Below are 227,398 nucleotides of genomic sequence, written 5' to 3'. Positions count from 1 at the left end.
GCAGTATCTGGACGACCCGGAGACACTCGACTCGATCCTGGCCAAGGGTGCGGAGAAGGCGCGTGCCGTCGCCGCGGAGACGCTCTCCCAGGCGTACGAGAAGGTGGGCTTCCTGCCCGCCAAGCACTGACCGAGGCACTGACACCCGGGATCGGGCCCGACGGCCGTACAGTCGTAAGCCGTACGGAAACAGGGAACACACAGGACCGGTGGCCATCCGTGCCCGCCAGAAGCATCCTGAAGACCCGGAAGTCCAGGGCAAGCACCACCACAACGGCAAGCACAACAGCAAGCACAACGACAGGAGACGACGTGGGGACCGTAACGATCGGTGTGTCGATCGCGGTCCCGGAGCCACACGGCAGCCTGCTCCAGGAGCGGCGCGCGGGCTTCGGCGACGCCGCCGCTACCGGCATCCCCACCCATGTCACGCTGCTGCCGCCGACGGAGGTCGACGACTCGGCGCTGCCCGCGATCGAGGCGCATCTCGTCGAGGTCGCGGCCGCCGGGCGCCCCTTCCCGATGCGACTGAGCGGCACAGGAACCTTCCGCCCGCTGTCGCCCGTTGTATACGTCCAGGTCGTCGAGGGGGCCGAGGCCTGTACGTGGCTGCAGAAGCAGGTCCGGGACGCTTCCGGCCCCGTGGCACGCGAACTGCAGTTCCCGTACCACCCGCATGTGACGGTCGCGCACGGCATCGACGACGAGGCGATGGACCGGGCGTACGAGGAGTTGTCCGAGTACGAGGCCCAGTGGCCGTGCACCGGCTTCTCGCTCTACGAGCAGGGCGCCGACGGGGTGTGGCGCAGGCTCCGTGACTTCGTGTTCGGGGGAGCGGTCGTACCTCCGCAGGCGAGCGCGCCCACGCAGAACGACACCACGTTGCCCACACGCTGAGGCCGACCGCACGCGGCGACTACACCGGCAGCCGCCTGGCCACCGCCCTCGGCGCATGCCGCAGCGCCGACATCACCAGGCGCAGCGACCCCGGCACCCATACCGTCTCGGAGCGTCGACGCAGGCCCACCTCGATCGCCGTCGCCACCGCCTCCGGAGTCGTCGCGAGAGGGGCCTCCGGGAGGCCGGCCGTCATGCGGGAGCGCACGAATCCGGGGCGTACGACCATGACGTGGACGCCCGTGCCGTACAGCGCGTCGCCCAGGCCCTGGGCGAAGGCGTCGAGGCCCGCCTTGCTGGAGCCGTAGATGAAGTTGGCGCGGCGGGCGCGTTCTCCGGCGACCGAGGAGAGCACCACCAAGGAGCCGTGCCCCTGGGCCTGGAGGGCTTTGGCGCAGATGAGGCCGGACGAGACCGCGCCGGTGTAGTTGGTCTGGGCGACGCGTACGGCCGCACCGGGCTCGTTCTCGTCGCGTGCCTGGTCGCCCAGGACGCCGAACGCGAGCAGCACCAGGTCGATGTCGCCCTCGCTGAAGACCGGGCCGAGCGCGGACTCGTGGGAGGCGGAGTCGAGCGCGTCAAAGGCGACGGTACGTACGTCGGCGCCGAGCTGGCGCAGCCCGGACGCGGCCGACTCCAGGGCGGGCGAGGGGCGGCCCGCGAGCCAGACCGTGCGGGTGCGGCGGGCGATCAGACGGCGCGCGGTGGCGAGCGCGATCTCGGATGTGCCACCGAGGACGAGCAGGGACTGGGGGGCTCCGAAGGCGTCCTTCATGAAAATCGAGCTCCTGTAGAAGTGGGTTGGAAAACCGGACTCCGTGTACGGCTCACAGTCCGAGGCGCCGCGACAGATCCGACGTGAACACTCCGGCCGGGTCCAACTCCGCGCGCAGCTCCCGGAATTCATCGAGCCGTGGATACATCGCGGCGAGCAGCTCGGGCCGCAGCCGTGCGTCCTTCGCGAGGTAGACGCGTCCGCCGGCCGCCGCGACCTCCTCGTCCAGCTCGTCCAGGAAGGCGCCGAGTCCCGGCAGACTCGCGGGGAGGTCCAAGGCGAGCGTCCAGCCGGGCACCGGGAAGGACAGCCAGCCCGGATCGCCCTCCCCGAAGCGCTTCAGCACGGCGAGGAACGACGGGCAGCGGCGCCGCGAGATCCGGCTCACGATCCGCCGCAGGGCGCCCTCCTGGCCGTATCCGACGACGAACTGGTACTGCACGAAACCGCCCCTCCCGTAGAGGCGATTCCAGTGCGGCACACCGTCCAGGGGGTGGAAGAAGGCGGAGATCCTCTGCAGTTCACCGGCACGCGCGCGTGGCGCCTTTCGGTACCAGAGCTCGTTGAAGAGGCCGACCGTCGTGCGGCCGAGCAAGCCCTCGGGGACGAGCGACGGGGCGGCAGGGAAGCGAGCAGGGCGGAACGCGAGTGGGTCTCTACGCGCGCGTGCGGGCAGTGCCTCGACAGGAGCGTGGTCCCCTCGTGTCAGTACCGAGCGACCCAGCGACGTACCGCGGGCTAGCAGGTCGATCCAGGCGACCGAGTAGCGGTAGCGGTGGTCGGTGGCCGTGATGCGGGCCATCAAGTCGTCCAGGTCCTTGGCGCGTTCAGTGTCGACCGACATGAGCGAGGTCTCCACGGGCTGGAGTCGCACGGTCGCCGCGAGGACGATGCCCGTCAGGCCCATGCCGCCCGCGGTGGCGTCGAAGAGAGGCGTGCCACGGGCCACCGTACGGATCTCGCCGTCGGCGGTGAGCAGTTCCAGGGCGCGCACATGGCGGGTGAACGACCCGGACACATGGTGGTTCTTGCCGTGGATGTCGGCGCCGATTGCCCCGCCGACCGTCACATAGCGGGTCCCGGGCGTCACCGGCACGAACCAGCCCAGCGGCAGCAGGACCTGCATGAGCCGGTGCAGACTGACCCCGGCGTCGCACAGGACCGTCCCGCCGTCCGCGTCGATCGCGTGGATCCGGTCAAGGCCCGTCATGTCGAACGCGGCCCCGCCCGCGTTCTGCGCCGCGTCCCCGTACGCCCGTCCCAGCCCCCGTGCGATGCCCCCACGGGCCCCGCATGCCCGGACGGCCGCCGCGGCCTCCTCGTACGTACGAGGGCGGACCAGGCGGGTGGCCGTGGCGGCGGTGCGGCCCCACCCTGTGACGGGCACGGGGGCGACATCGGAGACGGAGGCGTATGCAGATCGGACGGCGGACGAGGCAGAGGCGACAGTGGACGTGGAATCGGCGGGCATACCGGCGACCGTATCGCCCATATATGGGCCTTTGATCAGGAGACATCCGAAGGGTCAATACTCTCGCCGAAACGGGTGATTAATGGGATGTCGTCAAATATCGCCGGAGTTCTGGGATGGTCGCCGTGAACAGTGGATCGGCATGGACGACCTTGACCGACGGCTTCTCTCCGCCCTCCACGGCTGGGGTACGGACCCGCGCGTCGCGGCCGCTGCCCGCGCCCTGTCCCGGGCGGGAGAGCATGGCGCGCTATGGCTCGCGGCCGGGCTCCTGGGCGCCGCCGTGGACCGTGAGCGGCGTGGTGCCTGGCTGCGCGGCACGGCCCTGACCGCCGGTGCGCACCTGGTCGGCATGTGCGCGAAACGCCTTGTGCGCCGACCGCGCCCCGGGCATGTCGAGCCCCTGGTCCGTACCGTCGGCCGGCACTCCTTCCCCAGCGTGCACGCCACCTCGGCAGCGGCGGCGGCCGTCGCCTATGGAGCACTGGGCGCGCGTCCGGTGCTGCCGCTGGCCGCCGCGATGTGCGTCTCGCGACTGGTCGCCGGCGTCCACTACCCCTCGGATGTGGCGGCGGGCGCGGCCCTCGGCGCACTCACCGCCCGGCTCGGCTCCGGCTGGATGCTGGCGCCCCGCCTCGCGTACAACAGGAGGCCGCGACCATGACGGAAACGGCTCTCCTGGAGGGCGTGTCTCAGCCGCAGCCGGGCCCGCAGAAAATCGGCCTCCTAAGAGGCCTATTTTGGGCAGCCCGTCCCAGACAGTGGGTCAAAAACGTCCTTGTGGTCGCCGCTCCGGCCGCCGCCGGCGAACTCTTCTCGCGTCACGCGCTCACGCAAGTCGCGCTCTGCTTCGTGCTGTTCACCGCCTGCGCCGCCGCCGTGTACCTGATCAACGACGCAGAGGACGTCGACGCCGATCGCGCCCATCCGGTCAAGCGCCATCGTCCGGTCGCCGCCGGGCACGTGCCCGTACCGGTCGCGTACGCCGTCGGGGCCGCCCTCGCCGTCGTCGCCCCGGCCGCCGCCGCGTTCCTGTGCTCGCCGGTCATCTCGGCGCTGCTGATCGCGTACCTGGGCATGCAACTGGCGTACTGCGTCAGCCTCAAGCACGTCCTCGTCGTCGATCTTGTCGTGGTGGCCACCGGGTTCCTGATGCGCGCGATGATCGGCGGGGTCGCGCTCGGCATCCCGCTGTCGCGCTGGTTCCTGATCACCACGGGCTTCGGCGCGCTGTTCGTGGTCGCCGCCAAGCGGTACTCCGAAGCCGTGCAGATGGCCGGAAAAGCGGGCGCCACGCGCGCGTTGCTCACCGAGTACACCACCGGCTACCTCCGGTTCGTCTGGCAGCTCGCGGCCGGCGTCGCCGTTCTCGGCTATTGCCTTTGGGCCCTGGAGGAGGGTGGCCTGCCGCACACCGGTGTGCTGCCCTGGAGACAGCTCTCGGTGGTCGCCTTCGTTCTCGCCGTCCTCCGGTACGCCGTCTTCGCCGACCGCGGCACCGCGGGCGAGCCCGAGGAGGTCGTACTGCGCGACAGCCCGCTCGCCCTGATCGGCGGGGCGTGGCTCGGGATGTACGCCCTGGAGGTGGCCGACTGGTGAGCGCAATTGGGGTACCCGGACATTGGGCATCGGCATAGGGGGCAGGTTCGGATCATGGACTGGCTGAAAAGGCTCCCCGGCGTCGGGCCGATCGTCACGCGACTGATGGCCACGCACGCGTGGCTCTCGTACGAACGCCTGGACCGCGTGAAGTGGACACGGCTCGCCGCCGCGATGACGTTCATCAGCTTCGTCTCGCTCTTCCCGCTGATCACCGTCGCCGCCGCGGTGGCCGCCGCGACTCTGGACGAGAAGGGGCAGCGGGAGCTCGAGGACAAGATCGCCGAGCAGATCCCGGGTATCTCCGACCAGTTGGACATCGGCGGCCTGGTGAACAACGCCGGCACCGTCGGCGTCATCGCGGGCGCCCTGCTGCTGTTCACCGGCATCGGCTGGGTCGGCTCCATGCGCGAGTGCCTGCGGGCCGTGTGGGAGCTCCCTGAGCCCGATGAGAACCCCGTACTGCGCAAGGCCAAGGACGCCGGGGTCCTCGTCGGTCTCGGCGGCGCCGTGCTCGTCACGATCGCCACGTCCGCTGTAGCGGCGACGATGGTCGGCTGGACCGCCCGGCAGCTCGGCATCGATGAGGCCGGCTGGGGCAGCGCGCTGCTGCAGGTCGCCGCGTTCGCCATCGCCGTCCTCGCCGACTTCCTGCTCCTGCTGTACGTCCTGACGCTGCTGCCCGGCGTCGAGCCGACCCGCCGCCGGCTGTTCACCGCGGCGTTGATCGGCGCCGTCGGGTTCGAGCTGCTGAAGCTGCTGCTCAGCGGCTATATCAGCGGTGTCGCCTCGAAGAGCATGTACGGCGCCTTCGGGGTGCCCGTCGCGTTGCTGCTGTGGATCAACTTCACCGCGAAACTGGTGCTCTTCTGCGCCGCCTGGACGGCGACGCAGAAGAACGACTCCCCGGACGCCCCCGCAGAAGGCTCCTCCGACGACGCCTCGGGCGACTCCTCCGAGGGCACCGAAGGGGCGAACGTCAGGGGCGTGGTCGGCGGCGCACCAGGTCGGGCAGCGGCCAGCGGCGGTTGACGAGGAACGCCCCGCCCGCGAGGAGTACGAGCACGCCCCCGGTGATCCCCAGCGCGACACCGATGCCGCCCGACCCCGCCTCCTGAGCCGAGGCGGCGACGGGGCTGCCGTCACCGGAGCCGCCCGCCTCCCCGGAAGCCTCCGCGTCCGGCTGCGCTCCCGTACCCGTGTCCGCGCTCCTCGGCGGCACCAGCTCACCCACCGGCTGCACCTTGTCGGCCGCCTGGAAACCCCAGTCCAGAAGGCGAGCGGTCTCCTTGTAGACCTCGTTGTTCTCCTCCTTCTGGGGGTTCATGACCGTGACGAGCAGCACCTTGCCGTCACGTTCGGCGACACCGGTGAACGTGGAGCCCGCGTTCGAGGTGTTGCCGTTCTTCACGCCCGCGATGCCCTTGTAGACGCCGAGGCCGCCCGCGCCCGTCAGCAGCCGGTTGGTGTTCTGGATCTCGAAGGACGTGCGGGTCTTCTTGCCCTTCTTGTTCTTCTTCGTCTCGCCGGGGAACTTGGCGCGCACAGTAGAGGCGTAGTCCCGGAAGTCCTTCTTCTGCAGGCCGGAGCGCGCGATCAGGGTCAGGTCGTACGCCGATGACACCTGCCCCACCTCGTCGTAGCCGTCCGGGCTGACCACGTGCGTGTCGCGGGCCTGGAGCTCCTCGGCGTGCGCGTTCATCTCCTGGACCGTCTTGTCGAGGCCCCCGTTCATCGCGGAGAGGACGCGTACCGCGTCGTTGCCGGAGGAGAGGAAGACGCCGCGCCAGAGGTCCTGGACCGTGTACGTCTCGTCCTCCTTGATGCCGACCACGCTGGAGCCCGGACCGATGCCCGCCAGATCGGAGGGCACCACCTTGTGCTTCTCGTCACGCTGGCTGAACTTCGGCAGCAGCGTGTCCGCGAACAGCATCTTCAGGGTGCTTGCCGGGGCCAGCCGCCAGTGCGCGTTGTGCGCGGCCAGCACATCGCCGGACTCGGCGTCCGCGACGACCCAGGAGCGTGCGCTCAGGTCCTTCGGCAGCACTGGGGCGCCGGTGCCGAGGTTCACCTGGGTGCCCGCCTTGCCGAGTTGGGCGCCGCCCACGGTCGACATGTCCGCCGGGGGTGTGGCGCTCGGCGAGGCGCTGGCCTTCGGAGTCCCCTTCTGACTCGGTGTCGGCGTTCCGTCCGCGACAGCGGGCCCGGTGGCGATCGCGGTCGCGGTGAGCGACAAGGTCAACAAGGTGGCGGAAGTGACCAGCAAGGAGGACTTGGCGGTCTTTTTCATGGCGGACACGGACGAGAACGTACCTGGCCCCGGACGGGAAGTCGCACCGCCCTCTCGACTGCCGCCCTCACCACGGCGGTCCTCTCCACTACGGCCCACTCCGCTGTGGGTCTCCTCACCCCGGACGCGGTCACCGCTCGACGGCAGCGATACTGAACGTATGAAGCTCAGCCGTCCCGTCTCCTGGTTCCTGCTCGCCTTCGGGGTGTGGAGCTGGGTCATCTGGATCACTTTCGTCAAGAACCTGGTGGCGGACGGGAGTGGGCTCGCCTTCGAAGACGGCGAGCCGACCGGGTACTTCTGGGTGCATCTGACGCTCGCCGTTATCTCCTTTGTCCTTGGGACGGTCGTCGGGTTCATCGGGTTGCGCGGAGTTCGCGCCATTCACCGCACGTCATAACGGGAGCTCCGCGTGGTCATCGTCTTTGTGCTCATCATTCTGATGGTGCTGGCACTCTTCGGCGTCGTGCACTGGTACATGTGGCGCCGTCTGGTGCGCGACACGACTGCCGGGCCGGGGCTCGCCCGGCGCGCGGGCGCGGCCGTGTTCATCTCGGGTCCGCTGCTCTTCGTCGTGGCGATGACCGCCGAGCGGGGCGGGGCTCCGTTCTGGCTCCAACAGGTGCTGGGCTGGCCGGGGTTCCTGTGGCTGGCGATCGTGCTCTATCTCCTGATCGCGTTGCTCGTGGGCGAATTCGTACGGCCCCTCGTACGGCGGCTCGTCGAGCGGCGTTCAGCACCCGAGACACCTGAGGCAACGGACGTGGCGGGCGAGCGAGTGCCGGTGGCGGTCGCCGGGCCCGACGCCGTCGTGGGAGCGGGGACGGGGCCGCCCGGCTCCGGCGCGACGGCGCCCGTTTCCGAAGGACAGGGTGACGGCGAGGCTGAGGGCGCTTCTGACGGCGGTTCGGGGGCCGCGGGCACACCCGATGCCGCCACGTCCGGAGCGGCGGCCAGCGGGCCCTCCCGGCGTCTCTTCGTCTCCCGTGTGGTCGGTGGCGCCGCTGCCGCCGCCGCGTTGGGGACGGTCGGGTACGGGACGTACGGCGTGCTGCGCGGGCCGAAGGTGAAGCGGGTGACCGTGCCGCTGGCCAAACTGCCGCGCAGCGCGCACGGGTTCCGGATCGCCGTGGTCAGCGACGTGCACCTGGGGCCGGTGCTCGGGCCAGGGTTCTGCCAGAGGGTCGTCGACACCGTCAACTCCACTCAGCCCGACCTCATCGCGGTCGTGGGCGACCTCGTCGACGGCTCCGTGAAGGACCTCGGGCCCGCCGCCGCGCCGCTGGCTCAGCTGAAGGCGCGGCACGGCTCGTACTTCGTCACCGGCAATCACGAGTACTTCTCCGGTGTCGAGCAGTGGGTCGAGCATGTACGCGAACTGGGCATGACGCCGATGCAGAACGTGCGCACGGAGCTGCCCGGCTTCGATCTCGCCGGTGTCAACGACGTGACGGGCGAGGACGAGGGGCAGGGGCCCGACTACGAGAAGGCGCTCGGCGACCGCGACCGGGCACGCGCATGCGTGCTGCTCGCCCATCAGCCGGTGCAGATCCACGACGCCGTGGACCACGGCGTGGACCTCCAGCTCTCCGGCCACTCGCACGGCGGCCAGCTCTGGCCCGGCAACTTCGTCGCGGCCCTCGCCAACCCGACCGTCGCGGGCCTGGAGCGGTACGGCGACACGCAGTTGTACGTCTCCAGGGGCGCCGGCGCATGGGGGCCGCCGACGCGGGTGGGCGCGCCGTCGGACATCACGGTCGTGGAACTGGCGTCCAGGCAGGCGTAAGCGCTCCGCTGGAAGCACGGTGGTGAACCTGCGGGCCCGGTGGGGGCTGGTCGCTCCCCCACTCTCGACTCCGCTCGAGCGGGGGGGGGACCCCCATCGCGGCGGAGCCGCATATCGACACGGCCCCGCGCCCCTTACGGGGCGCGGTACTGCAGCGCATTTCCCCGAAACCCGTCAGCCACCCAATGAGCCATCGCCGCGTGTCCGGCCCGGCAATGTCACCGTCACGGCCAGCCCCTTGCCCGGAGCCGTCCGGACCGCGACCTCGCCCCCGTGTGCGGTCACCACGCCCTGCACGATCGCCATGCCCAGGCCGCTGCCCGCGCCGCCGCCCGCCCGGAAGAACCGGTCGAAGATCCGCGCCGCGTCCTCCTCCGCCAGCCCCGGCCCCTCGTCCGCGACACACAGTCGTACGGTCCCGTCCTGGCGTTCCAGAGCGAGGGTGGCCGGTACATCGGCGGGCGTGTGTGTGCGTATGTTGCCGACGAGGTTGCCGAGGACCTGCCGCAACCCCGACTCGTCGGCCTGGACGAGCAGGGCGCCGTCGGCGTCCACCGTCACCGGCCGGTCGGGCTGCTGGGCCCGCAGGTCCTCGGCGGCGTCGCGCACGAGACGGCTCAAGTCGACGTTCTTGAAGCGCAGTTCGGGCTGCTGGTCCAGGCGCGCCAGGGTGAGCAGCTCGTCGACGAGGCGGCCCATGCGGTCGGCCTCGCCGTTCATCCGGTCCCAGGCCCGCTTGCGCTGGTCCGGTTCGCGCAGCATCCCCTTGTCGTACAGCTGGAGATAGCCGCGGATCGCCGACAGCGGCGTACGCAGCTCGTGCGAGGCGTCCGCGACGAAACGGCGCAGCTGGGCCGCACTGCGCTCGCGCGTGCGGTACGCGGACTCGACCTGGTGCAGCATCGAGTTGAGGGCGAGCCGCAACTGCTCGACCTCCTCGGTGGGATGCCGGCTGGAGGGCACCCGGCGGGTCAGATCCCCCTCGGCTATCGCCGACGAGGTCTCCACCATGTCCTCCAGGGGTCGCATCCGGCGCCGCACGCTGAGCATCGTCAGTACGCAGAGCAGCGCGAGCAGCAGAGCGCCCACGAAGAAGTCGAGTGCGACCGCCTTGCGGATCACCTCGTGCACGGAGCCGGTCGACCTGGCCATCAGCACCGTGGTGCCGTCGGCGAGGGGCGCGGCGGTGACCCGGTAGGGGGTGTCGTCGAGTTTTAGGTCGTGCGCTTCCTCGTCGCCGACGAGGACGGCCGGATCGTCCACCGCTGCGGCGAGCGCGCGCTGGATCTCGGTGGGCTGGAAGGGGCCGATGGGCGTGGGACGCCCTTGATCGTCCACCGCTACGAAGATGCCGTCCTGCACCCACGAGTCGGCGTCCGCCTCCTTGTCGGAGGGTGTGGGCGAGACCCGGGCGCGTACGGCGGCAAGGGCGCTCAGCGAGTCGACCTGTTTGAGGGTGAGTTTGGATTCACCGATCGATTCGCGGGTCGCCATCAGCTGCGTATCGACGCTGTCCAGCAGGTAGGTCCGCATGGCCATCAGGCTCACCACGGTCGCCACGACCATGCCCAGTGCCAGCAACGCCACGTTCGCCAGCGTCAGCTGGCCGCGCAGCGAGTGGATGCCTCGGCCACAACGGCGCCGGATCGTCATGCGAGCCCGTATCCCACGCCCCGGCGGGTCGTGATCACGGGAGCGCCGAGGACGTCGAGCTTGCGCCGCAGATAGCTGATGTACGTCTCCACGACGGTCGACTCGGCCGAGTGCTCGTACTGCCAGACATGGCGCAGGAGTTGGTCCTTGGGCACGATCCGCCCCTCGTTGCGCACCAGGAAGCGCAGCAGTGCGTACTCGGTCGGGGTGAGCTCCACCGAGCGGCCCGCGCGGTGCACGGAGTACGTCGTCTCGTCCAGCTCCAGGTCGCCGTAGCACAGCGGCGGGCGCTGGGGGAGGACGTCGGCGGGACGGGTGCGGCGCAGGACCGCGGTGATCCGGGCGACGACCTCGTCGATGTTGAACGGCTTGGTGATGTAGTCGTCGCCGAAGCCGAGCGCGCCGACGATCTCCGCGGGCGCGTCGCGTGCCGTCAGGAACACCAGCGCCAGGTCGGGCTGGCGCTCGCGCAGTTCGCGGCCCAGCGCCCGGCCGTCGCCGTCCGGCAGCATCACGTCCAGGAGCGCGGCATCGGGACGTGTGCGCTCCGCGAGGCTGAGGGCCTGGCGGACGGTGCCCGCCGTCATCACCTCGAAGCGGTGGTAGCGCAGGGCGATGGCCAGGACGTCGGCGATGCTGGGCTCGTCCTCGACGACCAGGACGGTGGCCCCGTCGTACGCGCTCATGTCCCCGGTCTCCCCCTCGTGCCCCATGTGAGCGGTCATGTCCCCCAGTATCGGCCGGGGCACTGACATCGGGGCCGCCGCGCACTTTGGAGTTCCTTGAGAGTCATGGCGCTGCCGTGTCCACGCCCGCGTCCCGCCGTCGATGCTGAGCCGCAGGACCTGGGGGACCAACCGACCGACGACTAAGGAGCGTTGAGGCGTGGCGACATTGGCTCGGTGGTGCTATCGGCACCGGCTGGTGGTCCTGTTGCTGTGGGTGGGGGCCTTGTTCGGCGTGGGCTTCGCGGGTTCCGCCGCGGGCACGGACTACGCGAACAGCTTCTCCCTCCCGAACACGGACTCCACACGCGCGTACGACCTGATGGAGAAGGCCTTCCCGCAGAGTTCGGGCGACACCGACACGGTGGTGTGGAAGGTCGATGACGGGACGGTACGGGACGAGTCCGTACGCTCCCGGATCGAGCCCGCGCTCGAGGAGATCGGGCGCATGGAGGGCGTCGGCGAGGTCAGCAGCCCGTACGCCGCCCAAGGTGCCGCACAGATCAGTGAGAACGGGCGGATCGCCTACGCCCAGGTGACCTTCACCGAGCAGGCGAACAGCGTGCCCAAGGAACTCGTCGAGGACGTCGTCGACACGGCGCAGAACGCCGAACGCGCCGGTATCCAGGTGGAGTTGGGCGGCCAGGCGATCACCCGCGTCCAGGAGCCGCCCACGGGCATCGCCGAGCTGGTCGGCGTAGTGGCCGCGGCCGTGGTCCTCTTCGTCGCCTTCGGCTCGTTCTTCTCGATGCTGCTGCCGCTCGTCGTCGCGATCGCGGCGCTCGGTACGGGCCTGATGGCGACCTCGCTGCTCAGCCATGTCACCGACGTACCCGAAGTCGCCCCGCTGCTCGGCTCGTTGATCGGCCTCGGCGTCGGTATCGACTACGCGCTGTTCATCGTGACGCGGCACCGGAAGGGCATCCTGCGCGGGATGAAACCCGAGGAGGCGGCCGTCACGGCCCTCAACACCTCGGGCCGGGCGGTGCTGTTCGCGGGCGGCACGGTGTGCATCGCGCTCGCCGGAATGCTGGTGATGAACATGCGCTTCCTGGACGGCGTGGTCATCGCGACCTCGCTGACGGTCGTCCTGAGCGTCCTGGCCGCGACGACCCTGCTGCCCGCGCTCCTGGGACTGCTCGGCATGCGTGTCCTCAGCCGCAGGCAGCGGCGCCGGCTCGCCGCCGCGGGACCGGAGTCCGAGGAGGCCAGCGGCCTCGCCGCACGCTGGTCCGTGTTCGTCGAGAGGCGCCCGCGCTCGGTCGCCGTCACGGCACTGGTCGCGATGGTGATCCTGGCGCTGCCCGTCCTGTCGCTCCGGCTCGGCGCCACCGACCAGGGCAACCATCAGGAGTCGACGACCACACGACAGGCGTACGACCTGCTCGCCGAGGGCTTCGGGCCGGGCTTCAACGGCCCGCTCCAGGTGGTCGCGGAACGCGGTGACACGGACGCGCTCGTCTCGGCGATCCGCGAGACGGAGGGTGTCGCTCAGGTCGTCGCCGCGCCGCCCGCCCAGGGCATCACGGTGATCCAGGTCGTGCCGACCACATCACCGCAGTCCGAGCAGACCGACCAGCTCATCGACCGGCTGCGCGACGACGTGATCCCAGGGTCCGGGACCGAGGCCCATGTGGGCGGAGTGACCGCCATCTTCAAGGACTTCGCATCCGTGACCGGCGAACGGCTGCCGTACTTCATCGCGGCGATCATCACGCTCGGTTTCCTGCTCCTCCTTGTGGCCTTCCGCTCCCTGGTGGTGCCGCTTACGGCCGCCCTGATGAACCTGATCGCCGCGGCAGCGTCCTTCGGTGTGCTGGTGGCGATCTTCCAGTGGGGCTGGGGTACGGAACTCCTCGGCGTCGGCAAGGAGGGGCCGATCACCGCCTTCCTGCCGGTCATCATGCTGTCGCTGCTCTTCGGGTTGTCGATGGACTATCAGGTGTTCCTGGTGAGCCGAATGCACGAGGAGTGGGTGCACACCAAGGACAACGCGCGGGCGGTTCGGGTCGGTCTCGCCGAGACCAGCCGGGTCATCAACTGCGCCGCCCTGATCATGATCTGCGTCTTCTCTGCCTTCGTGCTCAGCGGTGACATGGAGGGCGCGATGGCGGGCATCGGGCTGGCCGCGGCGGTCGCACTCGACGCGTTCATCCTGCGTACGGCACTGGTGCCGGCCGCGATGCACCTCCTGGGGAACTCCAACTGGTGGCTGCCGGACTGGCTGGAGAAGCGGCTGCCGCATCTCGCGGTGGAGCCGCGGGAGGAGGCCCTTGAGGTCGGCGGGGCCACCGTGGCCGCCGAAAACGTGCCCCACGCGCGCGTGCCCGACGACAAGGCGCACTCCACCGTGGTCCACGGCTTCGTGCGCGGCGCTGACGGGGAGCCGGTCGAGGGCGCCGTACTGACCCTGCACTCCCAGGGCGGCGGCCTCCGGCTGGACCGGGTGACCTCGCTGGCCGACGGCTCGTACATCGTCTCGGTGCCCGGGCCGGGTTCGTACCTCCTGTCGGCCATGGCTGCCGGGCATGCCGCACTGGCCCGCCATATGACGGTGGGAGACGGTGCGCTGGTGTACGACGTGGAGCTGGCGGAGGACGAGGTGGACGCGGTGAACTGACCGCTACTGGCCGCTGGTCGCCCGCTCATGTGCTCGGCGAGGAGGCCCAAGTCCCTTACGGATTGGGCCTCTTCGTCGTGTCCTGGGCGGGCTTCTTCTTCGGATTCTTCGGATCGGGCAGTGCGTTCGTCATGCCCGGCAGGAAGTCCGTGAACAGTTCGTGCACCTCGCGGACCAGGGGCCGCAGCGTGCGGAAGCGGGCCAGGGAGATGCCCAGGGCGGTGAGGCGGGCGCCGCGTTCGGCGAGGCGGTAGCTGCGTTCGCGGCCTTCGGTGCGGTCGAAGACCCAGTACAGGACGAGCCCCATCTGGGAGAGCCACAGCAACTCGGGGAGGATGTCTCTCAGTTCGGCCGGAACCTTGGCCTTGGAGCCGCTCAGTACCTCTCGGCAGACGCCGATCGCCTGCACGCGCGCGTGCTCCGACTCCGGCGAGAAGGGGCTGAGCGGGCTGTCGGGGTCGGCGGCGTTCTTGAAGAACTGCACCGCGAACTCGTGGTAGGGCTCGGCGACGTCCAGCCACGCCTTGAGAATCCCGGCGAACCGGGCCTCCAGCCCCGTCTCGCTCTCCAGGATGGCCCGGACCGCCACCTGGTGTTCGGCGCCGATCCGGTCGTAGAAGCCCTGGATCAGGTGCTCCTTGCCGGCGAAGTAGTAGTACGCGTTCCCGACGGAGACCCCGGCCTCCTTGGCGATGGCCCGCATCGTCGTCTTGTCGTAACCCCGCTCCTGGAACAGCCGCATCGCCGTCTCCAGGATGAGGGCACGCGTCTGCTCGCTCTTGGCGGGCGTACGGGATGGGCGCGGTTCCTGTGAGCCCGCGGACCCATCCGCACTCGTACTGTCTTTCGCTGCTGGCACGAGGACAGAGCCTAGGCGCTCCGCTGGGAGAGCGGTTCGAAGAGGGTTCGTTAGCGGCTGCGGGGTCGTCTTGGCTGGTCGCTCCCCCACTCTCGGCTTCGCTCGAGCGGGGGGACCCCCATCGCGGCGGAGCCGCATATGTCACAGCCCCGCGCCCCTGGGGGGGCATGCGCATCTCCGCAAGTCTGTGCGCGCGCCTCGGCCACCATGCGCCGGGCGCCCACGGTGATGTCTTCGAGGTCATCGGTGTCGAAGACCTCGTGCTTGACCTCGTCCCAGGAGTGGAAGCTGGTCACTTCGGTTCCTCCTTCTTCCGGCGCCGGGCCAGGTGGTCCAGCCACTCTGGCTCTGGGCCTAGTAGACCCTGAGCCGACGCCCAGCTCAGGCCTCGCAGCCGCCCGCGCGGTGCGTGCTCACGGTGATGTCGTCCAGGCGGATGTCGTACGACGGCGGTGTGGGGTCGGACTGGTAGAGCTGCCAGCCGAGCTTCAGTTTGTTGAAGGTGGGGAAGACGAAGTCGTCGTCTGTGCCGCCGTGGTTGTTGGTGGAGACCGTCAGGTCGGGCTGTTCGACGCCGTCGAGGTAGACCGTGACTCGGTTGTCCGTGGCGTCCAGGTGGAACTCGGCGCACTGCCACTTTCCGGCCGTTGCGGGGGAGGAGGTCTTCCAGGCGGTCCAGTCGCCGGTGGGGCCCAGATCCGAACCTACGCCCCAGAAGTTGCCCTTGTCGGTGGGGGCGTACTGGCCGCCGAGTGGGCGGACCAGGGTGGGGGAGTCGGAGCCGGAGGCCTCCGCGATGGTCCAGTGGGCCCAGTCGGGGGCCGTGGGGAAGTCGGCCACTCGTAGGCGCAGGCGGGCCCACGCGCTGTTGCCGGGGAGGGTGAGGTCGTCGAGGACGAGGAAGGCGCGGCCGTTGCCCTCCGTACGGATACGGAGTTCGCGGCCGTGGCCGGTGGTGCTCGGCGCGACGGTCAGCGTGCCTCCCTCCGCGTCGGTGGTCCAGCCGCGGCCCTCGGTGACGGGGCCGAGGGGGAGGCGGTCGAAGTTCTCCCGTACGAGCGTGCCGTACGTGCTGTGCGTGTCGTGCGGGGCGGGGCCTGCCGAGGCCGTTGGGGGTATCGCGAGCAGCAGCGCGGTGGCGGCTGCCAGCGCGGCGGCGGTGTTCCTCAGGGGTGCCAGGGGTGCCATGGGCCCAGTCTGTAACAGGCGTCCCCTCAGCCACAGCAACTCGACCTGCGTGCGCGGAAGTTGTGAGATCGGTGCAACCACCCGTACGGGCAGCACGTGGTCATTTGTACGGGCAAGTCGCAACCCAGGCTGGCCGTCGCCAGGTTCAGCCTGACAACATGACGAGCGGTCGTGTCTATTTTTCGCGTCCCGGGTCAACCGGAGCACCGGAACACAGGAGTCGTCGCCTTGACTGAGCAGCCCCCGCAGCCCCCCAACCAGCCGCCGGGGTACGGGTATCCGAACGCCAACCCCAATCCGGGGCCGGGGCAGAACCCGTATGCCGGCGAGCCGCCGAAGGGCCCGTACCAGCAGGCGGGGCCGTATCAGCAGCAGCCCGGCTACGGATACCCGCAGGGCGGCGGCTACCCGCAGGGCAGCGGCTACCCGCCGCCGGGTGCCATGCCGCCGCAGCCCGGCATGTACACCGGTGACCCGAACGCCCTGTACGGCTACGACCCCTACGGGCGGCCGTACTCCGACAAGTCGAAGGTCGTCGCCGGAGTGCTCCAGCTGACGCTGGGGTCGCTGGGCATCGGCCGGTTCTACATCGGCCACGTGGGGATCGGTATCGCCCAGCTCTTCACCTGCGGTGGGCTTGGCATCTGGGCTCTGATCGACGGCATCATCCTGCTGACCGGCAGCAACAACACGGACGCCCAGGGGCGGATCCTGCGTGGCTGAGTACGGATCCGCGCCCGGATCCGTACTGCGGCACCCGGCGACGGCGCCACTTGCCGTGTTCGTCGCCGGGGTCGCCGGTGCCTGGTATCTCTACGGCACCGATCCGCACGAGCCGGGGCATCTGCTGCCGCAATGCCCCTTCCGGGTCGTCACCGGGCTGCTGTGCCCGGCCTGCGGCGGGACTCGCATGGTGTATGACCTGATGCACGGTCACCTCAGCGCCGCGTGGCACGACAACCGGCTTCTGCTGCTGGCTTCGCCGTTTGCGCTGGCCCTGCTTGGCCGGTGGGCCGTCGAGGGCCTGCGCGGCCGACGGTGGCGGCCTGAACTCGGCCGTGTCGCCCAGGCGTTGGTGCTTGTTGTGGCGGTTGCATGGACCGTGGTCCGCAACCTGCACTGAGCGCTCCGCTGGACATGGAGTTCGACTGCGGGCACGTCGTGGCTGGTCGCGCCCACGCGGCGGAGCCGCAAATTGAAACAGCCCCGCGCCCCTGAAGGGGCGCGTTTCCCTGGCGCCCGCCTGAAGAGGTGCGCCCACGCGGTCGAGCCGTAAACGACGTTGCTCCGCCGTCCTGAAGGGACTCACACCGGACTTCGGTAAGTGTCAAGTGACCTTTCAGTCAAGGGTTACGGAACGAATACGATCACCTCACCCGTCTCGCTCCACCCCCTCCGCCCCCCTAGGCTTCATGATCCGCAGGGGGAACGAGCACATGCGCATGCGTGCGGTTTGTTGCGGGATTTTCTCCTGCGTACCGCTCGGAACATTCCGTTCCGCAATCCTCTGTATGCCAGGAGCAAACTCGCATGTCTGTCCCCACCCCTGACGCCCCGTTCGGTTTCGACCCGCAGGGTCGGCCGTACTCCGACAAGTCCAAGGTCGTCGCGGGCGTTCTCCAGCTCTTCCTGGGCGGCTTTGGCATCGGCCGTTTCTACGTCGGTTCCGTCGGCGTGGGCGTCGCTCAGCTGCTCACCTGTGGTGGGCTCGGCATCTGGGCTCTGATCGACGCGATCCTGTTCTTCACGAGCAACGACCGCACCGACAAGGATGGCCGGGTCCTGCGCGGCTGACACGCAGCTCAGGCTGACACCCGCTCACAGCCCGCAGTACGCCGAGGGCCCCGTCTCCACCGGGAGACGGGGCCCTCGTACGCGCGGAACTCAGTACAGGAACTCGGTACAGGAACTCAGTAACGGCGAGTGATCAGCGCCCGCTTCACTTCCTGGATCGCCTTCGTGACCTCGATCCCGCGCGGACAGGCGTCCGTACAGTTGAACGTCGTACGGCAACGCCACACGCCGTCCTTGTCGTTGAGGATCTCCAGCCGCTGCTCACCGGCCTCGTCACGCGAGTCGAAGATGAAGCGGTGGGCGTTCACGATCGCGGCCGGGCCGAAGTACTGGCCGTCGTTCCAGAACACCGGGCACGAGGACGTGCAGGCGGCGCACAGGATGCACTTCGTCGTGTCGTCGAAGCGCTCACGGTCCTCGGCGGACTGCAGACGCTCGCGCGTCGGCTCGTTGGTGTCCTTCGTGATCAGGAAGGGCATCACATCGCGGAACGCCTGGAAGAACGGCTCCATGTCGACCACGAGGTCCTTCAGGACCGTAAGCCCCTTGATGGGCTCGACCGTGATCGGCTTCTCGGGGCTGATGTCCTTGATCAGGGTCTTGCACGCGAGCCGGTTCTTGCCGTTGATCCGCATGGCGTCCGAGCCGCAGATGCCGTGGGCGCAGGAGCGGCGGAACGTCAGCGTCCCGTCCATGTCCCACTTGATCTTGTGCAGCGCGTCGAGGACGCGCTCCTTCGGGTCGATCTCGACCTGGAAGTCCTCCCAGGTCGCCTCCGCGGAGATCTCCGAGTTGAAGCGGCGGATCCGGAAGGTGACCGTGATGTACGGGGAGTCGGCGAAGCCCGGCTCAGGCTTGGCGTCTTCCTTCTCGAGGGTCGGGGTTGCCATCAGTACTTACGCTCCATCGGCTGGTAGCGGGTCTGGACGACCGGCTTGTAGTCGAGCCGGATCGACTCGGTGCCGTCGTCGCCCACCGCGCGGTACGCCATGGTGTGGCGCATGAAGTTGACGTCGTCGCGGTTCGGGTAGTCCTCGCGGTAGTGACCACCGCGCGACTCCTTGCGGGCCAGCGCGGAGACGGCCATGACCTCGGCGAGGTCGAGCAGGTTGCCCAGCTCGATGGCCTCCAGGAGGTCGGTGTTGAACCGCTTGCCCTTGTCCTGGACCGAGACGTTCTTGAAGCGGGCACGCAGTTCGGCGAGCTTCTCGACCGCCGTCTTGATGGTCTGCTCCGTACGGAACACCATCACGTTGGCGTCCATCGTCTCCTGGAGCTCGCGGCGCAGCTCGGACACCCGCTCGGTGCCGGTCGAGTCGCGCAGCATCTCGACCTGACCGATCACGAACTCCGCCGGGTTCTCCGGCAGTTCGACGAACTCGGCCTTCTGGGAGTAGTCCGCCGCGGCGATCCCGGCCCGCTTGCCGAATACGTTGATGTCGAGCAGCGAGTTGGTGCCCAGCCGGTTCGCGCCGTGCACCGAAACGCAGGCGACCTCGCCGGCCGCGTACAGGCCCGGTACGACCGTGGTGTTGTCGAGCAGCACCTCACCCTCGACGTTCGTCGGGATGCCGCCCATCGCGTAGTGCGCGGTGGGCTGGATCGGGATCGGGTCGGTGTACGGCTCGATGCCCAGGTACGTACGGGCGAACTCGGTGATGTCCGGGAGCTTGGCGTCGAGCTGCTCCGGCGGGAGGTGCGTGAGGTCGAGGTAGACGTGGTCGCCCTCGGGGCCGCAGCCACGGCCCTCGCGGATCTCCGTGTAGATGGACCGCGAGACGACGTCACGCGAGGCGAGGTCCTTCATGACCGGCGCGTACTTCTCCATGAAGCGCTCGCCGTCCTTGTTGCGGAGGATGCCGCCCTCACCGCGGGCGCCCTCCGTCAGCAGGATGCCCATGCGCCAGATGCCGGTCGGGTGGAACTGGAAGAACTCCATGTCCTCCAGCGGAATGCCCCGCCGGTACACGGCCGCCTGGCCGTCACCGGTCAGCGTGTGCGCGTTCGACGTCACCTTGAAGAACTTGCCGCAGCCGCCGGACGCGTAGACCACGGCCTTCGCCTGGAAGATGTGGATCTCGCCGGTCGCCAGCTCGTACGCGACCACGCCCGCCGACTTCTTGACGCCGTCGACCTCGGTGATCAGCTGGTCCAGGACGTAGAACTCGTTGAAGAACTCCACGCCGTGCTTGACGCAGTTCTGGTACAGCGTCTGGAGGATCATGTGGCCGGTGCGGTCGGCCGCGTAGCAGGACCGGCGGACCGGGGCCTCGCCGTGGTTGCGGCTGTGACCGCCGAAGCGGCGCTGGTCGATGGTGCCGTTCGGCGTGCGGTTGAACGGCAGGCCCATCTTCTCCAGGTCGAGGACCGAGTCGATGGCCTCCTTCGCCAGGATCTCGGCGGCGTCCTGGTCGACCAGGTAGTCACCGCCCTTGACCGTGTCGAAGGTGTGCCACTCCCAGTTGTCCTCCTCCACGTTCGCCAGCGCGGCGGCCATACCGCCCTGCGCGGCGCCCGTGTGGGAGCGGGTCGGGTAGAGCTTGGTCAGCACCGCGGTCCGGCTGCGCTTCGTCGACTCGATGGCGGCGCGCATGCCGGCGCCACCCGCGCCGACGATGACTGTGTCGTACTTGTGGATCTTCATTGGTCTCGTAGCCCCGGATCTAGCGGATGTTCGGGTCGAAGGTGAAGATCACCAGCGTGCCCAGCAGGATGGTGAACACCGTGGCGGTGTAGAGCAGGCCCTTGAGCCACAGCCGGGTGTTCGGCCGCTCCGCGTAGTCGTTGATGACCGTACGCAGACCGTTGGCGCCGTGCAGCATCGCCAGCCACAGCATCAGCAGGTCCCAGGTCTGCCACCAGGGCGAGGCCCAGCGGCCGGCCACGAAGGCGAAGCCGATCTTGGAGACGCCGCCGTCGAGGACGAGCTGGATCAGCAGGTGGCCGATGACCAGGACGACCAGGACGATGCCGGACAGCCGCATGAACAGCCATGCGGCCATCTCGAAGTTGCCACGGGTCGACTTGGGGGTCTTCTTGGTGCGCTGCCGCGGGGCCTCGATGTACGGCGCCGGGTTGTCGACGCTGTACGCCAGCTCGCCCGCGCCTTCGACGGGGCCGATGCCGGAGGCGGCACTCTTCTCAGTAGTGGACATCAGGCTCAGCTCCCGAGGACTTCGCGGACGGCGTGGCCGAGAACCGGGTACAGCGCCCCGATCATCAGCACGACCCAGATGCCCATGACCGTCCAGAACATCTGCTTCTGGTAGCGCGGGCCCTTGGACCAGAAGTCGACGGCGATGACCCGCAGACCGTTGAGCGCGTGGAAGAGGATCGCGGCGACGAGGCCGTACTCCAGCAGCGCGACGATCGGCGTCTTGTAGGTGGCTACGACGTTGTCGTAGTCCTCGGGGGAGACACGGACGAGAGCGGTGTCCAGCACGTGGACGAACAGGAAGAAGAAGATGAGGACGCCGGTGACTCGATGAGCCACCCAGGACCACATTCCTTCCCGGCCGCGGTACAGCGTTCCAGCCGGCACGGAATTTCCTCCGGGAGCGGGGATCGGGGCCGCGCCGGCTTGTGCTGTCGGTCGGGCCCGGCCGGGTACGGTCCACCGGCCCTGGCCATCGTAGCGACGTGCTGTCGGGATGCTTACAGCGGGCCTACCCGATGTGATCCAAAAGGCACCGGTCGGCTACCGAGGGAGGGGCGCCCCCGCACGGGCCATACGCGACAGGCGCCCTCTGGCAAGGCCCCGCAGCTCCTCCGCCGTGAGGCAACGTTCCTCCTCGGGATCGTTCGCCAAACGTGACCGGATGGCGGCGAGCACCTGGTCGAGAGCTTCCTCGGGGGACATGTCGTCGAGGCAGATGATGAACACATGGCCGAAGCGGGCCTCGTACGCCGCGTGGGCCGCGCTCAGGGCCGTATGGGCCACGGACTGGGCGTCGGCGGGGATCTGCGGGAGGGGCTCGCGGGCCAGGGCCTCGGAGACGTCGGCGGGAGACAGGTCGTACGCCGCCTCGTCGGCCGCGGCGAGCAGGGCGGCCAGGTCCGGATAAGGGCGGTGGGCGGCGAGGCGGCGGGCCCAGCGGTGGCTGCCGCAGCAGGCGAGCAGGGCCCGTTCGGCCGCTTCAGCGGGTGCGGCGTTGAACCGCTCCAGGCCTGTGGGGCTCGGTCTGGAGCGGGTCTGCCCGGGCAGGGCGACGACCTGCCCGAAGTGGCGAGAAGGACGGTGCGAAGGCAGCGTGGGTTCCTCGGCGGTTCGGTGAAGCTCCTGTGGGTGCCTCACGTATGAAACGGGAGTGGATCAAGTGTGAGATGTGACGTTCACGCTATCGAGGCTGACGGAAGGTGTCCGTCGGATGCCCGAATTTCACCCGGACGGCAGAGTTTCGGATCGTGTGGTGGACGGTGGCGTGGTGAGCTGAGGGCCTGGGTCAAGACCAGGATTACGGGGGCACGAGCAAGGCAAATGATTGGGTGATCTGTGGTGAACGGGCGTAGGCGCCGGGCGATGACGGGCTGGAAGGCCCAGCTGTCCGGGAGCCAGAGGCCTCTGTTGGTCGGGACCGGAGTGACCGTGGCGGCCGCCGCGGCCCTGACGGTCTCTCTGTGGCCGAACGGGGGAAACTCCGCGATGACACAGCAGCCCACCGACCCGCCCGCGGCCTCGCCGTCCCCCAGCCGTACGTATCCGATGTCGACGACGCCGCGGACGATCCCGGCCGTACGCGAGCACACCCCCGCCCGCGGACCCGGCTGGCGTCCGGCCGGGGCCAGCCGCGTGGTCGTGAACGACGCCGACCTCGCGGACGAAGGGCGGCTGCTCGCCGGGGAGCTGAAGCTCCGGTACGCGGGGACAGGCGAGGCCCGCGCCGGGGACGTACAACTGGCGCTCACCGACGAGAAGGCCGGAGCCGAGTCGTACACGATGGCTGTCAGGGACGGGCGGGTGCGGATCAGCGGGCCCGCCGACGCAGGCGTGTTCTACGGGACGCGCACCCTCAAGCAGGCGGTGCGGGCGGACGGTGCGGCGCCCGAGGGGGTCGTACGGGACAGTCCGGCGAAGCCGCAGCGCGGGTTCATGCTGGACATCGCGCGCAAGCACTTCACGGCCGGGTGGATCGAGGACCGGATCCGCGAGCTGGGGGACCTGAAGTACAACCAGCTCGGCCTGCACTTCTCCGACGACCAGGGCTTCCGGATCGAGTCCGACAAGCACCCCGAGGTCGTCTCGGAGCAGCATCTGACCAAGGCCGAGGTGCGCCGCATCCTCGACCTCGCCGCGAGCCGGCACATCACCGTCGTCCCCGAGATCGACTCGCCGGGCCACCTGGGTGCGGTGCTCGACGCCCACCCCGAGCTGCAGTTGCGCAGCGCGAGCGGTTCTGCCCCGCAGGGGACCGTCGACATCTCCAAGCCCGCCGCGGCGGTCCTCGTGGACGAGCTGCTGAACGAGTACGCGGAGCTGTTTCCCGGGCGGTACTGGCACCTCGGCGCCGACGAGTACCGGGCGCTGATGGTCTCCAACCCCGAGGCGACCTATCCGCAGCTGGCCGCGGCCGCGCAGAAGAAGTACGGGGCGAACGCGGGCGTCGCGGACCTGGCGACCGGCTGGCTCAACGACCGCGCCAAGCTGATGCGGGGGCACGACCGGACGACGCGGGCCTGGAACGACGGCTTCTTCGCCGGGGGTGCCGTCCAGCCCGCCGACGACATCCAGGTCGCGTACTGGACGGGCAAGGAGATCGGCGCCCGTGAGCCGGCCGAGTATCTGCGGGCGGGCCGCGAGGTGATCAACTACAACGACGAGTTCCTCTACTACGTCCTCGGCCAGCCCAACCAGTTCGTCTACCCCACCGGCCAGCGCATCTACGAGCAGTGGACCCCCCTCGTCCTGCGTGGCACGACCCCGGTCTCCAAGGAGTATGACGACCAAATCCTCGGCGGCTCCTTCGCGGTCTGGTGCGATCTCGCGAACTCTCAGACCCAGGACCAGGTGGCCTCGGGGATCCGGATGCCGGTGCGGGCGCTGGGGCAGAAGCTGTGGGATCCGCGGACGCCGGGAGCGTCATGGGGTGAGTTCACCGAACTGGCTCAGAAGCTGGGCTGATGCCGAGTCGGTGCGGTTGGGATGAGTTGACCGTTTAGGTAGCGAACGGTCGTGCGACTGTGATGGATTTGAGCCCGAGAAGATCCGCGATGCCGGGGGAGCCGGAATGGGTTACTGGGGGTACTACGTCGTCGGCAAGAGCGAGTCACCACTCGCCGAGCTGGACGCGTTGGCGGAGGCCAAGGGGCTGACGCTGCACGAGAGGGCCGACGACGGCTGGCAGGTCTGGGAGTACCCGATCGAGGACGGCACCGGTGATGTCGGGAGCATGAGCCACCTCGCTCAGGAGACGGGCGCGCCCGCGCTCTTCGGGTACGTCATGGACAGTGCCTGCGTGATCGTCGAGGCCGCCGCGCCGGAGAGCGTGGCGTGGACGACCTGCCTGGCGCGGGACGCGATGGCCGGTTATGTGGGGGATGCCGAGAACGGGCTGACGGTCGAGGACTACTTCCTTGAGCCGCGCGACGCCGCCGAGCGGGCGGTGGCCTGGGCCGCAGCGGCGGGCCGTACGGCGGAGGAGGAGCAGCTTCTCGAGGTGTTCACGGCGGACGCGGACCCGTCGGCCGAGATGCTCTTCTTCCAGTTCCTGGACCGGCTCGGGGTGATGCGCGGCTGAGTGGCGGCCAGATCCGGCCACTCCGTACTGTGACGCTCTGGCCACGGAGGACGCAGTAAGGGGAAGTGCGGGCTCCGCAACAAGAGGCGCCCCACCGTAGGGAGGCGTGGATGAGCCTGGTGGAACTGATCGCTCAGGCCGACGAACGCGGTCTCGCCGCCAGCGGTCTGGCATGCCTGGACCGCTGCATACCCTTGCTGGGCGGTGACGACGAGGTACTGCGCCCGCTGTGGGCGAGCCTCGCCGAGGGCGCGGAGGCCGGGAACTGGGGCGAGCGCGTGGAGCGGGCCCGGGCGGAGCTGGACGCCTCTCAGGCTCCGGATGCCCTGGAAGCCTCCGAGGGCGAGGCCGCCGCGCTCGCCCATCGCATGCTCGACGCCGCGCCCGTGGAGCGCTCCGCCGAGAACCTGCGCGAATGGGCCGACGCCTGCTCCGTAGCCGCCCTCCAGGTGCACCGGCTGCTGGACGCCGCGGACGACGGCGCGGCCTCGGTGTCGGCCCGCCGCGAGGGCCGTACGCAGGACATGTCGCCCCTCGTCGCCGCCGAACTGCGCCGCCAGATCGCCATACTCGAACTGCTGTCCGGCGGCGGCGCCGCGAGTCTGCGGCAGGCGCTTGACCTGTCGACGGAGGGGCGGCGCGTATTGCGCGCGGTCGTGTCCCGGCGGGCCCGCGGGCGGGTCTGAGAGGCGACCTCAGAAGGCTGCCCCATATGTGTGCGCTGTGACATTTCTGGACGTCCCGGCGCTGATCGTCTCGGGGGGCAGGCCCAGGGCACGCCTTCGAGGTGATCCATGACGCGTGGCGCGGATCTCGGTACGAACTCGGTGCGAACGAGGACAGTGTTGGGCCAGGCAGGCGAACCCCGCCGCGGACAGGCGGCCGACGGGGAACTGGGCATGGCCGTCGCGCGGGCGCAGGAGGGCGACGAGGACGCCTTCTCGGTCGCGTACCGGCTGGTGCAGCCCGGACTGCTCGGCTATCTGCGCGGCCTGGTCGGCGATGACGCGGAGGACGTGGCCTCGGACGCCTGGCTGGAAATCGCCCGGGATCTGGGGCGGTTCCGCGGGGACGGCGCCGGATTCCGCGGCTGGACCGCGACCATCGCCCGGCACCGGGCGCTCGACCATCTGCGGCGGCAGAAGACCCGGCCGCGGCCGTCGGCGCTGGAACAGGACGTCCTCGGACTCCCCGGCGGACACGACACACACGAGCAGGCGCTGGAGACCATCTCCACGGAGCACGCCCTGGAGCTGGTCTCGCGACTGCCGCGCGACCAGGCCGAGGCCGTGCTGCTGCGGGTCGTGGTCGGCCTCGACGGTCCCGCCGCGGCGCGTGTGCTGGGCAAGCGCCCTGGAGCGGTACGTACTGCCGCATACCGGGGCTTGAAGACGCTTGCTCGCCAGTTGGGCGCCGAAGGTGTGACGGATGACGGCCCGAGGACGCTGGGGGAGTCGGGATGAACGGCAACCGAGCTTTGGGCAAGGGTGGACGCGGACATGGGTGAACGACACGACGCACCCACCCTTGAAGAGCTCCTCGCCGCCGCCGTACGCGCCGACTCCCTCGACCCCCGCGCCGAGGACCGTGCCCTCGCCGCCTTCCGCACCGCCCGCCAGTCGGGAGCCCATCGCGCGCGCACCCGGCGGCGGGACGACTGGCGGCCGCGGGCCCACCGCAGACTCGGGCGCTCGCTGCGGGCGACGCTGGCCGCGCTGTTGGCGAGCGCGACCCTCGGCGGGGTGGCCATCGCGTCGATCGGCTCGGTCGGCTCGATCGGTACCCCGGACGACGGCGGCGACGTACCGCGGCCCTCGAAGAGCGCGCCGGACCGGATCGCGGAGGATCCCGCGGTCGGCCCGGGGGCACCCGGGCAGAGCGACGGTTCCTCGGCCACGCCCTCCGACCGTGCGTCCTCCGCACGGGACCACGAGGCCGGGCCGTCAGGTGAGCCGGTCAAGAAGCCGGGCTCATCGGACCCCCATACGGGCGACAGGCCGACCACTCCGAATCAGCCGACCACACCAGACCTGCCGGCCACCCCGAAGCAACCGACCGCTCCGGACCAGTCGGCCACTCCGAGCCAGCCGGCCGCCCCGAATCACCCGACCGTGCCGAGCGAGCCCGGTAAGACAGTCACACCTTCGAAGGAACCCGGCGACGACCCCACCAAGGGCCCGAAGGACTGATCCGGCACCGATCGGCCACTCACCCGATGCGGCGATGCGGCCGGAGAACTACGGCGGTGTGCCGGGGGAGAAATGGTGGTGTGCCCGGAGAAAGTGTGTGGCCCGGGGTCTGCGACGGCAACGTGACCACGGCCGATGGCAACGGCCGGGGCCGCCACCCCCCACAGGAGAGGCCCCGACCGTCGCGCGGCACGGGCCGCGCGGCGACCCGTACTCTCTACAGCGCCGGAGGTGCGTTTTCTGTCACACCCCGGCTCGGAGCGAGTTGCTTGTACGTTGTACGCACATGGACGCCAGGTGCTTTCTGGCCGTACCGTGCATTTCGCGCCGGATGCGGGGCAGGACCGCATCCAACAACTGAGGAACGACGACAGCGAGAACCCGGTCCGCGAGAGCGGCGCCGGCTTAGGCGCAAAAGGGGCGCGCGTGCTGGGGGACGACGCGGAGCTGACCGCCGCGGTGCTTGCGGCACAGGACGGGGACGAGACCGCTTTCCGGACTGTGTACCGAGCCGTGCACCCACGGCTGCTCGGCTACGTACGGACGCTGGTCGGCGAACCGGACGCCGAGGACGTCACATCCGAGGCCTGGCTGCAGATCGCCCGCGATCTCGAACGGTTCAGCGGAGACGCCGACCGCTTCCGCGGCTGGGCGGCCCGGATCGCCCGCAACCGCGCCCTGGACCACATACGGATGCGCGGCCGGCGCCCGGCGATCGGCGGCGACGAGACCGAGCTCACCGGGCGGGCGGCCGAGTCCGACACCGCAGGTGAGGCCATCGAGGCGCTCGCCACCGGCCACACGCTGTCCCTCATAGCCCAGCTCCCGCAGGACCAGGCGGAGGCCGTCGTACTGCGCGTCGTCGTCGGCCTGGACGCGAAGACCGCCGCCGAGACGCTGGGCAAGCGCCCGGGAGCCGTCCGAACGGCGGCGCACCGCGGTTTGAAGCGGCTCGCGGAGCTGCTCGGCGCGGATCCGGAATCCACCGGCGCCCTGAGCGCCGTACCACCCCAAAGAGAGCCGCGCAGCGACGCGGTGTCGTCCGCAGGTGTGACGCATATGCGTTCGCGGACGCAGAAGGACATGTGATGGCCGACGAGCAGTACAAGTGGTTGGACCGCAGTGCCGCGGAACGACTGCTGCGCGGAGAGCCACTCGAAAGCGTCGGCGCCGACGACCGCGATCAGGCCGACCGGCTCGTCCGCGCACTGGGCGCGCTGACCGCCGAACTCCCGCCGACCAGCGCGGAACTCCCGGGCGAGGCCAATGCGTTGGCCGCCTTCCGCAAGGCGCGCACCGTCCGCGACGAGGAGCACGCGACCTTCGGGCACCGCCACACGGCCAGCTCCGCCGACGCGGGACTCGTCCGCCTCGACCGTGCCTCGGCGGATCGTCGCGGTCGGTCCCGCCTGGCCCGCCCGCTGCGTTACGGGCTCGCGGCCACGCTGGCCGCCGGGATGCTCGGCGGGGCGGCGGTCGCCACGCCCGGAGTGCTGCCGTTCACCGACGACGATCCGGAACCCGGGGCGACGGTGACCGCGCCCGAAAAGCCGAGGCGTCCGCTGATCACCCCGTCCCCCGGCAAGACAGGGGGCGGCGCCCCCGCGGTTCCGGAACCGGACGGCGACGCGGGCGCCCCGACCGGCGACGGCTCCCCCTCGGCTCCGGGCACCGACGACAGGCCCGAGAAGACGCCGCGGAACACGACCCCGCAGCCCGGAGGGGGCGACGCCGGCAACGAGGCGCGCTCCCAGGACTGGTGGAAGAAGGTCACCGCCGACTGCCGGGACGTCCGCGACGGCAAGAAACTCGCGCCCGACCGCAGACGCAGCCTGGAGGACGCGGCGAGCGGGCCCGAGCGCGTACAGCAGTACTGCACGAATGTCCTCAAGCAGTCCGAAGCCCACGACGACGCGCCCCAAGGGAACGGGCAGGGCTCGGATGACGACGGGGACGACTCCGACGACGGTGACCACCCTGGTGGCGACAAGAAGAAGGGGAAGGGAGGGAAGGGCGGCAAGGACGGGAAGGGCAACGACGACGAGCCCGGTGACATAACCCCGACCTACTTCACGCCGACCGGCGACGCCCCGACCCGCGACGTCCGGCGCCGTGCCATCCCGGCCCGCACCTCCACCTCCGTCCAGGTGACCACTCCCGGCGGAGAGACGTGGACCTTGGCCTCAGCCGGCGGCACGGCTCCGCGATCCTTTACTCCATCATGGCCCTGACCTGCGTTTTCGCACGCCCGCAAAGGTCTGCTGCGCAGGGTGTGACACTTTTGGCGGCGGTAGCGCAGTATTAAGTGAGCCGACTGGTCATCGGCTGGCGCACGAGCCGGGGTTCCCCCCGTACCCATGGCTCAGTGCACATTGGCGCGGGCGGGACACGTTCCCCCGGTCCCGCCCGCGCCCCACTCTCCTCGCCGCCTCCCGACCCCGGCGCTCACCAGTAGACGACGACCTTGTCGCCGCTCCTCACCTGTGCGAACAACGCCGCGATCTTCGCCTCGTCCCGAACGTTCACACAGCCGTGCGAGGTGCCGTTGTAGCCGGTCGCCGCGAAGTCCGAGGAGTAGTGGACCGCCTGGCCGCCGCTGAAGAACATGGCGTACGGCATGGGGGTGTCGTACAGCGTCGACACATGGTGGCGCGACTTGAAGGTGACGTTGAACCGACCTTCCCGCGTGGGCGTGTACTGCGAGCCGAAGCGCACATCCATCGTCGAGAGGGTCCTGCCGTCGATCATCCAGCGCAGCGTGCGGCTCGTCTTGCTGATGCACATCACGCGGCCCGTCATACAGCGCGGGTCGGGCTTCGCAGCCGGCTGGTCGCCCGCCGCGTACAGCTCCCACTTGCCCGGCTCGGACGTCATGTTCAGCAGCCGCCGCCAGGTCACGGAGTCCGTCTGCCCGGTCTGCGGCAGCCCCCGCTTGCCCTGGAAGCCCTTGACGGCGGCGACCGTCGCCGGGCCGTACGTCCCCGTCGGGGCCTGGAAGAACCAGGCGATCTGACGCAGCCGGGCCTGCACCTCGCGTACGTCTCTGCCCTGGTCGCCGCGCGCCCAGAGCACCTTGGGAGGCGGCGCCGGGGGCTTCGTGGCCTCGTCGTCCTTGGCGGGCTGGGCAGGCTTCTCGGGACTCGGGAGCTTGGGGTCGTCGGGGGTCTCGACCGGCGCCGTCGAGATGTGTATCGGGTCCGGCTCGGCGGACGTACCGGACGGGCCGGACGTACCGGCGGTCTGGACCGTGCAGCCGCTCACCGCAGCAAGCACCACGACAGCCGTGACTGATCTCCACATGCCTGGAGTACGCATTTGGTCCCCCCGTTGCTCACCGCGCACTTTGAGAGGTTTCCCGGGGGTGCTTGGGCGCGAACTACGGGGCATGGTGGTGACCGGGCGCGTGGTTGCACGCGGTTGTGACCGGGGTCTCGTCCGGGCTGTGAGCAAGCTCCTAGCCTGGGACTCTCCACCGGTCGCACGGCCACCACTACAGTCCGTGGCGAGGGTCGTCTGTACTGGCGAGTATGTGAAGCAAGCGGAGGCACACACCATGGCGCGCGAGTCTGAGTCCCGACTGCCCATCGAGCCGGTGTACGGGCCGGACGACCTGGAGGGCTGGGACCCGGCCGAGAAGCTGGGAGAGCCGGGCCGCTACCCGTTCACGCGAGGCGTCTACCCGTCGATGTACACGGGCCGCCCCTGGACGATGCGCCAGTACGCCGGTTTCGGCACGGCCACCGAGTCCAACGCCCGCTACAAGCAGCTCATCGCCAACGGCACGATGGGTCTGTCCGTCGCCTTCGACCTGCCCACCCAGATGGGCCACGACTCGGACGCCCCGATCGCGAGCGGCGAGGTCGGCAAGGTGGGCGTGGCGATCGACTCGATCGACGACATGCGGGTGCTGTTCGGCGGGATCCCGCTGGACAAGGTGTCCACGTCGATGACGATCAACGCGCCTGCCTCCCTGCTCCTGCTCCTGTACCAACTCGTCGCGGAGGAGCAGGGAGTCAGCGCCGACCAGCTGACGGGCACGATCCAGAACGACGTGCTCAAGGAGTACATCGCGCGCGGCACGTACATCTTCCCGCCCAAGCCCTCCCTGCGCCTGATCGCGGACATCTTCAAGTACTGCAAGACCGAGATCCCGAAGTGGAACACCATCTCGATCTCCGGCTACCACATGGCCGAGGCGGGCGCCTCACCCGTGCAGGAGATCGCCTTCACGCTGGCGGACGGCATCGAGTACGTACGCACGGCGGTCGCGGCCGGGATGGACGTGGACGACTTCGCCCCCCGCCTCTCCTTCTTCTTCGTGTCGCGTACGACGATCCTGGAGGAGGTCGCCAAGTTCCGTGCGGCGCGGCGCATCTGGGCCCGGGTGATGCGGGACGAGTTCGGCGCGAAGAACCCGAAGTCGCTGATGCTGCGCTTCCACACGCAGACGGCGGGCGTGCAGCTGACGGCCCAGCAGCCGGAGGTGAACCTGGTCCGCGTCGCCGTCCAGGGCCTGGCCGCCGTGCTGGGCGGCACCCAGTCCCTGCACACCAACTCCTTCGACGAGGCCATCGCCCTGCCCACCGACAAGAGCGCCCGCCTCGCGCTCCGTACGCAGCAGGTGCTGGCGTACGAGACGGATGTGACGGCGACGGTCGACCCGTTCGCGGGCTCGTACGTGATCGAGAAGATGACGGACGAGGTGGAGGCCGCGGCCGTCGAACTGATGGCGAAGGTCGAGGAGTTGGGCGGCGCCGTCAACGCCATCGAGCACGGCTTCCAGAAGGGCGAGATCGAGCGCTCGGCGTACCGCATCGCCCAGGAGACGGACGCCGCCGAACGGGTCGTCGTCGGCGTCAACCGCTTCCAGCTCGACGAGGAAGAGCCGTACGAGCCCCTCCGGGTGGACCCGGCGATCGAGGCCCAGCAGGCGGAGCGGCTCGCGAAGCTGCGGGCCGAGCGGGACCAGGGGGCGGTGGACGCGGCGCTTACGGAGCTGAAGAAGGCTGCCGAGGGCACGGACAACGTCCTCTACCCGATGAAGGACGCGCTGAGGGCTCGCGCGACGGTGGGCGAGGTGTGCAACGCGTTGCGGGAGGTTTGGGGGAATTACGTGCCGAGCGACGCGTTCTGAGCCCGGTGACTCGCTGACCGGCGGCGGGCGCCGAACCGGGCCCAATACTCGGCCAGCCCCTCCGCCGTCTCGCCTGCCCAGCCGACGTACCCGTCCGGGCGGATCAGGAACACGCCGGTGCCGTACGGCTCGTACGGTGGGATGTGGATCGTGTGCACCAAGTCGCTGTCCAGGTGCGGAAGTTCGGGGCTCCTGCCCACCGTGAGCAACGTCCAGTGCGGCCCCCGGAACGCGTCGAAGAGCCGTACGCCGCCCCGCCTGCCGTCCGGAGCGCGGTCGCCCGCCTGCAAGGCGTCCTCCGGGAGATCGGTGCGGGTCTCCACCGCCAGAGAGCAGCCCCGGTAACCCAGGCCGAGCTGCTGCGTGGCCTCGCCGCGTCGGGTCTCGCCCCGGTGGACGCTGGTCGTCAGGGCCAGCATCCCGGCCGCCACCGGCAGCCGCTCCTCCTCGTACGAGTCGAGGAGGGAGTCCGGTGCATCGCCCCGCAGGACGGCACCGAGCTTCCAGCCCAGGTTGTACGCGTCCTGGACGCTGGTGTTGAGGCCCTGGCCGCCGGCCGGTGAGTGGACGTGGGCCGCGTCCCCCGCGAGGAACACCCTGCCCTCCTGGAACTGGTCCGCCATCGCGGCACGTGGCCGGAAGTCCGAGGCCCAGCGGACCTCGGTCACGGCGTCGGGCTCGAGATGAGTGCGGGCGGCGACGAGCTTGCGGATGCCTTCCAGAGACAGGTCGGGGGTGGCGGCCGGGTCCTCGAAGTTGGCCACGAGCTGGAAGTCCTCGATGCCCGGGAGCGGCCAGACGGCCAGGAAACCCTCGCCGTCGGCGGGCGGGAAGATGTGCAGGTTGTCGCGGTCGAGTCCGGTGATGCGGACGTCCGCCACCAGCGTCGGGCTCGGGTCCACCGTCTCGCCGGTCATGCCGATGCCGAGCAGTCGGCGCACGGTGGAGCGTCCGCCGTCGGCGGCCACCGCGTACCGGGCCCGCACGGGGCCGCCGGTCGTGAAGGTCGCCGTCACGCCGTCCGCGTCCTGCGTGAGCCCGGTCAGTTCCCGCCCGAACGCCACGCCTCCGCCCAGCTCACCCAGCCGCGCGAAGAGGATCTCCTGCGTACGCCACTGCGGGACCATCCACGACCCGGCGTACGGAACCGCCTCGGTGGGGGCCACCTCGTCGAACATCCGGTGCTCGCCCTGCCGCTTCCCGTCCTGCCAGATCACCCCGGCGGGGTACGGGCCGCCATGCGCGCGGATCGCGTCCAGTACGCCGAGGTCGTCGAAGACCTCCATCGTGCGCGGCTGCATGCCCTTGCCGCGCGAGCCGGGGAAGAGTCCGTCTGCCCGCTCGACGACGAGGGCGTGTACCCCGCGCCGGGCCAGGTCGCAGGCGAGGGTGAGGCCGGTGGGGCCTGCGCCGATTACCAGCACATCGGTGGCGCTTTCCTTAACGCTGTTAAGTTCCATGGAGTGAGGGTCTCCTTAACGCTGTTAAGTTGTCAAGGGGTGCCGCTGGACGAGGTCCGGATAGGGTGCGGACGTGGCTGTGGCGAAGAAGATCGACCGGGCGCTGGTGGCCGACACCGCGCTACGGCTGCTGAACGAGGTCGGCCTCGAAGGTCTCACCCTGCGCGCCATCGCCAAGGAACTGGACGTCAAGGCGCCCGCCCTGTATTGGCACTTCAAGGACAAGCAGGCGCTGCTGGACGAGATGGCGACCGAGATGCTCCGGCGGATGAACGCCGACCTCGGCGAGTTTCCGGCACGGTGGCAGGACGCTGTCAGCGCCGCGATGCGCGGACTGCGCGCGCATCTGCTGCGCTACCGCGACGGCGCCAAGGTGTACAGCGGTACGCACTTCACGGACATCTCGTACGCGGAGCCGATGGAGCGCCACCTCCGGGTGCTCACGAACGAGGGCTTCACTCCGGCCCGCGCCGCCCGTGCCTGGTTCACCGCGGCCAGCTACACCATCGGCTACGTCATCGAGGAGCAGGCGATGGGGCCCGACCCGGCCAAGGGCGGCGAGGGTTACGACCTCGCGGCCCGTGCCGAACGGCTCGCCGCGTACCCGCTCGCCGTGGCCGCGGGTGAGGAGATGTTCCGCGACCACGACCGCGGCTTCGAGGAAGGCCTCGCAGCGATCATCGCCGGGATCGACGCGACGCTGCGAGGCTCTTGACGAGCAATCAGCGAGACCCGTCCGGCGAAGGTCCGTTCAGCGGCGAGGCCTCGACAGTGCCGAGCGCAGTCGGGGCCCGATGCGGTCCTCGACCAGGCGGTTCAGCAGCCACGCCAGAAGCAGCATCGTGGCGATCGTCAGGAGCAAGGTCGCGGACGAGGGGATGTTCAGGGTCTGGTGGTAGGCCTTGATGGCTACCCAGCCGAGGTGCTCGTGGACCAGGTAGAAGGGGTACGTCAGCGCGCCCGCGACCGTCAGCCAGCGCCAGTGGGCCCAGTTCAGCCAGCCCAGGGCGATCGCGGCCACCGCGATGAAGCCGAAGGTGACGACCAGGATGATGCCGGACGAGGTGCGGTAGGAGAAGAAGTCCGGGTTGGGGGCGTGCCACAGGCTGGACACCGCGTAGTGCTGGCCGATCAGCCAGCTGACGCCCACGATGCCCCAGGCGTACGCGTCGTGGCGGTCGCGGTGGATGAGGTAGAGGCCGATGCCGCCGATGAAGAACGGCGCGTACTCGGGCATCAGGACCAGGTCGAGCAGCGGTTCGTTCGCCGCCTGGGCGATCGCCGCGGCCATGGTCCAGCCCGCGCAGAACAGGATGATGCCCTGGCGGTTCGCGCCCGGCATGACGACGCACAGCGCGAACAGCGCGTAGAAGCGGACCTCCGCCCACAGCGTCCAGCAGACGCCCAACACCCGGTCCACGCCCAGGGGTTGCTGCATCATCGTCAGGTTCAGCAGCGCGTCGCTCGGTGAGACGGCCTTGTACGCCACCACCGGCAGCGCGAAGACCATCGTCACCAGGATCACCGCCGCCCAGTACGACGGCAGCAGCCGTGACGCACGCGAGGCGAAGAACGAACGCAGCGGCCGTCCCCAGCCGCTCATGCAGATGACGAAGCCGCTGATGACGAAGAAGATGTGTACGCCGAGGCAGCCGTACGCGAACCACTCATGCAGAGTGGGGAACTGTAACTTCGCGGAGGAGCCCCAGGCCTTGGCGACCTCGCCGTCGCGGCCGCCGTAGTGGTAGGCGGCGACCATCAGCGCGGCGATCAGCCGCAGTCCGTCGAGCGCGCGAAGGCGCGAGGCGCGGGGCCGGGCGATGATCCGGGGCGATGGCGTGCCGCCCGTTCCTGTACTGACGGTGGCGGTGCTGTGGGGAGCAGTGCCGTGGGGGGAGGTGCTGTGGGGGGAGGTGCCAGCCTCCGACGAGGCCGTCGGGGCGGGCTTTGTGTTGACCGAAGTCATCCGAGAGTTGCCCTCTTGAGCGATCGGGCGCGACGGGCCACGCGGCGTACGGTGGCGTTGCGCGGGATGAAGGCCAGTTGGGTCGGCACCGCGCCGGGTAGGGCCAGCGAGGTGAGCCGTCGGCGCTTGAAGTAGCGCCACGTATGGCCGTTGAGGTGGCGCGACAGATACCGCTCGGCGGCCGGTCGCAGATCCGGGTAGATCTTGGACTGCATGGCGTAGCCCACCGCCCGCAGCAGTTCGGTCAGTTGGTCCGTGCCGAGCCCCTTTCGCTGCTCGGTGACCGCCTTCTGGTCCGTCAGCTCCGGCAGCATGGCGTCCACGATCGTCACGGGGACGCGATTGCTGTTCTCGTACGGCGTGAGACGTTCCAGCAGCGTCTCCGTGCCGATCCGGGCGACGGGAAGGCCGTACAGCGCCGAGGCGGTGAGCAGTGCCGTGGAGAAGCAGCCGGCGACCAGCGCGGGCCGCATCCGCTGATAGAGGACCTCGGCGAGGACCGGGGTGTCCAGCACCGTGAGGTCGGCGCCGAGCTTCTCGGCCTCCTTCTCCAGGGCGCGCGACCAGCGGGCGGGTGCGCTGGGGTGCGGCTTGAACACCACGCGCTGGTGGCCGAGCTGGACGGCGCCCTTCAGCATCCGTACGTGTAGGTCCTCTTCCTGCTCGGCGGTCAGGATGCCGAGCGCGGAGAGGTACTGGCCGAGCAGCAGGGCCGGCTCTTCGATGACGGGCAACTCGTCACCCGTGTCGATGAGCTCGGCGAGCACCTTGGTGAACGCGTCCGTCGGCACGATCTCCGGCTCGACGCCGAACTCGGTGAGCAGCAGCGGCTTCAGGTCCGGAACCAGGTCGAGGTGGAGGAGCCGGTCGATGCGCGTGCCGACCAGCGGGTCGATCTTGCTACGGGTGGGGCCGTAACTCATCAGACCGTCGGCGTAGACCGTGATGGGCGCGCCCGTGAAGATCTGCGCGACGCCGAGCGCCGGGTTCACCTGGATCGACTCGACGGCCAGCTCGATGTCGTCGTCACCGAGGTTCCAGGCGAGCCGCAGATGGCGCTCCCACAGCGGTACGTCGTTGATGCGCGGCGACCAGCCGCCCGGGTGGAAAGGGGAGATGGTCTCGTTCCAGGAGACCACCTCGTCGAACCGGCCGCGCAGACGCTCGAAGCCGGGCATCTCGTCGATGCCCGGCGAAGTCTCGGGCGTCGCCGAGTTGTTGGAGACCAGCAGGATGCGCCGGTCGGCAGGGCGGAAGCAGTCGGCGTCGACCGCCGCCGCCAGCGTCGCCGTGCCGTACAGCGTCGACGCCATGAAGATCTGGGTGGTCACGCGGCCACCCCCGCGGACACCGGACGGCGGCGCAGCCGGCGCAGCCGCGTCGCGCGCTGTACGTCCATGGAGTCGAGGGCCTCGTCGAGGACGTCCTGCGGCATACGCCGCAATGCGACGGCACTCATCGACTTCAGTTTCCGTGCCACGGGAGGCTCGAACCTTTCGATGGAACCCAGGTGATGGGAAATAATTGCACAGTAGGTCCGAACGGCCTTCGGCAGGAGTTTATCCGCCTCCCGGTCCTCGGCCGTTTCCCGTACGACCTGGTCGAATGCGCGGATGAAATCCAGCTGCCGTACGTCCCCGATCTGCGTCAACGAGGACGAAACCCCGCGCCGGTAGAAGACGCCGAGCAGTCCCACCACACCGAACGACTCGGCCTCGCGGTGCAGCTTCCAGATCCACGGCCGGTCCTCGGCGGTGCGCAGTCCGTCGGTGAAGTGCAGCACACCCCGGTCGACCAGGCGGCGGTGGTAGATGCCCGCCCAGGCGTACGCGTAGTCCACGGCCGTGGAGCGGTCGGCGGGCAGGATCGCCTCGCGCGGGTTCAGCACGACACCGCGCCTGCCGTGCGGGAAGCGGTGGATCGAGCGGGCCCGCGCGGTCGTCTGGACATGGTCGGTACGGACGAAGTCGACGCCCAAGTCCTCGATGGCGGCGAGGAGTTGCTCGTAGTACCCGGGCGCGAGCCAGTCATCGCCGTCGAGGAACGTCAGATACTCGCCGCGTGCCGCGTCGATCCCCGTGTTGCGCGCGGTCGCCAGACCCCCGTTCTGCTCGTGTCTGACGTACACGGCACCCTGGAGCTCGCGCTCCGCGCGCGCGAGAATGTCCGGTGTCTCGTCGCGCGAGCAGTCGTCGACGAGAATGAATTCGAAGTCCTGACGCGCGTTGGCACGCAGACTCCTCAGGGTGTCGGGTGCGTATTGCTGCACGTTGTAGAACGGCACGATGACGGAGAGCTTGACCACCCACGTGACGTTAGGCGGCGGCCCGGCATTCGTCTTGACCGATGGTGAGATGTCAGGTGAACGACGCGTGGCGGAATGGTGAACCCAGCCTTTTCCTGCGCGGATCCGGGCCTGATTCGCCATTCGGCGATGTGCTGTTAACCCTTTGTTGCATTTAGGTTGGGCTGCGCCTCGGAATCGCTTCCTAGCGTCTTCGGTGTGCCAGCAAGTACCTCGAACTCTCTGCGAGTAGCCGTTCTCGCGGATTCCGATACCCGGTGGAAATGGGGCGCGCTCACCGCGAACCGCATCGCACCGGCCGAATCGGACATCCGCCTCGACGGTTATCTCCTGCGCGGCCGTGCGACCCCCACCGCCCGCCAGCTCCAAGAGGTCGGCGTCCGCGCGGACTCGCTCCGCGAGGTCACCGGTGTCGAATTCCTGCGAACCCTGCGGGAAGCGGAGTACGACATCGTCGTGCTCGCCCTCGTCGGCGGCGCCGTCCAGGCGATGCTGCACGGACTCGGGCACGCCTGGCGGGAGCGCACGAAGCGGCCCGTGGTCGTCACCGGTTACGTCGGCGTCGTCTACGAGAAGCTCGCCGACGGGCTGCTGCTGCGGCACGGCGCGGACCTCGTCCTCGCCAACTCCCGCCAGGACGCGGAGCGATTCACCGCCGTGTACGAGGGAGTGGGCGCCGACGCCTCCTCCGTGACCGAGGTCGCGCTGCCCTTCCTCGGCGGAGCCGCGTACGAGAAGCACGACCCGTACACCGTGGTCTTCGCCGCGCAGCCCTCCGTGCCGGAGAGCCGCAAGGACCGTATGTACCTGCTGGAGCGGCTCGTCAAGCACGCACGGCTGCACCCGGACCGCGAGGTCCTGCTGAAGCTGCGCTCCAAGCCCGGCGAGCACACCACGCACATCGAGGAGCAGCCCTACCAGAAGCTGGCGCAGCGCCTGGACCTGCCCGCCAACTTCCGCCTCGTGTACGGGCACATGGGCGAGGTCCTCGACCGCACCGACCTGCTGGTCACCGTCAGCTCGACGGCCGCGCTGGAATCCCTGCACCGGCGCATCCCCACGGTCCTGCTCACGGACCTGGGCGTGCGCGAGTCGCTGGGCAACCACCACTTCGTCGGCTCCGGGTGCCTCGCCTCCTGGGACCAGCTCGACACCGGGCACAAGCCCTCGCCCGACCAGGAGTGGGTGGCCCGGCAGGGCGTCGCCGCCGAGGGAGGCTCGTACGAGAGGGCCTTCGACACGGCCCGTACGCGCATCGCCGAGCTGCTCGACAAGGGCGAACTCCCTTCCCTCGCCCCCTACTACACGCCCGTCACCGCCCCCGGCTATCTGCCCGGCATCCTCGCCCGCCACCACCTCGCCCCGGACGGCAGCCCGCTGCCCGGCGCACCCGCCGCCGACACCGAGCCGGGACCCGTACGGCAGATCGTGCGCCGGGCGGCGCGGGGTGCCTACCGGCACGGGGTGCAGCGCGTGGCGCCCGTCATCCGCCGGATGGGCGAGCTGTGAGCGCCCCCGAGCCGACGGGCGCGGGCGCCCCGAACCCCTCGCAAGGAGTACATGCCATGTCCAACTCGGAAGCGGGCCCAGCCACTTCGGTACCCCGCGTGCTCGCGGTGATCCCCGCCAGGGGCGGCTCCAAGGGCGTCCCCGCCAAGAACCTCCTCCCGGTCGGCGGTGTGCCGCTGGTGGCCCGTGCGGTGCGCGAGTGCCGTGCGGCCCGGCTGGTGACGGACGTCGTGGTGTCCACCGACGACCAGGCGATCGCCGCCGCCGCCCGCGAGGCCGGCGCGGAGGTCGTACTGCGCCCCGCCGCCATCGCCGGCGACACGGCCACCTCCGAGGCGGCCGTCCTGCACGCCATGGACGCGCACGAGGCGCTGCACGGCGCGGCGGTCGACGTGGTGCTCCTCGTGCAGTGCACCAGCCCGTTCATCGTCCGCGAGGACCTCGACGGGGTCGTGGGCGCGGTCGTGGAGAACGGCGCGGACACCGCGCTGACCGTGGCGCCCTTCCACGGCTTCATCTGGCGGGACGCGGACGACGACCCGGCCGTGGTCGACACCCAGGCCACCCAGGCTGTCGGCGGTGGCACGACCGTCGCCAACACCACGGCCACGGACGGCGGGTACGGCGTCAACCACGACAAGTCGTTCCGCCCGCGCCGCCAGGACCGGCCGCAGGACCTGCTGGAGACCGGCGCCGCGTACGCCATGAACGCCGCAGGGCTCCGCGAGCACAAGCACCGCTTCTTCGGCCGTACGGAACTCGTACGCACCGACCCGGCCCGCGTGCTGGAGATCGACGACCCGCACGACCTCGCCCGCGCCCGGGCGCTCGCGCCCCTCTTCGACGCGAACCGCCCCGGGACCCTCCCGACCGCCGCCGACATCGACGCGGTCGTCCTCGACTTCGACGGCACCCAGACGGACGACAGGGTGCTGATCGACTCCGACGGACGGGAGTTCGTCTCCGTGCACCGCGGGGACGGACTCGGTATCGCGGCCCTCCGCAAGAGCGGCCTGACGATGCTGATCCTGTCCACGGAGCAGAACCCGGTCGTCGCCGCCAGAGCCCGGAAGCTCAAGATTCCGGTGCTCCACGGCATCGACCGGAAAGACCTCGCATTGAAGCAGTGGTGCGAGGAGCAGGGCATCGCGCCTGAGCGCGTGCTCTACGTCGGCAACGACGTCAACGACCTCCCGTGCTTCGCCCTCGTGGGCTGGCCCGTGGCGGTCGCGAGCGCCCACGACGTCGTGCGCGGCGCCGCACGCGCGGTCACCACCGTTCCTGGCGGCGACGGCGCGATCCGAGAGATCGCCAGCTGGATCCTCGGTCCTTCTCTCGACTCCCTCGACAAGTAAGGAACTTCTCCACCATGAGCAACAACTCCCGTCTGCGCACCTTCGGTTCGAAGACCGCCGGCCCGGGCCACCCCGTCTACGTCGTCGGCGAGATCGGCATCAACCACAACGGTGAGCTCGAGAACGCGTTCAAGCTCATCGACGCGGCCGCCGAGGCCGGCTGCGACGCCGTGAAGTTCCAGAAGCGCACCCCGGAGATCTGCACCCCGCGCGACCAGTGGGACATCGAGCGCGACACCCCCTGGGGCCGCATGACCTACATCGACTACCGCCACCGCGTGGAGTTCGGTGAGGACGAGTACCGCCAGATCGACGAGTACTCCAAGTCGAAGAACATCGCCTGGTTCGCCTCCCCGTGGGACACCGAGGCCGTCGCCTTCCTGGAGAAGTTCGACGTCCCGGCCCACAAGGTCGCGTCCGCCTCCCTGACCGACGACGAGCTGCTGCGCTCGCTGCGCGCCACCGGCCGCACGGTCGTCCTCTCCACCGGCATGTCGACGCCGAAGCAGATCCGCCACGCGGTGGAGGTCCTGGGCTCGGACAACATCCTGCTCTGCCACGCCACTTCGACGTACCCGGCGAAGGCCGAAGAGCTCAACCTGCGCGTCATCAACACGCTGCAGGCCGAGTACCCGAACGTCCCGATCGGCTACTCCGGCCACGAGACGGGCCTGCAGACCACGCTCGCCGCGGTCGCCCTCGGCGCCACGTTCGTCGAGCGTCACATCACGCTGGACCGCGCGATGTGGGGTTCGGACCAGGCCGCGTCGGTGGAGCCGCAGGGCCTGCAGCGCCTCGTCCGCGACATCCGCACCATCGAGGCCTCCCTCGGCGACGGCATCAAGAAGGTGTACGACTCCGAGCTCGGCCCGATGAAGAAGCTGCGCCGCGTCTCCGGTGTCGTCGCCGAGGCGGAGATCGCCGCCGCCGCGGGCGAGCCGGTCTCGGTCTGATCCCGGCCACCACCAGTCCGTATCCACGGATCCCCCAGTCCGTACTCACGGAAGCGACGGTCATACGTCGATGAGCCCCCGCGCCGGATCAGCCGGCCCCCGCCCGGCCTCCCCACACACCCTCGCGTTCGTGGAGAGCCCGGTCCAACTCCTCAACGTCCTGGAGTGGGCACATGCCGACGCCCTCCGGGCGTCGGGGGAGTCGGGCGGGGCTGCGCCTGGCGCGGGGGGCGGGGGAGCGGCGCCCGCGTCCGGGGGTGCGGGGGCGACGCCCGCAGCGCAGTCGGCGTCGACGGCCCGGCCGGGGGACACCGGCCCGGTCGGCGGACCAGACCCCGGCTTTACGCCGGGGGAGGCGTTCGGCGAGCAGCCGGGGGCCACCCGTCCGGCCGATAGTGCGTTGCCCGGATCTGCGCCGGAGGCCGCCCGCCCAGCGGACGGGCCCGCGCCCGGCACTGCCGCCGACGTGGTCCACACCGGGCTCACCCTCGTCGTGCTCTCGCCCAACGACCCCATGACCCGTGGCCAGCTGCGCCGCATGGCGGAGCTTGCCCGGGGCGAGGGGCATGAGGTGCGGTGGGAGGAGGCTCGGGGTGGGGCTACCGCGCCGTTTCACACCGTGGGCGGGCTGGCGCCCATGTTGCGGCGGGCCAAGCGGATCGTCATGGGGGATCCGTTCTCCCGTTACGTGCAGCTTCTGCTCACTATTACCCGCGCTCGTGATCTCGTCGTCGTGGACGACGGGACCGCGACGATGGAGTTCGTTTCACAGCTCGCCCGTGGTGAGCGGCTGGTGCGCTGGCACCGACGCGGCGGGCGGCCTGGGCCGCGTGACCTGGTGTTCGGGCCGGTTTCGGCCTCGGCTCGACGTCGGCTCACGCCCGGTTCGGGGCGTCGCGTGGAGGTGTTCTCCTCCATGCCGATCACCGAGACGCCCCACGGCGTCCACGTCACCGCCAACGACTTCTCCTGGACCCGCGCCCGCTTCGGCCCGCCGCGCCTCACCAAGGGCGCCGACCTCGTGGGCACCTCCCTGGTGGAGACGGGCGTTGTGGACCCCGACCGCTACGTCGAAGCGGTGAAGGGCCTCACCAAGACCTACGGCGCGACCCGCTACTTCGCGCACCGCCGCGAAAGCACCGAGAAACTCCACCGGCTGGCCGTCGAAACCGGCCTGGAGATCGTCCGCCCGGACCTCCCTCTCGAACTGATCGCCCGCCGCGGCCCCATAGGCCGTACGATCCTCAGCTTCCCCTCGACGGTCGTCCACACCCTCCCGCTGGCGCTCGTCGGCACCGAAGTCCGCGTCGCCGTCTTCGACATCGACCCGGCCTGGCTCACGGCCACCGCCTCCCCGCGGGCGCAGGGCTTCCTGTCGGGGGTCACGGGGACGGCTCGGGACGTCCACCGGCTGTCGGCGGTGACGACCGCGATCTGAGGTAGGCCCAGATGGCGATCTGAGGCGGGCCGGCGCGGGCTCAGTGCGAGCCCAATGCCGGCGCTCAGTGGGGCTTGCGCGCCAGCAGGAAAGCGCGCGGCAACTTCTCGTTCTCGTGCGGCTCGCGGATGACCTCGGCGTGCATGACGAGTCCGGCCTTGTCGATGAGCTCGGTCACGTTCTCGGGGCGCCGCCAGTGATAGCCCAGCGAGATGGTGTGGCCGAAGCGCTCCGTCAGCTCGAAGTGCTCGTCGCCCGCCTGGAAGGCGAGCAGCAGATGGCCGCCGGGGGCGAGGACGCGGTGGAACTCCGCGAAGACGTCCGGGAGTTGGTCGTCCGGGATGTGGATCGTGGAGTACAGGGCCGCGATTCCGCCGAGCACGTCGTCCGGGAGGTCGATGGCCGTCATCGAGCCGACGTGGAAACGGAGTTCCGGGTACGCCTGCCGCGCCATCGCCACCATCTTCGGCGACAGGTCGATCCCGAACACGGGCGTGTCCAGGCTGCTGAGGTACGCCGTCACATGCCCCGTACCGCATCCGACATCGGCCACGGGTCCGACCCCGGCGCTCCGCACGAGCTCGGCGAACCCGTTGATCAGCGCCTTGTCCAGCGGCTTATGCGCCAGGTCGTCGGGAAAGCGGTCCGCGTACTCGGCGGCTATCGAGTCGTAGGACGCGCGCGTGTCACGTATGAAGTCCGGTTCGCTCACGCTCGGGGACGATACTGCGCGGCATGGGGTCGGTGGCCGCGGTTCACTCGTTCTTCGGCCGAACGTCGGCTTCGGGGCGGGAGGGGCGGCGCGCCCACGGGCGGGCGTCCCGGAAAGTGAGCAGAACTGCCCGCGATGCGGATGCGTGGTATGCGTAGAAGACCAGGCACCGAGGTCCGGCCTCCATCGGCGGCACCGGAGGTCCCGGGCCGGGCCGAAAGGCGGGCGAGTTTACCCATCGCCACCGATATGTATGCGGCGTGTGGCCGGGTTTTCGTGCCTGACTGGCTGAATTTTTGTTGATCGTGGGGCAGTCGGCCCCCTAGTCGCCCTACCCTTCAAAGGGTGAACCAAGTGATGTCCCTAGAGTCCGAGGCCGAAACGACCGGTGGAGCCGTGCTCCCCGGCACGCTCCCGGAGGGCCTGCGCGCGGAACTCGTGGCGTTCCGCCGAGACCTCCATATGCACCCTGAGCTCGGCAACCAGGAGTTCCGTACCACCGCCGCGATCAAGGCACGGCTGGAGCGCGCCGGCCTCCGGCCCCGCGTGCTCGCCATCGGAACCGGGCTCATCTGTGACATCGGCGAACCGGACCCCGCGCACCCCATGCTCGCCCTGCGCGCCGACATCGACGCGCTGCCGATCCCGGACATGAAGGTCGACTGCGCATATCGCTCGACCGTCCCCGACCGCGCGCACGCCTGCGGACACGACGTCCATACGACGGTGGTGCTGGGCGCCGGACTCGTCCTCGCCGAGCTGCACAAGAAGGGGCTGCTGCGGCGTGCCGTACGGCTGATCTTCCAGCCCGCCGAGGAAGTCCTGCCCGGCGGTGCGCCCGACGCCATCGAGTCCGGGGCCCTGGACGGTGTCGGACGCATCGTCGCCGTGCACTGCGACCCGCGGGTCGACGCGGGACGCATCGGGCTGCGGCACGGACCCATCACCTCGGCCTGCGACCGGCTCGAGGTCGCGCTGGACGGCGCCGGCGGACACACCGCGCGCCCGCACCTCACCACCGACCTCGTGACCGCCGCCGCCCGCGTCGTCACCGACGTGCCCGCCCTGGTCGCCCGCCGTGTCGACGCCCGCAGCGGACTCGCCGTCACCTGGGGCCGTATCGAGTCCGGGCACGCCTGCAACGTCATCCCGCAGCATGCCGAGCTGTCCGGAACCGTGCGCTGCCTGGACCTCGACTCCTGGCGGGCCGCCCCCGACCTCGTCCATGCCGCGATCGACGAGATCGCCAACCTCTACAAGGCCAAGTCGGAGATCAACTACATCCGCGGCGTCCCGCCCGTCGTCAACGACCCGATGACGACCGAACTGCTCCGCGAGGCGATGGCCACCCGCTTCGGCGCCCAGTCCATCGAGGACACCGAGCAGAGCCTGGGCGGCGAGGACTTCTCCTGGTACCTGGAGCGGGTGCCCGGCGCGATGGCCCGACTGGGCGTGCGGACGCCCGGCGAGCGGGGCGTACGCGATCTGCACCAGGGCGATTTCGACGCGGACGAGCACGCCATCACGGTCGGTGTCGAGCTCTTCACGGCGACCGCTCTCCTCGACGCGACGCCGTAAACCAGGCCTGTGGAGGTCGTCTGATAAGGCTGCCAGCGGGCTGATCTTGCATGGCGGTGCAGGAGAAGCATGGCCATGGCGAAGCAGATGACGCGCAGGTAGTAGTCCTTGGACAGGCGACGGCAGGTGCGCCGCGGCAGCACGAACACGGTCCGCTATCGGCGGGCGATGATCGTGCTGGCTTCGGTCGGCGGGACCGTCCCAGTCATCGCCAGGCTCGTGCAGGCCGACGAGGATACCGTCCGCGATGTGGTCCACAAGTTCAACGAGACGGGGCTGGCCTGTCTGGACCCTAAGTGGGCGGGAGGCCGTCCCCGCCTGCTCGACCGTCGCGACTAGGACTTCGTCATCCAGAAGGCCACCATCCGCCCCAGCCTGCTCGGCCTACCGTTCACGCGCCGGTCGGTGCGGAAACTCGCCGCCTACATACACAGAGCCCCGGGACGGTGCCTACGCATCGGCCGGGAGACCCTGCGGTGCCTGCTCAACCGACGCCAGACCACCTTTCAACGGACCAAGACGTGGAAAGGAATCCACCGACCCGGACAAGGACGCCAAGCTGGACCGGATCGAGTACGCCCTCCACGAGCGCCCCGACCGCACCTTCGCCTTCGACGAGTTCGACGCACTCGGCATACGCCCGACCGCCGGGACCTGCTGTGCCAGGCAGGGCAAGCCCGGCCGGCTCCCAGCCACCTTCCACCGCATCCACGGAGTGCGCTACTTCCACGGCTGCTACTCCGTCGGCGACGACACGCTCTGGGGTGTCAATCGGCTTCGCAAGGGCGCAGGTCACAGCCTCGCCGTCCTCAAGAGCATCCGGGCCGTCCGCCCGGACGGCGCCCCGATCTACGTCATCCTCGATAAGCCCTCCAACCACAAGGGCAGCAAGATCCGCCGATGGGCGGCCAGGAACAAGGTCGAGCTCTGCTTCACGCCGACCAACGCGTCTGGGGCCAACCCCATCGAGGGGCACTTCGGGCCGCTACGGCAGTTCACCCTCGCTAACTCCAACCACCCCAACCACACCGCCCAAACCCGCGCGCCGCACCACTACCTGCACTGGCGCAACCGGAAACGCCCGCCATCCCGACGTCCTGGCCGCCCAGCGCCGGGAACGCGCCCGAATCCGCAGCGAGAAAGGCATCCGCTGGGGCGGCCGCCCTCTCAACCCCGCGGCCTGAGCGCCGCGCCGTGACCGTCGGCGATCTGCCACGAGCGGCCTCACTGCAGGAAACAGCCCCGTCAGGGCGTTTCGGGCTACCTCTGGGGACGATCCGGGCCGCGCGAGCCCACGTCGGGGAACACGTGTGGAAGCTGGCCGGACAAGCGGGACCGGACGCCGGCGGACAGGTGATCGTCGACAGGCCGCGAAGCGAAGCGTCGCCGTGTCTGCTTGCTGCCCGGCGAGGCCAAGGGGTGCGAACACCTGCCCTATAGGTCACCGGTTGTGGTGATCGTCGCGCGAATGGCGACCGTGTGTGCGGTGGTCGCACTACGGTCCGATGTCATGAAGCTGGTGGTGCAGGTGAAACTGCTGCCGACGCCCGAGCAGGCGTCGGCCCTTCAGGCGACTCTGCATGCCTGCAACCGGGCGGCCGCCTACGCCTCGCAGGTGGCCTTCACCAAGAACCTCAAGGACCGCAACGGCCTGCAGAAGGAGGTGTACACGGACCTGAAGGCGACGTTCGGGCTGTCCGCGCAGCCGGTGGTGCGGGTCGTGAAGAAGGTCGTGGATGCCTACACGACCCTGAAGGCCAACCTGCGGGCCGGAACCCTCGGCCCGCCCACCTCGAGGCGGCGCCGCAAGGCGGTCAGCATGCCGATCGTGTTCCGCCCGGAGGCGGCCCAGCCGTTCGACGACCGCTGCCTGTCCTGGCGGTACGACGCATGCACCGTCTCCATCTGGACCGTGGACGGGCGGATGAAGGGGATCCGGTTCGCCTGCTCGCCCGACCAGCTCAAGACCCTCGTAGCCCACCGCAAGGGCGAGAGCGACCTCGTCCAGCGCGGCGGGAAGTGGTTCCTGATCGCCACCTGCGACATCCCGGAACCCGACGTGTACGAGCCGGTGGACTTCATCGGCGTGGACCGGGGCATCGTGAACCTGGCCACCACCTCCGATGGCACCAATCACCAGGGGCGTCGTCTGGGCCGCTACCGGCGCTGGCAGGCCCGCAAACGCGCCGAACTCCAGGCCAAGCAGACCCGCTCGGCCACCCGCCGCCTCGCCCGCCGCGCTCAGAAGGAAAAACGCCATGCCACGCAGGTGAACCACAAGATCAGCAAGGAGATCGTGTCCGTTGCGCAACGCACCGGTCGAGGCATCGCCGTCGAGGAACTCGGCGGGATCCGCGAGCGGGTACGGCTACGGCGCGACCAGCGGGGCACGCTCTCCTCCTGGCCCTTCCGCCAGCTCGGACAGCACCTCGCCTACAAAGCCAAACGGGCCGGGGTGCCCTTCGTGGAGGTGGACGCGGCCTACACCTCGCAGCGCTGCCCGCGCTGCGGGCACACCGAGCGGGCCAACCGGCCCACTCGCGATCATTTCTGCTGTCGTCGGTGCGGGCTCGCTGGCCCGGCCGATGTCGTCGCCGGGGTCAACGTGCGTGATCGCGCACGCTCGGCGTGGGCATTCGTCGCCATGCCCGTCCCGCCACCGGCATAGCCGAAGGGTGGGAGATGCGACCCGTGACCGTCCCGTCGTAGGGGGCAGTCGGGAGCGCGACGAGGTGCGAACGGATCGAGCGCACCACTCAGCCGTTCACGACCGAGAAGGTGACAAGGACTTAACCGGCCATTGGCACGAATGGATAACAGCCCAGTGGTACCCCATTCCCCGCAGGGTCTACGCGCGTTACTGTGCGCGGAACTCAGCACCCACTGCGGGGCTATTGAGAATGGGGAACTTCGGGATGCGTCGGATATCCAAACTGACCCGGGTCGCGGTGGGGGTCGCGTCGCTCGCGCTCGCTGCCACGGCGTGTGGCGGCACCAGTAGTGAAGCAGGAAGCGAGGGCGACAGCGAGAAGGGTCTCGCCATCGCCTACGACATCGGCGGCAAGGGCGACCAGTCCTTCAACGACGCCGCCTTCTCCGGCCTGGACAAGGCCAAGAAGGAGTTCAAGTACGAGACGGCCGACATCGAGCCCACCGAGGGTGAGACGGATGCCGACAAGGTGCAGCGCCTGACCTCGCTGGCCAAGCAGGGCTACAACCCCATCGTGGGTGTCGGCTTCGCGTACGGCCCCGCGATGAAGGAGGTCGCTGCGAAGTTCCCGAAGGTCAGCTTCGGCATCGTCGACTCGGTCGTCGAGGGCAAGAACGTGGCGTCCCTGGTGTTCGCCGAGAACGAGGCCTCGTACCTCGCCGGTGTCGCCGCCGCCAAGGCGACCAAGACCAACACGGTCGGCTTCGTGGGCGGTGTGGACATCCCGCTGATCCACAAGTTCGAGGCGGGCTACAAGCAGGGCGTCGCCGACACGAACCCCAAGGTCAAGGTCCTCTCGCAGTACCTGACGCAGACCGCCGAGGAGGGTGGCTTCTCCAGCCCCGACAAGGGCAAGGCCGCCGCCGAGTCCCAGCTGGAGCGGAACGCGGACGTCGTCTACCAGGCCGCCGGTCTCTCCGGCCAGGGTGTGATCGAGGCCGCCGCCACGCAGAAGAAGTGGGCGATCGGCGTCGACTCCGACCAGTACGAGCAGAAGGCGCTCGCCAAGTACAAGAACTACATCCTGACCTCGGCGCTCAAGGACGTCGGCGGCGCCGTGTACGCGCTCGCCAAGTCCGTCGAGGACAAGAAGCCGCTGACCGGCGTGCAGACCTTCGACCTGAAGGTGGACGGCGTCGGCCTCTCCGAGACCAACCCGGAGTACGCCAAGGTCGCGGGCCTCAAGGACGCGGTGGACAAGGCCAAGGCGGCCATCATCGACGGCTCCATCAAGGTCAAGACCGAGTAACGATTGCGCGGCACGACTGGGGGAGGCAGGCGGGCGCCCATGGCGCCCGCCTGCTCGTCTTTCGCCCGGGCCCGCGATGTTGTTCACGGCCGGATAACAAGGTGAACGGCAGGGGTTTTCTCGTAGGTCTACGCGCGTTACTCTGCGGCGAAGCCAGCGCCAGAGTCTTACGTGAGGCGCTTGTACGACAGGAGCACCAACTCATGCGCCGGGTTTCCCGCCTAGCTCTCGCAGGCGCCGCGACCACTTCTCTCGCCCTCGCTCTGACCGCTTGTGGCGGCACCTCGACCTCGGCCTCCTCGGAGGCTGACGGCAACCAGGGCCTCGCCATCGCGTACGACATCGGCGGCAAGGGCGACCAGTCCTTCAACGACGCGGCGTACGCGGGCCTCGAGCAGGCGAAGAAGGAGTTCGGCTACGAGACCACGGACGTCGAGCCCACCGAGGGTGAGACGGACGCGGACAAGACGCAGCGCCTGGTGTCGTTGGCCAAGCAGGGCTACAACCCGGTGGTCGGCGTCGGCTACGCCTACGCGACGGCTGTGAAGGAGGCGGCGGAGAAGTTCCCGGACACCACCTTCGGCATCGTCGACGACGCCACCATCGAGGCGAAGAACGTCGCGGACCTGGTCTTCTCCGAGGAGGAGGCCTCGTATCTCGCCGGTGTCGCCGCCGCCAAGTCCACGAAGACGAACACGGTCGGCTTCGTGGGCGGGGTGGACATCCCGCTGATCCACAAGTTCGAGGCGGGCTTCAAGCAGGGCGTCGCGGACACGAACCCCAAGGTCAAGGTGCTCTCGCAGTATCTGACGCAGACCGCGGAGGAGGGTGGCTTCTCCAGCCCCGACAAGGGCAAGACGGCCGCCGAGTCCCAGATCGAGAAGAAGGCCGACGTCGTCTACCAGGCGGCGGGTCTCTCGGGCCAGGGTGTGATCGAGGCCGCCGCCACCAACAAGGTGTGGGCGATCGGCGTCGACTCCGACCAGTACGAGCAGAAGGCGCTCGCCAAGTACAAGAACCACATCCTCACCTCGGCGACGAAGGACGTCGCCAAGGCGGTGTACAACCTCGCCAAGTCGGTCGAGGACGGCAAACCCGCGACCGGTATCGTCAGGGGCGATCTCAAGGCAGGTCAGGTCGGCCTCGCGGACTCGAACCCGAAGTTCAAGAACAACACCGAGCTCCAGACAGCCATCACGACGGCCAAGGAGAAGATCATCAGCGGCGAGATCAAGGTCAAGACCAGCTGATCCGGCAGGACCACGAGCAGTGCGGCGGCCCCGAGTGGCCGCTGGTAACCGCGGGGTTACCTCCGCCGAACGGGGTACCGGGAGTCTGGCTCCCCGTACCCCGTTGTCGGCGGAGATTCGCCCCCTCATCCGATGCCGTAGGGGCGCGCGTAGACGACCCCCTTCCCCAGGAGAGTGCGCCATCAACGCGTCCAGCAGCCCTCCGGCCGAGGCGGCGGGCGGTCAGGTGACCGCAGTCGAACTCGCCGGGATCACCAAGCGATTCCCCGGGGTCGTGGCCAACCACGACATCCACCTCAGCGTCCACAAGGGCACCGTCCACGCGCTCGTCGGCGAGAACGGCGCCGGCAAGTCGACCCTGATGAAGATCCTCTACGGCATGCAGAAGCCGGACGAGGGCACCATCGCGATCGAAGGCGAGCAGGTCACCCTGCACAGCCCCGCCGACGCCATCTCCCGCGGCATCGGCATGGTGCACCAGCACTTCATGCTCGCCGACAACCTGACCGTCCTCGAGAACGTCGTGCTCGGCAGCGAGAAGCTGTACGGCATCGGCGGCAAGGCCCGCCGCAAGATCCAGGAGATCTCCGAGCGGTACGGCCTCGGGGTGCGCCCCGACCTCCTGGTCGAGGAACTCGGTGTGGCCGCCCGCCAGCGCGTGGAGATCCTCAAGGTCCTCTATCGCGGCGCCCGCACGCTGATCCTGGACGAGCCCACCGCCGTCCTGGTGCCGCAGGAGGTGGACGCCCTCTTCGCCAACCTGCGCGAGCTGCGGGCCGAGGGCCTGTCGGTCATCTTCATCTCCCACAAGCTGGGCGAGGTGCTCTCGGTCGCCGACGAGATCACGGTCATTCGGCGCGGTACGACGGTCGGCACGGTCGTGCCCGCCGAGACAACCCCGCGCCGGCTCGCCGAGCTGATGGTGGGCAGCGAGCTGCCGACCCCGGAGACCGCGGAGTCCACGGTCACCGACCGCCCCGTACTGACCGTCGAGGACCTGCGCCTGGAAGCCCCCGGCGGCAAGGCCCTGCTCGACGACATCAGCTTCACCATCCACGCCGGCGAGGTCCTGGGACTGGCCGGAGTCGAGGGCAACGGCCAGACCGAGCTGGTCGACGCGCTCATCGGCCTCAAGCACGCCGACTCCGGCGTCATCAAGCTGGCCGAGGAGGAGATCACCGACTGGCCCACCCGCAAGCGCCGCGAGCAGGGCGTCGGCTACATCCCCGAGGACCGCCACCGCCACGGACTGCTCCTGGAAGCCCCGCTCTGGGAGAACCGCATCCTCGGCCATGTCACCGAGCGGCCCAACGCGAAGGGCGTCTGGCTCGACCCGAAGTCCGCGCAGGAGGACACCCGGCGCATCGTCGAGGCGTACGACGTCCGTACGCCCGGTATCGACGTCACGGCGGCCTCGCTGTCCGGCGGCAACCAGCAGAAGCTGATCGTCGGCCGGGAGATGAGCCACAAGCCGCGCTTCCTGCTCGCCGCCCACCCCACCCGCGGTGTGGATGTCGGCGCGCAGGCCGCGATCTGGGACCAGATACGCGAGGCACGCCGCGAGGGCCTGGCCGTGCTGCTGATCTCCGCCGACCTGGACGAGCTGATCGGTCTCTCCGACACCCTCCGGGTGATCTACAACGGCAGGCTGGTCGCGGACGCCGACCCGGCCACCATCACCCCGGAGGAACTCGGCTCGGCCATGACCGGCGCCGCCTCCGGACACCTCGAGAACGAAGAGCTCGCAGAGCAGCTCGAAGAGCAGGCAGAAGCCCCGGAAGACGAGGCCCGCTGATGAAGAAGTTCGACAAGGAGCGGCTGCTCCTCGCGGTGGCCGGTCCGGTCATCGCGCTCGTCGTGGCCGTGGCCCTGACCTCGATCGTGCTGGTCGCCTCCGGCAAGAACCCGGTCGAGCCGTACTCGCTGATGTTCGAGCAAGCCACGTTCTCCGACGTCCAGGTGCTGATCATCAACCAGGCCTCGATGTACTACATCGCGGCGCTCGCGGTGGCCATCGGCTTCCGGATGAACCTGTTCAACATCGGCGTGGACGGCCAGTACCAGCTCGCCGCCATGATGACCGCCATCGTCGGCGCGCATGTCGCGCTGCCGGCGGCCCTGCAGATCCCGCTGCTGCTCCTGACCGCCGTGTTCACCGGCATGTTCTGGTCGGGTATCGCCGGTGTCCTGAAGGTCACCCGCGGCGTCAGCGAGGTCGTCGCGACGATCATGCTCAACGCGATCGCCACCTCCGTCATCGCCTACCTGTGGCTGCCGAACGTCTTCGGCGTCAAGGTCGGCAACAACAACACGACCGGCGAGATGAAGGAGTCCGGCTGGGTGCCCGGGATCGACCTGGGCGCCGCCGGCGAGATCTACGGCCTGGTGGTCCTCGCCGTCCTGCTCGGCATCGCCTACTGGATCGTCCTCAACCGCACCCGCTTCGGCTTCGACCTGCGCGCCTCGGGTGCCTCGCAGTCCGCCGCCGCGGCCAGCGGAGTGGACCCCAAGCGCATGGTGCTCGCCGCCATGCTGCTCTCCGGCGGCATGGCCGGCCTCGCCGGGCTGCCGATCCTCCTCGGCGACACCCACACCTACAGCCTGGCCTTCCCGACCGGCATCGGCTTCCTCGGCATCGGCATCGCCCTGCTCGGCCGCAACAGCCCGACCGGCATCGCCTTCGCGGCCCTGCTGTGGGCCTGGCTCGACAAGGCCTCGCCGGAACTCGACTTCCACGACTACGACAAGGAAATCGCGGTCATCATGCAGGGCCTGATCGTGCTCTCGGTCGTCGTCTCGTACGAGGCCGTACGCGAATGGGGTCTGCGCCGCCAGCAGCGCCGCGTCGGCGCGGAACTCGCCGCGGGCCACGTCCTCGGCGCCACTCCTGACAACACCACCGAGAAGGAGGTGGCGGGCCGATGACCACCGCAACCGACGTCAACCAGCCCAAGCTGCAGCCCGCGGCACCCGGCGGCCGCCGGCTCACGCTCCCCGTCCTTCTGCTGGTCATCGCGGGCGCCCTGGCGCTGACCTCGATCGTCCGCATCATCACCGGGGCCGACGGCATCACCAACGTCAGCCAGATGTCCACCGCCCTCGAACTGGCCGTCCCGATCGGTCTCGCCGGTCTCGGCGGTCTGTGGGCGGAGCGCGCGGGTGTCGTCAACATCGGCCTCGAGGGCATGATGATCCTCGGCACCTGGTTCGGCGCCTGGGCCGGCTACCAGTGGGGTCCGTGGACCGGCATCCTCGTCGGCATCATCGGCGGCTGCGTCGGCGGACTGCTGCACGCGATCGTCACGGTCACCTTCAACGTCAACCACATCGTCTCCGGTGTGGCCCTGAACATCCTGGCCCTCGGCGCCACCCGCTACCTGGCCCCGATCGCCTTCGGCGGCTCCGGCAAGCAGTCCCCGCAGGTCGAGTCCCTCGGCGACTTCACGGTGCCAGGCCTCTCCGACGTGCTCATCGACCTCAACCGCCAGGGCTGGTTCCTGATCTCCGACATCGCGGGCCTGCTCGGCGGACTGGTCACCAACGTCTCCTGGCTGACCCTGATCGCCGTCGCGCTGGTCCCCGCCACCTGGTGGATCCTGTGGCGTACGCCCTTCGGTCTGCGCCTGCGCTCCTGCGGCGAGAATCCGGTCGCCGCCGAATCGCTCGGCGTGAACGTCTACAAGTACAAGTACCTGGCCGTGATCATCTCCGGCGGACTGGCCGGCCTCGGCGGCGTCTTCCTCTCCATCGTGGCCAACCCCTTCTATCTGGAGGGCCAGGTCAGCGGCCGCGGCTATATCGGCCTCGCCGCGATGATCTTCGGCAACTGGATGCCCGGCGGCCTGGCCATCGGCGCCGGCCTGTTCGGCTACACCGACAGCCTCAACCTGCGCGGCGGCGCCGAGAACGTCCACGCCCTGCTGCTGCTCGCCGCGATCCTGCTGGTCATCGGCGCGATCTGGCTGGTGATCAAGAAGAAGTACGTGGCCGCCGTGCTGACCCTGGCCGTCGGCGCGCTGGTCTTCACCTGGTACGCCGTCACCGACGAGGTCCCGAACCAGGTCGTCTCCGCCACGCCGTACGTCATCACGCTGCTCGTCCTCGCCCTGTCCGCGCAGCGTCTGCGCATGCCGAGGGCGAACGGCATGCCGTATCGCAAGGGCCAGGGCAAGTGACACCCCCCGTCGACTGGGAAGCCCTCAGGGAAGCGGCACGCGCGGCCATGTCCCGTGCGTACGCACCGTATTCGGGCTTCCCGGTCGGCGCGGCGGCCCTGGTCGAGGACGGCCGCACGGTGTCGGGCTGCAATGTCGAGAACGCCTCGTACGGGCTCGGGCTGTGCGCCGAATGCGGCCTGATCTCGCAGCTCCAGCTCACCGGCGGCGGCCGGCTGACGCACTTCACCTGCGTGGACGGCCGGGGCGAGATCCTGGTCCCGTGCGGGCGCTGCCGCCAGCTGCTGTACGAGTTCGGGGGCCCCGATCTGCTCCTGGAGACCCCGGCGGGGATCGTGCCGCTGTCCGAGATGCTGCCCCAGGCTTTCGGGCCGGACCATCTCCCCAAGTGACCGCCATCTCCCCAAGTGCCTGTGAACCCTGGAAGGAAAGCCATGACGCTCTTGTCGGCGGATGCCATCTCCGTCATCCGCACCAAGCGGGACGGTGGTGCGCTCAGCGACGAGCAGATCGACTGGGTCATCGACGCGTACACCCGCGGTGAGGTCGCCGACGAGCAGATGTCCGCCCTGGCGATGGCCATCCTGCTCAACGGCATGAACCGTGCCGAAATCGCCCGCTGGACCGCGGCGATGATCGCCTCCGGCGAGCGCATGGACTTCTCCTCGCTGTCCCGCCCGACGGCCGACAAGCACTCCACGGGCGGCGTCGGCGACAAGATCACGCTTCCGCTGGCACCGCTGGTCGCGGCCTGCGGCGCGGCGGTCCCGCAGCTGTCCGGGCGCGGCCTCGGCCACACCGGCGGCACCCTCGACAAGCTGGAGTCGATCCCGGGCTGGCGGGCACTGCTCTCCAACGAGGAGATGCTGAACGTCCTGGACGGCGTCGGCGCCGTGATCTGCGCGGCGGGCGACGGCTTGGCCCCCGCCGACAAGAAGCTGTACGCGCTGCGGGACGTGACGGGCACGGTCGAGTCGATCCCCCTGATCGCCTCCTCGATCATGTCGAAGAAGATCGCGGAGGGCACGGGTTCGCTGGTCCTGGACGTCAAGGTAGGCACGGGCGCCTTCATGAAGACGCTCGAGGACGCGCGCGAACTCGCCTCCACCATGGTCGGTTTGGGCACGGACCACGGCGTACGCACGGTCGCCCTGCTGACGGACATGTCGACCCCTCTCGGCCTGACCGCGGGCAACGCCCTGGAGGTCCGCGAATCCGTGGAGGTCCTCGCGGGCGGCGGCCCTTCCGATGTCGTCGAGCTGACCCTCGCCCTGGCCCGCGAGATGCTCGACGCTGCAGGCGTACGGGACGCGGACCCGGCCAAGGCCCTGGCCGACGGTTCGGCGATGGACGTATGGCGCCGCATGATCACGGCCCAGGGAGGCGACCCGGACGCACCCCTGCCGACATCGAGAGAACAGCACATCGTGACGGCCCCCTCCTCGGGAGTACTGACCCGCCTCGACGCCTACGGCATCGGCCTCGCCGCCTGGCGCCTGGGCGCGGGCCGCGCCCGCAAGGAGGACCCGGTCCAGGCGGCCGCGGGCGTGGAGATGCACGCCAAGCCGGGCGACACGGTGGTGGAGGGCCAACCGCTTCTGACCCTGCACACGGACACTCCGGAACGCTTCGCGTACGCCCTGGAGGCGGTCGAGGGTTCGTACGAAGTCGGGGCGCAGGGAGCGGAGTTCGCGGCGGCGCCGGTGGTGCTGGAACGCATCGCCTGAGCCGGGCTGTCCGTTTCGGCTGAACAAGCTCACCAAGCCCTCCGGGGTACGCCCGTCCAAGGTCAATGTGACCTTGGACGAAGCGATCTCACGCCGGCCCGGCGATGAGTTCCGTGCCGCCGCCCGGTCTACCGTTCGTGAACTCCATGACACCCGCCGTACTCGTGCTGCCCGGCTCCGTCACCCGTGATGACGTGCCCCGGCTGTGCGAGGACGTGCGCGCGAGACTGGAGGCCACCGGTGCCGGAGTCGTGGTCTGCGATGTCGCGGGCCTCGTTCCGCCCGGACTGACCACCGTCGACGTACTGGCCAGACTCCAGCTCGCCGCACGCCGGGCGGGGGGCCGGATACGGCTGCGCGATCCGGACCCCGCGCTAAGCGGGCTGCTCGGCCTGGTCGGGATCAGCCTCGAGGTGGAGGGGCAGCCCGAAGAGCGGGAACCACCGCTTCGTGTCGAGGAAGCAGTGGAACCCCACGATCCGGCCCCCTGATATCTCCAGCACCTGCACGGCCCAGGGCGTATAGCCGCCGTTCTCCGGATCGGGCTTGTACTGGGCGAAGCCAGGCAGGCCATTGACCTCGACCGGCACCAGGTGCGAGTTCGCACAAGGGGCGCCGAGCGTCGTCATGAAGCCCGTGATGTCCTCGGGTCCGCTCAGCCACAGGTCGAACGGCGGCATCGTCATCACCGCGTCCTCATGCAGCAGCGCCGTCAGCGCCGTCATGTCGTACCCCTCGAACGCCGCCACATAGCGCTCCAGAAGCTTCTGCTGCTCCTCGTCCAGCGGGTCGGAGACGGCGCCCTCCGCCGCCGCGCCATCGCGCTCCGCGAGGGTCGCCCGGGCCCGCTGGAGCGCGCTGTTGACCGAGGGGACCGTGGTGTCGAGCAGCTCGGCGACCTCGCTCGCCTTCCACTGCAGAACCTCGCGCAGGATCAGTACGGCCCGCTGCTTGGGCGGCAGTTGCTGCAGGGCGGCCATGAAGGCGAGCCGCACCGACTCCTTGGCCACCGCCGCCTCGGCCGGGTCGCTGGGTGTGGGCAGTACACGGTTGTCCGGCATGGGTTCCAGCCAGGTGTTGTCCGGGCGCGGGGTCAGTGCCGCCTGCGCCAGTGGCGTCGAGTCCGTCAGGTCCATGGGGCGGGCCCGCTTGTTGCCCGCCGTCAGCATGTCCAGGCATACGTTCGTCGCGATCCGGTACAGCCACGAGCGCATCGAGGAGCGGCCCTCGAACTTGTCGTAGCTGCGCCAGGCGCGCACCAGTGTGTCCTGCACCGCGTCCTCTGCCTCGAAGGACGAGCCGAGCATCCGGTAGCAGTACCCCGTCAGCTCGACCCGGTGCTTCTCCAGCCGGACGTCGAGATCCGCCGTCGTCACCGTGCCGTCGCTCATGCCAACCCACCCCTGTGGCTGTTTCCATCGCACGCACCTTTGCGCGCCGCACTTCGGAAGCTATCGCAGCCCACTGACAATGGCCCCCGGAGTACGCGAACGCCCAGGCCAGAGGTGTTTCGCCCCCGCCGCCCCTACCCGTCCCATACCAAGGGGCGCTGCCCCTGGACCCCGCTGGGGCTGCCGCCCCAGACCCCGCTATCGGCCTGGCGGCCTCGTCCTCAAACGCCGGACGGGCTGAAAAAATCAGCCCCTCCGGCGTTTGAGGAGCGGGGGTCCGGGGGCTGGCCCCCGAACGGGGTCCGGGGCGGAGCCCCGAGCGGGTACAGGGGCGCAGCCCCCGGCCGGGGTCCGGGGCGTAGCCCCGAGGGGTCTGGGGGGGCGCAGCCCTCAGCGGGGTCCAGGGGCGGAGCCCCTTGGTATGGGACGGGTAGGGGCGGCGGGGGCGAAACCAACCCCGACGCCGCCCCGGCCCGCACCGCCGACCTCAGTGCGCCGGCACCGCCAACCGCCGCGCCCGCCCCCGAGCCGCCCGCGACCCCACCACCGTGATCCCCACAACCCCGACCACCGCCAGCAGCCCAAGCGCAACCGTCCCGCCCCAGCCCCCCGCGTGGAACGCAACGGCCCCCAGCGTGCTGCCCGCACTGGCCCCCACGTAATACGCGGACTGGTACAGCGCAGAAGCCTGCGCGCGCCCCTCCTTCGCCGCGTGGCTCACGGACGACGAGGCGACCGCGTGCCCCGCGAAGAAGCCCGCCGTGATCAGGACCAGCCCGAGCAGCACCAGCACCAGCGAGTCCGCCAGCGACACCAGCAGACCCAGCGTCGTCGTGCCACCCGCCAGGTAGAGGGCGCCCCGGCGCCCAAGCCGACCCACCAGCCTGCCCGCGGCCGACGCCGAGACCGTACCCACCAGGTACACCAGGAAGATCGACCCGACGATCCCCTGGGGCAGCGAGAACGGGGCATCGGTCAGCCGGTAACCGATCACCGTGTACACGGCCCCGAACACCGTCATGAACAGCGCCCCGATCGCGTACAGCCGCCGCAGCAACGGATTCGAGAGATGGCCGCGAACCGTCCGCACCAGCACCCGAGGCCGCAACGACCCCGCCCTGAAGTGCTTCGGCGCCGGCAGCAACAGCCGAAACGCGACCGCACACGCCACCGCGACAAGCCCGATCGCGCCGACGGCGACCCGCCAGCCCCACTCCTGCGCGACCCACCCGGTGATGACCCGCCCGCTCATCCCGCCGACACTGTTGCCCGCGACGAACAGACCGATCGCGGTGATCAGCGCCTTCGGCCGCACTTCCTCCGCCAGATACGCCGTCGCCGAAGCCGGCAGCCCGGCCAGCGCCGCACCCTGCACCGCCCGCAACGCGATCAGCGAGCCCACCGACGGCGCGAAGGGAACCAGCAGCCCCACGGTCACCGCGATCCCCAGCGACGCCGTCATGATCGTACGCCGCCCGAACCGCTCCGACAGCGCGCTCATCGGCAGAACGAACAGCGCCAGCGCCCCGGTCGCAGCCGACACCGTCCAGCTCGCCGCGCTCACCGTCACCCCGAAGTCGCCGGAGATCAAGGGAAGAAGAGCCTGCGTGGAGTAGAGCAGCGCGAAGGTCGCGACACCCGCGAGGAACAGGGCGAAGCTCATCCGGCGGTAGCCGGGCCCGCCCGGAGCCATACGGGAGTCGGTGGCGGAGGCGGCGGAAGGTACGGAAACAGTCGAGGCGGCGCCCATGGTGGTGGACGCCTGGGTACTGACGTAAGGCATGCCTCGAACCTAAGGAACGCCTTCTCATCCGTCCAATGCATGGAATCGTCATAATCGTTCCCATGAAGCATCAGCAGAGGTCAGAGCCTCACCTGTCACCATCCAGTGACACAGAAGACATCGTCGCGCTGCTCGCCCCACGCCTGGCGTACTTCGCGGGAGTCGCCCGCACCGAGCACGTCACCCGCGCCGCGCAGGAGATGCAGGTCCCGCAGTCCACCCTGTCCCGTGCCATGGTCCGCCTCGAACAGGACCTGGGCGTCGACCTGTTCGCCCGCCGGGGCCGTACGGTCTCGCTCACCTCCGCCGGGCGTACGTTCCTCACCTCCGTGGAGCGGGCGCTCGCCGAGATCGAGCGGGCGGCCGACGCGGTACGGGCCGATGCCGACGCCACCTCCGGCAAGGTCGCCTTCGGCTTTCTGCACACCATGGGCTCCGAAACCGTGCCCGGGCTCATCCGCGCCTTCCGGGCCGACCATCCACGCGTCCGCTTCAGCCTCGTACAGAACTACGGCGAGGCCATGATCGAGCGGCTGCGCTCGGGCGAACTGGACCTTTGCCTCACGTCCCCGGTGCCGGACGCCCCCGACCTCGCGGCCCGCCGCCTCGACGAGCAGAAGCTGCGCCTCGTGATCCCCGCCGACCACCGCCTCGCCGCCCGCAAACGCGTCCGCCTGGCCGAGGCCGCCGACGAAACCTTCGTCACCCTGGAACCCGGCTACGGCCTCCGCCGCATCACCGACGACCTCTGCAAGGAGGCCGGCTTCCGCCCCCGTATCGCCTTCGAGGGCGAGGAAGCCGAAACGCTACGTGGCCTGGTGGCGGCGGGGCTGGGAGTAGCTCTCCTGCCCCCACCGGCCGTACCCCGCCCAGGAGTTGTCGAACTCACGGTCACCGCCCCACGAGCGGCCCGCGAGATCGGAGTCGCCTGGCTGGAGGGCCACCCGGACACCCCACCGGTGGCAGCCTTCAAGAAGTTCCTACTGTCGAGAAGGGGCAACCTGCTCCCGGACTGATACGGCGACTGGTCTCACCGGCGCAAAGACTTCCCGAACCCAGCAGCCAACGGCATCCGCAACCCCAACGGAGGCGGAGCCGCAAACGCATCCTCAACAGGCCGCGAGAACCCCCGCCCGAACAACGCCCCCATCACGAAGTCCTCAGCCAGCGCGAGGACTTCCTCCCGATGCTGGGACAGCCCGTGCCCATCGGAGTGCACCTCGAACCGGCAGATGTCCCGGTTCGCCTTCTTCGCCCGCGCAGCGAGCCGAAACGACAACTCCGGATCACTGCGCGCGTCCATCGTCCCGTGCACGATCAGCACTCGCCGCCCCCCGAGCTGCTTCACGGGTTCCTCGGGCGCCGCCACATCGTCCTCAGGCAGCCAAGGTGACAGCGACAGTACGGAGTTGACGGCGCTGTGCCCGGCCGCGTGCAGGGCGGCCCGCCCGCCCATGTCGAGCCCGGTGAGACACACGGGTACGTCCCCGTAGCGGCGTACGACCTCGTCGGCGGCCCACGCGGCATCGTGCGCGAGATGCGCCTCGCTGCCGTTCCAGCCGCGGAATCTGTAATGCACGACGTGCGCCACTAGGCCGTCCGTGCGCCCCGCGCGCGTGAGGCGGCGCCCCAGCGAGCGTACGGAGGCGGTCGACAGCATCGGTGACGGCCTGCGGGCGGAGGTCTCCTCGCCGCCCGGCAGCAGCAGCACCACGCCGCTCACCGCCGTCGGTTCCGGGCCGAGTGCCCGCCCCAGCCGGGCCCTGCGAACCGGCGTCGCTTGCTGTGCCATGACAGAACATTGTCAGAAGCAAGGGTGTACGTCATTCGTCCGCGGGGTCACCGTTACGTATCGACGGATCTCCCGAAGAGGGGATCTACGCGCGTAGGCGTTAGAATTCGGAAATGACGACCCAGCACCAGCACACTCCCGGTGCGGACCAGATCCGCCGGGCCCCCAAGGTCCTGCTGCACGACCACCTCGACGGGGGCCTGCGCCCCGGGACCGTCGCCGATCTCGCCCGCGAGAGCGGCTACCAGAACCTCCCCGAGACCGACCCCGAAAAGCTCGGCGTCTGGTTCCGCGAGGCCGCCGACTCCGGTTCCCTGGAGCGGTATCTGGAGACCTTCGCGCACACCTGCGCCGTCATGCAGACGCGCGACGCCCTCGTCAGGGTCGCCGCCGAGTGCGCCGAGGATCTCGCCGAGGACGGCGTCGTCTACGCCGAGGTGCGGTACGCGCCCGAGCAGCACCTGGAGAAGGGGCTCAGCCTCGAAGAGGTCGTCGAAGCCGTCAACGAGGGCTTCCGGGAAGGCGAGCGGCGGGCCCGCGAGAGCGGCCACCGGATCCGCGTCGGTGCCCTGCTGACCGCCATGCGGCACGCGGCCCGCGCCCTGGAGATCGCCGAACTCGCCAACCGCTACCGCGACGTGGGCGTCGTCGGCTTCGACATCGCGGGCGCCGAGGCCGGCTACCCGCCCACCCGTCACCTGGACGCCTTCGAGTATCTGAAGCGGGAGAACAACCACTTCACGATCCACGCCGGCGAAGCCTTCGGGCTGCCCTCCATCTGGCAGGCCCTCCAGTGGTGCGGCGCCGACCGGCTGGGCCACGGCGTACGCATCATCGACGACATCCATGTCGCCGACGACGGCTCCGTGAAGCTCGGCCGCCTCGCCTCGTACGTACGCGACAAGCGCATCCCGCTGGAGCTGTGCCCCAGCTCCAACCTGCAGACGGGCGCCGCCGACTCGTACGCCGAACACCCCATCGGGCTGCTGCGACGGCTGCACTTCCGGGCGACCGTGAATACGGACAACAGGCTGATGTCGGGCACCAGCATGAGCCGGGAATTCGAGCACCTTGTCGACGCATTCGGTTATTCGCTCGACGACATGCAGTGGTTCACAGTCAATGCGATGAAATCAGCATTCATTCCTTTCGATGAACGGCTGGCGATGATCAATGACGTGATCAAGCCCGGTTATGCGGAGCTGAAGTCCCAGTGGCTGTTCCGGCAGACCGCTTCGACCAGCGGTTCTGTGGTCGAGGAGAGCTGATCGGGTCGTAGGGGAAGCGGTCGGGCGCATGCCGTCCCGGCCGCTTTTCGATGTTTGCGGGGCCCTCTGCCACGTGATTACGGTTTCGAACCGCTCGAGATCCGTCACAGCGCAAGGACGAAGACGAAAATGAAGCAGTCTGCTGTCAAGACCCTCGGTGTCGCCGCTCTCGGCGCCGCCTTCGCCGCCGTCGGCGCGGGTGCCGCCAATGCGGCCCCGGCCGTGCCCGACCCCGCCAAGGCCGTGGACACCGTCACCTCGGTGGTGCCGGGCGAAGCCGCCCACACGCTGCCCGCCGGCAGCGGAGAGTCGCTTGCCGCGGGCCAGGAGACGGTCGCGGGCGGTCTGGGCACCGCCCAGCCGGCCGCCGAGGGTGCCCTGACCGCGGTGGACCCGGCCACGCTGGCCGCCGACCCCACCGCGCCCGTCAAGGACCTGGTCGGCGGCGCTCCCGCCACGGGCCCGCTGCTCGGCGGCGTGCCGACCCAGGGCCTGCCCACGGAGGCGCTGCCCGCGCACGGCCTGCCCACGGAGGCCCTGCCCACGCAGGGTCTGCCCACGCAGGGTCTGCCGGTCAGCGGCCTCCCCGTGTGAGCGGACTTCCCGTGGCCTGAGCCCGCACGTGCACACACCGATGGGGCGCCTCCTCGAATCCGGGGGGCGCCCCATCGGCGTACGTGCGTATGGGGTGCGTGGATCACCAGGCCGTACGAGCCGTCTTGCCCTCCGAGGGGAACAGGATCCACAGCGCTATGTACAGCAGGAACTGCGGACCCGGCAGCAGACAGGACACCAGGAAGATCACGCGCATCGTGGTCGCGGAGGTGCCGAAGCGCTTTGCCAGCGCAGCGCACACTCCGCCGATCATCCGGCCGTTCGTGGGGCGGGCAAGGCGGTTCATTTCCGGCTCCTTCGTGAGCGTCCGAGGCCTCCCCTGTGGCTGCCTCATCTGCCTTCCACACTACGAACACGAAGCGGGCAAAGCGTCGCTCTACGGAGCTATCCCGACCCTGGGAATCGTCGGGGTCCGACCCTGAGCCGCTTCCTCCCTGTGGAGGGCGGTCTTGTGCCGTGTCTCGGTCCGGCGGCGTAGCACGGCGCGCGCTGCGGGGACGACCGCCACATGGGCCAGGGCCACTCCCACGGTGTTGAGCAGCAGCGAGTCGACGTCCACGACCTGGCCGGGAACCCCGGTCTGCAGCAGTTCGATGGCCATGGAGAGCAGGGCGCCCGCGGCGACCGTACGGAGCAGGGACAGCAGCGGGGAGACGGCCAGGCTGCCGCGGGTCATGGGCAGCAGTACGCCGAGCGGGGCGAGCAGCAGCAGGCCCTTGCCGATATTGCGGGCCGCCGCCTCAGGACCCAGGGCCAGATCGGCTCTGATGCTCGCGAACGGACGGAGGTTCGCGGCACTCACCCACGGCACGTCCAGCGGACGCAGCGTGAGCCAGGCGACAAGCGCGAGATGTGCGACGAGAAGAACACCTCCCGCCGCACGGATGCGAAACCCGACGCTGCCGCCGTTTGAGCCTTGACGCTGCACGCCCCCCAAGACGCGGCCTCCGGCAGGATCGGTTCCGTGTGTCGCAAGGGCTTACCCAATACGGCTGAGGCGTTGGCCACAGGCCCAGGCCTCAGGGCCGGCCGACCTCCGTCGACGGCGGGGACTCGGTGCCCGGCCTGGAGAGGACCTCCGGTGTGCACTCGTAGCGGCGTACGGGGTCCGTGCCGGGGCCGCCGAGGAGGACCGCGCCGCCGTCGGAGGCCGCGGCCGAGGCGCTGAACGTGCAGATGAGCTGGGCCAGCGCATACGACGTGAGCGCAGCGGGCTCGGTGCTCAGCCGGAGCGCGCCCTTCGGGTCCCCGGGACGCGGCTCCGCGACCGTCATGCCCTCCCGGACGTCCGTCATATAGCCCGCCTGCCGCTCGGTGTCCGTCGGCTCCGCGGCGAGCTGGTCGAGGAGGGCCTGCGCGGACTGCACCCGGTCCATCTCCGTGGTGCCGTCGGTGACACGCACGATCCGGTCGACCCGCACCAACTGCGAGGAGCACAGCAGGAAGACCTGGACGAGGATCCCGCCCGGGGACTGCGTACCGAGATCCGGTCCACTCGCCGTACAGGACAACCGGGACGGCGCAGGCCCGAACTCCGTCGGCACCTCCGTCGGCCGGATCCCGCACCCGCCCAGCGCCACGGCGAGCAACGGCACCGCGAGCAGAACGGCACGCAACCGGCGTACGCCCCCTGAGCCACGTACGCCCTTTGAGCCGCGTACGCTCATCGCGCCTCCCCCTTGGAACCGTTGGAGCCCTTTCCGTTGGACCCCTGGCAGCCGTCGCCCTCACCGGACTTGCCGTTCTTCTTCCGGTTCCCCCGGCTTCCCCGCTCCCGCCGGTCTTCTTCCTCTTCCATCAGGACCGTGGCGTCCTGCGGCAGTCTCAGAGTGAACACGGCGCCCGAATCGGGGGAGTTGGCGGCGGTGAGCTCGCCGCCGTGGATGTGCGCATTCTCCAGGGCGATGGACAAGCCCAGGCCGCTGCCCTCGGAGCGCGGGCGGGAGGCGCTCGCCTTGTAGAAGCGGTCGAAGACGTGCGGGAGGACCTCCTCGGGGATGCCAGGCCCGTGGTCCTGCACTTCGATGAGCACGTCGTCCCCCTCCTCGCGCACGGACACGCGCACCGGGGAGCCGCCGTGCTTGAGGGCGTTGCCGATCAGGTTCGCCAGGATCACGTCCAGGCGGCGCGGGTCGAGACGTGCGGTGATGCCGCGTTCGGCGTCCAGCTCCACCGCGTCCAGCCAGGCCCGCGCGTCGATGCACGCGGTGATCTGGTCGGCTATGTCGACATCGTCGAGGACGAGCCGGGCCGTGCCCGCGTCGAAGCGGGTGACCTCCATGAGGTTCTCCACGAGGTCGTTCAGCCGCCGCGTCTCGCTGACGACGAGGCGTACGGCGGGCTCGATCATCGGGTCGACGCTGCCGGTCTCCGCGTCGAGCTCCTCCTCCAGGACCTCGGTCACGGCCGTGATCGCGGTCAGCGGCGTACGCAACTCGTGCGACATGTCCGCCACGAAGCGGCGGGATGCCTCCTCGCGCGAGCTCATGTCCGCGACCCGTTTCTCCAGCGCCTCCGCGGCACGGTTGAACGTCCGTGACAGATCCGCGAGTTCGTCCGTGCCCGACACCCGCAGCCGGGTGTCCAGCTTGCCCTCGCCGAGCCGTCGGGCCGCCGTGCCGAGCCGGTGCACCGGCTTGAGCACGGTCGTCGCGGCGGCCTGAGCGAGCAGCGCCGAACCGATCAGCGCGAGCCCGGTGGCGATCCCCAGCGACCAGGCAAGGGAGTTGAGATCCTCGGCCTCCGGCTCCAGGGACTTGAGCATGTAGCCGGTCGGCCCGCCGCCGATCACCTTCGCGCCCCCCACCAGATACGGATGGCCGCCGTCGCGGATCTGCTGCCAGTACAGGTGGTGCGGGTGCTCGTTGCCCGAGGTGAGCTCCTGCTCCCTGTTCACCGCCTTCTGGAGGGACTTCGGCACGTCGTCCAGGGAGAAGTCGTCCAGATCGGAGTTGCCGACGACGGTCGACCCCGCCTCGTCCTCGGCGATCAGCAGCACACTGAACCCCTGCGGGCTGTTCGCCATCTGACGTGCCGCACCCTCCAGCTCCTCCTGCGTCGGATGCAGTGCCAGCGCGCTCGCGCGGTTCTGCATCTCCTGCTGGAAGTCGCGCAGCACCGCTTCCCGCGTACGGGTCAGCACGGCCTCGCGGTTGAGCCAGTACGCGATGCCCGACGCCGACACCGCCGCGGTGAGCGCGACGAGCGCGAACACGACGACCAGGCGCAGTCGCAGGCTCGTGAACCGCAGGCCCGCCAGTATCGTCCTGCGCGCCGCGGCCCAGCCGCGGAGGTTGTCCTGCGCTTGTGTCACTGAGGACTGTCCAGCCGGTATCCCACGCCGCGCACGGTACGGATCAGCGTCGGCGAGGAGGGCACGTCCTCCACCTTGGCGCGCAGCCGCTGCACACAGGCGTCGACGAGCCGCGAGTCACCGAGGTAGTCGTGCTCCCACACCAGTCGCAGCAACTGCTGGCGGGACAGCGCCTGTCCGGGCCGGCGGCTGAGCTCCAGGAGCAACCGCAGCTCGGTGGGCGTCAGTTGGAGATCCTCGCCGTTCTTGGTGACCGTCATCGCCGCGCGGTCGATCACCAGGCTGCCGAACGTCGCCGAGTCGTTGGCCTCCCGCTCGCCACGCCGCAGCACGGCCCGGATACGGGCGTCCAGCACCCGCCCCTGCACCGGCTTGACGACATAGTCGTCGGCCCCCGACTCCAGCCCGACCACCACATCGATGTCATCACTGCGGGCGGTGAGCAGGATGATCGGCAACTGGTCCGTGCGCCGGATGCGCCGGCACACCTCGAACCCGTCGATGCCGGGCAGCATCACATCCAGCACGATCAGGTCGGGCCGCTGCTCGCGCAGCAGCTTCAGACCGTCCTCGCCGGTGGCAGCGGTGGCCACACGGTGCCCCTGGCGCGTCAGCGACAGCTCCAGGGCCGTACGGATGGCGTCGTCGTCCTCGATCAGCAACAGGGAAGGCACGGACGTCATTCTGTCCCATGACACGGCGCTGTATCGACTCCTGGAGCGCTCCCACACATCTCGCCCATAGGAGTGAGCGTCCGAGATACCGGATGAGTAGCCGTACGACGCTTCTCTGTGATCAGCCTGTGCTGCGCCTGGCCCTCACCCCTGTTGCACGCCTGTGACAGTCGGCTGACACCGTCATGAAGTCGCGTAGGCAAGCTTCTCGTCACAGGCAAGGAAGCACCGCAGAACAGCACAACAGACCAGCACCACAGAGCAGTGCCGAGAAACCGGAACTCCACGACGGGGGGCGCGAGATGAACACGCTGCACAGCACCAGCACTAGCGCGGTCGCAGTTGTCACGCGTCTCCACGACGTCACACGCAACACCGAGAAGTCCGGTGCCGTGAGCGGGCGGGGGTGCGCTCGCGGCACCGGGCGTCAGCACACCGGGTCGTACATGACGGTGGTTGACGCACATCCGGTGGGGGGCAACGGGGGATCCACGTACGGGGAGGGCTCGGGGGAGCGTCGTTCGGTGTCGGAGGCGGAGTTCACCGCCTACGTCCAGGAGCGCCGCGCCTCCCTGTACGCAACCGCCTACCACCTGACCGGTGACCGCTTCGAGGCCGAGGACCTGCTCCAGAGCGCCCTCTTCTCGACGTACAAGGCGTGGGACCGGATCAGCGACAAGGCCGCGGTCGGGGGCTACCTCCGCCGCACCATGACGAACTTGCACATCAGCGCGTGGCGCCGCCGCAAGCTGAACGAGTACCCGACCGAGGAGCTGCCGGAGACGGCCGGCGACACGGACGCGATGCGCGGCACGGAGCTGCGCGCCGTCCTGTGGCAGGCGCTCGCCCGGCTGCCCGAACTCCAGCGCACCATGCTGGTCCTTCGTTACTACGAGGGCCGCACGGACCCGGAGATCGCGGAGATCCTCGACATCAGTGTCGGCACGGTGAAGTCCAGCATCTGGCGGTCGCTCCGCCGGCTGCGCGAGGACGAGGTCCTCAGCTTCGGCCGTGACGAGGAGGAGTCCTTCGGGGAGCTTGTCGCCTGACAGGCCCGCCCGAGGGCAACGGGGGAAAGAAAGTACGGGGGAAGCACGGGGGCTGTTCGTCACTCTGGGGGGAGTGGCGGACAGGGTCATAACGGGGGAGCACTACCGGGGGGATCAACGGGGTCAATGGGGGACCTCGGGGGATCACGGGGAAAACGGGGGACAACGGGGAAAAGGGAGCGGGACTGGAGGGCCGGGGGGTCCATCCAGTCCCGCTTTTCCCTTTTTGCGCCTAAACCGGCGCCGCTCTCGCGGAGGTGGTTGCGCTCCCCTTTGCGCCTAAACCGGCGCCGCTCTCGCGGACCTGGTTGCTCGCCGTCGGGGTTCCTCAATTGATGGTTGCGATGTTCTTCGCTTTTATGCACCTTCCCGCAGCGGCTGCCGCGAGCCGACCCAAGGCCTCGTCCTTGTCGCAGGCGTGGGCGCCCAGGGACGTCTGGCGGGACACGATGGAGCGTTCGGCGCGCATCAGGCGCCAGCCGCGGCGGAGCAGGAACGGTACGGACTTGCGGCCCTCCTTGAGGTCCCGCAGAAAGCGGCGGCGGAATGTCCGCACCGGACCGCGGCTCAGGCACAGCGCGTCAGCCAGCACACCGAGTTCCTGGCAGCGCCCGACGATCTCGGCGGCGAAGATGCCCTCCGCGATGAACAGCGGGGTCCGCCCTATGTCGACGGTCTCCTCGCCGGTACGGGCGCTGAGGGAGATGTCGTACACGGGAACCTTCGTACGCCCCCTGCGGCACAGCTCGGCGATCGCCGCGACGGCCGTGTCCGCGTCCCAGGACAGCGGATGGTCCCAGTCGATGTCCGAACTCCCCGCCACCTGCGGCAACGTCGGATCATCGCCCTCCTTGTAGAAGTCGTCGAGCCGCAGCACCGGAAGCCCGGAGCGGGCCGCGAGAAGGGATTTGCCGGAACCGGAGGGGCCGCACAGCAGCACGACCCGGGTGGGTATCGGGGGATGAGAACTCACGAGGCACCAGTGTGCGCCATCGAGAGCTCCCTGCCGACCCCCGCGGGGTCCGGTCGGCAGGGAACTGCGTCACACCTCGACCGACGTCAGTAGGACGAACCGGACGCGCCCAGCGAACCCGTCGGGTGCCAGACCGTCTTTGTCTCGAGGAAGGCCGTCATGCGCTCGGTGCCGGGCGTTTCCGTGTAATCCACAGGCTGTGGACGCAGGACTCGCTTGAGGTTGTCCGCTGCCGCGATCTCCAGTTCCTTCGCGAGTACGTCGTCGGCGCCGGCCAGGTCGATCGCGTTGACGTCCTGGTGGGCCGCTAGGGGCGTCGCGATTTCCGCCGTACGGCCGGAGAGGACGTTGACGACGCCGCCGGGGAGGTCGGAGGTGGCCAGGACCTCGCCGAGGGAGAGGGCCGGGAGCGGAGACTTCTCGGACGCCACCACGATCGCCGTGTTGCCCGTCGCGATCACCGGGGCGACCACCGAGACCAGGCCCAGGAAGGACGACTCCTGGGGGGCGAGGACGGCGACGACGCCCGTCGGCTCGGGCGAGGAGAGGTTGAAGAACGGGCCCGCCACCGGGTTGCCGCCGCCCACCACCTGGGCGATCTTGTCGGTCCAGCCCGCGTACCAGACCCAGCGGTCGATCGCGGCGTCCACCTGGGCGGCCGCTTTCGCCTTGGACAGGCCCTCGGATTCCGCGACCTCCCGTACGAACTGCTCCTTGCGGCCCTCCAGCATCTCGGCGATGCGGTAGAGGATCTGGCCGCGGTTGTACGCCGTGGCGCCGGACCAGGGGCCGAACGCCTTGCGGGCCGCCACAACGGCGTCACGGGCGTCCTTACGGGACGCAAGGGGGGCGTTGGCCAGCCACTTGCCCTTGGAGTCGGTCACCTCGTACACCCGGCCGCTCTCGGAACGCGGGAACTTCCCGCCCACGTACAGCTTGTAGGTCTTGAAGACACTGAGCCTTGCATCAACTGTGCTCATTTATCGCTCGCCCTCCGGGCTCGACGGGGCGAGGTACGCCTCCAGGCCGTGACGACCGCCCTCGCGGCCGAAGCCCGACTCCTTGTAGCCGCCGAACGGCGAGGTCGGGTCGAACTTGTTGAACGTGTTGGACCAGACGACGCCCGCGCGGAGCTTGTTCGCAACGGCCAGGATCCGGGAGCCCTTCTCCGTCCAGATGCCCGCCGACAGGCCGTACTGGCTGTTGTTGGCCTTGGCGACCGCCTCGTCCGGCGTGCGGAAGGTCAGGACGGACAGGACCGGGCCGAAGATCTCGTCGCGGGCGATGGTGTGCGCCTGGGTGACGTTCGTGAAGAGCGTCGGGGCGAACCAGTAGCCGGAGGACGGCAGTTCGCAGGCCGGGGACCAGCGCTCGGCGCCCTCCGCCTCGCCCTGCTCGGTGAGCGCGGTGATACGGGCCAGCTGCTCGGCGGAGTTGATCGCGCCGATGTCGGTGTTCTTGTCGAGCGGGTCGCCGAGACGCAGGGTCGACAGGCGGCGCTTCAGGGAGTCAAGGAGCTCGTCGTGGATCGACTCCTGGACGAGGAGGCGGGAGCCCGCGCAGCAGACCTGGCCCTGGTTGAAGAAGATGCCGGTCACGATGCCCTCGACGGCCTGGTCGATGGGGGCGTCGTCGAAGACGATGTTGGCGCCCTTGCCGCCGAGTTCGAGAGTGAGCTTCTTACGGGTGCCCGCGACGGTCCGCGCGATCTCCTTGCCGACCGCCGTCGAACCCGTGAACGCGACCTTGTTCACGTCCTCGTGCGCGACCAGGGCCGCGCCTGTGTCGCCGTATCCCGGAAGGATGTTGACGACGCCCTTGGGGAGGCCCGCCTGGCGGCAGATGTCCGCGAAGAACAATGCCGACAGGGGAGTCGTCTCGGCGGGCTTCAGGACGACCGTGTTGCCGGTCGCGAGGGCCGGGGCGATCTTCCAGGCCAGCATCAGGAGGGGGAAGTTCCAGGGGATGACCTGGCCCGCGACGCCCAGGGGCCGCGGATTCGCACCGAAGCCGGCGTGCTCCAGCTTGTCCGCCCAGCCCGCGTAATAGAAGAAATGCGCTGCTACAAGAGGCAGATCGGCGTCGCGCGTCTCCTTGATGGGCTTTCCGTTGTCCAGCGTCTCCAGGACGGCCAGTTCGCGGCTGCGCTCCTGGATGATGCGGGCGATACGGAAGAGGTACTTGGCACGCTCGGAGCCCGGCAGCGCCGACCACTTCTCGAAGGCCTTACGGGCGGCCTTCACTGCGCGTTCGACGTCCTCGGTGCCCGCCTGGGCGACCTCGGAGAGGACCTCTTCGGTGGAGGGCGAGATCGACTTGAAGACCCTGCCGTCCGCCGCGTCGACGAACTCGCCGTCGATGAACAGGCCGTACGAGGGCGCGATGTCGACGACGGACCGGGACTCGGGGGCCGGCGCGTACTCGAATACGGAAGCCATGATGATCAATCCACCGTCACGTAGTCGGGGCCGGAGTAACGGCCCGTGGCCAGCTTCTGGCGCTGCATCAGCAGGTCGTTCAGGAGCGAGGAGGCGCCGAAGCGGAACCAGTGGTTGTCCAGCCAGTCCTCGCCCGCCGTCTCGTTCACCAGGACCAGGAACTTGATCGCGTCCTTGCTGGTGCGGATGCCGCCCGCGGGCTTCACCCCGACCTGTACCCCGGTCTGCGCACGGAAGTCGCGCACCGCCTCCAGCATGAGCAGGGTGTTCGCGGGCGTCGCGTTCACCGCCACCTTGCCCGTGGAGGTCTTGATGAAGTCGGCCCCGGCCAGCATGCCGAGCCAGCTGGCGCGCCGGATGTTGTCGTACGTCGACAGCTCGCCGGTCTCGAAGATGACCTTGAGGCGGGCGCTCGTCCCGCAGGCCTCCTTCACGGCGACGATCTCGTCGTACACCTTCATGTAGTTCCCCGCGAGGAACGCACCCCGGTCGATGACCATGTCGACCTCGTCCGCCCCGGCCGAGACGGCGTCGCGTACGTCGGCCAGCTTCACGTCGAGCGCGGCACGCCCGGCCGGGAAGGCGGTGGCGACGGAGGCGACCTTCACGCCGGAACCGGCGACGGCCTCCTTGGCCGTGGCCACCATGTCGGGATAGACGCAGACGGCCGCCGTCGCGGGGGTCGTACGGTCCGTGGGGTCGGGGTGGACGGCTTTGGCGCCGAGCGCCCGGACCTTGCCCGGGGTGTCCGCGCCTTCCAGGGTCGTCAGGTCGACCATCGAGATGGCGAGGTCGATGGCGTACGCCTTCGCCGTCGTCTTGATGGAACGGGTACCGAGCGAGGCGGCGCGCGCCTCCAAGCCGACCGCGTCGACTCCGGGCAGCCCGTGGAGGAAGCGGCGCAGCGTGCTGTCGGACGCGGTTACGTCGCCGAGTGCGTGTGCGGCTGGTGCTGTGGTGGGCATGGTCACGAGGGGAGCATATCTACGCGCGTAGCGGCTGTACAGTCCCCGGGCTTTCCGGGGTTCATCGAGAGATGGGCGCGGCGGGTCTTCCAGAGCTTGGCGCAGCGCTCTTCGAGAGCTCGGTGACCGCGGATGAGCGTTGTCAGAGGCGTCGGGCAGAATCGGGACCATGACGACCCCGGACCATCAGCCACCACCACCGGAATCCTCGGGATCTTCCACATCCCCGGAGGCCCCGGGATCTTCGGATGCTCCGGGCACTTCGGGACGTACGGACTCTTCGGGACGTACGGACTCTTCGGGACGTACGGACTCTTCGGGACGTACGGACTCTTCGGGACGTACGGACTCTCCTCAGGCTCCGGATGCCTCGGATGCTCCGGATTCCTCGGGACCGACGGAGCCCCTTCAGGCTCCGGAAGCCTCGGATGCGTCGGGCTCTTCAGGTTCCCCTGCTTCTCCTGCTTCTCCTGGCTCTCCGGACTCACAAGGCGCGCCCGAGCCGCCGGAATCCCCGGCCGCTCCTGAGTCGGCGGACTCATCGGAACCCACACCATCCTCGCCGTCCACGTCGTCGACGCCGCCCCCGCGGCCCTCGCTCCCGGAGTCCAGGGACCGGATCTATCGCTCTCCCTCGGCCATCGCGGGCGGTGTGCTGCTGCTCGCCATCGCGGGCTGGCTCGGTATCGACGCGCTGATCGTCGGCGAGGGCCGGACGCCGTGGCTGGCGCTCGCCGGGCTGATCCTCTTCGTCCCACTTGTCGTCGCCTTCACTCTGCGCCCGGCCGTCTTCGCGAACGACGACCGGCTGCGCATCCGCAACCCCTTCCGCGTGATCGTGCTGCCCTGGGGCACCGTCGAGGCCCTGCGCTCCGGCTACTCGAACGAGGTGCTCGACAAAACCGGCACCAAGTACCAGCTGTGGGCGATACCCGTCTCGCTGCGCGCCCGCAAGAAGGCGGCGCGGCGGCAGGCCCGCGCGGACAAGCAGGGCGCCGACGTCCGTCCGTCACGGATACCGGAGCCAACCGGACCCGTGCGCGCCCAGACCGACCAGATCATGGACGAGCTGCGTGAACTGGTGGTGGCGCGAGGGCCGGACAAGCGGGCGCAGGGGGAGCCGTCGGTGCGATGGGCCTACGAGGTCCTGGCGCCGGCCCTGGCCGGTGCGGTACTGCTGGCCATCCTCCTGGCGATGGGCTGACGGCTCGGGCTGCCTCAGGGGCCCCTGAGGCCGTACGCAACACCCCGGATCTTGAGGAGATGGGCGCTTTGGCCCGTACGAGAGGGTGGTGGCTGCCTTCGCCGTCCGGGTGTCCCGTCACGGATGTTCCGTTGCGGGTGTCCGGACCCGACCGGTCCAGGCGTCACCGGCGTAGCCACGCACCGAGGGAGTAGATGTGTCGTACGACGAGCCTCTGCGGCTGCCCGCCACGGCGATACCTGACGGCTGCCGGGACTGGACGGCCGGGCAGGCCGGGGTCTGGTCGGCGGCGCTGCCGCCGCGCTGGACGTTCCTGCGCGTACGCAGGTCGGTCGCGGCCGGAGCGACCACGTTCGCGTTGTGCGCGGGTGGCTGGGCCGTGCTGCTCGGCGGGCTGTGGCCGTTCCTCGCGGCGGCGTTCGCGGTGTACGTCCTGTGGGTGCTCGCCCGCCCCGAGCTCGTCTGGGCGGGGGCGCCCGCGCTGCTCCTCGCGCTCGCGTTCCAGGCACCGTCGCAGCCGTGGGTGGTGACCGCGCTCTTCGTGTTCGTCGTGGTGGCCTGCTGGGCGGTCGTCGCCGTACGTCTGCGCGCGCGGAGCACACAGTACGAGCGGGCGCTGGAGGCGGCCGAGGGTGTCACGGCGTGGCTGCCCGACGCGGAGGAACCGGTGCGGCGCGGCAGCTTCCTGCGCAACCTCGGCCTCGTGGTCCTCGCCCTCGGCGTGCTGACCGGTGCCACCACGGGCCTCTGGAGCTCGGCCGACGACCGCCGGGGCGCCTGGGCCGCCGCCTTCTTCGTGGCCGGCCTCGGCGCGACCGCCCTGTCCTCGGCCTGGTTCGCCCGGCACCGGGCCGTTCAACTGCGCCGTGAACCCGCACCGGTACTGCGCGTCCTGGTGCGCGACGACGTGGAAGGCAGCACGGAGGTGTACGCGGCGGACGACGTGCGGGCCATCCGCCCCCTGTTCACCGTCGACCTGACCTCGTTCGACGATGACGACGAGGACGACGGCGCCGACGAGGACGATGCGGAAGCCAAAGGGACGGAGACCGACGACGAGGAGCTCGAGCGGCTCCTGGAGTTCGTGGAGGCCGACACCCCGGGCCCGGTCCGCGAAGCCGTCCTCTTCGGCGTGCCCTACGACGGCGCCGAGGTCCTCGTCCTCAGCGCCGACGTGGACCCGGCCCAGCCCCCGCTGATCGAGTGGTCGACGGGCCCCGTACGCCCGTTGTCGCTGAGCGCGGGACGCCGACGCATCGAACGCGAGAAGGCCCGGGAAGCACAGAGCCGCCAACTGGAGGAGCAGGCCAGGGAGTTGGCCGGAACCCAGCCGCCCGTCGCGGTCCGCCGCTGGCATGCCGGGTGGCTCGACTGGCTGGCGGCCGCGGTGCTGGTGGCCTGGGGCGTCTGGCTCTGCTGGCCTTGGTCCACCGAACCGGGCACCGCCGTGTGGAAGCTGGCCCTGGTCGTCGTACTAGGGGTCTACGGCGCGGTCCGCGTCCCCGTGAAACTGGCCTGGCGCATCACCGCCGACCGCACCGGTCTGTGGGTCACCGGCCTGCGCGGCCCCCAGCACGTCCCCTGGGAGGACCTCCGCTCCGTACGCCGCCAACGCTTCGAACTCAAGCTGCGCTGGCGCGGCGACAACTGGGCCGTCGCCGCCCCCCACTGGGGCTGGCTCGAACGCACCCGCGGCCTCGTCCACCCCTACGACGCCCTGGCCGCCGAACTCAGCGCGATGCGCACGGACCCCGCCCTGCGCCCCACGGGCGAGAGCACGGCCCCCGAACGCGGGCGCCCGCTGTGGCCGCTGACGGTCGTGCTGGCGCTGGGCTGGGTGGTGGCGGTGATGGCGCTGAGGTGAGACCGCACCAGGACCCCGTCGGCGTCAGATGCCCGCTGCCGCCGACAGGTCGCGCTTGATGGCCGTCAGGAGAGCGGTCGCCTTCTCGTGCGCCTCGGGCAGGTCGGAGTGCGAGGCGACCGGGATGACGACCTCCAGGTAGCACTTCAGCTTCGGCTCTGTGCCGCTGGGGCGGACGATGACGCGGGCACCGTCGAGTGTGTAGCGCAGGCCGTCCGTGGGCGGGAGTTTGTCCGTGCCCTTCGTCAGGTCTTCCGACCTCGTGATCGCCAGGCCGGCCAGGTGGGTGGGCGGCTGCTCGCGGAGGCGGTGCATCGCGCTTGCGATCAGGGAGAGGTCGTCCACGCGGACCGAGAGCTGGTCGGTGGCGTGCAGACCGTACTCGACGGCAAGGTCGTCGAGGAGGTCGAGGAGGGTCCTGCCCTGCTCCTTGAGCTGCGAGGCCAGTTCCGTGATCAGCAGGGCCGCGGTGATGCCGTCCTTGTCCCGCACGCCCTCGGGATCCACGCAGTAGCCGAGGGCCTCCTCGTATCCGTACCGCAGGCCCTCCACCCGGGCGATCCACTTGAAGCCCGTCAGGGTCTCCTCGTACGGGAGACCCGCCTTCTCCGCGATACGGCCGAGGAGCGAGGACGACACGATCGACTCCGCGAACGTGCCGCGGGCGCCGCGCCGCACGAGGTGGGCGGCGAGGAGGGCGCCGACCTCGTCGCCGCGCAGCATGCGCCAGTCGCCGCTGTCCTTGACGGCCACGGCGCAGCGGTCGGCGTCCGGGTCGTTCGCGATGATCAGGTCCGGGTTCGTCTCGCGGGCCTTCGCGAAGGCCAGGTCCATCGCGCCCGGTTCCTCCGGGTTCGGGAAGGCGACGGTCGGGAACTCCGGGTCCGGGTCCGCTTGTTCGGCGACGAGGACGGGTTCCGGGAAGCCCGCGCGGGCGAAGGCGGCGATGAGGGTGTCCTTGCCGACGCCGTGCATCGCCGTGTAGACGGTGCGGGCGGTTCGGGGGGAGTCGGCGGCGAGTACGGCGTCCGTACGGGCGAGGTAGGCGTTCAGAACGCTGTCGTCGCCTTCGTCGGCGAGGATCTCCCAGCCGTCGGTCGGGCGCGGTACGTCATTCAGGCTCGCGATCGCCTCGATCTGTGCGGCGATCTCGGCGTCCGCCGGGGGCACGATCTGGGAGCCCTCGCCGAGGTAGACCTTGTAGCCGTTGTCGCGGGGCGGGTTGTGGCTGGCGGTCACCTCCACGCCGGCGACCGCGCCGAGGTGCCTTATGGCGAAGGCGAGGACGGGGGTGGGGAGGGGGCGGGGGAGTACGGCTGCCCTCAGGCCCGCGCCGGTCATCACCGCGGCGGTGTCGCGGGCGAAGTCCTCCGACTTGTGGCGGGCGTCGTAGCCGATGACTACCAGGCCGTTGTTGTGGCCCTTGGCCTTGAGGTAGGCGGCGAGGCCTGCGGCGGCTCGGATGACCACCGTGCGGTTCATTCGCATGGGGCCGGCGCCGAGTTCGCCTCTGAGGCCCGCGGTGCCGAACTGGAGGGTGCCGCTGAACCGTGCGGTGAGCTCCGCTGTGTCCCCGGCGTCGATCAGCTGGGCGAGTTCGGCCCTGGTCTCCGGGTCGGGGTCTTCGGCCAGCCACGCCTTGGCCCTCGCGACGAGTTCGTCCTGCACGTGGGTCAACCTCTTTCGTTTGGTCCACAACTGGGTGGGTGGGGAGGCGTTTTTCTGTCCCCAGCCCCGCCCCTTCCCGAAACTGGGGGCTCCGCCCCCAGGCCCCGCTGCCTCCGGCGGGTGGGTGGGTTCGTGGGGTGGGTGGAGTGCCTCCGGCGGGTGGGGCGCCTTCCGCGGGTGGGTGGGGTGCCTACCGGGGTGGTGGGTGACAATTGTGTCGCGGCTGCGGTCCGTTGTGGCTGGTCGCGCAGTTCCCCGCGCCCCTGAAAAGCCTGCGGCTGCCCGCGCCCGGAGTAGGCGCCGGCGCCCAGAGCAAGCCCGCACCCCGGAAGGCAGCCGCGGCCCGGACAAGCCGACCCCCGGACGCCGGCCCCCGAACAAGCTCGCCCCTGGTGGGAGCCCGCACCCCGACGAAACCGGCACTCTCCCGCCGGTGGGAGGGGACGTGGGCCGGTGCGTCCTATGCCCGTCGCTTAGCTTCGGTCTGGGCACACCTGCGCCCTGTACCAGCAAGGGGTCGTATGCCCTGTTGGCGACGGGCTGACGCACCGGACCGCGGCCCCGCACCCACCACGCACCTAAGGGGCGCGGGGAACTGCGCGACCAGCCACAACGGCGCCGCACCCGCCCAACCGCCGGAGGCACCCCGCACGGCTGCGCAACCAGCCACACTGACCGTCCGCCGGCAACGGTCAAATCCGATCCAGCACCCGCGTCAACAACGCCCCCATCCGCGCAGCAGAATCCCGCCCCGCCTGCAGAACCTCCTCATGGTTCAGCGGCTCCCCCGTCATCCCGGCCGCAAGATTCGTGACCAACGAAATCCCCAGCACCTCCGCCCCAGCCTCACGCGCCGCAATGGCTTCAAGCACCGTCGACATCCCCACAAGATCCGCCCCGATGACCCGAGCCATCCGAATCTCCGCCGGCGTCTCGTAGTGCGGCCCGGGGAACTGCGCGTACACCCCCTCCTCCAGCGAGGCGTCGATCTCCTTGCACAGGGCGCGCAGCCGGGGCGAGTAGAGATCCGTCAGGTCGACGAAGTTGGCGCCGACTATCGGCGACGTAGCCGTGAGGTTGATGTGGTCGCTGATGAGTACCGGCTGGCCGGGCCGCATCCCCTCGCGGAGCCCCCCGCAGCCGTTCGTCAGTACGACCGTCTTGCAACCGGCGGCGACAGCGGTACGTACCCCGTGCGCGACGGCGGCGACACCGCGCCCCTCGTAGAAGTGGGTGCGGCCCAGGAAGACGAGCGCCCGCTTGTCGCCCAGCCGGTACGAGTGGATCTTGCCGCCGTGGCCCTCGACCGCCGGCGCGGGGAATCCGGGCAGCTCGGTGACCTGGAACTCGGCCTCGGGGGAACCGAGGGCGTGCACGGCCGGTGCCCAGCCGGAGCCCATCACGAGCGCGACGTCGTGGGTCTCGGCGCCCGTGAGCTCGCGCAGGCGCGAGGCGGCGGCGTCGGCGGCGGCGTAGGGGTCGCCGTGGATGTCGTCCGGAAGAAGAGAAGCGTTCACGCGATGAGGGTAGCTGGTAGATGCCTACGCGCGTAGATGCTGGGGGTCACAGGTTGGCGATCGTTGTCTTTTCTGAGGTCCTTTCTGAGCGGGGCAGCCCGGGAACGCTGCCTCGCACCCAAGGATCAACGCACCCATGGGTCAACGCACCCAACGATCAACGCACCCTGGATCAACAAGGCCGCTTCCGCAGCTCCATCACATAGTCGTGCGGCGCCCCCGCCGACTCCGCCGCGTCCGCGATCTCCCCCAGGTAGCGCGCCGAAGGCAGCCCGCCCTCGTAGCCGTTCAGCACGTACACCCACGCCGGCTCCTCGCCCTCCAGCGTGTGCACACGGACCCGCATCCGCCGGTATATGTCGAGGCCGACGCCCTCCCAGCGGTCCAGGGAGTCCTCGTCGAGCGGAGCGACTTCGTACAGCGCAACGAACACCTGCGAGCGCGGTGCCTCGACGACGGTCACGAGCGCGCCCTCCCAGCCCATGTGCTCGCCGCCGAAGGTCAGCCGCCAGCCGTTGAGCCAGCCGGTGGCGCGCAGCGGCGAATGCGGGGCCCGGCGCGTCATGAGCCGCGGGTCGAGATTGCCGGCGTATGCGGCGTAGAGCGACATGGGGTTGAGGGTACGGCAGCGACGCGCGCGCCTCTCCTGCAACAGATGCACCGAGAGCAGGCCCCCGGGGCGGATGCACGGTGGGGCGTACGGGACAATGGAGTACGTGACTCGGATCGTGATCATCGGTGGCGGACCCGGCGGATACGAGGCGGCCCTGGTGGCCGCCCAACTCGGCGCGGAGGTAACCGTCGTCGACTGCGACGGCCTGGGCGGCGCGTCGGTGCTCACCGACTGCGTGCCGTCGAAGACCCTGATCGCGACCGCCGAGGTGATGACCACCTTCGACTCCTCGTACGAGGAACTCGGCATCATCGTCGCCGATGACACTCCTCACATCGATACGCCCGCCCGGGTGGTCGGAGTCGATCTCGGCAAGGTCAACCGCCGGGTGAAGCGCCTCGCGCTCGCCCAGTCGCACGACATCACGGCTTCTGTGACGCGCGCCGGTGCGCGGGTCATGCGCGGACGCGGGCGGCTCGACGGGCAGCAGGCTCTGGACGGATCCCGGAAGGTCGTCGTGCGGGCCGCGGACGGCAGCGAGGAGACGCTCGTCGCCGACGCCGTACTCATCGCCACCGGCGGACATCCCCGTGAGCTGCCCGACGCACAGCCGGACGGCGAGCGGATCCTGAACTGGACCCAGGTGTACGACCTCGACGAGCTGCCCGAGGAGCTCATCGTGGTCGGCTCCGGCGTTACGGGTGCCGAGTTCGCCGGTGCCTATCAGGCGCTCGGGTCGCGGGTCACCCTCGTATCCAGCCGTGATCGTGTGCTGCCGGGTGAGGACTCCGATGCCGCGGGCGTCCTGGAGGACGTGTTCCGGCGGCGGGGCATGAACGTCCTGGCGCGCTCCCGAGCCCAGTCCGCCAAGCGCGTGGGCGACCGGGTCGAGGTGACGTTGTCCGACGGGCGCGTCATCACCGGCTCGCACTGCCTGATGGCCGTCGGCGCCATCCCCAACAGCCATGGCATGGGTCTCGAAGGGGCCGGCGTCAAGGTGAAGGAGTCCGGGCACATCTGGACGGACAAGGTGTCCCGGACGACGGCTCCGGGGGTGTACGCAGCCGGTGACGTCACCGGAGTCTTCGCGCTCGCCTCCGTGGCGGCGATGCAGGGCCGTATCGCCATGTACCACTTCCTCGGCGACGCGGTCGCCCCGCTCAACCTGAAGACCGTGTCCTCGAACGTCTTCACCGACCCCGAGATCGCGACCGTCGGCTACTCGCAGGCGGACGTCGACGGCGGCGTCATCGACGCACGGGTCGTGAAGCTGCCCCTGCTGCGCAACCCGCGCGCCAAGATGCAGGGCATCCGGGACGGCTTCGTGAAGATCTTCTGCCGGCCGGGCACCGGGATCGTCGTCGGCGGAGTCGTCGTCTCGCCGCGCGCATCGGAACTGATCCATCCGATCTCGATCGCGGTCGACAACAACCTGACCGTCGAACAGATCGCGAACGCCTTCACCGTGTACCCATCCCTTTCGGGCTCGATCGCCGAGGTGGCCCGGCAGCTGCACACCCGCAAGACCGAGCTCGACGCCTGACGGCCGAAAGCAACTCCTCGCTGGTCACGGGGAGTTGTCGCTTCTTCAGGCGCCGTGGACAGCGGGAGTGGACGCGTATACCACTTTCCGTGCTGCCGTGCGAACAACTTCTGTTATTCGGCGCAAACTGCTGAAAGCAGACGGTCGTTGGGGTTACTGTCAGTTTCGTGTTCGCTGCAGAACGTCGCCAATTGATCCTCGAAATGGTGCGAGCGAACGGGGCCGTGTCGCTCCGTGAGCTCGCCCGCGTCGTCCAGACCTCTGAAGTGACCGTACGGCGGGACGTGCGCGCACTGGAGGCAGAAGGACTCCTCGACCGCCGGCATGGCGGTGCGGTATTGCCGGGCGGGTTCACGCGAGAGTCCGGCTTTCCGCAGAAGTCACATCTCGCGACCGCCGAGAAGACGGCCATCGCCGATCTCGCCGCGAGCCTCGTCGAAGAGGGCGAGGCCATCGTGGTAGGGGCGGGCACCACCACGCAGGAGCTGGCCCGCCGGCTCGCGCGGGTGCCCGGGCTGACCGTCGTCACCAACTCCCTGCTGGTGGCTCAGGCGTTGGCCCACGCCAACCGCGTCGAGGTCGTGATGACCGGCGGCACCCTGCGCGGTTCCAACTACGCGTTGGTGGGCAGCGGCGCCGAGCAGTCCTTGCAGGGGCTGCGGGTGTCGCGGGCCTTCCTGTCCGGGAGCGGACTGACCGCCGAGCGCGGCCTGTCCACGTCCAACATGCTGTCGGCGTCCGTCGACCGCGCGCTGGTCCAGGCCGCCGCGGAGGTCGTCGTCCTCGCCGATCACACCAAGCTCGGCACCGACACGATGTTCCAGACGGTGCCTACGGATGTGATCACGAGGTTGGTCACGGACGAGCCGCCCGGTCATGACGACCGTGCGGTCACTGAGTTGCAGGCGCTGGCGGATCAGGGCGTGCAGATCGCTGTGGCCGGCTCGGGTGGGGCGGGCGGTGACACGGGGCCGGCGGGCTCTGCGGGGCGTCAGCCGCCGCCGCGCCGGGATGTGCCGCTGCCCGGGCCGCGGCGGGGTCAAGTCCCCGGCGGGGGGCCGCAGTTGCGGAGCACCGCGGGGGTGCTTGGGGATCAGCCCCAGAGTGAGCGGGCGCGGGTTGCGGATATGCGGCGCCGCTGATGCCTCCGGCGGTTGGGCGGTTGGGTTCGTTGTCGACTGCGGCGCCGTTGTGGCTGGTCGCGCCAGCCCCGCGGGGTGCCTCCGGCGGTTGGGCGGCTGACGGTCCGTTGTGGCTGGTCGCGCAGTTCCCCGCGCCCCTTGGGTGGGTGGTGGGTGCGGGGCCGCGGTCCGGTGCGTCAGCCCGTCGCCAACGGGGCATACGGCCCCTTGCTGATACAGGGCGTGGCTGTGCCCAGACCGAAGCTAAGCGACGGACATACGACGCATCGGCCCACGTCCCCTCCCACCGGCGGAAGGGTGCCGGTTTCGTCGGGGTGCGGGCTTGTCGGTTCGCTTGCTCGTCGGGGGTGCGGGAAGTCGCAGGCTGTTTAGGGGCGCGGGGAACTGCGCGACCAGCCACAACGCACCCGCAGCCGCGACACAACTGTCACCCCCCACCCCGGTAGGCACCCCACACCCGCCGGAGCCACTCCATCCGCCCTACGAACCCACCCACCCGCCGTAGGCAGCGGGGCCTGGGGGCGCAGCTCCCCCACGCGGCGGAGCCGCAAATTGATACAGCCGGGAAGGGGCGGGGCTGGGGAAAGAAAACTCCCCGCCCCAACCGCCGGAGGTGTCAGTCCTTGATCTCGCAGATCACCGCGCCCGACGTGATCGAGGCGCCGATCTCCGCAGCCAGGCCCTTGATGGTGCCCGAGCGGTGCGCGTTCAGCGGCTGTTCCATCTTCATAGCCTCCAGGACGACGACCAGGTCGCCCTCCTTGACCTCCTGGCCCTCCTCGACGGCCACCTTGACGATGGTGCCCTGCATCGGAGAGGCAAGGGTGTCGCCGGACGCGGCGGGCCCCGACTTCTTCGCCGCGCGCCGCTTCGGCTTGGCGCCCGCCGCAAGACCCGTACGGGCCAGGGACATGCCCAGCGAGGACGGCAGCGAGACCTCCAGCCGCTTGCCGCCGACCTCGACGACAACCGTCTCGCGCCCCGGCTCCTCGTCCGCTTCCGTGTCCACCGGAGCCGCGAAGGGCTTGATCTCGTTGACGAACTCGGTCTCGATCCAGCGGGTGTGCACCCGGAAGGGGTTGCTGGTGAACGCGGGGTCCGCGACCACCGCGCGGTGGAAGGGGATGGCCGTGGCCATGCCCTCGACCTGGAACTCGGCCAGCGCACGGGCCGCCCGCTGCAGCGCCTGCTCACGGCTCGCCCCGGTGACGATCAGCTTGGCGAGCAGCGAGTCCCAGGCCGGGCCGATCACCGCGCCGGACTCCACACCCGCGTCCAGCCGCACGCCCGGACCCGACGGCGGCGCGAAGGTCGTGACCGTGCCGGGGGCGGGCAGGAAGTTGCGGCCCGGGTCCTCGCCGTTGATGCGGAACTCGAAGGAATGGCCGCGGATCGCCGGGTCGTCGTAGCCCAGTTCCTCGCCGTCGGCGATGCGGAACATCTCGCGGACCAGGTCGATGCCGGTGACCTCCTCGGTGACCGGGTGCTCCACCTGCAGACGGGTGTTGACCTCCAGGAAGGAGATCGTGCCGTCCACGCCCACCAGGAACTCCACGGTGCCGGCCCCGACGTACCCGGCCTCCTTGAGAATCGCCTTCGAGGCCGCGTACAGCTGCTTGTTCTGCTCCTTGGTGAGGAACGGCGCCGGGGCCTCCTCGACCAGCTTCTGGTGCCGGCGCTGCAGGGAGCAGTCACGGGTCGAGACGACGACCACGTTTCCGTGCTGGTCGGCCAGGCACTGGGTCTCCACGTGCCGCGGCTTGTCCAGGTAGCGCTCCACGAAGCACTCGCCGCGGCCGAAGGCCGCCACCGCCTCGCGCACCGCGGAGTCGTACAGCTCGGGGACCTCTTCAAGGGTGCGGGCCACCTTCAGACCGCGGCCGCCGCCGCCGAACGCCGCCTTGATCGCGATCGGCAGGCCGTGCTCCTCGGCGAAGGCCACGACCTCCTCGGCGCCGTTCACCGGGTCCGGGGTGCCCGCGACCAGCGGGGCGCCCGCGCGCTGCGCGATGTGCCGGGCGGCGACCTTGTCGCCCAGGTCGCGGATCGCCTGCGGGGGCGGGCCGATCCAGATCAGGTCCGCGTCGAGGACCGCCTGGGCGAAGTCCGCGTTCTCCGAGAGGAAGCCGTATCCGGGGTGGATCGCGTCCGCCCCCGAGTCCTTGGCCGCCTGGAGCACCTTGGTCATGTCCAGGTAACTGGTGGTTGGAGTGTCACCGCCCAGGGCGAACGCCTCGTCCGCGGCCCGCACATGCAGTGCGTCCCGGTCCGGCTCGGCGTACACCGCCACGCTCGCGATACCGGCGTCTCGGCACGCCCGGGCGACACGGACAGCGATTTCGCCACGATTGGCGATCAACACCTTGCGCACGTTGGCTCCCTCTCCTTGAAACAAGCCGAGTTTAGGGACTGCCGACACGTCGTTTCGACCCATCCCCGATGGTGAGCTTGCCCACACGGAGCGTGATACGAGGCCTGCTCGCCCGCGAAATCCCTTGTCGCACCGCGGTACGCAGGGGGCTTCCCAAGAACCCTAGCCCTCTGATGTGGCCAAGGTCTCTGTGAGAGCGTGCTGCGGGCCACTCCGTTTCTTTGTGGAGTTCCTACGAATGGGCGAACGAATCTTTGCCTGCGGTAGATCCCTTGTCCCGACGTTTACCCGTTAGTAGCGTTCGCGATGTATCAAACGCTACTAGGGGTAACGCAAGCCTCGCTCGAACGGCAGTGGAAAGTGGGTGAGCCGGTGGTACGCAGGCCGGTGGCTTGGGTGGCCGCGATCGTGCTCTTCGCGGAGGCGGTGGGCATCGCACTGGTCAACTGGTTCATGGGAGTCGTCGTCGACCGGCAGGAGATGTCCCTCGCGGGGCTCGACGCGGGGATGATGTCCGTGTCCTCGAAGGTCGCGGGTCTGATCTTCGGCCTCTACTTCGCCTTCTGCGGCTTCGTCGCACTGCGCGTCGCCCTGCGCGACCGCGCCCCCGCCGGCCTCGGCCGCATCGTGCTCATCAGCGCGGCGGTCGTGCACGGCCTGCTCGGCGCGTTCGCGGTCGGACTGGTGGGCTGGGGCGCGTTCGCCTTCATGATGGTCGTGTGCGGGCTGATCGTGCTGATCTTCATGGCGTACGACCGTGAAGGCGGGACCGACGTCTCCGATGCCGTGCCTGAGCAGGGTGACGGGCCGGGCTCCACGGTCACGCCTACGGCGCCCGCGGCCTCCTGATCGGCGTCAGCTTTCCCGAGGCGTCCACAACTCCGTGATGCCGACGCCCAGTTGGGCCAGCAGGCGGCGCAGCATCGGCAGGGAGATTCCGATGACGTTGCCGTGGTCCCCGTCGATGCCCTCGATGAACGGCGCCGAGCGGCCGTCGAGCGTGAATGCCCCGGCCACGTAGAGGGGTTCGCCCGAGGCGACGTACGCGGCGATCTCGGCGTCCGTCGGCTCGCCGAACCGGACCACCGTGGACGCGGTCGCCGACGCGTACCGCCCCGTCACCGTGTCGTACACGCAGTGCCCCGTCTGCAGGGTGCCCGCGCGCCCGCGCATCGACTTCCAGCGCGCGGTGGCCTCCTCGGCGTCCGCGGGCTTGCCGAGCGCCTCGCCGTCCAGGTCGAGCACCGAGTCGCAGCCGATCACCAGGGCGCCCTTGACCTCGGGCTTCGCCGCCACGACCGAAGCCTTCGCCTCGGCGAGCGCGCGTGCCAGCTCGGCGGGGGTGGGGGCGGTCACGGCCTCCTCGTCGACCCCGCTGACGATGACCTCGGGGTCGAAGCCGGTCTGCCTCAGCAGTGCGAGCCGGGCGGGGGACTGGGAGGCGAGGACGAGTCGACGGCGCGGCTGATCAGTCATGCGGCCAGGGTAGCGAGGGGCGTCCGGGGTGGTCACCGACCGCCCGGTGACCGGCGGCGGCTCACATGACGCCGAGCACGATCATCGCGATCACCATCGCCAACGCCAAGAAAATCCCCAGCCGCCGCAACATGTCCTGCATGTCGCGCAGTTCCTTGGGCGGCTCGTTCTCGGGGTCGGACCACAGCATTCCACGATCGTGACTCCGCCTCCGGCCCGGCCGCCTGAGTACCCGTACTCATCTTGCGTAGGACACGTGCCCCCTATCCGGGCCAGTACGTACGCCCCCACGCCCTCGGCCCCGGCGCGGGCAGGCGGCCCATCGCCACCCGGGCGGGGTCCGCCCAGGCGCCCGGCTCGCGGGGCGCGCCGGACGGGGCGGCGGCCACCGCCGCGGCGCGCGCCTGGACCACCGCCAGTGCGGCGGCCAGCTCCTCCGGGGTCGGATTGCCCCGTACGACCTTGATCATGACCGCTCCCAACTGGTGCCCTACAGGGGGATGTTGCCGTGCTTCTTCGGAGGCAGGGATTCCCGCTTCGTACGCAGCTGACGCAGGCCGCGTACGACATGGGAGCGGGTCTCGGACGGCATGATCACGCCGTCGATGTAGCCGCGCTCGGCCGCCGCGTACGGGTTGAGGAGCCGGTCCTCGTACTCCTGGATCAGTCGCTGGCGGACCTCCTCGCGCTCCTCCTCGGGCGCGGCGGCGATCGTGCGGCGGTGCAGGATGTTGACCGCGCCCTGCGCGCCCATCACGGCGATCTGGGCCGTCGGCCAGGCGAGGTTGAGATCGGCGCCCAGGTGCTTGGAGCCCATGACGTCGTACGCGCCGCCGAAGGCCTTGCGGGTGATGACCGTGATCAGCGGGACGGTCGCCTCGGCGTACGCGTAGATCAGCTTGGCGCCGCGGCGGATGATGCCGTCGTGCTCCTGGTCCACGCCCGGCAGGAAGCCCGGTACGTCGACGAAGGTGATCACCGGGACGTTGAAGGCGTCGCAGGTGCGCACGAAGCGGGCTGCCTTCTCGCTCGCCTTGATGTCCAGGCAGCCCGCGAACTGCATCGGCTGGTTGGCCACGATGCCCACCGGGTGGCCCTCGACGCGGCCGAAGCCGGTGAGGATGTTCGGCGCGTACAGCGGCTGCGTCTCGAAGAACTCGGCGTCGTCCAGGACGTGTTCGATCACCGTGTGCATGTCGTACGGCTGGTTCGCGCTGTCCGGGACGAGCGTGTCCAGCTCGCGGTCCTCGTCCGTGAGTGCCAGGTCCGCCTCCTCGGGGAAGGCGGGCGGCTCGCTGAGGTTGTTCGACGGGAGGTAGGACAGCAGCGACTTGATGTACTCGATCGCGTCCTTCTCGTCGCCGGCCATGTGGTGGGCCACGCCCGAGGTGGCGTTGTGGGTGCGGGCGCCGCCGAGCTCCTCGAAGCCGACGTCTTCACCCGTCACCGTCTTGATCACGTCCGGGCCCGTGATGAACATGTGCGAGGTCTGGTCGACCATCACCGTGAAGTCGGTGATCGCGGGGGAGTAGACCGCGCCGCCCGCGCACGGGCCGACGATCAGGCTGATCTGCGGGATCACCCCGGAGGCGTGGGTGTTGCGGCGGAAGATCTCGCCGTACATGCCCAGCGCCGAGACGCCCTCCTGGATGCGGGCGCCGCCGGAGTCGTTGATGCCGATGAACGGGCAGCCCGTCTTCAGCGCGAAGTCCATCACCTTCATGATCTTCTGCCCGAAGACCTCGCCCAGGGCGCCGCCGAACACGGTGAAGTCCTGCGAGAACACCGCCACCGGGCGGCCGTCGACCGTGCCGTAACCGGTCACGACCCCATCGCCGTACGGCCGGTTCTTCTCCATGCCGAAGTCCGTCGAGCGGTGCTGCGTGAACTCGTCCAGCTCGACGAACGAGCCCTCGTCCATCAGCAGCTCGATCCGCTCACGGGCCGTCAACTTGCCCTTGGCGTGCTGCTTTTCGACGGCACGCGCCGAGCCGGCGTGCGTCGCCTCCTCGATACGGCGCCGCAGATCCGCGAGCTTGCCCGCGGTGGTGTGGATGTCGATCTCTTGCAGCTGTTCCGGCTCGGACATCGGGATGGGGCTCCCTGCCTGCTCAGTGGGGACGTGGCGAGTGAGGTGCTCATAAGGGGGATTGGCTACTCATCCGTAGAGTAGTGCGGTGCCTACCGTTCGGCAGTGCGGCGTTTACCACACCTAGTGTGGGTTGCATGACGCCGCGAGATGACTCAGATGCGAACGATGGCCGCGATGACCGGCGGGACGACGGCCCCTGGTCCGACCTGGACCGCCCGCCCCTCAATGCCACCGCGCTCCGCCGCGCCCTCGTCCGGGACGGAGGGCTCTGGACCGGCGTCGAGTTGGTGTCCCGTACCGGGTCCACCAACTCCGACCTCGTCGCCCTCGCCGCCGACGGCAAGGCCGAGGAGGGCGCGGTCCTCGTGGCCGAGGAGCAGGACGCCGGGCGCGGGCGCCTGGAACGCCAGTGGACGGCCCCGGCGCGCTCGGGCCTCTTCTTCTCCGTCCTGCTGAAGCCCGCCGAGGTCCCCGTCGAGCGCTGGGGATGGCTGCCGCTGCTCGCTGGGGTCGCCACGGCCACCGCGCTGTCCCGCACGGCCGGCGTCGACACGGCCCTGAAGTGGCCGAACGACCTGCTGCTCACCGTTGGCGGCGAGGAACGCAAGGTCGGCGGCATCCTCGCCGAACGCGCCGGAAACGACGGCGTCGTGCTCGGCATCGGCATCAACGTCACCCTCCGCGAGGACGAACTCCCCGTCCCCACGGCAACATCACTCGCCCTCGCCGGCTCCCCGATCACCGACCGCGACCCGCTGCTACGGGCCGTGTTGCGCTCACTGGAGCGCTGGTACACCGACTGGCGCGCGTCCGGCGGCGACCCCGCCACCTCCCGCCTCCAGGAGACGTACGCCGCGGGCTGCGCGACCCTCGGCCGGACGGTACGGGCGGAACTGCCCGGGGACCGCTCGCTGGTGGGTGAGGCGGTGGCGGTCGACGGGGACGGACGGCTGGTGCTGGCCACGGGCGAAGGCGTGCAGCAGCCGATCGGGGCGGGGGACATCGTGCATCTGCGGGCGGAGGGGGAGAAGTGAGTTCGGAACTGTGGTTCGGAAGGGCCACGAGGTGAGCGATGCGACTGGTGGGGTACCCGAGCCCGTCTGTTGAAACGGGGGCTTGACCGTGTCGTACGACTCTGGTGTGGGCCATGGCGTACTGGGGCTCGCCCGCGCAGGAGTGAGCCACAGCACACCTGCCGTAGAGTTGAGGCCGGTCGAAAGTGACCGTGGCAGATCGGAAGGGCAGCAGGCGTGACCGTCGACGACTCGGGTTCCGGCACGGGTGCACACCCCGCCTCCGACGGTGAGCCGGGGCGCGGCGCCGGTGCCGTCGCCGGTGCCTCGGCCGCGCGGATCGACCGGGTCGAGGCACACGACCGGGTGGATGCGCACCCGGACGACTCCGGCGACGACCACGACCCCCTCGCCCTCCGCCTGGAACAGCTCATCCTCGGCGCCGAACGGCGCTACACCCCGTTCCAGGCGGCCCGCAGCGCGGGTGTCTCCATGGACCTGGCGTCACGTTTCTGGCGGGCGATGGGCTTCGCTGACATCGGCCAGGCCAGGGCGCTCACGGAGGCGGACGTACTCGCGTTGCGGCGGCTCGCCGGTCTGGTGGAGGCGGGGCTGCTGAGCGAGGCGATGGCGATCCAGGTGGCCCGTTCCACCGGCCAGACCACCGCCCGCCTCGCCGAGTGGCAGATCGACTCCTTCCTGGAGGGCCTGACCGAGCCGCCCGAGCCGGGCATGACCCGCACAGAAGTGACGTACCCCCTGGTCGAGCTGCTGCTGCCCGAGCTGGAGGAGTTCCTCGTCTACGTCTGGCGGCGCCAGCTCGCCGCCGCGACCGGGCGGGTCGTCCAGGCCGCGGACGACGAGGAGATGGTCGACCGCCGCCTCGCCGTCGGCTTCGCGGACCTTGTCGGCTTTACGCGCCTGACGCGCCGCATGGAGGAAGAGGAACTCGGCGAACTCGTCGAGGCCTTCGAGACCACCTCCGCGGACCTGGTGGCCGCGCACGGGGGCCGCCTGATCAAGACCCTGGGCGACGAGGTGCTGTACGCCGCCGACGATCCGGGCGTCGCCGCGGAGATCGCCCTTCGCCTCATCGAGACCATGGCCAACGACGAGACGATGCCCGAACTGCGTGTCGGCATCGCCTTCGGCACGGTGACGACTCGTATGGGCGACGTTTTCGGCGCGACGGTGAACCTTGCCTCGCGGCTCACCTCGATAGCCCCTAAGGACGCTGTCCTGGTGGACAGCGCGCTCGCGGAGGAGCTGACGCGCACGGGTGACGCGCCCGCATCCGAGGCGGAGGCCGCCGAAGCGGCTGCCGCGGCGGAGAAGGAGGGCGAGGAGCCACCGACTTACCGCTTCGCGCTGCAGCCGATGTGGCAGCGGCCGGTGCGCGGGCTCGGTGTGGTCGAGCCGTGGCTGCTGACCCGCAGGGACGGCTGAGCCTCGGCCGGGGTGCCAGGTCTCAGCCAGGGGCGTCCAGGCAGAGGCCCACGATCGGTACGCACAGGGTTCGGTCGCCGGGGGGTGGGGTCGGTGGCTGGGGCTGGGGTTTGGGGGGCGATGGGTTGCCGGCGGGCGGCTTCGCGGGTGTGGGGCCTTCGGTTGGGTCGTGCGGGTTGGCTGTGCCTGACGGGGTGGGTAGCGGCGCTTCGGGTGTGACGGTTCGATCCGAGGGGCCCTCGGGCTGGTCGCCGCGGTTCGGAGGCGGCTTGGCAGCGGGCGAGGCGGACGTACGGGGCGTCGGGGTGCCCTCGGCTGCGGACCCCCCTGTGTCCGAGACCGGGGCAGGAGCCCGCGTGGTCCCGACCGCTGTCGGCTCGATGTCGGAGGGTTCGATGTCCGCGGCTTCGATCTCTGCGGGGTCGATGTCTGTGGCCGTGACGCCTCCGCCGGTTCCGCCCGGCGGCTCCGGTGCGAGACGCATCAGGCTCAGCGCCCCGGCTGCCAACGCCAGCCCTCCCACGGCGACCAGCGTCCGCCGGGGCCGTGGCTTGCGATGGCGCCCGCGCGGGCGCTCCGTTCTGCACGGATCTGCCTCGTGCACCGTTGTCCGGCCGTCCGCCACCGCGTCCCGCATGTGCTCTCCCCCAAGTGAACGCGCCCCCGGCGCGCTGTCGCGGTGCGCAGGCTATGCGCGTCGCCGCGCGGGCCTCCGGCGTTCGGCCGCACATCACCCGAAAGGGTTCGCGTGTAGGGGTTTTTTGCCCCAGCCCCGCCCCTTCCCGAAACTGGCGGCTCCGCCCCCAGGCCCCCTGCCTCCGGCGGGGTGGGTGGGCGCCTACGGCGGGTGGGTGGGGTGCCTACTGGGGTGGTGGGTGACAGTTGTGTCGCGGCTGCGGGTGCGTCGTGGCTGGTCGCGCAGTTCCTCGCGCCCCTAACGGGGCGCACCTCGAACCGTCCGCCACAAAGCTCACCAGCCACGACGAAACCCGCGGCTTCCCGCCGGGGGGAGGGGACGTGGGCCGGTGCGTCCTATGCCCGTCGCTTAGCTTCGGTCTGGGCACACCAGCACCCTGTGCAAGCAAGGGGCCGTATGCCCCGTTGGCGACGGGCTGACGCACCGGACCGCGGCCCCGCACCCACCAACAACCCAGGGGCGCGGGGAACTGCGCGACCAGCCACGACGGCGCCGCACCCGCCCAACCGCCGGAGGCACCCCGCGTGGGCGCGACCAGCCACACTCAACCCGCACCCGCCCTACCGCCGAAGGCACCCCCCTGGGATGATCAGAGCCACCCAAGTTAACCCTCGTTAACCAAGGAGGACGCCATGGCCGAGCAGCGCCCGGAGCAGCGCTACGGCGAGTTCGTGGCCGTTCGACGCCACGCCCACGACCACGCGCACCCCCACGTCGCCGAGCTCGCGCTCGACCGCCCCAAGGCCATGAACGCCGTCTCGACCGAGATGGCCCGCTCCCTCTCCGCCGCCTGCGAGGCACTGGCCGGCGACCGCGACGTACGCGTGGTCGTGCTGACCTCCACCCACGAGCGAGCCTTCTGTGTCGGCGCCGACCTGAAGGAGCGGAACTCGCTCACGGACGCCGAGCTGGTGCGGCAGCGGCCGGTGGCGCGGGCCGCGTACACCGGCGTACTGGACCTTCCGATGCCCACCATCGCGGCCGTGCACGGCTACGCGCTGGGCGGTGGCTTCGAGCTCGCGCTGGCCTGCGACCTGATCGTGGCGGACCGTACGGCCGTGGTGGGGTTGCCCGAGGTGTCCGTCGGCGTGATCCCGGGCGGCGGCGGTACGCAGCTGCTGCCACGCCGGGTCGGCGCGGCACGCGCGGCCGAGCTGGTCTTCACCGCGCGACGCGTCGAGGCCGCCGAGGCGCGGGAGCTGGGGCTCGTGGACGACCTCGTCGAGGCGGGCCGCGACCGTGAGGAGGCGCTCGCGCTGGGCGCACGGATCGCCGCGAACTCTCCCGTAGGCCTGCGCGCTGCCAAGCGTGCCCTCCGCCTCGGACAGGGCCTGGACCTGCGTACGGGCCTGGAGGTCGAGGACGCGGCATGGCGTTCGGTCGCCTTCTCGGGGGACCGGGCGGAGGGAGTCGCGGCGTTCAACGAGAAGCGCGCGCCGGACTGGCCGGGGGAGTAGGGGGCGCCCCCGAAGCGCCCCCGAGCCCCCGTGCCGCCCCCGGAGAGCCAGAAACCCCTGTTCGGCGCCCCGGTATCCCAAATCACCGCAAACATCCTTAACCTGGAGTAATGGGCGGTGACGATATGCGGCTGAGGTCCGTGGTGGCGCTGGCGCAGGGCATGGCCGCCGCGCGCACCCCGCAGGAGTCGTGGCATGCCGCCGCGGTGGGCGCCTGTCACGCGCTGGGCGGGAGTTTCGCCGCGGTGTCCGTGTGGGAGCGGGAACTCGGTCGGCTACGGGTGCTGGTGAACGTGGGGGAGCGGGCGGCGGACGAGGAGGAGTACCCCGACGCCGAGGCCTACCCGGTGCATCAGTTCCCCGAGATCACGGAGTTCCTGCACGAGCGGTGGGCGGCCGGCGGCGGGGCCAACGCCTGGGTGGAGACGGCCGAGGGGCCGACCGGGGACCGCGCCGGGTACTGCCACCAGAGGGTCGCCGCGCTGCGCAGGCGCGGGCGCGGCTGCTGCGTCGTCGCGCCGATAGTGCTGCACGGCAGGGCCTGGGGCGAGCTGTATGTGGCCCGCCGGGCGGGAGCCCCCGTCTTCGCGCGTGCCGACGCCGACTTCGCGACCGTCCTCGCCTCGGTCGCCGCCGCCGGGATCGCCCAGACCGAACGCCTGGAGGAGGTCCGCCGGCTCGCCTTCACGGACGCGCTGACCGGCCTAGCGAATCGCCGTGCCGTGGACGTACGCCTGGATGAGGCCCTTGAGCGGCATCGCGCCGACGGCGCGGTCGTCAGCCTCGTGGTCTGCGATGTCAACGGCCTGAAACGCGTCAACGACACCCGGGGCCATGCCGCGGGCGACCGGCTCCTGGAGCGGTTCGGCTCGGTCCTCTCGCTGTGCGGCGCGATGCTCCCCGGCACGCTCGCCGCCCGCCTCGGCGGTGACGAGTTCTGTCTGCTTTCGCTGGGCCCGGCCGCCGACGAGGTCGTCCGCGTCGCCGATGAACTGTGCCGCCGGGCGGCCGAGTTGGAGCTCGGCGAGGGCGTCGCGTGCGGAATCGCCTCCACCGGGGACCCCATCGGCGCCGTCCGCTCGGCCCGCCGCCTGTTCCGTCTCGCGGACGCCGCCCAGTACCGGGCCAAGGCCGCCCGCTCCCCCAAGCCCGTGGTCGCGGGCCGCGAGGGCGGCGCCGAAGACCCGGTCGTCCGGCTCGCCGACCGGCCCCCTCCCGAGCTGCCGGGGGACCGGCGCCGGTTCAGGGGTCGCACACCCTGACCCTGCCCGGCTCCCGCCCGAGTTGCCCGGCGACCGGCGCCGGTTCCGGGGCCGCACACCCTGACCCCGCCAGGCTCCCGCCCTCGGTCGCCTATGGCGACGGCGACGGATAGAGCCACAGCCGCAGCAGGCGGCTGAGGCGCGGCATCAGTACGTACGTCAGCGTGGGCAGCAGTACCGCCGGGAAGACCACCGCGCGCAACGGCAGCGGCCAGCTCGTCGTGTAGGGCACGAGCAGCCACTGGACCAGCAGGACGAGCGGATAGGCCGCGAGGAACGTGGTCAGCACCATCTTCCAGCGGGGCGGGGACTGCACCGTCGTACCGGGCAGGCTGAACCAGGTCTCCATTCCGGTGGTCGACTGCCGCTCGCCGCTGATCTCGGTGGCGATGCCCTCGATCCGCGCGTGCCAGTCCGCCCGCTCCCGGGACGTCAGCCACTGCGACAGCCGCTCCGGGTCGGCGAAGTGCACCACCGCGTGGAAGCGGTGCCCGTCCTCGGGGCGCAGCCAGGCGACCCCCTGGTTCCCGGGGAACCGCGACGCGCTGCGGGTGATGCCATGGGTCCACCGCTCGAACTCGGCCTCCCTGCCGGGGCGTACCTTCCAGGTGAAGACGGCCGTGACCGGTTCGGTGCACTGAGTGCTGTGATCCGTACGGAGGGCGCTGTGGTTCATACGGACCCGCGTGCCACGGACGGCGCCACTCATGCCCCGTGCAGGGCACCGCCAGGCCCACGCGTGGCCCTGTAAGGACCTCGGCCCGGCAGCGGTCGTGACAATTGGCGATTCACTCTCTAGGCTCCTGAATATGGATATGCATACTGTGGTGGTGGGGACGGCCGGTGTCACCGCGGCCGACGTGCTCGCCGTGGCGCGCGGCGGAGCACGAGTCGAGCTCTCCGAGGACGCCGTGGCGGCGCTCGCCGCCGCTCGCGAGATCGTGGACGCGCTGGCGGCCAAGCCGGAACCCGTGTACGGGGTGTCCACCGGGTTCGGCGCCCTGGCGACCCGGCACATCAGCCCCGAGATGCGCGCCCAGCTCCAGCGCAACATCGTGCGCTCGCACGCCGCCGGGATGGGCCCGCGCGTGGAGCGGGAAGTCGTACGCGCCCTGATGTTCCTGCGGCTCAAGACCCTCTGCTCGGGGCGGACCGGCGTACGCCCGGCCGTCGCGCAGACCATGGCCGACATCCTGAACGCGGGCATCACCCCGGTCGTGCACGAGTACGGCTCCCTCGGCTGCTCCGGCGACCTCGCACCGCTCTCCCACTGCGCCCTGACGCTGATGGGCGAGGGAGACGCGGAGGGCCCCGGCGGCGTCGTACGCCCGGCCGGTGTGCTCCTCGCCGAACACGGAATCGAGCCCGTCGAGCTGCGCGAGAAGGAAGGCCTCGCCCTCCTCAACGGCACCGACGGCATGCTCGGCATGCTGATCATGGCCCTGGCCGACCTCGACACCCTCTACAAGTCCGCCGACATCACCGCGGCCCTCTCCCTCGAGGCCCTGCTCGGCACCGACAAGGTCCTCGCCCCCGAGCTGCACGACATCCGCCCGCACCCCGGCCAGGGCGCCAGCGCCGCCAACATGCTCGCCGTGCTGAAGGGTTCGGGCCTCACCGGCCACCACCAGGGCGACGCCCCGCGCGTCCAAGACGCGTACTCCGTCCGCTGCGCCCCCCAGGTCGCGGGCGCCGGCCGCGACACCATGGCCCACGCCCGCCTGGTCGCCGACCGCGAGCTCGCCTCCGCCGTCGACAACCCCGTCGTCCTGCCCGACGGCCGCGTGGAGTCGAACGGCAACTTCCACGGCGCCCCCGTCGCGTACGTACTGGACTTCCTGGCGATCGCCGCCGCCGACCTCGGCTCGATCGCCGAGCGCCGCACCGACCGCCTCCTCGACAAGAACCGCTCGCACGGGCTGCCGCCCTTCCTCGCGGACGACGCGGGTGTGGACAGCGGGCTGATGATCGCCCAGTACACGCAGGCCGCCCTGGTCAGCGAGATGAAGCGGCTCGCCGTCCCGGCTTCGGCCGACTCGATCCCGTCCTCCGCGATGCAGGAGGACCATGTGTCGATGGGCTGGTCGGCCGCCCGCAAGCTCCGTACGGCCGTCGACAGCCTCACTCGGATCGTCGCCATCGAGCTGTACGCCGCCACCCGCGCCATCGAACTCCGCGAGGGCCTCACTCCGGCCCCCGCCTCGCGCGCGGTCATCGACGCGGTGCGTGCGGCGGGCGTCCAGGGGCCGGGCCCGGACCGCTTCCTCGCGCCGGATCTGGAGGCCGCCGACGCCTTCGTGCGTGGCGGCCATCTGGTCGCGGCGGTCGAGTCCGTGACGGGCCCGCTGGCGTAGGGGTTCCGAGGTTCCTTCGGGTGGTGTGAGCGGGGGCACGTCGGCAGCTCGTGCCCTCGCCAGGATCTGTGCTAGGGTTCATAACGAAACGTTTTTGGTACCCATTAACTTTGTGCGCCTGAAAGGAATCCTCTCTCAGGCGCGTTTTGTTTTCCCGGTCATTTCCGGATGGGGCCCACCTATCAGGAGAAATGACACATGGCATCAGGCACCGTGAAGTGGTTCAACTCGGAAAAGGGCTTCGGCTTCATCGAGCAGGAGGGTGGCGGCCCGGACGTGTTCGCCCACTACTCCAACATCGCCACCTCGGGCTTCCGTGAGCTGCAAGAGGGCCAGAAGGTCACCTTCGACGTCACGCAGGGCCAGAAGGGCCCGCAGGCGGAGAACATCGTCCCCGCCTAATTCTTAGGGACACGCTCAAAGCGAGCCGGGGTCCGCACCTTCGGGTGCGGGCCCCGGCTCGTGCCGTCCGCGCGTCCAGCCGGTCTTTGCCCGCAGCTCTCAGGACTGCCAGAGGAAGGAATTCCCCATCAGCATGACTCGATTCGAACGCCCTGAACGACCTGCCGGTAAACGGCCGGCGAATTCTCGAGGTGCTCGCGGTTCCCGTGGCGCTCGCGGCGGAGCTCCCGCTGCCGCGAACGGCGGCGCCCGGAACGTACGCAAAAAGCCGTCGTCGCCCGCCACCCCGCCGCAGGAGTTCGCGCTGCCGGTGACCGTCACGCCCGCGCTGCCCGCCGTCGAGTCCTTCGACGCGCTGGACATGCCGCCCGCGCTGACGAAGACACTGGCGGCTCAGGGCGTCATCGAGCCGTTCCCGATCCAGGGCGCGACGCTGCCCAACTCCCTCGCCGGGCGCGACATTCTGGGCCGCGGCCGGACCGGTTCCGGCAAGACCCTCGCCTTCGGCCTCGCGCTGCTCGCCCGCACCGCGGGGCGCCGCGCCGAGCCCAAGGCGCCGCTCGCGCTGGTGCTGGTGCCCACGCGCGAGCTCGCGCAGCAGGTCACCGACGCACTCACGCCGTACGCCACTGCCGTCAACCTGCGGCTCACCACCGTCGTCGGCGGAATGTCCATCGGCCGGCAGGCGGGCTCGCTGCGGCGCGGCGCCGAGGTGCTCGTGGCCACGCCCGGGCGGCTCAAGGACCTCATAGACCGCGGCGACTGCAGCCTCTCGCGGGTCGGGATCACCGTCCTCGACGAGGCCGACCAGATGGCCGACATGGGCTTCATGCCGCAGGTCACGGCGCTGCTGAAGCAGGTCGAGCCGGGTGGGCAGCGGATGCTGTTCTCGGCGACGCTGGACAAGAACATCGACAAGCTCGTACGGATGTTCCTCACGGACCCGGTCGTGCACTCCGTCGACCCCTCGGCCGGCGCGGTGACGACGATGGAGCACCATGTGCTGCACGTCATCGACGAGACCGACAAGAAGGCCGTCGCTCTGCGTATCGCGGCCCGTGACGGTCGCGTGATCCTCTTCGTGGACACCAAGCGCGGCGCCGACCGCTTCACCAAGCGGCTGCTGGCCAACGGCGTACGGGCCTCCGCGCTGCACGGCGGTCGCTCGCAGCCCCAACGCAACCGCACCCTCGACCAGTTCAAGAACGGTCAGGTGACCGCGCTGGTCGCCACGAACGTCGCGGCCCGCGGTATCCATGTCGACGACCTCGACCTCGTCGTGAACGTCGATCCGCCGACCGACCACAAGGACTACCTGCACCGCGGCGGCCGTACCGCCCGCGCGGGCGAGTCCGGCAGCGTGGTCACGCTGGTCCTGCCGGAGCAGAAGCGCGAGATGACCCGGCTGATGTCGGACGCGGGGATCAGCCCGCGGACGGTACGGGTCAAGTCCGGCGACGCGGAGCTGTCGCGGATCACCGGTGCCAGGGAGCCGTCCGGCGTGCCGGTGGTCATCGAGGTGCCGGCGCCCGCTGCCGCCCAGCCGAAGCCGAAGTCCCGGCCGCGCCGGGGTGGTGGAGGAGCCAGGAGGGGCGGGCCGCGTCCGCGCAGCCGTAGTTAGGCGTCTAGTACGCCCCTGTAGCCCAGCCCCGCTCCCGTCGTACCGAATACACGACGAAGCCCGCCCCCAGGCCCAGGAACAGCGTGCCGCCGACCAAGTACGGGGTCGTGTCGAAGGCGCCGGTGTCGGCCAGTTCGGTTTGGGGGGACTGGTCGGTGGAAGTCGAGTCGGTGGAGGCGGGCTTGGCCTGCGTGATCGTCGTGGTCCGCTCTGCTCTGGCCTCCGCCGCGGGGCCGTCCCACGTCGCATTGGCGGACGGGACGAACCACAGGGCACCCAGGAGGGTGCCCGCGGCGGTGGCGGTCAGCAGCGATCGACGAGCGGCGGACACGGAGTATCGATCCCCTTGCGGTGCAGGCGAATTGGCCGTGAGGACCGATGCTAATGAAAGATGCGGGTCTCAGGAAAGTCACGGTACCTGGGAGCCGCACGATCGATGGCCGTGATGGCGTGAAGTCGGTGCAGTGACGGAGCACATCGGGCCCCCGATTCGCCGGATCGGTGCCCGGGCGACGATGATGTCGCGGTGGACGACCGCAACCGGAGGCCGGGTTCTGTCGTCTCAGGGGGAGCGCTGACCGACACCCGCACCAGTCGTACGACGTCGTACCGACGTGGTGTGCCCCACACCGGCGACATATGTGGAACGGGATGCATCGGTTTTGGCGTTTCTAGAAGTTACGGGGAGTCTCAGGTGTCTTGGGGATTCGGCAACGATGGAGAAGCGTGTGATGACGAACAGTAAGCGGCGCAAAGGCCTGACGGTCGCGTCCGCACTGCTCGGAGGGGTGCTGGTGCTCTCTGCGTGCAGCGGGAGCGGCGACGACGGCAAGTCCGGCGCCGACGGGGACGGCACCTCGCAGTCCAAGGCCGACGAGGCGGCGGCCGAGAAGAGCTCCGAAGCCGAAATCAAGATCACCCCGAAGGATGGCAGCGACAACGCCTCCATCAACAACGCCGCCAAGGTCACCGTGAGCAAGGGCACGCTCACCGACGTCTCCATGAAGACCTCGTCCGGCGACGCCGTCGAGGGTGAGATATCGGCCGACAAGAAGAGCTGGAAGCCCAGCGTTCAGCTGGAGCGGTCCACCACGTACAAGCTCACGGCCGCCGCCGAGGACTCCGAGGGCCGCGCCGCCCACGAGAACGCCTCGTTCACGACCGTCTCCCCGTCCAACAGCTTCATCGGCACCTTCACACCCGACGACGGCTCAACGGTCGGCGTCGGCATGCCGGTCTCGATCAACTTCGACAAGGAGATCACCAACAAGGAGGCCGTGCAGAAGGGGATCACGGTCACCACCAGCAGCGGCCAGGAAGTCGCCTGCCACTGGTTCAACACCCAGCGCATGGACTGCCGCCCCGAGGAGTACTGGAAGGCCGGCTCCAAGGTCACCCTCAAGCTGGCCCTGGACGGCGTCGAGGGCGCGGAGGGCGTCACCGGCGTCCAGCAGAAGACGGTTTCCTTCACGATCGGCCGCAGCCAGGTCTCGGTCGTCGACGCCAAGACCAAGCAGATGAAGGTCATGCGCGACGGCAAGACCATCAAGACCATTCCGATCTCCTCCGGTTCGCCCGAGAACAAGACGTACGAGGGCGAGATGGTGATCTCCGAGAAGTTCAAGAAGACCCGGATGAACGGCGCGACGGTCGGCTTCACGGACGACGACGGCAAGGGCGAGTACGACATCCCGGACGTCCCCCACGCGATGCGGCTCACCCAATCCGGGACCTTCCTGCACGGCAACTACTGGAGCCCCGACGACGTCTTCGGCAACTCCAACGTCAGCCACGGCTGTGTCGGACTGAACGACACCAAGGGTGCGAACGACCCGAACACCGAGGCCGCCTGGTTCTACAACAACTCGATGATCGGTGACGTCGTGGTGGTGCAGAACACCGGCGACAAGACCGTCGCTCCGGACAACGGCCTCAACGGCTGGAACCTGGACTGGGCCCAGTGGAAGGCGGGTTCGGCCCTCTGACCGCCGGCTTCCGCGGACTGCGCGGCGCGGATGTGACGCGTCCGGTTTCTACGCGGTGGGCGTAGGTAGACGATGGCCCGCCGGGACCTCATGGTCCCGGCGGGCCGTTCGTGTTTCTGTGGGGGTATGACCGCCCACACCGTCGAGTACATCCGGTATCGCATCCCCGAGCAGCAGTCGGCCGAGTTCCTGGCCGCCTACACCCGTGCCGCAGCCCATCTCGCCGCGGCCCCGCAGTGCGTCGACTACGAACTGGCGCGCTGCGAGGAGGACTTCGAGCACTTCATCCTGCGGATCACCTGGACCTCGAGCGAGGACCACCTCGAGGGCTTCCGCAAGTCGGAGCTGTTCTCCGACTTCCTCGCCGAGATCCGGCCGTACGTGGGCGACATCGAGGAGATGCGCCACTACAAGCCGACCACCGTACGCGGCACGGGTGCGGCCGTGCCGACGCTGTACGCCTGGGCGGGCGGCGCCGAAGCCTTCTCCCGGCTCACCGAGGTCTTCTACGACAAGGTTCTACGGGACGACGTCCTGGCCCCCGTCTTCGCCGGCCTCGATCCCGAACACGCCTCGCATGTCGCGCTCTGGCTCGGTGAGGTCTTCGGCGGCCCGGCGGCCTACTCCGAGACGCAGGGCGGCCACGGTCACATGGTCGCCAAGCACCTCGGCAAAGGCATCACCGAGGTACAGCGCCGCCGCTGGGTCAATCTCCTCCAGGACGCGGCGGACGAGGCGGGCCTGCCGACCGACGCCGAGTTCCGCTCGGCGTTCGTCGCGTACGCGGAGTGGGGGACGCGGCTCGCGGTGTACTTCTCGGGCCCGGACGCGAAGCCTCCGGCGGAGCAGCCGGTGCCGAAGTGGACGTGGGGAGCGGCTCCGCCGTACCGGCCGTAGGACTTCTGCGGATTCTTCGTGCGGGTGCTAGGCCCTGTCTCCCCGATCTTCGCGGATCAGCGCGCGGCGTCTGGTGCTGGGGGCACCTCCCACGCCCTTCAGGCAGTGGGGGAGCATCGGCGTGCGGCCGCATCGCCCTCGTACTGGACGTACTTGGGTGATGCGGCCGTGCGGCGAGGTGCCGTGCCAGGCGTCGTGCGCCCGCGAAGATCGGGGAGACAGGGCCTAAGCCTGGGGAGCGGTCCGGCCCACGTGCGTGGCGTCCCTGCCCCAGCTCGCCAGCAGGCGCAGGGCCTCCGCCGACGGCGATCCCGGCTCCGCGTGGTAGGTGATCAGCGACTGCTCGGCGTCGTCGATCAGGCGGAACCCCTCGAAGGACAGCGTCAGATCACCGACCAGTGGGTGGCGCAGGCGCTTGACGCCGTGGCTCTTCTCCTTGACGTCGTGCATGGCCCACAGCCGCCTGAACTCCTCGCTCTTGAGGGAGAGTTCGCCGACCAGGGCGGACAGCCGCGGGTCATCGGGGTGACAGCCGGCGTCCATGCGCAGAAAGCTGACCATGTCGGACTGCTTCTGGTCCCACTCCACGAACAGCTCGCGGTACGCGGGGTTCAGGAACACCAGCCGCGCCCAGTTCCGCTCCTGCGCGGGCAGCTCGGCCCAGTCGCCGAAGAGCGCGGCGGCCATCCGGTTCCAGGCCAGGATGTCCGAGCGGCGCCCCACGATGTACGCCGGAACACCGTCGATCGAGTCCAGCAGCTGACGCAGCGCGACCCGTATGTGCTGGGTCGGCGCGGCCGGCTTCTTCTTGTGCTGCTTCGGCTTCGCCAGGTGGGTCAGATGCGCGTGCTCGGCATCGGTCAGGCGCAGGGCGCGGGCGATGGAGTCCAGCACCTCCGCCGAGACGTTGCGGCCGTTGCCCTGCTCCAGGCGCGTGTAGTACGCCACGGACACCCCGGCGAGCTGCGCCAGCTCCTCGCGGCGCAGCCCCGGCACCCGGCGGTGCCGCCCATAGTCGGGCAGCCCGACGTCCTCCGGCTTCAGCCGGGCACGCCGGGTGCGCAGGAACTCGCTGAGCTCGGCGCGGCGGTCCAGGCCCGTGCCGGGCTCGTGGTCGGGATGGGGCTGTGCGTCCATGCGTCCAGTATTCACGGTCGGCGTCCGGTCGTACGCTCACGAGCCTGTCCCCGCCAGTAGTAGGACCAGCGAACGTACGCAAAGCCGTGACCTGGGTAAATGTTGGGCGCTCCGGCAGGCTGGACTCCGTGCCCGGACGGAAAGAAGGCAGCCGGGCACGAAACCCCCGCTAGGAGAACCCCCGGCATGACCACTGTTGCTGCGTACGCCGCACCCGCCGCCAAGGCTCCGCTGGAGCGCACCACCATCGAGCGCCGCGCGGTCCGCGAGTTCGATGTGCTGATCGACATCAAGTTCGCCGGCATCTGTCACTCCGACATCCACCAGGTGCAGGAGGGCTGGGGCGAGGCGGTCTTCCCGATGGTCCCGGGCCACGAGATCGCGGGCATCGTCTCCGAGGTCGGCCCCGGCGTGACCAAGTACCAGGTCGGTGACCGCGTGGGCGTCGGCTGCATGGTCGACTCCTGCCGCGAGTGCGACAACTGCAAGGCCGGCCAGGAGCAGTACTGCACCGGCGGCGGCATGATCGGCACGTACAACGCCCTCGACAAGGACGGCGAGCCCACCTACGGCGGCTACGCCGAGAAGATCGTCGTCGACGAGAACTACGTCGTCCGCATCCCCGACGGCCTGTCCCTCGACGTGGCCGCGCCGCTGCTCTGCGCCGGCATCACCACGTACTCGCCCCTCAAGCACTGGAACGCCGGCCCCGGCAAGAAGGTCGCCGTCGTCGGCATGGGCGGACTCGGCCACATGGCCGTCAAGATCGCGCACGCCCTCGGCGCCGAGGTCACGGTCCTCTCGCAGTCCCTGCGCAAGCAGGAGGACGGCCTGAAGCTGGGCGCCGACCACTACTACGCCACCAGCGACCCGAAGACCTTCCAGGAGCTGGCCGGTACCTTCGACCTCATCGTCTCGACGGTCTCGGCCCCGCTCGACTTCGGCGCGTTCCTGTCCCTGCTGCGCACGGACGGCGTCCTGGCGAACGTCGGCGCCCCCGAGGAGCCGGTCTCCGTCAACCTCTTCTCGCTGCTCATGGGCCGCAAGACCCTTGCCGGCTCCGCCATCGGCGGCATCCAGGAGACCCAGGAAATGCTGGACTTCTGCGCGGAGCACGGCATAGGCGCGGAGATCGAGCTGATCGGCGCGTCCGAGATCAACGACGCGTACGAGCGGGTGCAGAGCAGCGATGTGCGCTACCGCTTCGTGATCGACACCGCGACGATCTGAGCCGGTCGTAGGACGGCCCCGGCCTCGTTGCTGCTGGTCGGGCCCGCGCAGCGGAGCCGTACATGTCACAGCACCGCGCCCCTTAAAGGGCGCGGTGCTGCCGTTTAGTGTGGAAATGTCGCTGAATGGCGAGCCGAGGAGGTCCGCACGATGACTGTCGAGCTGAACCACACCATCGTCGCCGCCCACGACAAGAAGGCCTCGGCCCAGTTCCTCGCCGACATCCTGGGTCTGGAGGTGAGCCCGCCGTTCGGCCCGTTCATCCCGGTCCATATCCCCAACGGCGTCACCCTCGACTACGCGGACGCCGACGACCCCATCACGCCGCAGCACTACGCGTTCCTGGTCTCGGAGGACGACTTCGACGCGATCTTCGCCCGCATCCGGGCCGCTGGTCTGACGTACTGGGCGGACCCGTTCCACCGCTGGGCCAACGAGATCAACAGGAACGACGGCGGCCGCGGCACCTACTTCGACGACCCGAACGGCCACAACTTGGAGATTCTGACGCGGCCTTACGGGAGCGGAGACCTGTCGTAACTCAACGCTCCGACGGGGGCGACCCTCAATTCATCGGATGAAGTCCCATCCTGCTCCCTCTGCTGACGCACTGTTGACGCATCATTGGTCACTTCCTACGCTCCCGCATAGCCGATTCATCGGATCAATCAATTGATCGGAGATCGATGATGGGAGTCAGCAGACGGGGATTTCTCGGCCGTATGGCCGCCGGCGCCGCGACGGGAGCGGCGACAGCAGTGGCGACGGGAGCGGGTGTCGCCGGAGCGGCCGCCGGCCGGCCCGGAGCGGCGGCCGCTCCCGCGGTCCTCACGGGCATGCGCACCGACCGTGAGTGGCAGGAGTTCCTCTCCGGACAGGACCCGGTGTGGAAGCGGGTGCCGCGCGCCTGGTACGAGGGGCCGTTCCTCGGCAACGGCCTGCTCGGCTCGATCGTCTACCAGGAGCCCGGGGCGAAAGCCCTGCGCTTCACCGTGCACCACAGCGAAGTCCAGGACCACCGGCCGCAGTTCGGCCACAACTGGGGTGTGGCCCGCCTTCCCGTCGGCAATCTCCGCCTGCGTCCCGTCGGGACCATCACCGGCGCCGACCTGCGCCTGGACCTGTGGAACGCCGAGGTCAGCGGCACGGTCACCACGGACAAGGGCAGCATCGAACTGCGCGCCCTGGTCCACAACGACCGTACGCTGCTGCTGATCACCGCGCGTGCGAGTGCGGGCGAGCGCGATTTCCGCTGGGAGTTCGTCCCCTCGCCGGCCGTCAGCCCGCGCATCGTGCGGGAAAACCCTCCGGCCGGAATGGAGCCCAACCCCGATCCGGTGACCACGCGGGAGCAGGACGGCACGGGAGTCGTCGTCCAGTCGCTGGTCGCGGGCGGCCAGACCGCCACCGCCTACCGGGAACGCACACTCGGTGACGTACGCGCGTACGTCCTGGCGGTCGCTCACTCCCACCCCGGCACCGATGCCGAAGGCCGGGCGAGATCGGCCGTCCGCAAGGCGTCCGCGCTGCCCGTCTCCAGCCTGGTGCGTACCCACCGCGAGTGGTGGCACCGCTTCTACCGCAAGAGCTTCATCTCCGTCCCCGACGGGATGCTGCAGAGCTTCTACTGGATCCAGCTCTACAAGCTCGCCTCCGCCGCTCGCGAGCACGCGCCTGTCATGGCGACCACCGGTCCCTGGCTGGAGCCCACCCCCTGGCCCGCCGTGTGGTGGAACCTCAACGTCCAGTTGGAGTACTGGGCGGTGCACGGCTCCAACCACCTGGAACTGGACGCCGTCCCACGCACCCTCGCCGAGCACACCGACACCTTGATCGGCGCCCTGCGTCCTGAGTACCAGGCCGACTCGGCGGGCGTGCGCCGCGCCACCGACGCCAACTGCGACACCAGCGGCACTGTCACCATCCCCGGCGTCAGCACCACTCCGGAGGTCGGCAACCTGCCCTGGGCGCTGCACAACGTCTGGCTGACCTACCGTCACACGATGGACCGGGGCGTCCTCGAGGACGTCCTGTACCCGCTGCTGCGCCGAGCCGTCAACTACTACCTGCACTTCCTGTACGAGGGTGAGGACGGGCGCCTGCACCTGCCGACGACCCACTCGCCCGAGTACGGCAACGCCCCCGACTGCAACTACGACCTGGCCCTGCTGCGCTGGAGCTGTGCGACCCTGCTGCAGACCATCGACCTGCTGGGCGTACGGGACGATCTGGCGACCAAGTGGCGCGACGTGCTGGAGCGGCTCACCGACTATCCGGTGGACGAGAACGGCTTCATGATCGGAGCCGGTGTGCCGTTCGCGAAGTCGCACCGGCACTACTCCCACATGCTCTCCGTCTACCCCCTCTACCTCGTCAACTGGGAGCAGCCCGAGCAGCGTGACCTGATCGAACGGTCGCTGAAGCACTGGATCGGCTTCGAGGGCGCTCTGCGTGGCTACAGCTTCACGGGGGCCGCCTCGATCTCCGCCCAGATGGGCCGCGGCGACGACGCGCGGACGTATCTGCGGGACCTGATCGCCCGGTTCGTACAGCCCAACACCATGTACTACGAGGCGGGGCCGGTCGTCGAGACACCGCTGTCCGCCGCGCAGAGCCTGCACGACATGCTCTGCCAGAGCTGGGGCGACACGATACGGATCTTTCCCGCCGTCCCGCGGACATGGCAGGACGTCACGCTGCACGACTTCCGCACCCAGGGGGCGTTCCTCGTCAGCGCCGTCCGCCGGGGCGGCACGACGCGCTGGGTGCGGGTCCGCAGCCTCGCCGGGCAGCCGTGCCGGGTGCGCCACTCGATGACCGGACGGCTCACGGTCGCCGGGGTCGGCGGCCCCGCCCCCGCCTGGCGCGACCTGGGCGACGGCGTGATCGAGCTGGACCTGGACCGCGGCGCGGAAGCGGTGATGTACCCGGCGGGCTCGCGCCCCGACCTGCGCGTCGCCCCCGTGACGGTGACCGAGCCGGCCGAACGGTGGGGACTGCCGGAGCTGCCGCAGAACGGCAGCATCACCCAGGTCGATCTGACGGCGTACTACGACAATGACGGCATCACCACCGAGATGTACTACGGCGACGGGGACTTCGACGGCACCGGGCGTACGTACCCCATGGCCCAGCTGCCTCAGACCGGGCAGACGACGGACAACGGGATCGCCTTCTCCTTCACCAACGGCAGCGAGGGAACGAAGAACAACGTGGTGGCCGCCGGGCAGGAGATCGCCGTACCGCAGGGCGCGTACACGAAGCTGCACGTGCTCGGCGCGGGCGACACGGCGAGCGTGACCGTACCGGCGGTGCTCCGCTACGCCGACGGAACCACCGAGACCGCGTCGTTCGGGCTCACCCACTGGCTGGCGTCCGGGCCCGAGTCCGGAGAGACGGCGGCGGTGACCACCAGACAGATCCATACGCGCACCGGGCCGCTGGACCTCAAGGCGGCGGTCTTCCACCAGGCCATCGCACTCGACGCGAACAGGCAACTGGTCGCCGTCACGCTGACCGCTCCTCCCGTGTCAGCCAGGGCGCACGTCTTCGCGCTCTCCCTTAAGCGGTAGGGGGGAAGGGCGAGGGGAGCGCCAAAGGGAGGCGAGAGGAGGCGAACGAGGCGAGGGGAGGCGAACGAGGTGCCTGTGATGTGACGGCCTTCACCCTGATATGGCGGAAAGTGATGAATTCCTTACGCGTTCCTCTCGTAAGGGATTGCACACAGACAACGCCAGATCGTGGAGGCTTCGCGTGCGACCGTTCACTCTCAACTACGCCGTTCCCATTGGGCTTCCTCCCGTGGTGACGCCGTATCACTTCGACGCGTCGCGCCAACTGAACGTGCTACCGGACGGACGCCCGGCCGTCAGCGACCCGGAGCTTCTCCTGGCGCTCGGCACGACGACGTCCACCGCCGGTTCCGCGACGCACTTCGACGACTGACGCCCCATAACCGAATGACCGTGCTCATCCTCACGTCCGAGGGGGACGTGACCGCCGACATGGTGGTGGCCAAGCTGCATGAGATGGGGACCCCCATGATGCGGTTGGACCCCGCCGACCTGCCGGACAAAGCCGTGTTGTCGGCCGACTTCGCCCATGGCGACTTCGACGGCCACCTGTCGAAGAACGGGCAGGTGCTCAGTATGGGAGGCCTGCGCTCCGTATGGGTGCGCAGGCCCGGCGAACCGGCCGCGCACGCGGCACACCCCTCGGCGTGGTTGACCGCCGAGACCCGTCAGGCGCTGTTCGGAATGCTCCATTCCGCCTCTGCGCGCTGGATGAACCATCCGTGCAACGCCGATCAAGCCCGCCTGAAGCCATGGCAGTTGAGGGTGGCCCACCTCAGCGGCTTTGCCGTACCACCGACTGTGTTCACCACCTCCCCGCGCCTGGCGCAGCAGTTCGCCGAGGAGCACCGGGAGGTGGTCGTGAAGTCCGCTTCGGGGCCGCCGCCCGATGACCCCGGGCTCGCCCTGCCCACCACCCTGATCGGACCCGACGCGGACTTCACCGCCGTCGCGTCCGGTCCCGCGCTGCTGCAGCGGTACGTACCCAAGTGTGCCGACATTCGTCTGACCTGTGTCGGCACCCGGCTGTTCGCCGCACGGAAGACGGCCGAGCCGGACCAGGTCGACGGGCGCTACGGCGACACCGAGCACACCTGGGCGGCGGTTCCGGTGCCCGAACGCGTCGGCAAGCCGGTGCACGAGTACGTCGCCCTTGCCGGACTGGCGTACGCCGCCTTCGACTTCGCCGAGGACGAGGACGGCATCTGGTGGTTCCTCGAGTGCAATCAAAGCGGCCAGTTCGGCTTTGTCGAACTGGAGACCGGGCAGCCGATCTCAGAGGCGGTCGCCCTGTGGCTGTCGCAGCGCAAGGCGGATCGCGGTGTTCCCCAGAGCTTCTGGTGAGGTCCCCGCCCCAACGGATCAACCCGGCGGGTAGCGTCCTTGTCTGTCTAACGGAAGCTCATAGGCAGCCGACTCGTGACCTTCGTGGCGGAGAGTGGGCGGAGCGCAGACCGAGGGGAGACGCCAGATGACGACGCCGGCGACGGGCGACTTCGATGCCGGCCACGTGGGGGTCGGCGACAGAGTCGGGCCGTACCGGCTGCTCAGAAACCTCGGCGCCGGCGGCATGGGCCGGGTCTGCCTGGCCCGCTCGGAGGGCGGGCGCACGGTCGCCGTCAAGCTCATCAAGCCGGAGCTGGCCGCAGAACCCCAGTTCCGCGAGCGCTTCCGGCTGGAAGTGGCGGCGGCGCGCAGGGTGAGCGACCGCTGGACGGCGCCGGTCCTCGACGCGGACACCGAGGCCGAAACGCCGTGGGTGGCCACCGGCTACATCGCGGGATCCTCGCTCGAGCACATCGTCTCGCCGCGCGGGCACGGCCCGCTGCCCGCCCACTCCGTACGCACCCTCGCCTACGGACTCGCCTGCGCCCTGCTGGACATCCACGGGGCCGGACTGGTCCACCGGGACCTCAAGCCCTCCAACATCCTGATCACCATCGACGGCCCCCGCGTCATCGACTTCGGCATCGCGCGGGCGCTGGACGCGGTGCCCGGCTCGACCCTGACCAGCTCGGGCATGCTCGTCGGCTCGCCCGCCTTCATGTCGCCCGAGCAGATCAGGGACGAGCCGGTAGGCCCGGCCGCCGACGTCTTCTGCATGGCCGCGGTACTGGCGTACGCGGCGACCGGCCAGACCCCCTTCGGCGGTGGCGGCTCAGGCGGTGTGCACGCCGTGATGTTCCGCATCGCGCAGGAGGAGCCGGACCTGACGGGCATCGAAGAGCCGCTCCGGGGCCTGATCGCCGACTGCCTCCACAAGGAGCCGACGGCCAGGCCGACTCCCGAGGAGGTGGCCGCACGGGTGCAGCCGGTGGCGACCGGCACCTCGTCGCCGCCGTGGCTGCCCGCCCAGATCATCGCCGAACTGGGGCGCAGCGCTGTGGAGTTGCTCGACACGGATACGCCGGCGTCGGGGGCGCCGGCACCGGCATCGGCACCCGGATCGGGATCGGGATCGGGGTCGGGCGAGTCTGCGTCGTCACCCGCCGGTTTCCCCGCGACCTGGGAGGAGACTCCCGTGGCGGAACGGTCGGAGTGGGGGACGCAGGTCGTGCCGAAGCCGGACCTCCGGTCCGCTGAGGCGGCTTCGGCTCCCGATCCGTCGCCGCGGCCTCGTCGCGCGGGCAGGGGCCGACGGGTCGCGATCGCGCTGGGGGCCGCCGCCGTGGTGGTGGCGGGCGCCGTGTTCGGCGCGTCGGCCGCGGGTGTGCCGTTGCCCTTCGGGGACTCCTCGGATGGGGGCTCGGGTGACGGCGGCGGCCCGGAATCCGACGTGCCCAAGGAATTCGTCGGCATCTGGGCGGGCTCGGTCGAGCGGGACGGGAAGCCCACCGGTCAGTACCGCCGGTTCGCCGTCTCGCCGGGGCAGGTGGGCGAGATCGTCGCCACCAGCATCAGCCTCGGCAAGAACTACGAGTGCAAGAGCGACGGCACCCTCACCGCCAAGCCGTCCGGCGGCGGAAACGGCAACGGCAGCGGTACGTCGCTGCGGCTGGACACCAAGGTCGTCAGCAGCGTCCCCGCGGACAGCTGCTCGGCCCTCGGCGAGCACGTCCTCTCCCGAGGTGCGGGTGACTCCCTCCGCTGGGAAGCCGCGGGCCGTACCGCCGAACTGCGCAGGATCGCGGGACCGGAGAAGCTCCCCGAAGGGGTTCTCGGCACCTGGCAGCGGCCCCTGGACGGCGGCGGCACGCAACGGATGACCATCGAGCAGAAGCCGGTGGGCAGCCCGGCCGCCGCACTGGTCTCGGACGGCGCCGGCAACCACTGCGAGGCCGACATGAACCTGGTCTCCACAGGCGAGGCGAACCGCCCTATCCGCTTCGCCCCACCGGAGGCCGACCGCGCCAACTCCTCCGGCCCCTGCGACTTCGGCGGTTCCTCCACACTGCGCCGCGAGGGCGAGACACTCGTACGCGTACTGGCGGGCGGCGAGCGGCTCACGTATACGCGGCGGTGAGAGGCCGCCCTCGGGGGGTCAGCCGTCGCGGCCCTCAACCGACGAGGCAACGTCGTCGAGATCCTTCGCGATGGCTCTGCGCACTGCCCTTGCACCCAGGCCGCCAAGAATCTTGGTGAGCAGGCCCATGACGCCGCCTGGTGCCTCGGCACTGAACGTCATGCTGACGGTCGTCGCCGACGGGCCGTCCGCCCGCAGCAGAAACTCCGAGACGTAACGGGTGCCACGCGATTCGGCCTCCACCACATAGCGCTCGGGTGGTTCGCTGGCGGTCACCCACATCTCTTCGGTGGCGTCCTTGCCGAACATGCGCCGGGTCTCCCGCCACCGCGTGCCGACGTCAAAGGCCCCGTCCGTGAGGATTTCGACCTTCGAGACGCCGCTGAGTACGCGATCCATGCCCTCCAGGTCGGTCAGGGCTTGCCACACACGTCTCTGGCCTGCGGCGATGCGCCGCTCCACGACCACGCTTCTGCCGGTCATGCCATCCATCAAAGCACCGGGCTCCGGCGACTGCATCGGCTTCCTGCCGACTCCTCGACGAGCTCAAACCTGCGGACCGCCGAGCCCAGACCTTGACGGCTGACATCGGGGCGATGCCCGTAGAGCACGACGCCCGCATTGAAGCAGCCCGTCATTCCCGTAGGTGGGCAAGGAGTTCGTCGCCAAGAAGGTACGGGCGTTCCTGGGGCAGCAGTCGGGTCGCGGAGTCCAGGTCACCGCCGCCGACGAGGGCATGGATCTTTCGGGCGAGCGGGGTTACGTCGCGGATGGAGACCGTCCACTCGTCCGCGTAGCGTCGTACGGCCTCACCGGAGAGGCCGAGTTGCAGGGAGCGGTACGGCAGGGGCCGTAGGTGCAGGTCCCGCTCCGGGTCCCATTGCACGCGAGCGGGCGCACGCTTCAACTGACGCTGCCAGGCGGCCTGGTCGGCGTGTACCCCGCGGACGTAGCTTGAAAGACACGCGTGGCGCAGCGCCCACTCGAAGCCGTCCCGGCTGATCTCGACAGCGAGCACGGTCTCCTGCCCCGCTTTCGTGCCCCAGCCGCAGCGGTACATCATCCACAGGAACGACGGCTTGATCCACGTCATCCGGTCCCGCTTCCACGCGGCGGTGAAGCGGCCCTCCCGGACCGCGGGCCGACCGATTTCGGGGGAGTACGCCTGGTAGACGGTGATCGTGGATTCCGCGTAGGCCGCACGGACCTCGCGTTGCGGTTCTTCCATGGCGTACAGCCTGGGGTCGGCCGGTTCAGGCGGCCACTGATTTTCGACTGCCGTTCACTGCGCACCAGCTGACGCGTCGGGTGGCGGTCCGGCGGCATCGAGACCGCCCTGCGTGCGGCGATCCCGCAGCGTCGGCCGGGTGGCCAAACGCAGGCGCCTGCTATGTCTGGACGGCAGGGCCTGTGTCCGGCTCGTCGGTCCGCGGTCCCTGTGACGGGTCGCTGAGTTGCTCGCGCCCGTAGTTCCAGACCACTGCGATCAGTGCGGCGATCGGTACGGCGAGCAGACTGCCCACGATGCCGGCCAGGCTGCCGCCCAACGTCACCGCCAGCAGGATCACGGCCGCATGGAGGCCAAGCCCACGACTCTGGATCATGGGCTGGAACACGTTGCCTTCGAGTTGCTGCACCACGACGATGATGGCCAGCACGATCAGCGCGTCCGTCAGGCCGTTGGAAACCAGAGCGATGAGAACCGCGACGAAACCGGCGAACAGGGCGCCGATGATCGGTACGAACGCGGAGACGAAGGTCAGCACCGCCAGCGGGAGCACCAGCGGTACCCCCAGAATCCACAGGCCCACGCCGATCAGGACGGCGTCGATCAGGCCGACGGCCGCCTGGGAGCGTACGAACGAGCTCAGGGTGTCCCAGCCGCGCGCGGCCACGGCCGGGACGTCGGTGGCGAGCCGACCGGGCAGCTGACGTGCGAGCCACGGCAGGAAACGCGGGCCGTCCTTGAGGAAGAAGAACATCAGGAAGAGTGCCAGGACGGCGGTGACCACGCCGTTGACCACGGTGCTCACACCCGTGACGACAGTACCGACCATGCTGCCGAGGCCGTCCTGAGCCCGGGCGACCGCGGTGTCGAAGGCCTTGTTGATCTCGGCGTCCCCGATGTTCAACGGCGGACCGGCGGCCCACTCGCGCAGCTTCTGGATGCCTTCGACCACGCCGTCGGTCAGCTCGCCGGACTGGGACGCCACAGGTACTGCGATCAACGCCACGACGCCCGCCGCGACCAGGAGGAACAGCACGGTCACGGCCGATGCGGCGAGGGCGGGTTTCCACCCGTGACGACGCAGGAAACGAGTCAGAGGCCAGGTCAGTGTGGTCAGGAGCAGGCCGACCACGAGCGGCCAGACGACCGACCACATCTGGCCCAGAACCCACAGCGTCACCGCGAGCATCACCAATATCAGCAGCAACTCTGCGGACACACGCGCCGATGTGCGGAGCGCGGCGCGGGTCTTCGTGGAACTCAGGGTGGCAGTCACGGGCTCACCCTATTGGCACTCAAGTCACACTGGCACCGCTGGTCCGCGCTGCTGTGCGTCGCCGAACCGGGGCCCGTTCGGGGCTACGCAGCCCGTCGGGCTCGGTGGCACGGGCGCGCAGGCACCTAGCCCCGGCCACACCGCATGACGAAAGGGGCCGCCCGGACTCCGGCCGGACAGCCCCACAACAACATTTTCAGCGGCCTTCTGGGTCGGCGGCGCTCGCAGCGCCCTCGTCCACAGCCCCCTGTCCGGCCGGGGAAAGCCGGGCCCTCAGCGCGGCGTTCTCCGCTTCCAGGGCGGCAATTCGCTTCCTTGCGAAGTAGAGCTCCATTACCGCGTCGTGGAACTCCGACACGAGTTCTTCCGGGGTCAGTTGCACCATGGTCTCCGGTCTGGCTTCCGTCTCGGGTCTGGATCGCTCAGGCGGACGCGATACGCGTGACCGTGCCGTTCGAGCCCCGCCACATCAGCGCCCCGCCCGCGGCGTACAGGGCGCCGCCACCTGCCGAGTCGACGTACGTCGGCACCGTCGAGGCGTCCGCGATCTTCACCACGCCCTCGACCAGAAGTCCCGCCGGGGCGCCGGCCGGCTGGACGATGTGGACCTGGGCGCGAGGCGTGGCCGCACGGTCGATCCCGATTCCGATCCGCCCTGTTCCCTTCACCACGAAGTCGTCCAGACCTGCGTTGTTGCGCAGGCAGATCAGGTTGCCGGTGGTCGCGCCGTTGGTCCCGGTCAGGAAGATGCCCTGTGCGGCAGTCCCGGCCGTCTGCAGGTCTATCGACAGAGCGGCAGCGTTCTTGTCCGACCCGTCAGCGCGTCCTCTGTGGGTGATCTTCAGCGTCCCGCGCCCGGTTTCCGTGCCGGACAGGTACATGGCCGAGGTGTCCGGGTTGTCGGAGATGACATTCAGCGCGACCCCGGTGCCGGAAGTGCCGGCCTGATAGAGGGTCGCGACGTGCTCCGTCTCCGAGGTCGTCTTGAAGAACGCGGACAGCCCGGCGGAGTTCGTCGTGAATTTCTCCGCCGACACGGGTCCGTCGAACGTCGTGGGCACGCCGGCCGCCTCCGCGGCGGCATCGGCCGCGCCATCCGTGGCTGCCGATGCCGCGCCGCCCACCGCCACGGTCACCGCACCCGCCGTGAAGCTCCCCAGAAACAGCCTGCGCGCCAGCGGCATTCGCCTACCCACTCTCCGTGTCGTTCCAGCCAGGCCGGGCGCCGCATCTGCGCGGCGAGGCCATGACGGATCCCGGGGTAAGACTCCGGCGCTTTCCTGTTGGTTGTACGCGTGGGCTGTACGCGTTGGCTGTCGTGTTTTCAGGTCAGCCGTCGGCCTGGGCGACACCGATCGGGCAGGACACACCCGTCCCGCCTATCCCGCAATACCCCGCCGGATTCTTGTCGAGGTACTGCTGGTGATACCCCTCCGCCGGATACAGCGGGCGCCCCTCCGCGGGAAGTATCTCCGTCGTGATCGTGCCGTAGCCCGAACCCGTCAGGACCTTCTGGTACGCGGCGCGGGACGACTCTGCGGCGGTCTCCTGCTCCGGAGTGTGGGTGTAGATGGCCGAGCGGTACTGCGTGCCCACGTCGTTGCCCTGGCGGAAGCCCTGGGTGGGGTCGTGGGACTCCCAGAAGACCTTCAGGAGGCGCTCGTACGAGATGAGCGACGGGTCGTAGACGACTCGGACCGCCTCCGTGTGGCCGGTCAGGCCCGAGCAGACCTCCTCGTATGTGGGGTTCTCGGTGACGCCGCCCTGGTAGCCGACCAGCGTCGTCCAGACGCCGGCGGGGAGCTGCCAGAACTTGCGCTCCGCGCCCCAGAAGCAGCCCAGGCCGAAGTCGGCGATCTCCAGGCCCTCGGGGTAGGGGCCGAGGAGCGGGTTGCCGAGGACGGTGTGGCGCTCGGGCACCGAGTAGGCCGGCTCGGGGCGGCCGGGCAGGGCCTGCTCGGGGGTGGGCAGCTGCGGTGAACGGCTGTTCAGGAACATGCGGTCTCCTCGGCGGTGGGTCCGGTCAGTGAACGTACGGGGCCCGTCCGGAATTCCAACCGGGCCGTCAGCGCGGCAGCGTCGCCGGGTTCCCTCCGTTCGCCTCGTATCCCGCGACCGCCAGCGCCCGGTACACCGCGTAGTCCGCCGCCGGGTCCGGCGTCAGCGTCCATGGCAGGGCCCCTACGTGGCCGTCGACATGCACGAGCTGGCTCATCGCCTCGGCCCAGCGCTCGCCGCGTACCAGGAAGAACACCAGGAGATGGCGTACGTGGGCGAGCATCGGGTCGTCCGGGCGGGCCGCGTGCACCGCGTAGAGCGCGCCGTGGACCGCCTTGGTGACGACCTCGCTCTGGTAGAAGCCCTGGACGAGGTTGACCTCCGGCAGATGCTCGAAGACGGCGAAGAGGGGCATCGCCGCGAGCAGCGAACCCTGCGGGGCGCGTGCCGCGGCGGCTTCCGCGAAGGCGTACGCCGTCTCGCGCGAGCCGTGCCACTTCTCGCACCAGTAATGCAGGGCCGCAAGATGCGCGCCCATGTGCGCGGGGGCGCGGTCGAGGATCTTCAGCCAGAGCTTCTCGAACTCGGCTTGTGGATACGCCAGTCCGCGTGCCACGGAGAGCTCGATGATGTACGGGATCGGGTCACCGGGGGAGAGCAGCGCCGCCTCGTCGCAGGCCGACTTCGCCTCCTCCATGATGATCCGGAACTCGTCCGTGCCCGGTGTCGACGTACGCCACGCCTGCTGCACCAGGAACTCCGCGTGCACGGCCGCGCCGCCCGCGTCCTTGGGCTTCTCGGTCCGCCAGACCCGCAGCCACTGTCCGCCGGGGCTCTCGCTGACCCCGCCGGGGCGCTGCTGCAGCTCCAGCGACGCGGCGCCCGCGAAGGCCTGCACGCGCTGCCAGCGCAGCTCGCCGTCTATCTCCGTGCCGGCGAGGAGCTGCGACGCTCCCCGGTAGTCCTGGCTGTGCTGCACCAGGTCCAGGACCTCCAGCAGGTCCGGATCGGGGCCCGGCATACGGATGTCCAGCTCCTCCTGGCGCAGGAAGCCGTAGTTCGCCGGGTCGGCCGCGTCCGGGTCGCCGGGAGCGACCTGCTGGATACCACCGGCACGCCTGCGCATCAAGATCGGCCCGAGGACGAAGCCCATCATGACCAGCGCCATCAGGACCCAGAGAATCTCCATGTCTCAAGCGAACCAGACGGGTCCGACAATTGGCCAACCTGGTCGGCAGTTCCTGTGGAAAACCGTCGCTCGCACCGTCGTGCCGGCACCGCCACCGTCTCCAGCCGTCACGATCCGCGCAAGCGCATTACCCTCGGTGCCCATGAGCGACAGGCACATCAGCCAGCACTTCGAAACCGTGGCGATCCACGCGGGGAACACCGCGGATCCCCTCACCGGCGCGGTCGTCCCGCCGATCTACCAGGTCTCGACCTACAAGCAGGACGGCGTCGGCGGACTGCGCGGCGGCTACGAGTACAGCCGCAGCGCCAATCCGACCAGGACGGCCCTGGAGGAGAACCTCGCCGCCCTGGAGGGCGGTCGCCGCGGCCTCGCGTTCGCGTCCGGACTGGCGGCCGAGGACTGCCTGTTGCGTACGCTGCTCAGCCCCGGCGACCACGTGGTCATCCCCAACGACGCGTACGGCGGCACGTTCCGCCTCTTCGCGAAGGTCGTCTCCCGGTGGGGCGTGGAATGGTCGGTCGCCGACACCAGCGATCCCGCCGCCGTACGGGCCGCCGTCACCCCCAAGACCAAGATCGTCTGGGTGGAGACGCCGTCCAATCCGCTCCTCGGCATCACGGACATCGCCGCGGTCGCCCAGATCGCGCGCGAGGCGGGCGCCAGGCTGGTCGTCGACAACACTTTCGCCAGCCCCTACCTCCAGCAGCCGCTCGCACTCGGCGCCGACCTGGTGGTGCACTCGCTGACCAAGTACATGGGCGGCCACTCCGACGTCGTAGGCGGCGCGCTCGTCGTGAACGACGAGGAACTCGGCGAGGAACTGGCGTATCACCAGAACGCGATGGGCGCGGTCGCGGGCCCCTTCGACTCCTGGCTGGTGCTGCGCGGCATCAAGACGCTCGCCGTACGGATGGACCGGCACAGCGAGAACGCCGCCAAGGTCGCCGAGATGCTCAGCAGGCACGCGCGCGTGACGCGCGTTCTGTACCCGGGCCTCGCGGAGCACCCCGGTCATGAGGTCGCCGCCAAGCAGATGAAGGCGTTCGGCGGCATGGTGTCCTTCCAGGTCGCGGGCGGCGAGGAGGCGGCCGTGGAGGTCTGCAACCGCGCCAAGGTGTTCACCCTGGGCGAGTCCCTGGGCGGCGTCGAGTCCCTGATCGAGCACCCGGGGCGTATGACGCACGCGTCCGCGGCCGGCTCGGCACTCGAGGTGCCCGCCGATCTCGTACGCCTCTCCGTAGGCATCGAAAACGTCGATGACCTCCTTCAGGACCTCGCACAGGCCCTGGGCTGAGCGCAGCTCCTGTCGGCTCGGGCAGGCGGACGTCGCACCGCCTGGCCAGCTCGTCGGGCGCTGTGGCGGCTACCAGCCGGTGAGCGGTGGAGTCACCTCCGACGGCGGCTCCACCCACGGCCGGGCCATCGACGCCCACACCACGAAGGCCACGGCGGCCGCGAACAGCAGCAGCCACAGCAGCCGCCGGGCCGCTTTCTGACGGCGCAGCATGCGGTTGCCGCGCCGTACGACGTCCGCGTGCAGGTTGGGTGGTACAGAGGGCGCCGCGTCCTCCAGGATGCGGCGGACGGCGCCCTCCCTGCGGTCCATCGGGCTCATGACGGCACCACCTTCGCCACGGCCGGGCCCGCCTCACGCTGCGGATGCAGCAGGTTCGCCGTCGCCCGGGCACCGATCGCCCGTACGCGCTCCAGGGGCAGCCCCAGCAGCGCCGCCGTCTGCTCCTCGGCCACGCCCTCGAAGTAGCGCAGCACCAGGACCAGCCGCTCCTGGGGAGTGAGACGGTGCAGTACGCCGCCGGTGTCCGGCCCGCCCCGAAGGTGCAGCCAGCTCAGCGCGCCGTACTGATGCCAGGCCCCGCGCGCGAAGCGCACCGCCAGCTGCTGCCGGGTGCGGTCGTACGGGTCCTCGCCGCGCAGCCGGTCCCAGGAAGCGTACGTATGGGCCAGGGACGCCTTGAGCAGGCGCCGCGCGCGTGGGTTGTCGTGCGGCGACTCCGCCGTCAGGAGTGTGGCCGCATGCAGCAGCCGCCCTGCCGCGCCCGCGACGAATGCCTCGAACTCCCGGGCCCGGCGGGCGCCTTGGGACGCCTGCCGTTCTCGCACCGCGCCTCCCGACTCTGGGAAACCGGACCCCTGGGGCGTACGGCGAGGGAAATCGCGTACAGGGACCCGATCTCATATGAGGCCAGGCACGGCCCCTTGGTCAAGAGGCCGACGCATGCGGGTGCTCAGGAGGGGGCCGTCAGGAGGGCGAGGGCGCCTCTACGGAGGCCCCGTCCACCGCGGCCGCGGCCATCCGGGTGGACAGCGCGACGTTGAAACGCGTGAGGAGGGTGCAGAACGCCTCCCGCTCCTCCGCCGTCCAGTCCTCGGTGAGTTCGGCCATCAACTGCCGCCTGGAGGAACGGACTTCCTCCAGCCGCGAGAGCCCGCGCGGCGACAGCTGGAGCACCACGGCACGCCCGTCCTCCGGGTGCGAGGTGCGCTTGACGAGCCCGGTGTCCACGAGCGGCGCGACCTGACGAGTGACCGTCGACGAGTCGATGCCCATGCTCGCGGCGAGCGCCTTGACGCCCATCGGGCCCTCCTTGTCGAGGCGGTTGAGCAGCAGATATGCGGCGCGGTCCATGGAGTTGCGGACCTGCCCGACCCCGCCGAGCCGGGTCTGTTCTGCACGGCGGGCGAACACCGCCACCTCGTGCTGGAGCGATTCGAGAAGACCGGTTTCACCGACGGTCGTCATGTCCATCGACATTTCTGGTGTTGTGGGCATGGCCGGGGGCTCTATTCATGCGTGGGGCTGGGTTGGTGGACAGAGTACGCGGACGGCGGGCGGGCCGTACCAGCGCTGCGCAAACAGGCGCCGGAGCTTGGTCACAGCCCGTGGGGCGGGGCATGAGCTGCGAGACTGGTGGTCATGAGCTACAGCACGGCTGACTCCTTGCCGACGGTGACCCTCGACGATGTGCGCGGCGCCCAGAAGATGCTCGCGGGCGTGGCACGGGTGACCGCCATGGAGGGCAGCAGGCATCTGTCCGGGCTTGTGGGCGCTCCCGTGCACTTCAAGTGCGAGAACCTGCAGCGGACGGGCTCGTTCAAGCTGCGCGGCGCGTACGTGCGGATAGCTGGACTGCTGCCCGAGGAGCGCGCCGCGGGAGTCGTCGCGGCGAGCGCCGGCAACCACGCCCAAGGCGTGGCCCTCGCCTCCTCGCTCCTCGGAGTGCACTCCACGGTGTTCATGCCGACCGGGGCCCCGCTGCCGAAGGTCGCCGCGACCCGTCACTACGGAGCCGAGGTGCGACTGCACGGCACGGTGGTCGACGAGACGCTGGCCGCCGCACAGGAGTACGCGGCCGAGACGGGCGCGGTGTTCATCCACCCCTTCGACCACCCCGACATCATCGCGGGCCAGGGCACGGTCGGCCTGGAGATCCTCGAGCAGTGCCCCGAGGTGCGCACGATCGTCGTCGGAATCGGCGGCGGCGGTCTCGCCGCGGGCATCGCGATCGCCGTGAAGTCGCTGCGGCCCGACGTACGGATCGTGGGCGTGCAGGCGGCGGGCGCGGCGGCGTACCCGCCCTCGCTGGCGGCGGGGCGCCCGGTTTCCATCGACAACCCGGCGACGATGGCCGACGGCATCAAGGTGGGGCGCCCCGGCGACGTGCCGTTCCGCATCGTCGGCGACCTGGTGGACGAGGTCCGTACGGTCTCCGAGGACGCCCTGTCCAGCGGCCTGCTGCTGTGCCTGGAGCGGGCCAAGCTGGTCGTCGAGCCGGCCGGCGCGAGCCCCGTCGCGGCACTGCTCAGCACGCCCGAGGAGTTCGAAGGGCCGGTCGTGGCGGTACTGTCCGGCGGCAATGTGGACCCGCTGCTGATGCAGCGGATCCTGCGGCACGGCATGGCCGCGGGCGGCCGCTACCTCCAGGTCCGGCTGCGGCTGACGGACCGCCCCGGCGCCCTGGCCACGCTCCTCGGGGTGTTGTCAGTGGTGGACGCTAACGTCCTCGATGTGAGCCACGTACGAACCGACCCGCGGCTCGGGCTCACAGAGGCGGAGGTGGAGCTGCACCTGGAGACCAAGGGGCCGGAGCACTGCGCCGAGGTGGGGCAGGCGCTGCGCAAGGCCGGGTACACGGTCATCGACTGACGTCCGGCGGTCCGCCAGACCGCAGCCCGTCAGTTCGCAGCCGTCGGTCCGAAGCCCGTCAGACCGAAGCCCGTCAGACCGCAGCCCGTCAGACCGGCGGCTGAGGTCATGGCCCTAGTTATCCACAGCCTGGAAAAACCCGTTGAGAGACGCGATACATCGCGTTATGGTGTGTCAGTCGTCACTCATGGCAGAACCAAGTGCGCCATCCCCATCTTTCCGAAGAAACCCCAACGACGTGGAGAAATCACATGCCAGGCGCCATCTACGCCGAAGGCCTCGTGAAGACCTTCGGTGACGTAAGGGCTCTGGACGGCGTCGACTTCGATGTCCCGGAGGGCACCGTGCTGGGCCTGCTCGGGCCGAACGGCGCGGGCAAGACCACCGCGGTCCGCTGCCTGACCACACTGCTGCGCCCCGACCGGGGCAAGGCGATCGTCGCAGGCATCGACGTACTCAAGAACCCCAACGAAGTGCGGCGCTCGATCGGCCTGTCCGGCCAGTTCGCCGCGGTCGACGAGTATCTGACCGGCCGCGAGAACCTCCAGATGGTCGGCCAGCTCTACCAGATGAAGGCGAAGGACGCGAAGGTGCGGGCGGGCGAGCTGCTCGAGCAGTTCAACCTCGCCGACGCCGCCGACCGCCCCGCCAAGACGTACTCCGGCGGCATGCGCCGCCGACTCGACCTCGCGGCGGCGCTCGTCGTCTCGCCACCCGTCATGTTCATGGACGAGCCGACGACCGGCCTCGACCCGCGCAACCGCCAGCAGCTGTGGGAGGTCATCAAACGACTGGTCTCCGGCGGTACGACCCTGCTGCTGACCACCCAGTACCTCGAAGAGGCCGACCACCTCGCCCACGACATCTGCGTCGTGGACCACGGCCGCGTCATCGCCCGCGGCACCTCCGACCAGCTCAAGGCACGGACCGGCGGCGAGCGCGTAGAGGTCGTCGTCCACGAGCGCGAGCACATAGCCACCGCGTCCGAGGTGCTTCGGGGCTTCGGCAAGGGCGAGACGACCGTCGAGGAGCACACGCGCAAGCTGACCGTGCCCGTGACCGGCGGCGCCAAGCTCCTCGCGGAGGTCATCCGCGAGCTCGACACCCGTGGCATCGAGATCGACGACATCGGCCTGCGCCGCCCCACCCTCGACGATGTCTTCCTCTCCCTGACGGGACACCTCGCCGAGGCCAGGGACGAGGAGAACGGCGGGGTGCAGGACGCCAAGGGCCGCAAGACCAAGGCGAAGCAGGAGCCGGTGCAGGACAAGGACGAGGCCAAGAAGGAGGCCACCTCATGAGTGTCGGCAGCGACACCGTGCGCGTCGCACAACCGGGGAGCGCCATCGGCCAGTCCGTGCGGGACTCCCTGGTCGTCGCCCGGCGGAACTTGATTCGCATGGGCCGAATTCCCGAGATGATCATTTTTGGGCTGGTCCAGCCCATCATGTTCGTGGTGCTGTTCACGTATGTCTTCGGCGGCTCGATCAGTGTCGGCGGCTCGCTTTCGTCGCAGGATTACCGCGAGTTCCTGATGGCCGGCATCTTCGCGCAGACCGTCACCTTCGCCACCGCCGGCGCCGGAGCGGGCATCGCCGACGACATGCACAAGGGCCTCATCGATCGCTTCCGATCTCTGCCGATGGCGCGCGGTGCCGTCCTCACCGGGCGCACGCTCGCCGACCTGGTACAGACCGCGCTCACGCTTGTCGTGCTCGCCGTCGTGGCCCTGCTCATCGGCTGGCGTGCCCACGAGGGCATAGGCAAGGTCCTCGCAGGCTTCGGCTTGCTGCTCCTGCTGGGCTATGCGTTCTCGTGGATCGGCGCGCTCATAGGGCTCTCGGTGCGAACCCCGGAGGCTGCCACGTCCGGCGGACTGATCTGGCTGTTCCCGCTGACGTTCATCTCGAACGCCTTCGTCGACTCCAACAATCTTCCGACGTTCTTCCGGCACCTAGCCGAGTGGAACCCGTTCAGCACCACTGTCCAGGCGTGCCGCGAGCTGTTCGGTAACCTGCCGCCCGGGTTCAAGACGCCCGACGCCTGGCCCATGCAGCACCCGGTACTCGCGTCCATTCTGTGGTCGCTGCTGATCCTGTTGCTCTTCCGCACCCTGGCCGTGCGCAAGTACCGCTCGGCGACGGCCTGACGCACGAGGAAGCCCCCGGCCATGAGGAAACCCCCGGCGCGAGGGAGGTCTCGGCCGGGGGCTCAGCTCAGGCTCAGGCTGTGTACGGCTTGGCCTCGAGGATCTTCACCGAGGCGAGCTTGCCGTTCGGCAGTTCGTACTGGGCGTCCTCGCCGACCTTCTTGCCGTTCACGCCGGAGCCCAGCGGGGACTGCGGCGAGTACGTCTCGATGTCCGAGCTCGCGTACTCGCGCGAGGCGAGCAGGAACGTCAGCGTGTCGTCCTCGTCACCGTCGAAGGCGATGGTGACGACCATGCCGGGCGCGACCACACCATCGGCCGCCGGCGCCTCGCCGACCTTCGCGTTCTCAAGGAGCTGGGTCAGCTGGCGCACCCGGAGCTCCTGCTTGCCCTGCTCCTCCTTGGCCGCGTGGTACCCGCCGTTCTCGCGCAGGTCGCCCTCCTCGCGCGCGGCCGCGATCTTGGCGGCGATCTCCGTGCGCGCAGGACCAGACAGGTACTCCAGCTCGGCCTTCAGCTGGTTGTACGCCTCCTGGGTCAGCCAGGTGACGTTCTCGCTGGTCTGGGTCACAGGTGCTCCTCGTCGGTACTGGGAATACAAAGCATCGCCCTACCCAGAAGAATGTTCCTCCAGGGGAGGGCGAAACCACGAGCCTAACAATTCAGCGGGCGAAGGGGGAGGACATAAGCCATCAGAATCACATCAGCGCAGGTCAGCGCGGACGTATTCCAGTGGGCGCGTACGGATCGAGCCACGGCGCAAGCGGTGTGCCGCGAGCCTCGAGTCAGTCGGCGTGGCAGCCGAGCAGTTCCGCCGTGGTGCCCTGGGCCGTCGTACGCAGCGTGACGACCTTGTCGATACGCGTGGCGTTCTGGTCGAAGCGGAAGTCCTTGCGGCCGACCTCGGCGCCGTCCTCGGACTGCGAGCGGATGGTGCAGTAGCCGTCGGCGTCCGCGTCCTTGCGCACCTCCAGATGCACCTTGACCGAGCCGGCGGAGGTGTCGAAGGAGATCACTTCGGCGCTGATCTTGTTGCCGCCCACGTAGTGGTAGGCGAACCAGCCGACGAGGAGGAGGAGAGCGACGCCCAGGACACTTCCGATGATCTTGAGCTTGCGGTCGGCACGCTCGTCCGCGGAGCGGCCGTAGCGGCCCTCGGGAAGCTGCGCACTCGCCGTACTCATGATCGTCCTCTCTGCGGGGCGCAAAAGAGCCGGACCCCGGAATTTTTCGCCCCCGATCTCGGTCACTATAGAAGCCGCCGATCGCGCCCAAACATACGGGGGCGCCGACTGACGAGGATTGCGATCTTGACTGACCAGCTGCGACTGATGGCCGTACACGCCCACCCCGACGACGAGTCGTCGAAAGGCGCGGCCACCATGGCGAAGTACGTGTCCGAGGGGGTGGACGTGCTGGTCGTGACCTGCACGGGCGGGGAGCGCGGCTCCATCCTCAATCCGAAGCTTCAGGGCGACAAGTACGTCGAGGAGCACATCCACGAGGTACGCAAGAAGGAGATGGACGAGGCCCGCGAGATCCTCGGCGTCAAGCAGGAGTGGCTCGGCTTCGTCGACTCGGGGCTGCCCGAGGGCGACCCGCTGCCCCCGCTGCCCGAGGGCTGTTTCGCGTTGGAGGACGTCGACAAGGCGGCGGGCGAACTGGTCCGCAAGATCCGTTCCTTCCGCCCGCAGGTGATCACCACCTACGACGAGAACGGCGGTTATCCGCACCCCGACCACATCATGACCCACAAGATCTCGATGGTGGCGTTCGAGGGGGCGGCGGACACCGAGAAGTACCCGGAGTCGGAGTTCGGCCCGGCCTACCAGCCGCAGAAGCTCTACTACAACCAGGGCTTCAACCGCCCGCGCACCGAGGCGCTGCACAACGCGCTGCTGGAGCGCGGCATGGAGTCCCCCTACGGGGAGTGGCTCAAGCGCTGGGACGAGTTCCAGCGCGACGAGCGGACGCTGACCACGCACGTTCCGTGCGCCGACTTCTACGAGATCCGCGACAAGGCCCTGATCGCACACGCGACGCAGATCGACCCCGACGGGGGCTGGTTCCGCGTCCCGATGGAGATCCAGAAGGAGGTCTGGCCGACGGAGGAGTACGAGCTCGCGAAGTCCCTCGTCGATACGTCCCTCCCCGAGGACGACCTCTTCGCGGGCGTCCGGCAGTACTGAGAGACAATGCCTGACATGAGCGCAAGCGCAAGCCTGGCAATGACGCACCTGGTCCCCCTCGCGGCAGAGGTGGACGAGGACAAGGTGACCCCTGGCGTCCTCGGCTTCATCGTGTTCGCGGTGATGGCCGTGGCGGTGTGGGGGCTTATGAAGTCGATGAACCGGCACATGGGCAAGGTCGACTTCGAGGAGGAGAAGGACCCGAAGGGGGACGCCTCCGAAGCCTCCGACGCCTCCGACAAGAAGGCCGGTTCCGGGGGGAAGGCCTCGCCTGCGAAGGGCTGAGCGCTCAGCGGCTTGAGCTGGAGTGACGGCATGACTTCATGACACCCACTGGGTGTCATGAAGTCGCTGAGCCGCCCCCGCCGAAGCCCCGGCCGTCCCCTACGAAGATCGAGCCGCCACCGCCACCCCCATGACCTCCCGCGCATGCCGGTTCGGCACCATCCCCAAGCGCCAGACCTGCCAGCCCGCGTCCAGGTCGACGCCGCGTTCCAGCAGCAGCTGGTACGCCTCGATGTAGTCGTCGAGCTTTCCGTCGCGGGTCGGGTGGTTGCTGCGGGAAAGCTGGGTCAGCTCCTCCTGGGCCACGGCAGTGCCGATCTCGGCGCCGCCCGGGGAGGCGTAGGGCAGCAGGGTGCAGCGCAGGAAGCGGGCCCAGTCCTCGCCCCGCCGGTCGCCGTACGAGGCGAACAGGCTCGCCGCCTCGTCGCACAGCGAAAGGGCGGACTGTGTACGGGCGTTGCCCGCGTCCACCACGGCCAGCTCCAGGCACGTCCACGCCTCGCCATGAGCCACGCCGATGCGCTGGAAGTCCGCCCGGGCGTCCACCAGGAGCTGGCGGGCGAAGCCGGAGTTGCGCAACGAGCCCGTCTGGACCGCCCGTTGATCGCGCGTGGCGCGGGCCGAGTGGTGGCGGGCGCACGCCAGTCCGTACACGTCCCGGATGCGGGAGAACATCGTCCGCGAACGCTCCAGTTCGCGCACGGCCTGGTCCAGATTGCCGGACTCCTCCAGGGCCTGGCCCAGGTAGTACACCGTCCACGCCTCGCCCCGCGCGTCCTCGTTGTCACGATGACGGGAGATCGCCTGGCGCAGACCGTCCACGGCGGAGGACGCGTCGCCGTCCACCAGGCGGGCCCGGGCCAGCTGGGTCAGGGCCCAGGCCTCACCCCGCGGGTCACGGGTGCGGCCGTACAGATCAAGGGCCTCGCGGAGTTCCGCCTCCGCACGCGGTACGTCGCCCATGCGCAGGCCCAGCTGCCCGAGCTGGAAGTGCGCCCAGGCCTCACCGTGCACGGACTCGCTCTGGCGGTGCATGACCAGCGCCTGCGTGAGGAGATCCAGGGCCGTGGCGAGACGCGCCCGGTCCCGCTCCACCGCCGCCAACGCGTGCATCGTCCAGGCGCGGTCCGCCGCCAGGGCGGGGGAGGCCTGCAAGTCCATGGCCTCCTGGAGCTTTGCCGCCGCCTCGCTGAGATTGCCCTGGTGGTGGAGCGTGATGCCGAGCGAGCACAACGCCCTCGCCGCGCCCGCGTCATGATGCGCCTCGAAGTACAGGTCCACCACCGAAGCGAGCTGCGTACGCGCCTTGTCCAGCTCGCCGAGCTGGCGGGCCGCTATACCCGTACGCCACTGGACCGAGCGCATGAGCAGTCCCTGGTCGACCGCCTGCGTCAACTCGCTGATCTCGCCCAGCCGGTAGAGGTCGCCGCGCAGCAGGCAGTAGTCGCACAGGGCGCCGAGCAGGTTCAGTACGGCCGTCTGGTTCACGCCCTCCGCATGGCGCAGCGCCGCCGTGATGAAGCTCGACTCGTCGTCCAGCCAGCGCAGCGCCGCGTCCAGCGAGGTGAAACCGTGCGGGCCAACGGTGTCCGCTCGCGTCGACGTCTTGCCGTCGACCAGGCGGATCACCGAGTCCGCCAACTCGCCGTAGTTCACGATGAGTCGTTCCTGCGCGGCCGTACGCTCCGCCGGGTCCTCCTCGTCCAGCAGGCGGGCCTGCGCGAAGGCACGGACCAGATCGTGCAGACGGTAACGGCTGCCCCGTACATGATCGATAAGCCCGGCCCGCGACAACGCCTCCAGATGCCGGGTCGCCTCCGCGTCGTCCGTCGACAGCAGGGCGGCCGCCGCCGCGGCACCCAGGGAGGCGCGGCCGGCCAGCGCCAGGCGGCGCAGCAGCCGCCGGGCCGTGTCCGACTGGTCGCTGTAACGCAGCCACAGCACCCGTTCGACCGGCTCGACCGGACCGTACGCATCCAGATCCGTGGCCAGCTGACGATGCGTACGCGGGCCGAGTGCCGAGCCCGCGATCCGCAGCGCCAGCGGCAGGCCGCCGCACAACTCCCGTACGCGGTCGCAGGATTCGGCGTCGTACGGACCTGAGGCGTCCTGCGCCGCGGCCTTCAGCAACTCCTCGGCGCCCGCCGAGTCCAGCGGCTCCACGTGGAGTTGGTGCACCCAGGCGGGGAGGTCGTCGGGCAGATCCAGCGGTTTGCGAGCGGTGACCACGACGAGGCTGTCGGAACGCTCGGGCACCAGGGTCCGTACCTGCTCGGCGTCGCTCGCGTCGTCCAGCACGATCGTCACCGGCATGCCCGTCAGATGCTGGTGGTAGAGCTCGCTCAGCCGTCGCACCTGCTGCTCCGGCGAGGAACGCTCCCGGAACAGCAACTGCTCACGCGAGGCGCCGAGCCGGTTGAGCAGATGCAGCAGCGCGTCACGGGTGGACAGCGGTGGCTCCTCCGGGCTGTCGCCGCGCAGGTCCACCACGCACGCGCCCCGGAACTGGTCCTTGAGCGAGTGCGCGGCACGGATCGCCAGGGTGCTGCGACCCGAGCCCGGCGCGCCGTGCAGCACGACCACCGTCGGCTTGGTCTCCGTACTCGCGCGGGCCGCGTGCACCCACTGCGTGACCCGCCCCAGTTCCTGTCTACGGCCCGCGAACGGGCCCTCCGGCTCCGGGAGTTGATCGAAGGACCGCTCCAGCACGCTGCGTCTGCGCGCCGCCGCGCTCTTGTCCGTACCCCGCAGCTGCGGCGCCTTCCGCTTCGGACCGGTCGACGCGCTGAGCACCCGCTGCTGGTCCAGGAACGGACGGATACCACGCACCTCCAGCGCCGTCAGCCACTGCAGCCGCAACTGCTCAGGACCGCCAGGCTGCCCCAGCGCCCCGGCCTGGCGACTCGCGGCCGGCAGATGCGAAGCGGTCACCTTCGCCACCGTCGCCGCGGCGCCCACCACACCGACCACGGCTCCGGCGCCGATCGCCGTCCCCGTACTCGTGCCGAACGCCAGGTCCGCCACACAGGCCGCGACAGCGGCAACGACCGCGACCAGCAGGGGAGTTCCGGCACCCTCACGCGCCCACCGCTGCCCGAACGTCAGCCGCCCGGCCTCCGCCTCGTCCAGCGCCTTCGTATACGCCTCGTACTCCTCGGCCGCCGTCCCCGCGATGGCGTCCAGCGCCCCACGCGCCCGCGACAGCAGCACACTCCCGTCGATCCGCCCGCCCGACCGCCGAACCTCCTCCTCCACGGCCCGGGCCAACAGCCGCTCGGCCTCAGCCCGATGGCTGTCCCGCATGTCAGGTCCCCCTCCGCCGGCAACGGCTTATTCCGGGTCAAGTGTCCTGCGGACGGAGTGCGAAGGCGAGAGAGCCATTGCCAAGTTCACGCCCTCAAAAGCCGACCACACTGACCCGTACGGACTTGATCCGCACATGCCCGACCCATCACCTACCCCCGGTGCGGGCCGGTGATCCGCATCGCGCCCCGGTGATCCGCACCGCGCTCCGCTTGCTGTGGCGGAACCAGGTTCGCGTGGGAGGCTGGGAGTATGAATCGCCTGGCCCATGAGACGTCCCCGTACCTCCTCCAGCACGCCGACAACCCTGTCGATTGGTGGCCCTGGTCGGCTGAGGCTTTCGACGAGGCGCGTGAGCGTGGCGTGCCGGTGCTGCTGAGTGTCGGGTATTCCAGTTGCCACTGGTGTCATGTCATGGCTCACGAGTCGTTCGAGGACCAGGAGACCGCCGGCTACCTCAACGCGCACTTCGTCAGCGTCAAGGTCGACCGCGAGGAGCGGCCCGACGTCGACGCCGTCTACATGGAGGCCGTGCAGGCGGCGACCGGGCAGGGCGGCTGGCCCATGACCGTCTTCCTCACGCCGGATGCCGAGCCGTTCTACTTCGGGACCTATTTCCCGCCCGCGCCGCGGCAGGGCATGCCGTCGTTCCGGCAGGTGCTGGAGGGTGTGCACAGCGCCTGGGCCGACCGGCGTGAGGAGGTCGCAGACGTTGCCGGGAAGATCGCGCGGGATCTTGCCGGGCGGGAGATCTCGTACGGGGACGCGAGCGTGCCCGGTGAGGAGGAGCTGGCGCAGGCGTTGCTCGGGCTCACTCGGGATTACGACGCCCAGCGTGGTGGGTTCGGTGGAGCGCCGAAGTTTCCGCCGTCCATGGTGATCGAGTTCCTGTTGCGGCATCACGCGCGGACCGGGGCCGAGGGTGCGTTGCAGATGGCCGCCGATACGTGTGAGCGGATGGCGCGTGGCGGTATCTACGACCAGCTGGGCGGGGGGTTCGCGCGGTACTCCGTGGACCGTGAGTGGGTGGTGCCGCACTTCGAGAAGATGCTCTACGACAATGCGTTGCTGTGTCGCGTGTACGCCCACCTGTGGCGGGCCACCGGCTCCGACCTCGCCCGTCGCGTTGCCCTGGAGACCGCCGACATCATGGTCCGCGAACTTCGTACGAACGAAGGCGGGTTCGCCTCCGCGCTCGACGCTGACAGCGATGACGGTACGGGGAAGCATGTCGAGGGTGCGTACTACGTGTGGACGCCCCGTCAGCTCGTCGACGTCCTCGGGGATGAGGACGCCGAGATCGCCGCTCAGTACTTCGGTGTGACGGAGGAAGGCACTTTCGAGGAGGGAGCCAGCGTCCTTCAACTGCCGCAGCAGGACGGCGTGTTCGACGCCGAGCGGATCGAGTCCATCAAGCAGCGGCTCAGCCACGCCCGTGCCCAGCGGCCCGCTCCCGGCCGTGACGACAAGGTGGTCGCCGCCTGGAACGGGCTCGCGATCGCCGCCCTCGCGGAGACCGGCGCGTACTTCGACCGCCCCGACCTCACCGAGGCCGCGCTCGGTGCCGCCGATCTTCTCGTACGTCTGCATCTGGACGAGCGGGCCCGGCTCGCCCGTACGTCGAAGGACGGCCAAGTCGGCGCGAACGCGGGCGTGTTGGAGGACTACGCGGATGTCGCCGAGGGGTTCCTGGCGCTTGCTTCGGTGACCGGTGAGGGGGTCTGGCTGGAGTTCGCCGGGTTCCTGCTCGATCATGTGCTGACGCGGTTCGTGGACGAGGAGTCGGGGGCCTTGTACGACACGGCCTCCGACGCCGAGCGGCTGATCCGTCGCCCGCAGGATCCGACCGACAGCGCCACGCCCTCCGGGTGGAGTGCGGCGGCCGGTGCGTTGTTGAGCTACGCGGCCCAGACTGGCGCCGAGCCTCATCGCACCGCCGCGGAGCGGGCGTTGGGCGTCGTGAAGGCCCTCGGCCCGCGGGCGCCGCGCTTCATCGGCTGGGGGCTCGCGACCGCGGAGGCCCTGCTCGACGGGCCGCGTGAGGTGGCCGTGGTCGGACCGGCGGACGCCCCGGCGACGAAGGACCTTCACCGCACCGCCCTCCTTGCCACCGCCCCGGGAGCGGTCGTCGCGGTGGGCACCCCCGGCAGCGACGAACTCCCGCTCCTCGCCGACCGCCCACTGGTCGAGGGCGAACCGGCGGCGTACGTCTGCCGCCACTTCACGTGCGACGCACCGGTGACGGATGCGGGGTCCCTGCGGGAGAAGCTGGTTTCTTGACTGCGTGCCGGCGTGGCTGGTCGCTCCCCACTCTCGGCTTCGCCCAGAGCCCACCAGGGGCTGCGCCCCTGGACCCGCTCGGGGCTGCGCCCCGGACCCCAGCGTGGGCCTGTGCCCTCGGGTCCAGTCCTGGGCTCCGCCCCAGACCCCATTCGGGGGCCAGCCCCCGGACCCCCGCTCCTCAATCGCCGGAGGGGCTGGATTTTCGCGGCCGAACTTGTCGGTCGAGGTCAGCAACAACCAGCCCGTCCGGCGTTTGAGGACGAGGCCGCCAGGCCGATGGCGGGGGTCTGGGGGCGTAGCCCCCAGCGGGGTCCAGGGGCAGCGCCCTTTGGTATGGGACGGGTAGGGGCGGCGGGGGCGAACCCAACCCGGTTCAGCCCAAGCGGTTCACCAGTGCCTGGTACTCGTCCCACAGCTCCTTCGGCGTGTGCGAGCCGAACGTGTTGAGGTGGTCGGGGACCAGTGCCGCCTCCTCGCGCCAGACGTCCTTGTCCACGGTCAGGAGGAAGTCCAGCTCGGACTCGGAGAGGTCGAGACCCTCCGTGTCCAGGGCGGACTTGGTCGGCAGGATGCCGATGGGCGTCTCGACGCCCTCCGCCTTGCCGTCCAGACGGTCCACGATCCACTTCAGAACGCGGCTGTTCTCACCGAAGCCGGGCCATACGAACTTGCCCTCGTCGTTCTTGCGGAACCAGTTCACGTAGTAGATCTTCGGCAGCTTCGACGCGTCCTTGTCCTTGGCGACGTCGATCCAGTGCCCCATGTAGTCGCCCATGTTGTAGCCGCAGAACGGCAGCATGGCGAACGGGTCGCGGCGCAGCTCGCCGACCTTGCCCTCGGCGGCGGCCGTCTTCTCGGAGGCGACGTTCGCGCCGAGGAAGACGCCGTGGTTCCAGTCGAAGGACTCCGTGACCAGCGGCACCGCCGTGGCACGACGCCCGCCGAACAGGATCGCCGAGATCGGCACGCCCTTCGGGTCCTCCCACTCGGGCGCGATGATCGGGCACTGCGAGGCGGGAACGGTGAAGCGGGCGTTGGGGTGGGCGGCCGGGGTCTCGGACTCCGGCGTCCAGTCGTTGCCCTTCCAGTCCGTGAGGTGGGCGGGCGTCTCCTCGGTCATCCCCTCCCACCAGATGTCACCGTCGTCCGTCAGCGCGACGTTGGTGAAGACGGAGTTGCCCCACAGCGTCTTCATCGCGTTGGCGTTGGTGTGCTCACCCGTACCGGGCGCGACGCCGAAGAAACCGGCCTCGGGGTTGATGGCGTACAGCCGGCCGTCCTCACCGAACCGCATCCAGGCGATGTCGTCGCCGATGGTCTCGACGGTCCAGCCACGGACCGTGGGCTCCAGCATGGCGAGGTTCGTCTTGCCGCAGGCCGAGGGGAAGGCGGCAGCGACGTACTTCGACTCCCCCTGCGGCGGCGTGAGCTTCAGGATCAGCATGTGCTCGGCCAGCCAGCCCTCGTCGCGCGCCATGACGGAGGCGATGCGCAGGGCGTAGCACTTCTTGCCGAGCAGCGCGTTGCCGCCGTATCCGGAGCCGTACGACCAGATCTCACGGGACTCGGGGAAGTGCGAGATGTACTTGGTGGAGTTGCACGGCCACGGAACGTCCTCCTGACCCTCCTCCAGCGGCGCGCCGAGCGAGTGGACGGCCTTCACGAAGAAGCCGTCGGAGCCGAGCTCCTCCAGAACCGCCTGGCCCATACGCGTCATCGTGCGCATGGAGACGGCGACGTACGCGGAGTCGGTGATCTCGACGCCTATCGCGGACAGCGACGAGCCCAGCGGGCCCATGCAGAACGGCACGACGTACATGGTCCGGCCACGCATCGAGCCGCGGAACACACCCTGCTCGCCCGCGAAGATCTCCCGCATCTCGGCGGGGTCCTTCCAGTGGTTCGTCGGACCCGCGTCCTCCTCCTTCTCGGAGCAGATGAAGGTGCGGTCCTCGACCCGGGCGACATCGGTGGGGTCGGAGGCCGCGTAGTAGGAGTTGGGGCGTTTGATCGGGTCGAGTTTCTTGAAGGTGCCCTTACGGACGAGCTCCTCGCTCAGTCGCTCGTATTCCGCCTCTGAGCCGTCACACCAGACCACGTTGTCCGGCTGCGTGAGTTCCGCGATCTCGTTGACCCACGAGATCAGTTCTTGGTGGTTGGTGGGAACGGCAGGGGGAGCCGCGATGTCGCGCGCCACGGTTGCTCCTAGATGAGGGATTTTGTTGTCGAATGCCCCTTGGGGGCCGCGGCCCGGATGCTTCGTCTGGATCATGGCGCTCATCCGGTGCCGACCGCACTCATATGATCATCCGACGGGTTCGCGCATATGTCCAGAGCGCCTCACACCTGAGCAGACGTGACCATCGCCACGCCATTCCCCCCGGGGGTTTCATGTTTATTGTCCACTTCGTTACCAATTCGCCATAGCGGACCGAAGTTCCCGGCCCTCAAACCCCGGTGAGAGGAAAGCCACTTGGCCCCTATCGCATGGGCGAACTGATTCAGGACTTACGGTTCCGTAGGTACGATTCGGCCTATGACTGCGTCCGCCTCCGACGCGCCCTTGGACACGCCGGCCGCCGGCCGCGTCTCCGCCGCGCTCTCCCATCTGCCGCATCCGGCCAAGCCCAAGCTCCGGGGCTGGCTGCATGCCGGGATGTTTCCGGCCGTGCTCGTCTCCGGCCTGGTCCTGACCGCCCTCACGGAAACGACGCGCGGACGCATAGCCTGCGGGATCTTCGTCCTGACCGCCTGCCTGCTCTTCGGCGTGAGCGCCATCTACCACCGGGGCGACTGGTCACCGCGGGCCGACGGCGTACTGCGCCGGCTCGACCACGCGAACATCTTCCTGATCATCGCGGGCACGTACACACCGCTGACCATGTTCCTTCTGCCTGGCGCCAAGGGGCAGTGGCTGCTCTGGGGCATCTGGGGCGCCGCTATCGCCGGCATCCTCTTCCGGGTGTTCTGGGTCGGCGCCCCGCGCTGGCTCTACACCCCCTGCTACATCGCGATGGGCTGGGCAGCCGTCTTCTTCCTCCCCGACTTCATGCGCACGGGCGGGATCGCCGTCCTCGTCCTGGTGATCGTCGGCGGGCTGCTCTACAGCGCGGGCGGCGTGATCTACGGCCTCAAGCGCCCCGACCCGTCACCGCGCTGGTTCGGCTTCCATGAGGTGTTCCACTCGTTCACGCTGGTCGCGTTCATCACGCACTACATCGGGATCTCGATCGTGGCGTACCAGCACGGGTAGCTCCATCGACCTTGCCTTCAGTGGCCGCGGCTCTTGAGCCGCGGCCACTTTTGCGTGCGTACCCGCGCCCACGCATTGACAGCTGGCATCTTTTGAGAGCTACTCTCATTTCATGGTTGCTGTCACTCCACGGGCCGAGACCCGGCCCGACCCACGTCGCTGGTGGGCCCTCGGCGCCCTCGTTGCGAGCATGCTCGTCCTCGGCTTCGACCTGACGATCCTCAACGTCGCACTGCCGACGATGGCCGAGCAGCTGCAGGCCAGCACGGGCGAGCTCCAGTGGATCGTGGACTCGTACGTCGTCGTCTTCGCGGCCCTCATGCTCCCCGCCGGACTGCTCGGCGACCGCTTCGGACGGCGCAGGATGCTGATCGCGGGACTCCTCGTGTTCCTCGCCGGAGCCCTGTTCGGCACCCTCGTCTCGACGCCCGAGCTGGTCATCGCGGCCCGTACGGTCATGGGTGTGGGCGCAGCGCTGGTGATCCCGCTCGGGCTGTCGGTGCTGCCGTCGATGTTCGGGCCGGAGGAGCGCAGCAAGGCGGTCGCGGCGGTCACCGCCTCGATGGCCGCGGGCATGCCGCTCGGGCCGCTCGTCGGCGGGCTGCTGCTGGACCACTACTGGTGGGGCTCGATCTTCCTGATCAACATTCCGATGGTCGCCATCGGCATCGCCGCCTGCCTCTTCCTGCTGCCCGAATCCCGCGACCCGGCATCGCCACGCGTCGACGTCCTGTCCACCGCGTACAGCGCGGTCGGTCTCGGCGCCCTGGTCTTCGGCATCATCGAGGCGCCCGAGCGCGGCTGGGGCAGTCCGCTGGTCCTCGGCTCGTTCGCGCTGGCCTCGGGGCTGCTGGCCTCCCTTGTCGTACGGGAGCGCCGGGCCGTGCGGCCCATGCTGGATCTGAAGCTGCTCGGGCACCGCGGTTTCCTGTTCAACAGTCTGGCGGCGACGCTCGGCACCTTTGTCTTCTCGGGGCTGCTGTTCATGCTGCCGACGTATCTCCAGGAGGTCGGGGGCAGTGACGCGTTCGGCACCGGGCTGCGGCTGCTGCCGATGATGGGCGGACTGATGGTCGCCGCCCGGATGAGCACACCGCTGGTACGGCGCATGGGGCCACGGCCTGTGGTCACGGCGGGCCTGGCGGTGCTGTGCTTCGCCGCGCTGCTCGGGTCCCGTACCGAGGCGGACAGCGGGTACGGGTTCACCGCGCTGTGGCTGACCATCGCGGGACTGGGCTTCGGGCTCGCGATGGTGCCCGCGATGGACGCGGCGCTCGGCGGGATCCCTCGCGACGAGGCCGGAAGCGGGTCCGGGCTGCTGATGACGTTGCGGCAGGTGGGCGGTGCGATCGGCATCGCGCTGCTGGGCAGCCTGGTCGCCGGTGCCTACGGCGACCGGATCGACACCTCGGGCCTCCCCGCCGGAGCCGCGGACGCGGCGCGCGAGTCGCTGACCGGCGCGCACGCGGTCGCCGAGCGGCTCGGGCTGCCTGGCCTCGCGCGCTCCGCCGACGCCGCGTACGTGGACGGCATGGGCACGGTCCTGGTGGTGTGCGGCATGGCGGCGCTGGTGACCGCCCTGCTGACGGCGGCGCTGCTGCCGAACGTACGGCCCGCCAAGGCGGACGGGGAAGCGGAAGACGAGGTTCCGGCCATGGCTCGTACCAAACCCGATGGCGGACAATGACGGGATGACCACGGCACGAACCTCCCTCCCGGAAGCCGCCCGGCACCTGAGCCTGCGGGAGCGCAAGAAGCTCAAGACGCGCATCGCGATCAGGAACGCCACGTATGAGCTGATCGAGGAGCAGGGGTACGACGCCACGACGGTCGAGCAGATCGCCGACCGTGCGGAGGTCTCGCCGAGCACCGTCTTCCGCTACTTCCCGACCAAGGAGGACATCGTCCTCACCGACGAGTACGACCCTCTTGCCGTGGACCTGCTGCGGTCGCGTCCGGCGGACGAGAGCCTGGTCGACTCCTTGCGGTCCATCATCCGCCAGTCGATGACCATGGCGATGACCGACGACCCGAGCTTCGTGGAACGCGAGATGAAGCTGCGCCTCCGCCTGATGACGGAGGTCCCGGCCGTGCGCTCCCGGATCATGGAGAGCATGTCCGTCACGGGCCGCCTGCTGTGCCGAGCAGTCGCGGAACGCACCGGCCGGGACGAGAACGATCTGGAGGTACGGGTCTACACGATGGGGCTGATGGGCGCCCTCCTCGAAGCGACCATCTACTGGGTCGAGCACGACTACCAAGGTGACGTACTGGATCTGCTCGACCGCACCCTCGACACCTTCAAGGACCTCCCCAAGCGATGACCCGGATGACCCGGCGATGACCTCAGGGCGCCGGAAAAGGCCCCGGCCACCGTACGGCGGTCATGGCATCCTGACCCCGTGAACGGACCGGAGATCCACGTCGAGTTCGCCCCCGAGCTGGGCATGTTCGTGCCGCAGGGGCGGCGGGTGGGGGCCACGGAGGTTGTTACGGACGGCGTCTCCACGCTGGGGCATGTCGTGGAGTCGCTGGGTGTGCCGTTGACGGAGGTCGGGGCGCTCGTCGTGGACGGGCGTGAGGTGTCCGTGTCGTACGTGCCCGGGGCGGGCGAGTCGGTCGAGGTGCGGGCCGTTGAGCGGCCGCAGCGGGTGCCGGGGGCGCCGCTGCGTTTCCTGCTCGACGTACACCTGGGGACGCTTGCCCGGCGGCTGCGGCTGCTGGGCGTGGACGCCGCGTACGAGTCCACCGACATCGGCGACCCGGCCCTCGCCGCACGCTCGGCGGCCGAGCGGCGCGTGATGCTCAGCCGCGACCGCGGGCTGCTGCGCCGGCGCGAGCTGTGGGCCGGGGCGTTCGTCTACAGCACGCGTCCTGATGACCAACTCCGGGATGTACTGGGTCGGTTCGAGCCCGAGCTGAAGCCGTGGACTCGGTGCACGGCCTGCAACGGCCTGCTCAAGGAGGCCGTCAAGGACGAGATCGCCGACCGGCTCGAGGGCGGGACGCAGCGGTCGTACGACGTGTTCGCGCAGTGCGAGGAGTGTGGGCGCGTGTACTGGCGGGGCGCGCATCACGATCGCTTGGAGGCGATCGTGACGCGCGCCGTTGCGGAGTTCGGGTAGGCCGGTTCGCGACGGCGGGTGCGTGTGGCGCCGGATCTGGTGGCGGATCCGGTGCCGGGCTCCCTCGGCTGAGGGGGGACGAGGCGTCTAGCGGGGCCAGCGCCCCTCCAGGGCTGCGGGTCCGCGCCCCGAAGGGGCGCGGGGCTGTATCAACTTGCGGCTCCGCCGCGATGGGAGTCCCCCCCGCTCGAGCGGAGCCCCGAAGGGGTCTGGGGCGAGTGAGCCCCGGGGCTGGGCCGAGGGCGCAGCCCCACGCTGGACTCCGGGGCGCAGCCCCGAGCGGGCCCGCGGGCGCAGGCCCACGCTGGGGTCCGGGGCGGAGACCCAGGACTGGGCCCGAGGGCGCTCCTGGTGGGGGTCTGGGGCGAAGCCCCAGCGGGGTCCTAGGGGCGGAGCCCCTGGTGGGCTATGGGCGGAGCCCAGGGGACGGGAATGGGTAGGGGCGGCGGGGGCGAAGAACCCCCCCAGGCACCCACCGGCAGGTACCCGCCTACGACCGCTCCTCCAAGTACCGCGTATGCGACTCCTGGCGACGAGCCTCCACCTCTCGGAGGCTCGTCGTCAGCGTTTCCATCTCGTCCTGCAGCAGCGCGAGCTGGCGCTCAAGGTGCCGCTCCGGCGGATCCGCGCCGGGCGTCAGGCGCGTCCACCAGCGGGCCCGCACGTACGCGTCCACCGCCTCCGGCACGTCCTGCCGCACCGTACGCGACAACGCATGCACCCCCTCCGCATCCTGCGCGAGCACCTCCGTGACCCAGCCGGGAGCCAGCAGCGCCGTGAGGAGTTCCGTCAGTTCGGTGAGGCGGCCGGAGGCGGCAGGTGGGAGTTCGACGTCCGCCAGGTAGTCGCGCAGCTTGGCGAAGTCGTCGCGCAACTCGTCCAGTTGGGCCGACGGGTCGGGGAAGTCCGGCAGGGGCGGGCGTTCCGGCGGGGCCAGGAGCGCGCCCGCGCCGTACAGACCGGCGACCACGACCGGCCAGTACGCCCCGGCCACCCCCGTGAACGTCAGCCCAAGCCCCACAATCCCCAGCGCACTCCCCGTGAGGTTCTTACGGGACTCCAGGTACGCGAAGGACTTCGCCACGAAACTCACGTCATTACTGGTAGCCACGGATCTCCTCGAAGGCACCGTCGAGCGAGCCCTTTCGGGCGTCGAAGAGACGGCCGCCGGTCAGCTCGGCGATGTGCTCCAGCTCCGCCCGGTCGGAGTCACCGAAGACGATCGGGAAGACCGGGATCTCCCGCTGCTCACCGGGCAGCCCGGCGTAGAAGCCGTCGAACTCCTCCGGCCCCGCCCCCGTCGTGTTCTCGCCGTCCGTCATCAGCACGATCGACGTGAACGTGTCGTCATCGGCGCCCAGATGCTCGTACGCCTTCTCCAGCGACGTATAGATGGCCGTGTCCCCGGAGGCCGTGAGCGCCTCGGCGTCGCGGCGGATCCCTTCGAGCCCAGTCTGCGGGTCCTCGGGCCGCACCACATGCGTCCGTACGCTCTTGACGGCGGAGCCGAACGGCATCAGCGTCACCTCCTCCCGGTCACGGAAGTCGCTGGTCAGCGCGGTGAGCGCCTTCTTCAGCCGACCGAGGCGGCCCTCCTCGCGCATCGAGCCCGAGGTGTCGAGGACGTACACCGTGCGCGAGGGCCGGCGCAGCTTGTTCTCGTACGCGTCGAGGAGCCCATCGGCGACGGATCGGCTTGCGGGGAACGGGAGTTCACGGCGGCGGCTCGAGTCGAGCCACGGCGCGGGCTTCACGGAGGCGACGACCGGACGGCGGCCCGTACGTTCCGTGATCTGCTGCTGGGCGTCCGGGGCGCGCAGGGCGTCGGTGAGGCGACGCACGGTGTCGCGGGTGCTCTCGTCGGTGGCGGCGAGCGAGGCGAGCGGGTAGTCCGCCGTGACCACGCCGTCCTTGGGGCGGATCACGGTGAGGTTCTCCTTCACGCCACGCATGGTCATCAGCACCGACTCGTAGTTGAGCAGCGCGTCGACGGTGCCGCGACGGGCGTACGCGGATGCCAGCCAGCCGGAGGAACCCGACGTCAGCTCCTGCCCCTTGAAGAACTCCGCCAGCTTGGGCGTCGCCCGCTCCACATCCGCGTCCGTCAGCGCGGACTGGGCGCCGGAAAGGCCCGAGGCCACCGAGATCAGCGCGGAGAAACCGGAGTTGGAGCGGGACGGGTCCGTCATGCCGTACGTCAGATCACCGGCCGCCACCGCCTTGTGCACCTGCGACCAGGTGACATCCTCGGGCTTCCAGCCCAGCCGGCGTACGGTCTCCGGCTTCATACCGATCGCCACCGGGCTGGACATGATCGGCGTCTGGGACACGACCTTCTGCGCGGCTGCCGCGTCCAGGCGCAGGTAGTCGCTGGAGGCCAGCCACGCGGCTTCGTACGCGCCGTCCGCCTTCCCAGAGGCGAGCCGGTCCACCGCGTCGCGCGTGCCCATATAGGTGGGGACGACCTTGATGCCGGTGTCCTTGCGGATCTCCTCCAGTACGGGGCCCATGTCGGACAGCTCGCTGGAGGCGAGGATGCGGAGGGTGCCGGGTTCGGCCTTGGCGGGCTGACCGGGCTTCTCGGAGCTCTCGCTCCCCGTGCACGCGGTGACCGCCAGCAGCAGGACGGCGGCCAGAGCGGTGTGGCGACCTCTCATCCGAGCCCTCCTTCCAGCGCGCCCTGCGAGCGGGACCGCTCCAAGTACGCGGAGGCGTGCTGGAGTTCGGAGGTCAGGGACTCGACCGTGGCGGCCATCGTCTCCGTGGCCTGGGCCTTGTACTGGTCGATCGTGTCGAGGGTCCGGTAGATCTGCTGGAAGGCGCTGCGGAGCGTCTCCGCGCCGACCGCCGGGTCCGCCGCGATGCGCTGGATCTCGCCGGACTGCGTGGCGAGCATCTCCGCGTTGCCGCGGATGAGGTCCTCCGTCGTGCCGCGCAGCGCGTTGACCTGCTCGACGACCTGGCGCTGGTTGTCGAGGGCGGAGGCCAGCATCACCGAGATGCGCAGCGCGGACACGGTGGTGGTGGCCGCACGGTCGACGCCCTTGATGAGTTCCTCGTTGTTGCGGCGTACGACGTCCATGGCCAGGTAGCCCTGTGCGCACACCGCGAGCTGGGTGAGCAGGTCCTGATGCTTCTGGCGTACCGGGAACAGGACATCGGCGCGCAGATTGTCGGCCTGTGCCGGATCCGTGGCCTCGACGCCGGCGATGTGCCGTTCGACCGCCTCGTCCAGGGCCTGGGTCAGGACGACGTACTCCTGGAGCTTGCCCATCGTGTCCCAGAGGCGGACGCGCTCGGTCTGCAGGGCGGCGTTGTCGCGGCGCAGCTCGTCCTGGCCGCCGCGCAGGGAGCCGACGATCTTGTTCAACGTGCCTTGTGCGGAGGCGTACTTGGCGACATGGTCGCGCAGCTTGTTGCCGCCGGGGAGCCTGGAGAGCAGCTTGCGGCCCTTGCTCGCGGGCAGGTCGCGCGGGTCCAGGTCCTCGACCGTACGGCGCAGCTCGACGAGCGAGGAGGAGACGCGGGACTGGGCGTCCTCACCGTTCGCGGGCAGGCTGCGGATCGTACGGTCCAGCATGCGGTTGGACTGCGCGGACGCGGAACGCATCTCGCCCGAGCCGAGGGCGACGATCTCCCCGATCTTCCCCGCGAACTCGGGGGAACGGGCGTCGAGGGCGGCGAGCCCGCCGACGTACTCCTCGGCCTTGCGCGCCATGTCCGTACGGACCGACTCGTCGACGGGTACGAGCCCGCCGGCCTTGTCCTTCGGCACGGCCGCGACGGGCGCGGGCGGAGTGAGGACGAAGTCTTCGTTGTCACTGGTCACTTGCGGTTTCCCCCTAGCCCCGCGCCTGGCGTGCCATCTCGTGCAGCACCTTGGAGGCGGGCACGGGCGCCTGCCGGACGCCGGTCAGCTTCTGGTTCAGATACGTGGTGTGGGCGGCGGTCGCCGCCGTGAACTCCGCGCTCGCGCCCTGCGGCCGGAACCCGTGCCGCACCGCCAGCTTGCGCAACTCCTTGTCGGTGCTGAGGAGTTCACCGAGCGCCCGGCCCTCTTCGGTGAGGGGTACGACGGTGTGGTCGCTGTTGGCGGTGGTGTCCGGGTAGAGGACGGTCAGGTCGTCGACGGACTGGTCCCGCACGAGCAGCGAGGCGACCTGGGACTCGTAGACGAGGACGAGCGGATTGCCGACCCCGCTGATGAAGTCCCGGAACGTCGCGTCCGTACTGGTCTGCTGGGCGCCCTGGACGCTGACCAGCTTGCGCATCAGGGGCGCGGTCTCGCCTACGGCGGACGTGTCGGCGGCGACCCGGCCGCCGGCGGCGACGTACGAGGCGGCGGCGAGGTAGAGCGCGCCGGAGTTCGAACTGGTCGGGTCGGTGGTCGACACGAACAGCGTCCCCGTCAACTCCCCGTACTTGTCCGCGCCCTTGAGCTGCTGCCACGTCTTGTTGGCCTGCGCCGCCTTCAGATAGGCGGTCATGTTCAGGGTGCCGTTGCCCTTGTTGACGGTCGCGAGTCCGTTCGCGGCCAGCACCTCGGCGGCGTTGCGGTGCGCCACGACCACGAGGGGCGAGTAGAAGGGGCGCGGCAGGGGCTGCCGTACGCCGTACTTCTTCGCCAGCTCGTCGGCGGGCGCCTGGCTGCCCGGAAACGCGAAGTCGTGTCCCTTCAGGTCCAGGCCTTCCATGGCCCAGGAACCGGACGTCTCCGTCTCTACGGTGTAGCCCTTTGCAGCGAGGGCCTTCACCACGTCGGGGTCGGCGAAGAACTCTGCCTTCTCCGATCCGATCACTCCTCGCACGGTCTTCGTTGCCGTGCTCTTGTCCTGGTCTTCGCGGCCCGCTACGACGGCTGCTGCTACTCCGCCGATGAGGAATACCGCCAGGACGACTGCGACGATTCTTCTCACACCGGGAGAGTGCTCGCGGAACCCAAAGTTCCCCGGCGCCTGGGGTGAACGGGGGGTGACACACCGGTCCCGGTATGGCCCCGAGGGGGTTTTTGCCCCAGCCCCGCCCCTTCCCGAAACGGGGGCTGCGCCCCCGGCCCCCCGCCAGGGGGTGGTGGGTGACACTGCGTGTCGCGGCTGCGGGTGCGTTGGGGCTGGTCGCGCAGTTCCCCGCGCCCCTAAACAGCCTGCGACTGCCCGCAGCCCGACGAGAAAGCGACCCGGAAAAGCCCGCACCCCCATGGCCCCGCTGCCGCCTACGGCGGCAAGGGGACGGGGCGGGGGTGTGCGCCCGCAGCGGCCGGCGCGCCAACACCGGCACCCTCTACCAGCCGACAGCAACGCGCGCCGGTCCGAGGACGGACACCCCCGACGCGGCCCCGCACCCACCACGAACCCAAGGGGCGCGATCAGCCACGACGGCGTCGCAGCTTCGAACTACCTGTGGCTCCCGGTCCGCGCGTCGCTGCGGGTGCGCGCGGACCGGGGCCGATCTAGGGGAGCCCGGTGGGCTCAGTGCGGGGCGAGTTCCCGCGCGGCGCCAGCGAGCGCGGCGGCATGCGCATCCATGCGCTCCGCCGCGAGGATCGCCGCCGCCGTATCCGCTCGCGACGCGGCCACGACGAGCGCGCGACCGGCGAGGGCATGCGCCCGCTCGTGCAGCGCGACCAGCCGCGGCTCGTGCGCGCCCGCCGACGTGCGTACCGGCGGCCGACCGCCCCGAAGGCGTGAAACCTCCCGAGCCAGCCGCTCGGCGGCCGCGTCCAGGTCCGCCGACGGCGAAAGCCCGCGCAACTCATCCGTCACCGCAAGCAACGCCCCAAGATGCCCCGCGAGCTGGATGTCCAGCTCCTCCTCCCGCGACCGGTGCGGAAAGTCGGCGCTGCCGACCGGCGTGTGGACCGACTTGGTGCGGATCGGTTCGTACATGGGGACGGCCTCCTGTGCTCTGACAGGAAGCCATCCTAGCTTAGATTCAGTCTAAAGTTGAGCCGGTTCGCGAAAGAGAGTCAAAGGCTCACGCAGCGTCACGGCTGGCTGTAGCCATCAAGAAAGTTCCCGATCCGAGTCACCGCGTCCGTCAGATCCCGCGCCGTAGGCAACGTCACGACCCGGAAATGGTCGGGCTCCGGCCAGTTGAACCCCGAACCCTGCACCACCATGATCTTCTCAGCCCGCAACAGATCCAGCACCAGCTGCCGGTCGTCCTTGACCTTGAACACCTTCGGATCGAGCCGCGGGAAGAGATACAGCGCCCCCTTCGGCTTCACGCACGTCACGCCCGGAATCTGCGTGAGCAGTTCATGTGCGACATCCCGCTGCTCCCGCAGTCGCCCGCCCGGCAGCACCAGATCCTGGATCGTCTGCCGCCCGCTCAACGCGGCGACCACCCCGTGCTGACCGGGCATGTTCGCGCACAGCCGCATGTTCGCCAGGATCGTCAGGCCCTCGATGTACGAGTCGGCGTGCGCCCGCGGGCCGGAGATCGACATCCAGCCCACCCGGTAACCCGCCACGCGGTACGCCTTCGACATGCCGTTGAAGGTGAGCGTCAGCAGATCCGGGGCGATCTTGGCGGTCGCCGTGTGTGTGGCGTCGTCGTACAGGATCTTGTCGTAGATCTCGTCGGAGCAGACGAGCAGGTTGTGTCGGCGCGCGATGTCCGTCAGGCCGCGCAGCATCGCTTCGTCGTATACCGCGCCCGTCGGGTTGTTCGGGTTGATGATCACGAGCGCCTTGGTGCGGTCGGTGACCTTGCGCTCGATGTCGGCGAGGTCCGGCATCCAGTCGGACTGCTCGTCGCAGCGGTAGTGCACGGCCGTACCGCCGGACAGCGACACCGCGGCCGTCCACAGCGGATAGTCGGGCGCCGGTACGAGGACCTCGTCGCCGTCGTCGAGCAGGCCCTGCATCGCCATCACGATCAGCTCGGAGACGCCGTTGCCGATGAAGACGTGCTCGACGTCCGTCTCGATGCCGAGGGTCTGGTTGTGCATGACCACGGCCCTGCGCGCCGCGAGCAGGCCCTTCGCGTCGCCGTAGCCGTGTGCCGACGACACGTTACGGAGGATGTCCTCCAGGATCTCGGGCGGGCATTCGAAGCCGAATGCCGCCGGATTCCCGGTGTTCAGCTTGAGGATGCGGTGACCGGCCGCCTCGAGCCGCATCGCCTCCTCGAGAACCGGGCCCCGGATCTCGTAACAGACGTTGGCGAGCTTGGTCGACTGGATCACCTGCATGTCCGCGAGCTTACGGCCGCGTAACGCTCCGTGGGACGTGTTTTCCACCACGCGAGACGTGGTGGTTTGCGGGGATATCGTCCCCAGTTACACCACAGGCCCCTCTTTTCTCTACAATCCCCCACCATGTTCCTGACACAGAGCGCGGCAGAAGTACGCACGACGCCTATGCCGCGAATAAGTCAGCCGGTGAGTACGACGTGAACGACGCATACCGGGAGAACGTCGAAGGCCAGGGCGCGCCGCCTGTGTACCACCCGCACGGCGACACGGCTCCGCCGTACGACGAGTACGCGGACCCGGCGGTCGCGCACGGGTGGCAGAACACGTACGACGACACGGTCCGCATCGAGCCCGCGGAGGGCGCGGCGAACGCGGGGGACGCGGATCTCCCCGATGGCGCACCCGATGACGTACCCGATGACATAGGGCGTCACGAGCGGCTGATGCGCCGCCGCCGGGTCCGGACGAAGAGGCGCGGAGCCGTGGCGGCCGGTGTGGCCGTCGCCGGGATCTTCGCCGTCGCGATCTCCGGGCTTTTCGGTTCCGAGTCCTCCGAGAAGGAGGACCAGGAGGCGCCGAAGGCCCAGCAGTCCTCATCGGCCACGGACGAACCCGGCTCGACCGCCCCGTTGGTCGACGACCCGTCAGGAGCGCCGCCCACGGCCTCGGACGGCTCGTCGTCCGGCAGTGCCTCGGACTCGGACCAGGCCGCGGTGAGCCCCTCACCGAGCGACTCCCGGTCCGACGAGTCCGATGGCTCCGGCGAACCCACCACCGGGACACCCTCGACCACGCCCACCGCCCCAACGACCGAGCCGGACAAGGGGAATGGCAACCCCGGTCGCGGGCAGGGAGCCACCAAGCGCCCCAAGTAGCGGCAACCGCCAGGCCGTACGGCGTGAACCAACACCAACCGGCGGCGTAATACAACTCCTTGCCCCTACACCCCTCTAACGATCACAATGCGCATGACAATGCAGCGGGCGGCCGGAAATTCTCCGGTCGCCCAAGTCGTAAGAGGGGACCCCCACATGAGAAAACCTCTCGTCGCCGCGCTCAGCGCCCTGGCTCTTGCCGGGCTCGGCGCGGTACCCGCCGGTGCGGCAACCGCCGTGGCGGCCGAGCCCGCGGCCTCGACCGCGGGCAAGGGCATGGACACGGACACCGTCACTTCGGTGGCCCATGACGCGGTCACGTCCACCACGGCGAACCTGTCCCGCGTCACCGCGCCGAAGGCCCAGGCCGTGGACTTCGCCGGCACGGTCTCGCTCAGCAACTGCTCCGGCTCTGTCGTGCGCATGCCCGACTCGGAGGCGAACGATCCCGCCCTCGTGATGTCCAACGGCCACTGCCTGGAAGCCGGCTTCCCGGAGCCCGGCGAGGTCATCGTCGACCAGCCCTCCACGCGCAGCTTCGGGCTGCTCAACTCGGCCGGTACGCGCGTAGCGACACTCCGCGCCGACAAGATCGCGTACGCGACGATGACGGACACCGACGTCTCGCTGTACCAGCTGACCAGCACATACCAGCAGATCCAGGACTCGTACGACATCAAGGCCCTGGAACTCAGCGCCGCGCGCCCCACCGCCGGAACTGACATCAGCGTCGTCTCCGGCTACTGGAAGCGCATATACAGCTGCAGCGTCGACGGCTTCGCGCACCGCCTGCGCGAGGGTGCCTGGACCTGGAAGGACTCGGTCCGCTACACCTCCGCCTGCGACACCATCGGCGGTACGTCAGGTTCGCCCGTCGTCGACGACGCCACCGGCAAGGTCGTCGCCGTCAACAACACCGGCAACGAGGACGGCGCCCGCTGCACCGACAACAACCCCTGTGAGGTCGACGAGAGCGGCAACATCACCGTCCGCGAGGGCATCAACTACGGGCAGCAGACGTACAACATCGTCCCCTGCGTCGGACTCGACAACAAGATCGACCTGAGCCGCCCCGGGTGCACCCTGCCCAAGCCGTAGCTTGTGCGATGACGTCTTCGGCGGGCGGTCACGTGGCAGTACGGCGGACCGCCCGCCCCGCCAACACGTCCGTACGCCGGCCGTCCTCGATGACGAAACGGCCGTCGACCAGGACGTACGGGATGCCGGTCGGGAGCGTGCGCGGCTCCTCGAACGTCGAGCCCGCCGCGACCGTGGCCGGATCGAAGAGGACCAGGTCGGCCCGGTAGCCCTCGCGCACAAGCCCGCGGTCCGGCAGCCTCAGCCGGGCCGCCGGGCGCGAGGTGAGATGCGCGACGCACTCCTCCAGACCCAGGACGCCCAACTCCCTTACGTACCGGCCGAGATACTGCGGAAACGTCCCGTACGCGCGCGGATGCGGTTTGTCGCCCTGGAGGATGCCGTCCGAGCCGCCGGTGTGGACGGGGTGGCGCATGATCTGCTGGACGTTCTCCTCGTGGCCGACGTGCTGCAGGATCGTCGAGCCGAGTCCGTCGTCGAGGAGGAGGCGGCGGGCGGTCGTCCAGGGACTCTCGCCGCGTTCGTCCGCCGACTGCTGGACCGTACGGCCCACGTAGGGCGCAAGCGCCGGATTGGATACACCCGAGATCTCGATCGTGTCCCACTCGATGGGGACGCCGTGGCAGCCGTCCGCGCCGACGACCTCCATGTGGTGGCGGATCCGTTCGGCGGTGGCCTCGTCCTTCAGCCGGGCGAGGGTCGCCTCCGGGCCGCCCTCGCTCGCCCAACTGGGCAGCATTGCCGCGAGAGTTGTGCTGCCGGGGGTGTACGGGTACGTGTCCAAGCTGATGTCGGCGCCCGAGGCGAGTGCCTCGTCGAGGAGCGCCAACAGGTCCGGGGCCTTCCCCTTGTTCACGCCGAAGTTCATGGTGGCGTGGGCGAGGTGGAGGGAGCAGTTCGCGGTGCGCGTCAGCTCCACCATCTCCTTGTACGCGTCCAGGGCGCCCGCTCCGTACGAGCGGTGATGCGGGCAGTAGTAGCCGCCGTACTCCGCCACCACCCGGCACAGCTCGGTGAGTTCGGCGTCCTTGGCGTACATGCCGGGGGTGTACGTCAGCCCGGACGACAGTCCGACCGCGCCCTCGCGCATCCCCTCGGCCACCAACTGCCGCATCCTGTCCAGCTCTTGGGGTGTCGCCTCGCGGTCGTCCCAGCCGACGGCCAGCATGCGGACGGTGCCCTGGGGGATGAGGTACGCCGCGTTGAGCGCGATGCCCTCGCCGTCGAAGCCGTGGTCGAGGCGGTCCAGGTACTCGCCCACCGAACGCCAGGTGAAGTCGATGTCGTCGCCGTGGCCGTTCCAGCCGGTGATCGCGCGGCGCACCTCGGCGAGGGTGCGGTCGTCGACCGGGGCGTACGACAGCCCGTCCTGGCCGATGACTTCGAGGGTCACCCCCTGTGCGACCTTCGCGCTGTGGTCCGGGTCCCTCAGCAGGGCGAGGTCGCTGTGGGCGTGCATGTCGATGAAGCCGGGGGAGAGGACGAGGCCCTCGGCGTCGAGAACGCGGGTGGCGGTGGGGCGCAGGCACCCTGCCGCCGCGGCTTCCTTGACGATCGCGGTGATACGGCCGTCCGCGACGGCCACATCCGCGCGATAGGAGTCCCCACCGCTGCCGTCGACCACTTCCGCGTCGCGGATGACGAGATCCATGGCGCCGCCTTTCCGGGCTCCGTCCGAGCTGTCGGTTGTCCGCGCCCCCGGCGCTGTCACCTGGGGTGTCGGGAGCTTGCCCCCGACGAAAATAGGGCGGGTGGGTGGGCTAGAAGAACGTGCGGACGTAGTCCACCACCGTGCCGTCCGCCTCCACCAGCGGGATCAGCTGCCACTTGTCGAAGGACGTGCAGGGGTGGGAGAGGCCCAGGCCGACCCAGTCGCCCACGCGCAGCTCCGCCTCCGGAGTCGTACGGAGCCAGCCGTGCTGGTCGGAGAGGCCGGTGACCGTGATGCCGGTCGCCGGGCGCTCTTCGCCGCCGGAGCGGACCACCTGGGCGAAGGGGAGGTCCAGGTCGTACGCCGCGTCCCGCTTGCCCGCGTTGACGAAGGCCTGCTCGGGGGAGGGGCGGGAGACGACCTGCGCCCACAGGCGGAAGGCGGGGTGGAGGGCGCCCTCCTCGGGGACGCGGTTGAAGGGGGTGATCCGGCGGTAGTGGCCGTCGTCGTGTGAGACGTACGCGCCGGAGCGCAGCAACTTCCGTACGGGCAGGGAGAGGTCGGGGATCCCGGCGAAGACGTCGGCCACCGCGTCGAACCAGGCGCTGCCGCCCGCGCTGACCACGATCTCGTCCAGGCCTGCTCCTTCGAAGCGGCCCGCCTTGTCGAAGTCGGCGGCGAGCGCGGTGAGGCGGCGGAGCCATGCGTGTACGCGTTCCGGGTTCGCGTCGGGCACCTCGCCCTCGTAACCCGCCACGCCCACCAGGCGCAGCGTGTCCGTCGCGGCCACCGCGTCCGCGACGGCCGCGCACTCCGCCTCCGTACGGACGCCGGTGCGGGCGCCGTCGCCCGCGGCCAGCTCGACGACGACGTCCACGGGGCGGGTGGATCCGCTGCGGGACGCGCGCAGCGTCGCGTCCATCAGCTCGACGCCGCGTACGGAGTCGACGTAGCAGATGAGCTGGAAGGACGGGTCGGCGGCGAGCTGGGAGGAGACCCACTTCAGCGCGGGCGGGTCCACCAACTCGTTGGCCAGGAAGACGCGTTGGATGCCGAAGGCACGCGCCACGCGGACCTGGTGCGGTACGGCGAGGGTGATGCCCCACGCCCCGTACTCGATCTGGCGGTGGAAGAGCTGGGGTGCCATCGAGGTCTTGCCGTGCGGGGCGAAGGCGAGGCCGTGGCGGTTCGCGTACGTCTCCATGAGCTGGAGGTTGTGCTCCAGGCGCTCGGCGGAGAGGGCGAGGACGGGGGTGGTGAAGCCGTCGGTGAAGAGGTTGCGGCGCTGGGCGGTCAGCTCGCCGATCGTCAGGCCGTCGGCGTCGGGAGGGAGGCCCTTGAAGCGGTGGTCGACGGGCTCCTCGGCGAGCGCGGAGAGCCGTTGGGCGCCTTCTGAGGCGGGGTCGGCGGGGGTACCGGCAGCCATGGGGCCTCCCTGTTTCTACGGCATTGCAACATATGCAATGCTCATTGCGCATAGCGCTCACTGCTGTCTAACATCTCGGCCAACGCCGGGTCAACGGAGCCGCTGCGACCCGCGAACCCACGAGGAGCCTCCGCCATCGTTACCCGTACCGGACCCGCTCACCCCGAAGCCGCCGAAGCCGCCGAAGCCGCCGAAGCCGCCGGGGACGCTGTGGACGTCGTGGATGTCGTCACGCTCGGGGAGTCCATGGTCACGTTCCTGCCCTCCCGGCCGGGGCGTCTCGCCGACGTGCCGTCCTTCGACCGGGGCATCGGCGGAGCGGAGTCCAACGTGGCGTGCGGGTTGGCTGCCGCCGGGCACTCCGTGAAATGGGTCAGCCGGGTGGGCGCGGACGGCTTCGGCCGGCACCTGGTGGAACGCATCGCCGCCCACGGCGTCGACACGAGCGCGGTCCTGACCGACCCGTCCCGGCCCACGGGCATCTACTTCCGTACGGCGGGGGAGCGGGCGCTCACCGCGGACGCGGGCCCTGCGCGGGGCGTGGGCGGGGCGAAGGGGTCGCGGGGCGCGGACGGCGTGCGTGGCTCGGGGAATCTCCGTGAACCGGACGCCGCCGGGGCCTCCAACAGGGCCGGGGTCTCCGACACGGCCGGGATCTCCGACAGCGGCGCTGAGGGCGACTTGCCCGCCGAGGTCGTCTACTACCGCACGGGCTCCGCCGCCTCCGCGATGTCCCCCGCCAACATGCCGGGTGAGGAGATCCGTTCCGGCCGTGTGCTCCACCTCTCCGGCATCACCGCCGCGCTCTCCGACGACTGCCTCGCCCTTCTCCGCGAACTCACGGCTCCCCGCCCCGGCCGCCCCCTCGTCTCCTTCGACGTCAACTACCGCGTCGACCTCTGGCATGACCGGGCCGAGGCGGCCGGGCTCCTGCTCGACCTCGCCCGCGGCAGCGACCTCGTCTTCGTGGGCGCCGACGAGGCCGAGGCCGCCTGGGGCGTCACCGGCGGCCCTGAGGCGATCCGCGCGACGCTGCCCGAGCCGCGCCTGCTGGTCGTCAAGGAGGGCGGCCGGGGCGTCACCGTCTTCGAACGCGAGCCGCACGACGACGTGTCTGAGGAAGGCGGCCGGGGCGCCACCGTCTTCCAGCGCGAGTCGCGCGAAGACGCATCCGGCGAAGCCGGGGCCGTCCGCCGTCCGGAAGGCGGCCCGGCCGGCTGGTTCCACGGCAACGAGTCGTACGGCGACGCGTCCGGCGAAGCCGGTGCTGTCCGTCGCCCGGGAGCCGGCCCGGCCGTCGACAAGGCGCGGGCGGCGGGCGGGTCCCCGGCGGCCGGCCGACTCCACGGCCCCGACTCCGTCACCCACGGCCCCGACTCCGTCACCCACGTCCCCGCCCTCCGCGTCGACGTCGTCGCCCACGTGGGCGCCGGGGACGCCTTCGCCGCCGGTTTTCTGTCCGCGACCCTTCGCGGGCTCCCCGTGCGGGACCGCATCCGGCACGGGCATCTCATGGCCGCCGCCGTGCTCACCGTGCCGGGGGATCTCGGGGAACCTCCCGCCCGCGAGTACGCCGACCGACTGGTCGCCCTGGATGACGACGAGTGGGGGAGACTTCGACTCGGCCCCGGCTGGACGCAAGCCGATCGGGCCGAGGAGGAGGTACGTACCCCATGAGCCAGACCGTCGACAGAGCGCTGAGCATCCTGCCGCTGCTCGCCGAAGGCCCCGCCGACCTCGGCCAGGTCGCCGACCGCCTCGGCGTCCACAAGTCCACGGCCCTCCGCCTCCTGCGCACCCTCCACGAGCACGGCCTCGTCTACCGCCAGTCCGACCAGCGCTACCGCCTCGGCGCCCGCCTCTTCGCCCTCGCCCAGGAAGCCGTCGAGAACCTCGACATCCGCGAGATCGCCCACCCCCACCTCGTACGACTCAACGAACAGTGCGGCCACACCGTCCACCTCGCCGTGTACGAGGACGGCGAGGTCCTCTACATCGACAAGGTCGAGAGCCGCTACCCGGTGCGCATGTACTCCCGTATCGGCAAACCCGTCGCCATCACCGTCGCCGCCGTCGCCAAACTCCTCCTCGCCGACCTGCCCGAGCCCGAGCGTCGCGCCCTCGCGGAGAAGCTCGACTACCCGATGTACACGGCCCGTTCGATCCCCAACTCCCGCGCTTTCCTGGAGGAGTTGGCGATCGTACGCGAACAGGGCTGGGCCACCGACCTCGGCGGCCACGAGGAGTCCATCAACTGCGTCGGCGCCCCTATCCGCGGCACCGACGGCCGCGTCGTCGCCGCCATGTCGGTCTCCGCCCCGAACGTCGTCGTCACCGCCGACGAACTCCTCACGTTGCTCCCACTGGTGCGCCGTACGGCCGAGGCCATCAGCCACGAGTACTCCGGCACCGCCCCTCTCAAGGACCTCAAGGACCTCAAGGAAGCGAGCTCATGACGGAAAAGATCGCCATCACCCCGAAGACCCACACCACCCCGCCCGCGAAGTTCTCGCACGGAGTCAAGAAGGGGAACATCCTCCAGGTAGCCGGCCAGGTCGGCTTCCTGCCCGCCGTGGAGGGCCAACCGCCGACCCCCGCGGGCCCGACCCTCCGCGACCAGACCCTCCAGACCCTCGCCAACGTCAAGTCGGTCCTCGAGGAGGGCGGCGCGACCTGGGACGACGTGATGATGATCCGCGTCTACCTGACGGACGTGGACTACTTCGCCGAGATGAACGCGATTTACAACCAGTACTTCGAGGAGCAGGGCCTCAGCGGGCCGCCGTCGGCCCGCACGACGGTTTACGTAGGCCTGCCGGCAGGCCTCTTGATCGAGATCGACGCACTGGCAGTACTGGACAGCTGAGCTTCGCCCCCGCGCCCCTCTTTTGGGGGCGCGGGGCACTGCGCGACAAGCCCGGACGAGCCCCGACGAGCCCGCGTCCGGGCAGCCACAAGCACCACCCCCCACACAAACCCCGCACCCCGTACGGCGATCCCCCCTGCCCAAAAACGCCATGCCCCCACCCAGAGGACCCCCACATGCCCGAAACCCCACCCCACACCGGCGGCCTGCTCCTCCTCATAGACGGCACCGCCGGTCTGCTGACCATCGCCGCCCTCGGCATCGCCCTCCTCCTGTTCCTGATCATCAAGGTCAGACTCCAGCCATTCGTCGCCCTGCTCGCCGTATCGATAGCCGTCGGGCTGTCAGCCGGACTCTCCGTCACCGAACTCTTCGGCACCGTCCAGCGATCCGAAGCCGTCTCGCTCATCGAGGACGGGATGGGCGGCACCCTCGGACACGTAGCGATCATCATCGGCCTCGGCACCATGCTCGGCGCCGTACTCGAGGTCTCCGGCGGAGCAGAGGTGCTCGCCTCCAGGCTGCTGGGCCTCTTCGGCGAGCAGCGGGCCCCGCTCGCCATGGGCCTCACGGGGCTGATCTTCGGCATCCCCGTCTTCTTCGACGTCGGCATCTTCGTGCTGGCGCCGATCGTGTACGCGGCGGCCAAGCGCGGCGGCAAGTCGATCGTGCTCTACGCGATGCCGCTGCTCGCCGGTCTGTCCATGACGCACGCCTTTCTGCCGCCGCACCCCGGCCCCGTTGCCGCCGCCGGACTGTTGAAGGTCGACCTCGGCTGGGTCATCCTGATGGGCATCGTCTGCGGCATGCCCGCCGTGCTCGCCGCCTGGGCCTGGTCCGCGTGGATCGGCAGGCGGCTCTTCGTGCCCGTACCGCAGGACATGGTCGAGGCCGCCGACGAGGCGAAGGCCGCGCTCGCCGAGGAACAGCGCAAGGACGGCGTCACGCCGCCGGAGAAGCCGGTCCCGCTGAGCATCGTCCTCGCGATCATCGGCACCCCGCTGCTCCTGATCCTGATGGCAACGTTCTCCTCCATCGCCTTCGACCCGTCCACGGGCCGCAGCGTGATCGAGTTCTTCGGCCACCCCTTCGTCGCGCTCACCATCGCGCTGCTGCTCGCGTACTACCTCCTGGGCATCCGCCGCGGCTGGTCCCGCAAGTCCCTGGAGACCGTGTCGAGCGCCTCCCTCAAGCCGGTCGGCAACATCCTGCTGGTCGTCGGCGCGGGTGGGATCTTCGGCGCCGTGCTCCAGGGCAGCGGGGTCGCGCAGGCCCTCTCGGACACCTTCAACGACGTAGGCCTGCCGGTGCTCGTGCTCTCGTACCTGATCTCGCTGGTGCTGCGCGTGGCCCAGGGCTCGGCGACGGTCGCGATCGTGACGACGGCGGGCATCGTGGCCCCGCTGCTCTCGGCGGGCGACCACTCCCAGGCCTTCATCGCCCTGGTCATCATGGCGATCTCGGCCGGCTCGATCTTCGCCTCGCACGTCAACGACGGCGGCTTCTGGATCGTGGCCAAGTACTTCGGCCTCTCCGAACGGGACACCCTCAAGACCTGGACGGTCCTGGAGTCGGTGCTGTCCGTCGCCGGGTTCGTGGTGGCGGCGGCGCTGAGTGTGTTCGTGTAGCGGCTGACCGTACGGACTCGGCCACGCCTCGATCACGAGTGATGCCCCCGGCCCCCCACGCCACAGCTTCATCGGCCATACTGCCCACCGTGGAGCAGCGCAGAGGACCCAGCATCCAGCCCTTGCAAGGCGCGGCAGCCGACCCGGCGTTCGTCCCCGGCATCACGGGCCCGCGCCCTGCCGAGCCGAAGGGCCTCAAGGACCCGGACCCGGCCGAGGAGACCGCGGCAGCGGAAGTGACGGTCGCCGAGGAGACGGAGACGGCCGCCGACCTGGCCGACGACGTCTCCGACGAGGGCGCCTCGGCGGAGTCCGGCGACGCGGATCAGCCGGACGAGGCCGAGGAGGCAGCTGAGACGGAGGAGGCAGCCGCCTCGAAGTCGGACGACTCCGAGGCGGCCCCCACCGACGGCCCCGTCTTCGAAGCCGCCGACTACCGCGCGAAGATCACCGCCGACCACAGCGGCGTACGACTGCGCCTGGACGACTACGAGGCCGAGTTCCGCTGGGACGAGATCGGCGCCGTCGAGTCGGAGACCTCGCGCTTCGGCCGCTGGTACACGATCACGGTGCACACCCCCGAACGCCGCTGGTACCCGGTCGAGCTCCGCGTCCCCTCCCGCGCCAAGGTCAAGGAGTGGGAGAAGGAGCTGGACGAGGTCCTGGACGCGTACTTCCAGGAATAGCCGCGTACAACAGGCGCGTACAAAAAGAGGGTGCGCCCCCGAGCCGATCCGGGGACGCACCCTCACGCACCTCACACAACCGTCAGCAGTACTGGTCCTCCTTGCCTATGGACCGGTACATGCAGTCCGCGTTCTCCAGCAGTTGCAGCACCGCGTCCCGGTTGCGGGACGTCTCGCGCTCGATGACCTCGTCGGGCGGGTAGAAACCGCCGCCCGACGCGGACCCCGGGTACATCTCGAAGGTGTAGCCGAAGATCTTCTGGTCGCCCCACAGCCAGTCGTCGATCGAACCGTCCGTGATGTAGAGGTCGCTGGACTGCTCGGCGGTGTAGCCGTTGCTGGCGCCCATCTTCCCGCCGACCGTGGCGAAGGCGTTGCGGTCGTCGGCCGTCATGCCGGTGGTCGTGTCCGCGTTCGTGTAGCCGAAGGGCCACAGCACCAGCTCGCTGTACGTGTGGAAGTCGATGCCCGCCTTGATCTGCTGCTTACCGCCGACGACCCGGCTGCGGACGAAGTCGGCGACGACCTTCACCTCGGGCGCGGACTCGGCGGCCGAGCCCCGGTAGGTGTCGGAGGACGGCGAACCGGACGAGCCGCCGCAACAGCCCCAGCGATAGGCCCAGTTGCGGTTCATGTCCGTACCGACGAACGAGGAACCGCTGTTGGGCTGCCGGTTCTTGCGCCACGAGCGGTACTGCCCGGTCGCGATGTCGTACTCGCCGCCGTCCGGGTTGAGGTCCGGGAGGATCCAGATCTCGCGGTTGTTGACCATGTTCGTGATGCGCTGATCGGAGCCGTAACCGGCGCCCAGTTCGCGGATCAGGTACAGCGCCATCTCGACGGTGAGATGCTCGCGCGCGTGCTGATGGTGGGTCATCAGGACTTCGGGCTCGGACTCGTCGGTCGCGACGTTGTCGCTGATCTTGATCGCGACGATGTCCCGGCCCTGGTACGACTTCCCGATCACGCGCCTACTCATGATGTTCGGGTACGCCTGGAGCCGCTGGCTGATCTCCGCGTTCATCTCGGCGTAGTTGTGGTAGCGCGAGTCGGCGGAGGGGAAGTCGAGGGGCCGTACGTCCTTCTCGCCGTTCGTCCGGTCGGGTACGGCGCCCATCGGCGTGACCTCGTAGCCGAGTTGCCGCAGCTTCTTGACCTGGTCGGCGCGGCCGGAGATGAACACGGTGTGCTGGTCGGCGTCGTCGACCGTGACGCCGGACTTCTGAAGTGCCGTACGGGACTTGGAGTCCGAGTGCATATGGACCTCGTACTGGCGGATCTCGCGGTCCGCCTCGGACGAGGCCACCGGGGCCTGGTCGGGCGTGCCGGACGCGCTGTCCGTCGTGGCGGCGATGGGCGCCGCGAGGGCGAGCGCTAGGAGGGTGCCGAGGAAGGCGGTGCGCCTGCCTCTTATGCGTAGCCGCATTGAGTCTCCTTGTTTCTCCAGAACTTCCGGGGTCTCCGGAATGTGGGGGGTTGGAGCGGGGGGTGGGACAGTGCGACGTGCGGGTGCGGGCGTTCAGACGTGTGCGGGTGCGTGTGTATGGCCTGTGCGCGTGTGGCGCTCATCGTGAAGGTCTGGCATGCCCGGGTCAACACCACCAGGAGGAAGTCAACCGCGCGTACGCGCATGCCCCCTTGTGCCATCGCCCGCTTTGCGCTTTCTTGATCGGCATGGCGGACACCACGGGAAACACCGGCAAGACGGCGGGAAACTCAGGGGAAACGGCATCGGGCGAGGCCAACTCCAGCCCGCGTAAATCCAGTTGGAAGTACGTCGGCCCCGGCATCGTGGTCGCAGCCACCGGCGTCGGCGCGGGCGACCTCGTCGCGACCCTCATCGCCGGCTCGAACTTCGGCTACACCCTCCTGTGGGCCGCCATCATCGGCTGCGTCGTCAAGATCTCCCTGGCCGAGGCGGCGGGCCGCTGGCATCTGTCCACCGGCCGCACCCTGTTCGACGGCTGGGAGAGCCTCGGCCGCTGGACGACGTGGTTCTTCGTCGTCTACGTCGTGATCTGGGGCTTCGTTTACGGCGCCGCGGCCATGTCATCCTCGGGCCTGCCACTCCAGGCGCTCTTCCCGGACGTCATGGACCTCAAGTGGTGGGCCATCCTCACCGGTTTGGTGGGCCTGGTCTTCGTCTGGTTCAACAAGTACGCCGTCTTCGAGAAGGTCATGACGGTGCTGGTCGGCGTCATGTTCGTGGTGACGGTGTACCTGGCGATCCGCGTCACCCCGAACCTCGGCGACGCCTTCGCGGGCCTGCTCCCCGTCCTTCCCGACGAGAAGGACTCCATCCTCAACACCCTCGGCCTGATCGGCGGCGTCGGCGGCACCATCACCCTTGCCGCGTACGGCTATTGGGTCAACGCGAAGGGCTGGACCAACACCGGCTGGATGAAGGTGATGCGCCTCGACAACCGGGTCGCGTACGCCACGACCGGCATCTTCGTCATCGCCATGCTCATCGTCGGCGCGGAACTCCTGCATGCCTCGAACGTCGCCATCGCGAGCGGCGACAAGGGCCTCATCCAGCTTGGCGACATCCTGGAGGACGAGTACGGCACGGCGACGTCGAAGTTCTTCCTCATCGGCTTCTTCGCCACGTCGTTCACCTCGCTGATCGGCGTCTGGCACGGCGTCAGCCTGATGTTCGCGGACTTCGTCGAGCGCTTCCGGGCGCGGCGCGGGGCTTCAGCGACCGGCGACGAGGCGGCGGCCGGAGCCGAGGCCGGGTCGGGTGAGGCGGTGGCGTCCGGCGCCCGCGAGAAGTCCTGGCCGTTCCGCGCGTACCTGCTGTGGCTGACCTTCCCGCCGATGATCCTGCTGTTCGAGGGCCAGCCCTTCCGCCTGATCATCCTGTACGGCGTCCTCGGCGCGGCCTTCCTCCCCTTCCTCGCCCTCACCCTGGTCTGGCTCCTCAACTCCTCCCGCACACCGAGGGAATGGCGCAACGGTCCGCTCAGCAACGGCATGCTGGTAGTCGCGGGCCTGCTCTTCATCGTCCTGTGCGTGAAGCAGATCTGGGACCAGCCGTGGTCTGAGTTCTTCTGACGCCTTGACCTGACGCTTTGTTCTGACGCGGCTGCTCGCGGGACGGGCACGGCTCGAGCTCGGGCCGGGATCGACCTCGGGCCGTTCAGCCGAGCTGCTGCCACTTCTCGCTCGTGGCGATATCCCTGAGCTGCTCCATCGTGAGCGCGGGCGTCTCGCGGGTCGCGGGGTCGTGCTGCCTACCGGTGTTGAAGGCGCTGACCACCACCCGCAGGCCGTTGGTCCTGATGGTGTCGACGGTCCACATGACGACGCCCTCGGCCCCCTGCTCGCCCGGACCCTGACGCGTGGCGACCTTCGTGCCGTCGGGCAGGGTTTCCGCGTCCGCCCCGAAGAGCTGGTCCTCGACATCGGACATGTCGGGCTGCACGTTGATCTGGACGAAGCTCTTCCCCTTCCCGTCGTCGACCACGAGATAGGCGTACTCGGTCTCCTGACCGCCCTTCGAGACCACGTCGACGTTCTTGGGGAGCAGGGAGGCGAGGGTCTGACCGATCGCGGCGCCGTCGGTTCCCGGAGGCGTGTTTGAGGTGTCCTCCGGGGCCTGGGCGTCCGAGTCCTGGCCCTTCGAGTCCTGGCCGTTGGAGTCCTGGCCCTTCGGGTTCTTGGGCATGGAGTCGATGGCGGTACGCCAGTCCTTGGCGGTGACCACCTGCTTCAACTGGTCCGTGGACAGAGGCGGGTTGGCCCGGCTGACCGGAGCGCCCTTCTCCGCCGCGGCGTTCCATTCGCTCACGCTGATGTGGTGGCCCTGAGGGGTGACGAGATCGGCCGTCCACCGCTTCGTGTCCACGCGGCGGTCCGGGTACTCGTACCCCTGGAAGATCATCAGCGTCGAGTTGTCGGGCAGCCGGCTCGAGGTGCAGCCTTCGTACGACATCAGGTTCCTGTCCGGGCACTGAGTCCACTGACGGGCCTCCTCGCTCCCCGGCTCGACCCGGTTCAGGCCGACGGAGACGGCACCAGGGCCCTTGCCGTCATCGAACACGACCTGCGCGTACGGCCCCAGCTCCGCGTCCGTACCCCGCCCCTGTTCCTCGCTGAACTCCCCTTTGGGCAGCAGCTTCTTGAGGGTATGGACCAGCTTGGCACCGGAGACCCTGCCATCGTTCTCGGAGGGAGGCGTCGGTGTCGACCGGCGGCCGGCCACGGACTGCTGCCCGTCCGCCGCCCCGCCCCACGGCACGAGCAGCGTCCCGCCCACCCCGACGAGGGCGACGGCGGCCACGCCTCCCACGACGGCGGCCCGGCGTCGCAGCAGGAGCCTGCGACCGCGTACCTCACCGGCGGCGATGAGGCCACTCCGGTCGGCCTCGAAGGAGTCGCCGGCCTGGCGCAGGGCGAGACCGAGCCGGTCCTCGAAAAGGCCGGCGTCGACGTCGTAGCTCTCGTGGTCATCAACGGGCATGGCAAACCACCGTCTCTGCAAGGTCGTTGGAATGGGGACGTGTTGGGTCGCGGTGGCCGTTCAGCGGGCCGCGTACTCGCTGAGGCCGTCGCCGAGGAGCACCCGCAGCCGGCCAAGGGCCCGTACACAGCGGGTGCGTACGGCGGCCGAGCTGACGTTCATCACGTCGGCTGTCTCCTCGATGCTGCGGTCCTCCCAGTACCGCAGGACGACCACGGCACGGTCCTTGGCGGACAGCTGCCCCAGCGCCTCCAGGAGGGTCATCCGCAACGGCGTGTCATCGGCGGCGCTGTGCGGATCGGCCAGGTCGGGAAGGACGTCGGTGGCACGCTCGGTACTGCTGCGCCGCCGCTGGTGGGCGAGGAACGTACGGGTGAGGACGGTCTGCGCGTACCCCGCCGGATTGCCGACGCGCGACACCCGCCGCCAGCTGACGTACAGCCGGCCGAGGGTCTCCTGCACGAGATCCTCGGCGAGATGGGTGTCACCGCCGGTGAGCAGACAGGCCGACCGGTACAGATGCCCGGCCCGCGCCGCAGCGAACTCGGCGTAGCCGTCCTCGCTCCTCAGTCTCATGCCTACGTCCCCCGTGATCCCTCGGCCGTCCCCCGTACCGTCCTCACTTCATTGATGCGGTGGGCCCCAGGAAATGTTTCACGGTTGCCGGTCGGACACGGAAGGTTGCCTGTTATTGGATTGCTGCCGGCCGACCCGGTCGGATAGGAAGCTCGCATGCTTAGAGGCAGCAAGGTCGGGCTCAGGGCCCGGCACGAGGACGACATACCGATCCTGCAGGCCGAGCTCTACGAGGACGTCGTCAACGCCTCGCGGGCCTCAGGCGGGCCGTGGCGGCCGATCACGTCCGGCTCGAAGGATGCGCCGTTCGTGGTGGACGACAAGGAGCAGCGGCACGTCAAATTCTCCGTGGTGGAGTTGGACGGCGGCACGCTGGTCGGCGCCGCGAACCTGTGGGGCATCGACGACTACAACCGGTCCGCGCACATCGGCCTGGAACTGCTGCCGTCCTCCCGCGGCAAGGGCTACGGCACCGACGCGGTCGCGGTGCTGTGCCACTACGGTTTCGTCGTGCGCGGCCTGCACCGGCTGCAGATCGAGACGCTGTCGGACAACGTCGCAATGCTGCGCTCTGCCGAGCGCAACGGCTTCGTCCGCGAGGGCGTGTTGCGCTCCTCGGCCTGGGTGATGGGGGAGTTCCTGGACGAGGTGCTGCTCGGGCTCCTCGTCCAGGACTGGAAGCCGGACTCGACGGGCTAGGCAGCCGCCCTCCCTACGGTCGGGGGGTGGCTGCGGTGGTGATCGTTAGGGCAGCCCGTGGACGTGCGGTCCCACCGCGTTGGACCATGCGTTGCCCGCCGCCGCGTCCCAGTTCGTCGACCAGGTCATGGCGCCGCGCAGGTCGGGATACGTCTTCGACGGCTTGAAGGAGCCGCAGTTCGTGCCCTTGGTCAGGCAGTCCAGGGCGTTGTTCACCACGGACGGCGGGACGTAGCCGCTGCCCGCGCCGCTGGGTGAGGCGGGGACGCCGAGGCCCACCTGGGACGGGGCCAGGCCGCCCTCCAACTGGATGCAGGCCAGTGCCGTCAGGAAGTCCACGGACCCCTGGCTGTACACCTTGCCGTCGCAGCCCAGCATCGAACCGCTGTTGTAGTACTGCATGTTGACGACCGTGAGGATGTCCTTGATGTTCAGGGCCGTCTGGAAGTAGCCGTTCGACGTCGACTGCATGTCAATGGTCTGCGGCGCCATCGTGATGACCAGCTCCGTGCCCGCCTTCTCGGACAGGGAGCGGAGCGCCTGCGTCATGTACGTGGCGTTCAGGCCGTTCTCCAGGTCGATGTCGACGCCGTCGAAGCCGTACTCCTGCATCAGGGAGTGGATCGAGTTCGCGAAGTTCGTCGCCGACGCGGAGTCGTTGACCGACACGGTGCCGCGTTCGCCGCCGACGGAGACGATCACCTTCTTGCCCTCGGCCTGCTTTGCCTTGATGTCCGCCTTGAACTGGTCGACCGTGTAGCCGCCGAGCCCGGCCGAATCGAGGTTGAAGGTCACGGCGCCCGGCGTCCCTGTGGCGTCCGCGAAGGCGACCGCGATGATGTCGTACTGGGGCTGGACGTCGGAGAGCTTCTGGACCGTCGCGCCGTTGTTGAAGTTCTGCCAGTAGCCGGTGACGGCGTGCTTGGGCAGGGCGGCGGCGTCTTGCTCCGCCGCCGGGGCCCGGGCAGCCAGGGCGACGAAGGCGAGTGCGGACCCGGTCAGCAGGGCGGCCAGGGCTCGCGCCCACCGCCGTCGTCTGGATCCGGGGGACCCGGTGGATCCGGGCATGCCTGGTACGCGGTTCATTTCGGCCTCCGGTGGGGGGAGTTGAGTGGGGAACGGTGGCCACCGCTGGCCGTACAAGCTGGTCCAGACCAATAGAGTTGTCAAGACCTCTCGCGCGACTCTCCCTCGAAGTCGCCAGGCCCGCAGGGGAGTTAGACTCCCGCCCATGACGTACTTCTTCCACCTCCGCTAGGCGCCGTCGGCGAAGCGAGGATCCCCCCCGTCGCCGACGAGGCGGGGCAGCGGAGCGCTGCCCCGAGTGCTGACGTGGAAGAAGAACAACACCATGCACACGCCCCTCGTGGCGCGCTGCCTCCGCGGCCTGGAGGCCGTGGTCGCCGCCGAGGTTCTCGGGTCCGGACTCGGCGCCATCACCGAACTACGCCACCGCGAAGTCCATTTCCGTACGCACCTGTCCGCGCCGCCGCTGCGTACCGCGGACGACGTGTTCCTGCTGGCCGCCGAGCGCCCGGACATCGGAACGACGCGACAGCGTCTGCACGAACTCGCTGAACTGGCTGAACTCGCCGACCCCGAGCGACTGCTGTCCCTCCGTTATGGCGGGACGACGCCGACCCGTCGAATCACCGGCATAGACGTCTCGGCCTCCTTCCTCGGTCGGCGCACATTCACCCGGTACGACGCCGAGGACGTCGTAGGCCAGGCCCTGGCGCGGCGCCTCGGCGTCCCCTACCACTCCCGGCGTACGGGGACCGCGCCCCCGCCGGGAGGCTGTGGCTGGCGGCTGACCCTGGACGGTACGCGGGCCACGCTCATGCTGCGCCTCGACGACCGACCACTGCACCGCCGCCCGTACAAGCAGCACACGATCCCCGGCACCCTGCACCCACCGCTCGCCGCCGCCATGGCCGTACTGGCCGACATCCGCCCCGGCCACACCGTCCTCGACCCGTGCTGCGGCGCCGGCACCCTGCTGATCGAGGCGGCACTGGCCCAACCCGACGCCCGCTTCCAAGGCTTCGACCTGTCCGAGAACGCGCTCGCCGCGGCCCGAGCCAACGCCGCCGAACTGCCCATCACCATCCGCCGCTCCGACGCCGCCCGCCTCCCCCTCCCCGACAACTCCATCGACCGCGTCCTGTGCAACCCACCCTGGGGCACCCAGGCCCACGCCGACGGCCTGCTCGCGGCGACCCCCTCCCGCTGGTGGACGGAACTACGCCGCGTCCTCACCCCGGAGGGCACAGCAGTACTCCTCCTCCCGGACCGCGAGAACCTGACCACCGCCATTCGGCACGGCTTCACCCCCGTACACATCCAACGCCTCCGCCTGTCCGGAGCCCAGCCCTTCCTGGCCCACCTGACGCAGACGGACGCAGACCGAGCCCGCCCGTCCCGGCAACGGCCCGCAGGAGAAGGCCCAGTACGTTCCGGGGAGCCGAAATCGAGGCCGGCGTGTCCTCAACGCTCGAGAGTATGCAAGCAGAGGAGGGTCGCTTGATCCTCGCTGTACTCCCGGTGGGCGAGCAGGTCCCCGGTGGGGCAACCCGCCTCCGACGGTTCTGTGACACGGAATTGCGCGTCGGACGAGCCGCAGGACACGGTCTTCAGGTCCTGGTCGCTCCAGGAGCCGTCGTTGCGGGCGCACGATCCGATCGTGAGCGGTTCCGGCCGGTCGTCTCCCTTGACCAGACCGATGACGAACAGCACCGGAACGGCCGCCACCACCACGGCCACCGCTGCCGCCACGGTCGCCAGCGGCACGGCGGCGATCAGCCCCTCCGGACGCTTCATCACCGGCTTGCCCGGATCAAGCGGCGGTCGCCAACTTGGACCCTGCGGCTCGGGTATGCGGCGCAAGGCGGACAGGGCGCCAAGGTTCATCAGCAAGGTGATGGGCGTGATGAAGGCGGACAGCGCACCCCACCAGCCCTGCAGCAGAGTGTCCGCCTGCATCTTCCGGAAGACGGCCAGCCCGCAGGTCCGGCAGAACACCCCCTCGCGCCGCAGGAAGCGCATGATCACGATGATGCCTTGGTGGCCGCGAACAGTTACGGGCGCCGCGGGCCCGGCCCCGCACACCTCGCACACGAGGGCGGGAGGTCCACCCATGGGTGCCGCCCCGGCGTACGGCTGCGGCGGATACGGATACGCCGGGTACGGAGCGGGGGGCTGGTGAGGGAACGCGGGCCCGCCCTGAGCCGAGTACGGCCCTCCGGAAAACGGAGGAGGGGATGCGGGCGGCGGTGTGCTCATCGATATCTCCGTAAGGTGATCAAGCGGAACCGACGAAGCACCCTAGCCGCTCAAGCCCTGTCTCCGGTCCGTCAGAGCAGGTGATCCGCCTTGCCCGCCTTGATGTCGCGGATGAGGGTGCGGAGGGCTTCGCGGGTGTCGGTGAGGTACGTGGCTTCGGCGCCGGCTATGGCGATGTAGGCGTTGTCCTGGTCATCGGTGCCGATACGGAAGCAGCTGGCTCCCTCCCCGCAGAAGGGTTCTTCCCACGTGATGTGATCCATCGGGCTTCTCCTCACAGGCTGCTGGTGATGTCGCGGATGAAGTCGCGCGAGGCCTCCGGTGAGAGGGCGATGCGCTCCATCCAGTCGAGGTGTGCACGGTACTTGGCCAACTGCGCTTCTTCGCCGAGGAATTCCGGCCCGTGCGCTCTGTCGACCTGGGCGGTGTCCAGCTGCGGTACGGGACCTTCGAGGTAGTTGACGGTCTGCCCGGCTCCGGGGAATGTGCCCGCCGCGAACGGGATGACGAGCAAACGGACCGCCGGGCGCTCGGACACGGTGAGCAGGTGGTCGAGCTGGGCGCGAGCCACCTTGGGACCGCCGAACTGCATGCGCAGCGCGGCCTCGTGAACGATGCCCACGTACTCGGGCGGGTTCTCGCCCTCCAGTACCTGCTGTCGCTCCGCGCGGAAGGCGAGCCGCAGGGCGATCTCGTGCTCGGGCAGCGGCGGCAGCACGGCCCGGAAGAGTTCGAGGGCGTGGTCGCTGGTCTGGAACAGGCCCGGGATGTGCGCGGTGTGGGCGGTCCGCATGCGTACGGCGTACGACTCCAGCTCGGCGATGTCCAGGAGGCCGGGGGAGAGGGAACCTCGGTAACGCTCCCACCAGCCACGGGCGTTGCGCCCGGCCATGCTCACCAACGCCTCCACGTACGCCTGGTCCGAGCAGGCACAGTTGCAGGCGAGGGTGCGTAGCCGCTCGGGGCTGATGGTGCGGATGCCGGTCTCGATATTGGAGATCTTCGCCCGGTCGAGCCCGAGCAGCCCGGCGGCTTGATCCGCCGTCATTCCCGCGGCCGTCCGCATCCGACGCAACTCGCTGCCCAGACGCCTTTGACGCTCCGTGGGAGTGGTCCTCGGTGGCATGGACTTCCTTCCGTGATGGTCGCCAGCAGTTGCCGCCCATCAGTACTAGCGGACCACGAACGGGTCAATTTCTTCGACTAAGTGGCAATGTAACCAAGCGCTGCTCTACGTTGAGTAACGGCAAGCTACTCACGGCAGTTGGAGGCGCATCGCCGAAGCATGCCCGCGAGGGGCACCGACTGCCGCCACCCCCTTCACCTCACCTCATCCCACCCGGAACGGAGTCCCCGCATGCCCGCAGCCTCCCCGCCCCCTGCTCCCAACCCCACGTGGGAATGCCACCTCCACCTGACCAACAATCCCCGAGCCCCACGCATCGCCCGCCGTACGATCCGCACGGCCCTCCTCGACTACAACTGCTCCCTCGAACTGGCCGACACGGCAGAGCTGTTGACCTCGGAACTGGTCTCGAACGCGGTAAAACACTCCGACGGCCCGGTAACCGTCAGACTCCGCACCCGCGCCGGAGTCGTACGCATCGGAGTCATGGACGACCACCCCGAACTCCCCGCCCCTCTGCCCTGCACCCCCGACGACGACTTCGGCCGGGGTCTGTACCTGGTAGACACCTTGGCGGACTCCTGGGGTCGCTACCCCATCACCGCCCCTTCCCGAACGCCCGGTTGGAAGGTGGTGTGGTTCGAACTGGCCGCTGACCACTGGTAGGTAGTCCCGCGTGCAGCGCCAGAACCCGTGATCTGTGACGTTCCGTAACAGTGGAGCGGTCGGTAGAGCTGGTGCGGCTCCCCATGCAGTCACCTGAAACTCTTCTCGCTTCCGCAACCCAGGTCGCTGCCTCGGCGTCCAACTCCATGACGGTCGGCTGCTGATCACCGGGGAGAGCACGTGGCGAAGAAGAGCCAGACGACGGACGCGGCAAGGGAGAAGGACCGTGAAAAGTGGATGGCGCGTTTCCAAGTACGGCTGGCCATGCAGCCGGGCGTGGACCGGGCAGTCGTGCTCCAGGCGGTCAAGGACGTCACGGCGCATTGCGCGGATACGGGAGAGCACCCGCAGATCGCCTTCGGTGATCCGGACGCCTACGCCGTGCAGGCCGCCGCGCGGCTGGTGCCGGCGGACCGCGCGGCGCACGCGAGGCGGCACAACGCCGTGGTGGACGCGTTCAGCTCGGTACTCAAGAGGGCCAGGGATGTCCCCGGTCTGTGATTCCAATCGCTGTTCAGCCAGGAGCCCGGCGGCGGCAGGCGCATGCGGCCTACTTGAACGGGATGTTGAGCCAAGGACTCCCGGGCTCGGACATCAGAATCCGATGAGCCGAGACCATGTCCTCGTACCACTCCCCGAACTCCTCGTCGTCGAAATGGAGGCAGCGCCCGAGGATGTAGCCGGCGGAGAAGTCCTGCCAGGAGCGGTAGGAGCGAGCCGCGGCCCGGCCCGCCTCGATGACCGCGGACTCGGCTTCCTTCAGGCCGCAGTAGCGGGCGCCGAGACCCCACCGGGCCATGCCCGATGCGCGACCCAGATCCCAGGCGTCGACGGAGGTGACATGGCGGTTCTCGTCGAGGATGCCGTCGGCGCGGAAGCGCGCCTCGTAGCGGGTGATCCTGCCGATGAGATGCTGCACGCCCTTGATACGAGCCTCGGTCTCCGCCTCTGGGCGAGGATCGGCCTTGGTGACACCGTCTGAGGTGATCACGGTCTCGCCGGAATCACGGTGGCGCAGGACTTTGGCGGCCACATCCCGCCAGTAGGAGGTGTCTATATAGCCTCCGAAGTCACGGGCGATGGCACGGCGCAGGCTGAGTGCGAACTCCCATACCGGGTTGGCGCCATCGAGTGCCAGAAGAGTGCGTTGCTGGTGCTGCCATTCCGCAGAGCTGGTGACGCCCCACCATTGTTGGAGTGTCTTGCGCTCTCCGCGATAGCCCCGGCCGTGATAAGCCATGGCATTCCAGGGGAAACCGTCCCGGACGAAAAGCAGGGCGCCGCAGGCCAGTCCGTGAGCCACGGGGCCTTGCAGAGGGCCGCCGACGCGGAGGGTACGCAGGCCCGGCGTGTACGAGACAACCCCCGCCCGCTCCGAATGCTGAGCCCAAGCCGCGGAGTGCGGGGGCGTAGAGGGCAGGAACGCCTCGCACGGACTACCGGGGTTGACCACGATCATTGGAGGATCAGTGGGCGCCCACTCGCGGGTTGAACCAGCCGAGGTCGTTCCAGGCGAACACGCGGTGCGGCTCCGGAGCGGGAAGCATCCCCTCGGTGTACACCGTCCAGATCGGGCCTCCGGTCCGAGCATCATGGCTGAACACGGGATAGATGGCGCTCGGCACGGCATCTGCCTTGTCCCGCCGTATCTCGAAATACACCCGATTCCGCGCGAGCGTATCGAAGTACGCCGGCCAGTCACCCCGCCCCTTGGCCTCGAAGAGCGCCTGCTCGATCTCGGTTGGCGGGGTCCACGGAGGCGATACGGGAGGCCCAAAACTAGGGGGCGGAGGACCGAACGACATGCGGTTTTCTATCCTTTTCGCGGGACTGAATCAAATGAAAACAGCAAGGTGACCGTCTACGCGCCGGAAACTTCATTCTTCAGTTCCGTGCAGCTGTCTGGGGCGCATAGGAGTACCACGTGAAAGGTTACTTTCTCCCTCTCCGGGAACCCGGGTTTTGCTGCCCAGTGCTGGGCAGAGCTTGCGAGGATCCGAAGGAAGATGTCGCGTTCTTCGGGATGCTCGGAGAGGATGAACTCGGCGTTGTCGATGGTCAAGAGATACCGTGTAGCCTCCAACCATCCGAGATCAAACAGGCAGTCTCGTAGTGCGTTAAAGTTCCAGCCGAAATAATTCGGTAGGCGGAGGGTTTCGTAGAATTGAGTGAAAACTCCGTCCGTGTCCGTCATTTCCAGCCCCTGCATCCTCGCTGAATAGACCGCACCGCTCGGCGGAAGGGCTTCCACGGCCGAAACTGTTGAATCGTTGGGGATTACTTGCACCCAAGGCGCCTCGTCGGCCCACCAGAGGTCGCTCATCGGCCCGTCTCCATAACGATGTACGTCTGATAGTGAGTCGGAGTGTAGTACGCGGATCCGTCAGATCCGGTCACGATCCTTTCTCCGCCCCAGTTGGGATTCTGAGCTGATTGCACCGTTCCCCATTCGGTGTAGCGAACTGGGTTTCCCGAGCTGTCGAATTCCGGAAGCCTATAGCCGCCGCCCTTTCCGCTGTTTTCGAACGGGCGGGGCAACGACGGGCCCATATGCTGTGGGCCGGCTCCCTGTGCTTCGACGCCGAATTCTCGGATGTCCTGCAGCACGGCCCTAGATTCTGCGGGAACCTGCGATGGAATCCATCCCTGCAATTTGGACGTGTCGCCCAGAGTCTGTCCAACCTGATAATTCGGCGATAGACCAAGAGGGTCAGCCCAGGTGTGAGGGTTGTAAACGTATGTGGTGGGATTCGGTGCTGGTGCGAGTCCGAGCGGGTCGGCGGAGACGTATCGGGCAGCTTCAGGGTCGTAGTGGCGGAAGTAGTTGTAGTGCAGGCCCGTTTCCGGGTCGTAGTACTGGCCCGGGAAGCGGAGGGGAGTGTAGGCGGTGCTGTCCCTCGCCCAGGCCGTTGTGCCCCATAGGGTGCTGCGGGTTCGCCAGGCGATCTCGCCTTGCTCGTCTACGAGTTCGCTCGGGGTGCCGACCAGGTCGGTGACTATCGCGAAGAAGCGGGAGTCGATTTCCTCCTGGGGTGCCTCCGCCGCCGTGATCCGTTCCGTTTGGGCGATGGGGCGTAGGCCCTGGTGGTCCCAGGTCAGGGTGACCGGGTTCGGCAGTTCTGTGGATGTTGTTGTCTGTTCGCAGAGGGTTGTGCCGTCCCATGTGAAGTCGACGCGTTCCAGGACCGTTTCGCCGTCGGCTGCCAGGCGGAGTTTGGCTGTGCGGCGGCCCAGGGGGTCGTATGTGTAGCGCCAGCGGGTGCCTTCCGGGGTGGTCACCGATGTGAGGCGGTCCTCGGCGTCCCATTCGTAGCGCCAGGTGTCCGGCTTGCGGGACAGGCGGGTTTTCTGGCGGAGCACTATGCGGCCGAGCGCGTCGTGTTCGTAGCGGACGTTGCCGGCGCGGGTGATGCGGGTGCCCTCGTACGTACGCGGGCCCGTTGCCTCCTGGCCGGGGTGGTCCGATGGCCAGGCGGCGGAGGTCTGGTTGCCCGCCTCGTCGTACGCGTACGTTTCCGTCCAGCCCGCCGCGTGGACCGCCGTCACCCGGCCCGCCGCGTCCAGGTCGAAGCGACGCGAGCCGGCCAGTCGGTCGTCGATGCCGATGAGCCCCCCGTCCGGGCGATACGTGTACGCCCGGTGCTGCACCGAACTGCCGTCGCCACCCGTCACCGACTGCTCCGTCAGGCGCCCCAGAGGGTCGAAGGCGTGCTCCAGCGTGATCGTCTCGCCGATTCGCCGCGACAGTTCGCGGCCCGCCGCGTCGTACGTGAAGTCGATGCCGCGGCCCGAAGACACCATCCCGGTGCGGCGGCCGACCGCGTCGTACGACCACGTCGTCGTCGCACCAGTCGGCGTCGTACGGCCCGTCCGGCGCCCCAACTCGTCGTACGTGTACGTCAGTTTGCGGCCGTCCACCGTCTCCGAGCGCACCCGCCCGAAACGGTCCCGCAGCAGTGTCAGAGTCGCGTCCGGGCCCGTTGCCTGGGCGAGCTGGTCCGTCAGGTCGTACGCGTACGTCGTGACGGAACCGGCCGCGTCCTTGCGCAGCACCTGGCCGAGCTCGTTGCGCTCGAAGGCCACCGTCTGGCCCAGGGTGTTCGTGCGGGATGTGAGGCGGCCCGCGGCGTCGTGCGCGTACGTGAGCGTGCGGTCGTCGAAGTCCGTCTCCGTGACCAGTCGCCCCGCCGGGTCGTACGCGTAATCCCACGTCAGGCCCTGCGGGTTGGTGACCCTCGTCAGCCGCAGTTCCATGTCGTGCTCGAACTCGTAGCGGACGCCGTCCGGGCCCGTGCGAGCCGTCATCAGGTCGAAGTGGGTGTACTCGAAGCGCGAGACGCCGCCGACAGCGTCCGTGTGGCTGGTGCAGTTCCCCTCGCCGTCGTACGTCCACGACTCCGACGTGCCGTCGGCGGCCGTACGGCGGGCCAGGTGGCCCTCGACCGTCCACTCCAGGTGAGTCGTCGCCCCCGTGGGCTCCGTGATCGTGACAGGTCTGCCGGATGCGTCACGTTCGTAGCGGATTACCGCACCCAGCGGGTCCGTGATCTCGACCGGTAGTCCGGCCCGGTTGCAGCGGACCGTCGTCGTCTGCCCGAGCGGGTCGGTCACGGCGGTGAGGTGGCCGGCCTCGTCGTACGTGAAGTGCGTGGTCAGGCCTGTCGGGGCCGTCACCGACGTGCGGTTGCCGCGGTCGTCGTACGTCTGGCGTACGACCGTGCCGTCCGGGTTCACCACCCTTACCGGCAGCCCGAGTTCGTTGTACTCGGCCCGAGACTCGCGGCCGTCCGGGCGTACCACCGCCGTCAGGTTGCCCGCTTCGTCGTAGCGGAACGACGTCGTGTGGCCGAGCGGGTCCGTCTGGGAGAGGAGGCGGTTGTAGCGGTCCCGTTCGTAGCGGGTGACCGCGCCCAGAGGGTCGATGTCCGCGACCACCTGCCACGCCTCGTTGACCAGGAAACGGCGGGTGTGGCCCTCGCCGGTCGTCGTGGTCGTCTCGCGCAGGCCGGTCTCCGGGTCCGTCCCGTCGTAGGCGATACGCAGACTCATGTGGCCGTGCGTGCCGCCCTCCGCCACGCAACGGTCCTGGTCGTCGTACTCGTACGTATAGCCGCGATCGTTCGTGTCCGTCCACGACGTCACCCGGCCGTGCTCGTCGTAGGTGAAGCGCAGGGGGAGGCCCGAGGAGTTCACGACCTCGGTCAGGTCTCCGGCTTCCGAGTAGCCGTAGCGCATCAACGGCTGCTCCGCGGCGGCCAGTTGGAGGGACGTGACCCGGCCCGCCTCCGTGGAGATACGTACGTCGTATCCCGCGCTGGAGACGATCCCGAGCGGGGTGCCCTCGGCGTCGTACTCGAAAGTCAGCCAGTTGCCGTTGCGGTCGTCGATCTGCTCCAGGACGGCGATGTGCTCCAGGACGGCCAGGTCGTCGCGGCCGTCGGCGAAGTGCCAGACCCGGCGCCGCTGCGGGTCGGTGACGGTGTAGCCGCCGTCCACGCGGTCCAGCGGCCAGCGCGGGCCGTGGCTGGGAAGCGTGGGGACGCCGGGTGCCGGATGCGGGTACGAGAGGAGCAGGCCGTCCTCGGTGACGAAGACGACTCCCTCGGAGTCGATCTCGAGGCGCTGGTCGACCGTGGACGACCAGGACGGGCCGAACCATCGGCCGAGGCAGTACCCGGACTCCACGCGACGCCTGAACACCAGAGGCAGCGCGCCCGGCAGCGTCACGTCCGTCTGCGGCAGGTACATGCGGCCGGTGGCGAGGTCGATCGGGTCGGTGTTGCTCGACTCGACCGCCTTCTGCTCTCGGGAAGGCTTGGCCGGATCGTCCCCGACCGCATCCCGCGCCGAGTTCTTGGCCCCCGCCCCCGCCGCCCCTTCCGCCGCCTCCTTGGCCCCGCCCCGCAGCAGCCCGCGCAACGTCCCCGTCCCCTTGCTGCCCAAGAGCTCGGGGAGGATACGGCCGCCGCCTTCGGACGGGTCCTTCATGAAGCCCTCGTACGCGGCCTTCAGTGCCCGCTCCGGCTGGGCGGCGGTCGAGGTGAGCCCGGAGAGCGTCATGCTGACGTTCTGCAGGTACTCGGCGGGGTGGGTGAGGTTGTACGGGTCGAGCGCGTTCATGCTGCGGGCGAAGGTGAGGAGGCCCGCGGTGCCCTTGATCAGGCCGCCTGTGACATGGGTGAGCTCCATGTTTGTCGCCTTGGCCAGATCGCCCGCGTCCGCCGTGAGCTGGTCCAGGGGCGGCGGCTCGGCCGGGGCGTGCTTGAGCGCGGCCCTGACCGACTCGGCCGTCGTGCGGCCGGCGTCGTTGCGCTGGCGGCGGGCCTCCCTGAGGATCTCGTGGGCCCGATCGATGTCCTGCTTGCCCGGGTCCTGGAAGGGCTCGGGCCTCGGGCCCGGATCCTCGTTCGCCCTCAACTTGGCGTTGTAGGCCTCGGCCTTCCTGTCGTACGCGTCCGCCGCGTCGATGGAGGCCTTCCGGCCCTTCTTGTAGAGGTCGACGGCTTCCTGCGCCTGACTCTGTGCCCACTTGACCGTGTCCGCGTACGAGTCCAGTGCCTTGGCGGCGGCCTCACAGGCGTCCGCCGCGTGCAGCCACTTCGTGGGGTGCATCGCGAACTTCTCGCGGAAGGTGTCGGCCGCCTTGCCCCTCCATTGCGAGGAGTCCAGCTTGCGCATACCCCCGCCGACCTTGTCGAAGGCCTTCTGGAAGTCCTTCAGATGCTTGGCGCTTTCGCGGATGCGCCCCGGGTTGCCGTGTACGAGTTCATTCGCGTCCTCGGTCTCGCCGAGTTGCCGCTCGCCCGGGGTGGCGCCCAGCGCCGAGGCCGCCCCGTCGCCCCAGTCCTCGACCTTGTCCGCGACACCCTCGGCACCGGCGTAATCCAGGACGTCGCCTGCGACATCGGTGCCCTTGTCGATGCCCTCGCCGACGAGTTCCTTGCCCGCGTCCCAGCCGTCCTCCAGCTTGCCGAGACCGCTGTTGAGCGCGTCGCGCCAGTCGCCCATCAGCCGGCGTCCCCGTTCTTCTGTCCCTCGGCCCCCTGCTGTCCTTCGGCCTGGGCCTCGGCGGCAGCCGCACGCTCCTCGGGCGACGGGCCGACCTGCCGGTCCACCAACGCCTCGTACTCCTCGTCGTTCAGGCCGGTCATGCCCTGGATGTCGACGGGCCCGAGTGTCTCCGACGTCATCACGTCACGGGTGGCGTCCTTCCAGCCCTGCTGGCTGTTCTCCCACGCCTGATCGAAGGACTCCCCGCTGTAGTCGGGGTCGGAGAGCGAGTGGTTCCTCATCACGTCACCCCAGCCCATCTGCGTGACCTCGTCCTCGGTCAGGTGCGGGTTGCCCGAGAGCGAGTTCGCCGCGATCTTCATCGCGCCCTCGACGTACTGATCCGTCTCGTGGAACGTCCCCGCCGAAAGCCCCACGGCCTGCGCGAAGTTGTTGCCCTCGTTGATCAGCGAGCGCACGCCCCACTCCCAGCGCTCACAGAACGAGTCGAGCGCCGACGTCACCCCGCCGTGCCCCAACTCCAGCCCCGACAGCGCCAGATCGGCGAAACCCCGGCCCGCGCTCGCCGTACCGATCATCCCCAGCTCACGCAACTCGTCCAGCGCCAGCGTGATGCCCTCGGTGATGAGGCCCAGCCCCTGAACCTGCAGATCCCTGCCGTCGCCGTCGCCGTCGCCGTCGCCGCCACCGCCACCGCCGCCGCCCTCGCTCACCGCGCGAACTCCCCGTTCCCATCAGTCGTTTCGTGTACGTCCCTGGGGTCGCCGTCCGCCGCGTCCAGCGCGGCCCCGTCCGGCACGATCCCCCGCACCGGTGGAAACAGCGCCCCCTCGCCCTCACTGCCGACATCCAGCGCCACCCCGTACGGCTCCGGCATCGCGGGAATCGCCGCATCCAGCAACCGGGCGCCCAGGACACGGTCGTACGCCCACTCCCGTGCTCCTTCGCCCCTCGCGATGGCGAATCGGGCAAGCGTCGCCTCGTCAGAGAAGGCGTAGATCCACTGGATGCCGCCGAACTCCGCGGTCAGCGGGGAGCCGTCCTCCCCGAGCGGCAACAGCACGGCCGTACGCCGGAACTCGCCGAGCAGGGCGGCGGCTTCGCGGCGGCGGAGGCGGCTCGCCTGGTCCTGCTCTTGTTCCTGCGCTCGCGACTGCTCCTGGTCCAGGTCCTGGTCCTGCGCCGGAGCGTCGCCCGCGGTCGGGCGCGCGGGTGTGCGCGCGGACGTACTGGCGGGCGTGCCAGCGGCCGCGCTCGCAGGCGCGCTCACGCTCGTACTCGCGTCAGCATCCTCTATGTAGTCCCAGATCCGGGACCTACGTATATGTCCCGTCCCCGCACTGTCTCCCCCGTGATCAGACATGAGTGCGATCATGGCATCGCCCCGTTACCGAACGCAACGCGACCAACCCTGACCCACGGACCTCAACGCGCCCGCTATACGGCCGAGTTGAGGCATATGCGCTTCACGCTGTGTCGATCACCCTGCACCTTCGGTGAGTTGATCTCGGAGATTCGGTGTTGATCGGGCCATGCCGTGGATATGGTTCTGCTGCAAGACGACGTCACAGGGGCGATCTGAGGCGGTGGTCGTCCACCCCGCCGCAGTGGACGGGGTGGTGTGCAGCGTGCCGACCGCGATAGCAGTCACCAGTTCCGATCTGGTGCTCCCAACGCACGACCGGCAGACGCCGCCCGCCGCCGTCCAGCCCCTCGACAGCCTCGAAAGCTCCCTCACGGGGATGCACGGGCTCATCGAGCAGCACGGATATGTGATCGCGTTATACCCGGCGTCCGTCTCCACCGATGTCACCCGGAGACTGCACGCCGTACGTTCCGTACTCGAGAGCGACCGCATCGCCCTCCTCGGCATCGAACTGCCGCCGCTCGGCCTCGCCCTCCTCGCCCAGCAGCTCCGCCAGCTCTCCGTCTGCGACTTCAGCCCGGGCGTGCTCGCCTCCTCCGCACGGCTGCTCGCCCACTACATCTACTCCGGCGCCCTGCTCGGCTCCGTAGCCAAGCTCGACCGGATCCCGGTGTCCCTCAAGTCCCACGCCAAGTCGTGGGTGCCGGGCGCCCAGTTCGCCGTACTGGCCAATCCGCGGCCCCAGCTCATACGGCTCGGCCAAACCGAAGAGAAGCTGGCCGGGCCCGAGTTCGGCACGCGGATGCTCATCGCGCCCGGGCAACTGCCCGGCGACTGGATCACCACGACGCTCGCGCCCGCCTGGCGCGTACAGGGCGTCGCCACCGTGCCGCTGCCCGCCGAGTCCGCGCGTTGGTGGGGCACGGGGAAGGTCGCCGAGTTCGCCGCGGGACTGCACGACGTGTCCGTGCTCTACCAACTGGTCTCGTCCGTACGGCGCGAGGAGTGCCACTGGTGCGGCCTGGAACTCATCGGCGACCGATGCGGTTTCTGTGCGGCACCTTTGCTCCCGCCGCCGGAGCTTCCAAACGCCGCCGGACGGGCAGCTTCTTCTGTACGCGCCTTGCCACGAGGCACTACGTAAGTCACGTACGTACATCTGAACAGCCAGAGCCACAGCACCACGAACCGAACTTGAGCAACAGGCACGACCGCCCGACCCCCGCTGTCCCCGCCCCCCGATAGAGGTTGCCCGCGTCATGCTGCATCACCCTGGGGGACAACCCCCAGACCCCCGGCCGGAAAGGCATGGCCCGCTCAACTACCCGGTACGTCCCTACGAGGTGAGCTTTCAGTGAACTCACGCCAGCGCCGAGGCGTCATCCTGCTGGTCCTCTCGGTCCTGTGCGCCGTAGGCGCCTTCGCCGGAGTCCTCTCGGTGATCCGCGACGTGAACTCGAAGGTCGGCCCAGAGGTCGCGGCGTACCGCCTGAAGAGCGATGTCGCGCCCTACCGGGAGCTGTCGGCCGACCAGTTCGAGAAGGTCGAGATGCCGGAGCGGTGGCTGTCCTCGACCGCCGTCACCGATCTCTCCGAGATCCGCGGCAAGATCGCGGTCACCCGGCTCGAGAAGGGCTCCCTGCTCCAGCAGGACATGATCGTGGACCGGCCCGAGCTGGAAGCCGGCCAGCAGGAGATCGCGATCATGATCGACGCGGCGACCGGTGTGGCTGGCAAGATCAACCCGGGTGCGCGGGTCAACATCTACGCCACCTTCGAGGCCGAGAACGACAACGGCAAGGACCAGTCGAAGGTCATCGTCGAGAACGCCAGGGTCATCGACGTCGGCAAACTCACCGCCCTCGACCCCTCCCAGAACAGCGACGACCGCCGCCGCACCGCAACCGAGGCCGTCCCGATCACCTTCGCCCTCACCACCGCCGACACCCAACGCGTCGCCTACGCCGAGTCGTTCGCGACCCATGTACGCCTCGCCCTGGTCGCGGGCGGCTCCGACACCGTCGTCGCACCCGACGACCGCTCGTACACCCTCGACGAGGACAAGTAGGAGGCCGTGATGCGCTCAGCCCTCACGAAGGCGTCCCCGAATGCATCCGCCGCATCCGCGGATGCAGCCCCGAAGGTGTGCCGATGACCATCCGCATCCTCCCGGCCGTCGGCGACATCGACTCGGCCCGCGCCCTCTCCACGCTGCTGAGCCAGCTCCCCGACGCCGAACCCGCCGCGCCGGTCCCGGACACGACGGCGCTCCTGGACACCCTGGCGCGGCTCGCGGCGGAGTCCCTGGACGAGTTGCCCGAGGTCGTCCTCGTCCATGAGCGGATAGGCCCGATGTCCGCGCTGGACGTCATCCGCGATGTGGTGATGCGGTTCCCGGCGGTCGGGGTCGTGCTCATCACCGCCGACACCAGTACGGGCGTACTGACCGCGGCGATGGACTCCGGCGCCCGCGGCATCATCGGCCTACCCCTCGGCTACGACGCCCTCGCCGAACGCGTCCAGGCAGCCGCCGCCTGGTCCCTCGGCATGCGGCGCCATCTCAGCAGCGGTACGCCGGAGCTGTACGCGGGGCCGGGCGGCACCGTCGTCACGGTCACTGGGGCGAAGGGCGGCGTGGGCGCGACGGTGACGGCCGTCCAACTCGCCCTCGCAGCAAGGGCATCGGGCCGTACGGTCGCCCTGCTGGACTTCGATCTCCAGTCGGGCGACGTGGCCTCGTACCTCGACGTGCAGTTCCGCCGATCCGTGGCCGACCTCGCCGGGATCAGCGACATCAACCCACGTGTCCTCCAGGACGCCGTCTACACCCACGACACCGGGCTCGGGCTGCTGCTCGCCCCGGCGGAGGGTGAACGCGGCGAGGAGGTCACCGACCGGGCGGCCCGCCAGGTCCTCCAGGCCCTGCGTACCCGTTACGAGGTCGTGGTCGTCGACTGCGGCGCCCAGATGAACTCCGCGACCGCCGCCGCCGTCGAACTCGCCGACCAGGCCCTCCTCCTGGTCACCCCCGACGTCGTCGCCGTCCGCGCCGCCAAACGCATGGTCCGCCTCTGGGACCGCCTCCAGATCCGCAAGGCCGAGGAGACCCTGACGGTCGTCAACCGCGCCTCACGCGGTACGGAGATCCAGCCGTCCCTCGTCGAACGCGTCACCGGCACGAAGGTGGCCCACGTCGCGGTACCCGCCGCCTTCAAGGAACTCCAGTCCGTGGTCGACGCGGGCCGCATGCAGGACCTGGACGCCCGCTCGACCGTGAAGCAGGCGCTGTGGGCCCTGGCAGGCGAGCTGGGCCTGGTGGCCGTAAAGGAAGGGGGCGGCGGCAAGCGCCGCAAGCCCTCCGGCGACCGAGGCGCGCTGGCGCTGCGTCGCAAGGGCGGTGACCGGGGCGCGGTGACGCTGGAGTTCGCCGGGATGTTCCCGCTGCTGCTGGTCGTGATGACGATCCTGTGGCAGTGCGTGTTGTACGGCTACACGTACTCCCTGGCCGGGAACGCGGCGGACGAGGCGGCGCGGGCGGCTACGGCGGCAGCCGCTTCTGGGGCGGGGGCGGAGGGTGCTTGTGCGGATGCGGGCCAGGAGCACCTGCCCAACGCCTGGCAGGGCGCCCAAATCGGTTGCACGCAGGAAGGCGACGTCTGGACGGCCAGCGTCACAGCCGAAGTCCCGCTCTTCTTCCCGGGCTTCGACGCGGGCTGGACGGTCCAGGGCGAGGCGGGTGCGGCCGTGGAAGGAGAGGACGACGGATGAACGTACTCCGGAAACTGCGCAGGCGTGCCAGGGATGACCGTGGCGTCTCCATGCTGGAGTTCGCCGGTTTCCTGCCCATACTCCTGCTCGTCGGGCTGGCCGCCATCCAGCTGGGCCTGGTCGGATACGCCGCCAACCAGGCCGGATCCGGCGCGCGCGCCGCCGCACGGGTCGCCTCCCAGGGCGAGGCGGGCGAGGCGGCCGGGTACGCCGCGATGAGCGACTGGCTCGACGCGACCGTATCCGCTCCGGAAGGAGGCGGCGACACGACCACCGCCACGGTGACCGTGCAGGTCCCGCTGCTCATCCCGTTCGTAGGGGAGGGCTGGCAGGTGGAGAAGAAGGCCACGATGCCCAACGATGACGATGACGGCTGACCCTCGTACGGAACGACCCTCCCCCGGAAGGGAGTTGAAGACATGAGCCTCAAGGCCCGTATCGCCGCCCCCGAAGAGGGCGGAGCCGGCCGCGAGGACGGCCACCTCGTCGCCGTCTACCGTGCCAAGCTGCTCGAAGAGATCGACCTGGCCGAGATGTCCAGCCTCGCGGCGGCCGAGCGACGCCTGCGCCTTGAGCGGGTGCTCGGGCACATCATCAGCCGCGAGGGCCCGGTCCTGTCGTCCTCCGAGCGGTCCCAGCTCATACGGCGGGTCGTGGACGAGGCGCTCGGCCTCGGCGTACTCGAACCCCTCCTCGCCGACGCGTCCATCACTGAGATCATGGTCAACGGCCCCGACTCCATCTTCGTGGAGCGAGCCGGCCGCGTAGAACAGCTCCCCCTCCGCTTCGCCTCCAACGAGCAGCTCATGCAGACCATCGAGCGCATCGTGTCGACGGTCAACCGGCGCGTAGACGAGTCGAACCCCATGGTCGACGCCCGCCTCCCCACCGGCGAACGCGTGAACGTCATCATCCCGCCGCTCGCCCTCACCGGCCCGACCCTCACGATCCGCCGCTTCCCCCGCGCGTACACGCTCCCGGAGCTGATCGGCCTCGGCTCGCTCGACGAGCAGATGCTGATGCTGCTCGCGGCGTTCGTCCGAGCCCGCTTCAACGTCATCGTCAGCGGCGGTACGGGCACCGGCAAGACCACCCTCCTCAACGCCCTCTCCGGCCTCATCCCGGCCCACGAGCGCATCATCACCATCGAGGACTCCGCCGAACTCCAGCTCCAGCAGGAGCACGTGATCCGCCTCGAGTCCCGCCCCCCGAACGTGGAGGGCAAAGGCCAGATCACCATCCGCGACCTGGTCCGCAACTCGCTCCGTATGCGCCCCGACCGCATCATCGTCGGTGAGGTACGAGGCGGCGAGACCCTCGACATGCTCCAGGCCATGTCCACCGGCCACGACGGTTCGCTGGCCACCGTGCACGCGAACTCCGCCGAGGACGCCCTCATGCGACTCCAGACCCTCGGCTCGATGTCCGAGGTCCAGATCCCCTTCGAGGCGCTGAAGGACCAGATCAACTCGGCCGTGGACGTGGTCGTCCAGCTCGCCCGCCACGCGGACGGCTCCCGCAAGGTCACCGAGATCGCCCTGCTCATCTCGCACGGCCGCGAACAGTTCCGTATCGCCCCCGTCACCCGCTTCGTGCCGCGCCCCACCGGCCCCGACCGCGTCGTCCACGGCCACTTCGAGCATCTCCCGCTGCCCCGCCCGGTCGCGGAGAAGCTGTACGTCGCGGGCGAGCCGCTGCCGCCCGCTTTCCGCGTGGCCGAGGCCATCGACGTACTCCAGACGAGGCAGGCCATCGGATGACCCCCACCACCACCACGACTGAGAGGAGCGAGCCATGAACAACCCCACCCTGCTCGCCCTCGGCGCCACCGTCCTGTGCGGCACACTCGCCGTCGCGGGCGTGCACACGTACGCGTCCGGTCGCGCCCAGCGCCAGGCCCTCGTCGACCGCCTCTCCGGCGGCCCACTCCGCAGCGCCGCGGGCCGCGCCCGCCGTTTCGCGGCCGTCGATCGCCGACTGCGCCACACTCGCCTGGGCCGCGGCATCCACATGCGGCTCTCGGCCACGGGGCTCGACCTGACGGCGGGCGAGTTCTTCACGTACGTCACTGCCGTCGTCGTAGCGCTCTGGCTGATCGCAGCCGCCGCCCTGGCCCCCTTCTTCGGCCCCATCGCGGCAGCGATCGGCGTCTGGGGCTCCGCGATCTTCCTCAACTGGCAGCGGCAGAAACGTATCGAGGCCTTCATCAACCAACTCCCCGACGTGGCCCGCCTCTTGGCCAACGCCTCCGCCGCCGGCCTCGCCCTGCGTACGGCCCTGGCGATGGCCGCCGAGGAACTGGAGGCCCCGGCCGGCGAGGAACTCGCCCGCGTCGCTGACCAGTTGAGCCTCGGCCGCTCGATCGACGACACCCTCGGCGAACTCGCCGAACGCCTCCCCTCCCGCGAACTGGTCGTCCTGGTCACCACCTTGGTCCTCTCCAACAAGGCGGGCGGCTCGGTCGTCAACTCCCTCCGGAACCTCACCCAGACCCTGGAGGACCGCAAGGAAACCCGCCGCGAGGTCCGCACGATGCTCTCCGAGGTCAACGCGACCGCCTTCACGGTGCCTCTTCTAGGCCTCGGCTCGCTCCTCCTCATCAACTCCTCGAACGAGGGCGCCCTGGCCCGGGTGACCGGCTCCCCGGTCGGCCAGATCCTCGTCCTCATCGCCATGGGCCTCTACACGGTCGGCTTCTTCGTCATCCGCAAACTCGGCAAGATCGAAGTGTGAGGGGGAGTTACGTTGCTGGCCTTGCTCCTCGCACTCCTGTCGGGCCTCGCCGTCGCGGGCCTCCTCTTCGGCATCCGCATGCTCCGCGCGGAAGCCAAGCTCCCCGGCGACCTGGCCCTCGCCCTGGAAGTCGGTTCCACCCGCGTCTCGCAGGCCGACTCCGCGGTCGACCGCCTCGGCATGCGCTTCGCGCCCCTCGTGCTCCGCCTGATGGGCCCGCGCCGCGTCGACGCCAAACGCCGCCGTATCGACATGGCGGGCAACCCCGGCGGACTGACCCTGGACCGTTACGCGGCCCGCCGCGCGGTCTACGGCATCTTCGGCGTCGTACTCGGCCTGGTCTTCTACACCAACGGACAGCTCCTGTTCGCGGCCCTGACCCTGGCCTTCGGCCTGCTGGCCGCCGACGCCCTCATCTGGCAGGCCATCCGCGACCGCAAGGAGGTCATCGACCGCACCCTCCCCGACTTCCTCGACGTCCTCGCGGTCGTGGTCTCGGCGGGCCTCGGCTTCCGCCAGGCCCTGGACCGCGTGGCGGACCACTACGAGGGCCCGTGGGCGGACGAGTTGAGGATCACCCTGCGCCAGATGGACATGGGCGTAAGCCGCCGCCAGGCCTTCGACGAGCTGCGCAAGCGCAACTCGTCGGAGCAGGTGGCCCAGTTCGTCTCGGCCCTCCAACAGGGCGAGGAGTTGGGTTCCCCCATCGCGGACACCCTGATCCAACTGGCCACGGACATGAGGCGAACGGACGCCCAGAACTCCCGCCGCAGGGCCGCGAAAACGATCCCCAAGGCGACGATGGTCACGCTGGTCTTCATGCTCCCGGCGACGATGATCCTGATCGCGACGGGGATGTTCTTGGGCTCGGGAACGAACTTCGGCTCGATTTTGGGACGTTGAGATGGCAGGGCTTTGGAAGCGGGCCTGGTCTGGAGCGCCCCTTAAGGGGCGCGGGGAACTGCGCGCTCAGCCACGACGGACCGGCAGTGTCGGAACTGCCTCACCCCATCAGGGGCGCGGGGAACTGCGCGACCAGCCACGACGGACCCGCAGCCGCCCAACCGCCGGAGGCACCCGCGGGGAACTGCGCGACAAGCCACAACGGACCCGCAGCGTCCAAACTGCCAAGGGAGCCGCAGGCTATTTCGCTGAGGACGCGGAGGCACCAAGCGTCCGCCTACAGCTAAACGCCCTACAGGCCCTATGCCGCCAGGCATTCGCGGTCCGCCTGACCCTGATCGCAATCGGCGCCCCCTTCGCGATGGCCAACGCGACACAAGGCCCACCCCGCTACGGCGTACTCGCCGCAGCCGTACTCGGAGTCATGGGCTCATACGCCATGCTCCGAGACTGGGACCGCTTCGCCCCCCGCCTCCTGGCCCACCCCACCCTCATGGCCGTGGACCTGATCTTCGGCGCGATCCTCCTGCTGACGGCATCCCCGGCCTCCCCCCTCGCCTACGCAGCCGTCTGCACCCCCCTCCTCTCCGGCCTCCTCTACGGCTGGCGCGGCTCCGGCATCTTCACCGGCCTCCAACTCATCGTCCTGCTCACGGTGTTCAGGGCCTGGGAACACCGCCCCGGCACAGGAGCCAGCACCCTCCTCATCGCCGGCTTCTGCATCGCGGCCGGCATCATCGGCGTAACCCTGCGCAATCTGATGTTCCACTTCGGCACCGCAAGCCAGGCACTCGCGGAGGCCAACTCCCGCCTCGCGGTGGCGGAGGCAGTCGAGTCCGAACGGGCGCGTTTGGCCCGCGAGATGCACGACTCGGTGGCCAAGACCCTGCACGGCCTGGCCCTGGCGGCAGAGGCCCTCGCGGTCTCCGCCGACCACGCCACGGACCCGCGCGCGTTGAAGGACCAGGCGACGGCGGTGGCAGGGGCGGCCCGCCGAGCAGCGGCGGAGTCCCGCGACCTCCTGACAGACCTACGCCACCACACAGCCCTGTCGACCCCACCCACAGACCTGCGAACGGAACTGACGGCAAGACTGGACGACTTCGAATCCCGTACGGGCATCAGGCCGACCCTCGCCTACCGGGCAGCCCCCACCCTCGTACTCCCTCCCGGAACCCCTCACCAACTCCTAGCCATCCTCTCGGAGGCACTGGAGAACACGCACCGCCACGCGACGGACGCGACGGAGGTGGAGGTAACCCTCGATGTCGAAGCCGAAGCCGAGGTCGACGCCGAAACCGACGCCTCGACCCTGCACCTGACCGTACGAGACGACGGAACCGGCACGTCCGTATCCCTAGATGACGTACAACACCTAGCGAAATCCGGCCACTTCGGTCTGCTGGGAATGCTGGAGCGCGCAACGTCGATCGGCGCGGGCATCGAGCTGCGCCGAGGCGAGCACGGAGGCACGGAGGTCAAGGTGGACCTCCCCCTGACAAAGCCGGGCACCCCCCTGCCCGTACCCCCCTCACACACGCCCCAAGAGGAGGCCGCACATGCCTGACCAGGCACTTCCCGGCCCGCCCTTACGAGTGCTCGTGGCCGACGACAACCCGGTCGTACGGGCGGGCCTCGCCGCCCTGCTCGACGCCCACCCCGACATCCGGGTCGTCGCACAGGCGGCGAACGGAGCGGAGGCGAAAGCGTCCGCTTGTCGCGACCGCCCCGACGTGGTCCTGCTGGACGTACGCATGCCCGGCACCGACGGCCTGACCGCGCTGCCCTCGCTGGCGCGCCTGGCGCCGGTGATGATGCTGACGTACAGCCGTGAACCCGAGGTGGTGGCGGAGGCGTTGCGCCTGGGTGCGGTGGGTTATCTGGTCCACGGCGAGTTCACGGCGGAGGAACTGATCACGGCGGTACGGGACTTGAAGGACCGTAGGCCTACGTTCACAGCGTCCGCCGCGGCTGTCGTTTCGGACGCGACTGTCTCGAATTCGGTGGTCCCCGAATCCGCCTCTGAAACTGTCTCGGAATCGCTCAGCGTTTCGTACGAACCGAACGAATTCTCTTCGCACGTGCAACCAGTTATGGCACAGTCGTCAAAGGCCCGACTCGCCTACGCGGCGGGGCTCCACGGCCGCGACGACAACGGACGGGATTTCGGACTGAGTTCACGGGAGATGGAGGTCATGGATCTCATCGCGGCCGGCATGAACAACCGCCAGATCGCCGCCACCTGCTTCATCAGCGAGAAGACCGTCAAGAACCACATCAACCGCATCTTCGCAAAGCTGCACAGTTCTTCGCGCAGCGAAGCGATCGCTTATTGGCTGGGTACGGCTCACGGGGGGTGGAACCGATGACTCCAGACCTGGGAAGTTGGGTCCCTGGGCCCACCCGGAGTGGGCGGGGTGTCACGTACGGTGCGCGGGACGGAAGTGGTGTTGTTGGACGGGAGGACAGCGGCCATGGTGGCGAAGATGTCGATGCACGGCGTCAAGCGCGGGCTCGGGACGTGGAGGCGGACCGTTGTCTCCCGGATGCGGGGGAGCGAGCGGGATCGCGGGGCGGGCTTCGTGGAGTATGCGGGGCTGATGATTCTGATTGCGGGGATCTTTACGCTGATCGACGGGCTGGGCTTGGACGGGCTCATCTCGCAGGCGATTTTCGACGCCGTGAACGACGTCATCGGAGGCTGACGGCTCGACGACACTTCGGCGACCGAGGGCAGACTCTCCCGATCTACATATGGCTGACGGCGATTCTGCTCTTCGCTGCTGTCGCACTCTTTGTGTTTGCCCAAGCGGCGTTCGCTCGCAACGGAGCTCAATCTGCGGCGGACGCCGCTGCGTTGGCGGCTGCCCAGGAAGATCGCGACGAGCTGATGGAGGGCCTGGAAGGCGCCATCGGCGTAGACGACAACTGGCTGGACTGGCTCGATCCGAATGAGGCCACCGGGGTCGGAGCCCAAGCCGCAGCCGAGCAGCTGGCCGCCCAGAACGACGCGACCGTCCTGGCCATCGAGGAGTGGGCCGAGGGCGACTCTCCTGGATACCGGGTGGAGATCGAGACGAATTACACGGTCGGAGAGTCGATCATTCCGGGCACGGAGGACATGCAGGCCACGGCCGATGCCGTGGCCATCATCAAGCCCCGCTGCGACTTTGAGGTACCCGACGACCCCACGGACATCGTCGAACTCAACTGTGACGGCGAACCCATCGAGATCGACCCCGAAGATTTCGTTTTGGACGACCTTCCCGACGCATCCGTGCTGTTCTCTGTGCAACTGGCTGAGTGAAAGGAAGCCGGACCGATGAATCTTCGGCACACCATGAAGGGCCGCACGGTACTGACCGCGGTGGCGATCACGACTGGGCTGGTCCTTACGGTGGCCGGTTGCGGTGGGGGTGGTGACGACCAGCCCGACAAGGCAGCGTCGTCCGCCCCGGCCAAGGACGACGACAAGGGCGACGACCAGGGTAAGGAGTCCGAAGCCGCCGAGCCGGACCAGGTGCTTGCCGAGGCCACGGGCGACGGCATCACGCTGAAGGTCACCTCTGCCACGCGTGACGACGGGGGATTCGTGACCGTTGAGGGCACGGTGACGAACGGCAGCAGCGGGTCATGGGTGGCGGCCGACTGGAGGGGCGACGAGCGTGAACTCGCCAAGAACGGCGGGTCCGTCGCGGGGGCGAGCCTCGTCGACCAGGAAGGCAAGAAGAAGTACCTCATCCTTCGCGATACCGAAGGACGGTGCCTGTGCACCAGGTTCAGCGGGGCTCTTCGGCAAGGCGAATCGGCAGACTGGTACGCCCAGTTCCCTGCCCCGCCGGAAGACACCACCAAGGTCGACTTCCAGGTCGGCGCCCTGCCCCCGGCCTCCATCGAACTCACCGAGGGCGAGTAACCATGCCGCTCCCCTCATCCCTACGGATCACCGCAACCACAGCTACCGCCCTCGTCTTCATGACCCCTCTGACCCCCGTGTACGCCGACGAAGGCGACCCCAGCGAACCCCCGGGCAGCGTCACCACCCCCCAAGCACCGGAGGTGGCCGCCAACAGCCCCGGCCTGAAGCTCGCCGACGGTGCGACGCTCGCGCCCGCGCGGGTGCTGGACATCAAGTCGGTCGTCGAAGACCTGGGTGGCGAGGAACGTCGCGAGGACACGAACGAGGACGTGACGTTCGCGCTGCAGGCGGAGGTGCTGTTCCCCAAGGACAGCTCGAAACTGAACCCCGATGCCCGGTCACGTATCCAGGCGATCGCGGAGGAGATCAAGGCGCAGAAGGCGACGAAGGTCCGCGTCTTCGGCTTCACGGACAACCTCGGCTCGTACGCCCATGGTGTGACCCTCTCCAAGAACAGGGCCGAGGTGGTCCACGACGAACTGGCAGCCGCCGGCCTGGGCCCGGACGTCACCTTCGAGGTACGCGGCTACAGCGAGGACTACCCCATCGCAGACAACACCTCAGAACAGGGCCGCCGCAAGAACCGCCGAGTCGAGGTGACGTTCCCGAAGGGCGACTGAGCGGCGCTGACGCGTCGGCCGGTCGGGTTGGGCTGCTCGCAAGCCATGCCGCCGCGAGTTGCCGGGACGCGGGCGAGGGCCTACGTCAGCTGATCAAGTTGCCGTAGGGACCGCCCGCTTCTTGGCCAGTGTCGTGCTTCCACGTCCCGAGTAAAGGGCGCTCCGCTGCGCTACGCGTCGGCTACGCCGATCGACCTCCGGCCGACCCTTGACTCGGGCCGCTCCAGCACGGGTCAGAAGCGAGCGGGCGGCCCGAGGAAGGGTGTCCCGGGTCGGCCGAGGGTGCGGTGGGGAACGGGGTCACCCGGGGGGGCGTGGGCGCACTCGCGCCTCGCCAGCACGCCGGGCCGGCTCAGCGGCCGACGGCCGGGTGGGTAGGTGAGCTACGGAAAATGTGACACTGAAGGGGTCAAGTGTCACACTTTCCCGTAACCGGTCCGGGGCCCGGGGCGGGCGGCTGAATCGCCGCAACTCCGAAGCAACCAGGGCGGGTTCAGGCCGACAGGTCCGAGCGGGGAGGCCCGCAACGACCGCCCGGGGGATGATTGGAAGGTTTGGAACAGGTGGAGCCCCCGAGGGATGTCCCAAAACTTCCCGTTACTGCCCGACTGGACCCGTGCGGTCGAGGAGCAGTACTCAAGGGTCAACTGGCCCGGTATGCGTGCCCTTCCGGACCCGCGCTTCCCTCGTAGCCCTGCGCGGCACGTTCCTTCGCAGCCATGGGCTCGGCCTCACCGAAGGCCTCCACGGCCTCCTCCTGAACCTCGGCGGCGGGCGAGCCGATCTCCGCCTCCTTCTTCTGGAGCAGTTCCTCGAGCAGATCGCGCTGAATCTGCCGCTCCACCGCCGCGCTGACATACGCCGAGAACCCGCGCGCCCCCACCCGCGCCTTCACCGCGGCGACGAGGCCCGCGGGCATGGACACGCGGACCCTGACCTTCCGGGCCGGGCCCTCACCCTTGCCGCGCTGTTCGGTGACGTTCATGTCCCCAGCCCACCATGGAAGTTGCCGGGGCTGGGCCGTTCGGCTCGGCATCACCGGATTGGGGATCCAAGACGCGCGACAACGGTGGCTACAGCCCGTCGAGTGGCCGATGCGGCTGACGTCACTCTGTCGGGCCGGTGACGAGCCGGCGGCCGTTACAGTTGCCGTCGAAAGACGGGGGCGGCTGTGGACTTCGGGGTATTGGGCCCGCTGACCGTGTGGCGGGCCGGCGTACCGCTGGAACTGGGCACGCCGAAAGGGCGGGTGCTCCTGGCGGTCCTGCTGTGCCGGCTGGGCCGGCCGGTCCCCGATGATGCGCTGGCGGAGGCGCTCTGGGGCGAGGGGCAGCCGAAGAGTGCCGCCAAGAACGTGCAGACCTACGTCCACCGACTCCGGCAGCACCTGGGGGATTCAGGACGCATCACCAGGGAGGGCCAGGGCTACCTGCTGCGTGCCGACCGTGACGAGCTGGACGCGGCGCGTTTCGAAAGGCTGCGGCGGCGCTGCACGCGTACTCACAGGTTGGCCTCGCTCATCTACAGGCGGGCAGGCCAGAGGCCGCGGTAGAGGTCCTCACGGAGATCGTCGCCGGGGCGAGGAAGCAGGGAATCCGGGCCCTGATCGCGCGGGACACCTACTGGCTCGGCCAGGCGCAGCTCGCGCTCGGCCGTCAGGCGGAGGCTGAGGAGTCGTTCACCGAGCTGACCGCGTATGCCCGGGAGGTCGGGTCATCGGGCGTGTTCTACACGGCCCACGCCTGGGGCTGTCTCCACCTGGCCCGAGGTGAGTACGCCGACGCGCGTCGCCGTCTCCTCGAAGGCGTCGAGGTCGCGCGTGCACTCCATGACCCCATGTTCGAGACCCGTGTTCTCATCGACCTGCTCGATCACCGCCTGTACGACCGCCATGATCTGCGAGTCGCGATCGGCCAGGGGGAGCACGCGGTCGAGGTGGCCCGGGGTATCGACTACCCGTACCTGCTCGCGGGTGTGCTGGAAAGGCTCGCCCGGCTGCGGGCTGCGGCGGGAGACGACACCGCTGCGAGACACCTGGCCGACGAGGCGGCTGCCGTTTCTTGTGGGGCAAACGACCGGCACACTCAGCGACCGAGCCGGTCTACTGTGCCCGTCATACAGGGCTGACACCGGCCGTGGCGGGCGCGCATGAAGCCGCTCTGGCATGTCCGGCCGTGTGGTCGGTCATTTCTGGAAACCATCGACTGTTCCAAGCTGCCGTATCGGACAGCTCTCGTTACCAGTGAGGTAGTAGTAGTGCACAAGGGACGTATCGTGTTCGCGGCTGCTCTGGCCACCATGGGGCTCGGGCTTTCGGCCTGCGCCGGCGACGGGGGAGAGCCGGTGGCGCAGGATTCGCCGGCGGCGTCAGCCCCGGCCCCGGCCTCGTCCGCGCCGAGCAGCGAGAGCCCGACTGCCGACAGCGGCGACGACAGTGCCCCGCCGGCCGAGGGTGACGTCGCCGCGCCGGGCACGGAACTCAAGGTCGGCGACAGGGCTGTCCTGCCCTTCGAGTACACGAGCGAGAAGAAGGGCACCATCGCCGTAACCGTCACAGCGATCGAGAAGGGCGCCGAGGCCGACATGGCCCCCTTCGGTGAGAAGGCAAAGGGAATGACGCCCTACTTCATCAAGATGAAGGTGGAGAACGTCGGCGGCACCGACCTGGCCTACGCGTCGCTGAAGCTGGACGGTGTGCTGGAAGGTGGCGCCGGGACGGGCGTCGTACTGTTCGGTGACATCCCGGGCAAGTGCGACCGCGAGGCCGCGCCCACCGAGTTCACCACCAAGGGCGCGTCGTACGAGACCTGCGCGCTCAGCGCCACGAAAAGCTCGCCCATCATCGGCGCCTCGTTCAAGGAGGGCGACGCGTACCGCGAAAGCCCGGTCGTCTGGACCAACTGAGAATCGGCGCCTGGCCTGCACCTCGCCGGCCCGACCGCTGCAGCCGGTCCAGGCCGCCCTCGCCCGGCCGGCCATGTCGGGTCTTCAAAGTCCCCCGTCGAGGTCGAGCAGCAACGTCGTATCGTTGACCAAGCCCGTGGCTCCCCAGTGATCCTTCTGCGTAGACGCCGCTACGGTCGGCTCTCCACGCCGTGAGCCGTTAGTAGCCCTACCAGTGCGTCTACGGCCTCGGCAGCGTTCGGAGTGGCGAGTACGAGTACGGGGTCGGGCTTCCGGAGAAGGAGGCCGCTCCAGACCCGGAAGGAGGGACGGCCCTCCGGCCCACCGGTGTCGAAGGAGATGGACCCCGTCAGCTCGTGCACGTTGGGTTGTGTGCCAGGCGTCCAGAACGCGGGGCTGTCCTCGAACCGAAGATAGTTGTGGCTGGTGAACGGATACCACTGGCTCAACGCGCTCGCCCTGGCGGCCAGCACCAACTCCTCTGCGACAGGAGGAACACAGGAATCGGCTCCTCGCACTGTGGCGTCGGCGGACCGCGCGCATTCCTCCATCCAGTCCCAGGCAACTGCCAGCGACCACGGGGCGTTCGTCTCCATCCGCCAAGTCTGCCCCGATGCACGGGCGGTCGCGTTTGCTACGAGTGGGATGATCTTGACGGGACTGGCCTCGAAAGGTGCCCTGGACGTAATGACCGAGGCGGTTCAGAGCCCTGCTCGGGTGAACGTCAGGTGCATGACCCCGCTCGGCGAGGAGGTGGCCTCGACCTCGTAGTCCTTCTGGAGGTCCTCCAGTCCGTCCCAGAGGCGTGAGCCGCGGCCGAGCAGGATCGGGACCACCACGACGTGCATGTGGTCGATGAGCCCGGCGGCGAGGAAGTCGCGGATCACGGTGGCGCCGCCGCCGATGCGTACGTCCTTGCCGTCCGCGGCCTCCCGAGCCGTCTCGAGCGCTTTGGCGGGCGACGTGTCGAGGAAGTGGAACGTCGTGCCGCCCTCCATCTCGATCGACGGGCGGGTGTGGTGGGTCAGGATGAAGGTCGGTGTGTGGAAGGGCGGGTTGGGCCCCCACCACCCCTTCCACTCCGGGTCCTCCTGCCATCCGGGGTAACCGAACTTCCCGGCGCCCATGATCTCCGCGCCGATCCCGGGCTCGAACCGCCGCGCGAAGGCGTCGTCGAGCCCGCGACTCCCGCCGGGTTGGCGGGTCTTCTCGTGCCAGAACCCGGTGGCGAACATCCACTCGTGCAGCCGCTCCCCGGCGTGGCCGAACGGCGCGTCACGGCTCTGGGGCTCACCGGTGCCGAAGCCGTCGAGCGAGATGGCGAAGTTGTGGACGCGGGCGAGTGACATGGCTGGCGACTCCTTTGTCTCCTGCTGGTCGGGCTACGTCTGTCTCCTGCTGGTCGAGCTACGTCGGACCAGCTCGGTCATGAAGCGATGATGACCGCACCGCTGTCATGACGTCCAATGCCAATTCATTCCAGGTCTCATAGATAAACTTAATTAATGCTGAACCTGACTCACCTCAAAGTGCTGGAGGCGGTCGCCCGCCTTGGATCGGTGACCGAAGCGGCGACGGAGCTGCATTACTCCCAGCCGTCGGTCAGCCACCACCTGGGGCGGCTGGAAGCCGCCACCGAGGCCAAGCTCATCCAACGAGTGGGCCGCGGTATCCGACTCACCCCCGAAGGCGAACTCCTGGCGCAGCGGGCCACCGAGATCCTGGGACGAGTGGACGCCGCATCTGTGGAACTGGCCGCCCGCGTGGGGCTCCGTGCCGGACGAGTACGACTCGCAGGTTTCCAAACGGTCCTCAGCACCCTCGTCCCGAAGGCAGCCACCGAGCTGTCCCGCAGGCACCCGGGAATCGAGTTGAACCTCGTCGATGCCCACCCGGTCGAGGGCCTGCAGATGCTGCGCTCGGGGCATGTCGACATCGCCTTGATATTCCGGCATGCCGACACTCCGCTGGAGGAGGACGGCTTCCGGCTCACCCACCTGCTGGACGACCCCCTCTACCTCGTCAGCGACCAGCCCGACCAGCGTCTCGAAGACCACCGTGACTCCGCATGGGTCGGCGGCTGCGAACGCTGCCGAGCCGCCACGATCACGGCATGCGAACGCGCCGGCTTCTCACCACGTATGGCCTACTCCTGCGACGACACGGTCGTCTCCCAGGCGCTGGTAGCCGCCGGCATGGGTGTCGCCATCCTCAACGGATTGGCGTTGCAGGCCCACCGGGCGCCGGGCATCCACACCACACTGCTCCCCGGCAACGCCCGCCGCATCTACGCCGCCACCTACGGCGACCCACCAGACCCACCCGCCACAACCGCACTGATCGAGATCCTGGCATCACAGTCCCCACCACCGAACCGGGCCGAGGCGGAAGAGCCGACGCCGATCAGCCGATCCAGCACGAGTGCAGTTCGCCGCTGAGGAGCACTGGCTCCAACGAGAGCGATGCCGCACGGCGGCCGTCGCCCGCGCGGCGACCCGCACGATCTTGCGTACGCACGGAGCGCATGACCTGACGGACGCGGCGGTCCAAGTGGTGAGCGAACTGACCGCCTGTGCCTGCCAGTTCACGCCCGCGACGGACGTCTACCTGTGCCTCCGCTACAGGGAGGGAGTTCTCCGGGTGATCCTTTACGACGGTCACCCCCGCCACTCGCACCCTCGCCTGGCGGCGGCCTGCGACGCGAGACGCCGTGCAGCCCTGCGGGTACTGGCCTGCGTGGTCCGGGCATGTGGCGGTGACTGGGGCTTTGGGGAGGCCCGCGAGCGGGGCGCGGGACGCGCATGTGGGCGATGCTGCCGGTGAAGGGTGCGAGGGCCTACGTGGGACAGGGGCACACCTGTGGGTGACGCCGACTGGAAAACCGAACGGATCGCCCGCGCGGGTGCCTACGGTTTCGGCGTGCCCGAACCCTATGTGATCGAGCTTGAACCAGAAGTGAGGTTCTGGCTCAAACTCTCTCTCCCCAGCACTACCGGCAGGCCGAGGAGAAGGCTGAGATCCTCTTGTCGTCACCGACCACGCTCGGTGAGCCGCACTCCCGTAATCCGGGTGAGGGCGTGCGCGAGCTGCGGTTCATCCAGGACGGCAATGCCATACGGGTGACGTACTGGCTGGCCCCTGAACGGCGCATCGTCCTGCTGACGGTCTTCAGAAAGACCCGGATGCGGGAGGAAGCAGAGGTCAAGCGTGCCAAGCAAGCGAAGGTGCTGTGCGAGGCAGAGCATGGTCCCGCGCACGACGAGTTCACGCGCGATTTCCGGGAGGAACTGTGAACCACACCCGCTGGAGACTGGCGCGCGAACGCAAGGCCGCCGAGGGATACACCGAGCCCCCGGAGGTCGTGGCCGAGCGGGAGCAGATCCGGTTGGCGCATGACCTGGGGCAGCTCGTGTACGACCGGCGTACGGCCTTGGGGCTCTCGCAGTCGGCGCTGGGGGAGCGACTCGGGATGACTGCCGACGACGTGGAGGCCGTCGAACTGGGCGGGCTGCTGCCCGTTACCGCCGACCTGCTCGTCAGGCTGGCCGTGGCCCTCGAAGTCACCGTGGACGTCCACGTGGTGTCCGACGGGCACAACACGGTGGCGTTCGGCGAACGGGCCGCGTAGCAGCTGGCGTTGGGGTCACCCGGTCCGGGAGCCGGAGCCTGTCGGCGCCACATACCGCCCTGTTCCCATCGGTGTCGTCTCCATCTCCCTTGTGGGGCAGGTGAGTTGATCACGCGTGCGGCAATGGGGCGATTGCGCCACGTCGGTACGTCTGCGCTCGGCGCAAAATCAGTTGTTCATGTCGTGATCTCGGGTTAGGAAGAGGTCATGACTGCTCTCGGTGCCGTGTTCCGCCCTCAGTTGCCGCCTGAAAAGTTGCGAGACGTCGCCCGTGCCGCCGATGCGGCGGGACTCGAAGAGCTCTGGCTCTGGGAGGACTGTTTCCTGGAGGGCGGGATCTCCACCGCGGCCGCCGCGCTTGCCTGGAGTGAGCGGCTGCGGGTCGGGATCGGGCTGCTGCCCGTGCCTCTGCGGAACGTTGCCGTCACGGCCATGGAGACCGCCACGCTCGACCGGCTGTTCCCCGGTCGCTTCACGCTGACCGTCGGGCACGGGGTGCAGAGCTGGATGGGGCAGGTGGGGGCGCGGGCCGAGTCGCCGGTCACGTTGCTACGTGAGTATCTCGATGCGCTACGGGACCTGCTGCGCGGCGAGCGCGTCACCACCGACGGGCGGTACGTGAAGCTGGATGACGTCGCCCTCGACTGGCCGCCGCCCACCGCCCCCGAAGTTCTCGCCGGTGTCACCGGTCCGCGCTCGCTGCGCCTGGCCGGCCAGGCCGCCGACGGTACGCTGCTCACCGCCAGCACCCCGCCGGAGGGCGTACGGAAGGCTCGCCAACTCATCGACGAGGGGCGGAAGTTGGTCTCCCGCACCGACCCCCACCGCATCGTCGTCTACCTCCTCACCGCCACCGGCCCGGACGCCCAGGCCCGCCTCAAGGCCGAACTCACCGCCGAGGGCGAGGACAAGATCCCCGGCCTCGGAGCCGCCGGCGACGCCGACACGGTCGCCCAGGGCGTACAGCGCCTGATCGATGCTGGAGCCGACACCGTGATCCTCCAGCCCACCGCCGACGAACCGGACCCCGAGGGCTTCGTCCGGTTCGTCGCGGAGGACGTACGGCCACTCGTTCCGTAGGGCAATCACCCATGGGCCCATGGGGCAGCTACGAGCCGTGACGCGGGAGTTCCGTCGTCGTGGCCGGAAAAATCCAGTCGCCGGCCGAGACGACCTGCTGCCACGATCAGCCCCATGAGCCAGTCAGCCCACTCACCCGAGTCACCCCAGTCACCCACCACCTTCGAAGACCTCGTCGCCGAAGCCGAAGCCGCGCCCACCGAGGGCTGGGACTTCTCCTGGTTCGAGGGGCGGGCCACCGAGGCGCGCCCGTCGTGGGGCTACGCGAGGGCTATGGGGGAGCGGCTGGCGAAGGCCGAAGCCGCGCTCGACATTCAGACCGGTGGCGGCGAAGTCCTCAACTCGGCGGACCGGCTCCCGCCGCTCATGGTCGCCACCGAGGGCTGGCCGCCGAACGTCGCCAAGGCCACCGCCCTGCTCCGCCCGCGTGGCACGGTCGTCGTCGCTTCGCCGGAGGACGCCCCGCTGCCGTTCGCGGACGAGACGTTCGACCTGGTCACGAGTCGGCACCCGGTCGCCCCGCAGTGGGCCGAGATCGCGCGTGTCCTCAGTCCGGGCGGTACGTACTTCGCCCAGCACGTGGGCCCGCGGAGCGCCTACGAAGTGGTCGAGTACTTCCTCGGCCCGCAACCGCAGGGGCAGGGCGCCGACCGCCACCCCGACAGCGAGCGCGCCGACGCCGAAGCCGCCGGGCTGGAGATCGTCGACCTGCGGGCGGAACGGCTGCGGATGGAGTTCTACGACATCGGGGCCGTCGTGCACTTCCTGCGCAAGGTCGTGTGGATGGTGCCCGGCTTCACCGTCGACCAGTACCGGGACCGGCTGCGCACCCTGCACGAACAGATACAGGCGGAGGGCCCGTTCGTGACCCACAGCGCCCGCCAGCTCATCGAGGCCCGCAAACCGTGAACCGGGGGTTCAGGTCTCGTCCCGCAGGCCCAGCCGCAGGTGCTCCACGTGATGCAGCGCCTGGTCCAGCAGCTCCGCGACATGGTGGTCGTACAGCGCGTACACGATCGACCGGCCTCGCCGCTCACCCGTGACGAGCCCGAGGTTCCGCAGCAGCCGGAGCTGATGCGAGCAGGCGGACTGCTCGAGGCCCGCCGCCTCCGCGAGTTCGCCGACCGCGCAGGGGCCCTCCTGGAGGCGGGCCAGTATGCGCAGCCGCGAGGGAGTGGCCAGGGCCTGGAGCGTGGCGGCGACGTCCACGGCGCCCACGGCGTCCAGACGTTCGCGGGTGCTCTTCTCATCCACTCCGTGGCCCATGACGTCATCGTAACGACGCGGCCGGACAAGCGGTCGAAACCGTCGCAGCGGTCGAGAAGTGGTCGAGCGGTGGTCGACAAGCTGGCTGGTTATGCGTGCGGGCCGACTGTCACCTTCCCCACCACCAACTCCGCACTGGCCTCGAGGACTTCACCCACCCGATCCACCTGCTCCCTCAGCTCCCGCTCCTGCGCCGCGCTCAGCCGCCCCAGGGGCTCCACCGTGACCGTCGTCCGCTTGCCCTGCCGCCGCTGGTGCCAGACGCCGGCGACCACGCCGTCGACGAGCAGCACGGGATAGTTCCCCGCCTGCCCGCCCGCCAGCGCCCGCTGGTACGCGGCTCCGGGGAACATTCGCTCCCGTGGCTGCGCGGCGATGGCGTACGCGTCGAAGTACGGCAGCAGGCGCACCCCGCACACGCCCTCCGACGGGAAGCCGGTGTCGCCCGCCACGACCCAGGCGGGCGACCCTTCGAAGTCGACCTCCTCGATCCCACCGGAGGCAGCCAGGGCGGCGAACAAATCGGCGGCCCAACTCTTCGGACCGGCAACCCACTTGGCGAAATGCTGAGGGGTGGCCGGACCGTACGCGTGCAGATAGTGGCGTACGAGCGTGGCGAGGGCCTCCTCCGCGGGCAGCGGCTCGAAGCGTGGCGGGCGGGTGTACGTAGCCTTGCGGCCGCGGTTGGGGGCGAAGCACAGGGCGCCGGACTGGCCCGCCCGGTGCATCACCTGGCGCCAGCGCGGCCACTTGCCCTGGAACGCCTCCATCACCAGGTCACCGGCCCAGGGCCCGGTGCGCGCGACGACTTCCTCGGTCAGTTCGTCGATGGTCAGCTGCTTCCCGTCGAGGGCGTCACCGATCGCGGTGACCACCTCGTCCTCCTGCGCGGGCGTCATCCGCACATCCGGTGGGAACGGGCTCGGGCCTTCGGGGATCGCGGTCAACGCGGCGCTCCAGAAGGGGAGTTCGGCGGATGCGAGGAGGTGGATCGTGCCGCGCGGGCCGTACGTCTTCACCACGCTGCGGTCGTCCCACAGGGCAGCGCGTACGTCCTGCCGGGTGGCGCCGCCGAGTCGTAGGCCCACGGAGAGTTCGGCCGCGGAGAGGACCTGCGCGTGGGTGGCGAGCAGGGTGGCTACGACCTCGGCGGGTGGTGTGCCGGGCGGTGCGGGCGTACGCAGCAGTTGTCGCCCATAGCGGCGTGCGCTTGCCTCGTCCCAGGTGATCCTCGAAGTCATGGTGGCGACGCTAGTCCCGAACGAGGTCAGTTTCTGTCCTCTTTGCTGCGCTGCGCGCGGGCGGGACCCGGAAGGCCCGCTCAGAAGTCCCGTACGGTGACCCGCACCCCGGGCCGCAGGCCCCACCCCTCCATCGCGCCGGCTTCCGCCTCCAGCACGTGCCGGGCCCGGAACCTGGGCCGTCCGATACGTCCCGGAGGCATCGTCCGCACCGCCAGGACACGTAACTCCCGGTCCAGGTACGCGACATCGATCGCGAACCGCATGCCCACCGTGTGCACCGCGCTCGCGGGCGTCAGCAGGAGGGCACCTTCGATTCCGTCGCGGCCGAGGAGGCCGTGGCGTCGGGCGCGGCGGGACTCGGCGAGTTCCAGGGGGATGGGGGTCGGGGTGTCCGGGGTGGTGAAGGTGGGCATGGCTGCGAAGTTAGCGACTGGCGTCAAGTGGGGTTGGTGGGTGGTTCACCCTTGTGGAGGACTCCGGAGAACATGTCACCGAAGACCCCGCAAGCGGTCAGAAACCCCTGAATTCCTCCTCATCCCACTCGTTCTCCTTGGATTCCGTTGTGATTCGGCCATGATCAGGCCCTGAATGAACGTCTCCGCACCCACCCCGGCGTTGTCGGACGGTTTCGGAGAGTAGTTATCTCATGCAGATGCACGCAGCAGCACTTACGAAGGGTTATGGTGGAAACCCCCCCTCGGGCCGGTCCGTCTCCCCCCCACGGACCGGCCCGTTTTTTGTCCACATCCGGGTGGGGCTGGGTGTGGTCGCCCCCGCCGCCCTTACCCATCCCATCCCGGGGCGCTGCCCCGGACCCCCGCTGGGGGCTGCGCCCCCGGACCCCCGTTCGGGGCTCCGCCCCGGAACCCGTCAGGGGTGCGTCCACGGGCCCGTTCGGGGCTCCGCCTCGGAACCCGTCAGGGGTGCGTCCACGGGCCCGTTCGGGGCTCCGCCTCGGGCCCGTCGGCCTGGACGGCCTCGTCCTCAAGCGCCGGACGGGCTGATTGATGCGGGCCTGCGCTGACGAGGCTCGGCCGCGCCGGATCAGCCCTCGGGCGACCGGCCCGGCCCCGGCCGCACTCAGCGGCTGCGCCCACGGGCCCCGAGTGGGGGCTGCGCCCCCGGGCTGCGCCCCCGGGCTGCGCTCGGGGCTTCGCCCCGGACCCCCGTCGGCCTGGATGGCCTCGTCCTCAAGCGCCGGACGGGCTGGTTGGTGCCGGCCCGCGCTGACAAGGCTCAGCCGCCGCCGTTCCAGACTTCGGGCGATCGGCGCCGCCGCGCGGCTCAGGGCCGCGCCGAACCCGGACCTCGGGCGATGGCCACGCCAAAACAGCCCCTCTGGCTACCGCCACGCAAGATCAGCTCTCCAGGCGATGGCCCCGCTAGATCAGCCTCTCCGGCGGTCGCCGAGCAAGATCGGCCCGTCCGGCGTTTGCCGCGCAAAATTCAGCCCCTTGGGGGTCCCCCCAGCGGTAGCTGGGGGAGTTTGAGGAGCGGGGGTCCGGGGGCTGGCCCCCGAAACGGGGTCCGGGGCGGAGCCCCGAAGGGGGGGCGGGGGCGCAGCCCCGGCGGGGTCCAGGGGCGGAGCCCCTTGGTATGGGACGGGTAAGGGTGGCGGGGGCGGAAAACCGCCCCTCGGCCCGCGCGCAGGGCGCACACCCGGGTACCCCCAGCCCCCACAGCGGTAGGGTGTCGCCCTCGGGGGATCGCCATCTGCACGGAGGGGCTGACTAATAACGTGAACCTGCGCGACAACCTGCGCCGCTTGCTGCTCAGGGTCTACGCACGCAGGGTGGAGGTCCACCTCGACCACGACCAGGTGCCCAAGCACATCGGGGTCATCATGGACGGCAACCGCCGCTGGGCGAAGGCGGCGGGGAGCACCACGGCCCAGGGCCACCGTGCCGGCGCGGACAAGATCGAGGAGTTCCTCGGCTGGTGTTCCGAGACCGATGTCGAGCGTGTCACCCTCTGGCTGCTGTCCACGGACAACCTCGACCGGCCGCAGGAAGAGCTGGTCCCGCTGTTCGGGATCATCGAGAACGTCGTCCGCACCCTCGCCGCCGACGGCCGCTGGCGCGTCCATCACGTCGGTACGGCGGACATCCTGCCCTCGCATGTGCAGACCGCCCTCAAGGAGGCCGAGCAGTCCACGGCCCATGTCGACGGAATAGTGGTGAACGTCGCGATCGGCTACGGCGGCCGTCAGGAGATCGCCGACGCCGTCCGCTCGATGCTCCTCGACCACGCGGACAAGGGCACCTCCATCGAGCAGCTCGCCGAGAGTGTCGACGTCGACATGATCGGCAAACACCTCTATACGAGTGACCAGCCCGACCCCGACCTGGTGATCCGTACCAGCGGCGAACAGCGGCTGTCCGGATTCATGCTCTGGCAGACCGCGCACTCCGAGTACTACTTCTGCGAGGTCTTCTGGCCGGCCTTCCGCAAGGTCGACTTCTTGCGCGCCCTGCGTGACTACGCGGCGCGACACCGGCGCTACGGAGGCTGAGCCTCCGCCGGCAGCTCGCGGGCAACTCGTCGGAAAAGGGCCTGAACAGGGCGCGCTCAAGGGCGTACTCAACCGCGTACTCAGTAGGGACCCAGTGCGGACCCAGTGATGTATGTCATCTGGAGTTAACGCGCTCGCCGTCATATGCCGTGGCATGGCCGCGCCTCATCCAGGGCATAAGCCCTCCAGGTCGACACCCGAACCACGGGTGTCGTATCTCAGCGGACGGCACGGGGCCGTCCGCCCGGGAGGCCCTTTGCACCAGCCCGACCGTGCGGTCAGTACGGACGAAGCGGAGGGCCGGTCCTCGGCCCGTGCATCGGTGCCAGAGACCGGTCCAGTTCCTCTCCGTCGCTCCCCGACCTCATCCGAGGGGGTACGTCCTTCCGTGGTGACCAGCACAAAGCGCCGTATGCCAGACCGGCGCACCTATGTTCTCGACACCAGCGTCCTGCTGGCCGACCCGCACGCCATGAACCGCTTCGACGAGCATGAAGTAGTGCTGCCCGTCGTCGTGGTCACGGAACTGGAGGCCAAGCGGCACCATCCCGAACTCGGTTACTTCGCCCGGCAGGCCCTGCGTCTGCTCGACGACTACCGCGTGAAGTACGGCCGCCTCGATGCCCCGATTCCCATCGGGGACCTGGGCGGGTCGATCCGTGTCGAGCTCAACCACTCGGACCCCAGCGTGCTGCCCACGGGTTACCGCCTGGGGGACAACGACTCCCGCATCCTCGCGGTCGCCCGTAATCTGCAGGCCGAGGGATTCGATGTCACGGTCGTGTCGAAGGACCTGCCGCTGCGCATCAAGGCGTCCTCCGTCGGCCTCCTCGCCGAGGAGTACCGCGCGGAGCTCGCCGTCACGGACTCCTCCGGCTGGACCGGAATGTCCGAACTGACGCTGCCGGGTGAGCAGGTGGACATCCTCTTCGAGGAGGGGCATGTCTTCGTCCCCGAAGCCGCCGAGATTCCCGTGCACACCGGGCTGACGATCCACTCCGAGCGCGGCAAGGCGTTGGGCCGGATGACGGCCGAGGGCAACGTCCGTCTCGTACGCGGCGATCGGGAGGCCTTCGGTATCAAGGGGCGGAGCGCGGAGCAGCGTATAGCGCTGGATCTGCTGCTCGACCCGGACGTCGGGATCATGTCGATGGGCGGCCGGGCCGGCACCGGCAAGTCGGCGCTGGCCCTGTGCGCGGGCCTGGAGGCCGTGCTCGAGCGCCGGCAGCACGAGAAGGTGATGGTCTTCCGGCCGCTGTACGCGGTGGGCGGGCAGGAGCTCGGCTATCTGCCCGGCACCGAGGCCGAGAAGATGAGCCCGTGGGCGCAGGCGGTCTTCGACACGCTGTCGGCGGTCACCAGCCGCGAGGTCATCGAAGAGGTCACCGCGCGCGGCATGTTGGAGGTCCTGCCGCTCACGCACATCCGCGGCCGGTCCCTCCACGACGCGTTCGTGATCGTGGACGAGGCCCAATCCCTCGAGCGGAACGTCCTGTTGACCGTTCTGTCCCGCATCGGGGCGAATTCACGGGTCGTTCTGACCCATGATGTGGCCCAGCGGGACAATCTCAGGGTCGGTCGATACGACGGAGTCGTCGCCGTCATCGAGAAGCTGAAGGGGCATCCGCTCTTCGCGCATGTCACCCTCACCCGGTCCGAGAGGTCCCGGATTGCGGCACTGGTGACGGAAATGCTGGAGGACGGGCAGATCTGACCGAAGTGCTCAACTTCATAGCGGTTACGCGCTAGTTGGCGCCGTCCAGCAAAGGCAGTGAGCCTAGTTGGGCGGCGCCTCGGCGTGTGCGGGTTTCCGAATATCTCCTGGGCCAAACAAGGTGTGACCTTTCACACGCACCACAGAATTGCCTCCCGCCGTCGGGTTACGGCAGAGTCTCAGTCCTGTCAGGCCCCGCATACGACACACCTGTACCCCCAGCGGTACGGCACAACAGAAGCACCCCAAGAACTCCATACTGTCGTCGTATGCCGCCCGAGCACCAAGCGGCGCTCCCCGCAAGGGAGTTGCCCACCGGGCCCGCGCCTCCCGTGACCCCGCTGTTGGGAGGCCAGTGCCAGGGGCACGATTGCGTCCGCCAGGGTCACCGCGGCGGGCGATGCTGGAAGGAAACCGTGTGAGCCGGATTTCGGTCCGGGGATTCGCAGTGGCCTCGGCCACCGCGGTCACCACTGTCGGCAGTGTCGTCGGTGTTGCCTCGGGTAATACCACGCAGGCCCCGTCGGAAGACGCCGAGGCACTCGTCGGCAGCTCGACGTTCCTCGCGGACATTCCCGCGGGCCAGCAGGCCCAGGTGCAGACCGCGTCCCTGACACAGCAGGCGGACTCTCAGGCCATCGCGGCGGACGCCACCGCCAAGAAGGACGCCGAGGCAGCCGCGCGCAAGAAGGCCGCCGAGGACGCCGTCGCCAAGCAGAAGGCCGCCAAGAAGGCCGCGCAGGAGGCGAAGGAGCGCGAGGAGGCCAGGCAGGAAGCTGCCAGCCGTTCCGCGACGCGTGACCCGTCCAGCTTCGCGCCCCAGGCCTCGTACTCCGTCGCGGACATCCAGGCGATGGCGCGGCAGATGGTCCCCGCGGGCCAGTTCCAGTGCTTCAGCGCCATCGTCGACCACGAGTCCGACTGGAACTACCGGGCCGACAACCCCACCTCCGACGCCTATGGCCTCATGCAGGCGCTGCCGGGTTCCAAGATGTCCTCGGCCGGCGCCGACTGGGCGACCAATCCGGCGACCCAGATCAAGTGGGGTCTCAACTACATGGAAGACCGGTACGGCGGCCCGTGCGGGGCCTGGGAATTCTGGCAGGCCAACAACTGGTACTGACCCGCTCGTCGCTCAACCTCGCGGAGCCCCTCACCGTCCTTCGGTGAGGGGCTTTCCGCATGTACGGTCGGACGCGACAACTCCGGGGGGAGTGGTGGGCGGCTCAGGGGGAAAAGGACGGATCATGTCGCGAGTGCCAGGGTGGCTCGGCCGCGTCGGTGCCGGGTTCACCCGCATGGGAGAGCGCCTGGAGGAGCGGCGCCGAGCCGAGGCCGAGAAGGACATCCAGGAGGACTCCGAGGCCCCCGCTCCCGAGCACGTACCGCCCCCGCCTTCGTACGCCCCTGCCGTCGCCCCTCCCCGTCCCGATCCCGCGGCGGCCGTGCCGTGGGGGATGCGGGTCGCGGCCGAGGCCGGCTGGCGGCTGCTCGTTCTCGCGGGCACCCTCTGGGTGCTGATGCGGATCATCAGCGCCGTACAACTCGTCGTACTCGCCTTTGTGGCGGCGCTGCTCATCACCGCGCTGCTCCAGCCCACGGTGGCCCGGCTGCAGCGGTCCGGGGTGCCGCGCGGGCTCGCCACCGCGCTCACCGCGATCCTGGGCTTCGTCATCATGGGGCTCATCGGGTGGTTCGTGACCTGGCAGGTCATGGAGAACATCGACAACCTCTCCGACGAGATCCAGGACGGCATCGACGAACTGCGCCGCTGGCTGCTCAACAGCCCCTTCCATGTCACCGAGGACCAGATCAACGACATCGCGCAGAACCTGCGCGAGGCGATCAGCGAGAACACCGACGAGATCACCTCGGCGGGCCTGGAAGGCGTCACGGTCATCGTCGAGGCGCTGACCGGCATCCTCCTGACGATGTTCTCGACGCTGTTCCTGCTCTACGACGGCAAACGCATCTGGCAGTGGTCGCTCAAGCTCGTCCCGGCCGCCGCCCGCCCCGGCGTCGCGGGCGCGGGCCCGCGCGCCTGGCGGACACTCACCGCCTACGTACGCGGCACGGTCCTTGTGGCCCTGATCGACGCCGTCTTCATCGGCCTCGGCATCTTCTTCCTCGATGTCCCGATGGCCGTTCCGCTCGCCGTATTCATCTTCCTGTTCGCGTTCATCCCGCTCGTGGGCGCCGTCGTGTCGGGGGCGCTGGCGGTGGTGGTCGCTCTGGTGACGCAGGGCGTCTTCACGGCCGTGATGACCCTGGTCGTCGTACTGGCGGTCCAGCAGATCGAGGGCCACATCCTCCAGCCCTTCATCCTGGGCCGCGCGGTACGCGTCCATCCCCTCGCGGTGGTGCTCGCGGTCGCCACGGGCGGCCTGGTAGCGGGGATCGGCGGCGCGGTGGTGGCGGTACCACTGGTCGCCGTGACGAACACGGTGGTCGGCTACCTGCGCGCCCACTCCCGAGAGGCGTCGCTACGACACTCTCCGGCACCGCATGGGGCTACGGCGACGGACGCGGCGCCGGGGGCGGGCCCGCGGCCGACTCCGCCGCCGGCAGAGACTCCGGCTGGGGCCCCGGTGGAGGCGCCGCCTTCGGATACGCCGCGAGCGGAGTAGCCCTCGGGGCTACTCCGCTAGGCGGCCTCGGTGAAGTCCGGCGCGGTACCGCGCCCCACTTGAGGGCCGCAGGCCCGAAAGGGGCGCGGGGAACTGCGCGACCAGCCCCCACCGGCCCGCGGGTTCATGACTACGCACCCAGCGGAGCGCCAAGCACCGCCTCCGCGTCCAGCGTGACCGCCACCGCCTGGATCACTGCCGCGATCTTGAACGCCTCCTGGATCGTCTCGCGGTTCACGCCGGCCTTGCGGAGCGCCCGCTCATGGGAGTCGAGGCAGTCACCGCAGCCGTTGACGGCGGACACGGCGAGGGACCAGAACTCGTGGTCCATCCTGTCGACCCCCGGGTGCCCGAGAACGTTCGTACGCAGTCCGGCCCGCAGGTTCCGGTACTCCGGATCGGAGAGCAGATGCCGGGTCCGGTGGAAGACGTTGGTCATCGCCATGGTCGCGGCAGCGGACTTGGCGGCCGTAAACGCCTCGGGAGACAGCGCCGCGGCGGCTTCCCGAGCCGCCTCACGCAGCACCAGGGGCGAGCGCGAGGCGATCGCGCAGGCCAGCACTGTGCCCCAGAGCCGCTGCTGGGGCAGCGGACTTTCGCCGATCACGGAGTCGAGGTTCCGCCGCAGATCCTTGGCGTAGTCGGGAATCGCGGACTTCAGCACCTCGAGAGCCATGCGGCAACACTATGCCGGAGGGGCTGATTTCAGCCCCTCCGGCACCTTGGGAAGCGGGGACAGGGCCGGAGCCCCTGTAGCTGCTCCGTGCGCGACCCCTCCGGCCGTATGTGAGCCGCTCCGGCTTTTGGGGAGCGGGGTCCAGGGGGCGGTGCCCCTGTACCTACTTGGTGCGCTGCCCCGCCGGCCGTATTTCAGCCCCTCCGGCTTTTCGGGAGCGGAGTCCAGGGGCGGTGCCCTTGTAGCTACTCGGTGCGCGGCCCCTCCGGCCGTATGTGAGCCGCTCCGGCGTTTGAGGAGCGGGGGACAGGGGCGGTGCCCTTGTAGCTGCTCGGTGCGCTGCTCCTCCGGCCGTATTTCCCGCCCCTCCGGCTTTGCGGGAGCGGGTCCAGAGGGCGGCGCCCCTGTACCTACTCGGCGCGCGGCCCCCTCCGGCCGTATTTGAGCCGCTCCGGCGTTTGAGGAGCGGGGGTCATAGGGGGCGGAGCCCCCTATATCACTCCGTGCGCAAGCCCTCCGGCCGCATCAGCCGCAGCAGCGGCGGCAGGCTGAAGAGCGTCACCACGAGGACGACCCCCGCGCCGATGCCCGTCATCGCCAGCAGGCTCTCCCAGTCGACGCGTACCGGGACGCTCGACATCTTCAGCAGGACCGCGCCGAGGGTCAGGCCCACCGCCGAGGCGAGGGCCAGGCCGAGTGCGATCGGGATCGCCGTCTGCCACAGCACCGACAGGCTGAGCGTGCGGCGCCGGGTGCCGAAGGCGACCAGGGCGGACAGGAGCCTCTTGCGCTCGCGCAGCTGCTCCATCTGGGAGACGAGCAGGCTCGCGCCGATGAGGAGCAGGACGCAGGCCGCGCCGACGAACAGGCCCGTACGGATGGACTCGAAGCGCCGGGACTGCTCGGTCGCGGACATGGTCGTGGAGTCCGCGAGCGGGTCGAGTCGTATCGCTGTGTTCCGTACGTACTCGCCGGCGTCCGGCACCGATGAGTCGAGCCCGACGTACACCCCGACGGTGAGGGCCGGCATGGCCTTCGCGGGCAGGGCGCCCGGTGTGGCCAGGATGCCCTCGCGCGCCCAGCCCGTCGGGTCCTTGCCCGCGGTGGCCTCCTTGATGCCCCGGGGCACCGTCCAGGCGACTTCCTTGCCCCGTGAACCGGCGTAGGACGGGTCGATGTAGAGCTTCCGGCCGGGCTTGCCCAGCTTCGGCATGCTCGGGTCGTACTCGGCGTTCTCGACGGTGAAGAGGTCGCCGTCGCGGCACGAGGGCAGCTTGGCCACCTCGCGCAGGGCCGCGCAGTCGCCGACGGTCAGGTTCGCGGCGTTCACGGGGTCCTTCCTTCGGTCGGACACCGCACCGTCGGACAGGGCGAGCGTGTGCCGTACGCCCTTGGTCTGCTTCAGCTGCTGGTCGGCCTCCGCCAGTGGGACCTCGCTTCGCAGGCGAACCGTCATCTGGGCGCGCGAGAGGTCCTGACCCGTGTTCTTCGTGTAGTCGCCCTCGACGCCGGCGAACAGCATCTGCAGGGCGATCGCCCCGGCCACCGCCACCGCGATGCCGTTGACCATCCGGGCCGCCGTGCCGCTGCTCAACTGGAGGCGGCGTACGGCCAGTTGCCAGGCGATGCCGCCGGAGCCGAGGCGCCCGACGACCGCCTCCACGATCCAGGGCAGCAGCGCGGTGATGCCGACCAGCAGGAGGATGACACCGGCGGTCACCATGTACTGGTTGAACTCGCCGTTCTCCCGGCCCTGCCCGATCATCGGGTACAGCAGCCCGAGTCCGGCCAGCGGCAGCAGCAGCCGCCACCACAGCCGGCGCCGCGGCGGCTTGGCGGTGCGCACCACGCCGAGCGGCTCGATGACGACCCCGCGCAGTGCGAGCAGCGTCACCCCCACCGCGGCCGCAGGGACCGCGATCGCGACCAGCAGGGCGAGGGTGGGTGTCGGGTCGAGGTAGCTCGGGAAGACGCTGACGTCGAGAATCTCGGCGGAGCCCGCGATCTGACGTCCTATCAGGAAGAATCCGGCACCGAGGACCAGGCCGAGCATCGAGCCCGCGAGCGCCTCACCGGCGGCGATCCGCCGGGTCATCCGGCTGTCGGAGCCCACCAGCCTGAGGGCCGCGAGCCGCCGGTCGCGCCGCTCGCCGCCGAACCGTACGGCCGCGGCGATGAACACGGCGACCGGCATCAGCAGCACCACGAAGACCACGAGGATCAGCAGCAGAAGGACGGGGTCCGTCCTCTCCGGCTCGTCGGCCCCTTGTGGGCCGAAACGGTCGATGCGAGCCACCCCGTTACGGCTGCCCGGGTCGGAGAGTCCGTCGGTGCCCCGGTAGAAGGCGAGTTCGGCCGAGCCGATCAGCCCGCTCTCGCCGATCGTGCCGGTGATCCGCTGGGGCAGCCGTTCCCTCAGCAGCTTTCCGGAGTCGGACTCCAGAAGCTCCTTCAGCGCGGGGGAGACCACCATCTCGCCGTCCGCCGGGAACTCGTCGACGCCGGGCGGCAGCGGGGCCCGCGGCCCTTCTGGCTTCAGCTCACGTCCCCGGACGACCGTCTCGCGGAAGGTCGTATCCGTTTGCGCGATCAGGAGGGAGCGGTCCGATTCGGGCACCTGGGTGTTGGTGTCGCCGTAGTGCAGGTCGTTGCGGGCCTCCTCTCGATTCTCCCGCACCGCCAGCGCGTTCGGGAGCGCGGTGGTCAGCAGCAGCAGTGCCACACCGAGCCCGACGCCGGTCGCGGTCAACAGGGCCCGGACCCACCCCTCACGTCCGCCGGCGAACGCGAACCTGAGTCCCATGCCGAGGTCGCGCGACCACTGACGCATCTTCATACGACGCGCTCCATGTCCCGGGACTTCCCGTCGCGTACGACGATCTCGCGGTCCGAGTACGCGGCCACGCGGGCCTCGTGCGTGACGAGGACGACGGCGGCGTTGGCGGACCGGGCGGCGTCCGTAAGCAGGTCCATGACACGCTCACCGTTGAGGGAGTCGAGCGCGCCGGTGGGCTCGTCGGCGAACACCACACGCGGGCTGGTGACCAGTGCGCGGGCGACGGCGACACGCTGCCCCTGGCCGCCGGAGACCTCGCCGGGCCGCTTGCCCTTGAGGTCGTCGACCTCCAGGCGCTCCATCCACTGCAGGGCGGTGCGCTCGGCCGCCTTGCGGTTGGTGCCGTTCAGACGCAGCGGCAGGGCTACGTTCTCCACGCAGCTCAACTCCGGTACGAGCTGGCCGAACTGGAAGACGAAGCCGAACTCCGAGCGCCTGAGCGCGCTGCGCCGGGCGTCGTTCATCGTCGTCATTTCCTGGCCGTCGAACGTGATCGAGCCCGAGTCGGGCATCACGATCCCGGCGAGACAGTGCAGCAGGGTCGACTTTCCGGAGCCGGACGGGCCCATCACCGCGACGACTTCGCCGGGGTGGATGGAGAACTCCGCGCCGTCCAGCGCGGCGGTCGGTCCGTACGTCTTGCGCAGGTCGACGGCCGCGAGCAGGGAACCTTCGGGGGTCATCGGATCACCGCCTCGGCGAGTTTGTCGAGGCGGGCGGCGGTGAGTTCCAGCCACCGCAGATCGGCCTCGAGATGGAAGAGGGCATGGTCACAGATCAGCTGGTCGGCGAGATCGCCTTTGCGCTTGCGGTCGGTGAGGATCCGCATCATGCGCAGATGCTCGGAGCGCTGCGCGTCGAGGATCTCGACGGCGTTGCGGTCTGTGAGCAGCGCGAGGACGACCTTGGTGTAGAGGGTCGACTGGAGATACGGCTCCGGCTTCTCCGGCGTCGCGAGCCACCGCTGGACGTCGGTGACGCCCGCCTCGGTGATCGCGTACCGCTTCCGCTCCGGACCGTCGCCCGCCTCGACGCCGTCGACCTCCACGAGGCCGTTCTTCAGCAGCCGCGACATCGTCGAGTAGACCTGGCCGTAGTGCAGCGGCCGGTCGTGACCGAACTTCTCGTCGAAGGCCCGCTTCAGGTCGTAACCGTGACGCGGTCCCGACTCCAGGAGCCCCAGAAGGGTGTGACCGATGGACATGCGGAGCACTCTACACACCGCGTATACACCGCGTGTATACGCGCCGTGTGTAGGCCACGGCAGGGCGTACGGGAGGGCAGGTCGGGGCCGATTGTCACGGTTCTGCTACACGCGGCGGGGGCGTCCTCGTGGGGCGAGAGGGTCCGAACCGTCCGGTGCGAGACGCCTCACACGCAGGGGCGCAGGGCAACCTTCTTCCGCTTTCGGCCGTCGATTCCTTTGGGGTCGGTGTTGACGGGTGCTGATTGTCACGTCCGGAAAAGACCGGATCGGCAGTCCTATGTCACAACGCGTGGTGTTAGTTTGCTGAGCTGACTTGAATGGTGCACCTGTGTGACGCGTGAGTTGAACGGACACTGAAGGCGAAGCGGAGCGGATCGGACCCATGGGAAGAGCGGAAGAGAGACGGGCGCGGCAGGGCGGTGGCCGCCGCCGCGCCGCCCCGAAGCGCTCCGCCGAGCGCAGCGGCATACGCGGCTTCTTCACCTGGAAAAAGGTCCTGGGCTCGTTCTTCGGCCTCTGCCTGCTCGGTATGGCTGCCTTCGTCGCGATGTACCTGATGATCGAAGTGCCCAAGGGCAGCGCGGCAGCGGCGGAGGCCCAGAAGCAGAGCAACGTCTACCAGTACAGCGACGGCTCGATCATGGCCCGTACGGGCAAGGTCAACCGAGAGATCGTGGACCTCGCCGAGGTCCCCAAGTCCGTCCAGCGGACCTTCGTCGCCGCCGAGAACAAGACCTTCTACAAAGACGGCGGCGTCGACTTCAGGGGCACGGCACGCGGTCTGGTCAACACCCTCTCCGGCAAGGGCAAGCAGGGTGGTTCGACGATCACGCAGCAGTACGTCAAGAACTACTACCTCGAGCAGGACCAGACCATCACGCGCAAGCTCCAGGAACTGGTCATCTCGCTGAAGGTGGACCGTACGACGTCCAAGGACGACATCCTCGCGGGCTACATCAACACCAGCTACTACGGCCGCAACGCCTACGGCATCCAGGCCGCGGCCCAGGCGTACTACCGCGTCGACGCCAGCAAACTGTCGGTCGCACAGGGCGCCTATCTCGCCGCGGTGTTGCAGGCTCCGAGCCAGTACGACTGGTCCGAGGCCACGGACACGGGCAAGGAACTGGTCAAGCAGCGCTGGGCGTACGTACTGGACAACATGGTCGAGATGAACTGGCTCGACCCCGCCAAGCGCGACGGCCTGAAGTTCCCCGTGCCCAAGGAGCCGAAGGGCGCGCCGGGCCTGGAGGGGCAGAACGGCTATCTGTGGGACGCGGCCAACAGGGAGCTGCGGAAGCAGCTCATCGCCCAGGGCACGGCCAGTGACGCGGACGAGGCCCAGAAGATGGTCGACGCGGGCGGCTGGACCATCAAGCTGAACATCGACAAGAAGAAGCAGACGCAGCTCGAGAAGGCCGTCAAGTCGCAGCTCACCCGCAAGCTGGACCCCGAGAAGCGCAAGGTCGACGCCGATGTCCAGGCCGGAGCCGTCTCCGTCGACCCGAAGACCGGCAGGGTCGTCGCGCTGTACGGCGGCGTGGACTACCTGAAGCACTACACGAACAACGCGACCCGTACCGACTACCAGCCCGCCTCCACGTTCAAGCCGGTGATCCTCGCCGCCGCCGTGGAGGAGGAAGCCGAGACGCAGGACGGCACGCCGATCACGGCGGACACCAACTACGACGGCACCAGCAAGCGCCCCGTCACGGACGACGGCAAGAAGGTCGGGTTCAAGCCCCCGAATGAGGACGACGTCGACTACGGCGACGTCACCGTGCAGACGGCGATGAACAAGTCCATCAACTCCGTGTTCGCGCAGATGGGCGTCGACGTCGGCATGGAGCAGGTCATGAAGACCGCGAGCGATCTCGGCATGGACGACGCGGATCTGCAGGCCGTGCCCGCACAGACCCTCGGCTCGATGGGCGCGAGCCCGATGGAGATGGCCGGGGTGTACGCGACCCTCGCCAACCACGGCAAGAAGGTCACCCCCTCCGTGATCAAGAGCGTCGAGCACAAGGACCGTACGGTCGACCTCCCGGAGCCGATCGGCGACCAGGTCATCAGCCGTGAGGCCGCCGACACGGTCAGCTCGGTCCTCACCGGAGTGGTCGACGACGGTACGGCCAGGACGTCGGTCCGCGAGAACCCGGCGCGTGACGGCCAGCAGGTCGCCGGCAAGACGGGTACGTCCGACTGCAACAGGTCGGCCTGGTTCACCGGCTACACCCCTGAACTCGTCACCTCGGTGGGCCTGTTCGGCGAAGCGGCCAAGGCGGGCACCACGCGGTGCGGGAAAGACAAGCCTGTGAAGGTCAAGGAGTTCAGTCAGGTCTCGCTGCAGGGCGCGGCCGGCGGTGGCCGGGTCAACGGCGGTGGCTACCCGGCCGCGATCTGGGCGGCGTACACCTTCAACGCGATGGGCAATGTCACCAAGTTCGATCTGGAGACGGAGCAGGGCTCGGGCGTCCAGCCGACGTTCACCCCGCCGCCGCCCCCGGAGCCGTCGCCGAGCCCCGAGGAGCCGTCGCCCGAGGAGCCCGCGCCGCAGCCCCCGTCCCAGCCGGAGCAGCCGGAGCCGGAGCAGCCCAGTGCGGATCCGCCGTCGGACGAGCCCATCGAGCCGCCGTCGCCGGAGGAGCCCAGCCAGGACCCGGTCCCGCCGCCCGAGCCGCCCCCGGAGGACGGTGGCGGCGGAGACGGCGGCGCGGATACGGGCCCCGTCAACCCGTAGCGAAAACGGTGCCCCGTGCCTCTTCGGAGGCGCGGGGCACTGCTGTGTCCGCCCGAGCAGTGACCGCCGCTCCCAGCAGTGAACGCCGCTCACCGGCTGTCGGCAACGTGGGGGCGGCGTAGGGCTGCACAAATCGCCGCGTTCACTCAATATTCACCCAAATGTCGCCATAGCGGGACCGTTCGGTGGCACGAGCCTATGGTTGATCACATGTTTAGCCCGTTCCCGGCGGCGCCATGCGGCACGCAGATGAAAGGTTGGACGAGCCATGGATCGTTCACTTCGAGAGCTCGCCGAGCGCACGGTCGGCACGCACGACTTCATTGTGGGCCTCGCGCGCGAACCGAAGGTCAATCTGGCCCGCCCCGACCACGCCACCGGGATTTCCGAAGCCGAATCAGAGGCGGAGTCTCCCGCCGACGGCTGCGCGTCGCTCTATGACGCGATACGTGACATGAGTTCGTACGGATCCGAAGTGGAAGCGGAAAAGTGCAGAGGTGGCGATGACGGAATTCCGCGCCGCCGGTGAGGAGGGTGCATTCGACGAGGAACTGAGTCGCGAAAACACGGCTCGGTGAGAGTGGCCGCCGTCGGGTGGGGGCTTTCATGAGCACGGGAAACCAGAAAAACGCCTCATACCCGGAGGAACCCAGCGGACGCACCTTGGGGGACAAGTACTTCAAGGAGTTCGTGAAGCTCGTACACCTGAGCGTGCGGAGCTGGTGGTGGGGGGAGCCGCTGTTCGCGACCTTGGGCGGGGCGGGGGGCGCCTGGCTCGGGCATGACGGTGACCTGCCGATCGAGGAGGCGCTGGGCGTCGCCGTCTCCATGGTGGGCGTCATCATCGGGTCCGTGTTCGCCATCCTGGCGATGATCACGCGCGCCTGCGACAACACCTTTCTGCGCAAGGCGAGAAAGGCGCGCATCCTGCCCATCACCAATTACTTGTGGCCGTTCTTCACGGTGATCGCCATGGGCATCCTGTCCATCATCTGCCTTCTGGTGGTGGCTGGAGTTCCCGAGGAAGCACCGACGCCCCTGCGCATGATGGCCGGGGGAGTGGCGGGATTCTTCGTCCTGTGGACGCTGGCCAGCCTTCCTCCCGCCCTGGGAGTGCTCATCGTGTTCACCCGCCTCGTTGAGAAAACCTCCGGCATAAGTGAATGACGGCACGTGAGGGAAGGCGGCGGAAACGACGGCGGTGCGGGGACGTGTAAAGCGTCTCCCGCACCGACGGGGTGTGTCAGCTATTCCCCTCGTCATTCTTCGACGAGGAGGTCCAGATAGACGTATCGGCCGTCGAGGGTGATGGTGCCGTCACCGTAGGCGGAGCGGTATTGGCCGGTGCCGCCGATGATGCCGGTCTTGGCCGTCACGCCCTTCTCCGGGTTGTACGTGATCATGTCGCTGAGCTTCAGCGTCCCCTGCTTCAGGCGCAGCGTGCGGGTGCATTGCGTGGTCACGGTGGTTACGTCTTCGTCCTCATGAACCCGGACCGCGCTGCACTCCGACGCACCGTCACCGACGTACTGCAGCTGATCCGTGTCCAGCTGCTTCTTGTCCCGCTTCTCCGCCTTCCCCTTGTCAGGCTTCTTCGTCTTCTCGCTGGTCTTCTCGGTGTACAGCTGCAAACGGGTCGACCAGTCGTCACCGACATCGATCCATCTGGGCGTCGTATCGAGCCAGTTGACGCCCGTCAGTCTGAGTCTCTCGTTGTCGTCCTGGCCCGTCTCCTCGGCCTGTGCGAGCGTCGGAAGAAGGACGAGTGTGGTGGTGAGGGCGGTGACGGCCACACCACGGACAGCCGACTTGATCACGGGACCTCCAGGCCGAAGAAAGTGCCCCAGGCCTTCTGGAGCATGGGCGAGTCGTTCCACGCAGCTCGTTCCTGCGGCGTGGTGCACCGGTCAGTCATCGACGTGAAGGTCGAAGTGGACTTCGTCGCCCTTCAGGGTGATGTAGCCCTCACCCTCGGCGTCGTTGTAGAGCCCCGTGCCGCCGACGATGGCGGTCTTGGCGGTGATGGCCTTCTTGCCCTCGCGGGTGATCGTGTCGTGGAGGCTGATCGTCCCGTCCTTGAGGCGCAGCACCCGCGAGCACTGGGTGGTCAGCCGGAAGGAATCGCCTCCGATGGCGGCCCACAGGCTGTTCTCGGCTTCGATGGCGGTGCACCGCGAGCTGGCGTCACCGGCGAACTTCTTCTTGGGGTGGGTGTACAGGTCCAAGTAGGTGGTCCAGCTCTTGCCGGCGCTGATGAACCTGGGGGCCGTGTCGTTCGTGGTGTAGCCCGTGAACTGCATCCGCACGATGTCCTCGTCCTGGGCCGTGGCCGTTGCCGAGGCCGCGACGGACAGCGAAAGAGCGAACGCGGCGGTCAGGGCACCGGCGGTCATGGCGCGGCGGACAGTGGCAGAAGGCATGCATCCTCCCGGAGTTCTGATTGCGGGTGCCCGAATCTGAGCCCCGGCGAGTCATTCCATGCGCCGGACCGCGCCACACAAAGCGCCTGGCGCGGCACGCCCCGCAACTCCACTCGGACAGGCGAACGATCGTTACCCCTCACGGGGCGGCCCGCGCCGCACAGCCCGACGCGTGCCTGTGGAAGGTGTCCTGGATGCGCTGAGGGCGGCACCCCGGCCGTCGGCCGACCGGGGAACCGCCCCTATGCCCGTACCTCCTGCGCCGCTACGAAGCGGACGGCACCCCGAGTTCGAACCAGACCACCTTGCCCGCACTGAGCCGGGTCGCGCCCCAGCGCTTGGCCAGCTTGTTCACCAGGTACAGGCCGCGTCCGCCCTCGTCCGTGGCGCGGGCCTGGCGCAGTCGCGGGAGCTGGGGCACGTCGTCGCCGACCTCGCAGCGCAGTACGTCCGTGCGCAGCAGGCGCAGCGAGATGGGCCGTGAGGCATAGCGCACGGCGTTGGTGACGACCTCGCTGACGAGCAGCTCCACGGAGTCGCTCATCTCCTCCATGTCCCAGCGGGACAGCGCGCGCCGTGCGAGGCGCCGGGCCCGGCCGGGTGCCGTCTCCTCGGGGTCCAGATGCCAGTACGCGACGTCGCTGGGCGCGATGCCGTCGAAGCGGGCGGCGAGCAGCGCGATGTCGTCGTCCCGGTCGCCCGGGCCGAGCATGTCGAGGACCTCGTCGCACAGCGCCTCGAGCGGCGGCGAGTGGTCCGCACCGGTCAACTGCGCGGTGGCGGCGAGCCGTTCGCGCAGCTGCTCTATCCCGGTCCACACGTCGCGCAGCCGGGACTCGACCAGACCGTCGGTGTAGAGCAGCAGTGTGGCCCCGGCGGGCGCGTCCAGTTCGACCGCCTCGAAGTCCACACCTCCTACGCCGATGGGGGCGCCCGGCGGCACCCGCAGCACCTCGGCCCGGCCGCCCAGGTGCAGCAGTACGGGCGGGGGATGGCCGGCGTTGGCGATGGTGATCCGGTGCGCGACCGGGTCGTAGACGGCGTACAGGCAGGTCGCCATGCGGTCCGTGCCCAGGCGCTGGGCCTGCTCGTCGAGGTGGTGCAGCACCTCCTGCGGCGGCAGATCAAGCCCGGCGAGGGTCTGCGCGGTCGTGCGGAGCTGGCCCATGATGGCCGCCGAGGTCATGGAGTGGCCCATCACGTCGCCGACGACGAGGGCGACCCGGCTGCCGGGCAGCGGAATCGCGTCGTACCAGTCGCCGCCGACCCGCGCCGTCTCGGCCGCCGGGAGGTAGCGCGAGGCGAGCCGCACACCCGTCGGGCGCGGCAACGTCTCGGGCAGCATCGTGCGCTGCAACTCGTCGGCGATGTACGCCTCGCGGCCGTACAGCACCGCCTTGTCGATGCCGAGCGCGCTGTGCGTGGCCAGCTGGGCCGCGACGAGGAGATCGTCGGCCTCGAAGGCCGGCCGGTCGGGGCGGCGCAGGAAGAGCGCCGCGCCGATCACGCGCCTGCGGCCGCGCAGCGGGGCGAGGATCGCCCGCTGGCCGCCCGGAACGGTCAGCTCCTCGCCGATCAGCTCGGGCAGCGCGGCGCGCGCCGCGGGCGCGTCCGCGAAGACGGGCCGTACGCCGCGCAGCACCTCGGCGAGCGCGCCGCCCGGCCGCACCTCGCACAGCTCGGACGTCGCGCCGAGGTCGGGCTCGCTCTGCAGCGCGGGCAGCAGGAAGCCCTCGGTGTCCCGGTCCTCCGGGATACGGTCCGTACGCCGCAGCCGCAGTACGACGGGCCCGGTGGGCCGCTCGTCGCCGACCGGCAGCGGGTCGCGCAGATAGACGAGGATCGCGTCCGAGTAGGTCGGCACGGTGGCCCGGCACAGGCCCATCACGATCTCGTCGAGGTCTATGCCGCGGGCGATCCGCCGGGTGGCGGCCCCCACGAAACGCAGCCGGTCGCCGTCCCGCCGCATGGGCATGGGCGTACCGGGCGCCGGGCTCTGCCCCTTACGTCGGTCCGGCACGGTGGGCGCCTCCGACTGCGCCGGAATGGACCCCGGCACCGGGCGCGGCCGGTGCGGATCGGGTTCGGCGGCCGACGGCTGGGCGTGCTCGGGACCCGCCGACGCGGACGCGGGCGTCCCGGCCGGGCCGTGGCCGTCCGAGGGAGCGGGCGTGCCGTGGCCGCCCGCGGGCGTACCGGTGGCGGCGGAGCGGGCTTCGGCGGAAGCGGGGGAGCCCAGCGGACCGCTCTGTACCGGTAAAGCGTTGGAACCGCAGCCCGGGCCGGGCGGCTCCGGGGTACGCAGCAGCGCCCCGCGGGGGTCCGCGGGGGCGGTGGGCCCGGCAGCTCCTGGCTGGTGGCCCTCGTGGGAGTTGGGGTGCTCCGTCACGCGTGTCGAATCCATCCGTCCGGGGCTGCGCGCCATGGCGGTTCGTCCCGCAGGAATGCCGATACCCGGATTACGTGCCCCAGGAACGGAATTCCCGCATGCTCAGACAGCCTCTCAGGGCCGGGCCCGGCCGGCGACACCGACAGGGACAGCCCGTCCAGCCGTTTCCCAGCCGTACGACCGTACCCCTCGTACCCCTCGCTCACGTCCTGCCGCCCCTCGGTGACGTACGGTCAAGCCCAGCGCATGCCGCGGGAGTTGTTGCTGCGGTGCAGCCCTTGCGGAGGACGATCCTACGGTTGTACCACGGGGGCGCAACAAGGGTCTCATGTGGACACATGAGTGGGCGTACGGTCCCAGTCATCGGGCAATGACGGCACGGACCAGGCCGGATCCGGGCGCCAGTGCTGCCAGCCGTCCGAGAACGGCGGGCCCCAGGCGCGGATCACCTCCACCGCGGACCGCCCCGCCTCCCGTACATCTTCGGCCAGTTCAAGATCCATCAGACCGTCCCGCTGAGCCTGCGCGAACTCGTCCTCGTCGCGCCAGCCCCAAGACCGGTCCGGGTACACGCAGATGTCCAGGAAGTGGTCCTCGGAGTCGACCCCACCGGCCCATCTGACCAGCGGTTCCTCCAAGTTGACGTACCAGTTCTTGAACTTCCAGCCCGGCTCCCAGAACAGCCACACCGACCACGGCTCGCCGGGCCGCGCCAGCTTCAGCACGCCCGTGCCGAACCAGCGGTCGCGCTGTACGGTCCGCGGCCTGGTGTAACGGGACTCCAGCGGCTCCACATGCAGGGGTGTGCCGTCGGCGATCACCGGCCGCACGCACTGGGTGCCGGGTGCCATCCATACGGCGAGCAGCTCGGCGTCGTCCCGTACGACGGTCACGGGACGGCAGATGTGGACGCGCGGGCCGCCGTTCTCCCGGTACCGCCACAGGATCTGACTCCCGGGCGCCCAGAACGCCGCCGTTCCGCCCGTCTGCACGTCTGTCACCGCTCCACCCTCTGTCATGGCCGGATTTTAGGTGCCTGGCACATACGACGCTGCGGCGCGCGTCACGGTTCGCGCGCCTGGTCGCAAGGTGTTACGGCCGCGTCATCCCCAGGACATCCAGCGCCGCGTCCAGCTGCTCGAGGGTGAGATCGCCGCGCTCGACGTACCCGGACTCCAGGACGACCTGGCGGATCGTCTTGCGCTCGGAGAGTGACTTTTTGGCCACCTTCGCGGCCTCCTCGTACCCGATGTACTTGTTGAGCGGCGTCACCACGGACGGCGACGACTCGGCGTACTCGCGGGCCCGCTCGCGGTTTGCGGTGATCCCGTCCACGGTCCGGTCGGCGAGCAGCCGGGAGACGTTCGCGAGGAGGCGTACGGACTCCAGGACGTTCTTCGCGATGACCGGAAGCATCACGTTGAGCTCGAAGTTTCCGGCCGCGCCCGCCGCGGCGACGGTGGCGTCGTTTCCGGTCACCTGGGCGGCGACCATGAGCACGGCCTCGGGAATGACCGGATTCACCTTGCCCGGCATGATCGACGAACCCGGTTGGAGGTCCGGGAGATTGATCTCGGCGAGTCCGGTACGGGGGCCCGAGGCCATCCACCGCAGATCGTTCGCGATCTTGGTCAGACCGACCGCGATCGTCCGCAACTGTCCGCTCGTCTCGACGATCCCGTCCCGCGCGCCCTGCGCCTCGAAGTGGTTGCGCGCCTCGGTGAGCGGCAGCCCGGTTGCCCGCGCGACCTCGGCGATCACGGCGGCGGAGAAGCCGGGCGGGGTGTTGATGCCGGTGCCCACGGCCGTTCCGCCGAGCGGCAGTTCGGCCAGCCGCGGCAGCGAGGCGCTGAGCCGCTCGATGCCGTACCGCACCTGGGCCGCGTATCCGCCGAACTCCTGGCCGAGGGTGACCGGGGTGGCGTCCATGAGGTGCGTACGCCCCGACTTCACGACGTCCGCGAACTCCTCGGCCTTCCGCTCCAGCGACGCGGCCAGGTGTTCCAGGGCGGGCGCGAGGTCGCGGGTGACGGCAGCGGTGGCGGCGATGTGGATGGAGGAGGGGAAGACGTCGTTCGACGACTGCGAGGCGTTGACGTGGTCGTTCGGGTGCACGGCACGGCCGAGCCGCTCACTGGCGAGGGTCGCGATGACCTCGTTGCTGTTCATGTTGGACGAGGTCCCGGACCCCGTCTGGAACACGTCCACCGGAAAGTGCTCGTCCCAGTGCCCCTCGGCGACCTCGCCGGCCGCGTCCTGGATGGCCTCCGCGATGTCCTTGTCGACCACGCCGAGCTCGGCGTTCACCTTCGCGGCAGCCGCCTTGATCCGGGCGAGGGCTTCGATGTGCGCGCGCTCGATGTGCTGGCCGGAGACGGGGAAGTTCTCTACGGCGCGCTGGGTTTGGGCGCGCCACTTGGCGTGTGCGGGGACGCGGACTTCGCCCATGGAGTCGTGCTCGATGCGGTAGTCGGTCATGGGGGGTATAGCGCCCCCGCCGCCCTTACCCATTCCCGTCCCCTGGGGCTGCGCCCCAGACCCCACCTGGGGCTGCGCACCGGACCCCGGCCAGGGGTTGCGCCCCTGGGACCCGCTCGGGGTTGCGCACCGGACCCCGGCCAGGGGTTGCGCCCCTGGGACCCGCTCGGGGTTGCGCACCGGACCCCGGCCAGGGGTTGCGCCCCTGGGACCCGCTCGGGGTTGCGCACCGGACCCCGGCCAGGGGTTGCGCCCCTGGGACCCGCTCGGGGTTGCGCACCGGACCCCGGCCAGGGGTTGCGCCCCTGGGACCCGCTGGGGGCTGCGCACCGGATCCCGGTCAGGGGTTGCGCTCTTGGGCCCAGTCTTGGGGCTCCGCCCCAGACCCCTTCGGGGCTGCGCCCCGGACCCCGTTCGGGGGCCAGCCCCCGAACCCCACCAGGGGCTGCGCCCCGGACCCCAGCCAGGAGTTGCGCCCCGGGGACCCGCTCGAGGCTCCGCCCCGGATCCCGGTCAGGGGCTTCGCCCCTGGACCCCGCTGGGGGGCTGCGCCCCAGACCCCCTCGGGGCTGCGCCCCGGACCCCCCACGGGGCTACGCCCCGGGCCCCGTTTTGGGGGCCAGCCCCCGGACCTCCGCTCCTCAAACTCCCCCAGCTACCGCAAACTCCCCCAGCTACCGCTGGGGGGACCCCCAAGGGGCTGAATTGAGCCCGTCCGGCGTTTGAGGACGAGGCCGCCAGGCCGATGCGGGGTCTGGGGCGGTAGCCCCAGCGGGGTCCAGGGGCGGAGCCCCTTGGTATGGGACGGGTAGGGGCGGTGGGGGCGGAAAACGCCTAGGCCAGCCCCGGACCCCGTACCGGAATCGACGTGAACGTCGGCGCCGGTGCCGGGTCCTTGAAGAAGTCGTTGCCCTTGTCGTCCACCACGATGAACGCCGGGAAGTCCTCGACTTCGATCTTCCAGACGGCCTCCATGCCAAGCTCCTCGTACTCGACGACCTCGACCTTCTTGATGCAGTCCTGGGCAAGCCGGGCGGCCGGCCCGCCGATGGAGCCGAGGTAGAAGCCCCCGTGGGCACCACACGCGTCAGTGACCTGCTGCGACCGATTCCCCTTCGCCAGCATCACCTTGGACCCTCCAGCCGCCTGGAACTGCTCGACGTACGAGTCCATACGCCCGGCCGTCGTCGGCCCGAACGACCCGGACGCGTACCCCTCCGGGGTCTTGGCCGGCCCGGCGTAGTACACCGGGTGATCCTTCAGGTACTGCGGCATCTCCTCACCGGCATCCAGCCGTTCCTTGATCTTGGCGTGCGCGATATCGCGCGCCACGACCAGCGGACCGGTGAGCGAGAGCCGGGTCTTCACCGGGTACTTCGTGAGCTCCGCGAGGATGTCGTCCATCGGCCGATTGAGGTCGATCTTGACGACGTTGCCCTCCTCGGAGAGGTGCTCGTCCGTCGTTTCGGGAAGGAAGCGCGCCGGGTCCGTCTCCAGCTGCTCCAGGAAGACACCCTCCGCCGTGATCTTCGCCGTCGCCTGACGGTCGGCCGAACAGGAGACGGCGATCGCCACCGGACAGGACGCTCCATGCCGGGGGAGGCGGACGACGCGTACGTCGTGGCAGAAGTACTTGCCGCCGAACTGCGCCCCGATCCCGATCCGCTGCGTCAGCTCGAAGACCTTCTGCTCGAGCTCCTTGTCCCGGAAGCCGTGACCGAGCGGCGAGCCCTCCGCCGGAATCTCGTCAAGGTAGTGCGCGGAGGCGTACTTCGCGGTCTTCAGGGCGTACTCGGCGCTCGTACCGCCGACGACTATGGCGAGGTGGTACGGCGGACAGGCGGCCGTGCCCAGCGAACGGATCTTCTCCTCCAGGAACTTCATCATGGAGGCTTCGTTGAGGACGGCCTTCGTCTCCTGGTAGAGGAACGACTTGTTGGCGCTGCCGCCGCCCTTCGCCATGAACAGGAACTTGTAGGCGCCGCCGTCCGTCGCGTACAGCTCGATCTGGGCGGGGAGGTTGGAGCCGGTGTTCTTCTCCTCCCACATCGTGAGCGGGGCCATCTGCGAGTAGCGCAGGTTCAGGTTCAGGTACGCGTCGTAGATGCCGCGGGACAGGGCCTTCTCGTCCTCACCTTCGGTGAGGACGTTCTGTCCGCGCTTGCCCATGACGATGGCGGTGCCGGTGTCCTGGCACATGGGGAGGACGCCCGCGGCGGCGATGTTCGCGTTCTTCAGGAGGTCAAGTGCCACGAACTTGTCGTTCGACGACGCCTCCGGGTCGTCGATGATGCGGCGCAGCTGGGCGAGGTGGGCCGGCCGCAGGTAGTGCTGGATGTCGTGGATGGCCTCTTCGGCGAGCTTGCGCAGCGCCTCCGGCTCGACCTTGAGGAAGGTGCGCCCGTCGGCCTCGAAGGTGGAGACACCCTCGGAGGTCACCAGCCGGTACGGGGTGGTGTCCTCTCCCTGGGGGAGCAGATCGGTGTACGCGAACTCAGGCATCTCGCCCATTCCTCACTCGACAGACAGCCGACATGGCAGCCGCTGGCCTCCGTTGGCAGCGCCCACCAGCGTAGAACCTGCGTCTGACAGTTCGCTTGTGAGGTAAGGCTCAGTTCGTCGTCCACACCCCTAGTCGCGATCTATCGCGTTTGGGTACGCTGCTGTCGTGGACCTACAGAAGCGCCCCACCCAAGAGCCGTCGCCTCAGACCGAGTTGCGCGCCTCCGACGCCGACCGCGACCGCACCGCCGACATTCTGCGCGAGGCCCTCGCCGAGGGGCGTCTCACCGCGGACGAGCACGCCGAGCGGGTCGAGGAGGTCTACCGCGCCAAGACCGTCGGCGAACTCGAACCGCTCGTCCGTGACCTCCCCGGTGAGCACCGGACGCAAGCCCCGCGCGCGTACCAGCCGCCGCCCAACCAGCCCGCTCCGGGCGCGGTGCCCCCGGTTGCCGACGAGAACGTGGTGGCGGTGCTGAGCTCCGCGACGCGCAAGGGCCGGTGGCGAATAGGTCGCCGCACCCATGCGTACGCCATCTTCGGCAGCATCGAGATAGACCTCAGCGAGGCGATCTTCGAGCACCGGCAGGTCGTCATCAAGGCCGTCTCGGTCTTCGGCAGCGTGGAGATACGCGTCCCGGAGAACGTCTCGCTGCGCGGCAACGGCGGCGGTGTACTGGGCAATTTCGAGGTCCGCACGCTGGATTCGGGCGAACAGGACGCCCCCGTGGTTTATGTGGACGGGCTGGCGCTTTTGGGGCACATTGAGGCAAAACCCAAGCGCGGCAAGGTGGTTGAGGACATCCTCGACCGTGTGAACGACAAGTTGCGCAAACATCTGGGGCATTGACGGTCGCGAATTCGAAGGCTGTTCGGCGGCAGCTCGGGGGCATTTCGGCGGCAAGCGGAGCGAACTGATCCGCTCGTACCCGCTCGGACCTGCGAAGAACTCCCGTGCTTCGGAACTCAGTGCATAGGCGCGCGCACAGCGGGTAGGCCTTGTCGCATCGTCGCTCGCTCGCGAAGCCGTCGTCAGGAGTAGACCGTGCTGCATCCGCCGCATCAGTCCCTGCAGGTCGCTGCCGTTCCGCCCCAGGGGGCCGCGGTACGTGAGAGGGACCAGGACGCCCCGTGGCATACGGAGGCCGTGTGCCGCCGCGACGAGGCCGGGCTGTTCTTCGCACCCTCGAAAGAACCCACAGCGGCCCGGCTGTCCCGCGAGGACGCGGCGAAGCGGGTCTGCGCACGGTGCCCGGTGATGGTCGAGTGCCGTGAGCACGCGTTGCTGCAACCCGAGCCGTACGGAGTGTGGGGCGGCCTCACCGCCGCCGAGCGCCGCGTGGTCCTGGCCCGGCGTCGGCGCCGGGATCTTGAACTGAAGAAGGCGGCTCGCTCCACTGCGGGGCAGATAGCGGCGGCTGGATAGCCGAGACGCGAATGGGGCGCCCTCTGCACAAGAGGGCGCCCCATTCGCGCCCTTTAGGGGCGCGGGGAACTGCGCGACAAGCCACAACGAACCCGCAGTTCATCCACGGCCCGCATTTAATGGCACAACCGGCGGAGCTACTTGGCCTTGTCGAAGTCGATCGTGCTGTACGCGCGCAGCTTGCTCAGCCGGTGCTCGGAGGTGATCTGGCGGACCGTGCCGGACTTGGAGCGCATGACGATCGAGTCGGTCGTCGCGGTCTCGGCGCGGTAGCGGACGCCGCGCAGCAGCTCGCCGTCGGTGATGCCGGTCGCGACGAAGAAGACGTTCTCGCCGGAGACCAGGTCGTCGGTGAACAGGACGCGGTCGAGGTCGTGGCCCGCGTCGACGGCCCGCTGCTTCTCCTCGTCGTCCTTGGGCCAGAGCTTGCCTTGGATGGTGCCGCCCAGGCACTTGACCGCACAGGCCGAGATGATGCCCTCCGGCGTACCGCCGATGCCCAGCAGCAAGTCGATGCCGGTGCCCTCGCGCAGCGCCAGGATCGAGCCCGCGACATCGCCGTCCGAGATCAGCTTGATGCGCGCGCCGGTCTCCCGGATCTCCTTGATGATGCCTTCGTGCCGCGGCCGGTCGAGGATGACGACGGTGACGTCCTCCGGTGTGGACCGCTTGGCCTTGGCGACCCGGCGGATGTTCACGGACACCGGGGCGTTGATGTCGACGAAGTCGGCGGCCTCGGGGCCGGTGACCAGCTTGTCCATGTAGAAGACGGCGGACGGGTCGAACATGGTGCCGCGGTCGGCGGCGGCCAGCACGGCGATCGCGTTCGTCATGCCCTTCGCGGTCAGCGTGGTGCCGTCGATCGGGTCGACGGCGATATCGCACTCGGGGCCGGTGCCGTCACCGACGGCCTCCCCGTTGAACAGCATCGGGGCTTCGTCCTTCTCGCCCTCGCCGATGACGACGACGCCGTTCATCGACACGGTGGAGACGAGGGTGCGCATGGCGCGTACGGCGGCTCCGTCGGCGCCGTTCTTGTCACCGCGGCCGACCCAACGGCCCGCGGCCATCGCGGCGGCTTCGGTGACCCGGACGAGTTCCAGGGCGAGGTTGCGGTCGGGGGCCTCGGACGGGACCTCGAGCTCGGACGGCAGGTGGTGATGGTTCTCGGTCATCGGAGCGCACCTTTCTGATACGAGACAAAAACTGCGCCCGTAGGGCGTCCCTGGAAGGGCGGTGGTGGGAGACGGGTGGGCGGCCGGTGAGGGTTGTCGGCGACTCTATCCTCAGTCCGACAAAATGAGCAGGGGCCCCCACGGATGAGCAGACCAGTACACCTGCGACGATGAGGGGCGTGGCAGGTACGAAAGGCAAGCAGACGGTCCGGGACATGGTGCTCTCCCTGGGCCTGATCGGAATCGTCGCGGGAGTCATCTACCTCTTCATTCCCCATGACGAGTCCGAGCCTCCGCTCAAGCGGGTGGACTATCGCGTGGAGCTCCTCACGGCACGCCGCGCGGCCACCTATCCCGTGGCGGCCCCGGAGGGCCTGTCCAAGGAGTGGAAGGCGACGTCAGTGCGGTTCGAGGGCGACAACTTCGACGCCTGGCATCTTGGCTTCCACGATCCCGACGGGGAGTACGTGGCGGTCGAGCAGTCCACTCAGAAGCCGTCTACGTTCATCGACGAGGCCGGGCAGGGGGCCGAGGAGACTGACGTCACCGAGCGCATCGGGGGGCGGACCTGGACGCGGTACGAGGGGTCCAAGTACGACGCCCTGGTTCTGCGGGAGGAGGGGGCTACGACGGTGGTTACGGGTACGGCGTCGTTTGCGCAGCTTACGAAGATGGCTGCGGCGTTGAAGATGTCCTGACGGTTACTGGGATTCGTCGGCCGAGTCCTCGGCCGTGGCTTCGGCGGAGGACTCCGCTTCCTCTTCGGCCAGCGCCGCGTCCAGTCGCTTGCGTGCGCCGTCCAGCCAGCGGCGGCATACCTTGGCGAGTTCCTCGCCGCGCTCCCAGAGGGCCAGGGATTCCTCGAGCGTCGTACCGCCCGCCTCCAGGCGGCGTACGACCTCGATCAGCTCGTCCCGCGCCTGCTCGTACCCGAGTGCCTCGTCCACCTTGCTGGTCATGCGCCCACCTTATGTTTCCACTCGGACAGTGCTGTGCTCTCCTCGGGGCGCGGCATCCGACAGCGACTCCGCCGCGGGCCGGACCCCCGGCCGGCCCTGGGGGAGGACCACGTTTTCAGTCGGCCCGGATCACTGTGAATTCGCCTTCGGCGACCCGCGCCCGCAGTGGTTCCTCGGCCGCCACCTCGTCGGGGGTGCGGATCACGTGGCCGTCGGTCTTCTGTAGGACCGCGTAGCCGCGGCGGAGGGTCGCGGCGGGGGAGAGGCCCACCACGCGCGCGTGCGTGTGCGACAGCTCCGAGTCGGCGCGGTCGAGGAGGTGGCCGAGGCAGCGCCGGGCGCGGTCCAGCAGTGCGGCTACCTGGCCCTCGCGGTCGTCGATCATGCGGTGCGGGTCCTCTATCGAGGGCCTTGCCAGCGCGTTCGCGAGGCCGCGCTCCTCGCGCTCGATGAAGGACATGACGCTGCGGCGCGCTCGGTCCTGGAGGAAACGCACCCGCTCGTACTCCTCGCCTACGTCCGGCACGACCTTCTTGGCCGCGTCGGTCGGTGTGGACGCGCGCAGGTCGGCCGCGTAGTCCAGCAGTGGGTTGTCCGGCTCGTGGCCGATCGCCGAGACCACGGGCGTACGGCAGGACACGACCGCCCGTACGAGCTGCTCGTCCGAGAACGGGAGCAGGTCCTCTACGCTGCCGCCGCCTCTCGCCACGATGATCACGTCCACGTCGTCCAGCACGTCCAGCTCCTTTACCGCCTGGATGACCTGGGGTACCGCGTGTACGCCCTGCACGGCGACGTTGCGTACCTCGAAGCGGACGGCCGGCCAGCGGTGTCGTGCGTTCTCCAGTACGTCGCGTTCTGCGGCGGAGGCTCGTCCGCAGACCAGGCCGATGAGCTGGGGGAGGAAGGGCAGTGTCTTCTTGCGTTCGGGGGCGAACAGGCCTTCGTTGGTCAGCGCCTTCTTCAACTGCTCTAGGCGGGCCAGCAGTTCGCCTACGCCTACCGGCTTTATCTCGGCTGCCCGGAGGGAGAGCTGGCCTCTGGGCGCGTACCACTCCGGCTTTGCGTGGACCACTACGCGCGCGCCCTCGCTCACGATGTCGGCCACCGAGTCGAATACCTGGCGGTAGCAGGTGACGCTCACGGAAATGTCGTACGACGGGTCGCGCAACGTCATGAAGACGACGCCTGCGCCCGGGCGGCGTGACAACTGCGTGATCTGACCCTCGACCCACACGGCGCCCAGCCGGTCGATCCATCCCCCGATGAGCCGTGACACCTCGCCGACGGGGAGCGGGGCGTCCGCGGATGTGTTCACAGCCATGCGCCCGAGAGTAACGGGCTGGACTGACAACCTCCGGGGGTGGGCGCCGGGCGCCTGTGGGGCGTTGGGGGTCGGGGCCGCGTCGGGGGTGTCCGTCCTCGGACCGGCGCGCGTTGCTGTCGGCTGGTAGAGGGTGCCGGTGTTGGCGCGCCGGCCGCTGCGGGCGCACACCCCCGCCCCGTCCCCTTCCCGCCGTGGGCGGCCTCGGGGGCATGGGGGTGCGCCTCCATGCCCCGGGGGCGCGCCCCCGGATGTGTGCAGCGGCGATCTTTGGGTGCTGGGCGCGGCCTTACGATGGTTGGCATGACTGCTTCTACTGGCCGCCGTGTCCTGCTTGCCGCCCCTCGGGGCTACTGCGCGGGTGTGGACCGCGCCGTGATCGCCGTCGAGAAGGCCCTGGAGCAGTACGGGGCCCCTATCTATGTCCGCCACGAGATCGTCCACAACAAGTACGTCGTGCAGACCCTGGAGAAGAAAGGAGCGATTTTCGTCGAGCAGACGGCGGAGGTCCCCGAAGGGTCGATCGTCATGTTCTCGGCGCACGGCGTTGCGCCTGTCGTCCATGAGGAGGCGGCAGAGGGAAAGCTCGCCACCATTGATGCCACGTGTCCGCTGGTCACGAAGGTTCACAAGGAAGCTGTTCGGTTTGCCCAGGATGACTTCGACATTCTTTTGATTGGTCACGAGGGGCACGAGGAGGTCATTGGTACCTCTGGTGAGGCGCCTGACCACATCACGCTTGTCGATGGGCCGAAGGATGTCGCGAACGTGGAGGTTCGTGATCCCTCCAGGGTTGTCTGGCTCTCGCAGACCACTCTGTCCGTGGACGAGACCATGGAGACGGTCGACGCCCTGAAGGAGAAGTTCCCGCAGCTCATCTCCCCGCCGAGTGACGACATCTGCTACGCCACGCAGAACCGTCAGCTTGCCGTGAAGCAGATGGGTGCCGATTCCGAGCTGGTCATCGTGGTCGGCTCGCGGAACTCCTCCAACTCCAAGCGGCTTGTGGAGGTCGCCAAGCTCGCGGGTGCGCGTGAGGCGTATCTCGTGGACTTCGCGGACGAGATCGACGAGGCCTGGCTGGAGGGCGTCACTACGGTCGGTGTCACCTCGGGTGCGTCGGTGCCGGAGGTGCTGGTCGAGCAGGTCCTGGAGTTCCTTGCCGGACGTGGCTTCGAGGACGTGGAGATCGTCAAGGCCGCGGAGGAGTCCATCACCTTCTCGCTTCCCAAGGAACTGCGTCGCGACCTGCGTGCTGAGGCGGCGGCCCTGGTGGCGGAGCGGACGGCCGAAAAGTAGGCGGAAGGTACGGCTGAGAAGTGACTGTCAGTCGTACGTCGTAACGTGGGCCCATGCAGATCTTCGGCGTGGACATCGGTGGATCAGGGATCAAGGGCGCTCCCGTGGACCTGGAGCAGGGCGACCTTGCGGCTGAGCGGCACAAGGTGCTCACCCCGCACCCCTCGACCCCTGACGCGGTGGCCGACGGTGTGAAGGAGGTCGTCGGTCACTTCGGCTGGACGGGGCCGGTCGGGGTCACGTTCCCGGGTGTGGTCACCGGCGGCGCCACCATCCGTACGGCCGCCAATGTGGACAAGGGCTGGGTGGACGTCGACGCGCGTGAGCTGCTGAGCGAGCGGCTCGGCGGGCTCCCGGTGACGATCCTGAACGACGCGGACGCGGCGGGCGTGGCCGAGATGCGGTTCGGCGCCGGGCGTGACCGTCAGGGCACGGTGATCGTCCTCACCTTCGGTACGGGCATAGGCAGCGCCCTTTTCGTAGAGGGGGTCCTTGTGCCGAACACGGAGCTGGGGCACCTCGAACTGCATGGCCACGATGCGGAGAAGCATGCCTCCACCAAGGCCAAGGACGACCAGGAGCTGAGCTGGGAGCACTGGGCCCGGCGCGTCCAGAAGTATCTCGCCCATGTGGAGATGCTGTTTTCGCCCGAGCTCTTCATCATCGGGGGCGGGGTCAGCCGCAAGTCGCACAAGTTCCTGCCGCTGATCGAGGGCATCAAGGCGGAGATCGTTCCGGCGCAGTTGCAGAACAATGCGGGGATCGTGGGGGCGGCCATGCGGGCGGCGAAGGCCGGGTAGCGGTCGGGAGTCGGGGGGTCGGGGGCTCGCCGGCTCGTACGACTGTGGCGGTCTGTCTTGTACGACTCTGGAGTTGCTCGTCGGAGACGGGGGCGGGCCGGCTGTTGCAGGAGACGGGACCTGGGACCTCGGACTCGCGCCTCAGGCCGTGCGGCGTCTCGGCAGCGCCTGCGTCCTGGGCTGGGCCGGGCGTCTCTTCTGGGCCGGAGGCCGCGGGGACAGGGCTGCTGCCCGGCGCTGGGCCGCCCGTCGGCTCATCATGCGTACCTTGCGGATGGTCACGATGAGGCCGGCGATCAGGGTGCCGCCGTACAGCCAGCCCGCGTGCATCGCGAGGGCGGTGAACAGGCCCATCAGCCCGTCCCAGAAGCCTCCGTCGCTGTCGGCGATGGGCAGCAGGCCGAAGGCGAACGCGATGGGGACGGCGATGGGTGCGGTGACGAGGTCGGCTCGGCGTACCCAGATTGCGGTCAGGGCGCAGACCGGCAGGAACAGCACTCCGTAGACGAGGAGTGACGATCCGAACAGCAGGCGGATGAGCAGGGCGAGCGCGAACATCGACGCTAGGCAGAACAGGCCGCTGCCGAGTCCGGTGAGCCGCGGGTTCGGCATCCTGCGTACCGCCCGTACCAGCGGGGACACGGGCAGCGGGCCTCGGGGGGCGCCTGGTCGGAACTGCTGGGGCGTACGGGCTCCGCCGCGCGCCGCCTGCGGGGGAACGGGCGGGCCGCTTCGCGGTCGTGACGGCGGCCGGGGCTGGTGCCGGGGCTGACGGGGACGCGTGCTGTGTTGCTCC

At 69.5% G+C, this 227,398-nt stretch carries 211 protein-coding genes and 1 pseudogene (1 of these 212 cut by a window edge); 115 read left to right on the top strand and 97 right to left on the bottom strand.

All coding sequences use genetic code 11. The features are described from left to right. Together trpS and ACQEVY_RS17120 are read left to right on the top strand one after the other, a co-directional pair. Positions 1-130 carry the 3' end of a tryptophan--tRNA ligase gene (gene trpS, locus ACQEVY_RS17125; protein WP_432949341.1) on the top strand. It extends 881 nt beyond the left edge of the window, so 130 of the gene's 1,011 nt are visible here — the last part of the coding sequence; its start codon lies beyond the left edge, outside the window; it ends in the stop codon at positions 128-130. Positions 131-312: 182 nt separating this feature from the next. Further along, positions 313-897 carry a 2'-5' RNA ligase family protein gene (locus tag ACQEVY_RS17120; protein WP_432949339.1) on the top strand — a complete coding sequence of 195 codons (585 nt, stop codon included), beginning with the start codon at positions 313-315 and terminating at the stop codon, positions 895-897. Positions 898-916: 19 nt separating this feature from the next. Here ACQEVY_RS17120 and ACQEVY_RS17115 read toward each other — a convergent pair whose 3' ends face one another. Further along, on the bottom strand, positions 917-1,672 hold the full coding sequence (locus tag ACQEVY_RS17115) for a decaprenylphospho-beta-D-erythro-pentofuranosid-2-ulose 2-reductase (protein WP_432949337.1): 756 nt from the start codon (positions 1,670-1,672) through the stop codon (positions 917-919). A 52-nt stretch (positions 1,673-1,724) separates the two neighbouring features. Then, on the bottom strand, positions 1,725-3,143 hold the full coding sequence (locus tag ACQEVY_RS17110; RefSeq protein ID WP_432949336.1) for an FAD-binding protein: 1,419 nt from the start codon (positions 3,141-3,143) through the stop codon (positions 1,725-1,727). A gap of 142 nt (positions 3,144-3,285) precedes the next feature. On the opposite strand from ACQEVY_RS17110, the gene ACQEVY_RS17105 reads away from it, so the two are divergent. From ACQEVY_RS17105 to ACQEVY_RS17095, 3 genes are read left to right on the top strand one after another with little or no spacing between them, the layout of a single operon-like run. Beyond that, positions 3,286-3,807, top strand: coding sequence for a phosphatase PAP2 family protein (locus tag ACQEVY_RS17105; protein ID WP_432949334.1), 522 nt, complete (start codon positions 3,286-3,288; stop codon positions 3,805-3,807). After that, complete coding sequence (locus ACQEVY_RS17100; protein ID WP_432949332.1) at positions 3,804-4,742, top strand: decaprenyl-phosphate phosphoribosyltransferase; 939 nt, start codon at positions 3,804-3,806, stop codon at positions 4,740-4,742. The genes ACQEVY_RS17105 and ACQEVY_RS17100 overlap by 4 nt, the downstream gene beginning before the upstream one ends. A gap of 54 nt (positions 4,743-4,796) precedes the next feature. After that, the gene (locus tag ACQEVY_RS17095; RefSeq protein ID WP_432949330.1) at positions 4,797-5,774 is read left to right on the top strand and encodes a YihY/virulence factor BrkB family protein; all 978 of its coding nucleotides are present in this window, start codon (positions 4,797-4,799) and stop codon (positions 5,772-5,774) included. On the opposite strand, the gene ACQEVY_RS17090 is transcribed toward ACQEVY_RS17095, so the two are convergent. Next, positions 5,722-7,041, bottom strand: a complete 1,320-nt coding sequence (locus ACQEVY_RS17090) for a D-alanyl-D-alanine carboxypeptidase family protein (RefSeq protein WP_432949328.1) — start codon at positions 7,039-7,041, stop codon at positions 5,722-5,724. The two genes, ACQEVY_RS17095 and ACQEVY_RS17090, sit on opposite strands and share 53 nt — an antisense overlap. Before the next feature lie 151 nt (positions 7,042-7,192). On the opposite strand from ACQEVY_RS17090, the gene ACQEVY_RS17085 reads away from it, so the two are divergent. Next, the gene (locus tag ACQEVY_RS17085; protein WP_235990082.1) at positions 7,193-7,432 is read left to right on the top strand and encodes an SCO4848 family membrane protein; all 240 of its coding nucleotides are present in this window, start codon (positions 7,193-7,195) and stop codon (positions 7,430-7,432) included. 12 nt (positions 7,433-7,444) lie between these two features. After that, a complete protein-coding gene (locus tag ACQEVY_RS17080; protein WP_432949325.1) occupies positions 7,445-8,818 on the top strand; it encodes a metallophosphoesterase in 1,374 nt (457 codons plus the stop codon). Between the two features lie 174 nt (positions 8,819-8,992). On the opposite strand, the gene ACQEVY_RS17075 is transcribed toward ACQEVY_RS17080, so the two are convergent. Together ACQEVY_RS17075 and ACQEVY_RS17070 are read right to left on the bottom strand one after the other, a co-directional pair. Continuing rightward, positions 8,993-10,471 (bottom strand): ATP-binding protein, encoded by a 1,479-nt coding sequence (locus ACQEVY_RS17075; RefSeq protein ID WP_432949323.1) that lies wholly within the window; start codon positions 10,469-10,471, stop codon positions 8,993-8,995. Further along, positions 10,468-11,157, bottom strand: a complete 690-nt coding sequence (locus ACQEVY_RS17070) for a response regulator transcription factor (RefSeq protein ID WP_432955264.1) — start codon at positions 11,155-11,157, stop codon at positions 10,468-10,470. The genes ACQEVY_RS17075 and ACQEVY_RS17070 overlap by 4 nt, the downstream gene beginning before the upstream one ends. 208 nt (positions 11,158-11,365) lie before the next feature. Here ACQEVY_RS17070 and ACQEVY_RS17065 point away from each other — a divergent pair, with 208 nt between their 5' ends. After that, positions 11,366-13,816, top strand: a complete 2,451-nt coding sequence (locus tag ACQEVY_RS17065; protein WP_432955262.1) for an MMPL family transporter — start codon at positions 11,366-11,368, stop codon at positions 13,814-13,816. Positions 13,817-13,871: 55 nt separating this feature from the next. On the opposite strand, the gene ACQEVY_RS17060 is transcribed toward ACQEVY_RS17065, so the two are convergent. Both ACQEVY_RS17060 and ACQEVY_RS17055 read right to left on the bottom strand, forming a co-directional pair. Then, positions 13,872-14,675 carry a TetR/AcrR family transcriptional regulator gene (locus tag ACQEVY_RS17060; RefSeq protein ID WP_432949321.1) on the bottom strand — a complete coding sequence of 268 codons (804 nt, stop codon included), beginning with the start codon at positions 14,673-14,675 and terminating at the stop codon, positions 13,872-13,874. 381 nt (positions 14,676-15,056) lie between these two features. Beyond that, entirely contained in the window at positions 15,057-15,863 is an 807-nt protein-coding gene (locus ACQEVY_RS17055; protein ID WP_432949319.1) for a hypothetical protein, read from the bottom strand. 228 nt (positions 15,864-16,091) lie between these two features. Here ACQEVY_RS17055 and ACQEVY_RS17050 point away from each other — a divergent pair, with 228 nt between their 5' ends. The 3 genes from ACQEVY_RS17050 to ACQEVY_RS17040 all read left to right on the top strand — a co-directional run bounded on the left by ACQEVY_RS17050 (position 16,092) and on the right by ACQEVY_RS17040 (position 17,657). Continuing rightward, a complete protein-coding gene (locus ACQEVY_RS17050) occupies positions 16,092-16,586 on the top strand; it encodes a TM2 domain-containing protein (protein WP_432949317.1) in 495 nt (164 codons plus the stop codon). Next, complete coding sequence (locus ACQEVY_RS17045) at positions 16,579-16,986, top strand: DUF2752 domain-containing protein (protein ID WP_432949315.1); 408 nt, start codon at positions 16,579-16,581, stop codon at positions 16,984-16,986. Before ACQEVY_RS17050 ends, ACQEVY_RS17045 begins: the two co-directional genes overlap by 8 nt. Before the next feature lie 407 nt (positions 16,987-17,393). Beyond that, on the top strand, positions 17,394-17,657 hold the full coding sequence (locus ACQEVY_RS17040; protein WP_432949313.1) for a TM2 domain-containing protein: 264 nt from the start codon (positions 17,394-17,396) through the stop codon (positions 17,655-17,657). 116 nt (positions 17,658-17,773) lie between these two features. On the opposite strand, the gene ACQEVY_RS17035 is transcribed toward ACQEVY_RS17040, so the two are convergent. The 5 genes from ACQEVY_RS17035 to ACQEVY_RS17015 all read right to left on the bottom strand — a co-directional run bounded on the left by ACQEVY_RS17035 (position 17,774) and on the right by ACQEVY_RS17015 (position 21,861). Continuing rightward, a complete protein-coding gene (locus tag ACQEVY_RS17035; protein ID WP_432949311.1) occupies positions 17,774-18,547 on the bottom strand; it encodes a succinate dehydrogenase iron-sulfur subunit in 774 nt (257 codons plus the stop codon). Then, positions 18,547-20,301: a succinate dehydrogenase flavoprotein subunit gene (gene sdhA / locus ACQEVY_RS17030; protein ID WP_432949310.1), complete on the bottom strand. Its 1,755-nt coding sequence runs from the start codon at positions 20,299-20,301 to the stop codon at positions 18,547-18,549. Before sdhA ends, ACQEVY_RS17035 begins: the two co-directional genes overlap by 1 nt. A 19-nt stretch (positions 20,302-20,320) precedes the next feature. Further along, the gene (locus tag ACQEVY_RS17025; RefSeq protein ID WP_328769112.1) at positions 20,321-20,812 is read right to left on the bottom strand and encodes a succinate dehydrogenase hydrophobic membrane anchor subunit; all 492 of its coding nucleotides are present in this window, start codon (positions 20,810-20,812) and stop codon (positions 20,321-20,323) included. A gap of 5 nt (positions 20,813-20,817) precedes the next feature. Continuing rightward, positions 20,818-21,198 (bottom strand): succinate dehydrogenase, cytochrome b556 subunit, encoded by a 381-nt coding sequence (gene sdhC, locus ACQEVY_RS17020; protein WP_432949307.1) that lies wholly within the window; start codon positions 21,196-21,198, stop codon positions 20,818-20,820. A 156-nt stretch (positions 21,199-21,354) separates the two neighbouring features. Further along, positions 21,355-21,861: a 2-oxo-4-hydroxy-4-carboxy-5-ureidoimidazoline decarboxylase gene (locus ACQEVY_RS17015; protein WP_432955260.1), complete on the bottom strand. Its 507-nt coding sequence runs from the start codon at positions 21,859-21,861 to the stop codon at positions 21,355-21,357. A gap of 315 nt (positions 21,862-22,176) precedes the next feature. Between ACQEVY_RS17015 and ACQEVY_RS17010 the strand changes: the two genes are divergently transcribed. The 7 genes from ACQEVY_RS17010 (at position 22,177) to ACQEVY_RS16980 (ending at position 28,811) form a co-directional block, all read left to right on the top strand. Next, positions 22,177-23,775 (top strand): beta-N-acetylhexosaminidase, encoded by a 1,599-nt coding sequence (locus tag ACQEVY_RS17010; protein WP_432949305.1) that lies wholly within the window; start codon positions 22,177-22,179, stop codon positions 23,773-23,775. 106 nt (positions 23,776-23,881) lie between these two features. Next, a complete protein-coding gene (locus tag ACQEVY_RS17005; protein ID WP_328769109.1) occupies positions 23,882-24,391 on the top strand; it encodes a hypothetical protein in 510 nt (169 codons plus the stop codon). A 110-nt stretch (positions 24,392-24,501) separates the two neighbouring features. Next, complete coding sequence (locus tag ACQEVY_RS17000) at positions 24,502-25,077, top strand: hypothetical protein (RefSeq protein ID WP_432949303.1); 576 nt, start codon at positions 24,502-24,504, stop codon at positions 25,075-25,077. Positions 25,078-25,236: 159 nt separating this feature from the next. Continuing rightward, positions 25,237-25,854, top strand: coding sequence for an RNA polymerase sigma factor (locus ACQEVY_RS16995; RefSeq protein WP_328774113.1), 618 nt, complete (start codon positions 25,237-25,239; stop codon positions 25,852-25,854). 36 nt (positions 25,855-25,890) lie between these two features. Then, the gene (locus ACQEVY_RS16990; RefSeq protein WP_432949301.1) at positions 25,891-26,580 is read left to right on the top strand and encodes a hypothetical protein; all 690 of its coding nucleotides are present in this window, start codon (positions 25,891-25,893) and stop codon (positions 26,578-26,580) included. Between the two features lie 426 nt (positions 26,581-27,006). Next, positions 27,007-27,669: an RNA polymerase sigma factor gene (locus ACQEVY_RS16985; protein ID WP_328774112.1), complete on the top strand. Its 663-nt coding sequence runs from the start codon at positions 27,007-27,009 to the stop codon at positions 27,667-27,669. Then, complete coding sequence (locus tag ACQEVY_RS16980) at positions 27,669-28,811, top strand: hypothetical protein (protein ID WP_432949299.1); 1,143 nt, start codon at positions 27,669-27,671, stop codon at positions 28,809-28,811. Before ACQEVY_RS16985 ends, ACQEVY_RS16980 begins: the two co-directional genes overlap by 1 nt. Positions 28,812-29,025: 214 nt before the next feature. Here the strand turns inward: ACQEVY_RS16980 and ACQEVY_RS16975 are convergent, their stop codons facing one another. After that, on the bottom strand, positions 29,026-29,880 hold the full coding sequence (locus tag ACQEVY_RS16975; RefSeq protein WP_432949297.1) for a L,D-transpeptidase family protein: 855 nt from the start codon (positions 29,878-29,880) through the stop codon (positions 29,026-29,028). Positions 29,881-30,133: 253 nt separating this feature from the next. Here ACQEVY_RS16975 and ACQEVY_RS16970 point away from each other — a divergent pair, with 253 nt between their 5' ends. Then, complete coding sequence (locus tag ACQEVY_RS16970) at positions 30,134-31,714, top strand: acyl-CoA mutase large subunit family protein (RefSeq protein ID WP_432949295.1); 1,581 nt, start codon at positions 30,134-30,136, stop codon at positions 31,712-31,714. Here ACQEVY_RS16970 and ACQEVY_RS16965 read toward each other — a convergent pair. Beyond that, positions 31,690-33,174: an FAD-dependent oxidoreductase gene (locus tag ACQEVY_RS16965; protein ID WP_432949293.1), complete on the bottom strand. Its 1,485-nt coding sequence runs from the start codon at positions 33,172-33,174 to the stop codon at positions 31,690-31,692. The genes ACQEVY_RS16970 and ACQEVY_RS16965 overlap by 25 nt on opposite strands. 79 nt (positions 33,175-33,253) lie before the next feature. On the opposite strand from ACQEVY_RS16965, the gene ACQEVY_RS16960 reads away from it, so the two are divergent. Continuing rightward, complete coding sequence (locus tag ACQEVY_RS16960; RefSeq protein WP_432955258.1) at positions 33,254-33,889, top strand: TetR/AcrR family transcriptional regulator C-terminal domain-containing protein; 636 nt, start codon at positions 33,254-33,256, stop codon at positions 33,887-33,889. Positions 33,890-33,925: 36 nt separating this feature from the next. Here ACQEVY_RS16960 and ACQEVY_RS16955 read toward each other — a convergent pair whose 3' ends face one another. The 3 genes from ACQEVY_RS16955 to ACQEVY_RS16945 are packed head-to-tail and all read right to left on the bottom strand — an operon-like array spanning position 33,926 to position 37,445. Continuing rightward, on the bottom strand, positions 33,926-35,140 hold the full coding sequence (locus ACQEVY_RS16955) for an acyltransferase family protein (RefSeq protein WP_432949291.1): 1,215 nt from the start codon (positions 35,138-35,140) through the stop codon (positions 33,926-33,928). Further along, a complete protein-coding gene (locus tag ACQEVY_RS16950) occupies positions 35,137-36,471 on the bottom strand; it encodes an alpha-2,8-polysialyltransferase family protein (RefSeq protein WP_432949289.1) in 1,335 nt (444 codons plus the stop codon). Before ACQEVY_RS16950 ends, ACQEVY_RS16955 begins: the two co-directional genes overlap by 4 nt. Continuing rightward, entirely contained in the window at positions 36,468-37,445 is a 978-nt protein-coding gene (locus tag ACQEVY_RS16945; RefSeq protein WP_432949287.1) for a glycosyltransferase family 2 protein, read from the bottom strand. Before ACQEVY_RS16945 ends, ACQEVY_RS16950 begins: the two co-directional genes overlap by 4 nt. 198 nt (positions 37,446-37,643) lie before the next feature. Here ACQEVY_RS16945 and ACQEVY_RS16940 point away from each other — a divergent pair, with 198 nt between their 5' ends. From ACQEVY_RS16940 to ACQEVY_RS16925, 4 genes are all read left to right on the top strand, one after another. Beyond that, positions 37,644-38,954 (top strand): DUF6716 putative glycosyltransferase, encoded by a 1,311-nt coding sequence (locus ACQEVY_RS16940; protein WP_432949285.1) that lies wholly within the window; start codon positions 37,644-37,646, stop codon positions 38,952-38,954. A 56-nt stretch (positions 38,955-39,010) separates the two neighbouring features. After that, positions 39,011-40,309, top strand: a complete 1,299-nt coding sequence (locus ACQEVY_RS16935) for a cytidylyltransferase domain-containing protein (protein ID WP_432949283.1) — start codon at positions 39,011-39,013, stop codon at positions 40,307-40,309. Between the two features lie 14 nt (positions 40,310-40,323). Next, the gene (locus tag ACQEVY_RS16930; protein ID WP_432949281.1) at positions 40,324-41,262 is read left to right on the top strand and encodes an N-acetylneuraminate synthase family protein; all 939 of its coding nucleotides are present in this window, start codon (positions 40,324-40,326) and stop codon (positions 41,260-41,262) included. A gap of 70 nt (positions 41,263-41,332) precedes the next feature. Then, on the top strand, positions 41,333-42,700 hold the full coding sequence (locus tag ACQEVY_RS16925) for a hypothetical protein (protein WP_432949279.1): 1,368 nt from the start codon (positions 41,333-41,335) through the stop codon (positions 42,698-42,700). Positions 42,701-42,764: 64 nt separating this feature from the next. Here ACQEVY_RS16925 and ACQEVY_RS16920 read toward each other — a convergent pair whose 3' ends face one another. Next, positions 42,765-43,412 (bottom strand): class I SAM-dependent DNA methyltransferase, encoded by a 648-nt coding sequence (locus ACQEVY_RS16920; protein WP_432949277.1) that lies wholly within the window; start codon positions 43,410-43,412, stop codon positions 42,765-42,767. A gap of 357 nt (positions 43,413-43,769) precedes the next feature. Here ACQEVY_RS16920 and ACQEVY_RS16915 point away from each other — a divergent pair, with 357 nt between their 5' ends. The 11 genes and pseudogenes from ACQEVY_RS16915 to ACQEVY_RS16865 all read left to right on the top strand — a co-directional run bounded on the left by ACQEVY_RS16915 (position 43,770) and on the right by ACQEVY_RS16865 (position 56,592). Continuing rightward, positions 43,770-44,990: a M20 family metallopeptidase gene (locus ACQEVY_RS16915; protein ID WP_432949275.1), complete on the top strand. Its 1,221-nt coding sequence runs from the start codon at positions 43,770-43,772 to the stop codon at positions 44,988-44,990. A gap of 126 nt (positions 44,991-45,116) precedes the next feature. Then, a pseudogene (locus tag ACQEVY_RS16910) lies at positions 45,117-46,174 on the top strand (IS630 family transposase); the annotation flags it as partial. 326 nt (positions 46,175-46,500) lie between these two features. Further along, positions 46,501-47,658, top strand: a complete 1,158-nt coding sequence (locus tag ACQEVY_RS16905; RefSeq protein WP_432949273.1) for an RNA-guided endonuclease InsQ/TnpB family protein — start codon at positions 46,501-46,503, stop codon at positions 47,656-47,658. Positions 47,659-47,905: 247 nt separating this feature from the next. Beyond that, a complete protein-coding gene (locus tag ACQEVY_RS16900; protein ID WP_432949271.1) occupies positions 47,906-48,949 on the top strand; it encodes a BMP family lipoprotein in 1,044 nt (347 codons plus the stop codon). Positions 48,950-49,152: 203 nt separating this feature from the next. Then, positions 49,153-50,199: a BMP family lipoprotein gene (locus tag ACQEVY_RS16895; RefSeq protein ID WP_432949269.1), complete on the top strand. Its 1,047-nt coding sequence runs from the start codon at positions 49,153-49,155 to the stop codon at positions 50,197-50,199. A 226-nt stretch (positions 50,200-50,425) separates the two neighbouring features. Further along, on the top strand, positions 50,426-51,994 hold the full coding sequence (locus ACQEVY_RS16890) for an ABC transporter ATP-binding protein (RefSeq protein WP_432949267.1): 1,569 nt from the start codon (positions 50,426-50,428) through the stop codon (positions 51,992-51,994). Beyond that, positions 51,994-53,124, top strand: coding sequence for an ABC transporter permease (locus ACQEVY_RS16885; RefSeq protein ID WP_432949265.1), 1,131 nt, complete (start codon positions 51,994-51,996; stop codon positions 53,122-53,124). Before ACQEVY_RS16890 ends, ACQEVY_RS16885 begins: the two co-directional genes overlap by 1 nt. Next, entirely contained in the window at positions 53,121-54,374 is a 1,254-nt protein-coding gene (locus ACQEVY_RS16880; RefSeq protein ID WP_432949263.1) for an ABC transporter permease, read from the top strand. The genes ACQEVY_RS16885 and ACQEVY_RS16880 overlap by 4 nt, the downstream gene beginning before the upstream one ends. Continuing rightward, positions 54,371-54,766 carry a cytidine deaminase gene (locus ACQEVY_RS16875; protein ID WP_432949261.1) on the top strand — a complete coding sequence of 132 codons (396 nt, stop codon included), beginning with the start codon at positions 54,371-54,373 and terminating at the stop codon, positions 54,764-54,766. The genes ACQEVY_RS16880 and ACQEVY_RS16875 overlap by 4 nt, the downstream gene beginning before the upstream one ends. A 51-nt stretch (positions 54,767-54,817) precedes the next feature. Continuing rightward, on the top strand, positions 54,818-56,101 hold the full coding sequence (locus ACQEVY_RS16870) for a thymidine phosphorylase (RefSeq protein ID WP_432955256.1): 1,284 nt from the start codon (positions 54,818-54,820) through the stop codon (positions 56,099-56,101). 104 nt (positions 56,102-56,205) lie between these two features. Then, entirely contained in the window at positions 56,206-56,592 is a 387-nt protein-coding gene (locus ACQEVY_RS16865) for an STAS domain-containing protein (protein ID WP_432949259.1), read from the top strand. Here ACQEVY_RS16865 and ACQEVY_RS16860 read toward each other — a convergent pair. Together ACQEVY_RS16860 and ACQEVY_RS16855 are read right to left on the bottom strand one after the other, a co-directional pair. Then, complete coding sequence (locus ACQEVY_RS16860; protein ID WP_432949257.1) at positions 56,476-57,492, bottom strand: sigma-70 family RNA polymerase sigma factor; 1,017 nt, start codon at positions 57,490-57,492, stop codon at positions 56,476-56,478. The genes ACQEVY_RS16865 and ACQEVY_RS16860 overlap by 117 nt on opposite strands. A gap of 487 nt (positions 57,493-57,979) precedes the next feature. Then, a complete protein-coding gene (locus ACQEVY_RS16855; protein WP_432949255.1) occupies positions 57,980-59,275 on the bottom strand; it encodes an MFS transporter in 1,296 nt (431 codons plus the stop codon). A 62-nt stretch (positions 59,276-59,337) separates the two neighbouring features. Between ACQEVY_RS16855 and ACQEVY_RS16850 the strand changes: the two genes are divergently transcribed. After that, on the top strand, positions 59,338-60,291 hold the full coding sequence (locus ACQEVY_RS16850) for a LysR family transcriptional regulator (protein WP_432949253.1): 954 nt from the start codon (positions 59,338-59,340) through the stop codon (positions 60,289-60,291). 14 nt (positions 60,292-60,305) lie between these two features. On the opposite strand, the gene ACQEVY_RS16845 is transcribed toward ACQEVY_RS16850, so the two are convergent. Then, entirely contained in the window at positions 60,306-61,067 is a 762-nt protein-coding gene (locus ACQEVY_RS16845; RefSeq protein WP_432949251.1) for an alpha/beta hydrolase, read from the bottom strand. A 113-nt stretch (positions 61,068-61,180) separates the two neighbouring features. Here ACQEVY_RS16845 and ACQEVY_RS16840 point away from each other — a divergent pair, with 113 nt between their 5' ends. Together ACQEVY_RS16840 and ACQEVY_RS16835 are read left to right on the top strand one after the other, a co-directional pair. Then, on the top strand, positions 61,181-62,335 hold the full coding sequence (locus tag ACQEVY_RS16840) for an adenosine deaminase (RefSeq protein WP_432949249.1): 1,155 nt from the start codon (positions 61,181-61,183) through the stop codon (positions 62,333-62,335). 129 nt (positions 62,336-62,464) lie between these two features. Further along, the gene (locus ACQEVY_RS16835; RefSeq protein ID WP_432949247.1) at positions 62,465-62,929 is read left to right on the top strand and encodes an ATP-binding protein; all 465 of its coding nucleotides are present in this window, start codon (positions 62,465-62,467) and stop codon (positions 62,927-62,929) included. Positions 62,930-63,032: 103 nt separating this feature from the next. Here the strand turns inward: ACQEVY_RS16835 and ACQEVY_RS16830 are convergent, their stop codons facing one another. The 5 genes from ACQEVY_RS16830 to afsQ1 all read right to left on the bottom strand — a co-directional run bounded on the left by ACQEVY_RS16830 (position 63,033) and on the right by afsQ1 (position 66,937). Continuing rightward, positions 63,033-63,236: a PspC domain-containing protein gene (locus tag ACQEVY_RS16830; RefSeq protein ID WP_432949245.1), complete on the bottom strand. Its 204-nt coding sequence runs from the start codon at positions 63,234-63,236 to the stop codon at positions 63,033-63,035. Between the two features lie 90 nt (positions 63,237-63,326). Next, on the bottom strand, positions 63,327-63,878 hold the full coding sequence (locus ACQEVY_RS16825) for a VanZ family protein (RefSeq protein WP_432949243.1): 552 nt from the start codon (positions 63,876-63,878) through the stop codon (positions 63,327-63,329). A gap of 91 nt (positions 63,879-63,969) precedes the next feature. Next, a complete protein-coding gene (locus ACQEVY_RS16820) occupies positions 63,970-64,617 on the bottom strand; it encodes a hypothetical protein (protein ID WP_432949241.1) in 648 nt (215 codons plus the stop codon). After that, positions 64,614-66,263, bottom strand: a complete 1,650-nt coding sequence (locus ACQEVY_RS16815; protein ID WP_432949239.1) for an ATP-binding protein — start codon at positions 66,261-66,263, stop codon at positions 64,614-64,616. Before ACQEVY_RS16815 ends, ACQEVY_RS16820 begins: the two co-directional genes overlap by 4 nt. Beyond that, positions 66,260-66,937: a two-component system response regulator AfsQ1 gene (afsQ1, locus tag ACQEVY_RS16810; protein WP_128380879.1), complete on the bottom strand. Its 678-nt coding sequence runs from the start codon at positions 66,935-66,937 to the stop codon at positions 66,260-66,262. Before afsQ1 ends, ACQEVY_RS16815 begins: the two co-directional genes overlap by 4 nt. Positions 66,938-67,239: 302 nt before the next feature. On the opposite strand from afsQ1, the gene ACQEVY_RS16805 reads away from it, so the two are divergent. Beyond that, positions 67,240-67,986 (top strand): SigE family RNA polymerase sigma factor, encoded by a 747-nt coding sequence (locus ACQEVY_RS16805; RefSeq protein WP_328769078.1) that lies wholly within the window; start codon positions 67,240-67,242, stop codon positions 67,984-67,986. A 328-nt stretch (positions 67,987-68,314) separates the two neighbouring features. On the opposite strand, the gene ACQEVY_RS16800 is transcribed toward ACQEVY_RS16805, so the two are convergent. From ACQEVY_RS16800 to deoC, 4 genes are all read right to left on the bottom strand, one after another. Continuing rightward, on the bottom strand, positions 68,315-68,959 hold the full coding sequence (locus ACQEVY_RS16800) for a uridine kinase family protein (protein WP_432949236.1): 645 nt from the start codon (positions 68,957-68,959) through the stop codon (positions 68,315-68,317). Between the two features lie 86 nt (positions 68,960-69,045). Beyond that, positions 69,046-69,939 carry an aldehyde dehydrogenase family protein gene (locus ACQEVY_RS16795; protein ID WP_432949234.1) on the bottom strand — a complete coding sequence of 298 codons (894 nt, stop codon included), beginning with the start codon at positions 69,937-69,939 and terminating at the stop codon, positions 69,046-69,048. Continuing rightward, positions 69,940-71,397, bottom strand: coding sequence for an aldehyde dehydrogenase family protein (locus ACQEVY_RS16790; protein ID WP_432949232.1), 1,458 nt, complete (start codon positions 71,395-71,397; stop codon positions 69,940-69,942). It lies immediately after the preceding gene. Between the two features lie 5 nt (positions 71,398-71,402). Further along, entirely contained in the window at positions 71,403-72,362 is a 960-nt protein-coding gene (gene deoC / locus ACQEVY_RS16785; protein WP_432955254.1) for a deoxyribose-phosphate aldolase, read from the bottom strand. A gap of 132 nt (positions 72,363-72,494) precedes the next feature. Between deoC and ACQEVY_RS16780 the strand changes: the two genes are divergently transcribed. From ACQEVY_RS16780 to ACQEVY_RS16770, 3 genes are all read left to right on the top strand, one after another. After that, entirely contained in the window at positions 72,495-72,890 is a 396-nt protein-coding gene (locus ACQEVY_RS16780) for a hypothetical protein (protein WP_432955671.1), read from the top strand. Between the two features lie 91 nt (positions 72,891-72,981). After that, positions 72,982-73,566 carry a PH domain-containing protein gene (locus ACQEVY_RS16775; protein WP_432955252.1) on the top strand — a complete coding sequence of 195 codons (585 nt, stop codon included), beginning with the start codon at positions 72,982-72,984 and terminating at the stop codon, positions 73,564-73,566. A 196-nt stretch (positions 73,567-73,762) separates the two neighbouring features. Then, entirely contained in the window at positions 73,763-75,430 is a 1,668-nt protein-coding gene (locus ACQEVY_RS16770) for a hypothetical protein (protein ID WP_432949230.1), read from the top strand. A gap of 24 nt (positions 75,431-75,454) precedes the next feature. On the opposite strand, the gene ACQEVY_RS16765 is transcribed toward ACQEVY_RS16770, so the two are convergent. From ACQEVY_RS16765 to ACQEVY_RS16755, 3 genes are all read right to left on the bottom strand, one after another. Continuing rightward, on the bottom strand, positions 75,455-77,098 hold the full coding sequence (locus tag ACQEVY_RS16765) for a phospho-sugar mutase (RefSeq protein ID WP_432949228.1): 1,644 nt from the start codon (positions 77,096-77,098) through the stop codon (positions 75,455-75,457). A gap of 692 nt (positions 77,099-77,790) precedes the next feature. Continuing rightward, complete coding sequence (locus ACQEVY_RS16760) at positions 77,791-78,615, bottom strand: purine-nucleoside phosphorylase (RefSeq protein ID WP_432949226.1); 825 nt, start codon at positions 78,613-78,615, stop codon at positions 77,791-77,793. Positions 78,616-78,787: 172 nt separating this feature from the next. After that, positions 78,788-79,225, bottom strand: coding sequence for a gamma-glutamylcyclotransferase (locus ACQEVY_RS16755; RefSeq protein ID WP_432949224.1), 438 nt, complete (start codon positions 79,223-79,225; stop codon positions 78,788-78,790). A gap of 73 nt (positions 79,226-79,298) precedes the next feature. Here ACQEVY_RS16755 and ACQEVY_RS16750 point away from each other — a divergent pair, with 73 nt between their 5' ends. Both ACQEVY_RS16750 and ACQEVY_RS16745 read left to right on the top strand, forming a co-directional pair. Further along, positions 79,299-80,771, top strand: a complete 1,473-nt coding sequence (locus ACQEVY_RS16750) for an NAD(P)H-quinone dehydrogenase (RefSeq protein WP_432949222.1) — start codon at positions 79,299-79,301, stop codon at positions 80,769-80,771. A 167-nt stretch (positions 80,772-80,938) separates the two neighbouring features. Beyond that, positions 80,939-81,913 (top strand): DeoR/GlpR family DNA-binding transcription regulator, encoded by a 975-nt coding sequence (locus ACQEVY_RS16745; RefSeq protein ID WP_432949220.1) that lies wholly within the window; start codon positions 80,939-80,941, stop codon positions 81,911-81,913. 616 nt (positions 81,914-82,529) lie between these two features. Here ACQEVY_RS16745 and ACQEVY_RS16740 read toward each other — a convergent pair. Next, positions 82,530-84,284 carry an acetyl/propionyl/methylcrotonyl-CoA carboxylase subunit alpha gene (locus tag ACQEVY_RS16740; protein WP_432949218.1) on the bottom strand — a complete coding sequence of 585 codons (1,755 nt, stop codon included), beginning with the start codon at positions 84,282-84,284 and terminating at the stop codon, positions 82,530-82,532. 372 nt (positions 84,285-84,656) lie between these two features. On the opposite strand from ACQEVY_RS16740, the gene ACQEVY_RS16735 reads away from it, so the two are divergent. Beyond that, positions 84,657-85,133: a hypothetical protein gene (locus ACQEVY_RS16735; RefSeq protein ID WP_432955250.1), complete on the top strand. Its 477-nt coding sequence runs from the start codon at positions 84,657-84,659 to the stop codon at positions 85,131-85,133. A gap of 6 nt (positions 85,134-85,139) precedes the next feature. Here ACQEVY_RS16735 and ACQEVY_RS16730 read toward each other — a convergent pair whose 3' ends face one another. The 4 genes from ACQEVY_RS16730 to ACQEVY_RS16715 all read right to left on the bottom strand — a co-directional run bounded on the left by ACQEVY_RS16730 (position 85,140) and on the right by ACQEVY_RS16715 (position 87,849). Then, on the bottom strand, positions 85,140-85,760 hold the full coding sequence (locus tag ACQEVY_RS16730) for a Maf family protein (protein ID WP_432949216.1): 621 nt from the start codon (positions 85,758-85,760) through the stop codon (positions 85,140-85,142). Between the two features lie 61 nt (positions 85,761-85,821). After that, complete coding sequence (gene mmpB / locus ACQEVY_RS16725) at positions 85,822-85,950, bottom strand: morphogenic membrane protein MmpB (protein ID WP_432949214.1); 129 nt, start codon at positions 85,948-85,950, stop codon at positions 85,822-85,824. Positions 85,951-86,023: 73 nt separating this feature from the next. Continuing rightward, positions 86,024-86,230, bottom strand: a complete 207-nt coding sequence (locus tag ACQEVY_RS16720) for an acyl-CoA carboxylase epsilon subunit (protein ID WP_432949212.1) — start codon at positions 86,228-86,230, stop codon at positions 86,024-86,026. A 20-nt stretch (positions 86,231-86,250) separates the two neighbouring features. After that, positions 86,251-87,849 carry an acyl-CoA carboxylase subunit beta gene (locus tag ACQEVY_RS16715; RefSeq protein WP_432949210.1) on the bottom strand — a complete coding sequence of 533 codons (1,599 nt, stop codon included), beginning with the start codon at positions 87,847-87,849 and terminating at the stop codon, positions 86,251-86,253. A 137-nt stretch (positions 87,850-87,986) separates the two neighbouring features. On the opposite strand from ACQEVY_RS16715, the gene ACQEVY_RS16710 reads away from it, so the two are divergent. The 4 genes from ACQEVY_RS16710 (at position 87,987) to ACQEVY_RS16695 (ending at position 93,727) form a co-directional block, all read left to right on the top strand. After that, positions 87,987-88,886: a biotin--[acetyl-CoA-carboxylase] ligase gene (locus ACQEVY_RS16710; protein WP_432949208.1), complete on the top strand. Its 900-nt coding sequence runs from the start codon at positions 87,987-87,989 to the stop codon at positions 88,884-88,886. A gap of 216 nt (positions 88,887-89,102) precedes the next feature. Then, positions 89,103-90,311, top strand: a complete 1,209-nt coding sequence (locus ACQEVY_RS16705; RefSeq protein ID WP_432949206.1) for an adenylate/guanylate cyclase domain-containing protein — start codon at positions 89,103-89,105, stop codon at positions 90,309-90,311. A 1,329-nt stretch (positions 90,312-91,640) separates the two neighbouring features. Next, on the top strand, positions 91,641-92,465 hold the full coding sequence (locus ACQEVY_RS16700; protein ID WP_432949204.1) for an enoyl-CoA hydratase/isomerase family protein: 825 nt from the start codon (positions 91,641-91,643) through the stop codon (positions 92,463-92,465). A gap of 110 nt (positions 92,466-92,575) precedes the next feature. Further along, entirely contained in the window at positions 92,576-93,727 is a 1,152-nt protein-coding gene (locus tag ACQEVY_RS16695) for a diguanylate cyclase domain-containing protein (RefSeq protein WP_432949202.1), read from the top strand. A 91-nt stretch (positions 93,728-93,818) separates the two neighbouring features. Here the strand turns inward: ACQEVY_RS16695 and ACQEVY_RS16690 are convergent, their stop codons facing one another. Further along, complete coding sequence (locus ACQEVY_RS16690) at positions 93,819-94,403, bottom strand: antibiotic biosynthesis monooxygenase (protein WP_432949200.1); 585 nt, start codon at positions 94,401-94,403, stop codon at positions 93,819-93,821. A 139-nt stretch (positions 94,404-94,542) separates the two neighbouring features. Here ACQEVY_RS16690 and hutH point away from each other — a divergent pair, with 139 nt between their 5' ends. The 3 genes from hutH to ACQEVY_RS16675 all read left to right on the top strand — a co-directional run bounded on the left by hutH (position 94,543) and on the right by ACQEVY_RS16675 (position 98,104). Next, the gene (hutH, locus tag ACQEVY_RS16685; protein ID WP_432955248.1) at positions 94,543-96,081 is read left to right on the top strand and encodes a histidine ammonia-lyase; all 1,539 of its coding nucleotides are present in this window, start codon (positions 94,543-94,545) and stop codon (positions 96,079-96,081) included. Between the two features lie 198 nt (positions 96,082-96,279). Continuing rightward, entirely contained in the window at positions 96,280-96,483 is a 204-nt protein-coding gene (locus ACQEVY_RS16680; RefSeq protein WP_005483357.1) for a cold-shock protein, read from the top strand. Between the two features lie 133 nt (positions 96,484-96,616). After that, complete coding sequence (locus ACQEVY_RS16675; RefSeq protein ID WP_432949196.1) at positions 96,617-98,104, top strand: DEAD/DEAH box helicase; 1,488 nt, start codon at positions 96,617-96,619, stop codon at positions 98,102-98,104. 4 nt (positions 98,105-98,108) lie between these two features. On the opposite strand, the gene ACQEVY_RS16670 is transcribed toward ACQEVY_RS16675, so the two are convergent. Beyond that, positions 98,109-98,435, bottom strand: coding sequence for an LPXTG cell wall anchor domain-containing protein (locus ACQEVY_RS16670; protein ID WP_432949194.1), 327 nt, complete (start codon positions 98,433-98,435; stop codon positions 98,109-98,111). A 400-nt stretch (positions 98,436-98,835) separates the two neighbouring features. Between ACQEVY_RS16670 and ACQEVY_RS16665 the strand changes: the two genes are divergently transcribed. Both ACQEVY_RS16665 and ACQEVY_RS16660 read left to right on the top strand, forming a co-directional pair. Then, a complete protein-coding gene (locus ACQEVY_RS16665) occupies positions 98,836-100,089 on the top strand; it encodes an Ig-like domain-containing protein (RefSeq protein WP_432949192.1) in 1,254 nt (417 codons plus the stop codon). A gap of 126 nt (positions 100,090-100,215) precedes the next feature. After that, on the top strand, positions 100,216-100,986 hold the full coding sequence (locus ACQEVY_RS16660) for a group II truncated hemoglobin (RefSeq protein ID WP_432949190.1): 771 nt from the start codon (positions 100,216-100,218) through the stop codon (positions 100,984-100,986). A gap of 225 nt (positions 100,987-101,211) precedes the next feature. Here the strand turns inward: ACQEVY_RS16660 and ACQEVY_RS16655 are convergent, their stop codons facing one another. Then, on the bottom strand, positions 101,212-102,123 hold the full coding sequence (locus ACQEVY_RS16655) for a helix-turn-helix domain-containing protein (RefSeq protein WP_432949188.1): 912 nt from the start codon (positions 102,121-102,123) through the stop codon (positions 101,212-101,214). Between the two features lie 186 nt (positions 102,124-102,309). On the opposite strand from ACQEVY_RS16655, the gene ACQEVY_RS16650 reads away from it, so the two are divergent. From ACQEVY_RS16650 to ACQEVY_RS16625, 6 genes are all read left to right on the top strand, one after another. Continuing rightward, on the top strand, positions 102,310-103,353 hold the full coding sequence (locus ACQEVY_RS16650) for an NAD(P)-dependent alcohol dehydrogenase (RefSeq protein WP_432949186.1): 1,044 nt from the start codon (positions 102,310-102,312) through the stop codon (positions 103,351-103,353). Between the two features lie 150 nt (positions 103,354-103,503). After that, positions 103,504-103,893: a VOC family protein gene (locus ACQEVY_RS16645; RefSeq protein WP_432949184.1), complete on the top strand. Its 390-nt coding sequence runs from the start codon at positions 103,504-103,506 to the stop codon at positions 103,891-103,893. Positions 103,894-104,075: 182 nt separating this feature from the next. Further along, positions 104,076-106,925, top strand: a complete 2,850-nt coding sequence (locus tag ACQEVY_RS16640) for a glycosyl hydrolase family 95 catalytic domain-containing protein (RefSeq protein ID WP_432949182.1) — start codon at positions 104,076-104,078, stop codon at positions 106,923-106,925. Positions 106,926-107,106: 181 nt separating this feature from the next. Next, entirely contained in the window at positions 107,107-107,298 is a 192-nt protein-coding gene (gene tgmA, locus ACQEVY_RS16635; protein ID WP_432949180.1) for a putative ATP-grasp-modified RiPP, read from the top strand. Positions 107,299-107,312: 14 nt separating this feature from the next. Next, positions 107,313-108,269, top strand: a complete 957-nt coding sequence (locus tag ACQEVY_RS16630) for an MvdC/MvdD family ATP grasp protein (RefSeq protein WP_432949178.1) — start codon at positions 107,313-107,315, stop codon at positions 108,267-108,269. 127 nt (positions 108,270-108,396) lie between these two features. After that, positions 108,397-110,388, top strand: coding sequence for a serine/threonine-protein kinase (locus ACQEVY_RS16625; RefSeq protein WP_432949176.1), 1,992 nt, complete (start codon positions 108,397-108,399; stop codon positions 110,386-110,388). A gap of 18 nt (positions 110,389-110,406) precedes the next feature. On the opposite strand, the gene ACQEVY_RS16620 is transcribed toward ACQEVY_RS16625, so the two are convergent. From ACQEVY_RS16620 to ACQEVY_RS16590, 7 genes are all read right to left on the bottom strand, one after another. After that, complete coding sequence (locus tag ACQEVY_RS16620) at positions 110,407-110,871, bottom strand: SRPBCC family protein (protein WP_432949174.1); 465 nt, start codon at positions 110,869-110,871, stop codon at positions 110,407-110,409. A gap of 151 nt (positions 110,872-111,022) precedes the next feature. After that, complete coding sequence (locus tag ACQEVY_RS16615; protein ID WP_432949172.1) at positions 111,023-111,616, bottom strand: DUF4291 domain-containing protein; 594 nt, start codon at positions 111,614-111,616, stop codon at positions 111,023-111,025. A 160-nt stretch (positions 111,617-111,776) separates the two neighbouring features. Continuing rightward, entirely contained in the window at positions 111,777-112,892 is a 1,116-nt protein-coding gene (locus tag ACQEVY_RS16610; RefSeq protein WP_432949170.1) for an AI-2E family transporter, read from the bottom strand. Positions 112,893-113,088: 196 nt separating this feature from the next. Then, entirely contained in the window at positions 113,089-113,277 is a 189-nt protein-coding gene (locus tag ACQEVY_RS16605) for a hypothetical protein (RefSeq protein ID WP_432949168.1), read from the bottom strand. 37 nt (positions 113,278-113,314) lie between these two features. Further along, positions 113,315-114,076, bottom strand: coding sequence for a hyaluronoglucosaminidase (locus ACQEVY_RS16600; RefSeq protein WP_432949166.1), 762 nt, complete (start codon positions 114,074-114,076; stop codon positions 113,315-113,317). A gap of 145 nt (positions 114,077-114,221) precedes the next feature. Continuing rightward, positions 114,222-114,890 (bottom strand): peptide-methionine (S)-S-oxide reductase MsrA, encoded by a 669-nt coding sequence (gene msrA / locus ACQEVY_RS16595; RefSeq protein WP_432949164.1) that lies wholly within the window; start codon positions 114,888-114,890, stop codon positions 114,222-114,224. Between the two features lie 67 nt (positions 114,891-114,957). Further along, positions 114,958-116,079, bottom strand: a complete 1,122-nt coding sequence (locus ACQEVY_RS16590) for a hypothetical protein (protein ID WP_432949162.1) — start codon at positions 116,077-116,079, stop codon at positions 114,958-114,960. Positions 116,080-116,221: 142 nt separating this feature from the next. On the opposite strand from ACQEVY_RS16590, the gene ACQEVY_RS16585 reads away from it, so the two are divergent. After that, a complete protein-coding gene (locus ACQEVY_RS16585; protein ID WP_328769033.1) occupies positions 116,222-117,376 on the top strand; it encodes a cystathionine gamma-synthase in 1,155 nt (384 codons plus the stop codon). Between the two features lie 69 nt (positions 117,377-117,445). Here ACQEVY_RS16585 and ACQEVY_RS16580 read toward each other — a convergent pair whose 3' ends face one another. The 3 genes from ACQEVY_RS16580 to ACQEVY_RS16570 all read right to left on the bottom strand — a co-directional run bounded on the left by ACQEVY_RS16580 (position 117,446) and on the right by ACQEVY_RS16570 (position 118,855). Further along, a complete protein-coding gene (locus ACQEVY_RS16580) occupies positions 117,446-117,697 on the bottom strand; it encodes a hypothetical protein (RefSeq protein ID WP_432949160.1) in 252 nt (83 codons plus the stop codon). Continuing rightward, positions 117,694-118,203 carry a sigma factor-like helix-turn-helix DNA-binding protein gene (locus ACQEVY_RS16575; protein ID WP_432949158.1) on the bottom strand — a complete coding sequence of 170 codons (510 nt, stop codon included), beginning with the start codon at positions 118,201-118,203 and terminating at the stop codon, positions 117,694-117,696. Before ACQEVY_RS16575 ends, ACQEVY_RS16580 begins: the two co-directional genes overlap by 4 nt. Before the next feature lie 139 nt (positions 118,204-118,342). Then, the gene (locus ACQEVY_RS16570; protein ID WP_432955246.1) at positions 118,343-118,855 is read right to left on the bottom strand and encodes a MarR family winged helix-turn-helix transcriptional regulator; all 513 of its coding nucleotides are present in this window, start codon (positions 118,853-118,855) and stop codon (positions 118,343-118,345) included. A gap of 162 nt (positions 118,856-119,017) precedes the next feature. On the opposite strand from ACQEVY_RS16570, the gene ilvA reads away from it, so the two are divergent. The 3 genes from ilvA (at position 119,018) to ACQEVY_RS16555 (ending at position 122,396) form a co-directional block, all read left to right on the top strand. Next, on the top strand, positions 119,018-120,247 hold the full coding sequence (gene ilvA, locus ACQEVY_RS16565; RefSeq protein WP_432949156.1) for a threonine ammonia-lyase: 1,230 nt from the start codon (positions 119,018-119,020) through the stop codon (positions 120,245-120,247). Positions 120,248-120,498: 251 nt separating this feature from the next. Further along, the gene (locus ACQEVY_RS16560; RefSeq protein WP_432949154.1) at positions 120,499-121,548 is read left to right on the top strand and encodes an ATP-binding cassette domain-containing protein; all 1,050 of its coding nucleotides are present in this window, start codon (positions 120,499-120,501) and stop codon (positions 121,546-121,548) included. Next, entirely contained in the window at positions 121,545-122,396 is an 852-nt protein-coding gene (locus ACQEVY_RS16555) for an ABC transporter permease (protein WP_432949152.1), read from the top strand. Before ACQEVY_RS16560 ends, ACQEVY_RS16555 begins: the two co-directional genes overlap by 4 nt. Before the next feature lie 73 nt (positions 122,397-122,469). On the opposite strand, the gene greA is transcribed toward ACQEVY_RS16555, so the two are convergent. Together greA and ACQEVY_RS16545 are read right to left on the bottom strand one after the other, a co-directional pair. After that, positions 122,470-122,967 (bottom strand): transcription elongation factor GreA, encoded by a 498-nt coding sequence (gene greA, locus ACQEVY_RS16550; protein WP_328769028.1) that lies wholly within the window; start codon positions 122,965-122,967, stop codon positions 122,470-122,472. Positions 122,968-123,181: 214 nt separating this feature from the next. Beyond that, positions 123,182-123,580 (bottom strand): DUF4307 domain-containing protein, encoded by a 399-nt coding sequence (locus ACQEVY_RS16545; protein WP_432949150.1) that lies wholly within the window; start codon positions 123,578-123,580, stop codon positions 123,182-123,184. A gap of 126 nt (positions 123,581-123,706) precedes the next feature. Between ACQEVY_RS16545 and mca the strand changes: the two genes are divergently transcribed. Next, positions 123,707-124,585 carry a mycothiol conjugate amidase Mca gene (gene mca, locus ACQEVY_RS16540; protein ID WP_432949148.1) on the top strand — a complete coding sequence of 293 codons (879 nt, stop codon included), beginning with the start codon at positions 123,707-123,709 and terminating at the stop codon, positions 124,583-124,585. A gap of 6 nt (positions 124,586-124,591) precedes the next feature. Beyond that, entirely contained in the window at positions 124,592-124,870 is a 279-nt protein-coding gene (locus tag ACQEVY_RS16535) for a hypothetical protein (protein ID WP_432949146.1), read from the top strand. Positions 124,871-124,969: 99 nt separating this feature from the next. Here the strand turns inward: ACQEVY_RS16535 and ACQEVY_RS16530 are convergent, their stop codons facing one another. Beyond that, on the bottom strand, positions 124,970-128,173 hold the full coding sequence (locus ACQEVY_RS16530) for a tetratricopeptide repeat protein (protein ID WP_432949144.1): 3,204 nt from the start codon (positions 128,171-128,173) through the stop codon (positions 124,970-124,972). A gap of 252 nt (positions 128,174-128,425) precedes the next feature. Between ACQEVY_RS16530 and ACQEVY_RS16525 the strand changes: the two genes are divergently transcribed. After that, complete coding sequence (locus ACQEVY_RS16525; RefSeq protein WP_432949142.1) at positions 128,426-130,453, top strand: thioredoxin domain-containing protein; 2,028 nt, start codon at positions 128,426-128,428, stop codon at positions 130,451-130,453. 376 nt (positions 130,454-130,829) lie between these two features. Here the strand turns inward: ACQEVY_RS16525 and ACQEVY_RS16520 are convergent, their stop codons facing one another. Continuing rightward, complete coding sequence (locus tag ACQEVY_RS16520; RefSeq protein ID WP_432949140.1) at positions 130,830-132,653, bottom strand: phosphoenolpyruvate carboxykinase (GTP); 1,824 nt, start codon at positions 132,651-132,653, stop codon at positions 130,830-130,832. A 339-nt stretch (positions 132,654-132,992) separates the two neighbouring features. Between ACQEVY_RS16520 and trhA the strand changes: the two genes are divergently transcribed. The 4 genes from trhA to ACQEVY_RS16500 all read left to right on the top strand — a co-directional run bounded on the left by trhA (position 132,993) and on the right by ACQEVY_RS16500 (position 136,834). Further along, positions 132,993-133,709, top strand: coding sequence for a PAQR family membrane homeostasis protein TrhA (gene trhA / locus ACQEVY_RS16515; RefSeq protein WP_432949138.1), 717 nt, complete (start codon positions 132,993-132,995; stop codon positions 133,707-133,709). 112 nt (positions 133,710-133,821) lie between these two features. Further along, the gene (locus ACQEVY_RS16510) at positions 133,822-135,396 is read left to right on the top strand and encodes a DHA2 family efflux MFS transporter permease subunit (protein ID WP_432949136.1); all 1,575 of its coding nucleotides are present in this window, start codon (positions 133,822-133,824) and stop codon (positions 135,394-135,396) included. Between the two features lie 4 nt (positions 135,397-135,400). Next, positions 135,401-136,033, top strand: a complete 633-nt coding sequence (locus ACQEVY_RS16505) for a TetR/AcrR family transcriptional regulator (RefSeq protein ID WP_432949134.1) — start codon at positions 135,401-135,403, stop codon at positions 136,031-136,033. A gap of 78 nt (positions 136,034-136,111) precedes the next feature. Further along, positions 136,112-136,834: a Mut7-C RNAse domain-containing protein gene (locus ACQEVY_RS16500; RefSeq protein ID WP_432949132.1), complete on the top strand. Its 723-nt coding sequence runs from the start codon at positions 136,112-136,114 to the stop codon at positions 136,832-136,834. 490 nt (positions 136,835-137,324) lie between these two features. Here ACQEVY_RS16500 and ACQEVY_RS16495 read toward each other — a convergent pair whose 3' ends face one another. The 6 genes from ACQEVY_RS16495 to ACQEVY_RS16470 form a co-directional block, all read right to left on the bottom strand. Continuing rightward, positions 137,325-137,945, bottom strand: coding sequence for a hypothetical protein (locus tag ACQEVY_RS16495; protein WP_432949130.1), 621 nt, complete (start codon positions 137,943-137,945; stop codon positions 137,325-137,327). Continuing rightward, positions 137,932-139,491 carry a substrate-binding and vWA domain-containing protein gene (locus ACQEVY_RS16490; RefSeq protein ID WP_432949128.1) on the bottom strand — a complete coding sequence of 520 codons (1,560 nt, stop codon included), beginning with the start codon at positions 139,489-139,491 and terminating at the stop codon, positions 137,932-137,934. Before ACQEVY_RS16490 ends, ACQEVY_RS16495 begins: the two co-directional genes overlap by 14 nt. Then, complete coding sequence (locus ACQEVY_RS16485) at positions 139,488-140,663, bottom strand: toxic anion resistance protein (RefSeq protein ID WP_432949126.1); 1,176 nt, start codon at positions 140,661-140,663, stop codon at positions 139,488-139,490. Before ACQEVY_RS16485 ends, ACQEVY_RS16490 begins: the two co-directional genes overlap by 4 nt. Positions 140,664-140,676: 13 nt before the next feature. Next, positions 140,677-141,750: a hypothetical protein gene (locus ACQEVY_RS16480; RefSeq protein WP_432949124.1), complete on the bottom strand. Its 1,074-nt coding sequence runs from the start codon at positions 141,748-141,750 to the stop codon at positions 140,677-140,679. Positions 141,751-142,302: 552 nt separating this feature from the next. After that, the gene (locus tag ACQEVY_RS16475) at positions 142,303-142,719 is read right to left on the bottom strand and encodes a hypothetical protein (protein ID WP_432949122.1); all 417 of its coding nucleotides are present in this window, start codon (positions 142,717-142,719) and stop codon (positions 142,303-142,305) included. Between the two features lie 98 nt (positions 142,720-142,817). Next, a complete protein-coding gene (locus tag ACQEVY_RS16470) occupies positions 142,818-144,029 on the bottom strand; it encodes a pyridoxal phosphate-dependent aminotransferase (protein WP_432949120.1) in 1,212 nt (403 codons plus the stop codon). Positions 144,030-144,229: 200 nt separating this feature from the next. On the opposite strand from ACQEVY_RS16470, the gene ACQEVY_RS16465 reads away from it, so the two are divergent. Further along, positions 144,230-144,907, top strand: coding sequence for a hypothetical protein (locus tag ACQEVY_RS16465; RefSeq protein ID WP_432949118.1), 678 nt, complete (start codon positions 144,230-144,232; stop codon positions 144,905-144,907). A 156-nt stretch (positions 144,908-145,063) separates the two neighbouring features. Next, positions 145,064-146,005 carry a S1 family peptidase gene (locus ACQEVY_RS16460; protein WP_432949116.1) on the top strand — a complete coding sequence of 314 codons (942 nt, stop codon included), beginning with the start codon at positions 145,064-145,066 and terminating at the stop codon, positions 146,003-146,005. A gap of 28 nt (positions 146,006-146,033) precedes the next feature. Here ACQEVY_RS16460 and ACQEVY_RS16455 read toward each other — a convergent pair whose 3' ends face one another. Together ACQEVY_RS16455 and ACQEVY_RS16450 are read right to left on the bottom strand one after the other, a co-directional pair. Next, the gene (locus ACQEVY_RS16455) at positions 146,034-147,656 is read right to left on the bottom strand and encodes an N-acyl-D-amino-acid deacylase family protein (RefSeq protein WP_432949114.1); all 1,623 of its coding nucleotides are present in this window, start codon (positions 147,654-147,656) and stop codon (positions 146,034-146,036) included. Positions 147,657-147,765: 109 nt separating this feature from the next. Continuing rightward, positions 147,766-149,082: an amino acid deaminase gene (locus tag ACQEVY_RS16450; protein WP_432949112.1), complete on the bottom strand. Its 1,317-nt coding sequence runs from the start codon at positions 149,080-149,082 to the stop codon at positions 147,766-147,768. A gap of 210 nt (positions 149,083-149,292) precedes the next feature. Here ACQEVY_RS16450 and ACQEVY_RS16445 point away from each other — a divergent pair, with 210 nt between their 5' ends. The 5 genes from ACQEVY_RS16445 (at position 149,293) to ACQEVY_RS16425 (ending at position 154,262) form a co-directional block, all read left to right on the top strand. Continuing rightward, complete coding sequence (locus tag ACQEVY_RS16445; RefSeq protein ID WP_432949110.1) at positions 149,293-150,759, top strand: sugar kinase; 1,467 nt, start codon at positions 149,293-149,295, stop codon at positions 150,757-150,759. Continuing rightward, entirely contained in the window at positions 150,756-151,538 is a 783-nt protein-coding gene (locus ACQEVY_RS16440; protein WP_432949108.1) for an IclR family transcriptional regulator, read from the top strand. The genes ACQEVY_RS16445 and ACQEVY_RS16440 overlap by 4 nt, the downstream gene beginning before the upstream one ends. After that, positions 151,535-151,948, top strand: a complete 414-nt coding sequence (locus tag ACQEVY_RS16435) for a RidA family protein (protein ID WP_432949106.1) — start codon at positions 151,535-151,537, stop codon at positions 151,946-151,948. The genes ACQEVY_RS16440 and ACQEVY_RS16435 overlap by 4 nt, the downstream gene beginning before the upstream one ends. A 176-nt stretch (positions 151,949-152,124) precedes the next feature. Next, complete coding sequence (locus tag ACQEVY_RS16430) at positions 152,125-153,576, top strand: GntP family permease (RefSeq protein ID WP_432949104.1); 1,452 nt, start codon at positions 152,125-152,127, stop codon at positions 153,574-153,576. A gap of 89 nt (positions 153,577-153,665) precedes the next feature. Beyond that, the gene (locus ACQEVY_RS16425) at positions 153,666-154,262 is read left to right on the top strand and encodes a hypothetical protein (RefSeq protein ID WP_432949102.1); all 597 of its coding nucleotides are present in this window, start codon (positions 153,666-153,668) and stop codon (positions 154,260-154,262) included. A gap of 82 nt (positions 154,263-154,344) precedes the next feature. Here the strand turns inward: ACQEVY_RS16425 and ACQEVY_RS16420 are convergent, their stop codons facing one another. Continuing rightward, complete coding sequence (locus ACQEVY_RS16420; RefSeq protein WP_432949100.1) at positions 154,345-155,688, bottom strand: M14 family metallopeptidase; 1,344 nt, start codon at positions 155,686-155,688, stop codon at positions 154,345-154,347. Positions 155,689-155,936: 248 nt separating this feature from the next. On the opposite strand from ACQEVY_RS16420, the gene ACQEVY_RS16415 reads away from it, so the two are divergent. Next, positions 155,937-157,319 (top strand): Nramp family divalent metal transporter, encoded by a 1,383-nt coding sequence (locus tag ACQEVY_RS16415; protein WP_432949098.1) that lies wholly within the window; start codon positions 155,937-155,939, stop codon positions 157,317-157,319. Between the two features lie 85 nt (positions 157,320-157,404). Here the strand turns inward: ACQEVY_RS16415 and ACQEVY_RS16410 are convergent, their stop codons facing one another. Then, positions 157,405-158,727, bottom strand: a complete 1,323-nt coding sequence (locus ACQEVY_RS16410; protein WP_432949096.1) for a hypothetical protein — start codon at positions 158,725-158,727, stop codon at positions 157,405-157,407. Between the two features lie 60 nt (positions 158,728-158,787). Beyond that, complete coding sequence (locus tag ACQEVY_RS16405) at positions 158,788-159,303, bottom strand: SigE family RNA polymerase sigma factor (protein WP_432949094.1); 516 nt, start codon at positions 159,301-159,303, stop codon at positions 158,788-158,790. 156 nt (positions 159,304-159,459) lie between these two features. Here ACQEVY_RS16405 and ACQEVY_RS16400 point away from each other — a divergent pair, with 156 nt between their 5' ends. Further along, entirely contained in the window at positions 159,460-160,002 is a 543-nt protein-coding gene (locus ACQEVY_RS16400; protein WP_432949092.1) for a GNAT family N-acetyltransferase, read from the top strand. A gap of 45 nt (positions 160,003-160,047) precedes the next feature. On the opposite strand, the gene ACQEVY_RS16395 is transcribed toward ACQEVY_RS16400, so the two are convergent. Then, positions 160,048-161,088, bottom strand: a complete 1,041-nt coding sequence (locus ACQEVY_RS16395) for a chitinase (protein ID WP_432949090.1) — start codon at positions 161,086-161,088, stop codon at positions 160,048-160,050. Between the two features lie 265 nt (positions 161,089-161,353). Here ACQEVY_RS16395 and ACQEVY_RS16390 point away from each other — a divergent pair, with 265 nt between their 5' ends. Continuing rightward, positions 161,354-162,529 carry a methyltransferase domain-containing protein gene (locus ACQEVY_RS16390; protein ID WP_432949088.1) on the top strand — a complete coding sequence of 392 codons (1,176 nt, stop codon included), beginning with the start codon at positions 161,354-161,356 and terminating at the stop codon, positions 162,527-162,529. On the opposite strand, the gene ACQEVY_RS16385 is transcribed toward ACQEVY_RS16390, so the two are convergent. The 3 genes from ACQEVY_RS16385 to ACQEVY_RS16375 all read right to left on the bottom strand — a co-directional run bounded on the left by ACQEVY_RS16385 (position 162,490) and on the right by ACQEVY_RS16375 (position 164,410). Beyond that, positions 162,490-163,047: an LppU/SCO3897 family protein gene (locus ACQEVY_RS16385; protein ID WP_432949086.1), complete on the bottom strand. Its 558-nt coding sequence runs from the start codon at positions 163,045-163,047 to the stop codon at positions 162,490-162,492. The genes ACQEVY_RS16390 and ACQEVY_RS16385 overlap by 40 nt on opposite strands. A 308-nt stretch (positions 163,048-163,355) precedes the next feature. Further along, the gene (locus ACQEVY_RS16380) at positions 163,356-163,547 is read right to left on the bottom strand and encodes a hypothetical protein (protein WP_432949084.1); all 192 of its coding nucleotides are present in this window, start codon (positions 163,545-163,547) and stop codon (positions 163,356-163,358) included. Between the two features lie 11 nt (positions 163,548-163,558). Continuing rightward, positions 163,559-164,410, bottom strand: a complete 852-nt coding sequence (locus tag ACQEVY_RS16375; protein WP_432949082.1) for a helix-turn-helix domain-containing protein — start codon at positions 164,408-164,410, stop codon at positions 163,559-163,561. Between the two features lie 231 nt (positions 164,411-164,641). On the opposite strand from ACQEVY_RS16375, the gene ACQEVY_RS16370 reads away from it, so the two are divergent. Continuing rightward, the gene (locus ACQEVY_RS16370; protein ID WP_432949080.1) at positions 164,642-165,076 is read left to right on the top strand and encodes an ATP-binding protein; all 435 of its coding nucleotides are present in this window, start codon (positions 164,642-164,644) and stop codon (positions 165,074-165,076) included. A 180-nt stretch (positions 165,077-165,256) separates the two neighbouring features. Beyond that, positions 165,257-165,577, top strand: coding sequence for a hypothetical protein (locus ACQEVY_RS16365; protein WP_432949078.1), 321 nt, complete (start codon positions 165,257-165,259; stop codon positions 165,575-165,577). A 49-nt stretch (positions 165,578-165,626) separates the two neighbouring features. Here ACQEVY_RS16365 and ACQEVY_RS16360 read toward each other — a convergent pair whose 3' ends face one another. The 6 genes from ACQEVY_RS16360 to ACQEVY_RS16335 all read right to left on the bottom strand — a co-directional run bounded on the left by ACQEVY_RS16360 (position 165,627) and on the right by ACQEVY_RS16335 (position 173,357). Then, positions 165,627-166,316: a DUF1266 domain-containing protein gene (locus ACQEVY_RS16360; RefSeq protein WP_432949076.1), complete on the bottom strand. Its 690-nt coding sequence runs from the start codon at positions 166,314-166,316 to the stop codon at positions 165,627-165,629. A 226-nt stretch (positions 166,317-166,542) separates the two neighbouring features. Then, complete coding sequence (locus ACQEVY_RS16355; protein WP_432949074.1) at positions 166,543-166,881, bottom strand: hypothetical protein; 339 nt, start codon at positions 166,879-166,881, stop codon at positions 166,543-166,545. Positions 166,882-166,937: 56 nt separating this feature from the next. Then, positions 166,938-167,399 carry a barstar family protein gene (locus ACQEVY_RS16350; RefSeq protein ID WP_432949072.1) on the bottom strand — a complete coding sequence of 154 codons (462 nt, stop codon included), beginning with the start codon at positions 167,397-167,399 and terminating at the stop codon, positions 166,938-166,940. Beyond that, the gene (locus ACQEVY_RS16345; protein ID WP_432949070.1) at positions 167,396-172,084 is read right to left on the bottom strand and encodes a putative T7SS-secreted protein; all 4,689 of its coding nucleotides are present in this window, start codon (positions 172,082-172,084) and stop codon (positions 167,396-167,398) included. The genes ACQEVY_RS16350 and ACQEVY_RS16345 overlap by 4 nt, the downstream gene beginning before the upstream one ends. Next, entirely contained in the window at positions 172,084-172,800 is a 717-nt protein-coding gene (locus ACQEVY_RS16340) for a hypothetical protein (protein WP_432949068.1), read from the bottom strand. The genes ACQEVY_RS16345 and ACQEVY_RS16340 overlap by 1 nt, the downstream gene beginning before the upstream one ends. After that, positions 172,797-173,357, bottom strand: a complete 561-nt coding sequence (locus tag ACQEVY_RS16335; protein WP_432949066.1) for a hypothetical protein — start codon at positions 173,355-173,357, stop codon at positions 172,797-172,799. Before ACQEVY_RS16335 ends, ACQEVY_RS16340 begins: the two co-directional genes overlap by 4 nt. A 346-nt stretch (positions 173,358-173,703) precedes the next feature. Between ACQEVY_RS16335 and ACQEVY_RS16330 the strand changes: the two genes are divergently transcribed. The 13 genes from ACQEVY_RS16330 to ACQEVY_RS16270 all read left to right on the top strand — a co-directional run bounded on the left by ACQEVY_RS16330 (position 173,704) and on the right by ACQEVY_RS16270 (position 185,396). Beyond that, positions 173,704-174,597, top strand: coding sequence for a hypothetical protein (locus ACQEVY_RS16330; RefSeq protein WP_432955245.1), 894 nt, complete (start codon positions 173,704-173,706; stop codon positions 174,595-174,597). A 210-nt stretch (positions 174,598-174,807) separates the two neighbouring features. Beyond that, on the top strand, positions 174,808-175,521 hold the full coding sequence (gene cpaB / locus ACQEVY_RS16325; RefSeq protein WP_432949064.1) for a Flp pilus assembly protein CpaB: 714 nt from the start codon (positions 174,808-174,810) through the stop codon (positions 175,519-175,521). Between the two features lie 83 nt (positions 175,522-175,604). After that, complete coding sequence (locus tag ACQEVY_RS16320; RefSeq protein ID WP_432949062.1) at positions 175,605-177,221, top strand: AAA family ATPase; 1,617 nt, start codon at positions 175,605-175,607, stop codon at positions 177,219-177,221. Further along, positions 177,218-177,598: a TadE/TadG family type IV pilus assembly protein gene (locus ACQEVY_RS16315; RefSeq protein ID WP_432949060.1), complete on the top strand. Its 381-nt coding sequence runs from the start codon at positions 177,218-177,220 to the stop codon at positions 177,596-177,598. Before ACQEVY_RS16320 ends, ACQEVY_RS16315 begins: the two co-directional genes overlap by 4 nt. A gap of 42 nt (positions 177,599-177,640) precedes the next feature. Further along, on the top strand, positions 177,641-178,981 hold the full coding sequence (locus ACQEVY_RS16310; RefSeq protein ID WP_432949058.1) for a CpaF family protein: 1,341 nt from the start codon (positions 177,641-177,643) through the stop codon (positions 178,979-178,981). Positions 178,982-179,015: 34 nt separating this feature from the next. Beyond that, positions 179,016-179,954 (top strand): type II secretion system F family protein, encoded by a 939-nt coding sequence (locus tag ACQEVY_RS16305; RefSeq protein WP_432949056.1) that lies wholly within the window; start codon positions 179,016-179,018, stop codon positions 179,952-179,954. 12 nt (positions 179,955-179,966) lie between these two features. After that, positions 179,967-180,857, top strand: coding sequence for a DUF5936 domain-containing protein (locus tag ACQEVY_RS16300; protein WP_328768982.1), 891 nt, complete (start codon positions 179,967-179,969; stop codon positions 180,855-180,857). Between the two features lie 361 nt (positions 180,858-181,218). Beyond that, complete coding sequence (locus ACQEVY_RS16295) at positions 181,219-182,424, top strand: sensor histidine kinase (protein ID WP_432949054.1); 1,206 nt, start codon at positions 181,219-181,221, stop codon at positions 182,422-182,424. Next, the gene (locus ACQEVY_RS16290; protein ID WP_432949052.1) at positions 182,417-183,226 is read left to right on the top strand and encodes a response regulator; all 810 of its coding nucleotides are present in this window, start codon (positions 182,417-182,419) and stop codon (positions 183,224-183,226) included. The genes ACQEVY_RS16295 and ACQEVY_RS16290 overlap by 8 nt, the downstream gene beginning before the upstream one ends. Before the next feature lie 105 nt (positions 183,227-183,331). Then, entirely contained in the window at positions 183,332-183,562 is a 231-nt protein-coding gene (locus tag ACQEVY_RS16285; RefSeq protein WP_432955670.1) for a hypothetical protein, read from the top strand. Further along, entirely contained in the window at positions 183,559-184,164 is a 606-nt protein-coding gene (locus ACQEVY_RS16280; RefSeq protein WP_432955243.1) for a pilus assembly protein TadG-related protein, read from the top strand. The genes ACQEVY_RS16285 and ACQEVY_RS16280 overlap by 4 nt, the downstream gene beginning before the upstream one ends. Positions 184,165-184,179: 15 nt before the next feature. Beyond that, positions 184,180-184,773 carry a hypothetical protein gene (locus tag ACQEVY_RS16275; protein WP_432949050.1) on the top strand — a complete coding sequence of 198 codons (594 nt, stop codon included), beginning with the start codon at positions 184,180-184,182 and terminating at the stop codon, positions 184,771-184,773. A 59-nt stretch (positions 184,774-184,832) separates the two neighbouring features. Continuing rightward, complete coding sequence (locus ACQEVY_RS16270; protein WP_432949048.1) at positions 184,833-185,396, top strand: OmpA family protein; 564 nt, start codon at positions 184,833-184,835, stop codon at positions 185,394-185,396. A 643-nt stretch (positions 185,397-186,039) separates the two neighbouring features. Here the strand turns inward: ACQEVY_RS16270 and ACQEVY_RS16265 are convergent. Beyond that, entirely contained in the window at positions 186,040-186,381 is a 342-nt protein-coding gene (locus tag ACQEVY_RS16265) for a hypothetical protein (RefSeq protein WP_432949046.1), read from the bottom strand. A gap of 186 nt (positions 186,382-186,567) precedes the next feature. Between ACQEVY_RS16265 and ACQEVY_RS16260 the strand changes: the two genes are divergently transcribed. Next, positions 186,568-186,948 (top strand): AfsR/SARP family transcriptional regulator, encoded by a 381-nt coding sequence (locus tag ACQEVY_RS16260; RefSeq protein ID WP_432949044.1) that lies wholly within the window; start codon positions 186,568-186,570, stop codon positions 186,946-186,948. Between the two features lie 161 nt (positions 186,949-187,109). On the opposite strand, the gene ACQEVY_RS16255 is transcribed toward ACQEVY_RS16260, so the two are convergent. After that, positions 187,110-187,430, bottom strand: coding sequence for a hypothetical protein (locus ACQEVY_RS16255; RefSeq protein ID WP_432949042.1), 321 nt, complete (start codon positions 187,428-187,430; stop codon positions 187,110-187,112). 264 nt (positions 187,431-187,694) lie between these two features. Here ACQEVY_RS16255 and ACQEVY_RS16250 point away from each other — a divergent pair, with 264 nt between their 5' ends. Beyond that, on the top strand, positions 187,695-188,300 hold the full coding sequence (locus ACQEVY_RS16250; RefSeq protein WP_432955241.1) for a hypothetical protein: 606 nt from the start codon (positions 187,695-187,697) through the stop codon (positions 188,298-188,300). A 170-nt stretch (positions 188,301-188,470) separates the two neighbouring features. Here the strand turns inward: ACQEVY_RS16250 and ACQEVY_RS16245 are convergent, their stop codons facing one another. Both ACQEVY_RS16245 and ACQEVY_RS16240 read right to left on the bottom strand, forming a co-directional pair. Further along, a complete protein-coding gene (locus ACQEVY_RS16245) occupies positions 188,471-188,896 on the bottom strand; it encodes a hypothetical protein (protein ID WP_432949040.1) in 426 nt (141 codons plus the stop codon). A 105-nt stretch (positions 188,897-189,001) separates the two neighbouring features. Continuing rightward, positions 189,002-189,649 carry a dihydrofolate reductase family protein gene (locus ACQEVY_RS16240; RefSeq protein ID WP_432949038.1) on the bottom strand — a complete coding sequence of 216 codons (648 nt, stop codon included), beginning with the start codon at positions 189,647-189,649 and terminating at the stop codon, positions 189,002-189,004. A 156-nt stretch (positions 189,650-189,805) separates the two neighbouring features. Between ACQEVY_RS16240 and ACQEVY_RS16235 the strand changes: the two genes are divergently transcribed. From ACQEVY_RS16235 to ACQEVY_RS16215, 5 genes are all read left to right on the top strand, one after another. Continuing rightward, positions 189,806-190,738 carry a LysR family transcriptional regulator gene (locus ACQEVY_RS16235; RefSeq protein WP_432949036.1) on the top strand — a complete coding sequence of 311 codons (933 nt, stop codon included), beginning with the start codon at positions 189,806-189,808 and terminating at the stop codon, positions 190,736-190,738. 585 nt (positions 190,739-191,323) lie between these two features. Further along, complete coding sequence (locus ACQEVY_RS16230) at positions 191,324-191,593, top strand: type II toxin-antitoxin system RelE/ParE family toxin (protein ID WP_432949034.1); 270 nt, start codon at positions 191,324-191,326, stop codon at positions 191,591-191,593. After that, positions 191,590-191,928, top strand: coding sequence for a helix-turn-helix domain-containing protein (locus tag ACQEVY_RS16225; RefSeq protein ID WP_432949032.1), 339 nt, complete (start codon positions 191,590-191,592; stop codon positions 191,926-191,928). Before ACQEVY_RS16230 ends, ACQEVY_RS16225 begins: the two co-directional genes overlap by 4 nt. Before the next feature lie 207 nt (positions 191,929-192,135). Further along, on the top strand, positions 192,136-193,008 hold the full coding sequence (locus ACQEVY_RS16220) for an LLM class flavin-dependent oxidoreductase (RefSeq protein ID WP_432949030.1): 873 nt from the start codon (positions 192,136-192,138) through the stop codon (positions 193,006-193,008). Positions 193,009-193,122: 114 nt separating this feature from the next. Further along, positions 193,123-193,917 carry a class I SAM-dependent methyltransferase gene (locus ACQEVY_RS16215; RefSeq protein ID WP_432949028.1) on the top strand — a complete coding sequence of 265 codons (795 nt, stop codon included), beginning with the start codon at positions 193,123-193,125 and terminating at the stop codon, positions 193,915-193,917. 9 nt (positions 193,918-193,926) lie between these two features. On the opposite strand, the gene ACQEVY_RS16210 is transcribed toward ACQEVY_RS16215, so the two are convergent. The 3 genes from ACQEVY_RS16210 to ACQEVY_RS16200 all read right to left on the bottom strand — a co-directional run bounded on the left by ACQEVY_RS16210 (position 193,927) and on the right by ACQEVY_RS16200 (position 195,931). Continuing rightward, on the bottom strand, positions 193,927-194,274 hold the full coding sequence (locus tag ACQEVY_RS16210) for an ArsR/SmtB family transcription factor (protein ID WP_432949026.1): 348 nt from the start codon (positions 194,272-194,274) through the stop codon (positions 193,927-193,929). 89 nt (positions 194,275-194,363) lie between these two features. After that, complete coding sequence (locus tag ACQEVY_RS16205; RefSeq protein WP_432949024.1) at positions 194,364-195,515, bottom strand: winged helix DNA-binding domain-containing protein; 1,152 nt, start codon at positions 195,513-195,515, stop codon at positions 194,364-194,366. A gap of 80 nt (positions 195,516-195,595) precedes the next feature. After that, positions 195,596-195,931 (bottom strand): DUF192 domain-containing protein, encoded by a 336-nt coding sequence (locus tag ACQEVY_RS16200; RefSeq protein ID WP_432949022.1) that lies wholly within the window; start codon positions 195,929-195,931, stop codon positions 195,596-195,598. Between the two features lie 1,325 nt (positions 195,932-197,256). Here ACQEVY_RS16200 and ACQEVY_RS16195 point away from each other — a divergent pair. The 4 genes from ACQEVY_RS16195 (at position 197,257) to ACQEVY_RS16180 (ending at position 202,371) form a co-directional block, all read left to right on the top strand. Next, a complete protein-coding gene (locus ACQEVY_RS16195; RefSeq protein ID WP_432949020.1) occupies positions 197,257-198,030 on the top strand; it encodes an isoprenyl transferase in 774 nt (257 codons plus the stop codon). 388 nt (positions 198,031-198,418) lie between these two features. Further along, positions 198,419-199,744, top strand: a complete 1,326-nt coding sequence (locus tag ACQEVY_RS16190; protein WP_432949018.1) for a PhoH family protein — start codon at positions 198,419-198,421, stop codon at positions 199,742-199,744. A 400-nt stretch (positions 199,745-200,144) separates the two neighbouring features. Further along, positions 200,145-200,867: a transglycosylase SLT domain-containing protein gene (locus tag ACQEVY_RS16185; RefSeq protein WP_432949016.1), complete on the top strand. Its 723-nt coding sequence runs from the start codon at positions 200,145-200,147 to the stop codon at positions 200,865-200,867. 124 nt (positions 200,868-200,991) lie between these two features. Beyond that, entirely contained in the window at positions 200,992-202,371 is a 1,380-nt protein-coding gene (locus tag ACQEVY_RS16180; RefSeq protein WP_432949014.1) for an AI-2E family transporter, read from the top strand. A gap of 130 nt (positions 202,372-202,501) precedes the next feature. Here the strand turns inward: ACQEVY_RS16180 and ACQEVY_RS16175 are convergent, their stop codons facing one another. The 4 genes from ACQEVY_RS16175 to ACQEVY_RS16160 all read right to left on the bottom strand — a co-directional run bounded on the left by ACQEVY_RS16175 (position 202,502) and on the right by ACQEVY_RS16160 (position 207,087). Continuing rightward, positions 202,502-203,047 (bottom strand): carboxymuconolactone decarboxylase family protein, encoded by a 546-nt coding sequence (locus tag ACQEVY_RS16175; protein WP_432949012.1) that lies wholly within the window; start codon positions 203,045-203,047, stop codon positions 202,502-202,504. 496 nt (positions 203,048-203,543) lie between these two features. Further along, positions 203,544-205,883 (bottom strand): ABC transporter permease, encoded by a 2,340-nt coding sequence (locus tag ACQEVY_RS16170; protein WP_432949010.1) that lies wholly within the window; start codon positions 205,881-205,883, stop codon positions 203,544-203,546. Continuing rightward, positions 205,880-206,566 carry an ABC transporter ATP-binding protein gene (locus ACQEVY_RS16165; protein WP_432949008.1) on the bottom strand — a complete coding sequence of 229 codons (687 nt, stop codon included), beginning with the start codon at positions 206,564-206,566 and terminating at the stop codon, positions 205,880-205,882. Before ACQEVY_RS16165 ends, ACQEVY_RS16170 begins: the two co-directional genes overlap by 4 nt. Beyond that, positions 206,563-207,087, bottom strand: a complete 525-nt coding sequence (locus ACQEVY_RS16160; RefSeq protein ID WP_432949006.1) for a PadR family transcriptional regulator — start codon at positions 207,085-207,087, stop codon at positions 206,563-206,565. Before ACQEVY_RS16160 ends, ACQEVY_RS16165 begins: the two co-directional genes overlap by 4 nt. 385 nt (positions 207,088-207,472) lie before the next feature. Here ACQEVY_RS16160 and ACQEVY_RS16155 point away from each other — a divergent pair, with 385 nt between their 5' ends. From ACQEVY_RS16155 to ACQEVY_RS16145, 3 genes are all read left to right on the top strand, one after another. Then, positions 207,473-209,830: a transglycosylase domain-containing protein gene (locus ACQEVY_RS16155; protein WP_432949004.1), complete on the top strand. Its 2,358-nt coding sequence runs from the start codon at positions 207,473-207,475 to the stop codon at positions 209,828-209,830. 268 nt (positions 209,831-210,098) lie between these two features. Then, positions 210,099-210,359, top strand: coding sequence for a hypothetical protein (locus ACQEVY_RS16150; protein ID WP_432949002.1), 261 nt, complete (start codon positions 210,099-210,101; stop codon positions 210,357-210,359). 77 nt (positions 210,360-210,436) lie between these two features. Further along, on the top strand, positions 210,437-210,997 hold the full coding sequence (locus ACQEVY_RS16145) for a hypothetical protein (protein WP_432949000.1): 561 nt from the start codon (positions 210,437-210,439) through the stop codon (positions 210,995-210,997). Between the two features lie 92 nt (positions 210,998-211,089). On the opposite strand, the gene ACQEVY_RS16140 is transcribed toward ACQEVY_RS16145, so the two are convergent. The 6 genes from ACQEVY_RS16140 to ACQEVY_RS16115 all read right to left on the bottom strand — a co-directional run bounded on the left by ACQEVY_RS16140 (position 211,090) and on the right by ACQEVY_RS16115 (position 219,619). After that, positions 211,090-211,647 carry a hypothetical protein gene (locus ACQEVY_RS16140; RefSeq protein WP_432948998.1) on the bottom strand — a complete coding sequence of 186 codons (558 nt, stop codon included), beginning with the start codon at positions 211,645-211,647 and terminating at the stop codon, positions 211,090-211,092. 90 nt (positions 211,648-211,737) lie between these two features. Next, positions 211,738-212,250 carry a hypothetical protein gene (locus tag ACQEVY_RS16135; protein WP_432948996.1) on the bottom strand — a complete coding sequence of 171 codons (513 nt, stop codon included), beginning with the start codon at positions 212,248-212,250 and terminating at the stop codon, positions 211,738-211,740. A gap of 265 nt (positions 212,251-212,515) precedes the next feature. Further along, complete coding sequence (locus ACQEVY_RS16130; RefSeq protein ID WP_432948994.1) at positions 212,516-214,654, bottom strand: SpoIIE family protein phosphatase; 2,139 nt, start codon at positions 214,652-214,654, stop codon at positions 212,516-212,518. 311 nt (positions 214,655-214,965) lie between these two features. After that, on the bottom strand, positions 214,966-215,658 hold the full coding sequence (gene fomD, locus ACQEVY_RS16125; RefSeq protein ID WP_432948992.1) for a cytidylyl-2-hydroxypropylphosphonate hydrolase: 693 nt from the start codon (positions 215,656-215,658) through the stop codon (positions 214,966-214,968). Positions 215,659-215,731: 73 nt separating this feature from the next. Beyond that, positions 215,732-217,117 (bottom strand): class II fumarate hydratase, encoded by a 1,386-nt coding sequence (locus ACQEVY_RS16120; RefSeq protein WP_432948990.1) that lies wholly within the window; start codon positions 217,115-217,117, stop codon positions 215,732-215,734. An 834-nt stretch (positions 217,118-217,951) separates the two neighbouring features. Further along, a complete protein-coding gene (locus ACQEVY_RS16115) occupies positions 217,952-219,619 on the bottom strand; it encodes a fumarate hydratase (protein ID WP_432948988.1) in 1,668 nt (555 codons plus the stop codon). Between the two features lie 166 nt (positions 219,620-219,785). Between ACQEVY_RS16115 and ACQEVY_RS16110 the strand changes: the two genes are divergently transcribed. Next, on the top strand, positions 219,786-220,469 hold the full coding sequence (locus ACQEVY_RS16110) for a DUF1707 SHOCT-like domain-containing protein (protein WP_432948986.1): 684 nt from the start codon (positions 219,786-219,788) through the stop codon (positions 220,467-220,469). A 195-nt stretch (positions 220,470-220,664) separates the two neighbouring features. Then, entirely contained in the window at positions 220,665-221,045 is a 381-nt protein-coding gene (locus tag ACQEVY_RS16105) for a WhiB family transcriptional regulator (protein WP_328768933.1), read from the top strand. A 137-nt stretch (positions 221,046-221,182) separates the two neighbouring features. Here the strand turns inward: ACQEVY_RS16105 and glpX are convergent, their stop codons facing one another. Next, positions 221,183-222,220 carry a class II fructose-bisphosphatase gene (gene glpX, locus ACQEVY_RS16100; protein WP_328768932.1) on the bottom strand — a complete coding sequence of 346 codons (1,038 nt, stop codon included), beginning with the start codon at positions 222,218-222,220 and terminating at the stop codon, positions 221,183-221,185. A gap of 179 nt (positions 222,221-222,399) precedes the next feature. Here glpX and ACQEVY_RS16095 point away from each other — a divergent pair, with 179 nt between their 5' ends. Then, positions 222,400-222,918, top strand: coding sequence for a DUF4245 domain-containing protein (locus ACQEVY_RS16095; protein ID WP_432948983.1), 519 nt, complete (start codon positions 222,400-222,402; stop codon positions 222,916-222,918). 3 nt (positions 222,919-222,921) lie between these two features. Here ACQEVY_RS16095 and ACQEVY_RS16090 read toward each other — a convergent pair whose 3' ends face one another. Next, complete coding sequence (locus tag ACQEVY_RS16090) at positions 222,922-223,179, bottom strand: exodeoxyribonuclease VII small subunit (protein ID WP_432948981.1); 258 nt, start codon at positions 223,177-223,179, stop codon at positions 222,922-222,924. A 115-nt stretch (positions 223,180-223,294) separates the two neighbouring features. Beyond that, entirely contained in the window at positions 223,295-224,503 is a 1,209-nt protein-coding gene (gene xseA, locus ACQEVY_RS16085; protein WP_432948979.1) for an exodeoxyribonuclease VII large subunit, read from the bottom strand. A 294-nt stretch (positions 224,504-224,797) separates the two neighbouring features. Between xseA and ACQEVY_RS16080 the strand changes: the two genes are divergently transcribed. Further along, positions 224,798-225,802, top strand: a complete 1,005-nt coding sequence (locus tag ACQEVY_RS16080) for a 4-hydroxy-3-methylbut-2-enyl diphosphate reductase (RefSeq protein ID WP_432948977.1) — start codon at positions 224,798-224,800, stop codon at positions 225,800-225,802. Positions 225,803-225,855: 53 nt separating this feature from the next. Continuing rightward, positions 225,856-226,602 carry a polyphosphate--glucose phosphotransferase gene (gene ppgK, locus ACQEVY_RS16075; protein ID WP_432948975.1) on the top strand — a complete coding sequence of 249 codons (747 nt, stop codon included), beginning with the start codon at positions 225,856-225,858 and terminating at the stop codon, positions 226,600-226,602. 141 nt (positions 226,603-226,743) lie between these two features. Here the strand turns inward: ppgK and ACQEVY_RS16070 are convergent, their stop codons facing one another. After that, positions 226,744-227,214, bottom strand: a complete 471-nt coding sequence (locus tag ACQEVY_RS16070; RefSeq protein ID WP_432948972.1) for a DUF6542 domain-containing protein — start codon at positions 227,212-227,214, stop codon at positions 226,744-226,746. Positions 227,215-227,398: the final 184 nt, after the last annotated feature.

This window comes from Streptomyces sp. CA-288835 (assembly GCF_050936385.1).
Taxonomy (GTDB): Bacteria; Actinomycetota; Actinomycetes; order Streptomycetales; family Streptomycetaceae; genus Streptomyces.
This window is presented reverse-complemented; position numbering and strand designations above follow the sequence as displayed.

Coding starts and splice junctions, on each gene's coding strand:
- ACQEVY_RS17115 (WP_432949337.1), bottom strand. CDS start 1,672: ATGAAGGACGCCTTCGGAGCCCCCCAGTCCCTGCTCGTCCTCGGTGGC.
- ACQEVY_RS17110 (WP_432949336.1), bottom strand. CDS start 3,143: ATGCCCGCCGATTCCACGTCCACTGTCGCCTCTGCCTCGTCCGCCGTC.
- ACQEVY_RS17105 (WP_432949334.1), top strand. CDS start 3,286: ATGGACGACCTTGACCGACGGCTTCTCTCCGCCCTCCACGGCTGGGGT.
- ACQEVY_RS17100 (WP_432949332.1), top strand. CDS start 3,804: ATGACGGAAACGGCTCTCCTGGAGGGCGTGTCTCAGCCGCAGCCGGGC.
- ACQEVY_RS17095 (WP_432949330.1), top strand. CDS start 4,797: ATGGACTGGCTGAAAAGGCTCCCCGGCGTCGGGCCGATCGTCACGCGA.
- ACQEVY_RS17085 (WP_235990082.1), top strand. CDS start 7,193: ATGAAGCTCAGCCGTCCCGTCTCCTGGTTCCTGCTCGCCTTCGGGGTG.
- ACQEVY_RS17075 (WP_432949323.1), bottom strand. CDS start 10,471: ATGACGATCCGGCGCCGTTGTGGCCGAGGCATCCACTCGCTGCGCGGC.
- ACQEVY_RS17070 (WP_432955264.1), bottom strand. CDS start 11,157: ATGAGCGCGTACGACGGGGCCACCGTCCTGGTCGTCGAGGACGAGCCC.
- ACQEVY_RS17055 (WP_432949319.1), bottom strand. CDS start 15,863: ATGGCACCCCTGGCACCCCTGAGGAACACCGCCGCCGCGCTGGCAGCC.
- ACQEVY_RS17040 (WP_432949313.1), top strand. CDS start 17,394: ATGTCTGTCCCCACCCCTGACGCCCCGTTCGGTTTCGACCCGCAGGGT.
- ACQEVY_RS17035 (WP_432949311.1), bottom strand. CDS start 18,547: ATGGCAACCCCGACCCTCGAGAAGGAAGACGCCAAGCCTGAGCCGGGC.
- sdhA (WP_432949310.1), bottom strand. CDS start 20,301: ATGAAGATCCACAAGTACGACACAGTCATCGTCGGCGCGGGTGGCGCC.
- ACQEVY_RS17025 (WP_328769112.1), bottom strand. CDS start 20,812: ATGTCCACTACTGAGAAGAGTGCCGCCTCCGGCATCGGCCCCGTCGAA.
- ACQEVY_RS17010 (WP_432949305.1), top strand. CDS start 22,177: ATGACGGGCTGGAAGGCCCAGCTGTCCGGGAGCCAGAGGCCTCTGTTG.
- ACQEVY_RS17005 (WP_328769109.1), top strand. CDS start 23,882: ATGGGTTACTGGGGGTACTACGTCGTCGGCAAGAGCGAGTCACCACTC.
- ACQEVY_RS17000 (WP_432949303.1), top strand. CDS start 24,502: ATGAGCCTGGTGGAACTGATCGCTCAGGCCGACGAACGCGGTCTCGCC.
- ACQEVY_RS16990 (WP_432949301.1), top strand. CDS start 25,891: ATGGGTGAACGACACGACGCACCCACCCTTGAAGAGCTCCTCGCCGCC.
- ACQEVY_RS16980 (WP_432949299.1), top strand. CDS start 27,669: ATGGCCGACGAGCAGTACAAGTGGTTGGACCGCAGTGCCGCGGAACGA.
- ACQEVY_RS16975 (WP_432949297.1), bottom strand. CDS start 29,880: ATGTGGAGATCAGTCACGGCTGTCGTGGTGCTTGCTGCGGTGAGCGGC.
- ACQEVY_RS16970 (WP_432949295.1), top strand. CDS start 30,134: ATGGCGCGCGAGTCTGAGTCCCGACTGCCCATCGAGCCGGTGTACGGG.
- ACQEVY_RS16965 (WP_432949293.1), bottom strand. CDS start 33,174: ATGGAACTTAACAGCGTTAAGGAAAGCGCCACCGATGTGCTGGTAATC.
- ACQEVY_RS16955 (WP_432949291.1), bottom strand. CDS start 35,140: ATGACTTCGGTCAACACAAAGCCCGCCCCGACGGCCTCGTCGGAGGCT.
- ACQEVY_RS16935 (WP_432949283.1), top strand. CDS start 39,011: ATGTCCAACTCGGAAGCGGGCCCAGCCACTTCGGTACCCCGCGTGCTC.
- ACQEVY_RS16930 (WP_432949281.1), top strand. CDS start 40,324: ATGAGCAACAACTCCCGTCTGCGCACCTTCGGTTCGAAGACCGCCGGC.
- ACQEVY_RS16925 (WP_432949279.1), top strand. CDS start 41,333: ATGAGCCCCCGCGCCGGATCAGCCGGCCCCCGCCCGGCCTCCCCACAC.
- ACQEVY_RS16915 (WP_432949275.1), top strand. CDS start 43,770: ATGTCCCTAGAGTCCGAGGCCGAAACGACCGGTGGAGCCGTGCTCCCC.
- ACQEVY_RS16905 (WP_432949273.1), top strand. CDS start 46,501: ATGAAGCTGGTGGTGCAGGTGAAACTGCTGCCGACGCCCGAGCAGGCG.
- ACQEVY_RS16900 (WP_432949271.1), top strand. CDS start 47,906: ATGCGTCGGATATCCAAACTGACCCGGGTCGCGGTGGGGGTCGCGTCG.
- ACQEVY_RS16895 (WP_432949269.1), top strand. CDS start 49,153: ATGCGCCGGGTTTCCCGCCTAGCTCTCGCAGGCGCCGCGACCACTTCT.
- ACQEVY_RS16885 (WP_432949265.1), top strand. CDS start 51,994: ATGAAGAAGTTCGACAAGGAGCGGCTGCTCCTCGCGGTGGCCGGTCCG.
- ACQEVY_RS16880 (WP_432949263.1), top strand. CDS start 53,121: ATGACCACCGCAACCGACGTCAACCAGCCCAAGCTGCAGCCCGCGGCA.
- ACQEVY_RS16865 (WP_432949259.1), top strand. CDS start 56,206: ATGAGTTCCGTGCCGCCGCCCGGTCTACCGTTCGTGAACTCCATGACA.
- ACQEVY_RS16860 (WP_432949257.1), bottom strand. CDS start 57,492: ATGAGCGACGGCACGGTGACGACGGCGGATCTCGACGTCCGGCTGGAG.
- ACQEVY_RS16855 (WP_432949255.1), bottom strand. CDS start 59,275: ATGCCTTACGTCAGTACCCAGGCGTCCACCACCATGGGCGCCGCCTCG.
- ACQEVY_RS16850 (WP_432949253.1), top strand. CDS start 59,338: ATGAAGCATCAGCAGAGGTCAGAGCCTCACCTGTCACCATCCAGTGAC.
- ACQEVY_RS16845 (WP_432949251.1), bottom strand. CDS start 61,067: ATGGCACAGCAAGCGACGCCGGTTCGCAGGGCCCGGCTGGGGCGGGCA.
- ACQEVY_RS16840 (WP_432949249.1), top strand. CDS start 61,181: ATGACGACCCAGCACCAGCACACTCCCGGTGCGGACCAGATCCGCCGG.
- ACQEVY_RS16835 (WP_432949247.1), top strand. CDS start 62,465: ATGAAGCAGTCTGCTGTCAAGACCCTCGGTGTCGCCGCTCTCGGCGCC.
- ACQEVY_RS16830 (WP_432949245.1), bottom strand. CDS start 63,236: ATGAACCGCCTTGCCCGCCCCACGAACGGCCGGATGATCGGCGGAGTG.
- ACQEVY_RS16820 (WP_432949241.1), bottom strand. CDS start 64,617: ATGAGCGTACGCGGCTCAAAGGGCGTACGTGGCTCAGGGGGCGTACGC.
- ACQEVY_RS16805 (WP_328769078.1), top strand. CDS start 67,240: ATGAACACGCTGCACAGCACCAGCACTAGCGCGGTCGCAGTTGTCACG.
- ACQEVY_RS16795 (WP_432949234.1), bottom strand. CDS start 69,939: ATGAGCACAGTTGATGCAAGGCTCAGTGTCTTCAAGACCTACAAGCTG.
- ACQEVY_RS16790 (WP_432949232.1), bottom strand. CDS start 71,397: ATGGCTTCCGTATTCGAGTACGCGCCGGCCCCCGAGTCCCGGTCCGTC.
- deoC (WP_432955254.1), bottom strand. CDS start 72,362: ATGCCCACCACAGCACCAGCCGCACACGCACTCGGCGACGTAACCGCG.
- ACQEVY_RS16780 (WP_432955671.1), top strand. CDS start 72,495: ATGAGCGTTGTCAGAGGCGTCGGGCAGAATCGGGACCATGACGACCCC.
- ACQEVY_RS16755 (WP_432949224.1), bottom strand. CDS start 79,225: ATGTCGCTCTACGCCGCATACGCCGGCAATCTCGACCCGCGGCTCATG.
- ACQEVY_RS16750 (WP_432949222.1), top strand. CDS start 79,299: ATGCACGGTGGGGCGTACGGGACAATGGAGTACGTGACTCGGATCGTG.
- ACQEVY_RS16730 (WP_432949216.1), bottom strand. CDS start 85,760: ATGACTGATCAGCCGCGCCGTCGACTCGTCCTCGCCTCCCAGTCCCCC.
- mmpB (WP_432949214.1), bottom strand. CDS start 85,950: ATGCTGTGGTCCGACCCCGAGAACGAGCCGCCCAAGGAACTGCGCGAC.
- ACQEVY_RS16720 (WP_432949212.1), bottom strand. CDS start 86,230: ATGATCAAGGTCGTACGGGGCAATCCGACCCCGGAGGAGCTGGCCGCC.
- ACQEVY_RS16715 (WP_432949210.1), bottom strand. CDS start 87,849: ATGTCCGAGCCGGAACAGCTGCAAGAGATCGACATCCACACCACCGCG.
- ACQEVY_RS16710 (WP_432949208.1), top strand. CDS start 87,987: ATGACGCCGCGAGATGACTCAGATGCGAACGATGGCCGCGATGACCGG.
- ACQEVY_RS16700 (WP_432949204.1), top strand. CDS start 91,641: ATGGCCGAGCAGCGCCCGGAGCAGCGCTACGGCGAGTTCGTGGCCGTT.
- ACQEVY_RS16695 (WP_432949202.1), top strand. CDS start 92,576: ATGGGCGGTGACGATATGCGGCTGAGGTCCGTGGTGGCGCTGGCGCAG.
- ACQEVY_RS16690 (WP_432949200.1), bottom strand. CDS start 94,403: ATGAACCACAGCGCCCTCCGTACGGATCACAGCACTCAGTGCACCGAA.
- hutH (WP_432955248.1), top strand. CDS start 94,543: ATGCATACTGTGGTGGTGGGGACGGCCGGTGTCACCGCGGCCGACGTG.
- ACQEVY_RS16680 (WP_005483357.1), top strand. CDS start 96,280: ATGGCATCAGGCACCGTGAAGTGGTTCAACTCGGAAAAGGGCTTCGGC.
- ACQEVY_RS16675 (WP_432949196.1), top strand. CDS start 96,617: ATGACTCGATTCGAACGCCCTGAACGACCTGCCGGTAAACGGCCGGCG.
- ACQEVY_RS16665 (WP_432949192.1), top strand. CDS start 98,836: ATGACGAACAGTAAGCGGCGCAAAGGCCTGACGGTCGCGTCCGCACTG.
- ACQEVY_RS16660 (WP_432949190.1), top strand. CDS start 100,216: ATGACCGCCCACACCGTCGAGTACATCCGGTATCGCATCCCCGAGCAG.
- ACQEVY_RS16655 (WP_432949188.1), bottom strand. CDS start 102,123: ATGGACGCACAGCCCCATCCCGACCACGAGCCCGGCACGGGCCTGGAC.
- ACQEVY_RS16650 (WP_432949186.1), top strand. CDS start 102,310: ATGACCACTGTTGCTGCGTACGCCGCACCCGCCGCCAAGGCTCCGCTG.
- ACQEVY_RS16645 (WP_432949184.1), top strand. CDS start 103,504: ATGACTGTCGAGCTGAACCACACCATCGTCGCCGCCCACGACAAGAAG.
- ACQEVY_RS16640 (WP_432949182.1), top strand. CDS start 104,076: ATGGCCGCCGGCGCCGCGACGGGAGCGGCGACAGCAGTGGCGACGGGA.
- ACQEVY_RS16630 (WP_432949178.1), top strand. CDS start 107,313: ATGACCGTGCTCATCCTCACGTCCGAGGGGGACGTGACCGCCGACATG.
- ACQEVY_RS16625 (WP_432949176.1), top strand. CDS start 108,397: ATGACGACGCCGGCGACGGGCGACTTCGATGCCGGCCACGTGGGGGTC.
- ACQEVY_RS16620 (WP_432949174.1), bottom strand. CDS start 110,871: ATGACCGGCAGAAGCGTGGTCGTGGAGCGGCGCATCGCCGCAGGCCAG.
- ACQEVY_RS16615 (WP_432949172.1), bottom strand. CDS start 111,616: ATGGAAGAACCGCAACGCGAGGTCCGTGCGGCCTACGCGGAATCCACG.
- ACQEVY_RS16605 (WP_432949168.1), bottom strand. CDS start 113,277: ATGGTGCAACTGACCCCGGAAGAACTCGTGTCGGAGTTCCACGACGCG.
- ACQEVY_RS16600 (WP_432949166.1), bottom strand. CDS start 114,076: ATGCCGCTGGCGCGCAGGCTGTTTCTGGGGAGCTTCACGGCGGGTGCG.
- msrA (WP_432949164.1), bottom strand. CDS start 114,890: ATGTTCCTGAACAGCCGTTCACCGCAGCTGCCCACCCCCGAGCAGGCC.
- ACQEVY_RS16590 (WP_432949162.1), bottom strand. CDS start 116,079: ATGGAGATTCTCTGGGTCCTGATGGCGCTGGTCATGATGGGCTTCGTC.
- ACQEVY_RS16585 (WP_328769033.1), top strand. CDS start 116,222: ATGAGCGACAGGCACATCAGCCAGCACTTCGAAACCGTGGCGATCCAC.
- ACQEVY_RS16580 (WP_432949160.1), bottom strand. CDS start 117,697: ATGAGCCCGATGGACCGCAGGGAGGGCGCCGTCCGCCGCATCCTGGAG.
- ACQEVY_RS16570 (WP_432955246.1), bottom strand. CDS start 118,855: ATGTCGATGGACATGACGACCGTCGGTGAAACCGGTCTTCTCGAATCG.
- ilvA (WP_432949156.1), top strand. CDS start 119,018: ATGAGCTACAGCACGGCTGACTCCTTGCCGACGGTGACCCTCGACGAT.
- ACQEVY_RS16560 (WP_432949154.1), top strand. CDS start 120,499: ATGCCAGGCGCCATCTACGCCGAAGGCCTCGTGAAGACCTTCGGTGAC.
- ACQEVY_RS16555 (WP_432949152.1), top strand. CDS start 121,545: ATGAGTGTCGGCAGCGACACCGTGCGCGTCGCACAACCGGGGAGCGCC.
- ACQEVY_RS16545 (WP_432949150.1), bottom strand. CDS start 123,580: ATGAGTACGGCGAGTGCGCAGCTTCCCGAGGGCCGCTACGGCCGCTCC.
- ACQEVY_RS16535 (WP_432949146.1), top strand. CDS start 124,592: ATGCCTGACATGAGCGCAAGCGCAAGCCTGGCAATGACGCACCTGGTC.
- ACQEVY_RS16530 (WP_432949144.1), bottom strand. CDS start 128,173: ATGCGGGACAGCCATCGGGCTGAGGCCGAGCGGCTGTTGGCCCGGGCC.
- ACQEVY_RS16525 (WP_432949142.1), top strand. CDS start 128,426: ATGAATCGCCTGGCCCATGAGACGTCCCCGTACCTCCTCCAGCACGCC.
- trhA (WP_432949138.1), top strand. CDS start 132,993: ATGACTGCGTCCGCCTCCGACGCGCCCTTGGACACGCCGGCCGCCGGC.
- ACQEVY_RS16510 (WP_432949136.1), top strand. CDS start 133,822: ATGGTTGCTGTCACTCCACGGGCCGAGACCCGGCCCGACCCACGTCGC.
- ACQEVY_RS16505 (WP_432949134.1), top strand. CDS start 135,401: ATGACCACGGCACGAACCTCCCTCCCGGAAGCCGCCCGGCACCTGAGC.
- ACQEVY_RS16490 (WP_432949128.1), bottom strand. CDS start 139,491: ATGAGAGGTCGCCACACCGCTCTGGCCGCCGTCCTGCTGCTGGCGGTC.
- ACQEVY_RS16475 (WP_432949122.1), bottom strand. CDS start 142,719: ATGTACGAACCGATCCGCACCAAGTCGGTCCACACGCCGGTCGGCAGC.
- ACQEVY_RS16470 (WP_432949120.1), bottom strand. CDS start 144,029: ATGCAGGTGATCCAGTCGACCAAGCTCGCCAACGTCTGTTACGAGATC.
- ACQEVY_RS16460 (WP_432949116.1), top strand. CDS start 145,064: ATGAGAAAACCTCTCGTCGCCGCGCTCAGCGCCCTGGCTCTTGCCGGG.
- ACQEVY_RS16455 (WP_432949114.1), bottom strand. CDS start 147,656: ATGGATCTCGTCATCCGCGACGCGGAAGTGGTCGACGGCAGCGGTGGG.
- ACQEVY_RS16450 (WP_432949112.1), bottom strand. CDS start 149,082: ATGGCTGCCGGTACCCCCGCCGACCCCGCCTCAGAAGGCGCCCAACGG.
- ACQEVY_RS16440 (WP_432949108.1), top strand. CDS start 150,756: ATGAGCCAGACCGTCGACAGAGCGCTGAGCATCCTGCCGCTGCTCGCC.
- ACQEVY_RS16435 (WP_432949106.1), top strand. CDS start 151,535: ATGACGGAAAAGATCGCCATCACCCCGAAGACCCACACCACCCCGCCC.
- ACQEVY_RS16430 (WP_432949104.1), top strand. CDS start 152,125: ATGCCCGAAACCCCACCCCACACCGGCGGCCTGCTCCTCCTCATAGAC.
- ACQEVY_RS16420 (WP_432949100.1), bottom strand. CDS start 155,688: ATGCGGCTACGCATAAGAGGCAGGCGCACCGCCTTCCTCGGCACCCTC.
- ACQEVY_RS16415 (WP_432949098.1), top strand. CDS start 155,937: ATGGCGGACACCACGGGAAACACCGGCAAGACGGCGGGAAACTCAGGG.
- ACQEVY_RS16410 (WP_432949096.1), bottom strand. CDS start 158,727: ATGCCCGTTGATGACCACGAGAGCTACGACGTCGACGCCGGCCTTTTC.
- ACQEVY_RS16405 (WP_432949094.1), bottom strand. CDS start 159,303: ATGAGACTGAGGAGCGAGGACGGCTACGCCGAGTTCGCTGCGGCGCGG.
- ACQEVY_RS16400 (WP_432949092.1), top strand. CDS start 159,460: ATGCTTAGAGGCAGCAAGGTCGGGCTCAGGGCCCGGCACGAGGACGAC.
- ACQEVY_RS16395 (WP_432949090.1), bottom strand. CDS start 161,088: ATGAACCGCGTACCAGGCATGCCCGGATCCACCGGGTCCCCCGGATCC.
- ACQEVY_RS16390 (WP_432949088.1), top strand. CDS start 161,354: ATGCACACGCCCCTCGTGGCGCGCTGCCTCCGCGGCCTGGAGGCCGTG.
- ACQEVY_RS16385 (WP_432949086.1), bottom strand. CDS start 163,047: ATGCGCTTCCTGCGGCGCGAGGGGGTGTTCTGCCGGACCTGCGGGCTG.
- ACQEVY_RS16380 (WP_432949084.1), bottom strand. CDS start 163,547: ATGGATCACATCACGTGGGAAGAACCCTTCTGCGGGGAGGGAGCCAGC.
- ACQEVY_RS16375 (WP_432949082.1), bottom strand. CDS start 164,410: ATGCCACCGAGGACCACTCCCACGGAGCGTCAAAGGCGTCTGGGCAGC.
- ACQEVY_RS16370 (WP_432949080.1), top strand. CDS start 164,642: ATGCCCGCAGCCTCCCCGCCCCCTGCTCCCAACCCCACGTGGGAATGC.
- ACQEVY_RS16360 (WP_432949076.1), bottom strand. CDS start 166,316: ATGGCTTATCACGGCCGGGGCTATCGCGGAGAGCGCAAGACACTCCAA.
- ACQEVY_RS16355 (WP_432949074.1), bottom strand. CDS start 166,881: ATGTCGTTCGGTCCTCCGCCCCCTAGTTTTGGGCCTCCCGTATCGCCT.
- ACQEVY_RS16350 (WP_432949072.1), bottom strand. CDS start 167,399: ATGAGCGACCTCTGGTGGGCCGACGAGGCGCCTTGGGTGCAAGTAATC.
- ACQEVY_RS16345 (WP_432949070.1), bottom strand. CDS start 172,084: ATGGGCGACTGGCGCGACGCGCTCAACAGCGGTCTCGGCAAGCTGGAG.
- ACQEVY_RS16320 (WP_432949062.1), top strand. CDS start 175,605: ATGACCATCCGCATCCTCCCGGCCGTCGGCGACATCGACTCGGCCCGC.
- ACQEVY_RS16315 (WP_432949060.1), top strand. CDS start 177,218: ATGAACGTACTCCGGAAACTGCGCAGGCGTGCCAGGGATGACCGTGGC.
- ACQEVY_RS16310 (WP_432949058.1), top strand. CDS start 177,641: ATGAGCCTCAAGGCCCGTATCGCCGCCCCCGAAGAGGGCGGAGCCGGC.
- ACQEVY_RS16305 (WP_432949056.1), top strand. CDS start 179,016: ATGAACAACCCCACCCTGCTCGCCCTCGGCGCCACCGTCCTGTGCGGC.
- ACQEVY_RS16295 (WP_432949054.1), top strand. CDS start 181,219: ATGGCCAACGCGACACAAGGCCCACCCCGCTACGGCGTACTCGCCGCA.
- ACQEVY_RS16290 (WP_432949052.1), top strand. CDS start 182,417: ATGCCTGACCAGGCACTTCCCGGCCCGCCCTTACGAGTGCTCGTGGCC.
- ACQEVY_RS16285 (WP_432955670.1), top strand. CDS start 183,332: ATGGTGGCGAAGATGTCGATGCACGGCGTCAAGCGCGGGCTCGGGACG.
- ACQEVY_RS16275 (WP_432949050.1), top strand. CDS start 184,180: ATGAATCTTCGGCACACCATGAAGGGCCGCACGGTACTGACCGCGGTG.
- ACQEVY_RS16270 (WP_432949048.1), top strand. CDS start 184,833: ATGACCCCTCTGACCCCCGTGTACGCCGACGAAGGCGACCCCAGCGAA.
- ACQEVY_RS16265 (WP_432949046.1), bottom strand. CDS start 186,381: ATGAACGTCACCGAACAGCGCGGCAAGGGTGAGGGCCCGGCCCGGAAG.
- ACQEVY_RS16250 (WP_432955241.1), top strand. CDS start 187,695: ATGGGGCTCGGGCTTTCGGCCTGCGCCGGCGACGGGGGAGAGCCGGTG.
- ACQEVY_RS16245 (WP_432949040.1), bottom strand. CDS start 188,896: ATGGAGACGAACGCCCCGTGGTCGCTGGCAGTTGCCTGGGACTGGATG.
- ACQEVY_RS16240 (WP_432949038.1), bottom strand. CDS start 189,649: ATGTCACTCGCCCGCGTCCACAACTTCGCCATCTCGCTCGACGGCTTC.
- ACQEVY_RS16235 (WP_432949036.1), top strand. CDS start 189,806: ATGCTGAACCTGACTCACCTCAAAGTGCTGGAGGCGGTCGCCCGCCTT.
- ACQEVY_RS16220 (WP_432949030.1), top strand. CDS start 192,136: ATGACTGCTCTCGGTGCCGTGTTCCGCCCTCAGTTGCCGCCTGAAAAG.
- ACQEVY_RS16215 (WP_432949028.1), top strand. CDS start 193,123: ATGAGCCAGTCAGCCCACTCACCCGAGTCACCCCAGTCACCCACCACC.
- ACQEVY_RS16210 (WP_432949026.1), bottom strand. CDS start 194,274: ATGGGCCACGGAGTGGATGAGAAGAGCACCCGCGAACGTCTGGACGCC.
- ACQEVY_RS16205 (WP_432949024.1), bottom strand. CDS start 195,515: ATGACTTCGAGGATCACCTGGGACGAGGCAAGCGCACGCCGCTATGGG.
- ACQEVY_RS16200 (WP_432949022.1), bottom strand. CDS start 195,931: ATGCCCACCTTCACCACCCCGGACACCCCGACCCCCATCCCCCTGGAA.
- ACQEVY_RS16185 (WP_432949016.1), top strand. CDS start 200,145: ATGCTGGAAGGAAACCGTGTGAGCCGGATTTCGGTCCGGGGATTCGCA.
- ACQEVY_RS16180 (WP_432949014.1), top strand. CDS start 200,992: ATGTCGCGAGTGCCAGGGTGGCTCGGCCGCGTCGGTGCCGGGTTCACC.
- ACQEVY_RS16175 (WP_432949012.1), bottom strand. CDS start 203,047: ATGGCTCTCGAGGTGCTGAAGTCCGCGATTCCCGACTACGCCAAGGAT.
- ACQEVY_RS16170 (WP_432949010.1), bottom strand. CDS start 205,883: ATGAAGATGCGTCAGTGGTCGCGCGACCTCGGCATGGGACTCAGGTTC.
- ACQEVY_RS16165 (WP_432949008.1), bottom strand. CDS start 206,566: ATGACCCCCGAAGGTTCCCTGCTCGCGGCCGTCGACCTGCGCAAGACG.
- ACQEVY_RS16160 (WP_432949006.1), bottom strand. CDS start 207,087: ATGTCCATCGGTCACACCCTTCTGGGGCTCCTGGAGTCGGGACCGCGT.
- ACQEVY_RS16155 (WP_432949004.1), top strand. CDS start 207,473: ATGGGAAGAGCGGAAGAGAGACGGGCGCGGCAGGGCGGTGGCCGCCGC.
- ACQEVY_RS16150 (WP_432949002.1), top strand. CDS start 210,099: ATGGATCGTTCACTTCGAGAGCTCGCCGAGCGCACGGTCGGCACGCAC.
- ACQEVY_RS16145 (WP_432949000.1), top strand. CDS start 210,437: ATGAGCACGGGAAACCAGAAAAACGCCTCATACCCGGAGGAACCCAGC.
- ACQEVY_RS16135 (WP_432948996.1), bottom strand. CDS start 212,250: ATGCCTTCTGCCACTGTCCGCCGCGCCATGACCGCCGGTGCCCTGACC.
- ACQEVY_RS16130 (WP_432948994.1), bottom strand. CDS start 214,654: ATGGATTCGACACGCGTGACGGAGCACCCCAACTCCCACGAGGGCCAC.
- fomD (WP_432948992.1), bottom strand. CDS start 215,658: ATGACAGAGGGTGGAGCGGTGACAGACGTGCAGACGGGCGGAACGGCG.
- ACQEVY_RS16120 (WP_432948990.1), bottom strand. CDS start 217,117: ATGACCGACTACCGCATCGAGCACGACTCCATGGGCGAAGTCCGCGTC.
- ACQEVY_RS16115 (WP_432948988.1), bottom strand. CDS start 219,619: ATGCCTGAGTTCGCGTACACCGATCTGCTCCCCCAGGGAGAGGACACC.
- glpX (WP_328768932.1), bottom strand. CDS start 222,220: ATGACCGAGAACCATCACCACCTGCCGTCCGAGCTCGAGGTCCCGTCC.
- ACQEVY_RS16090 (WP_432948981.1), bottom strand. CDS start 223,179: ATGACCAGCAAGGTGGACGAGGCACTCGGGTACGAGCAGGCGCGGGAC.
- xseA (WP_432948979.1), bottom strand. CDS start 224,503: ATGGCTGTGAACACATCCGCGGACGCCCCGCTCCCCGTCGGCGAGGTG.
- ACQEVY_RS16080 (WP_432948977.1), top strand. CDS start 224,798: ATGGTTGGCATGACTGCTTCTACTGGCCGCCGTGTCCTGCTTGCCGCC.
- ppgK (WP_432948975.1), top strand. CDS start 225,856: ATGCAGATCTTCGGCGTGGACATCGGTGGATCAGGGATCAAGGGCGCT.
- ACQEVY_RS16070 (WP_432948972.1), bottom strand. CDS start 227,214: ATGCCGAACCCGCGGCTCACCGGACTCGGCAGCGGCCTGTTCTGCCTA.